The sequence below is a fragment of the Luteimonas rhizosphaericola genome (assembly GCF_029888045.1).
Taxonomy (GTDB): Bacteria; Pseudomonadota; Gammaproteobacteria; order Xanthomonadales; family Xanthomonadaceae; genus Luteimonas; species Luteimonas rhizosphaericola.
On record NZ_JARXRN010000028.1, the window covers coordinates 678587 to 846650 of the forward strand.

142 protein-coding genes (1 of these 142 only partly in view) are annotated in these 168064 nt (G+C 71.8%); 79 read left to right on the forward strand and 63 right to left on the reverse strand.

What is annotated here, in order from left to right; genetic code table 11:
- The 5 genes from QFW80_RS15695 to QFW80_RS15715 form a co-directional block, all read right to left on the reverse strand.
- Positions 1-358 carry the 5' portion of a hypothetical protein gene (locus QFW80_RS15695; RefSeq protein WP_280602906.1) on the reverse strand. 203 nt of this gene lie to the left of the window's left edge, so only the first 358 of its 561 coding nucleotides appear in the window; the start codon lies at positions 356-358; its stop codon lies beyond the left edge, outside the window.
- 89 nt (positions 359-447) lie between these two features.
- Positions 448-981: a hypothetical protein gene (locus QFW80_RS15700; protein ID WP_280602907.1), complete on the reverse strand. Its 534-nt coding sequence runs from the start codon at positions 979-981 to the stop codon at positions 448-450.
- 245 nt (positions 982-1226) lie between these two features.
- Entirely contained in the window at positions 1227-1871 is a 645-nt protein-coding gene (locus QFW80_RS15705; RefSeq protein ID WP_280602908.1) for a hypothetical protein, read from the reverse strand.
- Between the two features lie 63 nt (positions 1872-1934).
- Complete coding sequence (locus QFW80_RS15710) at positions 1935-2588, reverse strand: hypothetical protein (RefSeq protein WP_280602909.1); 654 nt, start codon at positions 2586-2588, stop codon at positions 1935-1937.
- 200 nt (positions 2589-2788) lie between these two features.
- On the reverse strand, positions 2789-5344 hold the full coding sequence (locus QFW80_RS15715; protein ID WP_280602910.1) for a penicillin-binding protein 1A: 2556 nt from the start codon (positions 5342-5344) through the stop codon (positions 2789-2791).
- A 252-nt stretch (positions 5345-5596) separates the two neighbouring features.
- Between QFW80_RS15715 and QFW80_RS15720 the strand changes: the two genes are divergently transcribed.
- The 13 genes from QFW80_RS15720 (at position 5597) to tkt (ending at position 21334) form a co-directional block, all read left to right on the forward strand.
- Positions 5597-6655, forward strand: a complete 1059-nt coding sequence (locus QFW80_RS15720) for a pilus assembly protein PilM (protein ID WP_280603080.1) — start codon at positions 5597-5599, stop codon at positions 6653-6655.
- On the forward strand, positions 6655-7386 hold the full coding sequence (locus QFW80_RS15725) for a PilN domain-containing protein (protein WP_280602911.1): 732 nt from the start codon (positions 6655-6657) through the stop codon (positions 7384-7386). Before QFW80_RS15720 ends, QFW80_RS15725 begins: the two co-directional genes overlap by 1 nt.
- Positions 7383-8057: a type IV pilus inner membrane component PilO gene (locus tag QFW80_RS15730; protein WP_280602912.1), complete on the forward strand. Its 675-nt coding sequence runs from the start codon at positions 7383-7385 to the stop codon at positions 8055-8057. The genes QFW80_RS15725 and QFW80_RS15730 overlap by 4 nt, the downstream gene beginning before the upstream one ends.
- Before the next feature lie 10 nt (positions 8058-8067).
- Positions 8068-8598: a pilus assembly protein PilP gene (locus tag QFW80_RS15735; RefSeq protein WP_425603599.1), complete on the forward strand. Its 531-nt coding sequence runs from the start codon at positions 8068-8070 to the stop codon at positions 8596-8598.
- 17 nt (positions 8599-8615) lie between these two features.
- Entirely contained in the window at positions 8616-10541 is a 1926-nt protein-coding gene (locus QFW80_RS15740; RefSeq protein ID WP_280602914.1) for a type IV pilus secretin PilQ, read from the forward strand.
- 151 nt (positions 10542-10692) lie between these two features.
- Positions 10693-11685 carry an AAA family ATPase gene (locus QFW80_RS15745; RefSeq protein WP_280602915.1) on the forward strand — a complete coding sequence of 331 codons (993 nt, stop codon included), beginning with the start codon at positions 10693-10695 and terminating at the stop codon, positions 11683-11685.
- Between the two features lie 40 nt (positions 11686-11725).
- The gene (locus tag QFW80_RS15750) at positions 11726-12673 is read left to right on the forward strand and encodes a DUF58 domain-containing protein (protein WP_280602916.1); all 948 of its coding nucleotides are present in this window, start codon (positions 11726-11728) and stop codon (positions 12671-12673) included.
- Positions 12670-13128, forward strand: a complete 459-nt coding sequence (locus QFW80_RS15755) for a DUF4381 family protein (protein ID WP_280602917.1) — start codon at positions 12670-12672, stop codon at positions 13126-13128. The genes QFW80_RS15750 and QFW80_RS15755 overlap by 4 nt, the downstream gene beginning before the upstream one ends.
- On the forward strand, positions 13125-14177 hold the full coding sequence (locus QFW80_RS15760; RefSeq protein ID WP_280602918.1) for a vWA domain-containing protein: 1053 nt from the start codon (positions 13125-13127) through the stop codon (positions 14175-14177). Before QFW80_RS15755 ends, QFW80_RS15760 begins: the two co-directional genes overlap by 4 nt.
- Entirely contained in the window at positions 14174-15934 is a 1761-nt protein-coding gene (locus QFW80_RS15765) for a VWA domain-containing protein (protein ID WP_280602919.1), read from the forward strand. The genes QFW80_RS15760 and QFW80_RS15765 overlap by 4 nt, the downstream gene beginning before the upstream one ends.
- Complete coding sequence (locus QFW80_RS15770; protein WP_280602920.1) at positions 15931-17607, forward strand: BatD family protein; 1677 nt, start codon at positions 15931-15933, stop codon at positions 17605-17607. Before QFW80_RS15765 ends, QFW80_RS15770 begins: the two co-directional genes overlap by 4 nt.
- A 277-nt stretch (positions 17608-17884) precedes the next feature.
- Positions 17885-19201, forward strand: coding sequence for a dicarboxylate/amino acid:cation symporter (locus QFW80_RS15775; RefSeq protein WP_280602921.1), 1317 nt, complete (start codon positions 17885-17887; stop codon positions 19199-19201).
- A 144-nt stretch (positions 19202-19345) separates the two neighbouring features.
- On the forward strand, positions 19346-21334 hold the full coding sequence (gene tkt / locus QFW80_RS15780; RefSeq protein WP_280602922.1) for a transketolase: 1989 nt from the start codon (positions 19346-19348) through the stop codon (positions 21332-21334).
- 537 nt (positions 21335-21871) lie between these two features.
- On the opposite strand, the gene QFW80_RS15785 is transcribed toward tkt, so the two are convergent.
- From QFW80_RS15785 to QFW80_RS15815, 7 genes are all read right to left on the reverse strand, one after another.
- Entirely contained in the window at positions 21872-22189 is a 318-nt protein-coding gene (locus QFW80_RS15785) for a BolA family protein (protein WP_280602923.1), read from the reverse strand.
- 73 nt (positions 22190-22262) lie between these two features.
- Positions 22263-24218, reverse strand: a complete 1956-nt coding sequence (locus QFW80_RS15790; RefSeq protein ID WP_280602924.1) for an acetyl-CoA hydrolase/transferase C-terminal domain-containing protein — start codon at positions 24216-24218, stop codon at positions 22263-22265.
- A 13-nt stretch (positions 24219-24231) separates the two neighbouring features.
- Positions 24232-24810 (reverse strand): flavin reductase family protein, encoded by a 579-nt coding sequence (locus tag QFW80_RS15795; RefSeq protein WP_280602925.1) that lies wholly within the window; start codon positions 24808-24810, stop codon positions 24232-24234.
- 36 nt (positions 24811-24846) lie between these two features.
- The gene (locus QFW80_RS15800) at positions 24847-25467 is read right to left on the reverse strand and encodes an ATP-binding cassette domain-containing protein (protein ID WP_280602926.1); all 621 of its coding nucleotides are present in this window, start codon (positions 25465-25467) and stop codon (positions 24847-24849) included.
- The gene (gene modB, locus QFW80_RS15805; RefSeq protein WP_280602927.1) at positions 25467-26153 is read right to left on the reverse strand and encodes a molybdate ABC transporter permease subunit; all 687 of its coding nucleotides are present in this window, start codon (positions 26151-26153) and stop codon (positions 25467-25469) included. The genes QFW80_RS15800 and modB overlap by 1 nt, the downstream gene beginning before the upstream one ends.
- Before the next feature lie 12 nt (positions 26154-26165).
- Positions 26166-26960, reverse strand: coding sequence for a molybdate ABC transporter substrate-binding protein (gene modA, locus QFW80_RS15810; protein WP_425603600.1), 795 nt, complete (start codon positions 26958-26960; stop codon positions 26166-26168).
- A gap of 35 nt (positions 26961-26995) precedes the next feature.
- The gene (locus QFW80_RS15815) at positions 26996-27478 is read right to left on the reverse strand and encodes a hypothetical protein (protein ID WP_280602929.1); all 483 of its coding nucleotides are present in this window, start codon (positions 27476-27478) and stop codon (positions 26996-26998) included.
- Positions 27479-27745: 267 nt separating this feature from the next.
- Between QFW80_RS15815 and QFW80_RS15820 the strand changes: the two genes are divergently transcribed.
- Positions 27746-28327: a protein tyrosine phosphatase family protein gene (locus QFW80_RS15820; RefSeq protein ID WP_280602930.1), complete on the forward strand. Its 582-nt coding sequence runs from the start codon at positions 27746-27748 to the stop codon at positions 28325-28327.
- Positions 28328-28744: 417 nt separating this feature from the next.
- Complete coding sequence (locus QFW80_RS15825; protein WP_280602931.1) at positions 28745-28954, forward strand: hypothetical protein; 210 nt, start codon at positions 28745-28747, stop codon at positions 28952-28954.
- A gap of 72 nt (positions 28955-29026) precedes the next feature.
- Here the strand turns inward: QFW80_RS15825 and QFW80_RS15830 are convergent, their stop codons facing one another.
- Positions 29027-30403: an FAD/NAD(P)-binding protein gene (locus tag QFW80_RS15830; RefSeq protein WP_280602932.1), complete on the reverse strand. Its 1377-nt coding sequence runs from the start codon at positions 30401-30403 to the stop codon at positions 29027-29029.
- Positions 30404-30558: 155 nt separating this feature from the next.
- On the opposite strand from QFW80_RS15830, the gene QFW80_RS15835 reads away from it, so the two are divergent.
- Complete coding sequence (locus QFW80_RS15835; protein ID WP_280602933.1) at positions 30559-31017, forward strand: DUF6491 family protein; 459 nt, start codon at positions 30559-30561, stop codon at positions 31015-31017.
- Positions 31018-31422: 405 nt separating this feature from the next.
- On the opposite strand, the gene QFW80_RS15840 is transcribed toward QFW80_RS15835, so the two are convergent.
- The 4 genes from QFW80_RS15840 to ftsY all read right to left on the reverse strand — a co-directional run bounded on the left by QFW80_RS15840 (position 31423) and on the right by ftsY (position 35715).
- Positions 31423-31701: an oxidative damage protection protein gene (locus QFW80_RS15840; RefSeq protein WP_280602934.1), complete on the reverse strand. Its 279-nt coding sequence runs from the start codon at positions 31699-31701 to the stop codon at positions 31423-31425.
- 158 nt (positions 31702-31859) lie between these two features.
- Positions 31860-32927 carry an A/G-specific adenine glycosylase gene (mutY, locus tag QFW80_RS15845; protein ID WP_280602935.1) on the reverse strand — a complete coding sequence of 356 codons (1068 nt, stop codon included), beginning with the start codon at positions 32925-32927 and terminating at the stop codon, positions 31860-31862.
- Positions 32924-34225, reverse strand: coding sequence for an AsmA family protein (locus QFW80_RS15850; protein ID WP_280602936.1), 1302 nt, complete (start codon positions 34223-34225; stop codon positions 32924-32926). Before QFW80_RS15850 ends, mutY begins: the two co-directional genes overlap by 4 nt.
- Complete coding sequence (gene ftsY, locus QFW80_RS15855; protein WP_280602937.1) at positions 34222-35715, reverse strand: signal recognition particle-docking protein FtsY; 1494 nt, start codon at positions 35713-35715, stop codon at positions 34222-34224. The genes QFW80_RS15850 and ftsY overlap by 4 nt, the downstream gene beginning before the upstream one ends.
- A 146-nt stretch (positions 35716-35861) precedes the next feature.
- On the opposite strand from ftsY, the gene QFW80_RS15860 reads away from it, so the two are divergent.
- The 8 genes from QFW80_RS15860 (at position 35862) to QFW80_RS15895 (ending at position 42901) form a co-directional block, all read left to right on the forward strand.
- A complete protein-coding gene (locus tag QFW80_RS15860; protein ID WP_280602938.1) occupies positions 35862-37652 on the forward strand; it encodes a DUF885 domain-containing protein in 1791 nt (596 codons plus the stop codon).
- Entirely contained in the window at positions 37649-38209 is a 561-nt protein-coding gene (gene rsmD / locus QFW80_RS15865) for a 16S rRNA (guanine(966)-N(2))-methyltransferase RsmD (protein ID WP_280602939.1), read from the forward strand. The genes QFW80_RS15860 and rsmD overlap by 4 nt, the downstream gene beginning before the upstream one ends.
- Before the next feature lie 65 nt (positions 38210-38274).
- Positions 38275-38778 (forward strand): pantetheine-phosphate adenylyltransferase, encoded by a 504-nt coding sequence (gene coaD / locus QFW80_RS15870; protein WP_280602940.1) that lies wholly within the window; start codon positions 38275-38277, stop codon positions 38776-38778.
- A 38-nt stretch (positions 38779-38816) separates the two neighbouring features.
- Positions 38817-39296 (forward strand): hypothetical protein, encoded by a 480-nt coding sequence (locus QFW80_RS15875; RefSeq protein WP_280602941.1) that lies wholly within the window; start codon positions 38817-38819, stop codon positions 39294-39296.
- A gap of 249 nt (positions 39297-39545) precedes the next feature.
- On the forward strand, positions 39546-39800 hold the full coding sequence (locus tag QFW80_RS15880; protein ID WP_280580416.1) for a YfhL family 4Fe-4S dicluster ferredoxin: 255 nt from the start codon (positions 39546-39548) through the stop codon (positions 39798-39800).
- Positions 39797-41539, forward strand: coding sequence for a gamma-glutamyltransferase (gene ggt / locus QFW80_RS15885; protein WP_425603589.1), 1743 nt, complete (start codon positions 39797-39799; stop codon positions 41537-41539). Before QFW80_RS15880 ends, ggt begins: the two co-directional genes overlap by 4 nt.
- A gap of 58 nt (positions 41540-41597) precedes the next feature.
- The gene (locus QFW80_RS15890) at positions 41598-42503 is read left to right on the forward strand and encodes an MBL fold metallo-hydrolase (RefSeq protein ID WP_280602942.1); all 906 of its coding nucleotides are present in this window, start codon (positions 41598-41600) and stop codon (positions 42501-42503) included.
- A complete protein-coding gene (locus tag QFW80_RS15895) occupies positions 42500-42901 on the forward strand; it encodes an MAPEG family protein (protein WP_280602943.1) in 402 nt (133 codons plus the stop codon). Before QFW80_RS15890 ends, QFW80_RS15895 begins: the two co-directional genes overlap by 4 nt.
- A 30-nt stretch (positions 42902-42931) precedes the next feature.
- Here QFW80_RS15895 and QFW80_RS15900 read toward each other — a convergent pair whose 3' ends face one another.
- Positions 42932-43312: a helix-turn-helix transcriptional regulator gene (locus QFW80_RS15900; RefSeq protein ID WP_280602944.1), complete on the reverse strand. Its 381-nt coding sequence runs from the start codon at positions 43310-43312 to the stop codon at positions 42932-42934.
- 417 nt (positions 43313-43729) lie between these two features.
- Between QFW80_RS15900 and QFW80_RS15905 the strand changes: the two genes are divergently transcribed.
- Positions 43730-45508 (forward strand): glycoside hydrolase family 9 protein, encoded by a 1779-nt coding sequence (locus QFW80_RS15905; RefSeq protein ID WP_425603601.1) that lies wholly within the window; start codon positions 43730-43732, stop codon positions 45506-45508.
- 22 nt (positions 45509-45530) lie between these two features.
- On the opposite strand, the gene upp is transcribed toward QFW80_RS15905, so the two are convergent.
- Positions 45531-46163, reverse strand: a complete 633-nt coding sequence (upp, locus tag QFW80_RS15910) for a uracil phosphoribosyltransferase (protein ID WP_280602946.1) — start codon at positions 46161-46163, stop codon at positions 45531-45533.
- Between the two features lie 810 nt (positions 46164-46973).
- Positions 46974-49304: a TonB-dependent receptor plug domain-containing protein gene (locus QFW80_RS15915; protein ID WP_280602947.1), complete on the reverse strand. Its 2331-nt coding sequence runs from the start codon at positions 49302-49304 to the stop codon at positions 46974-46976.
- Between the two features lie 178 nt (positions 49305-49482).
- On the opposite strand from QFW80_RS15915, the gene QFW80_RS15920 reads away from it, so the two are divergent.
- The 3 genes from QFW80_RS15920 to QFW80_RS15930 all read left to right on the forward strand — a co-directional run bounded on the left by QFW80_RS15920 (position 49483) and on the right by QFW80_RS15930 (position 52726).
- On the forward strand, positions 49483-50655 hold the full coding sequence (locus tag QFW80_RS15920) for a phytase (RefSeq protein ID WP_280602948.1): 1173 nt from the start codon (positions 49483-49485) through the stop codon (positions 50653-50655).
- Positions 50643-52034: a purple acid phosphatase family protein gene (locus QFW80_RS15925; RefSeq protein ID WP_280602949.1), complete on the forward strand. Its 1392-nt coding sequence runs from the start codon at positions 50643-50645 to the stop codon at positions 52032-52034. The genes QFW80_RS15920 and QFW80_RS15925 overlap by 13 nt, the downstream gene beginning before the upstream one ends.
- 89 nt (positions 52035-52123) lie before the next feature.
- Positions 52124-52726 carry an inorganic diphosphatase gene (locus tag QFW80_RS15930; protein WP_280603081.1) on the forward strand — a complete coding sequence of 201 codons (603 nt, stop codon included), beginning with the start codon at positions 52124-52126 and terminating at the stop codon, positions 52724-52726.
- 48 nt (positions 52727-52774) lie between these two features.
- On the opposite strand, the gene QFW80_RS15935 is transcribed toward QFW80_RS15930, so the two are convergent.
- Positions 52775-54271, reverse strand: coding sequence for an aminotransferase class III-fold pyridoxal phosphate-dependent enzyme (locus QFW80_RS15935; protein ID WP_280602950.1), 1497 nt, complete (start codon positions 54269-54271; stop codon positions 52775-52777).
- Between the two features lie 185 nt (positions 54272-54456).
- Here QFW80_RS15935 and QFW80_RS15940 point away from each other — a divergent pair, with 185 nt between their 5' ends.
- The 9 genes from QFW80_RS15940 to secF all read left to right on the forward strand — a co-directional run bounded on the left by QFW80_RS15940 (position 54457) and on the right by secF (position 65009).
- Entirely contained in the window at positions 54457-54888 is a 432-nt protein-coding gene (locus QFW80_RS15940) for an Lrp/AsnC family transcriptional regulator (RefSeq protein ID WP_280602951.1), read from the forward strand.
- A 156-nt stretch (positions 54889-55044) separates the two neighbouring features.
- Positions 55045-56085: a tRNA preQ1(34) S-adenosylmethionine ribosyltransferase-isomerase QueA gene (queA, locus tag QFW80_RS15945; protein WP_280602952.1), complete on the forward strand. Its 1041-nt coding sequence runs from the start codon at positions 55045-55047 to the stop codon at positions 56083-56085.
- 107 nt (positions 56086-56192) lie between these two features.
- Positions 56193-57278, forward strand: coding sequence for a Fe(3+) ABC transporter substrate-binding protein (locus QFW80_RS15950; protein ID WP_280602953.1), 1086 nt, complete (start codon positions 56193-56195; stop codon positions 57276-57278).
- Positions 57279-57390: 112 nt separating this feature from the next.
- Entirely contained in the window at positions 57391-59085 is a 1695-nt protein-coding gene (locus QFW80_RS15955; RefSeq protein ID WP_280602954.1) for an ABC transporter permease, read from the forward strand.
- Positions 59082-60077 (forward strand): ABC transporter ATP-binding protein, encoded by a 996-nt coding sequence (locus QFW80_RS15960; RefSeq protein WP_280602955.1) that lies wholly within the window; start codon positions 59082-59084, stop codon positions 60075-60077. The genes QFW80_RS15955 and QFW80_RS15960 overlap by 4 nt, the downstream gene beginning before the upstream one ends.
- Before the next feature lie 342 nt (positions 60078-60419).
- Entirely contained in the window at positions 60420-61547 is a 1128-nt protein-coding gene (gene tgt / locus QFW80_RS15965; RefSeq protein ID WP_280602956.1) for a tRNA guanosine(34) transglycosylase Tgt, read from the forward strand.
- Between the two features lie 117 nt (positions 61548-61664).
- Positions 61665-62006 carry a preprotein translocase subunit YajC gene (gene yajC / locus QFW80_RS15970; protein ID WP_280580431.1) on the forward strand — a complete coding sequence of 114 codons (342 nt, stop codon included), beginning with the start codon at positions 61665-61667 and terminating at the stop codon, positions 62004-62006.
- Between the two features lie 132 nt (positions 62007-62138).
- A complete protein-coding gene (gene secD / locus QFW80_RS15975; protein ID WP_280602957.1) occupies positions 62139-64025 on the forward strand; it encodes a protein translocase subunit SecD in 1887 nt (628 codons plus the stop codon).
- Between the two features lie 18 nt (positions 64026-64043).
- Positions 64044-65009 carry a protein translocase subunit SecF gene (secF, locus tag QFW80_RS15980; protein WP_280602958.1) on the forward strand — a complete coding sequence of 322 codons (966 nt, stop codon included), beginning with the start codon at positions 64044-64046 and terminating at the stop codon, positions 65007-65009.
- Between the two features lie 136 nt (positions 65010-65145).
- Here secF and QFW80_RS15985 read toward each other — a convergent pair whose 3' ends face one another.
- Positions 65146-65976, reverse strand: coding sequence for an inositol monophosphatase family protein (locus tag QFW80_RS15985; RefSeq protein WP_280602959.1), 831 nt, complete (start codon positions 65974-65976; stop codon positions 65146-65148).
- A gap of 88 nt (positions 65977-66064) precedes the next feature.
- Here QFW80_RS15985 and QFW80_RS15990 point away from each other — a divergent pair, with 88 nt between their 5' ends.
- The 3 genes from QFW80_RS15990 to QFW80_RS16000 all read left to right on the forward strand — a co-directional run bounded on the left by QFW80_RS15990 (position 66065) and on the right by QFW80_RS16000 (position 70016).
- Positions 66065-66850: an RNA methyltransferase gene (locus QFW80_RS15990; protein ID WP_280602960.1), complete on the forward strand. Its 786-nt coding sequence runs from the start codon at positions 66065-66067 to the stop codon at positions 66848-66850.
- Positions 66851-66966: 116 nt separating this feature from the next.
- Positions 66967-67890, forward strand: coding sequence for a phosphate/phosphite/phosphonate ABC transporter substrate-binding protein (locus tag QFW80_RS15995; RefSeq protein ID WP_280602961.1), 924 nt, complete (start codon positions 66967-66969; stop codon positions 67888-67890).
- A complete protein-coding gene (locus QFW80_RS16000) occupies positions 67887-70016 on the forward strand; it encodes a putative bifunctional diguanylate cyclase/phosphodiesterase (protein WP_280602962.1) in 2130 nt (709 codons plus the stop codon). Before QFW80_RS15995 ends, QFW80_RS16000 begins: the two co-directional genes overlap by 4 nt.
- Positions 70017-70157: 141 nt before the next feature.
- Here the strand turns inward: QFW80_RS16000 and QFW80_RS16005 are convergent, their stop codons facing one another.
- Positions 70158-70811 (reverse strand): exopolysaccharide biosynthesis protein, encoded by a 654-nt coding sequence (locus QFW80_RS16005; RefSeq protein ID WP_280602963.1) that lies wholly within the window; start codon positions 70809-70811, stop codon positions 70158-70160.
- The gene (locus QFW80_RS16010; protein WP_280602964.1) at positions 70801-72108 is read right to left on the reverse strand and encodes a hemolysin family protein; all 1308 of its coding nucleotides are present in this window, start codon (positions 72106-72108) and stop codon (positions 70801-70803) included. The genes QFW80_RS16005 and QFW80_RS16010 overlap by 11 nt, the downstream gene beginning before the upstream one ends.
- 256 nt (positions 72109-72364) lie before the next feature.
- On the opposite strand from QFW80_RS16010, the gene QFW80_RS16015 reads away from it, so the two are divergent.
- Both QFW80_RS16015 and QFW80_RS16020 read left to right on the forward strand, forming a co-directional pair.
- Positions 72365-72991 carry a DUF47 domain-containing protein gene (locus QFW80_RS16015; RefSeq protein ID WP_280602965.1) on the forward strand — a complete coding sequence of 209 codons (627 nt, stop codon included), beginning with the start codon at positions 72365-72367 and terminating at the stop codon, positions 72989-72991.
- A 13-nt stretch (positions 72992-73004) separates the two neighbouring features.
- Positions 73005-74132 carry an inorganic phosphate transporter gene (locus QFW80_RS16020; protein WP_280602966.1) on the forward strand — a complete coding sequence of 376 codons (1128 nt, stop codon included), beginning with the start codon at positions 73005-73007 and terminating at the stop codon, positions 74130-74132.
- Positions 74133-74322: 190 nt separating this feature from the next.
- On the opposite strand, the gene QFW80_RS16025 is transcribed toward QFW80_RS16020, so the two are convergent.
- Positions 74323-74733, reverse strand: a complete 411-nt coding sequence (locus QFW80_RS16025) for a hypothetical protein (RefSeq protein ID WP_280602967.1) — start codon at positions 74731-74733, stop codon at positions 74323-74325.
- A gap of 45 nt (positions 74734-74778) precedes the next feature.
- Between QFW80_RS16025 and QFW80_RS16030 the strand changes: the two genes are divergently transcribed.
- The 4 genes from QFW80_RS16030 (at position 74779) to QFW80_RS16045 (ending at position 77264) form a co-directional block, all read left to right on the forward strand.
- A complete protein-coding gene (locus tag QFW80_RS16030; protein WP_280602968.1) occupies positions 74779-75129 on the forward strand; it encodes an MGMT family protein in 351 nt (116 codons plus the stop codon).
- A gap of 89 nt (positions 75130-75218) precedes the next feature.
- On the forward strand, positions 75219-75872 hold the full coding sequence (locus QFW80_RS16035; RefSeq protein WP_280602969.1) for a rhomboid family intramembrane serine protease: 654 nt from the start codon (positions 75219-75221) through the stop codon (positions 75870-75872).
- 119 nt (positions 75873-75991) lie between these two features.
- A complete protein-coding gene (locus tag QFW80_RS16040) occupies positions 75992-76324 on the forward strand; it encodes a hypothetical protein (protein ID WP_280602970.1) in 333 nt (110 codons plus the stop codon).
- Positions 76325-76787: 463 nt separating this feature from the next.
- Positions 76788-77264, forward strand: a complete 477-nt coding sequence (locus QFW80_RS16045; RefSeq protein WP_280602971.1) for a KH domain-containing protein — start codon at positions 76788-76790, stop codon at positions 77262-77264.
- A gap of 197 nt (positions 77265-77461) precedes the next feature.
- On the opposite strand, the gene QFW80_RS16050 is transcribed toward QFW80_RS16045, so the two are convergent.
- Positions 77462-79498: a M13-type metalloendopeptidase gene (locus tag QFW80_RS16050; protein ID WP_280602972.1), complete on the reverse strand. Its 2037-nt coding sequence runs from the start codon at positions 79496-79498 to the stop codon at positions 77462-77464.
- A 165-nt stretch (positions 79499-79663) separates the two neighbouring features.
- Positions 79664-81748: a M13 family metallopeptidase gene (locus QFW80_RS16055; RefSeq protein ID WP_280603082.1), complete on the reverse strand. Its 2085-nt coding sequence runs from the start codon at positions 81746-81748 to the stop codon at positions 79664-79666.
- Positions 81749-81952: 204 nt separating this feature from the next.
- Between QFW80_RS16055 and QFW80_RS16060 the strand changes: the two genes are divergently transcribed.
- On the forward strand, positions 81953-83326 hold the full coding sequence (locus QFW80_RS16060; protein ID WP_280602973.1) for an MBL fold metallo-hydrolase: 1374 nt from the start codon (positions 81953-81955) through the stop codon (positions 83324-83326).
- 12 nt (positions 83327-83338) lie between these two features.
- Here QFW80_RS16060 and QFW80_RS16065 read toward each other — a convergent pair whose 3' ends face one another.
- Both QFW80_RS16065 and QFW80_RS16070 read right to left on the reverse strand, forming a co-directional pair.
- Entirely contained in the window at positions 83339-85180 is a 1842-nt protein-coding gene (locus tag QFW80_RS16065; RefSeq protein WP_280602974.1) for a monovalent cation:proton antiporter-2 (CPA2) family protein, read from the reverse strand.
- A 1-nt stretch (position 85181) separates the two neighbouring features.
- Positions 85182-85550, reverse strand: a complete 369-nt coding sequence (locus QFW80_RS16070) for a hypothetical protein (RefSeq protein ID WP_280602975.1) — start codon at positions 85548-85550, stop codon at positions 85182-85184.
- A gap of 436 nt (positions 85551-85986) precedes the next feature.
- On the opposite strand from QFW80_RS16070, the gene QFW80_RS16075 reads away from it, so the two are divergent.
- Positions 85987-87342 carry a DEAD/DEAH box helicase gene (locus QFW80_RS16075; RefSeq protein ID WP_280602976.1) on the forward strand — a complete coding sequence of 452 codons (1356 nt, stop codon included), beginning with the start codon at positions 85987-85989 and terminating at the stop codon, positions 87340-87342.
- Between the two features lie 125 nt (positions 87343-87467).
- Here QFW80_RS16075 and QFW80_RS16080 read toward each other — a convergent pair whose 3' ends face one another.
- Complete coding sequence (locus tag QFW80_RS16080) at positions 87468-88418, reverse strand: TolB-like translocation protein (RefSeq protein WP_280602977.1); 951 nt, start codon at positions 88416-88418, stop codon at positions 87468-87470.
- Positions 88419-88564: 146 nt separating this feature from the next.
- Here QFW80_RS16080 and QFW80_RS16085 point away from each other — a divergent pair, with 146 nt between their 5' ends.
- Positions 88565-89638, forward strand: coding sequence for a sensor histidine kinase (locus tag QFW80_RS16085; protein ID WP_280602978.1), 1074 nt, complete (start codon positions 88565-88567; stop codon positions 89636-89638).
- Complete coding sequence (locus tag QFW80_RS16090; RefSeq protein WP_280602979.1) at positions 89635-90396, forward strand: LytR/AlgR family response regulator transcription factor; 762 nt, start codon at positions 89635-89637, stop codon at positions 90394-90396. Before QFW80_RS16085 ends, QFW80_RS16090 begins: the two co-directional genes overlap by 4 nt.
- Positions 90397-90423: 27 nt before the next feature.
- Here QFW80_RS16090 and QFW80_RS16095 read toward each other — a convergent pair whose 3' ends face one another.
- From QFW80_RS16095 to trxA, 5 genes are all read right to left on the reverse strand, one after another.
- Positions 90424-91197: a queuosine precursor transporter gene (locus tag QFW80_RS16095; RefSeq protein ID WP_280602980.1), complete on the reverse strand. Its 774-nt coding sequence runs from the start codon at positions 91195-91197 to the stop codon at positions 90424-90426.
- Positions 91194-91880, reverse strand: a complete 687-nt coding sequence (locus QFW80_RS16100; RefSeq protein WP_280602981.1) for a DUF502 domain-containing protein — start codon at positions 91878-91880, stop codon at positions 91194-91196. The genes QFW80_RS16095 and QFW80_RS16100 overlap by 4 nt, the downstream gene beginning before the upstream one ends.
- A 39-nt stretch (positions 91881-91919) precedes the next feature.
- The gene (locus tag QFW80_RS16105) at positions 91920-93980 is read right to left on the reverse strand and encodes a protein kinase domain-containing protein (protein WP_280602982.1); all 2061 of its coding nucleotides are present in this window, start codon (positions 93978-93980) and stop codon (positions 91920-91922) included.
- 79 nt (positions 93981-94059) lie between these two features.
- The gene (locus QFW80_RS16110) at positions 94060-94506 is read right to left on the reverse strand and encodes a DUF4442 domain-containing protein (protein WP_425603602.1); all 447 of its coding nucleotides are present in this window, start codon (positions 94504-94506) and stop codon (positions 94060-94062) included.
- A 213-nt stretch (positions 94507-94719) separates the two neighbouring features.
- The gene (trxA, locus tag QFW80_RS16115; protein ID WP_280602984.1) at positions 94720-95592 is read right to left on the reverse strand and encodes a thioredoxin; all 873 of its coding nucleotides are present in this window, start codon (positions 95590-95592) and stop codon (positions 94720-94722) included.
- Between the two features lie 100 nt (positions 95593-95692).
- On the opposite strand from trxA, the gene QFW80_RS16120 reads away from it, so the two are divergent.
- The 4 genes from QFW80_RS16120 to QFW80_RS16135 all read left to right on the forward strand — a co-directional run bounded on the left by QFW80_RS16120 (position 95693) and on the right by QFW80_RS16135 (position 98595).
- Positions 95693-96895, forward strand: a complete 1203-nt coding sequence (locus QFW80_RS16120) for a winged helix-turn-helix domain-containing protein (RefSeq protein ID WP_280602985.1) — start codon at positions 95693-95695, stop codon at positions 96893-96895.
- Positions 96896-97011: 116 nt separating this feature from the next.
- Positions 97012-97647, forward strand: coding sequence for a hypothetical protein (locus QFW80_RS16125; protein WP_280602986.1), 636 nt, complete (start codon positions 97012-97014; stop codon positions 97645-97647).
- 154 nt (positions 97648-97801) lie between these two features.
- The gene (locus QFW80_RS16130; protein ID WP_280602987.1) at positions 97802-98020 is read left to right on the forward strand and encodes a helix-turn-helix transcriptional regulator; all 219 of its coding nucleotides are present in this window, start codon (positions 97802-97804) and stop codon (positions 98018-98020) included.
- Entirely contained in the window at positions 98017-98595 is a 579-nt protein-coding gene (locus QFW80_RS16135; protein WP_280602988.1) for a DUF998 domain-containing protein, read from the forward strand. Before QFW80_RS16130 ends, QFW80_RS16135 begins: the two co-directional genes overlap by 4 nt.
- Here the strand turns inward: QFW80_RS16135 and QFW80_RS16140 are convergent.
- Both QFW80_RS16140 and QFW80_RS16145 read right to left on the reverse strand, forming a co-directional pair.
- Positions 98576-98827 carry a SemiSWEET transporter gene (locus QFW80_RS16140; protein WP_280602989.1) on the reverse strand — a complete coding sequence of 84 codons (252 nt, stop codon included), beginning with the start codon at positions 98825-98827 and terminating at the stop codon, positions 98576-98578. The two genes, QFW80_RS16135 and QFW80_RS16140, sit on opposite strands and share 20 nt — an antisense overlap.
- Positions 98824-100125 (reverse strand): metal-dependent hydrolase family protein, encoded by a 1302-nt coding sequence (locus QFW80_RS16145; protein ID WP_280602990.1) that lies wholly within the window; start codon positions 100123-100125, stop codon positions 98824-98826. Before QFW80_RS16145 ends, QFW80_RS16140 begins: the two co-directional genes overlap by 4 nt.
- 128 nt (positions 100126-100253) lie before the next feature.
- Here QFW80_RS16145 and leuS point away from each other — a divergent pair, with 128 nt between their 5' ends.
- The 6 genes from leuS (at position 100254) to rlmH (ending at position 106484) form a co-directional block, all read left to right on the forward strand.
- The gene (gene leuS / locus QFW80_RS16150) at positions 100254-103007 is read left to right on the forward strand and encodes a leucine--tRNA ligase (RefSeq protein ID WP_280602991.1); all 2754 of its coding nucleotides are present in this window, start codon (positions 100254-100256) and stop codon (positions 103005-103007) included.
- Between the two features lie 55 nt (positions 103008-103062).
- Positions 103063-103578, forward strand: coding sequence for an LPS-assembly lipoprotein LptE (locus tag QFW80_RS16155; protein WP_280602992.1), 516 nt, complete (start codon positions 103063-103065; stop codon positions 103576-103578).
- A gap of 13 nt (positions 103579-103591) precedes the next feature.
- Complete coding sequence (gene holA / locus QFW80_RS16160) at positions 103592-104632, forward strand: DNA polymerase III subunit delta (protein WP_280602993.1); 1041 nt, start codon at positions 103592-103594, stop codon at positions 104630-104632.
- 19 nt (positions 104633-104651) lie between these two features.
- Positions 104652-105374 carry a nicotinate-nucleotide adenylyltransferase gene (gene nadD / locus QFW80_RS16165; protein WP_280603084.1) on the forward strand — a complete coding sequence of 241 codons (723 nt, stop codon included), beginning with the start codon at positions 104652-104654 and terminating at the stop codon, positions 105372-105374.
- Between the two features lie 30 nt (positions 105375-105404).
- Positions 105405-105839: a ribosome silencing factor gene (gene rsfS / locus QFW80_RS16170; protein WP_280602994.1), complete on the forward strand. Its 435-nt coding sequence runs from the start codon at positions 105405-105407 to the stop codon at positions 105837-105839.
- Positions 105840-106013: 174 nt separating this feature from the next.
- Positions 106014-106484 (forward strand): 23S rRNA (pseudouridine(1915)-N(3))-methyltransferase RlmH, encoded by a 471-nt coding sequence (gene rlmH / locus QFW80_RS16175; RefSeq protein WP_280602995.1) that lies wholly within the window; start codon positions 106014-106016, stop codon positions 106482-106484.
- A 200-nt stretch (positions 106485-106684) separates the two neighbouring features.
- On the opposite strand, the gene QFW80_RS16180 is transcribed toward rlmH, so the two are convergent.
- From QFW80_RS16180 to QFW80_RS16190, 3 genes are all read right to left on the reverse strand, one after another.
- On the reverse strand, positions 106685-107377 hold the full coding sequence (locus QFW80_RS16180; RefSeq protein WP_280602996.1) for an energy transducer TonB: 693 nt from the start codon (positions 107375-107377) through the stop codon (positions 106685-106687).
- A 394-nt stretch (positions 107378-107771) separates the two neighbouring features.
- Positions 107772-107936, reverse strand: coding sequence for a hypothetical protein (locus tag QFW80_RS16185; RefSeq protein ID WP_280602997.1), 165 nt, complete (start codon positions 107934-107936; stop codon positions 107772-107774).
- 3 nt (positions 107937-107939) lie between these two features.
- Complete coding sequence (locus QFW80_RS16190) at positions 107940-108680, reverse strand: SIMPL domain-containing protein (protein ID WP_280602998.1); 741 nt, start codon at positions 108678-108680, stop codon at positions 107940-107942.
- A gap of 130 nt (positions 108681-108810) precedes the next feature.
- Here QFW80_RS16190 and QFW80_RS16195 point away from each other — a divergent pair, with 130 nt between their 5' ends.
- The 4 genes from QFW80_RS16195 (at position 108811) to tldD (ending at position 116404) form a co-directional block, all read left to right on the forward strand.
- Complete coding sequence (locus QFW80_RS16195) at positions 108811-109419, forward strand: Maf family protein (RefSeq protein WP_280603086.1); 609 nt, start codon at positions 108811-108813, stop codon at positions 109417-109419.
- On the forward strand, positions 109419-110903 hold the full coding sequence (gene rng, locus QFW80_RS16200) for a ribonuclease G (RefSeq protein ID WP_280602999.1): 1485 nt from the start codon (positions 109419-109421) through the stop codon (positions 110901-110903). Before QFW80_RS16195 ends, rng begins: the two co-directional genes overlap by 1 nt.
- A 105-nt stretch (positions 110904-111008) precedes the next feature.
- Positions 111009-114896, forward strand: coding sequence for a YhdP family protein (locus tag QFW80_RS16205; RefSeq protein ID WP_280603000.1), 3888 nt, complete (start codon positions 111009-111011; stop codon positions 114894-114896).
- Between the two features lie 56 nt (positions 114897-114952).
- On the forward strand, positions 114953-116404 hold the full coding sequence (gene tldD / locus QFW80_RS16210; RefSeq protein ID WP_280603001.1) for a metalloprotease TldD: 1452 nt from the start codon (positions 114953-114955) through the stop codon (positions 116402-116404).
- Between the two features lie 86 nt (positions 116405-116490).
- Here the strand turns inward: tldD and yjgA are convergent, their stop codons facing one another.
- Positions 116491-117069 (reverse strand): ribosome biogenesis factor YjgA, encoded by a 579-nt coding sequence (gene yjgA / locus QFW80_RS16215; RefSeq protein WP_280603002.1) that lies wholly within the window; start codon positions 117067-117069, stop codon positions 116491-116493.
- A 17-nt stretch (positions 117070-117086) separates the two neighbouring features.
- Between yjgA and pmbA the strand changes: the two genes are divergently transcribed.
- The 3 genes from pmbA (at position 117087) to QFW80_RS16230 (ending at position 119503) form a co-directional block, all read left to right on the forward strand.
- Positions 117087-118460, forward strand: a complete 1374-nt coding sequence (pmbA, locus tag QFW80_RS16220) for a metalloprotease PmbA (protein WP_280603003.1) — start codon at positions 117087-117089, stop codon at positions 118458-118460.
- Positions 118461-118537: 77 nt separating this feature from the next.
- Entirely contained in the window at positions 118538-118897 is a 360-nt protein-coding gene (locus tag QFW80_RS16225) for a DUF4870 domain-containing protein (RefSeq protein WP_280603004.1), read from the forward strand.
- A gap of 165 nt (positions 118898-119062) precedes the next feature.
- Complete coding sequence (locus tag QFW80_RS16230; RefSeq protein WP_280603005.1) at positions 119063-119503, forward strand: DUF4870 domain-containing protein; 441 nt, start codon at positions 119063-119065, stop codon at positions 119501-119503.
- A gap of 207 nt (positions 119504-119710) precedes the next feature.
- Here the strand turns inward: QFW80_RS16230 and ispA are convergent, their stop codons facing one another.
- The 6 genes from ispA to dnaE all read right to left on the reverse strand — a co-directional run bounded on the left by ispA (position 119711) and on the right by dnaE (position 127850).
- Complete coding sequence (gene ispA, locus QFW80_RS16235; protein WP_280603006.1) at positions 119711-120574, reverse strand: (2E,6E)-farnesyl diphosphate synthase; 864 nt, start codon at positions 120572-120574, stop codon at positions 119711-119713.
- 28 nt (positions 120575-120602) lie between these two features.
- A complete protein-coding gene (locus tag QFW80_RS16240) occupies positions 120603-120866 on the reverse strand; it encodes an exodeoxyribonuclease VII small subunit (RefSeq protein WP_280580489.1) in 264 nt (87 codons plus the stop codon).
- Between the two features lie 35 nt (positions 120867-120901).
- Positions 120902-122254: a tRNA lysidine(34) synthetase TilS gene (gene tilS, locus QFW80_RS16245; RefSeq protein ID WP_280603007.1), complete on the reverse strand. Its 1353-nt coding sequence runs from the start codon at positions 122252-122254 to the stop codon at positions 120902-120904.
- Between the two features lie 23 nt (positions 122255-122277).
- Positions 122278-123129: a class I SAM-dependent methyltransferase gene (locus tag QFW80_RS16250; RefSeq protein WP_280603008.1), complete on the reverse strand. Its 852-nt coding sequence runs from the start codon at positions 123127-123129 to the stop codon at positions 122278-122280.
- A 73-nt stretch (positions 123130-123202) separates the two neighbouring features.
- Positions 123203-124162, reverse strand: a complete 960-nt coding sequence (locus tag QFW80_RS16255; protein WP_280603009.1) for an acetyl-CoA carboxylase carboxyltransferase subunit alpha — start codon at positions 124160-124162, stop codon at positions 123203-123205.
- 142 nt (positions 124163-124304) lie between these two features.
- The gene (gene dnaE / locus QFW80_RS16260; protein WP_280603010.1) at positions 124305-127850 is read right to left on the reverse strand and encodes a DNA polymerase III subunit alpha; all 3546 of its coding nucleotides are present in this window, start codon (positions 127848-127850) and stop codon (positions 124305-124307) included.
- A 219-nt stretch (positions 127851-128069) separates the two neighbouring features.
- Between dnaE and QFW80_RS16265 the strand changes: the two genes are divergently transcribed.
- The 3 genes from QFW80_RS16265 to QFW80_RS16275 are packed head-to-tail and all read left to right on the forward strand — an operon-like array spanning position 128070 to position 132342.
- On the forward strand, positions 128070-129458 hold the full coding sequence (locus QFW80_RS16265) for an MFS transporter (protein WP_280603011.1): 1389 nt from the start codon (positions 128070-128072) through the stop codon (positions 129456-129458).
- On the forward strand, positions 129455-131842 hold the full coding sequence (locus QFW80_RS16270) for a GH36-type glycosyl hydrolase domain-containing protein (RefSeq protein ID WP_280603012.1): 2388 nt from the start codon (positions 129455-129457) through the stop codon (positions 131840-131842). Before QFW80_RS16265 ends, QFW80_RS16270 begins: the two co-directional genes overlap by 4 nt.
- Positions 131839-132342 (forward strand): gluconokinase, encoded by a 504-nt coding sequence (locus QFW80_RS16275; RefSeq protein WP_280603013.1) that lies wholly within the window; start codon positions 131839-131841, stop codon positions 132340-132342. Before QFW80_RS16270 ends, QFW80_RS16275 begins: the two co-directional genes overlap by 4 nt.
- A 28-nt stretch (positions 132343-132370) precedes the next feature.
- On the opposite strand, the gene QFW80_RS16280 is transcribed toward QFW80_RS16275, so the two are convergent.
- The 15 genes from QFW80_RS16280 to rpsB form a co-directional block, all read right to left on the reverse strand.
- The gene (locus tag QFW80_RS16280; protein ID WP_280603014.1) at positions 132371-132946 is read right to left on the reverse strand and encodes a ribonuclease HII; all 576 of its coding nucleotides are present in this window, start codon (positions 132944-132946) and stop codon (positions 132371-132373) included.
- On the reverse strand, positions 132943-134142 hold the full coding sequence (gene lpxB / locus QFW80_RS16285) for a lipid-A-disaccharide synthase (RefSeq protein ID WP_280603087.1): 1200 nt from the start codon (positions 134140-134142) through the stop codon (positions 132943-132945). Before lpxB ends, QFW80_RS16280 begins: the two co-directional genes overlap by 4 nt.
- A 56-nt stretch (positions 134143-134198) precedes the next feature.
- Complete coding sequence (gene lpxA, locus QFW80_RS16290) at positions 134199-134987, reverse strand: acyl-ACP--UDP-N-acetylglucosamine O-acyltransferase (RefSeq protein ID WP_280603015.1); 789 nt, start codon at positions 134985-134987, stop codon at positions 134199-134201.
- A gap of 1 nt (position 134988) precedes the next feature.
- Positions 134989-135444, reverse strand: a complete 456-nt coding sequence (gene fabZ, locus QFW80_RS16295; RefSeq protein WP_280580505.1) for a 3-hydroxyacyl-ACP dehydratase FabZ — start codon at positions 135442-135444, stop codon at positions 134989-134991.
- Positions 135441-136481 (reverse strand): UDP-3-O-(3-hydroxymyristoyl)glucosamine N-acyltransferase, encoded by a 1041-nt coding sequence (lpxD, locus tag QFW80_RS16300; protein ID WP_280603016.1) that lies wholly within the window; start codon positions 136479-136481, stop codon positions 135441-135443. The genes fabZ and lpxD overlap by 4 nt, the downstream gene beginning before the upstream one ends.
- Positions 136482-136496: 15 nt before the next feature.
- On the reverse strand, positions 136497-139055 hold the full coding sequence (bamA, locus tag QFW80_RS16305) for an outer membrane protein assembly factor BamA (protein ID WP_280603017.1): 2559 nt from the start codon (positions 139053-139055) through the stop codon (positions 136497-136499).
- Positions 139056-139117: 62 nt separating this feature from the next.
- On the reverse strand, positions 139118-140479 hold the full coding sequence (gene rseP / locus QFW80_RS16310; protein WP_280603018.1) for an RIP metalloprotease RseP: 1362 nt from the start codon (positions 140477-140479) through the stop codon (positions 139118-139120).
- A 9-nt stretch (positions 140480-140488) separates the two neighbouring features.
- Positions 140489-141661 carry a 1-deoxy-D-xylulose-5-phosphate reductoisomerase gene (gene dxr, locus QFW80_RS16315; protein WP_280603019.1) on the reverse strand — a complete coding sequence of 391 codons (1173 nt, stop codon included), beginning with the start codon at positions 141659-141661 and terminating at the stop codon, positions 140489-140491.
- Positions 141662-141794: 133 nt separating this feature from the next.
- Positions 141795-142670: a phosphatidate cytidylyltransferase gene (locus QFW80_RS16320; RefSeq protein WP_280603020.1), complete on the reverse strand. Its 876-nt coding sequence runs from the start codon at positions 142668-142670 to the stop codon at positions 141795-141797.
- A complete protein-coding gene (uppS, locus tag QFW80_RS16325) occupies positions 142667-143482 on the reverse strand; it encodes a polyprenyl diphosphate synthase (protein ID WP_280603021.1) in 816 nt (271 codons plus the stop codon). The genes QFW80_RS16320 and uppS overlap by 4 nt, the downstream gene beginning before the upstream one ends.
- Before the next feature lie 47 nt (positions 143483-143529).
- Positions 143530-144087 carry a ribosome recycling factor gene (frr, locus tag QFW80_RS16330; protein ID WP_280603023.1) on the reverse strand — a complete coding sequence of 186 codons (558 nt, stop codon included), beginning with the start codon at positions 144085-144087 and terminating at the stop codon, positions 143530-143532.
- A gap of 203 nt (positions 144088-144290) precedes the next feature.
- A complete protein-coding gene (gene pyrH, locus QFW80_RS16335) occupies positions 144291-145013 on the reverse strand; it encodes a UMP kinase (protein WP_280603024.1) in 723 nt (240 codons plus the stop codon).
- An 82-nt stretch (positions 145014-145095) separates the two neighbouring features.
- Positions 145096-146583, reverse strand: a complete 1488-nt coding sequence (locus QFW80_RS16340; protein ID WP_280603025.1) for a sensor domain-containing diguanylate cyclase — start codon at positions 146581-146583, stop codon at positions 145096-145098.
- 161 nt (positions 146584-146744) lie between these two features.
- On the reverse strand, positions 146745-147617 hold the full coding sequence (gene tsf / locus QFW80_RS16345) for a translation elongation factor Ts (protein ID WP_280603027.1): 873 nt from the start codon (positions 147615-147617) through the stop codon (positions 146745-146747).
- A gap of 129 nt (positions 147618-147746) precedes the next feature.
- Positions 147747-148595, reverse strand: a complete 849-nt coding sequence (rpsB, locus tag QFW80_RS16350) for a 30S ribosomal protein S2 (protein ID WP_280603029.1) — start codon at positions 148593-148595, stop codon at positions 147747-147749.
- Between the two features lie 392 nt (positions 148596-148987).
- On the opposite strand from rpsB, the gene map reads away from it, so the two are divergent.
- The 5 genes from map to dapE all read left to right on the forward strand — a co-directional run bounded on the left by map (position 148988) and on the right by dapE (position 154845).
- A complete protein-coding gene (gene map, locus QFW80_RS16355; RefSeq protein WP_280603030.1) occupies positions 148988-149764 on the forward strand; it encodes a type I methionyl aminopeptidase in 777 nt (258 codons plus the stop codon).
- A gap of 2 nt (positions 149765-149766) precedes the next feature.
- Complete coding sequence (glnD, locus tag QFW80_RS16360; RefSeq protein WP_280603032.1) at positions 149767-152385, forward strand: [protein-PII] uridylyltransferase; 2619 nt, start codon at positions 149767-149769, stop codon at positions 152383-152385.
- On the forward strand, positions 152382-153221 hold the full coding sequence (gene dapD / locus QFW80_RS16365; protein ID WP_280603033.1) for a 2,3,4,5-tetrahydropyridine-2,6-dicarboxylate N-succinyltransferase: 840 nt from the start codon (positions 152382-152384) through the stop codon (positions 153219-153221). Before glnD ends, dapD begins: the two co-directional genes overlap by 4 nt.
- A 24-nt stretch (positions 153222-153245) precedes the next feature.
- A complete protein-coding gene (locus tag QFW80_RS16370; RefSeq protein ID WP_280603035.1) occupies positions 153246-153602 on the forward strand; it encodes a Spx/MgsR family RNA polymerase-binding regulatory protein in 357 nt (118 codons plus the stop codon).
- A gap of 100 nt (positions 153603-153702) precedes the next feature.
- Entirely contained in the window at positions 153703-154845 is a 1143-nt protein-coding gene (gene dapE, locus QFW80_RS16375; protein ID WP_280603037.1) for a succinyl-diaminopimelate desuccinylase, read from the forward strand.
- A 24-nt stretch (positions 154846-154869) separates the two neighbouring features.
- On the opposite strand, the gene QFW80_RS16380 is transcribed toward dapE, so the two are convergent.
- Positions 154870-156795, reverse strand: a complete 1926-nt coding sequence (locus tag QFW80_RS16380) for an ABC1 kinase family protein (protein ID WP_425603590.1) — start codon at positions 156793-156795, stop codon at positions 154870-154872.
- Positions 156796-156855: 60 nt separating this feature from the next.
- Between QFW80_RS16380 and asnB the strand changes: the two genes are divergently transcribed.
- From asnB to QFW80_RS16400, 4 genes are all read left to right on the forward strand, one after another.
- A complete protein-coding gene (gene asnB, locus QFW80_RS16385) occupies positions 156856-158568 on the forward strand; it encodes an asparagine synthase B (RefSeq protein ID WP_280603040.1) in 1713 nt (570 codons plus the stop codon).
- Between the two features lie 119 nt (positions 158569-158687).
- Entirely contained in the window at positions 158688-159506 is an 819-nt protein-coding gene (locus tag QFW80_RS16390; protein ID WP_280603042.1) for a DsbC family protein, read from the forward strand.
- Positions 159507-159594: 88 nt separating this feature from the next.
- Positions 159595-163602 carry a phosphoribosylformylglycinamidine synthase gene (gene purL, locus QFW80_RS16395; RefSeq protein WP_280603044.1) on the forward strand — a complete coding sequence of 1336 codons (4008 nt, stop codon included), beginning with the start codon at positions 159595-159597 and terminating at the stop codon, positions 163600-163602.
- A gap of 626 nt (positions 163603-164228) precedes the next feature.
- Positions 164229-168064: ESPR-type extended signal peptide-containing protein (locus QFW80_RS16400; protein WP_280603045.1), on the forward strand; the 3836-nt coding region annotated here is incomplete at its 3' end.

Sequence of the window (168064 nt, forward strand, 5' to 3'; positions counted from 1 at the left end):
GCCGCGCAGTGCAGTTGACGCCCTGTGAACCGGCGGCGCCATTGCGGACGACGACGCTGATCGTAACCGCACCGCCATTGGCCGAGTTCTCGTTCCAGGTGCCATTCATCGAACACACGACATAGAACGTAGCGTTGCCGGCATTCCGGATGCCGGTCGCCGAGTAGCGGGCCTGGGTAGTGGAGAAAAACGGCTGGCATGCCCCTGCCGGCGATGTGACGGTGTTGCGGATCGAGGTCGCGGCGGACACGTCGGTCGCCGAAGCGAGCCAGGCGCCTGTGGCGACGAAGACGACGAAGGCGGCGAAGCGACTATTCGCGAGCGATGTGTGCATCTGCAACTCCTGTTCGTGATACATGTTTAGTCATCCTGCGACGCGCGGGCGGGACAGGATCCCGCCCGCGCGGCGGAGTTCCACGGCCTCCGCAAGGCCGCGGATCGCATGAATCAGTTGCCCACGTTCTCGTACATGTACAGGTTCAGGTGGGTGATCTCGACGCCGGCTGGGACCGTGCAGGTGAAGTTTGGGTTGGCGATGTAGAGTTCGGGGCTTTCAGGCCACATCGAACTCCGATACCACTCGAACCAGTGCTGGGCTCCGGCGGGGATCGTGTACGACTGCGGGAAGCTCCCCTGCGAGGTTGACGAGCCTTCGACATAGCCGGGGCGGAGCGTGCAGGAGACCTTGACGGGCGCGTCGGTGAGGTTGCGCGCGACGATATCGACTTTGCGGCTGCCGCTGTCGTGGTCGCCACCCCAGCCCGCCTGTGCGCTGCACGAGGCGTAGAACTGGGACGTGCCGGCATTGCGCATGCCCGTGGCGGAGTAGCGCGCCTGGGTGGTCGAGAAGAACGGCACGCAGGCGGAGGATGCGCCGACGGTGAGCTCTCGCTCGACGTATTGCTGCGCGTACGCCGCGGGCGCTGAGGCGGCGAGCAGGGCGACCACGAGACCGCGGCGAACGAGGTTCTGGTTCAGCATCTTGGATCCTTGAAGGTGGACGACGGTGGGTGCAGTTGGCGCGGGGGAGACAGCTCTCCAACGCAGGGACCGACGGCGCCCGGCCAAGTCCGGGCCTAATGGACAGGCAGCCGCCAACGTGCGGGGTAGTGGAGCTGACCCCGGCGTCGGTCCCCTTGCAGTAGGCGCGTGCGGGACGCGGGGCACCCCGCCTTGCGGGCTGCCCGCATGGCGCATCCGAGACTGCCGCGCGTGGGCCGACGACCCTAGGGGCGAGGCTGCGTGTTGCCGCCAGCGGCCCGCCCGGCCAGCAGCGATTCGGATCCTGCCCGGGCGCCGTAGATGATCACTTCCGTCCGGCCGTCGGGGCGCGGGACGATCATCGTGCGCACCGAGGTCACGGCCTCCGCCATGCCGAGGACGTACAGGTCGGCCCAATCGTTGGCTTGCTGGGCGCTGTCGAACGCCATCTGCACCTTGCACATGCGGCGCATGCAGCGCGCGTTGAATTCGTCCGGCACCCCCAGTTCGACCAGGCTCTCCTCGACCGCCGCATCGAGAAGCGACCGTTCCGCCGTCGGTGCCCACGCCGGGTCGACGCTCGAATCGTCACGAAAGTTCGATTCGTAACCGCTGAACGCGTCGCGCTGCGTGGTGGGAGAGCTGGACTCCATTCCCCGGGGCCGGGCAGTCTGCACGGGTGCGGCCGCGCGTGGGGACGACGGCGCCGATCCGGTCGGTCGAACTCCGCCCCCGACGACGTTCACTGGGGTCGGGACCGCTTCGCTGGCGGCGGGAGCGCGCCGCTCCCACAGCAGTGCCAGTGCGATGCCGAGGGCGAAGGCCAGCCCGACGATGGCGACGAGCGCCCATGCCGGGAGCGAAGGACGGACACTCGTTGGCGAATCCATGGCGACCTCGATCGGGCTCGGGCAGAGGCCCACCTGCGTCGTCAGGGAGCCTGCCGCCCGAGTCTACCCGGCGTCGCCCATCCCGTGCCAAGCGATCTCTTCCTCCGCGAGCAGGGTTTGCAGCTGACCTGCCGAGGCGCGTCGCATGGGCTTCTCCTCCACGGTGGACAGCGGCGCCTGGCGCAGCGCGACGGCGGGCAGGACGGTGAGGTCGAAGACGAGGTCCTCGGCGGTGAACTGCCAGACCGGGAATTCGCCTTCGCGCAGCCGGTCCAGGCGCAGCCGGCGACTGCGTGACTCGGCCGGGATGCCGGCCTCTTCCAGATGGCGCGCCACCGCATCGGCGTCGTCGCTGTAGAGCTGGAGGCACACCGGTGCGCGCGCATCCGCGGTTCCGTCCAGCACAGGACCGACCAGGCGCGGGTCGAAGCGGGCGAAGAACTCGAGCGCGCGCAGCGCCGCCTCGCGCCGGATGCGCAGGTCGCGCCCATGGCGATCGCCGACGAACAGCCGCTGGTATTCGCGCAGCGCGTCCTCGATCTCGCGGTTGCGCGGCAGCGAAGCGTCGTCGTGGATGCCCAGGCGCTCGGCGGCCTTGCGCTTGGCCTGTTGGAAGTCGCGGATGCCGCCTTCGGCCATCAGCCGCGCGGCCTCGTGGGCGAGGCGGTGGCGCCGTTCGCGGGTGCGCGTTTCGGCATGCTGGCGGGCGCGGTGCATCTCGATCCCCCCGGAGCGGTGTCGCTGCGACTGTACCGCATGACCGGCGCGCGTCAACTTGAACCCCGTGGCCCCGAAGCGGAGCCCGTCGGGGCGGCGGCGCGACCGGTCAGTCGACCGATCGTGTCCGGCTCTCGCCGGCGAGCGTGCGGCGAGAAATGCCGTGCCGCGCCGGAGCGCGTCTCCGCCCCCGCACCTCCTCAGAAGATGTCGAACGCTTCCTCGGCCGGCATGTCGTCGAACTGGAACTCGTTGACCGCCTCCATGCGCTCGAGGTCCTCGACCTTCACGTATTCCGTGATCCCGCCGCTCGCCGTGGTCGGCAGCAGCTGGCCGCCGGCCGTGACCGCGACCTGCACCATGCCTTCGGGCGGCTCGTTGCTGGCGATCGGAACGTCCTTCAGCGCGACGCGCATGAAGTCGATCCAGATCGGCAGCGCCGCGCGGCCGCCGTATTCGCGATAGCCGAGCGAGCGGTTGTCGTCGCGTCCGACCCACACCGAGGTGACCAGGTTGCCGCCGAAGCCCGAGAACCAGGCGTCGCGGTGATCGTTGGTGGAACCGGTCTTGCCGCCGACATCCTCGCGCTCGAGCACCCTGGCCGCGGTGCCGGTGCCGCGCTGGACCACGTCGCGCATCATCGACACCAGCTGGTAGGCGACGCGCTCGTCGATCGCGCGCGGGGCGAGGATCGCATCCTCGGGCAGTTCGGTGGCGGGCGCCTCCGCCGCCTCGCCGTCCTCGGTCGCCGGCGCGGTGGTCACCGGGCGTGCCGGGCCGAGGTCGAATCCGTCCACCACGTTGGCCCGCGCCACCTGCACGGCGCGGCTGCCGGCGGCGCAGCCGCGGCAGGCGGTCGGCGGATTCTCCTTGAACACCAGTTCGCCGTTGCGGTCGCGTACCTCGTCGATGAACCACGGCGTGATGCGGAAGCCGCCGTTGGCGAACACCGCATAGCCGCGCGCCACCGACAGCGGCGTGAGCGAGGGCGTGCCGAGCGAGATCGAGAGGTTCGGCGGCAGCTCCGATTCCTCGAAGCCGAAATGGCTGATGTAGCGGCGCGCGTAGTCCACGCCGATCGCGTCGAGCAGACGCACCGAAACCAGGTTGCGCGACCGCACCAGGGCTTCGCGCAGGCGCATCGGCCCGGCGAAGCGGCCATCGTCGTTCTGCGGCCGCCAGTCCTGGCCGCGACGCATGCGGAACACCACCGGCGCATCGAGCACGATCGACGCCGGGTTGAACCCGCGTTCGAAGGCCGCGGCGTAGATGAAAGGCTTGAAGCTCGAACCGGGCTGGCGCCGCGCCTGGGTGGTGCGGTTGAACTTGTTGCCGGCGTAGCTGAAACCACCGACCAGCGCGCGCAGGGCGCCGGTGTCCGGTTCCAGCGAGACCAGGGTCGCCTGGCCGCGCGGAAGCTGGTCGAGCTGCCAGCTGATGGTCGGCGGCGGAGGCGGGTCGCCTTCGGAGGCGCCGGCCGGCGCCTTGGCCGGCGTCTCGATCCGTTTGACCCGCACCAGCTGGCCGCGTTCGAGCAGCGCGGCCGGCGTCTTGCCGGTCCACTTGCTGCTAGCCGCATCCAGGGTCACGACGGTCGCGTCGGCCAACACCACCTCGGCGCTGCGCTCGGCGGTGGCGCGCACGATCGCCGGCAGCAGCCCGCCCTGGGCAGGCACGCCGCGCAGGCGCGTCGCAATGGCGGCTGGCTCCTCGTCCGCGGCCAGCTCGAAGGTCTGCTCCGGCTTGCCGGTCCAGCCGTGGCGGTGGTCGTAGACCGCCAGGCCGTCGCGCACCGCCTGGTCGGCCGCGGCCTGCATCACCGGGTCGATGGTGGTGGTGACGTGGTAGCCCTTGGTCAGCACGTCGCCGCCGAAGCGCGCCTCCATCTCCTGGCGCACCATCTCCGCCACGTAGGGCGCGTACGCTTCCACCGGCCTCTCGTGCGGCGCGGCGTGCATCGGCACCGCGCGTGCCTGGCGGTACTCGGCCTCGCTGATGAAGCCGAGTTCGCGCATGCGCGCCAGCACGTAGTCGTCGCGGCGTTCGCGCGCGCGCTCCGGGTTGCTGAGCGGGTTGCCGCTGGACGGGAACTTCGGGATCGCCGCCAGCGAAGCCATCTCGTCCAGGTCGAGCTGGTCGAGCGACTTGCCGTAGTAGAACTCCGCCGCCGCGGCGATGCCGTAGGCCCGGTTGCCGAAGAAGCTCTTGTTGAGATACAGCTCGAAGATCTCGTCCTTGCTCAGCTGCCGCTCCATCTTGCGGGCGAGCAGCATCTCGGCGAACTTGCGGGTGAAGCTGTACTCGGTGCTGAGGTAGAACTGGCGCGCCACCTGCTGGGTGATGGTCGAACCGCCGGGCACGCGTTCCTGGCCGCGGGTCTTGGCCAGCAGCCACACCGCGCGCGCCACCCCGCGGTAATCCACGCCGCCGTGTTCGTAGAAGCGCGCGTCCTCGGTGGCGAGGAAGGCCTGCTTCAGGCGTTCGGGCACGTCCTCGATCTCGACCGGATAGCGCCGCATCTCGCCGAACAGGGCGATCAGCTTGCCGTCGCGCGAGTACACGTACATCGGCTCCTGCATCTCGACGTCGCGCAGGCTCTGCACGTCGGGGAGGCGGGACGAGACGCTGTAATAGATGAATCCGCCCACCGCCATGGCGGCGAGGCCGAGCACCACGCAGACCAGCAGGATCCATCTCAGGATACGGAGCAGCGGTCGGGACTTCTTCCGGGGCGGCCGGGGATCGGGTCTGGACATAGGCGCGCAAGTATAGAGGGAGCGCCATCGGCGGACGGCACGCCGGGTGCCCGGGCCGGGTCGCCGGTCAGGGTGGGGCGGGGCAGGCGGCACGGTGCTTGCATGGATGTGTCGCGCTGGGGCAGGAACTGCCGCGAGCCGGGCAATCCGGCACGCTCTCGCAAATCGATAGTTGCCACCGGATGAAAAGTCCGTTATTTAATGCTCCGGGGCACGTTGCGCACGTAAGCGCCCGTGACAAAGGGGAAAAACGTGGGGCTGATCACAAAAAGCCAAGCGCCGCTGGTCGGCGTGGACATAAGCTCGACTGCGGTCAAGCTGCTGCAGCTGTCGCGCTCCGGGGACCGCTATCGGGTCGAGCACTACGCCGTCGAGCCGCTCCCGCCCAATGCCGTGGTCGAGAAGAACATCGTCGAGGTCGAGGCGGTGGGTGAAGCCATCCGGCGCGCGGTGTCCCGCTCCGGCACCAAGGCCAAGTTCGCGGCCGCCGCGGTCTCGGGGTCGGCGGTGATCACCAAGATCATCCCGATGCCCGCCGACCTGGACGACGACGACATGGAGTCGCAGGTCGAGCTGGAGGCGGTCAACTACATCCCCTATCCGATCGAGGAAGTGAACCTCGACTTCGAGGTGCTCGGCGCCATGCCCGGCAACACCGAGATGGTGCAGGTGCTGCTCGCGGCGTCGCGTTCGGAGAACGTCGAGATGCGCGCATCGGCGCTAGAACTCGGCGGGCTGACGGCGAAGGTGGTGGACGTCGAGGCGTTCGCGATCGAGAACGCGTTCGGGCTGCTGGCCAACACCCTCAACATCCCGCGCGACGGCATCGTGGCGATGGTCGACGTCGGCGCCACCATGACCACGCTCAACATCCTGCGCAACGGGCGCAGCCTGTACGCGCGCGAACAGGTGTTCGGCGGCAAGCAGCTCACCGACGAGGTGATGCGCCGCTACGGACTGAGCTACGAGGAAGCGGGCCTGGCCAAGCGCCAGGGCGGCCTGCCCGAGAGCTACGAGATCGAGGTGCTGGAGCCGTTCAAGGAGGCGCTGGTCCAGCAGATCAGCCGCCTGCTGCAGTTCTTCTACGCCGGCAGCGAGTTCAACCGGGTCGACCAGATCGTGCTGGCCGGCGGCTGCGCGTCCATCCCCGGCATCGCCGAGATGGTCGAGGAGCAGCTCGGCGTGCAGACGGTCATCGCCAATCCGCTGGCGCAGATGACGCTCGGCTCACGGGTGCAGGCGCACGCGCTGGCCCAGGACGCGCCGGCCCTGATGATCGCCTGCGGCCTGGCCCTGAGGAGCTTCGACTGATGGCCCGGATCAACCTACTCCCGTGGCGCGCGGAGCGCCGCAAGCAGCGCCAGAAGGAGTTCGGCGTCATGCTCGGCCTGGCCGCGCTGGCCGGGCTGGTGCTGTGGTTCGCCTTCAACATGTACTACAACGCGCAGATCTCCGGGCAGCAGGAACGCAATGCCTACCTGGAGCAGCAGATCGCCGAGGTCGACACCAAGATCGTCGAGATCGACGAGCTTGACCGGCAGCGGGCGCGCCTGCTCGCGCGCAAGGAAGTGATCGAGCAGCTGCAGGCCAACCGCTCGCAGATGGTGCACCTGTTCGACTCGCTGGTGCGTACCATTCCCGACGGCGTGATCCTGACCACGATTAAGCAGGAGGGCGAGAAGCTGACGCTCGAGGGTCGTTCGCAGTCCAACTCGCGGGTCAGTACCTACATGCGCAACCTCGAGGGCTCGGGCTGGATGACCAAGCCCGACCTGTCGATCATCGAGGCGCGCGACGGGGTCGCCGGCCTGCCGTACATGTTCAGCCTGTCGGTCCAGCTGGCCAACCCCAACGCGCCCAAGGACGAGGACGGCGACGGCATTCCGGATCCCGTCCCGCCGGTCAACGCCGAGCCCGCCGCGCCGGTCGACCCCGCGGCAGCGCCCGCACCCGCCGTCGAGGCACCCGCCGCAGAGCCCGCAGCCGAGCCCGCAGCCGAGCCGGCGGCGACGCCAGCGACTGTGGAAGGAGGTTCCCGGTGAGCAAGAAGAAAGTGTCGCTGCGAGAGCTCGACGTCAACAACATGGGCAGCTGGCCGCGCGAGTACAAGATCGGCTTCTGCGTGCTGCTTGCGCTGCTGATCTTCGGGCTGCTTTGGTACCTGGTGACCCGCCCGAAGGGTACCGAACTCGAAGGCCTGGAGCGCCGGGAAGTGGAACTGCGCGAGGACTTCGAGAAGAAGCAGGGTCGCGCCGCCAACCTCGAGCCGCTCAAGCAGCAGCTCGCGCAGATGGAACAGCAGCTGCAGCAGATGCTGCGCCAGCTGCCGAGCCGCACCGAGATGCCCGCGCTGATCAACGACATCTCGCAGACCGCGCTGGCCACGGGCATCAGCAACGAACTGTTCAAGCCCGGTCCCGAAGCGCCCAAGGAGTTCTACGCCGAGAAGCCGATCGAGCTGAAGATGGTGGGCACCTACCACCAGTTCGGCGCCTTTGTCAGCGGGGTGGCGTCGCTGCCGCGAGTGGTCATCATGACCATGCACGACATCTCGTTGCGTCCGCGCGGCGCGGGTGGCGATGCACCGGCGGCGATCGGGCCGAACTCGAGCCTGGAGCTCGCGGGCACGGTCAAGACCTACCGCTACCTGGACGAGGAAGAGGCCGCCGCGCAGGAACAGGCCGCGGCCGCGGCTGCCGGGGGGGCACGCTGACATGCGCATGATGTCGAACACGACCGCGACCCTTGTCGCCTGCGCGCTGGCGCTCGCGCTCTCCGGCTGCGTCCGCGGGATCACGAGCGAGCCGGGCGACGCGCCCAACCTCGAGGAGTGGGTCGCCAACGTCAAGGCGCGGCCCGCGCCGCCGCTGGACCCGCTGCCGGTGATGCAGCAGTTCGAAACGTTCGAATACGCCGCGCAGGATCTGCGCGATCCGTTCAGCGCGGTCTTCAGCGACGACGGCACCGGCACCGGTCCGCGGCCCGATTCGAACCGCCGCAAGCAAACGCTCGAGCAGTTCCCGCTCGACAGCCTCGACATGGTGGGCACCCTGCACACCGGTCCGGGAATGGTGGCGCTGGTGATGGCGCCCGACAAGGTGACCTACCGCGTGGCGCCGGGTGCCTACATGGGCCAGAACGATGGCCGGGTGACCAGCGTGCAGGAAGATAGAATCGATCTCGTCGAACTCGTGCCCGATGGCGCTGGCGGCTGGCTTGAACGGCCGGCGTCGGTTGCGCTCGAAGACAATTGATCCAGGGGAAGTCAAAGATGACCGTCACCAAAGTGCGTAACCCGCAGCCGACCCGGCGGGCCTTCCCGGTCCAGGCGCTTGCGTTCGGACTCGTCGCAGGCCTGCTGTCCGCCTCTGCCGCCGCGGGTGCCCCGAATCTGCAGGGACACGTACCCGCGATGATCGCGGTCGCGCAGGCGGCTGCCGCGGACCCCGCCAAGCAGGTGCCCGGCGCGGTCTCGGTGTCGGCGGTCGACTTCAAGCGTGGTGACGGCGGCGCGGGCAAGCTGATCCTGCGTTTCGACGGCGACGGCGCCAACCCCGACCTGCGCACGCAGGGGTCGAACGTCATCGTCAACATCGGCAACGCCTCGCTGCCGGCCGCACTGCAGCGTCCGCTCAACGTCACCGACTTCGCCACCCCGGTCCAGCGCATCGATGCGCGCCAGGGCGGTGAGGGGGCGCAGCTGGTGCTGAGCGCGCAGGGCAACTTCGAATCGATGGCCTACCAGAGCGGCCGCGACTACGTGGTGGAGATCGTGCCGCGCGCGGCGGCCACCAGCGATCGCGCGGTCGGTGCCAGCAGCCCGTCGGCGGTCACGTCCTCGGCCCAGGCATCGGCGACGCGGGCCTACAGCGGCCGCCCGGTGACGTTCAACTTCCAGGACGTGCCGGTGCGCACGGTGCTGCAGCTGATCGCCGAGGAATCCAACCTCAACATCGTCGCCAGCGACACGGTGCAGGGCAACGTGACCCTGCGCCTGATCAACGTGCCGTGGGACCAGGCGCTGGACATCGTGCTGCAGGCCCGCCAGCTCGACAAGCGCCGCAGCGGCAACGTGGTCTGGGTGGCGCCGCAGGCCGAGATCGCGAGCTTCGAGAAGGCGAAGGAAGACGCGCGCCTCGAGCTCGAGGAACGCGCCGAGATGGTCACGGAATACGTGCCGATCAGCTACGGCAACGCCGAGGACATCGCCAAGCTGCTGACCGAGGAAAGCAAGAACAGCATGGGGGGCGGTAGCCAGGGTGGCGGCGGACAGGGCCAGGAAAGCCGCGGCTTCCTGTCCCGGCGGGGCAGCCTGAGCTTCGATCGCCGCACCAACACGTTGCTGGTGATCGATATCCCGCAGCGCGTGTCCGAGATCAAGCGTCTGGTGACCATGCTCGACAAGCCGGTCGACCAAGTGGTGATCGAGGCGCGGATCGTGATCGCGACCGAGAGCTTCGCTCGGGACATCGGAGCTAGGTTCGGTATTCAGGCATCCAAGGATCGCCTCGGCGCATCGGGATCGATTGCCGGTAGCCGTGGCAATGCCGGTGGCGCTGCGAATGATGCTGATCCGCGAGTCCGGCCCGGTCGCGACCTGAATTTCAGCGCTCCTGTCACGACAGCGGGCGCGGGCGCTCTGGCACTTACTATTCTTGGAAATGCAATCGACTGGGATCTCGAATTGTCCGCGCTGCAGGAGGAAGGCCGCGGAGAGATCGTCTCCAACCCGCGCATCGTGACCAGTAACCAGCGGGAAGCCATCATCCGTCAGGGACAGGAGGTCGGCTACCTCACAGTTACTGGAGGTCAGTCGGGCAATATCCCGACGGTTGAATTCAAGGACGTACTGCTGGAGCTCAAGGTGACGCCGACTATCACCAACGACGGACGCGTGTTCCTGGCAATGGAACTGAAGAAAGATGAGATCTTCGACTTCATCGATACCGGCGTGGGCGAGGTTCCGCAGATAAACAAGCGCGAGATCACCACCGCGGTGCTCGTTGAGGATGGGCAGACGGTGTCGATCGGCGGTGTTTACGAGTTTCGCGACCGCAGTGACCTCCGGAAAGTCCCGTTTCTGGGTGATTTGCCCATTCTCGGCAACCTGTTCAAGAATCGCGGACGTGACAGGGAGAAAGGCGAATTGCTGATCTTCGTCACTCCGAAAGTCCTCCGCGTCGCCCAACGCAGCTAGCCGCCGGCATTGAGCCGCGCCGACGGGGCCTTCGGGCCCCGTTCGCGTTTCCATATCCGTGAATGCGAAGCCGGTCAGATGTCCTCCGGCACTGAACCCGGGGGCGCGAGTCTGGTCCAATGCGGGCTGATGCTTCCGCAACCTGGGCGCCATGGACACTTCCCGCGACGAGATTCCCCGCCTGCACACGGCCTTTGCCGCGCTCCGCGACGACCTCGCGGCCGAGATCGTCGGCCAGGCCGCCCTGGTGGAGCGCCTGTTGGTGGCGCTGCTGGCCGACGGCCACCTGCTGGTGGAGGGCGCGCCGGGGCTGGCCAAGACCAGCGCCATCCGTGCGCTGGCGGCGCGGATCGACGCCGACTTCGCCCGGGTCCAGTTCACGCCCGACCTGCTGCCCGCCGACCTCACCGGCACCGAGATCTGGCGTCCGCAGGACGCGCGCTTCGAGTTCGTGCCCGGACCGATCTTCCATCCGCTGCTGCTGGCCGACGAGATCAACCGCGCACCGGCCAAGGTGCAGTCGGCGCTGCTGGAGGCGATGGGCGAGCGGCAGGTGACGGTCGGTCGCCAGACCTATGCGCTGCCGGCGCTGTTCCTGGTGATGGCGACCCAGAACCCGATCGAGCAGGAGGGCACGTTCCCGCTGCCCGAGGCGCAGCTCGACCGGTTCCTGATGCACCTGCGCATCGGCTACCCGCAGGCCGAAACCGAGACCGAGATCCTGCGCCTGGCGCGCGAGCGCGCGCGCCAGGGCCTGCAGTCGGTGCCGCGCGCGGTCACCCGCATGCCGCAGGCCGACGTGTTCGCCGCACGCGCCGCGGTGCTCGATCTGCACCTGGCGCCGGCGGTGGAGCGCTACCTGGTGGAGCTGGTGCTGGCCTCGCGCGATGCCGCACGCTACGACGCGGCGCTGGCGCGCCGCATCGCCTGGGGCGCGAGTCCGCGCGGATCGATCGCGCTCGAGCGCTGCGCGCGGGCCCACGCCTGGCTCGCGGGCCGCGACTTCGTGACTCCCGACGACGTGCGGTCGGTGGCGCCCGACGTGTTGCGCCATCGCATCCTGCCCGGCTACGAGGCGACCGCCGAGGGCTGGGACGGAGAACGCCTGGTGGCCGAGCTGCTGGCGAAGGTGCCGCTGCCGTGAACGCGAGGAAGCATCCGCCGTGGCGGAGGCGTGGGTGCCGGTGAGCGTCCCGCACACCGAAGCGCCAGCGCGCCCGACCTCCGCGGCAGTGGGCGGCGCCGACGGCGTGGTGCCCACGCTCGCCGAGCTGATCGCCTTGCGCAGCGTGGCGCTCGGTTGCCGGCCGCCGCGACGTGCGCGCCACGGTAGCACCGGCCCCGCGCCGTCGCCGCTGCGCGGTCGCGGAATGGAATACGCCGAGTCGCGCGGCTACACGCCGGGCGATGATGCGCGCCACATCGACTGGCGGCTCACGGCCCGCAGCGGCCGCATGCACACCAAGCTGTTCCAGGCCGAACGCCAGCGCCTGACGCTGATCGTCGCCGACACGGCGCCGGCGCTGTACTTCGGCACCCGGGTGCGGTTCAAGTCGGTGCAGGCCGCGCGCGCCGGGGCGGTGGCCGCCTGGGCGGCCCTGCGTGACGGCGACCGGGTGGCCGCCCTGCGCGGCAGCGAGCGCGAACCGCTGGTGCCGCCCGCCGGCGGCATGCGCGGGGTGCTCCGGGTGCTGGATGCGCTGGTGCGCTGGTATGCCGCGCCGCCGGCCGACGATGCCGGGTTGCCCGTGGCGCTGGACCACGCGCGCCGCCTGTTGCGGCCGGGGTCGCGCCTGCACGTGCTGGCCGATGCCGGCAGTCTCGCATCGGTCCCGCCGGCGACCTGGGCCGGGCTGTCGCAGCACAACGAGGTGGCTGTGCTGCTGATCGAGGATCCGCTGGAGCGCGATCCGCCCGCCGCGCGGCTGCCGTTCCTAACCGAGCGCGTTCGGGTGGAGGCGGACCTGGAAGATCCGGGCCAGCGCCAGCGCTGGCGACAGATGTTTCCCGACGCGGTCGCGGCTTCGGCGGCAAGCCTGCGTGCGCGCGGCGTGCGGGTCGACGTGCTGGCCACGGACGCGGCCAGCCATGCCTGGCTGCCGGCATCCGCCAACCCTGGCGTGCGCACGTGACGCCGGTCGATCTGCCGCTGCGCGACGTGCACGAGCCGCATGCGCCGCCCTGGTGGCCGCCGGCGCCGGGCTGGTGGATCGTCGCGGCGGCCCTGTTGCTCGCGCTCGGGGCCTGGCTGGCCTGGCGCGGGTGGCAGGCCCGGCGGCGGCGCCTGGCCGCGCGAGTGTTCGACGATACCCTCGCGCAGGCCCGCACGCCGGCGCAGCAGGTGGCCGCGATCTCGCTGCTGCTGCGCCGCGCGGCGAAACGGATCGATCCGGCCGCGGACACGTTGTCCGGCGACGACTGGCTGAGGCTGCTCGATCGCGGCCTGCCGGGCGGTGGCTTCATCGACGGCCCCGGCGCGCTGCTGCGCGAGGGGCCTTACCGCGCCGACGTCGACCCGTCCGCCGCCGAAGCCCTGCGGACGCTGGCCCGCGCGCGCTTCCTCGACTGGACGACGCGGCGGCGATGAGCGCGGGATTCGCCAGCGGACTGGCGGCGCTGGGCGACCTGTTCGCCTGGCCCTGGTGGCTGCTGGCCATTCCGCTGCCCTGGCTCGCGCGCCGCTGGCTGCCGCCGGTGCGGGACTCCCAGCCGGCGCTGCGGGCGCCGTGGGGCGCGCGGCTGCAGGGTATCGCGCAGGCCGGCCCTGCGCGCGGCGTGCGGAAGATGCCGTGGCTGGCCTGGCTGGCGTGGACGCTGCTGTGCGTCGCCGTGGCGCGACCGCAGTCGCCGGGCGAGGCGGTGCAGCCGCCGGCCTCGGGACGCGAACTGATGCTCGCGGTGGACCTGTCGGGCAGCATGGGCGAGGAAGACATGCGCGTGGGCGGCCGCGTGGTCGATCGCCTGACCGCCGCCAAGGCGGTGCTCGCCGACTTTCTCGACCGGCGCGCGGGCGATCGCGTCGGCCTGATCGTGTTCGGCCAGCGCGCCTATGCGCTGGCGCCGCTGACGCTCGACCGCGACAGCGTGCGGGCCCAACTGCTCGACAGCGTGGTCGGGCTGGCGGGGCGCGAGACCGCCATCGGCGACGCGATCGGGCTCGCGGTCAAGCGCCTTCGCGGCCAGCCGGGCGGCCAGCGCGTGCTGGTGCTGCTGACCGACGGCGTCAACACCGCGGGCCAGCTGGATCCGGAGAAGGCCGCCGAACTCGCGCGCGAACATGGCGTGCGCATCCATACCGTCGCCTTCGGTGGCGACGGCGCCGCGCTCGGCATGTTCGGCATGCAGCTGCCGTCCGGCGCGGCGGAAATCGACGAGGCCGCACTGCAGCGGATCGCCGCCGCGACCGGCGGGCGCGCGTTCCGCGCCCGCGATACCGACCAGCTCGCGGGCATCTACGCCGAGATCGACCGGCTGGAGCCGGTGCTGCGCCCTGGCGAGACGGTGCGCCCGAAGATCGAACGCTACCCGTGGCCGCTGGGGGCCGCGCTGCTGCTCGGGCTGCTGGCGACCTGGCGCCGGCCACGGCAACGCCTGCGCGCCGCGTCCGCGGCCGGAGTCCGGGAGCCGGCGGCATGACCGAGGTTCTTGCCGCGCTGCATTTCCTGCGGCCGCAGTGGCTGTGGGCGCTGCTCGCGCTGCCGCCGCTGGCGGCGTGGTGGCTGGCGCAGCGTCGCCGAGCTGGCATCTGGCGCGCGCACGTGGATGCCCACCTGCTGCCGCACCTGGTCGAGCAGGGCGTCGTGCGGCGCGGCGCGGGCGCGATCGCGCTGCGACTGCTGGCCGTCGCGCTCGCGGTACTCGCGCTCGCCGGCCCGAGTTGGCGGCAGGGCGAGGCCCCGGTGCAGCCGTCGGCGGGCGCGCTGGTGGTCGCGTTCGACCTGTCGGACGCGATGCTGGCGCCCGACCTGCCGCCCTCGCGCCTGCTCCAGGCGCGCGCTTGGCTGGACAGCTTCCTGCGTTCGCGCGACGGCGAGGTCGGGCTGGTCGCTTTCTCTGACGACGCCTACACCGTCGCGCCGCTCACCGACGATGCGGCCAACGTGGCGATCTTCATCGATGCCTTGGCGCCCGACGTGATGCCGGTGGATGGCCACCGGCCGGAGCGCGCGATCCATGCCGCCATGGCGCTGCTCGCCCAGGCCGGCCACCACAGTGGCGACATCCTGCTGGTCACGCATGCGGCCGATGCCGCGGCGGAAGGCGCCGCCGCACGGGCGCTCGGCGCGGGCTTCCGGGTGTCGGTGCTCGGGCTGGGCCGCCCTGCCGGCGCCAGCTACCGGGCGCGCGACGGCAGCCTGCGTCCGTCGCGCCTGGACGCCACGTCGCTGCAGCGCGTTGCCGCCGCCGGCGGCGGCCGCTATGCGACCTTGGCGTCGGGGATGCCCGGACTCGAACTGCCAGCCGATCCCGATCCCTCGGCGACACGGGCGGGGGCGCACGCGACCGGCAGCACGCAGGCGTGGCGTGACGAAGGCTACTGGCTGCTGATCCCGCTGCTCCTGCTCGGGCTGTTCGCCTTCCGGCGAGGGTCCGCGCTGGTGGCACTCACCGCCTGCCTGCTGGTGCCCGTGCCGGCGCTGCGCGCCGCCGAGCCACCTGACGGCACCGCTTGGCGGCGACCCGACCAGGTCGAACACGCGCGCATGCGCGAGGGGCTGGACGCGTATCGCGCCGGCCGCCTCGACGAAGCCGAACGCACCTGGCGAGCGCTGCCCGGCGCCGAGGCCGCCTACAACCGCGGCAATGCGCTGGCGCGCGCGGGACGGCTGGAGCAGGCGATCGCGGCGTATGACGAGGCGCTGAGGCAGCAGCCGGGCATGGAGGACGCGATCGCCAACCGAGCCGTGGTGCAGGCCGCGCTGCAGCGCGATCCGCCTCAGGGTCGCGGCGCGGCGAGGCAGGATCCGGAGGCCGGCGAGGAGCGTTCCGGCGAGGAGGCGGGAGGCGGCGAGGACGCGCAGCCCGCGGACGGCGACGGCCAGCCGGGCGACGCCGGCACGCCACCGCCTGGCCGGCAGCCGGACGAGCCGCGCGAGCAACGTCCCGAACCCGACCGCGCGCCCGAGGCGCCCGACGACCCGCAGGCGCAGGACCAGGCCGATGCCGCCCAGCGCCAGCGCATGCAGCAGGCGCTGGGCGAGGGCGAACAGGCGACGGAAGACGGCGAGACGACCCCCGGCGACCCCGAGCGTGCCGAGACCGACGCCGAGCGCGAACGTCGCCAGGCCGGCGAGGCCTGGCTGCGGCGCGTACCCGACGACCCGGGCGGCCTGCTGCGCGCGCGCTTCCGCCTGGAATACGAACGCCGCACCGGCCGCAGGAGTGCGCCATGACCCGTATCGCAGCATGGCTCGTCGCCTGGACGCTCGCGCTGGCCGCAGCCGCGCCGACGCAGGCGGCGACCCGCGCGTGGCTGGACCGCGACCGCATCGAAGTCGGCGAGACCACCACCCTCAACATCGAGACCGACCAGGCCACTGCGCAGATGCCCGCGTTCGCCGAACTGGTGCCGGATTTCGTGCTCAGCGGGCACAGCAGCAGTCGCGGCACCGAGGTCGCCAACGGCCAGGTGCGCGCGCGGGTCCTGTTCGCGGTGGCGCTGCAGCCGCGGCGCGAGGGCCTGATGACGGTGCCGGCGCTGCGCGTGGGCGACGAATCGACCGCGCCGCTCACGCTCACCGTGGTGCCGGCCTCCACCGCGCCGGCGCGCGCAGGGCAGCCGGTGTTCATCGAGAGCGAGGCCGACACCCGTTCGCCGTGGGTGCAGCAGTCGGTGGGCTACACCTTGCGGCTGTACTACGCCACGCCGCTGGTGTCGGGCCAGCTCGACCAGCCGGCGCCCGAGGGTGCGGCGCTGCAGCGCGTGGGCAGCGACCTGCAGTACAGCCGCGAACTCGCCGGCCGCCGCTATACCGTGGTCGAGCGCCGCTTCGTGATCATCCCCGAACGCAGCGGCACGCTCACCATTCCCGGTGCGCGCTTCGAGGGCACCGGTGTCGGCGGCTTCTTCGACGACATGTTCGGCGACGGCCGCCGCGCGCTGCAGGCCAACGGTCCGCCGACGATCCTGCAGGTGCGCGCCGCGCCGGACGCCGCGCCGCAGCCGTGGCTGCCGCTGCACGGGCTGGAGCTGCGCTACCTCGCCACGCCGCAGTCGCTGCGCGCCGGCGAGGCGGCCACCATCGACGTCGAACTCGTGGCCGACGGCGCCTCGGCCAGCCAGGTCCCCGACCTGACGCTGCCCGCGATCGACGGCGCGCAGGTGTTCCCGGAACCGCCGCAGGTGGACGAGGCGTTCGAGCGCGGCCGCCCGCGTACGCGCGTCACCCGGCGCTTCGCGGTGGTGCCGACGCAGGCGGGAACCCTGCGGGTCGCCGGCCCGCGCCTGCAATGGTGGGACGTGCGCGCCGGCACGGCGCGGACCGCGACGGTGCCGGCGCTGGAACTCGAAGTCGCGCCGGGCGACAGCGCCGTCGCGCCGGTGGACGATGCCGCCCAGGCCGCGTTCGAGGCCGGGCGCGGCGACGCCGCCACAGGCGATGTCCGCACGTGGCGCTGGCTGGCGATGGCCTTCGCGCTGCTGTGGCTGGGCACGCTGGCCTGGTGGCTGCGCGAGCGGCGAACGGCAAGCGCCGCGCGGCCGCTTTCAGGGGCGGACGCGGTGGCCGACGCTGCGCCCGGCGGCGCCCCGTCGACCTCGGCGCGCGACCTCCAGCGCCTGCTGCAGACGGGCGACCTGGGCGAAGTGGAGCTCGCGTTGCTGCGGCTGGCGTCGCCACCCGCGCCCACGCTCGATGCGCTGTCGGAACGTCTCGACGCTGCGGCGCAGCGCGCTGCGATCGCGCGGTTGCAGGAGGCGCGCTGGAACGCGGGCGATCCGGCGGTCGCACGCCAGGCGCTGCGCGAGGCTTTCGTCGCGGGGCCGCGCTGGCGTGCAGCGGTCGCGCCCGACGCCAGCGAACGGCTGCTGCCTCCGCTGTACCCGGGTCAGCGCGACGTACGCTGACGCCGCGGGTGATCCCGCGTCGGGCGTCGAACCGCAGCCTGCACCAGGCAACGCGTCGGGTGCCAGCGGGGGCGCCTGCGGAGGATCCCGCACGCATCGCGGCCTGCACCGTCTCCGCGCAGCACGGGCCTCACACGCCCCGTGGCTTATACGTATGCCGCGCGCGGCGGATCCGGCGCCGCGCCTGGCCCGCATGCCGGTGCGGCGCTGGCGCGGCGGAGGGCCGGCGGGCGCGGTTTGCTAAGCTGCCCCATTCGTTGCAACCGAGACCGAGCCGATGAGCGAACCGTCCACGCCTGCGGCCAAGACGCGCATGCCCCTGCACTGGAAGATCGCGATCGGCTTCGGCGTCGGCCTGCTGCTCGGACTGTTCGTGCACTACGGCATCGGCGCGGATGCGCCGTGGGTCGGGGCGCTCACGCAATACGTGACCACGCCGTTCTCGCAGCTGTTCCTGAGCCTGATCTTCATGCTGATCGTGCCGCTGCTGTTCTCGGCGCTCGTGGTGGGCGTGTCGGAGATGGGCGACGTCGGCTCGCTCGGGCGCATCGGCTGGCGCACGCTGGCCTACACCATCGTGCTGTCGGGCCTGGCGGTGCTGCTGGGCTTGGTGATGGTCAACGTGTTCCATCCCGGCACCGGGGTCGATCCCGCGCTGGCGCAGCAGCTGCTGGCCGAAGGCGCCGAGCGCACCGAGGCGATCGTGCGCGACAGCGCCACCCAGCCCAAGGGCATGGAGATGCTGCTGTCGATCGTGCCGCAGAACGTGATCGGCGCGGCGTCCAACAACGCCAACATCATCGCGCTGATGTTCTTCGCGCTGATGTTCGGGATCGGCCTGGTGCTGACCCAGACCGCGCAGACCTCGGTGCTCAAGCGCGGCATCGAGGGCCTGTTCCAGATCTCCATGACGCTGATCGGCCTGGTGATCCGGCTGGCGCCCTATGCGGTGTTCTGCTTCATGTTCAACCTCGCGGTGCTGTTCGGCTGGGACCTGCTGCTGCGCCTGGGCGCGTACGTGCTGGTCGTGGTCGGCGCGCTCGCGATCCACATGCTGGTGACCTATTCGCTGGCGCTGCGCGCGATCGGCGGCTGGTCGCCGCTGGCGTTCTTCAAGGGCGTGCAGGAAGCCATGCTGATGGCGTTCTCCACCGCGTCGAGCAACGCCACCCTGCCGACCGCGCTGAAGGTGGCCGACGAGAACCTCAAGCTGCCGAAGAAGGTCTCGCGCTTCGTGCTGACCATCGGCGCCACCGCCAACCAGAACGGCACCGCGCTGTTCGAGGGCGTGACGGTGATCTTCCTGGCCCAGTTCTTCAACGTCGACCTCACGCTCGGCCAGCAGGTCATGGTGATGCTGGTGTGCATCCTCGGCGGCATCGGTACCGCGGGCGTGCCTTCGGGTTCGCTGCCGGTGGTGGCCCTGATCTGCGCGATGGTCGGCGTGCCGCCGGAGGGCATCGGCCTGGTGCTGGGCGTGAACCACTTCCTCGACATGTGCCGGACCACGGTCAACGTCACCGGCGACCTGGGCATCGCGGCGCTGGTGTCGAAGGGCGAGCGCGACTCGGAGGTCGATCTCGCGGCCGCGTAGCGAGTCCGCGACACGGTTGCAGCGGTATCGGTTGCGGCCGAAAGCACGTCGAATCCGCGTCCGCCCGCCACATGTCCGGCGGGACATGGGACAATGGCCGCGCCCCGGTTCGTGGGCATTCCCCGCAGCGCATCCATCCCGCCCATGACCCAGCCCAGCCGCAGAGACCTCGCCAACGCCATCCGTTTCCTCGCCATCGACGGCGTCGAGGCGGCCAAATCCGGCCACCCCGGCATGCCCATGGGCATGGCCGACATCGCCGAGGTGCTGTGGAACGATTTCCTGCGGCACAGCCCGGACAACCCGAAGTGGGCCAACCGCGACCGCTTCATCCTGTCCAACGGCCACGGCTCGATGCTGCAGTACGCGCTGCTGCACCTGGCCGGCTACGACCTGTCGATCGACGAGATCAAGCGCTTCCGCCAGCTGGAGTCGAAGACCCCGGGCCACCCCGAGAACTTCATGACGCCCGGCATCGAGACCACCACCGGTCCGCTGGGGCAGGGGTTCGCCAATGCGGTGGGTTTCGCGCTCGCGGAGAAGCTGCTGGCGCAGCGCTACAACAAGCCGGGCCTGGACGTGGTCGACCACCGCACCTGGGTGTTCATGGGCGACGGCTGCCTGATGGAAGGCGTCTCGCACGAGGCCGCGTCGCTGGCCGGCACCTGGGGCCTGGGCAAGCTGGTCGCGTTCTGGGACGACAACGGCATCTCGATCGACGGCGAGGTCAAGGGCTGGTTCACCGACGACACGCCGGCGCGATTCGAGGCCTACGGCTGGCGCGTGATCCGCGGCGTGGACGGCCACGATCCGCAGGAGATCCGCACCGCGATCGAGACCGCGCTCAAGCACGGCGACAGGCCGACCCTGGTCTGCTGCCGCACCACGATCGGCTTCGGCTCGCCGGCCAAGGCGGGCAAGGAATCCTCGCACGGCGCGCCGCTGGGCAAGGACGAGGTCGAGGCCACGCGCAAGGCGCTGGGCTGGAGCCATGGCCCGTTCGAGGTGCCCGAGGCGATCGCCGGGGCCTGGCGCGCGAACGCGAAGGGTGCCGAGCTCGAAGCGGAATGGAACGCGCTGTTCGAGCGTTACGCCGCGCAGAATCCGGCCGAGGCCGAGGAGCTGCAGCGTCGCCTGCGCAGCGAACTGCCGGCCGACTTCGCCGCGGCGGCCGATGCCTACATCGCGAAGCTGCAGGCCGAGGGCCCGGTCGTGGCCTCGCGCAAGGCGTCGCAGATGGCGATCGAGGCCTACGCGCCGCTGCTGCCGGAGCTGATCGGCGGCTCGGCCGACCTGGCGCACTCCAACCTCACACTGTGGAAGGGCAGCCAGCCGGTCACCGGCGGCACGCCCAACGCCAACTACATCAACTACGGCGTGCGCGAGTTCGGCATGACCGCGATCGCCAACGCGCTGTCGATGCACGGCGGCTTCATCCCCTACGACGCCACCTTCCTGGTGTTCAGCGACTACGCGCGCAACGCCGTGCGCATGAGCGCGCTGATGCGCTCGCACGCGATCCACGTCTACACCCACGATTCGATCGGGCTGGGCGAGGATGGTCCGACCCACCAGCCCATCGAGCACCTGGCCTCGCTGCGTTACATCCCCAACAACGACGTGTGGCGCCCCTGCGACGCGGTCGAATCGGCGGTTGCGTGGAAGGCCGCGATCCAGCGCATGGACGGCCCGGCCTGCCTGGTGTTCTCGCGCCAGAACCTGCAGCACCAGCCGCGCTCGGAGCAGCAGGTGGCGGACATCGCGCGCGGCGGCTACGTGCTGCGCGATTCGAACGGCACGCCGGAGATCATCCTGATCGCGACCGGGTCGGAGGTCGAACTCGCCACCCAGGCGGCCGACGTGCTCGGCGACAAGGTGCGCGTGGTGTCGATGCCCTCGACCAACGTGTTCGAGCGGCAGGATGCGGCCTACCGCGAGTCGGTGCTGCCGACGTCGGTGCGCAGGCGCGTGGCGGTGGAGGCGGGCGTCACCGGCTTCTGGCGCCAGTACGTGGGCCTGGACGGCGCGGTGGTCGGCATCGACAGCTTCGGCGCCAGCGCACCGGCGGGCGAGCTGTACAAGCACTTCGGCATCACCGTCGATGCGGTGGTGGAGACGGCGAAAGCGCTGTAGCGAGCTGTCGTCTGTCGGCGCGATCGTTGTCGAGGCGGCGTCGCTCTCCGCGCGCAGTGGCGAGCCTCCGGACGCCCGCCACGGCCTGGCGACCGGGAATCGCTTTCCGCTCGGTCGGGGCTCCTGCCCCGACTCGCGCGCAGGACATCCATGTCGCCGGGCCGCGGCTCATCGCACGCGCGTTATCCGCCTTGCGGCCACTTTCGCAGTCGGCGGTGCAGCGGCAATTCTTCTTGCCGGGACGGCCTCCGGGACGCGGTTCTGACAGACGGCCGCGCGACGTGACATGAACGCAGCGAAGTCGTGTCGCCAGACTCGGGCATGAACCGTGTCCTGCCGCCCGGGATTCGCGGCAAGCAAAACATGGATGTTTTGCGCGCGAGTCAGGGCAGGAGCCCTGACCGAGCGAAGAGCGAGTCCCGGGCGGCAGGACACGGTGTCCCTCCGAAGGCTCGGAACGTCCTATGAGCCTCAAGACCCACCCATCGTGACGCGGCGTCGGTAACCGACCGTCGGAAGAAGATCTGCCGCGCGACCTCAGGAATTCGCGCGATCGTGCTTGCTGCCGCCGCGACAGGTCGGCGAGTCCGGCGCGCCGCCCGCCTGCGCCCATTCGCCGGGCGTGTAGGTGTGCAGGGCGAGGGCGTGGATCTCCTGCATGAGCGGCCCGAGCGTGCGGTAGACCGCCTGGTGGCGCTGCACCGGGCGGCGGCCGTCGAATGCATCGCTGACGATCACCGCCTTGTAGTGCGTCTCCAGCCCCCGGCTGTGCATGTGGCTTTCGTCGAGCACGTCGAGGTGCGCGGGCGACAAGGCCTGCAGGGCCTCGCGGAGGCGGTCGGCTTTCGTGGACATGGGTCGATGATACCTCCGTGCCGCCGCCGGACGCCCTGCCGGTGCGCCGCGATGGCGCACCACTGCGTTGCATTCAGCCGCTGGCCTGCGTGCGGGCCAGGGCGAGGCGCAGCAGGCGCGCCTCGATGCGTTCGCCGATGCCGCGAGGGGCTGCCAGATCCATGCGGGCCAGGGCCTCGTCGTCGCCGGGACCACCGCCGTGCGCGAGCGCGGCAGCGACCGTGGCCAGCTTGCCGCGGCGCGATCCCGTACGCGCCTGCAGCCACGCCAGTGCACGCACGAGGCGCTGCTCGACCTCGGTGAAATCGCTGCCGAGCGGATAGTCGGGCAGGGTGCCGTCGCGCCGGAACGGCGCCAGCGTCTCCGCGAGGCGCTCGCGGGTATGGGCCGACCACTCCGCTGGCATCGCGAAGTCGCCGCGCAGCTTGCGTTCGCGTCGCGCGGTATCGAGCAGCGCGGGCGCGAACCGGGCATCGGTGATCCCCGCCATCGCGATCACGCAGTCCTCGTCGGGCTGGCCGCGCAGGTCGGCGATGCCGTACTCGGTGATGTACAGATCGCGCAGATGGCGCGGGATGGTGGTGTGGCCGTAGTTCCAGCGGATGTTCGACTCCGCCTTGCCGCCGCTTTCGCGGGTCGCGCGCAGAAACAGGGCCGAGCGGCCGCCGGGCAGCGCGTGCGCCATCGCCACGAAGTTGTACTGGCCGCCGACGCCCGACACCACGCGGCCGTCCTCCAGCCCATCGGAGACCGCGGCACCAAGCGCGGTCGCCATCATGCAGGTATTGAAGAAGCGGCCGTCGCGACGCTGCAGGCGTTCCAGGCCTTCGTCCAGACCGTAGAGCTCGTTCACCTCGCTCACGCGCTTCATGCCGATGCCGCGGCGGGTGGCGTCGTCCAGGCCGTGCAGCCAGTCGTAAAAGTCCTGCGAACCAAGATAGAACGCGCCGTGCAGGAACTGGCCGTCACGGTCGAGCAGGTCGAGGTCGAGCGGGCTGGCGCTGCCGTCGTTCACGCGCCGCATCAGCGGCGCCTTGTCCACCACCTTGCGCCGCAGGACGCCCGCGTCCACCAGGCGGCGGAAGCCCTCGTTGATCATTTCGCTGCAGCCGTACAGCCCCTGCCCGAACGGCTCCAGCCCGCCGCTCGCGCGTACGGCCGGATGCGCTTGCAGCGTGGGATCGAGCGCGTGCAGCACGCGCCGGTAGGCGGCGTTGTCGGTGTGCCGCAGCGCGAGCGCGTGGCACAGCGCGTCGGCCAGTGCGCCGATGCCGATCTGCAGCGTGCCGCCGTCGCGCACCAGCGCGCTCGCGTACAGGCCGATCGCGTGTTGGGCATCGCCCACCGGCTGGCGCGGCAGCGCGAACAGCTTCGGGTGCGGCGCCGGCGGCGCGATCACCAGGTCGAACCAGTCCGCGTCCACCACCGCCGTGCCGTCCAGCCACGGCAGGTGCGGGTCGATCTCGGCCACCAGCAGCGGGCGCGGGTGGCCGGCGGCGACGATCGCGTCGACCGCGTCGAAGGTCAGGTCGGTGTTGGACGACAGCGACAGCCGCGTCGCGTCGGCATTCGCCGCCACCTTCTGCACGATGCAGTTGACGCCGCGGTCGGCCAGCGCCCGAGCGACATGGGTGTAGTTGAGGCTGGCGTAGCGCCGCTGCGCCTGCGCCGAGCCGAGCATCGCGCCGGACTGCAGGTAGAACTCCTCCACCGACACGTGCGCCGGCAGGGCGTCTCGACGCAGCGCCTCCACGTAGGCCAGGCGCGGGAAGTCCGCGCCGAACTGGCGCTCGGCGAACGGGCCCATGAACCGGCGCGCCAGCCCGGGCGGCGCGGGCGGCGGGTCGAGCGAGAGCGCGGTGTAGAGCGTCATCGGCCGCGCGGGGTCGGCGGCCACGCGGGCGTACAGGGCGTTGAGCAGCCGGTGCGGTTTGCCCAGCCCCAGCGGCGCGCCGATGTGCAGCGCGGGCGGGAGCCGGGCCAGCATCGCGGCGACCGCCGTGTCGAGGTCTTCGAACCGCAGCGTCATCGGCACGCTCCCCTCACTGCTCGAGCATCTCGGGGCGGAACAGGCGCCGGCGCGAGACTTCCCGTCCGGACACCATGAACCGGCCTTCGCCGCGGTAGTGGATCGTGCGCGGATGCGCCGGCGTCGTCGCCGCGCGCGCCCGCAGCACGCGCCAGACGAACAGCGGGTAGTCGCGCGTGATGCGGGTCTCGTGCAGCGCGCACTCGAAGGTGGCATGGCACTGCGCGATGCCGGGCGCCGCCACCTGTCGCGACGGGACCGCGCGCAGCCCGAACCGTTCGAACTTGTCCACCTCGCGGCTGGAGCAGTTGCCGATGCCGACCACCGCATCGAGCAGCGGCTCGGTAGGCAGGTTCAGCGTGCACTCGCGGCTGCGCCGCGCCAGCGCATGGCTGTGGTTCGCGTCCCAGAGGTAGGTGCCGACCAGGTCGTAGCCCAGCATCATGTGCCAGCCCAGGGTCATGATCGCGCGCTCGTCCTTCCACTGAGCGCACAGCAGCAGCACCGGGCCGGGTTCGAGGAAGCGTCGCGTGCGCTCGACCGGGAACGGGCGCTTGCGGACGGACGGAAGGGTGGATTCGACGCGGCTCACGTGCGCCAGCATGCAGGCCGGCGTGCGAACGTGGTGTCATGCCAGCACGTGGACGGCGTCGGCCAGGCGGCGCACGTCGTCCTGGGTGTGGCTGACGTAGACCATCGGCAGGCGCACCTCGTCGCGCACCTTCTGCAGCCAGGGAATCAGCTCCTCGCGCCGCGCCTGGTCGAGCGCGGACAGCGGCTCGTCGAACAGCAGGATCGCCGGCTGCGACAGCAGCGCGCGCCCGATCGCCACCCGTTGCGCCTCGCCGCCGGACAGATGCTCCGGCCTCCGAGCCAGCAGGTGGCCGATGCCGAGCAGCGCGACCACCGGGTCGAGTTCGAACGCGGTCGATCCGGCGCGCGCGCCGTGGCGGCCGTAGCTCAGGTTCGCGCGCACGTCGCGGTCGGGGAACAGGCGCGGCTCCTGGAACACGTAGCCGATGCGGCGGCGATGCGTCGGCACGTCGATGCGCGCCGCGCTGTCGAACAGGACGCGTTCGTCGATGGCGATCCGGCCACGGGCCGGCCGCGCCAGCCCGGCGATGGCGTTGAGCACCGAGGTCTTGCCGGCGCCGGAAGGCCCGGTCAGCGCGAGCACGCGCGCGTCCTCGACGATCCGCACCTCGCGTTCGAACCGGCCGAGCCGCAGCTGGATGTCGATGTCCAGCATCAGTCGCGCGCCTCGCGTCGCTGGCGCCGCACCAGCCATTCCGAGGCCATCAGCGCGGCCAGCGAGATCGCCAGCGCCACCAGCGCCAGCCGCCAGATGCCGCCTTCGCCGCCGGGCGCCTGCATCAGGCCATAGATGGCCGACGACAGCGTGCGCGTCTCGCCCGGGATGCTGGACACGAAGGTGATCGTGGCGCCGAACTCGCCCAGCGCCTTGGCGAACGCCAGCACGCCGCCGGCCACGATGCCCGGCCAGGCCAGCGGCACCGTGACCGTGAAGAACACCCGCAGCGGCGAGGCCCCCAGGGTGGCGGCGGCCTGTTCCAGGCGCCGGTCCACCGCCTCGATCGACAGCCGGATCGCACGCACCATCAGCGGGAAGCCCATGATCGCGCTCGCCAGCGCCGCGCCGGTCCAGCGGAACGCGAGCGAGATGCCGAAATGGTCCGCCAGCACGCGCCCGATGGCGCCGTTGTGGCCCAGGGCCACCAGCAGCGCGTAGCCCACCACCACGGGCGGCAGCACCAGCGGCAGGTGCACCAGTGCATCGAGCAGCGACTTGCCGAAGAAGCGGCGCCGCGCCAGCAGCCACGCCACCGCGATTCCGGGCGGCAGGCTGGCAAGCGAAGCGGCCACCGCCACCTTCAGGCTGAGCGCGATCGCGGTGGTTTCCTCGGGCGTGAACACGTGCGGCCGGCCTCAGCGCAGGACGAAGCCATGACGGCGGAAGATGGCGCCGGCCTCGGGCGACTGCAGCCAGTCGATGAAGGCCTGTGCCTGCGGATGCGCGCTGGCACGGATGCGGGCCACGGGGTAGGCGATGTCCGGATGACTGCCGGCGGGAAAGGTCGCGAGCACCTTCACCCGCGGTTCGGCGCGCGCGTCGCTCGCGTAGACCACGCCCAGCGGCGCTTCGCCGCGGGCGACCAGCAGCAGCGCCGCGCGCACGTTCTCGGTCTCGGTCACACGCGGCTGCAGCGTCTTCCAGAGCCCCAGTGATTCGAAGCCGGCGCGGGCGTACTTCCCGGCCGGGACGCTGTCGGTCAACGCCAGTGCGAGCCGGCCGTCTTCGCCGAGCAGCGGCTGCAGGTCGACGCGTCGCGTGAGCTCCAGCGCCTGCGCACCGCTTCCGCCGGGCGCGACCAGCACCAGCGTGTTGCCGAGCAGGTCCACGCGCGTGGCCGGATCGACCAGTGCCCGTGCCTGCAGCCAGTCCATCCACTCGCGGTCGGCGGACACGAACACGTCCGCGGGCGCGCGCTGGTCGATCTGCCGCGCCAGTGCGGAACTGCCGGCATACGACACCCGCACCGCCTGCCCGCTGTGGTCTTCGAATGCGGCAGCGGCCGCGTCCATCGCCCCGGCGAGGCTGGCGGCTGCGAACACCAGCAGCGGCGGGGACGGCGCCCCGGCGACCGCGGCGGGTCCGGCGTCGCGGCCGCAGGCGGCGAGCGTCGCGCACAGCAGGGACGCGGCGAGCAACGCCCGGACCATGGCCGCGACCGGCGCGCGCGCCTCGTCGCGCCGGCTCATGGCGCCAACACCACGGTGATCGCATCGAGCTGGCGCACGCCGCGCACCGCAAGGGCGTCGCCGGGCACCGGCAGGCGCAGTGGCCCGGTATCCGGGTCCAGTGCCCTGCCGTCGCAGCGATCCACCACGTAGGCGGCGCGTCCGCCGGTGCCCGGATCGAGTTCGGCCAGCGAGAACAGCGCCCGGCTGCCGTCGCGCGCGTCCGCCAGCACGTAGCGCAGCAGGTGCGCACCTGCGAGCGGCCCTTCCGGAACGGCGCCGGTGGCGCGCAGCAGCGCCATCAGCGGGACGCCTTCGCATCGCAGCGTGGTGCCGTCCACCCGCGCCGCCACGGGCTCGCGCGGCAGCGCGGCCATGACGTCCGCATCGAGCGGGACCGAGACCGGTGAAGCGATCTCTCCCGGCCGCGGCAGCGAGGCGCGCAGCGCTGGATCCTGCGACTGTGCGTGCGCCACGGCCGCCAGCAGGGACACGGCCACGCAAGCGACCGCCGGCAGGCGTCGGGGCGGATGGACAGGTCGATCCATGCGGCAGGCGGGCGTGGGAGCGATGGGCGGCACTATAGCGGTCGACGTCACGGCGCAGAGGCAGGGCGCGGCCTCGCCGGAGCGCTTCGTGGTGTCGCTGCGGCCGCCCGTTCGCGATGCGTCCCCGTGGACGCAGCGAGGCCGCGGGCTCCGGCCGGACGTCGCGACGTGCGGTCGAAGCAGGCGTAGAGTGTGGGAAGCAATCCCGGGAGAACTGCCATGCGTGGTCGGATCGTTCGGCACCGTGTCGGGTGCGCCCTCGGGCTGCTCGCCGCCGCCCTGCTGGCCGGTGGCGCGGCATCGGCGCATGAACCCGCCGAGGTGTCGCGCCTGTCGATGGCGTCCGGGCCGGCGGTCCCGGGGCTGCGGACGCCGCGGCCGGGACTGCTGACCGCCGGCCAGCCCGACGCCGCCGCATGGCGCGCGCTGGCGGACGAGGGCGTGGTGGCCGTGATCAATCTCAGGCCCGGGACGGAGGTGCCGAATCGGGACCTGGCGGCGGAAGTCGGCGAAGCCGGGCTCGCCTACCACGCGATTCCGGTGGCCGGCGCGGACGGCCTCACGGACGCCAATGCGGATCGCCTGTGGAGGCTCGTGCACGACGCACCGGGCACGGTGCTGGTGCACTGCGCCACGGCCAACCGGGCCGGCGCGCTGCTCGCCCTGGGTGCGGCCCGCGCGGGCGGCATGTCGCCCGCGGATGCGCTGGCCTTCGGTCGTGCCGCCGGGCTGGCCAGTCCGGCCCTGGAAGCGCGGGTGCGGGAACGGCTCGGTCTGCCGGCGGACGCGCAGGCCGACTGAGCGCGTCGTCCGCGCGGCTGGTCGCTGCGCGCTCGGCCTCGCGCGTGGCGGAGGCCGGCCGGATCCCGGGCGCCGCACCGGTCGATGGAAGCGCCGACGACATGACCCGATCGTGGCGGGCGCTGGCCGAGCCGCCCGAATGCGACCGCCGCAACGACACCCGATCGCGGCATCACGACGCAGCGCAGGACGTTCAAGCCGGCGTCCGCGCAGCGGGACAGGCCCATTGATGCGCATGTCGGACTTTTCCTACACGCGCGGGCGTCGCCGTCCGATGGTGGCCGCGGTCGGTCGCGGGCACGCTGTGTCTGCCCCGGCAGCGCGCGAGGACGATGGAACGACGCTGCACGGATGCCGGTCGCGACCGACAGGATCGCCGGTCGTGCCGGGGCACCTGTCTTCCCTGGGTGTCCGTGCATGGTTCGCGAACTGATCGAGATCGAGGCTGCCGGCGACGGCTGGCTGGTGCGCAGCGGCGGCACCTGCCTGGTGTGCGTGACCAAGCTGCAGGCGATCGAACGCGCGCATGCGCTGGCCGAGCGGCGCTACGCCGAGACCGGATGCCCTACCGGCGTCCGCGTCCCCGTGGCCGGCGACGTCCGCCTGATCCTCGGCACCTGCGGCTGAAGGCGCTCGCGTCGACGCGGCGTGCCTGCGCGATCCCAGGCCAGGTTCCACCCTCGCGGCGGATTCCGCTGCTCAACCCGGATGGATGGCGGCCGCTATCCCGCGTGCCTGTTCGCGCAGCTCGGGGATCGCGATGCTTTCCCACAGCTCGCCGATGCGCAGCGCGCCGATCACGTGCAGGTGCGGATCGGGGCGACCGCGGGCATCCACCACCTGCCCATCGGCCGTGCTCGCGATCCCGATGCCGAGCGGCCCGGGCAGCACCGTGCCGCGCGCGCGCAGCGCCTGCAGCAGCGTGCCGGGACGCAGATCGATATTGGTTTCCACCCCGGTCGCGTTGACGATCCAGTCGGCGTGGCGCATATGCTCGCGCCCCGCGTGGCGGGGCTTGAAGTGGACGCAGCTGCCGCCGGCGGGATCCGCGGTGACGGCGCGCAGGCGTCCGGCGGCGATCTCCAGCCGGCCATCGGCGCGCAGAACCTCGAGCGTGGCGGCGACCTCGGGCGCGATGCGGTGGCGGTGGATGTCCCAGTAGCGCACGGCATGGCGCAGGAAGCGTCGGCGCTCGACGGCATCCAGCGAGCGCCAGAGCCGCTGCCCGTGCGGACGCAGCCGGTCCAGGCTCCACTGCCACGGCTCTCCCGCGGCCACCGCCGTGTCGATGCGCTGGCGCAGCAGCTGCCAGCGTGCGCGCACGCCCAGCGGCAGCCACTCGTCCACGCCCGCGTCGGCGTGCGGCCCCGGCGCCGCGTGCGGAAGCGGGGCGAGGCCGTGCCGCGACAGCACCAGGACGCGGCCGCGATGTCCTGCGGCGGCGAGCGTGAGTACGGCATCGACCATGCTCAGCCCGGAGCCGAGGATGCATACGTCGGCATCCGGGGGAACGGTCGCCACCGCGGAGTCGTCCCAGGCCTCGGCGATGCGTACGCCAGGGTGCAGCAGGTACGCCGGCAGCGGGCGCGGTGCGTTGCCGACGGCGAGCACGACATGCGGGGCGGCCAGTGGTGCGCCCGCATCGAGGTGTACGCGATAGCCACGTCCGCTGCGCTCGATGTCGACCGCATGCGCGCGCACATGGACGATGGCCTCGCCAGACGCCAGCGACGACAGCGTGTCGCGCAGGTAGCGCGCGTAGTCGCGGCGCGGCATGAACCGGGGTGCGAGTTCGTCGGCCGAGCCGGCGCCGGCGCGTTCGAGGAATTGCAGGAAGTGGTCGGGCTGCTCCGCGATCGCGCTCATGCGCGCGGCGACGACGTTGAGCAGGTGCTCCGGCTGCCGGGTCGCGTAGGCCGCGCCGCGGGCCAGCTCCGCGTCGGGCTCGACGATCGCGATCCGCGCACCGGCTACGCCCTGCATCAGCAAGCGGATCGCGACCAGCACGCCCGCCGCGCCGCCGCCGACGATCACCGCATCGAACATGTCCTCATCGGGACCGGGATCTGGCGTCATGCAGGCGGACAGGCGGGCACATGGCCGGCATTGTCGCATCCGCTCCGCCGCCGCGGACGCCGACCGGTCGCTGAACCATCCGGCTGTGGTCGCCCGGATGGGGCCGTGGCAGGCGCATCATGCGGGCCATCCGACGGCCACACGGAGCGACGACGATGACAGCCCGACCGATCATTGCCACCCTGCTGGCGACGCTGCTGCTGGCGGGCTGCGCCACCGACACCGGCCTGCGTGACGCCGAGCGGCTCGCGCTCTACCAGACCCACGCCGGCGAGCCGGTGAGCGCCTTCAGCTATTTCGGCAGCCTCAACGGCTGGACCCCGCTCGGCGACCGTGCGCTCGCAGTGTGGACGCGTCCGTCCGAAGCATGGCTGCTGGAATTGAGCGGCCCCTGCCAGGATCTCGCGTTCACCCCGACCATCGGGCTGACCAGCCAGATGAACCGGGTGCACGCGCGGTTCGACAAGGTCATCGTGGGCAGCGGCGGCGGCATCCGCATTCCCTGCCACATCGCCCAGATCCGCCCGCTCGACGTCAAGGCGCTACGCGCGTCCGAACGCGAGCTGCGCGAGGCGCGCGTGCAGCAGCGCGAGGGAGCCGAAGCGACGCCCTGATGCGCGCTGTTCGCGGCATCGCCGAGCGTTGCTCCCGAGGGTATCCCGGGACAGTGGTGGAGGGCCCCGGGTGCGCTTCGCTTACCCGGGCTACGGACTGGCTTCGCGTAGCCCGGATAAGGCCGGAGGCCGCATCCGGGGTCGCCGCGAGCTGTCGGCTGCGACTTTCGAGTGTGTCTCGGGACGGAGATCGAGAACCCCGGGTGCGCTTCGCTTACCCGGGCTACGGACTGGCTCGCGTAGCCCGGATAAGGCCAAAGGCCGCATCCGGGTTCATCGCACGCGTTCGTCTGCGACTCCCGAGGGTATCCCAGGACGGTGGTAGAAGCCCCGGGTGCGCTTCGCTTACCCGGGCCAGGAGGAGCGCGCGTGCGTCGCCGGCCGTCCACGCACGCGTGGAGCGGCTCAGGACTCGCCGTCGTGCGGCACGTAGCCTGCGGGTTTTTCGGCCCCACCGCCGAACAGGAACTTCTGCATCTCGCCCTCGAGGAAGGCGCGATGCTGCGGATCGAGCGGCGAGAGCCGGTTCTCGTTGATCAGCATGGTCTGGTGCGCCAGCCAGGCCGCCCAGCCCGGCTTGCCGACGTGTTCGAACACGCGCTTGCCCAGTTCGCCGGGCCACGGCACGAAGTCCAGCCCTTCGGCGTCACGTTGTTCATACTGGCAGAAGACGGTGCGTGACATGGCCTGCGTTTCCGGTTGAACGGGAGCCCATTGTAGAAGCGATGCGGCCAGCGGCACTCGCCGGCCGCGCGCCGTGTACGCGAGCACGCTCTGGATCCGGTCGATGCTGCCGGCTCCGCCGCGGGGCATGCGCAGGCGCCAGGTGCTTTCCGACGCGGCTATTGCTGCAGGATCCGCTCGAGCAGGGTGCGCACCGGCGCCGGAATCCCCAGCGCCGGCAGCTCGGCGCGCGCGACCCAGCGCAGGTCGGCATCGTCGCGCACCGCGGCGGCCAACGACACGTCGCACCAGGCCAGCGGACGCAGCGTGAGCCGGTAGTGGGTGAATGCATGCGTGATCGGGTCGAGCGCGTCGGCCGCCTCGTATCCGCCGCCCACGTGTCGCTGGAACCACTCGCGCGCCTGCACTGCGTCGGCATGCTCGGGCAGCGACCACAGCGCCGCCCAGATGCCGGTGGGCGGCCTGCGCAGCAGCAGCACGCGTCCGGCGCCGTCGTGCAGCAGCAGCGCCAGCGCTTCGCGTTCGGGCAGCGGCTTGCCGGGACGTGGCGTGGGCAGCTCGCCGACGCGCCCGGCGCGCAGCGCGGCACAGTCGTGCTGTAGCGGACACGGCACGCAGGCCGGATCGTGCCGGGTGCACAGGGTCGCGCCGAAATCCATCTGCGCCTGGGTGTAGTCGGCCATGCGGCCTTCGGGGACGCCGGCCAGGTGCGCCTCGGCGAGCGTCCACAGCCGCTTCTCGACCGCCGGCGTGCCCGGCCAGCCGTCCACCGCGTGCACGCGGCACAGCACGCGCTTGACGTTGCCGTCGAGGATCGCCACCCGGTCGCCCCATGCCTGCGACAGGATCGCGCCGGCGGTGCTGCGGCCGATGCCGGGCAGTGCGAGCAGGGCATCGAAGTCGTGCGGCAGCTCGCCGTCGTGATGCTCCACGCACTGCCGCGCGGCGGCGTGCAGGTTGCGGGCGCGCGCGTAGTAGCCGAGCCCGGACCACAGCGCGAGCACCTCGTCCAGCGGTGCCGCGGCCAGCGCGCGCACGTCCGGCAGGGCGGCGACGAAGCGTTCGAAGTAGGGCAGCACCACGCGTACCTGGGTCTGCTGCAGCATGATCTCCGACAGCCACACCCGGTAGGGCGAGCGCGGGTGCTGCCAGGGCAGGTCGTGCCGCCCGGAGACGTCGAACCACTGCAGCAGCTGCGTGGCGAAGCGGTCTGCGGGTCCGGTCATGGGGCAGGCGCAGTGGCGGCGGGGGCAGGGTCGTCTTCGAACTCGAGCACCACGCCTTCGAGTTCGGCGCCCGAGATATCGATGCGCGCCGCCTGCAGCCGCCCCTGCAGCGGCGGCAGCGGCGAATCGCGCGTCGGGGCCGTGGCCCAGTCGATCAGCGCGGGCACGTCGAGGCGGCCATCGAAACGCAGGTCGTCGCGCGTCGCCTGCAGCGACAGCGGCGCCGACAGGTCCGGCGCGCCGCGGTAGGCGAGCGAGAGCGCCAGCGGCGCGCGCGACGCGCCGAGCGGCGGCGGCAGCGTCGGCCAGGCCGACGGCCAGGTCGCGATCCGCCCGTCGACCTCGAACAGCAGTCGTCGCCCGTAGGCGATGCGGCCGCGCGCATCCAGCGTCGGCACCAGGCCGTCGCCGCGCAGGGCGATGCCCGCCGGCACCAGGGTCCAGGCATCGGCATGCAAGCGCAGCGGGCCGTGCAGGCCCAGGGAGAACGGCGCGACGGTGTCGCCGGCGAGCAGGCGTCCGCGCGCGCCGAAGCGCGCGGGCAGCAGCCGCAGTCCATCCTCCCAGTGCAGCGCGCCGGACAGCAGGATCCAGGCCGGCACCTGCCAGCCGTCGCCCTGCGGCGCGACCGGGCCAGCCAGCGCGAAGCCGTGTCCGCTCGCCGGCCGCACGAGGCTCGCGGCGAGCGCGAACGGCGCGCGCCGCGCGGCATCGACATAGCGTCCGGACACCTGCGCCTGCAGCGGCCGTCCGGGATCCAGCCGCGGAAGCGCCAGCCGCAATGCGTCCACGCGCCAGCCGTCGCCGTCGACGCGGCCGCCGGTCACCTGCAGCCCGTCGCGGATGAGCGGAAGGCGGCCATCGCCCGGTGGGCGCGTCGAGAGCCAGTGCTGCAGCGCCGGAAGATCGAGCACCGCGCCGTCGAGTTCCACGCGTACGAGTTCGAGCGGATCACCGAGCGCGCGGATGGTGCGCCAGGGCAGCGCCACGAGCACCCGGCGCGCCCGCAGCAGCGGGCGGGCAGCGCCGGGTTCGCGCGCGACCAGGTGGCGCACCACGAACGTCGGCCGCGCACCGAAGCGGGAGGCGGCATCGCCCTCGGCGCTGATCTCCAGCCCCATCGACGTGCCGACGCGCGCAAGCACCAGGGGCACGATGCGTTCGGGCGGGAACGCCAGCCAGAGCACGAGCCACAGCAGCAGCGCCAGCGCGACCGGCACCGCGCACAGCACGATCGCGATCCGCGCCCAGCGCCGGCGCGCCCGCGGCGTCGCGGACTGCGCGCGGCCGGCGTTCACCCGCCGAGGCGTTCGGGCAGCAGCGCGTCGACGAAAGCCTCGGCGTCGAACACGCGCAGGTCCTCCGGGCGCTCGCCGATGCCGGCGAAGCGGATCGGGATGCCGAACTCGCGCGCCAGCGCGAACACCACGCCGCCCTTGGCGGTGCCGTCGAGCTTGGTCACCACCAGTCCGGTGACCTTCACCGCGGCATTGAACTGGCGCAGCTGCGACAGCGCGTTCTGGCCGGTGGTGCCGTCGATCACCATCAGCACTTCGTGCGGCGCGGACGGGTCGAGCTTGCCGAGCACGCGCCGGATCTTGCCCAGCTCGGCCATCAGGCCCTGCTGCGTGTGCAGGCGGCCGGCGGTGTCGGCGATCAGCACGCCGGTGCCGCGCGACTTCGCCGCCTGCAGCGCGTCGAACGCGACCGAGGCGGGGTCGGCGTCCTGGCCCTGCGCGATCACCGCCACGCCGTTGCGTTCGCCCCAGGCCTGCAGCTGCGCCACGGCGGCGGCGCGGAAGGTGTCGCCGGCGGCCAGCATCAGCGCGTGGCCCTCGTCCTTGAAGCGCCGCGCGAGCTTGCCGATGGTGGTGGTCTTGCCGACGCCGTTCACGCCGACGGTCAGGATCACGAAGGGCTTCGCGCCCGCGTCGACCCGCAGCGGGATGGCGATCGGGCGCAGCATCGCGACCAGGTCTGCGCGCAGCGCCGCGAGCAGGGCGTTCGCGTCGGCGAATTCGCGCGCCTTCATCCGCTTGCGCAGGTCCTCGACCAGCTGCGTGGTGGCGGTGACGCCGACGTCGGCGGTGAGCAGGGCGCTCTCGATCTCGTCGAGCAGGTCGTCGTCGAGTTTCGGATTGCGCGAGAACAGGCCGCCGAGCCCGCGTGTGAGCGCGCTGCCGCGCAGGCGCTCGCGCCAGCCGCGCCTGCCTTCCGCGGCAGGCGCCGCCTGACTGCCGGAACCGTCCACCGCATCGGCCGCGGGAATCGACGGTGGCGCCGTGACAGGTGCGGGTGCCGGCGCCGCGGCGGTGGCTGCGGGCGAGGACGTTGGCGGCGCAACCGTGGCAGGCGCGGCGGGCCCCCGTCCGGAAGTGGACGCGGGCGACGCATTCGATGCGGGTGCGGCCGCGTCACGCTGCCCCGGTACTGCGGGCGCGTGGACGGGCGCAGGCGAGGGCAGTGCTGCAGGCGCTGCCACGGGTACCGATGGCGCGGAAGCAGGCGCAGGCGCGGCAGGCGCGTCGGGAACGGTGGTTCGGGCGTGCGTTTCGGACGCAGACGCCTCCGGAGCCGCCGGAGTGGCGGGCGTGGTGTCGGACGGTTCGCTGGCGGGCGCAGGTCGCGGAGCGTCGGCGGACGGCGCGGGTTCGGCGCGCGCGGCATCGGGGAACGCCTCAGCCAGTTCCTCGATGCTGTAGCCGCCCTTGCGCTCCGGGGCGCGTCCGTCCTCCCGCTCGCCGGCGGCGTCGGAGGCGGGCTTCTTGCGGCCAAACAGTCGGATCATCGGACGACGCGCGGACCGGTGGGGGAGGTCCGAAGGCCGGACATGCTACCACCGGGGCACGGGGCGACCCGTGACTGCGGACCCTTGTGCAGGCGCGTCCGGATGCGGTTCTATCGCATGTTTCCACCGCCCGCAGGTCCGACCCGATGCCGCTTCGCTCCACGCTTTCGATCGCCGCCCTGATCGCGCTCGCGCCGCAGCTGGCGGGTGCGCAGGCCGCCATCCCGCAGTCGCCTGCGCCCGTCGCCGCGCATGCCGGCGCGGACGCGCCGACCGCGGCCGACCTCGCGCTGCGCGCGCTGTACGAGCGCGAGTGGGCGTGGCGCCAGCAGGAGTTCGCGCAGGAGAAGATCGACGGCCGCTGGCAGGCCTCCTCGCGGCTGCCCTCGGTCGCGGCCGAGGACTGGGAGCGCCGCGTCGCCTACTGGACGCAGGTCCTCGCCGAGCTCGATGCGATCGACGTGGCGCAGCTGTCGCCCGGCGAGCGGGTGAACGCCGCGGTGTTCCGCGCGATGGTCGAGGCCGACCACGCGTCGACCGAGTGGCGCACTTGGGAAGCGCCCTTCAACAGCGACTCGTTCTTCTGGGGCTACTTCAACCCGAGCCAGCCCTACGCGCGCGAAGGCGAGTGGGAGCGCCTGCTCGGGCGCCTGCGCGACGTGCCCACGTACTTCGACCAGCAGATCGCGAACATGGAGCGCGGCCTGGACCGCGGCTGGAGTGTGCCGCGCGCGAGCATCGAGGGCCGCGACCGCACGCTCGAGCCCTATACCCGCACCGACGCGGGCAACCCGTTCCTGGTGACCTTCGACGCGATCCCCGCATCGGTGCCCGAACCGCGCCGCAGCCAGCTGCGCGAGGAAGGCCGCCGGCTGGTGCTCGAGCGGCTGGTGCCTGCCTACACGAAGCTGCTGGCTTTCCTGCGCGAGGACTACCTGCCGCGCACGCGCACCACGATCGCCGCCAGCGACCTGCCCGACGGGCGCGCGTTCTACCGATCGCAGGTCCGCGAATACGTCACCCGCGACATGGACCCGCGCGAGATCCACGCCGTCGGCCTGGCCGAGGTCGAGCGCATCTCGGCAGAGATGCGCGAGGTGATGGCGCGCGCCGGCTTCGAGGGCAGTTTCGAGGAGTTCCTGCAGTTCCTGCGCACCGATCCACGGTTCTACGCGCGCACCCCGCGCGAGCTGCTGGCGAGCGCGGCCTACGTGGCGAAGAAGGTCGACGGCCAGCTCAAGCACGCGTTCAACACCCTGCCGCGCTACCGCTTCACCATCATCCCGGTGCCCGACGACATCGCGCCGATCTACACCTCCGGCCGCGGCGGCCTGGACGCCTGCCTGTTCAACACCTACGACCTGCCGTCGCGCCCGCTGTACAACCTGCCGGCGCTGGTGGTGCACGAATGCGCGCCCGGACACAGCTTCCAGGCCGCGCTGGCGCTGGAGGCGCCCGCGCGCCCGGATTTCCGCCAGCAGACCTACTTCTCCGGCTACGGCGAGGGCTGGGGCCTGTACACCGAATGGCTCGGCACCTCGATGGGCATCTACGAGACGCCGTACGAGGATTTCGGCCGCCTGACCTTCGAGATGTGGCGCGCGGCGCGGCTGGTGATCGACACCGGCCTGCACGAATACGGCTGGAGCCGCGAGCAGGCGATCGACTACCTCGCCAGCCACACCGCGCTCGCGCGCCACGACGTGGAGACCGAGGTCGACCGCTACATCTCCTGGCCGGGGCAGGCGCTGTCCTACTACCTGGGCTACCGCACGCTGCGCGAGCTCCGCGCGGAGGCCGAGCGCGAACTGGGCACCCGCTTCGACCAGCGCCCGTTCCACGACATGGTGCTGGCGCTGGGCTCGGTGCCGCTGCCGGTGCTGGAGGCGGAGGTGCGCGCGTTCATCGCCGCACAGAAGGCCGCGCTCGCGCCGTGAGCAGGCCCGCGGGCAACGTGCGCATCATCGGCGGTCGCTGGCGCGGCACGCGCTTGCCGGTCGCCGACGCGCAGGGCCTGCGGCCGACCTCCGACCGCACCCGCGAGACCCTGTTCAACTGGCTGCAGCCGGAGCTGCCGGGTGCGCGCGTGCTGGACCTGTTCGCCGGCAGCGGCGCGCTCGGCTTCGAGGCGCTGTCGCGCGGCGCGCGCGAGGCGTTGCTGGTCGAACGCGATCCGCGCCTGTGCGAGGCGCTGCGCGATACCGCGCGGCGGCTGGACGGTGGCGACGCCGCGACCGTGGTGCAGGCCGATGCGCTCGCGTTCCTGCGCGCGCCGCTGCATGGACGGTTCGACATCGTCTTCGTCGACCCGCCGTTCGATGCCGGCCTGTGGGATGCGGCGCTCGCGCAGCTCGATCCGTGGGTCTCCAACCGCGCGTGGCTGTATGTCGAAGCTCCGCTGCGGCGCAGCATGACGCCCCCTGCGGACTGGCGCCTGCACCGCGACGGAACCACGCGCGAGACGCGCCACGCCCTGTACCGGCGCGGCGACTGAACCTGCGCCCGCCGCGCTGCTACACTCCACGCGATTCAGGACCCGACTGCGCCACCGCCCACGCCATGAGCCAGGCCCGCAACCGCACCGCGGTCTATCCCGGTACCTTCGACCCGATCACCAACGGCCACGTCGACCTCGTCGACCGCGCCGCGCCCCTGTTCGAGCGGCTGGTGCTCGGCGTGGCCGCGAGCCCGTCCAAGCGTCCGACGCTGCCGCTCGAACTGCGCGTGCGGCTGGCGCGCGAGGCGCTGGCGCGGCATCCCAACGTCGAGGTGTGCGGCTTCGATTCGCTGCTGGCGAATTTCGTCCGCGAGGTGGGCGGCGGCATCCTGCTGCGCGGCCTGCGCGCGGTGTCGGACTTCGAGTACGAGTTCCAGATGGCGAGCATGAACCGGCACCTGATCCCCGAGGTGGAAACCCTGTTCCTGACGCCCGCCGAGCAGTACGGCTTCATTTCCTCGTCGCTGGTGCGCGAGATCTCGCGGCTGGGCGGCGACGTGTCCGGGTTCGTCCCGGCCGCCGTGGCCGATGCCCTGCAGGCCGAGTGGCAGCGCGACGCCGGCTGATACCGTCCACCCCACACACTGACCCACGGAGTCCCACGATGAAACTCATGAACACCCTGGCGCTGGCCGCGTGCCTGGTGCTGCCGCTGGCGGCGTGCAAGAAGGAAGAGGCCGCTCCGGTCGAGGCGGCCCCGGTCGCTGCCCCCACCACCGACGACAAGGCCGCGTGGCAGGCCTACCTGAGCGACCAGGTGCCGCGCCACATGGATGGCATCACCAACCAGCCCTACGTGTACCGCGTGCCCGCCAATGCGACCGACCCGGAGGAATACAACCGCCTGCTCGACAAGGCCAAGATGGACGTGGCCCGCGGCATCGTGAAGGGCAACATCCTGGCCTACGCCGGCCTGGATCCGACCAAGACCGCCGACCTGGTGGTCGCCGCGTTCGAGCAGGTCACCCCGAACACGATGAAGGGCGTGCGCGTGGTCTACATCGGCGATCAGGCCAACAGCGAGCGCGTCCGCGCCGCGGTCGAGCCGGCCGGCGTCGAATACGTCTTCGCCGAAGCCAAGTGACCTGACCGGCCACGCCCGCTCAGCGGGCGTGGCTGCCGGACGCGCCACCCCGGCACAGGCGGGAGATCCGGCCCCGGAACCCCCGGCGGCCTTGCGGCATCGCTGCCGGCACGACAGCCCGGTGCAGCCGCCTTCCGGGCCCGCGCGCCCGCACCCGCAGCGGCACAGGTCCGAGCCGCCCGCCGGCGCACGCGCCTGCGTTCCGCGCATGGAACGGGGCCGCGGCGGCGCAGCGCTTACAATGCGTGCATGTCGCTGAAGATCAACGAGCTCTGCGTCAACTGCGACGTCTGCGAGCCGGTCTGCCCGAACCGGGCCATCGCGCAGGGCGAGACGATCTACGTCATCGATCCGGCGCTGTGCACCGAATGCGTCGGCCACTTCGACGAACCGCAGTGCGTGGTGGTGTGCCCGGTCGAATGCATCGACCCGGATCCCGACCATCCCGAGACCGAACCGCAACTGCTCGCCAAGCTGCGCCGCCTGCAGCAGGAGTCCGCATGACCCGTTCCCGCCCGCTGATGCTGTTCGCCTGCCTGCTGTTCGTCGCGCCGCTGTGGGCGCGCGACACGGCCGCGCCCGACGCGCGACCGCCGGGCGCGGCGATCGCCTCGGCCCATGCGCTCGCCACCGACGCCGGGTTCGAGACCCTGCGCGCCGGCGGCAACGCCTTCGACGCCGCGGTCGCCGTCTCCGCGGTGCTGTCGGTGGTCGAACCGATCTCGTCGGGCCTCGGCGGCGGCGGCTTCTTCCTGCTGCACGAGGCCAAGACCGGCAAGGACGTCTTCATCGACGCGCGCGAGATGTCGCCGGCCGCCGCCACCCAGGCGCGCTACCTCACCGCCGACGGCGAGTTCGACCGCGACCGCGCGGTCAACGGTCCCTGGGCCGCGGGCATTCCCGGGCTGCCCGCGGCGTTCGTGCACGTGGCTGGCGAGTACGGACGGCTGCCGCTGGCGACCTCGCTGGCGCCGGCGATCCGCATCGCCCGCCAAGGTTTCCCCGTCTACGAGCGGTTCTCGCGCGGCTACGCGCAGCGTCGCGAGGTGATGGAGCGCTACCCCGGCACGCGCGCGGTGTTCCTGGCCGGTGGCGCGGCGCCGAAGGACGGCGACGTGTTCCGCCAGCCGGACCTGGCGCGCACGCTGGAACTGCTCGCGGAGAAGGGTTTCGACGGCTTCTACCGCGGCGAGGTCGGCGCGAAGCTGGTCGCGGGCGTGAATGCCGAAGGCGGGCAGTGGACCGCCGACGAGTTGGCCGCCTACACGGTGAAGGAGCGCGAGCCGATCCGCTTCCGCTACAACGAGTGGGACATCACCACCGCGCCGCCGCCCTCGTCGGGCGGCATCGCGCTGGCGCAGATGCTGCAGATCCTGTCCGCCTGGGACCTGCCCGCGCTCGACGAGCCGCTGCGCGTGCACCTGGTGACCGAGTCGATGCGGCGCGCGTTCCGCGACCGCACCTTCTACCTCGGCGACCCCGACTTCGTGCAGGTGCCGCAGCGCCTGCTCACCAGCCCCGACTACGCCGCCGGCCTGCGCGCCACCATCAATCCGGCGAAGGCCACGCCGAGCGACCTGCTCTCGGGCGAGCCCACGCCGCTGGAGGACGAGGAGACCACCCACTTCTCGATCATCGACGCGGAAGGAAACCGCGCCGCCGTCACCCAGACCGTGAACCTGCTGTTCGGCTCGGGCCTGGTGCCGCCGGGCACCGGCGTGCTGCTCAACAACGAGATGGACGATTTCGCGCTCAAGCCCGGCACGCCCAACGCCTTCGGCGTGATGGGGTACGACGCCAATGCGCCGGAACCGGGCAAGCGCATGCTCAGCTCGATGACGCCGACCTTCATGCAGTCGCCCGACCGCGCGGTGGTGCTGGGCACGCCGGGGGGCACGCGCATCATCACCATGGTGCTGCTGGGCATCCTCGGCTACGACGCCGGGCTGGACGCGCAGGGCGTCGCCGCGCTGCCGCGCTACCACCACCAGTGGATGCCGGACCGGATCGACGCCGAGAGCGGCGCGTTCACGCCGCAGGTCGCGCAGGCGCTGCGCGCGCTCGGCCACACCGTGCGTCTGCCGGGCGACGAGGCCGAGGGCGGACGCGGCTCGAGCCACGTCTGGGGCAACCTGCAGACGGTCGAATGGCGCCTGGGGGACAATACCCTCCACGGCGGCAGCGACCCGCGCAATCCCGTGGGCAAGGCGGCGGTGCAGGCGGTGGCCGCGCCGGCGCGCTGACGACGACGGCCGCGGGGCCGCCGCGACCTGCCATCTCCCCGCCGCAAGGAGGACCGCCATGAAGCTCTGGTCGATCGAAGGCAACTCGCAGCGGCTCGACGGGGGTTCGATGTTCGGCAACGCGCCGCGCGCGCTGTGGACGCGCTGGGCCGAGCCCGACGCCGCCAACCGCATCCGCCTGGCCACGCGCGGGCTGCTGGCCACGCCGCTCAACGGCCGCACGGTGCTGTTCGAGACCGGCATCGGCGCCTTCTTCGATCCGCGCATGCGCGAACGCTTCGGCGTGGCGGAGGAAGGCCACGTCCTGCTCGACTCGCTGCGCGCGGCGGGCGTGGAGCACACCGACGTCGACGTGGTGGTGCTCAGCCACCTGCACTTCGACCATGCCGGCGGCCTGCTGGCGCCGTGGCAGCGCGACACGCCGCCGCGCCTGCTGTTCCCGAACGCGACCTTCGTCGTCGGCCGCCGCCACTGGCAGCGCGCCTGCCAGCCGCATCCGCGCGACCGCGCCAGCTTCATCCCGGAACTGCCGGGTTTGCTGGAAGCCAGCGGCCGGCTCGAATTCGTCGACGGCGACCGCACGCCCGCGCTCGGCGACGCGGTGCGCTTCCACTACAGCGACGGCCACACGCCGGGGATGATGCTGGCCGAGATCCTCGGGCCCGACCTGCGCGAGGGGCGGCCGCACGGCGGCGTGGTGTTCTGCGCCGACCTCGTGCCCGGGTTGCCGTGGGTGCACGTGCCGATCACCATGGGCTTCGACCGCTGCCCCGAACTGCTGGTCGACGAGAAGCAGGCCTTGCTGGAGGACATGCTGGTGCGCGAGGTCCATCTTTTCCTGACCCATGATCCGGAGACGTCGCTGGTGCAGCTCGCGCGCGACGAGAAGGGCCGCTTCACCGCGATCCATCCCGTCGCCCGGCTGGCGGCGCGGGCGCTGGGCGGGGCAGGGGGAGCGCCATGATGCCGCGCATCACCCTGCTGGTCGCGTCGCTGCACGTGCTGCTGTACGTGGTGCTGGCCCTGCGGGTGGTCCTGCACCGGCGCGCGAGCCGGATCGGGGTCGGCACCGGTGGCGATGCGGCCATGGCCCTGCGCGTGCGGGTGCACGGCAACTTCGCCGAGTACGTGCCGCTGGCGCTGCTGATGCTGGCGCTGCTGGAACTCTCGGCGATGCCCGCCGCGCTGCTGTGGACCTGCGGCGTGGCGCTGCTGCTGGCGCGGGTGCTGCATGCGGTCGGGCTCGGCCGGTCGCCGGGCTACTCGTTCGGCCGCTTCGCCGGCACCCTGCTGACCTTCCTGGTGCTGCTGGCGATGGCGCTGGCGGGGCTGTGGCGCTTTCTGGTGGTGTATACGCTCTGACCCGGGGGCGCGTGCCGGCAGGCGCGGGTCTTAGCCCGGGCGCTGGCGCCGCGGCCGCTGGGGAGACTGGGCCTCCACCACCGTCAGGATCGCCTGCCGGAACTGCTCGCTGCAGGCGCGGAAACCCTCCAGCAGGCGACGCTCCACCGGATCGTCCACGAACTCCGCGTCCGCGGCGGGGATGCCGTCGCTCGGCGCCTGCGGCGTGCCGCGGCCGGTGGCGAGCCACTCGTAGGACACGCTGGTGGCGAGGGCCAGCTCCGACAGGCGCTCGGTGGACGGAAACACGCGCCCCTTGGCGCTTTCCCAGTTGCCCACGGCGCTGCGGCTGACCCCCAGCGCGGTGGCCAGGTCCGCCTGCGACATGCCGGCGCGCACGCGCGCGGTGCGGATGCGGGTACTGAGCTTCATCGGCTGGCTCCTGCGGCGCGGGCGCCCGCCCGCGTGACGGGCCGATACTACAGCAATACTGACTGGTCAGAGATATTGACAACGCTTGTCCACCATCGTTGTCAATATTTGGCAAGCCACTGAGACTGCAATACATATTTTGAACACGTCAGCGATACTGACGCGCTTTGGGTCCCCCGACCCATTGCGTGGGCGGTGGCCATGGGCCAAGTTTGCTCCCGTGTGGTCGCGTCGGCTCCAAGGATGGACGCCATAGGAGCAACTCCGCAGGGAAAAGCTGGAAGCTAGCGCAGGTTTGGTTGGGCCGACGGTCTCCGTCGGCCCAACCGGACCGGTCCTTCCCCCCGTCGGGTCCCTCCCGACATGCGTCCGGCTCCGCTTGCACGTGGCGCCGGATGCCCCGAGGATCGGGGCATGATGCCCACCGCCTCGCTCCGCACCCTCGCGCTTCCACTGATGCTCCTGGTCGCCGTGCCGCCGGGTACCCTGGCCGCGGCCGCTGACGCCGCTGACGCCGCCGGCGCCGCTGTCGCGACGTCCCCGCCCGCCATCCGCGTCAACCAGCTCGGCTTTCTCCCCGGTTCGGCCAAGCTCGCGCTGGTCGAAAGCGTGGACGGCGGCCGGTTCGAGGTGCTGCGCGATGGGGACGGCTCGGTGGCCCGGGCAGGGAGGCTGTCACCGGCCGCCGAATGGGCGCCTGCCGGACGCCGCGCGTCCGTGGCCGACCTCGGCGCGCTCGCGGCCGGCCGCTACCGGCTGCGGGTGGACGGCGTCGAGGCACCGGAGCCGTTCGCGGTGGGTCCCGACGCGTATGCCGCCCTGTCCGATGCCGCGCTCAAGGGCTTCTACTTCAATCGCGCCGGCACCGCGCTGGCGCCGGAACACGCCGGGCCGTACGCGCGCGCGGCGGGCCATCCCGACACCGAGGTCGAGATCCATCCGTCGGCGGCCTCGCCGGGCCGGCCGGCCGGCAGCACGATCTCCGCGCCGGGCGGCTGGTACGACGCCGGCGACTACAACAAGTACGTGGTGAACTCGGGCATCACCATGCACACCCTGCTGGCGGCCTGGGAGGACTTCCCGGACTTCTTCCGCGGCCGCAACATCGGCATTCCCGAAAGCGGCAATGCGGTGCCCGACCTGCTCGACGAAGCCTGGTGGAACCTGCGCTGGATACTGGCGATGCAGGACCCCGCCGACGGCGGCGTCTATCACAAGCTCACCAACCTGCGCTTCGACGGCGCGGTGATGCCCGACGCCGCGCGCGAGCGGCGCTACGTGGTGCAGAAGGGCACGGCGGCCACGCTCGACTTCGCCGCGGTGATGGCGCAGGCCGCGCGCGTGTACGCCGGGTTCGAACCGCAGTTCCCCGGCGTGGCGGCGCGGATGCGCGAAGCGGCGGAACACGCTTGGCGCTGGGCGCAGGCGCATCCGGACGCGGTCTATCGCCAGCCCGACGACGTGGTCACCGGCGCCTATGGCGACCAGGCGTTCGACGACGAGTTCGCCTGGGCCGCGGCCGAGCTGTTCGTGCTGACCGGCGATGCGGGCTACCTGCGCGCGTTCGACCGCCATGCGCGCGACCCGGACGTGCCGTCCTGGGCGAGCGTCGGCGCGCTGGGCTGGGGCGCGCTGGCGCGCCATCGCGAGCGTCTGCCCGACGACGCGACGCGCGCGCGGGTGGAGGCGGCGATCGACGCCCTGGCCGCGCGGCTGGCGTCGCAGGCGCGCGATTCGGCCTGGCGCATCGCGATGCAGCCGGAGGATTTCGTCTGGGGCAGCAGCGCACAGGCGCTGAACCAGGCGCTGATGCTGGTGCAGGGGTATCGCCTGTCCGGCGAACGGACGTACCTCGACGCCGCGCAATCGCAGCTCGACTACGTGCTGGGGCGCAATCCGCTGGGCGTGTCGTTCGTGACCGGGCACGGCGCGCGGACGCCGATGCGCATCCACCATTGTCCATCGCAGGCCGACGGCATCGACGCACCGGTGCCCGGGCTGCTGTCGGGCGGGCCGAATCCGCGCCAGCAGGACCGCGAGGAGTGCGCCCCGGCCGGCGGCTATCCGTCGACGCTGCCGGCGCTGTCGTGGATCGACCACGACTGCAGCTACGCCAGCAACGAGATCGCGATCAACTGGAACGCGCCGCTGGTGTACGTCGCGGCGGCGATCCAGGCGCTGACGCCGGCGGAGTAGGGCGACGCCTCACGGCGGAGGCTCAGTCCAGCCGGGTGCCGAAGATGCGGTCGCCGGCGTCGCCCAGGCCGGGCAGGATGTAGCCTTTCTCGTTGAGGCGTTCGTCGATGGCGGCGGTGTAGACCTCCACGTCCGGATGCGCCGCCTCGAGCGCGCGCAGGCCTTCCGGCGCGGCCACCAGGAAGATGCCCTTGATGCGCCGCGCGCCGGCGCGCTTGAGCATCCCGATGGTCGCGATCAGGGTGCCGCCGGTCGCCAGCATCGGGTCGAGGATCAGTGCGTCGCGCTCGTCGAGCCGGCCGGTGAGCCGCTCGAAGTAGGGCACCGGCTGCAGGGTCTGTTCGTCGCGCTGCAGCCCGACCACGCTCACCTTCGCCGCCGGGATCAGCGCCAGCACGCCGGGCAGCATGCCCAGGCCCGCACGCAGGATCGGCACCAGGGTGATCTTGGCGCCGGCGATTCGGCGCACGGCGACCTCGCCGGCCCAGCCCGGCATCGTCGCGGGTTCGGTCTCGAGGTCGGCGGTCGCCTCGTACGCCAGCAGGGTGCCGAGTTCGGTCACCAGTTCGCGGAAGGCCTTGGTGCTGAGCGAGGCGTCGCGCAGCAGGCCGATCTTGTGCTGGACGAGCGGGTGCTGGACTTCGACGGTTTTCATGGCGGCGGTAGCGGGGAACGGCTGCGGGCAGTCTGCATCAATCGATGCGCCTGGACAAAAGCGTGCGTCTCGTGAACCCATCCACTGCGATCGGGTATCTGGCGGCGCAGGCCAGCGCCAGCGCTGCTCGAACGACGGTGGGGGCTTCCGCTGGACGGCGCGTCCGGCACAACGTCGTTTCAGGAGCGATGCCGAGATCGGGGCCTCGGGTGGACGGCGCGCTCTGTCGACCGGGGGTCGCTCTTCCCTCGGTCGGGGCTTCCTGCCCCGACTCGGGCGCGCGCCATCCATGGCGCGCTCGACGCGACCCCCGGTCGCCAAGGCGCGCCTCCGCGTCACCGGTCACGCGACGCTTCCTTGAGGTGACGCTGCTTGGGGAAGCGGATGCACCCTCTCGATCCGCTGCGGCCTTCCGGAGACGCGTAGTGACGCCGCAAAAGGCGTTGAAATGTTCCGGAACGGGCACCCGGAGCGATTGTCGATCAAACCGGTCCCCTTCCCGGGTGCGCTTCGCTTACCCGGGCTACTCGCTGGGAATGCAGGCCGCTCTGGACTTGCCAGCGCGACGCGGTCGCACAGATGCGAAGCGACGTGATGTGAAGCCGCCACGCAGCAGCGCGCCGGGCGGGGACCGCGCAAGCGGCACACGGATGTGCCGCGTCGGGCATGGGCGCTGAAGAAGGTTTCGGAGCCGGGTGCGCGGAACCGGAGTCGATCGACCTGGCCCTGCCCCGGGTGCGCTTCGCTTGCCCGGGCGACGCGCGGGAGGTTCGGGGCGGATCGATCCGCCCCGATGCCCCCGCGACCGCGTCAGAACGCCCAGCGCATGACCAGCTGGTAGCTGGGGCCGGCGTCCTCGGTTTCCAGTTCGTACTCGTCGTAGTCGCGGTCGATCTGGTCGCCGAGGGTGTCGAACTTGTGGAAGAACTCGTCCTTGGACGCGTCGAGCAGGTTCGAGGCCGACAGGCGCACCGAGACGCTGTCGCCGAAGCGCTTCTCCACGAACGCCTCCAGGTCGGCGCCGTAGCGGATCGTCACCTCCTCGGCCAGGATGCGCGTGTAGGCGTCGCCCTGCTTGCGGTAGGACAGGCCGAAGCTCGCATCGACCGTGGGCAGGTCCTGGATGAAGCCGACGTTGAAGGTCGAGCGCGCCTGGTCGTTGAAGCGGCGCTCGCCGAGGAAGTCGTCCACCTTCGACTTCACCCATGCGTAGTTCATGAACACGCCGGTGTGCTCCATGCCGAATGCGGTCAACGGCGTGGACAGGTCGAACTCGACCCCGTACACCTTGCCGTCGCCGACGTTGCCGGAGGAGAACACGAAGCTGTCGGCCGGCTCGGCGGCCATCGCCTCCTCGATGCTGGCGTACTCGCCGTCCTCCGCCAGTTCCTCCCACGTGGCGACCGCTTCCTCGCTCGGCGCGCCGGTGTTGACCAGCTCGATCAGGTCGGACACGTCGCGGTAGAACAGGTTGACGCCGAACACGCCGCGGCGGCCCAGGCGGCGCTCGTAGCCGAAGTCCAGCCCGTTCGCGGTCTCCGCGTCGAGCTGCGGATTGCCGATGTAGTCGTTGTCGCCGAACTCGCCGTCCAGCAGCGCCGGCACCAGTTCGTTGAAGTTCGGGCGCTTCACGCTGCGCGCCAGCGACAGGCTCAGCCGGTCGGCATCGGTGAGGTCCCACTTCAGGTGCAGCGAGGGCAGCAGCTCGTCGTAGTCCTTGCGCGATTCGCCTTCGCTCTCGCCGTCCTCCACGTAACGGATCTCCGACTCGGTGGTCTCCAGGCGCAGGCCCGCTTCCCACGCCAGCACGCCCGCCCGGCCCGAGAACATCAGGTAGGGATCGAGCCGGGTCTCCTCGATCACGCTCTCGACCGTGCCGTCGATTTCGTAGACCACCGGATCGCCCTCGGACTCGGCCTCCCATTCGTAGAAGGTGTGGTCGATGTCGCGCTCCTTGCGGCGATAGTCGATGCCGAATTCCATCTCCGTCGCGGCGCCCAGATCGCGCTTGTGGGCGATCTCGAAGCGGGTCTCGGCATCCTTGGCGTCGATCGCGAGCGACTCGCCTTCGGCTTCGTCCCACTCGCCGTCGACGTAGGCGTACGACTCCTCGCTTTCGACGCTGTCGTCCTCGAAGCGCGCGTGGTCGACGCCGAGCTCGGTGGTGCCGCCGGCCATGTCGAAGCGGTATTCCACGCCCAGCCCCCAGTTCCTCTGGTCGACTGTCGAGCGGCCGGGCACGTCGGCGGTGATCACTTCGCCGTCGTCGTACTCCTCCTCGAACGAGACCTCGGTGATGTCGCGGTCGGTCTTGACGTAGAAGCCGTCGACGCCCAGGCGCCCGGTCTCGCCCACGTCGACGGTGTAGGACACGTTGCCGGAATAGTCGCGGCCGTCCTTGACCTCGACCTGGTCCTCGAAGCTGACCAGCTCGTCCATCGACGGGTCGGAGAAGCGGTCGGAGCGCTTGTTCTTGGCCCGGTAGCGGTCCTGCACATTGACTCCCGCCAGCACGCGCCCGCCCAGCGCCTCGCCGCTGGTGACCGCGCCGAAGGTCGGGTTCACCTCGCCGTCGAAGGCGCGGTTCACGCCCACGCGCAGGTAGCTGCCGTCGAACGCGTAGGCATCGCGCAGGACGATGTTGATCGCGCCGGCCATCGCGTCGCCGGAGCGGTTGGCGCTGTTGCTGCGCAGGATCTCGATCCGGTCCACCATCTCGGCGGGGATGCGGTCGACCCAGAACGAGCGGTCGTCGCCGGCACCCGGCACCTGCTTGCCGTTGATCAGCACCTGGGTGTAGCCGCCGCCCAGGCCGCGCAGCTGCACCCCGTCGTACTCGCCGATGTCCGAGCCGACGAAGGCCGCGCCGGGTAGCCGCTTGACCATGTCGCCGACGGTGTTGGGTTCGAAGCGCTGGAAATATTCCAGGTCGTAGCTGAGCACCGGCGCGGTGTCGTCGGTGCGGTTGCGGTAGGCGATCTCGCCCTGCACGACCACCGCGTCGAGGTCCTTGGGATCGCCTGCGATCGCAGTCGCGGCATCGGTGGTGGTGTCGGGCGCGGCGAGCGCGACGCCGGCCGGCAGCAGCAGGGCGCAGGCGAGAGCGCGTGACAGGCCGATGGCCAGTGCGTGACGTGTCATGTGTGGGGTCTGCGGGGTGGGAAATGAACAAAACTTTCACCCCGCCATATGTCGCTGCGATGACAGCTCCGCGGCCACGTCACCGTTTCAGCGGCGCGACGCGCGCAATCCCGTCTCGGGAATGTCACATTTGCTTCATACGATCCACCGCCACATGCAGACCGTTCCGAAGGCTTCCATGACCATCGACTTCCGCAGCGTGCCGCTGGCGCTCGCGCTCCTGTCCCTTGCCGCGTGTACGACTTCGCCCCGCGCCGGCGCGCCTGCCGCCGACGCATCCGCGACCCCGACGGCCGCAGCCGACCGCGAACCGGACGAGTACGAGGACGACGATGTCCTGCTGCGCGACCACGACGTGCCGCACGTGGTGGTGGGCGAAGCCTTCGTCACCGTATCCACGCCCGACGACAACATCGATTCGCCGGCCAGCTGGATCGAGGGCGGCCGCCGCATGCTGGTGGCCACCGCCAAGGCGACCGACCAGCTGGTGGTGTACGACGGCGCCACCGGTAAGCGCCTGCGCGCGATCGGCGGCACCGGCGACGGCCCCGGCCAGCTGCGCCGGCCGAACGGCGTGGCGACCATCGACGACCGGGTGCTGTTCGTGGTCGAGCGCGACAACCGGCGCGTGCAGGCGTTCTCGTTGCCGGCACTCGAGCCGCTGGTCTCGTTCGGCCAGGACGGGCTGCGCCAGCCCTACGGCCTGTGGGTGCGCCCACACGACGGCGGCTACGAAGTGCTGGTGAGCGATGCCTACATGGACGGCGAGGACGCGCAGGGCGAGGACATCGTGCCGCCGCTGGCGCGCCTGGACCAGCGGTTCCGCCGCTACCAGGTCGAGGAGCGCGACGGCGCCTGGCGCGCGCGCGAGACCGGAACCTTCGGCGACACCACCGCGGCCGGCGCGATCCGCGTGCCCGAATCGCTGTTCGGCGACGCCGCGAACGACCGCCTGCTGGTGGCCGAGGAAGACGTGCCCACCGGCACCCGCCTGCGCGAGTACGACCTGCAGGGCCGTTATCGCGGGCGCGACGTCGGCGCCGGCCAGTACGTGGCCCAGGCCGAGGGCATCGCCCTGATGCAGTGTGCGGACGGCAGCGGTTGGTGGGTGGCGAGCGACCAGTTCGCCGACCGCACCGTGTTCCACCTCTTCGACCGCACCCGCCTGACGCACGTGGGCTCGTTCGCCGGCAAGGTGACCGGGCTGACCGATGGCGTCTGGCTGGACGCGCGCGGTGACGCGCGGTTCCCCGAGGGCGTGTTCTACGCCTCGCACCTGGACGAGGCGGTTGCGGCGTTCGACTGGCGCGACATCGCCGCTGCGCTGAAGCTCCCCGCATGCGCGCGCTAATCACGCGCAGGAGTGGGGCGCTGCTGGCGGCCGCGCTGCTCGCGGCGGCTGCCGCGGCACCGTCGGCCGCGCGCGAGGATGCGCGCACGCCCGAACCGAATACGCGCGTGCCTGCCGGCGTGCACCTGTACCGGCCGTCGGTGTTTCCCGACCGCATCGTCGCCTCGCCGCTGCAGGACGCGGGCGAAGGCCTTGCGTTCGCCTGGCGCACCGATGCGTCGGTGCAGGCGCCGCTGCTCGAGATCGTCCAAGCGGGTGATTCGCCGGACATGGGCCAGCCGCGCCGGATCGCCTCGACGATGCGCGAACTGCGCACCGAGAACGGCGCCGCGCACCACCACCTGGCCCAGGTCGACGGCCTGCGTGCCGACACCCTGTACGCCTGGCGCGTGCAGGGCGGGGGCACCTGGAGCGCCTGGCACCACACCCGTACCGCGGCGGCCGCTGACGCGCCGCTGACCCTGCTCTACTTCGGCGACACCCAGAACAAGAACGTGAGCCTGACCACGCGCGTGGTGCGCGAAGCGATGCGGCACGCGCCCGATGCGCGGCTTGCGCTGTTCGCCGGCGACCTGGTGAGCGGCGGCGATGGCGAGGACGACACCGAGTGGGGCGAGTGGTTCGAAGCCACTGGCGCGCTGCCGACCTCGATGGCGGTGGCGCCTGCGGCGGGCAACCACGAGCATTTCGAGGAGTTCGAGGACACCCCGCGCGAGCGTCGCGTGCTGGGTGCGCACTGGCCGCTGCAGTTCGCGCTGCCTGGCAACGGCGCGCGGGGCGCGGAGCGCACCACGTACTGGTTCGACTACCACGACGTGCGCATCGCGGTGCTCGACGGCACCTCGGCGCTGGACCTCGGCACCGCGCAGGCGCAGGCGCGCTGGCTTGACGGCGTGCTCGCCGGCAGTCCCCGGCGCTGGAGCATCGTCATGATCCACCAGCCGTTCTATTCGCCGCGCGCCGGGCGCGACAATGCCGAACTGCGCGAGTACCTGCTGCCGGTGATCCGGCGCCATGGCGTGGACCTGGTGCTGCAGGGACACGACCACGTCTACGGCCGCCGCCTCGACGAGGGCGGGCGGTTGCCGGTATTCGCCGTCTCGGTGACGGGCGCCAAGCAGTACCGGCTTTCGCCCGGCGCGCGCGACACGATGGCGCCGGTGGCCGAGGACACCCAGCTGTTCCAGGTCATCCGTGTCGACGGCGACCGCCTGCGCTACGAGGCGCGCACGGCGACCGGGCGCCTGTACGACGCGTTCGAGCTGGCGGGGCCGCGCGGAGGGCGTCGGCTGGTCGAACAGGCGGACGGGCGCATCGACCAGCGCCTGTGTTCGCGTGCCCGGACGCTCAAGGGACGCAGCGACCGCTGCTGGGAGTGAACGCCGTGCGCTGGAATGCCCGGCGGTGCCGCCGTCGTCCCGCTGCGGGACGCACGCACGCGCGTCGTTCCGCGGCACTCGCGTGCGCGCTGCTGGCGCTGGCGCTGCCGCTGGCGGCGATCGCGAAACCGCCGCCCGAGGCCCAGGTGCGCCACCCGTTCCTGGCCGCGCAGCCGGATGAGGTGCCGGCGTCCGCGGTGATGGCGGTGGAGATCCCCGCCGGCGGCGCGATCAAGTACGAGATCGGCAGCGACGGCCTGGTATTCGTCGACCGCTTCCTGCCGATGCCGGTCGCCTATCCGGCCAACTACGGTTCACTGCCGCGCACGCTGGCCGGCGACGGCGATCCGCTCGACGCGCTGGTGCTCACGCGCACGCCGCTCCCGCCGGGGGTGCTGGTCCGTTTCCGCCCGATCGGCGTGTTGCGCATGGTCGACGCCGGCGAACGCGACGAGAAGATCATCGGCGTGCCGGTCGACGCGGTGGATGCCGCCTACGCCGACATCCGCGACATCGACGACGTACCGGCCACCGAGCGCGCGCGCATCGAAGCGTTCTTCCGCCTCTACAAGGACACGGGCAACAGTACGAACCCGGTGCAGCTGTCGGGCTTCGGCGACGCGGCCGAAGCCCGGGCGCTGCTGCGCGAGGCGATCGCGCGTTTCGCGGCGCGGGACGCCGCCCCGCCCTGACCGGCCCGTCAAGCGCGGTGCGCGTGGCGTTGCCGGTGGCTCGCTCCGTCAGGCCGCCTGCGCCGTCGACTGGCGCGGCCCTTCGCGCAGCGCCTTGCCCACCATCGAGACCAGCAGCTCCAGTTCGTCGGCCGTGGTCTCGAAGCGCGGGGTGAAGCGCAGCGAGTTGGCGCCGCCGTGGATCACGCCGATGCCGTGCTCGCGCAGCCACTCCTCGGTCGAGCCGGCGCCGTAGCACTTGAACTGCGGCGCGAGTTCGCACGAGAACAGCAGGCCGGTGCCCTGGACCTTCGTGATCAGGCCGCCGAGTTCGGCCTTCAGCGCTTCCAGCCGCGCCACCGCCTCGCGGCCGCGCGTGCGGATGTTCTCGCGCAGTCCGGGCGTGATCGCCTCCAGCACCACGCAGGCCACGTCCAGCGCGCGCGGGTTGGTGGTCATGGTGTTGCCGTACACGCCGCTGCGGTAGAGCGCCGCGGTCGCTTCGGTCACCGCCAGCACCGACAGCGGGTACTGGCCGGCGTTGAGCGCCTTGGAATAGGTTTCCATGTCCGGCGGCTCGCAGCCTTCGAACCCCGGGTAGTCGACGATCGACAGCACGCCGTGCGCGCGCAGGCCGGCCTGGATCGAGTCCACCAGCAGCAGCGAGCCGTGCGCGCGGGTGAGTTCGCGCGCCACGTCGTAGAACGCGCGCGGCAGGGCGCGGCCGGGATCGCCTTCGCCCATCACCGGTTCCAGGAACACCGCCTCGACGAACCAGCCGTTGGCCTCGGCCTCGGCGAACGCGCGGCGCAGCGCGTCGGCGTCGTAGGGCTCGACCGCGATCAGCGAATCCTCGCCGCGGAAGCTGGCCAGGTGCCGCTGGTAGGTCTTGCGCGTCGAGTCCGAATACAGCGCCGGGCGCTCGGTGCGGCCGTGGAAGCTGCCCTTGACCACGATGCGCTTGACCTTGGCGCCGGCATGGCGGCCGCCGGGGTCGGTCATCTGCAGGGTGTTGACGTCGGCGATGCGCGCCGCGAGTCCTACGGCTTCCGAACCCGAGTTCAGGCACAGGAAGCGCGCGAACGGGCAGCCGCCGCGGGTATGGCCGATCTCGCGCCGCAGCGCGCGGTCGAAACGCAGCTGCGAGAGGTTCGGCGTCATCACGTTGGCCATCGCCTGCGGCCGCGCCATCGCTTCGAGCACCGCCGGCGGCGCATGGCCGAAGCCGAGCATGCCGTAGCCGCCCGAATCGTGGACCACTGCGCCCTTCAGGGTCACGATCCACGGCCCGCGCGCGGTCAGCGCCACGTAGGGGTTCACCGCGTCGGTGGCGTAGAAGTTCACGTAGCCGGCCTGCACCGCCTCGATCTGCGCGGCCTCGTCGAGGTCGAGCAGGTCGGCGGCATCCTCGCGCAGGCGCGCGTACTCTGCCGCCGCGGCGTCGATCGCCTGGCGCAGCTCCGGGTGGGTGGCGGCCATGCGCTCGATGGTGGCGTCGTCGAGTCCGGCGGTGCGGCGCTGGCCGCCATGGGCGCGCAGCGGGGCGAGGGCGTCGGTCAGGGGCATCGGGCGTCTCCTGCGGTCGGAGGACCCGTGACCCGGGGCGGCGGGCGCGGGTCGCATGGGTGGCGCCGGAGGCATTGCGCGCCCGGCGAAGTGCCTATTATCTCGATCCTGTCGGCACAAGACAGGGTCGATCTGCGCAATTTCCAGTACGATTTCGTCGAATCGACGAAAGGTTTGCGCATTTCATGAAGATCACCCCGGCCGACGCCCAGCTGCTGTCCGCCCTGCGCGAGAACGCCCGCGCCTCGACCGCCGAGATCGCGCGCCGGCTCGGCCTGTCGCGCACCACGGTGCAGAGCCGGATCGACCGGCTCGAGCGCGAGGACGTGATCCGCGGCTACACCGTGCGCGTGAACGAGGAGGTCGAGCGCGGCCACGTCCGCGCCCACATCCTGATCACCGTGCTGCCCAAGCAGATGCCCGCGGTGGTGGAGGCGCTGCACGCCATGCCCGAGGTGCGCAGCCTGCATTCGGTGAGCGGCGCGCACGACCTGGTCGCGATGGGCGTGGTGCCCGGCGTGGCCGACATGGACGACCTGACCGATCGCATCGGCGCGGTGCCGGGCGTGGAACGCACCACCTCGGCGGTGATCCTGTCGACCAAGTTCGAACGCTAGGCCCCCGACTGCGGGACAGCGTGGCGGCGCCTGTCCATAGCAGGCGGGCAGGGCGCCGTCCGCCTGCACGTGCCGCAACGCCGGCGCCGGCGTCGCCGTGGCGTTCCGGCCGCCGCCACCGTCTGCCGCCATCGCCGCGGCACCTACAATTGGCCGATGAAGAAATCCGACTTCCACTACCACCTTCCGTCCGAACTGATCGCGCAGGAACCGCTGCCCGAGCGCTCCGCGAGCCGGATGCTGGTGGTGCCGCCGGACGATGCGCCGCTGGTCGATGCGCATGTGCGCGGGCTCGGCGACTGGCTGCGTCCGGGCGACCTGCTGGTGTTCAACGACACCCGGGTGATCCCCGCGCGCCTGTTCGGGCAGAAAGCCACCGGCGGGCGGGTGGAGATCCTGATCGAGCGCCTGCTCGCCAACAACGAGGCGCGCGCGCAGGTCGGCGCCAGCAAGCCGCCGAAGGCCGGCGGCCGGATCGCGCTCGACGCCGGCGGCACGGCCGAGGTGCTCGGGCGCGAGGGCGAGTTCTACCACCTGCGGTTCGAGGTCGAGGGCGCGCTCGAGGCCTGGCTGCTGGAGGCCGGGCGCCTGCCGCTGCCGCCCTATATCCGCCGCGAGCCCGGGCGCGACGATGCCGAGCGCTACCAGACCGTGTTCGCGCGCGAAGTGGGCGCGGTGGCGGCCCCGACCGCGGGGCTGCATTTCGACGACGCGCTGCTGGCGGACCTGCGTGCGCGCGGGATCGCCTTCGGCCACGTCACCCTGCACGTGGGCGCGGGCACGTTCCAGCCGGTGCGCGAGGACGATGTGCGCGCGCACCACATGCACAGCGAATGGCTGAACGTGGGCGCCGAACTCGTGGCCCAGGTACGGCGCACGCGCGAGGCGGGCGGACGCGTGGTGGCGGTGGGCACGACCGTGGTCCGGGCGCTGGAGAGCGCGATGCGCGACGGGGAGCTGCAACCGCTCGCAGGCGAGACCCGGATCTTCATCTTCCCCGGCTACCGCATCCGCAGCGTCGACGCCCTGCTGACCAACTTCCACCTGCCCGAGTCGACCCTGCTGATGCTGGTGTCCGCCTTCGCCGGACGCGAGCGGATCCTGGGCGCGTATGCGCACGCGGTGCAGGCGCGCTACCGGTTCTTCTCCTACGGCGACGCGATGCTGCTGTTTCCGCGGCAGGCCGGCGCCGGCTGATCCGCCAGCGCTGGCGGGCGTCGGCGCCAAATGAGTACAATTCTCATTCCGCCATCGTGCCGGGGTGGTCGTGGCTGCGCCGCCACCCCCGATCCAGAGGAACGCCCATGCGCCTGCACTCCCGAATCGCCCGCCTGTTCACGCTGCCCGCCGCGGCCCTGCTGCTCGCCGCCTGTGGCGGCGCGCCCGCCCCGGACACAGGGGACGAGACCAGCGCCCGGGCCGGGTCCGCGCCCGGCGAAGTCAACCTTTACACCACCCGCGAGCCCGGCCTGATCCAGCCGCTGCTGGACGCCTTCACCCAGCGCACCGGCACCCGCGTCAACACGGTGTTCGTGCGCGACGGCCTGCTCGAGCGCGTGCGCGCCGAAGGCGAGCGTTCGCCGGCGGACGTGCTGATGACGGTCGACACCGGCAACCTGCTCGACCTGGTCGATGCCGGCATCACCCAGCCGGTGCAGTCGGCCGTGCTGGCCGAGGCGATCCCTGCGCACCTGCGCGGCCCCGGCGGCGAGTGGTTCGCGCTGTCGCTGCGCGACCGCGTGCTGTACGCCGACAAGGACCTCGCGCTGGAGGCTTTCAGCTACGAGGAGCTCGCCGACCCGCTGTGGAAGGGCAAGGTGTGCATCCGCTCGGGCCAGCACCCGTACAACACCAGCCTGATCGCGGCGATGATCGCCCACCGCGGCGTCGAGGCCACCGAAGCGTGGCTGCGCGGGGTCAAGGCGAACCTGGCGCGCAAGGCCGCCGGCGGCGACCGCGACGTGGCGCGCGACATCCTGGCCGGCATCTGCGAGATCGGCATCGCCAACGCCTACTACGTGGGCCGCATGAAGAACGCCGAGCCGGGCAGCGAGCAGCACCAGTGGGGCGAAGCGATCAAGGTCATCCGGCCCATCTTCGCCAGCGTCGAGGGCGGCGGCACCCACGTCAACATCAGCGGCGCCGCCGTGGCCGCGCACGCGCCCAACCGCGACCACGCCGTCGCGCTTCTCGAATACCTGGTCTCCGACGAGGCGCAGAGCCTGTACGCCCGCGCGAACTACGAGTATCCGGTCAAGGCCGGCGTCGAACTGGATCCGGTGGTCGCCAGCTTCGGGGAGATGCGCGTGGATGCGCTGCCGCTGGCGGACATCGCACGGCACCGCCGCGAGGCGAGCGAACTGGTCGATCGGATCGGGTTCGACAACTGAATGCGGCTTGCGCGATCTCCAACCCGCGCGCTGGGCCGCGGTCGCGCGAGACGGCCGTGTCACGCATGACCCGCGGCCCGGCGCCGCGTCGGATCCGCCGGACGGGCCGGCCATGAACGCTGCCGCGCCGCCCCTGCCGGTGGGCGCGATGCCTCTGCGACGGCGGCCGGACGGCTGGCTGCTGTCCGCGTGCGGCATTGCCGCCATCGCGCTGTTGCCGCTGCTGGCGCTGGCGTGGACCGCGGTGCAGGGCAGCGATGCCTGGCCGCACGTGGCGGCCCACGTGCTGCCGCAGGCCGCGCGCAACACACTGTGGCTGCTGCTCGGCGTCGGCGCGCTGACGGTCGCGATCGGCACCGGCAGCGCATGGCTGGTGACCGCGTACGAGTTCCCGGGGCGCGGCATCCTGGCCTGGGCGCTGCTGCTGCCGCTGGCGGTGCCGACCTACATCGTCGCCTACGCCTATCTCGACCTGCTGCATCCGCTCGGTCCGCTGCAGTCGGGCGTGCGCACGCTGCTGGGCGTCGACAGCCCGCGCGATTTCCGGTTGCCCGACATCCGCGGCCTCGCCGGCTGCATCGTGCTGCTGGGGCTGGTGCTGTACCCGTACGTGTACATCACCACCCGGGCGATGTTCATGACCCAGGCCGCCGGGCTGCTGGACGCGGCGCGTTCGCTCGGCGCCGGTCGCGCGGCCCTGTTCACCCGGGTCGCGCTGCCGCTGGCGCGCCCGGCGATCGCGGTGGGCGCGGCGCTGGCGCTGCTGGAAACGCTGGGCGACATCGGCGCTTCGGAATTCCTCGGCGTGCAGACGCTCACCGTCTCGGTCTACACCACCTGGATCACCCGCAGCGACCTGCCAGGCGCGGCGCAGATCGCGCTGTCGATGCTGGTGCTGGTGGTGGCGCTCCTGGCGCTGGAGCGCCATGGGCGCCGGAGCGAGCGCTATGCCGCGACGATCCGCCCGCGGCCGATGCAGCCGCTGGCGCTGCGCGGCCTGGCGCGCTGGGGCGCGCTGGCGCTGGGCGCGCTGCCGGTGCTGCTGGGGTTCCTGGCGCCCTTCGCCTATCTCGCGATCGAAAGTCTCCAGCGCCTGGCCGACGGTGGCGGGGGATCGCCGATGCTCTGGCGCAGCGCCTGGAATACGGTGCGCGTGGCCGGACTCGCGACGGCGCTCACGCTCGCCGCCGGGCTGGTGCTGGCCTGGACGCTGCGGCTCGCGCAGGCGCGCCGGCGCACCGTCGTCGCCACCGCGGCGCTGCGCGTCGGTGGCCTGGGCTACGCGTTGCCGGGCACCGTGCTGGCGATCGGCCTGCTACTACCGCTGGCCTGGTTCGACGATGCGGCGAACGTGCTGCTCCGCGCGGCCGGGCAGGAGCCGCGGATGCTGCTGATGGGATCGGTCGGCGCCCTGGTGCTCGCGTACGTGCTGCGGTTCCTGGTGATCGCCGCCGGCGGGGTCGAGGCCGGCTTCGCGCGCATCGCGCCCGCGCTCGACCAGGCCGCGCGCAGCCTGGGCGCCGCGCCGCGGCGGGTGCTGGTGCGCGTGCACCTGCCGCTGCTGCGGCCGGCGCTGGCCGCAGCAGCGCTGCTGGTGTTCGTGGACACCATGAAGGAACTGCCGGCCACGTTGCTGCTGCGGCCGCTCAACTTCGAGACGCTCGCCACCTGGCTCTATGCCGACGCTGCGCGCGGGGCCTACGAGGACGGCGCGATCGCGGCGCTGCTGATCGTGCTCGCCGGGCTGCTGCCGGTGATCCTGCTCGCGCGCACCGGCCTGCGCTACGGGCGCGAGGTGCCGCGGTGACCGCGCCGCTGCTCGCTCTGGAGGACCTGCGCGTGAGCTACCCGGCGCCGGGAGGCGAGCGGGTGGTGGTCGATGGTCTGTCGCTGGCGCTGGAGCGCGGCGCGATCGGCTGCCTGCTCGGCGCCTCGGGCTGCGGCAAGACCACGGTGATGCGCGCGGTGGCCGGCTTCGAGCCGCTGCGCGCGGGCCGCGTGGTGCTGGCCGGTCGCGAGCTGTCGCGCCCATACGCTATGGTGCCGGCGGAGCAGCGCGGCATCGGCATGATGTTCCAGGACTACGCGCTGTTCCCGCACCTGGACGTGGCCGGCAACGTCGGTTTCGGGCTCGCCGGTCGCACGCGCGCGCAGCGGCGTGCGCGCATCGGCGAGGTGCTGGCGCTGGTCGGCCTGGAGGACCGCGCGGATGCGTGGCCGCACGAACTGTCGGGCGGCCAGCAGCAGCGCGTGGCGCTGGCGCGCGCGCTGGCGCCGTCGCCGCGCCTGCTGCTGCTCGACGAGCCGTTCTCCAACCTCGACATCGACACCCGCGAACACCTGGCGGCCGAACTGCGCGCGATCCTGCGCGCCACCGGGACCACCGCGCTGCTGGTCACCCACGACCAGGCCGAGGCGTTCGCGATCGCCGACGCGATCGGGGTGATGGACGCGGGGCGGATCCTGCAGTGGGCGGACGCGCAGACGCTGTACGCGCAGCCAGCCGACGCCATCGTCGCCGGCTTCATCGGCCGCGGCAGCGTGGTCGCCGGGAGCGCGCTGGGGCTTGCCGAAGGCGGCCGGGTGCTGGTGCGGCCGGACCGGCTGGTGCCGGACCCGGCGGGGGCGCTGCGCGGCGAGGTCGTGACCGTGACGTTCCGGGGCCCGGGCCGCGTGGCGCTGCTGCGACTGCCGGGCGGGGAGGTGGTGGAGATCGACCTGCCGGCGGAGCTGGTGCCGACGCCGGGCACCGTGCTGGCGCTGCGGCTGTCGAAGGCGGGCCTGGTGCGGTTCCCGTAGCGGCCCCCGTCAGCCGTCCGCCCTCAGCCCGCGTCGTCCGGACTCGCCGTGTGCCGGGCGCCGGGCGGCGCTCCGCGCCAGGCGTTCCCGGGTTCGCGTGTCGCCGACCGTCCTACAATGCCGCGCGGACGCGGCACCGTGCCCCGTGCGGACGACGGTTCATGGGGCGCCGAAGCCCGCGTGGTGGCCGTGCAGCACACAGCGCGGGCGCATCCGTCCTGGCGGCGGGCGTCGTCGAGACTCGTCGCGCGACGGCACCCGCTGCACGGCGCGAGCGCACCACGCGCCGGACTGCCGCCCGCGAATGCGCCTTGACCGTTCCTCACCCATCCCAGGCCACCGATGTCCCGTATGCAGTTCCAGCTCGACACCACCGACGGCGCCGCGCGCCGCGGACGGCTGACCTTTCCGCGCGGCACGGTGGAAACCCCCGCCTTCATGCCGGTGGGCACCTACGGCACGGTCAAGGGGATGCTGCCCGACCAGCTGCGGGCGCTGGGCGCGCAGATCATCCTCGGCAACACCTTCCACCTCTACCTGCGGCCGGGGCTGGAGGTCATCGAAGCGCACGGCGGGCTGCACGGCTTCGCGCGCTGGGACGGACCGATCCTCACCGACTCGGGTGGCTTCCAGGTGTTCTCGCTGGCGCACAAGCGGAAGATCACCGAGGCCGGCGTGACCTTCGCCGCGCCCACCGACGGCTCGAAGGTGTTCCTCGGGCCGGAGGAGTCGATGCACATCCAGAAGGTGCTCGGCAGCGACATCGTGATGATTTTCGACGAATGCCCGCCGGTGCAGGTCGACGGCCAGCCGGTCGACCGGCGCGTGGTCGAGCGCTCGATGGAACTGTCGCTGCGCTGGGCCGAGCGCAGCAGGCGCGCGCACGCGGGCAACGACGCGGCGCTGTTCGGCATCGTCCAGGGCGGCGTGCACCAGGACCTGCGCACGCGCTCGGCCGACGGCCTGAAGGCCATCGGCTTCGACGGCTACGCGATCGGCGGCCTGGCGGTGGGCGAGACCGAGGCCGAGCGCAACGCGATGCTCGACCACACCGCGCCGCAGCTGCCCGCCGACCGCCCGCGCTACCTGATGGGCGTGGGCCGGCCAGAGGATCTGGTCGAGGCGGTGGCGCGCGGGGTGGACATGTTCGACTGCGTGATGCCCACCCGCAACGCGCGCAACGGCCACTACTTCACCTCCACCGGCGTGGTCCGGGTGCGCAACGCGACCTATGAGCAGGACCTGCGGCCGATCGAGGAGGGCTGCGGCTGCCCGGCCTGCGCCGGCGGCTACAGCCGCGCCTACCTGCGCCACCTCGACCGCTGCGGCGAGATGCTGGGCCCGATCCTGGGCACCCTGCACAACCTCTGGTACTACCAGTCGCTGATGGCGGGGATGCGCGCGGCGATCGAGGCGGGAACCTTCGCCGCCTTCCGCGAGTCCTTCCACGCGGCCCGCAGGCCCCGCTGAGGGCCCGACGGGCCGCCAGAACCCGCCCGAGCCGCCGCCGCAGGGCCGCCCCGTCCGGGGCCGGCCCGCCGGCGTGGCATAATTCACGGCTGTTTTCCGCCAGATGGATCCGATCCGATGAACCTGCTCGACCTGCTGATCGCCCCGGCCCACGCCCAGGCCGCCGGCGCCGCCCCCCAGGGAGGCGGACTGAGTTTCCTGATCATGCCGATCGTGCTGATCGCGATCATGTACTTCCTGATGATCCGCCCGCAGATGAAGCGGCAGAAGGAACACCGGGGCATGCTCGAGAAGCTGGCCGTGGGCGACGAGGTGATCACCAGCGGCGGGATCGCCGGCGTGGTGCGCGCGCTGGGCGAGAGCTTCGTGACCGTCGAGATCGCCGACCGGGTCGAGATCCGGGTGCAGAAGGGCGCGATCGCCAACGTGCTGCCCAAGGGCTCGCTCAAGGCCGCCTGATCCGGCGGACCCGCGGCGGCGCCGGCCGGTCGCCGGCCGCGCGCCGCGACCGCACCCAACGTTCCGCCCGCCTCCGGGCGGGCACGGGGCCGGCCGGAAGGGCCGCGCCTCCCTCCGCAAGCGAAGCCCGCAATGCTCGACTTTCCCCGCTGGAAATACGCCCTCATCCTGGTCGTGGTGCTGCTCAGCGCGCTGTACGCCGCGCCGAACCTGTTCCAGAAGGACCCGTCGGTCCAGGTCACCAGGAACCGCCCGGCCGCGGTGGTCGACGCCGCGCTGGTCGAGCGCGTGCGCTCGATCCTCGACGAGGCGGGCGTGTCCGGCGGCGAGATCTCGCTCGAGGGCGACCAGGTGCTGGTGCGCCTGCCCGACGCCACCACCCAGACCCGCGCCGCCGACGCCCTGCGCCCGGCGCTGGGCGAGGAATACTCGGCCGCGCTGAACCTGGTGCCGACCACGCCGGCGTGGCTGGAGTCGTTCGGCGCCCGGCCCATGTCGCTGGGCCTGGACCTGCAGGGCGGCGTGCATTTCATGATGCAGGTCGACCAGCAGGCGGCGCTGGAAAAGCGCGTCGACGCCTACGCCGACGCGATCCGTTCAGCGCTGCGCGAGGCGCGCATCGGCTACACCGGCGCCGAGCGCCGGCCCGACAACAGCGTGCTGGTCACGCTGACCGAAGGCGCCGACGTGGCCGCCGCGCGCGCCGCGGTCGCCACCGCGCTGGAAGGGCTGGGCGCCTCGACCGCGATGGGCACCGGCGGTCCCGTGATCGAGGTCGAGGGCAGCCGCATCCACGTGCGCCTGTCGGAGGGCGAGATCAACCGCATCGCCACCGACGCGATCGAGCAGAACCGCAACGTCATCGCGAACCGCATCAACGCCATCGGCGTGGCTGAGCCGGTGCTGCAGCGGCAGGGCGAGGACCGGCTGGTGATCCAGCTGCCCGGCCTGCAGGACACCGCCGAGGCCAAGCGCCTGATCGGCGCCACCGCCACGCTCGAATTCCGCGCCGTCACCGGCGACGAATCGCAGGCGGCCGCCGCCCTGGCCGACAACAGCGTGCCCGCCGGATCGCGCATCTACTACGACCAGAACGGCCAGCCGCTGCTGCTCTCGCGCCGGCTGCTGGTTTCGGGCGACGAACTGGTCAACGCCCAGCCGCAGACCGACCCGCAGACCGGCCTGCCGGCGGTGTCGATCACGCTGAACGCCGCCGGCGGAAAGCGCATGCTCGACCACACGCTGGAGAACGTGGGCAACCGTCTGGGCATCGTCTACGTGGAGCGGATCCCGACGGTGACCGTGGTCAACGGCGAGGAGGTGCGCTCGGCGCGCACGGTCGAGCGGGTGATCAGCTCGTCCACCATCCGCGGCGTGTTCGGCAAGGACTTCCAGACCACCGGCCTGAGCCGCGAGGAAGCCGCCGCCCTGGCCAAGCAGCTCAAGGCCGGCGCGCTGGCCGCGCCGATGGACTTCGTCGAGGAGAACGTGATCGGCCCGACCCTGGGCGCCGAGAACGTCGCCCGCGGCACCCAGGCGGTGATGTACGCGTTCGTCTTCACCCTGCTGTTCTTTGCCATCTACTACCGGATGTTCGGCCTGATCACTTGCATGGCGCTGCTGCTGAACCTGCTGATGGTGGTCGCGGTGATGAGCCTGTTCGGCGCCACCATGACCCTGCCTGGCTTCGCCGGCCTGGCGCTGTCGATCGGCATGTCGGTCGACGCGAACGTGCTGATCAACGAGCGCATCCGCGAGGAACTGCGGGCTGGCCTGCCACCGCGAACGGCCATCGCCAGCGGCTACGAAAAGGCCTCTGGCACCATCTTCGACTCCAACATGACCGCGCTGCTGGCGGGCATCGCGCTGTACGCCTTCGGCACCGGCCCGCTGCGCGGCTTCGCGGTCACGATGGTGATCGGCATCCTGACCTCGGTGTTCACCGCGGTGACGGTCTCGCGCGGCGTGGCCACGCTGATCTACGGCGGCCGCCGCAAACTCAAGTCGATCGCGATCTGATCGGCAGCAGGAAGACACATGGCACTTTTCCCGTTGAAACTCATCCCCGCCGAGACCCGCATCGACTTCATGCGCTGGCGGGTGGTCACGGTGGTCTTCATGCTGGCGATGATGATCGCGTCCATCGCGCTCATCGCCACGCGGGGCTTCAACTACGCGCTCGACTTCACCGGCGGCACCTCGGTGGAACTGCTGTTCGAGCGCCCGGTCGACGTGGACCAGCTGCGCCAGCGGCTCGAGTCAGCCGGCTACCCCGGCGCCCAGGTGCAGACCATGGGCACCGCGACCGACCTGATGATCCGCCTGCAGCCCAAGGACGGCGGCAGCGACGCCGAGGCGATCAACCGGACCGCGGACGACGTGCTGGCCGCGGCCTCGAGCGACGGCAACGCCGCCACGATCAAGGGTCGCTCGTTCGTCGGTCCGCAGGTCGGCCAGGACCTGGCGCGCAAGGGCATCTATGCGATCGTGTTCGTGGTGCTGGGCTTCCTGATCTACATCGCCTTCCGCTTCGAATGGAAGTTCGCGGTCTCGGCCATCATCACCACCCTGGGCGACGTGGTGATCGTGGCCGGCTGGTTCTCGCTGTCCGGGCGCGAGTTCGACCTCACCCTGCTGGCGGGCCTGCTGACGGTGATGGGCTTCTCGATCAACGACACGATCGTGGTCTTCGACCGCGTGCGCGAGAACTTCCGCACCATGCGCGCCGGGCCGCTGGAGGTGCTGAATACCTCCATCAATCAGACCCTATCCCGCACCATCATCACCTCGTTCGTCGCGTTCCTGACCGTGCTGGCGCTGTACATCTACGGCGGCGGTTCGCTCGAGGGGATGTCCGAGGCGATGATGATCGGCATCGCGATCGGCACCGCGTCCTCGATCCTGGTCGCGTGCCCGCTGCTGACCATGGGCCCGCTGCGCGTGACCAAGCAGGACCTGCTGCCGAAGGCCCGCGACGAAGAGGCGCTGGCGCGCCGGCCCTGAGCGCCGGCGCCGGGCGCGATGACCGGATCCAGCAAGAAAAAAGCCGCGCACTGCGCGGCCTTTTTTTCGTCGTGTGGGGCGTGGTGCCGGCGAGCCGGCTAACGGGGCGGCGCAATCGCGCGCCCGGCGAGCGCCCTCAGCCGAACTCCTTCGCGTAGCCGCTGGCCACGATCGCCTTCTGCAGCGCGTCGGTGACCTTGAGGTTGCCCGCGATCAGCGGGCGGCCCTGGCCCATGGCGATGTGCATCGGGCCGGTGGCCGCGCCCTTGAAGTCGGTGACCCGGCCACCGGCCTCGCGCACCAGCAGCACGCCGGCGGCGATGTCCCAGGGCTGCACGCCGGCCTCGAAATAGGCGTCGCAGCGGCCCGCGGCCACCCAGGCCAGGTCGAGCGCGGCCGAACCGGTGCGGCGCACGTCCTCGGCGTCCTTGAGCAGCAGCTTGATGCAGTCCAGGTGGGCGTCGACGCGGGCGCGCTCGCGCGGCGGGAAGCCGGTGGCGAGCATGGTGCCGGACAGGTCCTTGCGCTCGGCCACGCGGATGCGCTTGTCGTTGAGCTGCGCGCCGCCGCCGCGGCTGGCGATGAACAGTTCGTTGCGCAGCGGGTCGAACACCACGCCGTGCAGCGGCTCGGGCCCCTCGCACAGCGCGATCGACACGCACCAGTGCGGGATGCCGTGCAGGTAGTTGCTGGTGCCGTCGAGCGGATCGATCACCCAGGTGTAGCGGCTGGGGCCGCGGTTGCCCTTCTGCGCGCCGCCTTCCTCGCCGAGGATGGCGTAGTCGGGGTTGGCCCGCCGCAGCTCCCTGACGATCGCCTCTTCGGCCAGCCCGTCGACCTCGCTGGCGTAGTCCAGGCGGTCCTTTTCCACCACGTTCAGCGCGTCCAGCCGGTGCATGTGCCGCAGCAGGATGTTGCCTCCCGCGCGTGCGGCCTTGACCATGATGTTGACGGCAGGGGCGAGCATTGCGGACTCCGTGGGCGCGGGCGGGACGGGCGGCGGGTGGAAAGAGCGGTCCGGCGCCATGGCCGGGTGCGCAGTTTACCATCGCGCCATGAGCGAACTCCTGCACGCCGCCGACCGCATCCGCATCGTCCTGGTCGGCACCCAGCATCCCGGCAACATCGGCTCGGCCGCGCGGGCCATGAAGACCATGGGCCTGCAGCGGCTGGTGCTGGTCGCGCCCGAACGCTTCCCGCACGCCGATGCGGTGGCCATGGCCGCCGGCGCGGGCGACGTGCTGGACGCCGCGCCGCGCGTGGCGTCGCTGGCCGAAGCGGTGGCCGACTGCCGGCTGGTGCTGGGCTGCACCGCGCGCAGCCGCCGCATCGCGCTGGACGAACTGCTGCCGGGCGACGCCGCGGCGCGCGCCGTCGCCACGGCCGCCGGCTCCGCCGATACGCCGGTGGCGCTGGTGTTCGGTCGCGAGCGCACCGGCCTGGACAACGACGAGCTGCAGCTGTGCCACGCCGCGGTGACGATCCCGGCCGATCCCGGCTACAGCTCGCTCAACCTCGCCGCCGCGGTCCAGGTGCTGTGCTACGAACTGCGCCTGGCGATGCTGGGGCTGCGCGCGGCCGCGCCCGCCGCGGCGCCGGTGCCGGCGCCCGACGGCGACGTGCCCGCCAGCCATGCCGAACTCGAGGGCTTCTTCGCCCAGCTGGGCGAGACGCTCGATGCGATCGACTTCCACAAGGGCCGCGCGCCGGAATCGGCGATGCGCAAACTGCGCCGGATCTTCCTGCGCGCCGCACTCGACGACCGCGACGTGCGCCTGCTGCGAGGCGTGCTGGCCGACGCCCAGCGCATGGCGCGGCTGGCCGGCGAACGCGGCGGCTGAGCACGCGTCCCGAGGGCCGCCGCCCGGCGCTGCCGCCGGCGCCCGCAACGCGCTACCGGGTCACCGGGTTTTCCGCTAGGCTCGCGGCCGTGCCCGCCCTGAACCGGATCCGTCCCTTGCCCGCGTCGTCCCCCGGTTCCGGTCGTCTCTGGTGGCTGCTGGCGCTGTGGCTCGCGTTGGCGGCGCCGGTGCGCGCTGACGACGGCGTCCTGGTGCTGGGCCGCATCAGCGACGATCCCAAGGCGCACTACGAACAGCTCAAGCCGCTGCTGGACTACGTGGTGCCGCGGATGGCCGACGTCGGCATCCGCGAGGGCCGGGTGCTGATGGCGCGCGACGCCCAGCAGATGCAGAGCTACATGCGCCGCGGCCGGGTGGACTGGGTGACCGAGACCGCCGGTACCGCGATGATCCTGGCCGACCGCGGCGGCGCGCAGCCGCTGCTGATGACCGAGCGCGACGGCGTCGCCGGCTACCGAACGCTGTACTTCGTGCGCGCCGACAGCCCGGTGCGCGAGATCGACGACCTGCGCGGGCGCAGCATCGCGTTCCAGAACCGGTTCTCCACCAGTTCCTACTACGTGCCGGCGATCGAGCTGCTCGACCGCGGCCTGCGGCTGGAGGTGCTGCTCTCGCCGATGGACCGCCCGGCGCCGGACTCGGTCGGCTACGTGTTCGGCCGCTCCGAGCTCAACGTCTCGGCCTGGGTGCACAAGGGCCTGGTGGACGCCGGGGCGATGAGCAACCTGGACTGGATCAACCCGCAGCGGGTGCCGCCCTCGTACCGGCGCGACTTCCGCATCGTGCGCGAGACGCCCGAGTTCCCGCGCGCGCTGGAGATGGTGCGCGGCGACCTCGAGCCGCGCGTGCGCGAGCGCCTGCGCGAGGTGCTGCTCGGCGCGGCCGACGATCCGGATGCGCGCGAGGCGCTGCTGCGCTTCTTCAAGACCACCCGTTTCGTGCCGATCGACGCGCAGACCGCGCGCGCGCTCGACGGCCTGCGCCGCGGGGTGGCGCGCGTGTCGCGGGAGGTCGAATGAGGCCGCGCCTGGGCCTGCGCGGACGGTTCGCGCTGCTGGCGGCGGTGGTGCTGCTGGCGGTGCTGGCGATGGTGGCGCTGGTCTGGCACCGCCAGGACGCGATGCACCGCGACACCCAGCAGCTGGGGCTGCAGTCGATCCAGGACTTCTCCTCGCGGCGCCTGCTCTCGCACGGGCGCGCGGCGACGCTGCAGCTGGCCGATGCGCTGGTCAACCCGCTGTACTACTTCGACCTCGACGCGATCGGCGCCGCGGCGCGCGGCATGCTGCGCCAGCCCGACGTGAGCTACGTGATCGTCTACGACAACGAAGGCCAGGTGATCCACGACGGCAGTCCGGACATCTCCACCTACGGCCAGGCGATGTCGGACCCGTTCGCCTATGAAGTGCTGGCGCTGGACGGCGCGCACGTGCAGTCCAGCGACACCCTGGTGGACATCGCCGCGCCGATCCGCATCGGCGACCAGCGCCTGGGCGGGGTGCGCGTGGGCTATTCGCTGGCCGCGACCCGCGCCGACGAGCGCCAGGTCGGCGGCATCATGGCCGGGCGCCTGGCCGAGATCGGGCGCAGCCAGCTGCTGTGGCTGGGCCTGCTGCTCGCGGGCATGGTCGCGCTGCTGGCGGCGATCGTGGTGGTGCTGCAGCGGGCGCTGGTCTCGCCGGTGCGCCAGCTCGCCGATGCCGCGCGCGCGATCGAAGCCGGGCGCCTGGACGCCGAGGTGCCCGCCAGCCGCCGCGACGACGAGGTCGGCGACCTGATGCGCGCGTTCGCGCACATGCGCGACAGCCTGGTGCGGCACGACCGCGACATCCGCCGCATGGCCTACACCGACGCGCTGACCGGGCTGTCGAACCGGCTCGCGTTCCGCGAGCTGCTCGACCAGCGCGTCGCCCAGGGACACGGCTCGGCGCGCCAGCTGGCGCTGCTGTTCGCCGACATCGACGATTTCAAGCGGGTCAACGACACCATCGGCCACGACGCCGGCGATGAAGTGCTGATGCAGTTCTCCGGCCGCATCCGCGACGTCATCGACCAGGTCGGCGGCCCGGGCGCGGAACTGGCGCGCTTCGGCGGCGACGAGTTCGTGATCCTGCTGCAGGGCGCGGTGGTCGAGGACGACATCCGCGCCCGCGCCGAGCGCCTGGCCGAGGCGCTGGTGCGCGAGCTCGGGCGGCCGATCACCGTGCACGGGCGCCAGGTGTTCCTGGGCATCTCGATCGGCATCGCGCTGTTCCCGGACGACGCGGGCGACGTGTCGGCGCTGATGAAGAACGGCGACATCGCGATGTATCAGGCCAAGGTGGCAGGCAAGAACTGCCACCGGTTCTACAGCCGGGTGATGGACCAGGCGGTCGAGCGCCGGGTGCGGATGGAGCAGGACCTGCGCGGAGCGTGGGAACGCGGCGAGCTGAGCCTGGCCTACCAGCCGGTGTACCGGCTCGAGGACGGCCGCCTGGCCGGCGCCGAGGCGCTGCTGCGCTGGCGCCATCCCGAGCACGGGCCGGTGTCGCCGTCGCTGTTCATCGACGTGGCCGAGCAGAGCGGCCTGATCGAGGTGATCGGGCCGCAGGTGCTGCGCGCGGCGTGCATGGACGCGCGCGGGTGGCAGCGCGATTTCCCGGCCGCGCGCGGGCTGTTCGTCTCGGTCAACGTCTCCGCCCGCCAGCTGCGCGCCAGCGACCTGGCCAACCAGGTCGAGGCGGTGCTGCGCGAGACCGGGCTGGCGCCGCAGCAATTGCACATCGAGCTGACCGAGACCGCGGTGATCGGCGACGAGGCGCGCGTGAGCAGCCTGCTCGCGCGCCTGCGCAGCGCCGGGGTCAAGGTGTGGCTGGACGACTTCGGTACCGGCTTCTCGGGACTGAGCCACCTGCGCCGGGTGCCGGTGGACGGGGTCAAGATCGACCGCAGTTTCATCGCCGACGTCTTGCGCGATCCGGACGATCTCGCGCTCACCACCGCGATCATCGCGATGGCGCATTCGCTCGGGATCCACGTGGTCGCGGAGGGCGTCGAGAAGGAAGGCCAGTACGCGATCCTGCGCGAGCGCGGCTGCGACATGGCCCAGGGTTTCTGGCTTGGCCACCCGGTGAGCAACCAGGAATTCACGCGCCTGCTGGTCTAGGCGTGGCTCTTTTCCGGAGATTGTTCTGCCCGCGCGGCCGCCCTGGTGGCGACGGCAGTCCCGCATTTCCGGCCGTGCGACGTGCGGCGACGGGTGTTCCGCGGCGACTTGCGTGCGGCCTGCTACGGGCCGGCCGGGCGCCTATGCGAACAGTCCGCCGATCCACTGCGTGGCGGCGCTGGCCAGCGCGCCGCTGAGCACGCCGAACACCACGATCGCCGCGATCCCGACCGCCCAGCACACCAGCATCAGGCCGCCGTCGCGCTCGAGCAGGGCGAAGGCGTAGACCAGCAGCAGGATGCCGAACGGGTAGTTGGTGAACGGGATCGGCAGCGCCAGCAGGATTCCCAGCAGCACCAGCAGCAGGCCGGTGAACATCGCCGCCGCGCGGTGCTCGATGATTGCGGTCAGGCGCGGCTTGACCACCCGCTCCAGGCGCGTGAGCCAGGGCCCGATCGTGCGCTGGAACGCCTGCAGGCTCGCCCGCCGCGGCCCGCGCCGGGCGATGAAGCGCGGCAGCCACAGCTTGCGCATGCCGACCAGCAGGTGCACCCCAACCAGCACCGTGAGCGGGCCGCCGATCGCGCCGCCCACGCCCGGGATCGGGATGAAGGCGGGCACGGTGGACACGAACAGCAGCATCCCGAACACCTGCCGGCTGAGCCCGGCGAGGATCTCCTCCAGCCGCAGGTGGTCTTCCGGGTCGCCGGTGGCCAGCGCATCGAACAGCTCGCGCGTGCCGAGCGGATGCGGGTGCGGACGGTCGCCGGCGTCCGCCGGATCGTCAGCGCGCATCGTCCGCCGCTTCGGGCAGGCGCTGCAGCAGCAGCTTGTCGATGCGCGGGCCGTCCAGGTCGACCACCTCGATCCGCCAGCCGGCCCAGTCGAAGTGCTCGCCCACGTGCGGAATGCGGCCGAACTGCGCGATCACCATGCCGGCGGCGGTGTGGTAGTCGTGCTGGTCTTCCGACGGCAGCGCGCCGCCGCCGAGCAGTTCGCGCGCGGTTTCCACCGAAATCCCGCCGTCCACCAGCAGCGAGCCGTCGTCGCGGGTGGTGATCTGCGGGATCGAGTCGGGGCCTTCGCCGGTCTGGTTGCGGCCGATCACCGCCTCCATCACGTCGTTGGTCGTCACCAGGCCGGTGACGTCGCCGTACTCGTCGACCACCAGCGCCAGCGAATGCTGCTCCTCGCGCAGGATCTCGAGCAGCTTCAGCGCCGGGGTCGATTCGGACACGAACAGCGGCTCGCGCATGTACTTGAACAGGTCGAACTCGCGTTCCTCGAGCCGGTCGATCAGCGACTTGATCTCCAGGATGCCGGCCACGTCGGCATCGCTGCCGCGATACACCGGGTAGCGCGAGAACGGCGTCGCGCGCATCAGCGCCAGGTTCTCCTCGAACCCTTCGGCGATGTCCAACCATGCGATGCGCGTGCGCGGCGTCATCAGGCTGGCCGCGGTGCGGTCGCCCAGGCGCAGCACGCGGTTCATCATGTTGCGCTCGTCGGCGTCGATCACGCCCTGCTCGTGGCTCTCGCTCACCAGCAGGCGGATCTCCTCTTCGGTCACGTGCGCGGCCTGGGTGTCGTTGAGCCGCAGCAGCCGCAGCATCCCGCGCACCGACGCGCTGAGCAGCCACACCGCCGGGGTCGCCACCTTCGACAGGCCGTTCATCGGCAGCGCCACGAACGCGGCCAGGCGTTCGGGCGCCAGCAGGGCCAGCCGCTTGGGCAGCAGTTCGCCAAGCACGATGGTGAGGAAGGTGATCAGACCGACCGCGATCACCACGCCGATGGTGCCGGCATAGCTGCCGACCACGGGGATGTGTGCCGCGAGCCAGGCGCCGATCGCCGCGCCGATCGCGTCGCCGCCGAACATGCCGGTGAGGATGCCGATGAGGGTGATGCCCACCTGCACGGTGGACAGGAAACGCTCGGGGTGCTCGGCCAGCTCGAGCGCCTTGCGCGCGCCGCGATGGCTGCCGGCGAGCTGCTTGAGCCGGCCCTTGCGCGAGGTGACGACCGACATCTCCGACAGCGCGAAGAACGCGTTGCAGGCGATCAGGACCAGGACGATGAACAGCTCAAGCACGCGCACGCCTCCGGGGGGCGGCCGTGGCCGGGATCGGGCGGAAACGGCGGCCGCGGGCGGGGCGGCGTGGGGGCGGTCTAGGGTCGTCGTCCATGGAGCGGCGGCGCGTCACTGGCGCGGCAGGCCATCATAACACCCGGTTCCGCAAGGGCTTTGCCGGGCAGGGCCGCGAGCGGGGGGTTGGCGGTGGCCGTCATACAACGGTCATAATTCCGCCCCGAAGGCCGTCCACTCCGCGACGGCGGGACCCCCCGCGATGTTTTCCTTGCAGACCATGTTCGGCCAGGGCAATCAGTTCTACACCCTGCTGGAGGAGGCCGCGGTGGCGGCCCACGATGCGGCCAAGGCCCTGCACGCCATGCTGCGGGAGGCCGACCGCCAGCCGGCGCTGGACGCCTTCAAGCTGGCCCGCCTGCGCGAGCGCGAGGCCTCGGACAAGATCAGCCAGGCGCTGGTGGACAGCTTCATCACCCCGATCGAGCGCGAGGACATCGAGGCCCTGGGCTCGGCGCTGTACAAGATCCCCAAGCAGATCGAGAAGTTCGCCGACCGCTATTCGCTGGCCACCCAGCACCTGGAGCACATCGACTTCGCGCCGCGCGCGGCGATGCTCGAGCAGTCCGCCGAGGTGGTGGTGCAGATGGTGCGGCAGCTGCGGCACATGAAGCTCGAGCCGATGAAGGCGCTGAGCGACCGGCTGCGTTCGATCGAGAACGAGGCCGACCGGCTGATGCTCGAGCTCTACCGCGACATCTATTCGGGCAAGCTCGATCCGCTGCAGATGTTCCTGCTCAAGGAGTTCTTCGAGATCCTGGAAAAGGCGATCGACCGCTGCCGCGGCGCGGGCGTGGTGGCCTACGAAATCGTGCTCAAGAACTCCTGACCGGGCCGCGACGATGCTGACCCTGGTCCTGGTGGTGGTCCTGACCGCGCTCGTGTTCGAGTACATCAACGGCTTCCACGACACCGCCAATTCGATCGCCACCGTGGTCGCCACCAAGGTCCTCTCGCCGATGCAGGCGGTGGGGCTGGCGGCGGGCATGAACCTGATCGGCGCGCTGGCCGGCACCGCGGTGGCCAAGACGATCTCCTCGGGCCTGATCGACGCGGGTGTGATCGAGGTCGGCTCCCAGTTGATCCTGTGCGCGCTGCTGGGCGGCATCACCTGGAACCTGATCACCTGGTGGTTCGGGCTGCCGTCCTCGTCCTCGCACGCGCTGATCGGCGGCCTGCTGGGCGCCGCGCTGGCGGCGGCCTACGGCGACTTCGGCGTGGTGATCTGGTCCGAGCCGACCGAGCCGCTGTACCGCAGCGCGGGCGTGCTGTGGAAGGTGATCGTGCCGATGGTGTCCTCGCCGGTGCTGGGCTTCGCGGCCGGCTTCCTGATGATGGGCGTGCTGTTCTTCGTGATCTCGATGATGAGCCGCAGCGGCGGGATCCTGGCGCGGATCGCGCGGCCGCGCTGGGTCAACGGCTTCTTCGGCAAGGCGCAGATCATCAGCGCGGCGGGCATGGGCTTCGCCCACGGCATGAACGACGCCCAGAAGACGATGGGCATCGTCGCGCTCACCCTGGCCAGCGCGCAGGCCGCGGGCACGCTCGACGTGCTGCCGGCGTGGCTGGCGTTCCTGCATCCGTCCGAGGGCGCGCTCGCCGACGGCGACATCGACACCTGGATCAAGATCACCTGCGCGCTGGTGATGGCGGCCGGCACCGCCGCCGGCGGCTGGCGCATCATCAAGACGCTCGGTCACAAACTGGTGAAGCTGCACCCCATCCACGGCTTCGCGGCGGAAACCAGCGCCGCGTCCGTGATCCTGGCCGCGTCGTCGCTCGGCATCCCGGTGTCCACCACCCACAACATCTCGTCGGCGATCATGGGGGTGGGCACCGCCAAGCGCCTGAACGCGATCAAGTGGACCGTCGTGCACAAGATGATCTGGGCGTGGATCCTGACCATCCCGATGTCGGGCGGGATCGCCTACCTGCTGTTCCGCCTGCTGCAGAACATGGGCTGGGCGTAAGGGCGGGGGAGTGGCAATCCGGGATCAGGGGCGGGGCTAGGGAAAGAGGGGTCAGACTCCCTTTTCGCGCGAGCATGCAGGTCTCGATGCGCCACACGGCGAAAAGGGACTCTGACTCCTGTTTCCCAGAAAAGGGAGTCCGACCCCTGTTCCCCGCGGATTTGATCCTCGACGCGTTCCGGTCACGCGCTCACAGCAGATCGCCGTCGGCGGAAAGGGCGCGCTCGAGGCGATCGCCCATGCCGCCGATCTCCAGCACCACGCGGCTGATCTCGCCGGCGCTGAGGCCGTCGTAGGGGCGGTTTTCGCACAGCTGCAGGTAGGGCACGCCGTCGAGCTCGCCGATCGCCAGGTAGCCCACGCGCGTGTTCCAGTTGAACGCCAGCGCGCGGCGGGCGTCGATGCCGGTGATCGGCGCGATCACGGTGCTGGTGCGCAGGTAGTTGCGGCCGTCGTCGTCCTGCAGCTCGGCCAGGAAGATCGCCTGGTGCCGTCGCCCGCCGTCGAGCGAGAGCTCCACGCACACCACGTACGGCTCCTGCATCGTCACCCGGAAGTCGCCGCCGAGGAGGTGGCGGCGGATCTGTTCGAAGTTCTGCATGGCGCGGGCATCGGACGGCGGGACGGACGGCTATCCTAATGGCCGATGGCCGCCCTGTCTGCCGATCCTTCTGCCCGGACGCGGATCCTGGATGCGATCCGAGACGTTCCGCACGGGTCCGTGGCCGGCTACGGCCAGATCGCCCGGCGCGCCGGCCTGCCGGGGCGGGCGCGGCTCGTCGCGCGCCTGCTCGCGGACAACGAGGATCCGTCGCTGCCCTGGCACCGGATCCTGCGCCACGACGGACGCATCGCGTTTCCCGCCGGCTCGAAGCCGCACCGCGAACAGGCGCGGCGCCTGCGCGCGGAGGGCGTGGCCGTGGTGGCCGGACGCGTGCGCATGCCGCGCGCGGACGACCTCGACGCCGCGTTGTGGGGACCGGTGCCGCACCGCTGAACGCAGGACGCGGAACGTGCGCACCGTGACCTCGGCCGGCCGGCGTACCGGGCTTCCACCGTTATCATGGGCGCAGTGCAGGAGCGCCGATGTTCACCAATCTTCCCCCCGTCACCAAGGCTTTGCTGATCGCCAACTGCGGCGTGTTCGTGCTGCAGCTGCTGCTCGGTCCGGCGCTGGACGCGCTGATGCTGTGGCCGTGGCTGCCGCCGGAAGTGGCCCCGTACGCGCCGCACGGCTTCATGCCGTGGCAGCTGCTCACCCACGGCTTCATGCACAGCCCGAGCAACATCGCGCACCTGCTGTTCAACATGCTGGCGCTGCTGATGTTCGGCGCCCAGCTCGAGTACGCGTGGGGGCAGAAGCGGTTCCTGACCTATTTCCTGGTATGCGTGGTCGGCGCCGGGCTGTGCCAGCTGCTGGTGGTGTCCTGGAGCGTGCGCAACGGCGGCGGCTACTACCCGACGGTGGGCGCGTCGGGCGGCGTGTTCGGCCTGCTGCTGGCCTACGGCATGCTGTTCCCGAACCAGCGGGTGATGCTGCTGATCCCGCCGGTGCCGATGAAGGCGCGTACGCTGGTGATCGTCTACGGGCTGATCGAGCTGGTGCTCGGCATCACCGGCACCCAGTCCGGCGTGGCCCACTTCGCGCACCTGGGCGGGATGCTGTTCGGCTGGCTGCTGATCCGCCACTGGCGCGGCCAGCCGCCCTTCGGCGGGCGGCGGGTGCGCCGGGTGGTCTGAACCGCCTCGTCGCGCGCCAGCACGTGCTGGCGTGAACGAGCGGTTTCCCGCGACGACGTCATGCGCGCTTGACGCAAGTACGCCTAGCGTTGGCTTCCCGCCCGGCGAAGGACACCGCGATGCGCATCATCTTCGTCGGCGGCCCCTGGCACGGCGCCACGGATGCGTGCGCGGACCCCGCACCGGACTGCATTACCGCCGGGCCCGATGCCAGGTACGTGCCCTGGGCCGACCACGGTGCAACCGCCGGGGTGCTCGGTGGCCCGCTGCAGCATGCGCACCCCTATGTGCTGGAAACCCTGATGCCGCCGCATCTGCTGGAGCGGGTCCAGGATCTGCTGCTGCACGGGGACCTCGAAAGTCCGGAGCATCCCGACGCCTCGTTGGCGCCGGCGCCAGCGCAGGCTGCGCATGGCGTGATCCTGCCGCCGGGAACGCACGAAGCCGCGTGACCCATCGCCCGGATCGGGGTGTGCGGCAGAAGGAAACCGGTCGGACGACCCCGGACTGGCGAGGCGGGAGCACATCCGCCCAAGCGTGAGCCGGTGCACCGGGCGCACACCCGATCACTGGCGCTGGACGGGTGTTCTTCGTGAGTGGCACCCGGACATGCATCGGCATCCGTCCTGCCGGCATGCGGGCGGCCGACGTCTGACCCGGCTGGCGACGGCGCACCCGATGCGATCCCGGCCGCAGGCGAACGCGCCTGTTCATGGAGGTGAGCTCTGCGTGGCGCATTCCGATCGCTTCATGGTCGATCGACATCGTCACGCCAACACTCCCGGATACGCGTCCAGCCACCATGTTTCAAGGGCGGACGTCGCGGATTAACGCGTTATCCACGCTCGCTTACGCGCCGCGAGGCCAAGGTGCATGCGGGGGTGGTCCGATCGTTTTTCTTCACAAGGACGCATCATGACGACACCAACACCGGTGCTGCTGCCGGCGGGCTTCACGTGGAAGGACGTGGCCGATGGCTGCGTACTGCTGGCTGGAGGCACGCGGGTGCTCGAGGTCATCCGGCAGAACAGTGGATGGGTAGTCCAGGTCGACGTGCCGGACGACGGCTCGCATTCGCGCAGGGTCGTGGTGGGATCGCGCGTGGCAGGCGTGCGCTTCGGCAACAAGTGGGCACGCGCGCACAAGGAGATGGTTGCGCGTTTCGATCCCGAGGCTGGCCGGCGCATGTCGAGGGGGCGACGCATTCGCGCGTCGGACCCGGAGACAGCTGCGGTCGTGGCGCGCCCGGGTGATGGCGCGCGCAGTAGCGCGACGTCCGCCATCGGCCCCGAAGCCCTGCGCCACGAGCTCGACGAGGCGCGTGCGCTGAAGGAGGAACTCAACATCCACCTCGACCGCATCGAACTGATCGTCGAGGAGATGACACGCTGACGGCGTGCTGCGGCGTGGTCACGCCGCCACGCGCAGGTTGCGTCTCGCGCGGGCACCTCCGCTGGCGCAGCCCGCGCCCGCGATATGCGGGCCAGTGGTGGTGACATTCGCCGGGGGCCGCATGCGCAGCCCCGATCGAAGTCCCCCCGATCCGTGCGTGACGACGCGTTGGCGCGCCGGACGGCGCGGTTCCCGGCCTACTTCGCCGCTGCTGCGTCCACGGGCTGGCGCCAGATCGAGACCTGTTCTTCCGGCTTGCGCACCATCGCCGTGCCGGCCTTGCACTTGAAGGTCTCGGCGAAGGCTGGCAGGTTGACCAGCGGACCGTTCGCGCGCCACTGGCCCGGAGCCTGCACGCGGGTGCGCGCGGCATCGGCGGCGGTCTCGGCAGCCAACTGCTCGCGCCACAGCGCCGCCCAGGCGCGGAAGAAGGACTCACGACCAGCCGCGTCCAGCTCGGGCTGCGCGCCGGCAAGCGCGGCCGAGGCCAGCTCCAGCGCCGCGAGGTCGGCCATGTTGCCTTCGCTGGTGAGGGTGCCGTTGACCTTCAGGCCGTTGGCGGCGGGATAGTCGTAGCCGGCGTACTGCACCGCGAGCTGCTTGGCGCGGGTGGAATAGGCGGCCTCGTCGGTCGGCGTCCACCAGGTGCGCACGCTGCCGGCGGCGTCGACCAGCTGGCCCTTCATGTCGACCGCGCGGCTCAGTTCGTGACCCACCAGGGCGCCGAAGCTGCCGTACTGCGCCGGGGTGTCCTGTTCCATGTCCAGCACCGGCGCCTGCAGGGCGGCGGCGGAGACGATCAGCCGGTTGTGGGCGATGTCGTAGGCCAGGACCGGCTGCTGCGGCTGCACGCCCCAGCGGCGCTGCGCGTTGCCGCTGCCGATGCGGCGCATCTCCTCGCGCCGGTGCCAGGTGGAGGCGATCAGCATGTTGCTGCCGAAGCTGGTGCGGCCCATCGGCTGCACGCTGAAGTCGTAGTCGCGCTGCGGCGCGCCGATCTCGATCGACAGCTTCTCGAGCTTGGCCGCCGCTTCGGCGCGCGCGGCGTCCGACATCCAGGTGTTACCTGCGACCGCGCGCACCAGCGCGGCGCGCACGTCGCCGGCGATCGACTCGGCGCGCGAACGCGTGGTGGCCGGCAGGTAGCGCGCCACGTATTCGCGCGCGAGCATCGGACCGGCGGCGCGGTTGATGGCGTCCAGCACCTGCACGTCGCGCACCTTCGGCGCGGTCTCGCCGCGCAGCACCCGGCCGTGGAACGAGAAATGCGCGTCGCGGAAGTCCTTGGCCAGGTACGGCGCCATCGCGTTGCCGATCTGGTAGCGCAGGTAGACCTTCCACTGCGCCGGCTTGAGCGAGCGCACCAGGCCGTCGACCTGGGTGAAATAGTCGGCGTGGGCCATCGACACGTTCGTGTCGGTCACGCCCTGCGCCGACAGGAATTCGTCCAGCTGCAGGTTGCGGAACTGCTTGCCCAGACCCTCGGTGGGCATCAGGGCGTAGTTCTCGCGCGGATCGCGCAACGACGTGAGCGGCTTCGAGATGCGCGCCAGGCGCGTTTCCAGGTCGAGGACCTGCGCCATCTCGTCCTTGAGCTGTTCCTGCGGCGTGCCGGTCAGGGCGAGGATCTTCTCGACGTACTCGGTGTAGCGGCCGAGCAGGGCGCGGGTGTCGGCGTCCTCGCGGGTGTAGTAGGCCGGGTCGGGCAGGGCCAGGCCGCCCTGGGAGAAATAGCCGATGTAGCGGTCGAGGTTGGCCAGGTCCAGGTCGGCGGTGAAGTTGAACACCACCGGGATGCCGACCTGGTGCAGCGCCGCGATCGACGGCGCGATGTCCTTGCTGCGGCGGATGGCCTCGATGCGCGAGAGCAGGGTGGCGATTGGCTGCGCGCCGTCGCGTTCCACCGCCGCCTCGTCGATGCCGCTGGCCCAGAAATCGCCGAGCAGCTTCTGCACGTCGTTCTGCGGGTTGAGCACCGCGTCGTCGAGCAGGGCGCGCTGCTGCAGCAGGGCGCGCTGCTGCAGGGTGCCCAGGGCCGAGACGGTGCCGTTGCCGCTGACCACCGTGTTGGCCGTCAGCCAGTCCTTGTTGACGAAGGTGTAGAAGTCGCTGCAGGCGGTGAGCGCGGGCTCCGCCGGCGCACGGCGCTTGCGCTGGGCCTCGGCGTGGGGAGCGGCCAGGGCGAGCACGAGGCTGGTGGCGAGGGCGGCGGCGAGCGGCGTGCGGATCGGCATCGAACGGGTCCGGGGCGGAATTCGGGAGCGGCGATTCTAGCAAGCCGCCCGGCCGCGCCCGCATGCCTCCGGCTGCGGGGGCGGTACCGGAGCGGGGTGGGTTCCTGAACGGAAAACGCCCGGCCATGCCGGGCGTTTTCCTTCATCACGCGACAGCGCCGGCGCTTACCAGATGACGACCTGGTCCTCGCCGCCGCGCACCATCGGGTCGCCGGGCTTGCACCCGAACGCCGCGGCGAACGCCGGCAGGTTCGACGGCGCACCGATGGCCCGGAACTCGGCCAGTGCGTGCTCGTCGGTGACCAGGCGCTTGCTCAGCTCCTCGGGGGTGAAGTTGCGGCGCCACACCGTGGCCCAATTCAGGAAGAACCGCTGGTCGCGGGTCAGCCCGTCGGTCATCGGGTCCGGCGTGCCTTCGGTGGCCTTCTTCATCGCGTCGTAGGCCGTGGCCAGGCCGCCGAGGTCGCCGATGTTTTCACCCAGGGTATGCGTGCCGTTGAGTGCACGGCCGTCGCTGGTCTTGTAGCCATCGAACTGCGCGACCAGCTTGCCGGTGCGCTCCTTGAACGCGGCGGCGTCCGCTTCGGTCCACCAGTTCTCGAACTTGCCGGTCGGGCCGAAGCGGCTGCCCTGGTCGTCGTAGCCGTGGCTCATTTCGTGGCCGATCACCGCGCCGATGCCGCCATAGTTCATCTCGTCGGTCGCATCCGGATCGAAGAACGGCGGCTGCAGGATCGCGGCCGGGAACACGATCTCGTTCTGCAGCGGGTTGTAGTAGGCATTGACCATCTGCGGCGGCATCGCCCATTCGGTCTTGTCGACCGGCTCGCCGATCTTGCCGATCTGCCACTTGTAATTGAATTCCTGCGCGGCCAGCACATTGTCCAGGTAGCTCTCGCGCCCGGTGTCCAGGCCGGTCCACTCCCGCCACTTGTCGGTGTAGCCGATCTTGGTGGTGAAGGCGGCCTGCTTCTCGAGCGCCTTGGCCTTGGTCTCCGCGCTCATCCATTCCAGGTTCTGGATGCGCGCCTTCAATGCCTCGCCCAGGTTGGCGACGAGCGCTTCCATCTTGGCCTTGGACTCGGGCGGAAAGGCGACCTTCACGTACAGCTGGCCCATGGCTTCGCCGACCTGGCTGTCGATCGTGCCGAGCACGCGCTTCCAGCGCGGCTCGAGCTCCTTCTGGCCGCTGAGGGTCTTGTTGTAGAACTCGTAGTTCTGCTGCACGAAGGCGTCGGAGAGGTACGGCGAGGCGCTGTCGACGACGTGGAAGCGCAGGTAGCTCTTCCACTGCTCCACCGGCACGTCGGCCAGCATCGCGTCGACTTCGCGGAAGTAGTCGGGCACCGAGACCGAGAAGGTCTTCGGCTGTTCGATGCCCTGGGCCTGGAAGAACTGCGTCCAGGAGAAGTTCGGCGTCAGCTTGTCGGCATCGGCCACGGGCATCGGGTTGTAGTAGAGCGAGACGTCGCGCGAGAACTCCGCGCGCGACTTCGACGCCGCCGCGAGCCGGGTCTCGAACGCCATGACGTCCTTCGCCTGGGCCGCTGCGTCGGCCGCCGGCACGCCGGAGAGTTCCAGCACCTTGGCGATGTGGGCCACGTAGGCGTCGCGGATGGCCTGCTTGTCGGCATCCTTGTAGTAGGGCGTGTCGGGCAGGCCGAGACCGCCCTGGCCGGTGGCGGCGATATTGATCGACGAGTCCTTGAAATCCGGCATCGAACCGATGCCGATCAGGAAGACCTGGCCCCTGGCGGCGCTCTCTCGCAGCCAGGCGGCGATCGCGGCGCTGTCGGCGAGCGCATCGATGCGGGCCAGCTCGTCGCGCAGCGGCTCGATGCCCTGGGCGTTGATCGTCGCCTCGTCCATGCCGGTGGCCCAGAAGTCGCCGACCAGCTTCTCCACGCCGCTCGCGCCGGTGTCGGCGGCGGCCTGTTCGGCCAGCTGGCGCTGGATCGCGGTGGAGCGTTCGTCGAGCATCTCGAACGCGCCCCAGCTGGTGCGGTCGCCCGGGATCGGGTGGGCGGCGAGGAACTTCGCGTTGGCGTAGCCGGCGAAGTCGGTGCAGGCGTTCTTCGAGGTGTCGAGGTCGGCGAGCTGGAACTGGTTGAACGGGGGCAGCTTGCTCTCGTCCAGGGTCATCTCGCGCGCGGCGGGGGCGTCGGCCGGCGCGGTGGCGGCGGTCGCGGCCGGGGCGGCCTCGCGCTGGCAGGCGCTCACGGCCAGGGTCACGGCGAGGGACAACAGCAGCAGTCTTGGTGCGGTGGGGCTCACGGGTGGTCTCCGGTGTCGATGGAACGGCGACGACGGGAACCGCCGGGGCCGGCTGGGCGGCACTGTACGCCCGCGCATGCGGGGTCGAAGGTGTCGAAGGTCATGCCGGGAGGTCGGGGCGCCGTTCACGCGCGGGCGCAGATGCGCGCAGAATCGTCATCCTGGCGGCGGGAGAACGGCATGCGGGTTCATTTTCACGGTGCTGCGGGCGAAGTCACCGGTTCGATGCACCTGGTCGAGGCCGGCGGCCGCCGGATCCTGCTGGACTGCGGCATGATCCAGGGCGGGCGCGGCGCCGAGGCGCGCAACTTCGAGCCGTTTCCGTTCGAGCCGGCCTCGATCGATGCCCTCGTCGTCAGCCATGCCCACATCGACCACATCGGCCGCATACCGCGTCTGGTGTGGCAGGGCTTCCGCGGGCCGATCTTAGTGCAGCGCGCGGGCGCGGAGCTGATGCCGGTGATGCTGCTCGACGCCGCCTCGCTGGCCGAGAACGACGCCGACCGCGAGAACCGCCGCCGCCGCGCCGGCGAACCCGAGGCGATGCCCCTGTTCACCCGCGACGACGTGCAGGGCGTGCTCGAGCGGCTGCGGCCGCTGGACTACGACGCGCGCACGCAGATCGTGCCGGGGGTGGAGATCGCGCTGCGCGACGCCGGCCACATCCTCGGCTCGGCGATCGTGGAGCTGTGGGCGGACGGGCGCAAGCTCGTGTTCTCGGGCGACCTCGGCCCGCACGGCACGCCGATCCTGCGCGATCCCACGCCGATCCGTGAGGCCGACCTGGTGTTGATGGAATCGACCTATGGCGACCGCAACCACCGCGACCGGATCGACACCATCCACGAGTTCGGCGAACTGCTGGACCAGGCATGGAACGCGCGCGGCAAGGTGCTGATCCCGGCATTCGCGGTCGGGCGCACCCAGGAACTGCTGTACTGGTTCGCGCGGTACTGGGACGAATGGAAGCTCGCGCGCTGGCGGATCTTCCTCGACAGCCCGATGGCGGCCAAGGTGGTGGCGATCTACGACCGCCACCAGGCGCTGTTCGACGCCGACGCGCGCCAGGTCTGGAAGGGTCGGCCGGCGCCGTTCAGGCTGCCCAACCTGCACATCACCGAAACCACCGAGGCGTCGATGGCGATCAACCGCATCGACAACGGCGCGATCGTGATCGCCGGCAGCGGCATGGCCAACGGCGGCCGCATCCTGCACCACTTCCGCCACAACATCGAGCGCCGCGGCACCCACGTGGTGTTCGTGGGCTACCAGTCCGAAGGCACACTCGGCCGGCGCCTGGTGGATGGCGCGAAATGGGTGCGCATCCATGGCCACGACCACCGCGTGGCCGCGCGCATCCACACCATCGGCGGGCTGTCGGCGCACACCGACCAGCGCGGGCTGATCGACTGGTACGGCCACTTCCAGGGCCGTCCCCCGCTGGTGCTGGTGCACGGCGAGGACAAGGCGCGCGAGGCGCTCGCCGGCGAACTGGGCGAACGCGGCGGCGTCGACGTGCGGCTGGCGCGGCCGGGGAGGGTGGTGGAGGTCTGAGGCGGGTGCGCGTCAGCCGGCGGTGCTGCCGGCCGTGTCGTCGTTCCCGTCGCTGTCCAGCCGCTGTCCCTCCCGACGCGGCGGCGTGAACGGCGTCGGCTTGGGCACGTTGCCGGTGTTGTTGAGCAGCTTGGGGATGCCGGCGCGGACGTCGTTGCTGGCGGTTTCCAGTTCGAACCGCTCGGCATCCAGGCGCCGCACCTGCTCGGCGATGCGCGCCGCCTCGTCCGCATCGACGCCGATCGCGCGCAGCGCGGCCTCGCCGAAGGCCACCGCCGATTCGAAGGTCTCGCGGATCTGGAAGTCGACTCCGGCGTTGACCAGCTTCAGCGAATGCTCGCGGTCGAACGAGCGCACCAGCAGCTGCGCCTGCGGGAAGTGCTGGTGCGCCAGCTCCACGACCAGGTCGGCCGCGGCGCGGTCGTCGATGCACACCGCGATCGCGCGCGCGCTGCCGGCGCCGGCGGCGTGCAGCACATCCAGCCGGCGACCGTCGCCGTAGTAGACCTTGAAGCCGAACTCCGCCGCGCTGGTGATCATCTCGATGTCGGTGTCGATGATGGTCACGTCCACGTCGCGCGCCAGCAGCGACTGGCTCATCACCTGGCCGAAGCGGCCGAAGCCGATGATCAGCACGCTGCCGGTCTGGCCGTCGACTTCCTCCACCCCGTCGAGCGACGGGCCCTCGCCGCGGGGCATCAGCCGGCGCATGGCCAGCACCGCCAGCGGGGTGAGCACCATCGACAGCACCACGATCGCGGTCAGGGTGTCGTTGACCGGCGCATCGATCAGGCGTGCGGCTTCGGCCGCGGCGTAGAGCACGAACGCGAACTCGCCGCCCTGGGCCATCAGCGTGGCGCGGTCGAGCGCGTCGCCGTGGCTGCTGCGCAGCAGGCGCGCCACCAGGTAGATGCACGCGCCCTTGGCCAGCATCATCGCCGGTACCGCGAGCAGGACCAGGCGCCAGTTCTCCTGCACCACGCCCAGGTCGAGCGACATGCCGACCGCGACGAAGAACAGCCCCAGCAGGATGCCGCGGAACGGTTCGATGTCGGCCTCGATCTGGTGCCGGAAGGTCGATTCGGACAGCAGCACGCCCGCCAGGAACGCGCCCATCGCCATCGACAGCCCGCCCATCTCCATCAGCACCGCCGCGCCCAGCACCACCAGCAGCGCGGCGGCGGTCATCACTTCGCGCGCCTTGGCGGCGGCCAGGATCCGGAACAGCGGATTGAGCAGGTACAGGCCGGCGACGATCAGCGCCGCGAGCGAGGCCACGGCAATGCCGACGCTGACCAGCCGCGAGGGCGCGTCCGGATCGACGGGGGCCGGCGACATGAAGGCCACCAGCGCCAGCAACGGCACGATCAGCAGGTCCTCGAACAGCAGGATCGAGACCATGCGCTGGCCGCGGGGCAGGGCGATGTCGCCGCGTTCGCCCAGCAGCTGCATCACGATCGCGGTCGAGGTCAGCACGAAGCCGGCCGCGGCGACGAACGCCACCATCGGCGCCAGTCCCAGGGCCAGGCCGACGCCGGTGAGCGCCAGGGTGCAGGCGGTGATCTGCAGCGTGCCGAGCCCGAAGATCTGCCGCCGCAGGCTCCACAGGTGGCTCGGCCGCATCTCCAGCCCGACTACGAACAGGAACATCACCACGCCCAGCTCGGCGAAATGCAGGATCGCCTGCGGGTGCGCGAACCAGCCCAGCCCGAACGGCCCGATCACCAGGCCGGCGGCGAGGTAGCCCAGCACCGAGCCGAGCCCGAGCCTGCGGAACAGCGGCACCGCCACGACCGCCGCGCCCAGCAGCGCGACCGCCCTGAGCAACTGGCCCGGATCGGCTTCGGCGGCCATCTCAGCGCCTGCGCGCCGGAGCGGTGAGCGCGAGCAGCAGGAACCCGCCCACGATCGCCATGTTTTTCATGAAGTGGAGCATCTGCGCGCTGCGCGCCGGTTCCCCCAGCGCCCAGAACGGATGCGAGAGCACCGCGTCGGCGACCAGCAGCGCCGCCGAGGCGAGCGCCACCAGGCGCAGCTTCCAGCCGGCGGCCACCAGCAGGCCGAGCACCAGTTCGGCGGCGCTGAAACTGAGCGTCGCGCCACTGAACGAAGCGCCTTCGTAGGCCTGCCACAGGCGCCAGGCCCCCATGACGATGAACACGCTGGCCAGCAGCAGGCGGGCGAGGGTGGTGCCGGGGCTCGAAGGCGACGGTCGGAAGGACATGCGGCGCTCGCTGTAGGGACCCGCGCAAGGGTGTCACAGCCGCCGGGCGGCTTTCCACCGTGGGTCGCGGCGCCAGCGGGCGTGCGGGCCGGTCGCGGGCCTGCCTGCATCCCGCTGCTGCCCGGGCCAGGCAGGTCCAGCTGGCGCGAACGCCGCGCGGCCGCTACACTGGCGGCGTTTGCAGCACGGCTGCCCGCCGCGTCCCCTCGCGGCCACGATCCTGGCAGGCCGGCCGCGGGCCCCCACCCGCGGCGTCCTCTCCCGCACGTCTTTCGTCGCGCAGACAACGGCCCGGACCCTCCGGACGCCGTCACACCTTTGCCCGCAACGCGGATCTGGATGGTTCCGGGCAAGACAGTCGTAGCGTTCCGTCGCTCCGTGGCCACGTCGTGGCCGCGTGCGCATGGCCGCGGCGACTGCCACGGAGCACTTTCCGATGACGCTTGAAACCTCGCCCTTCGAAGGGCTGGGCCTGTCGCCCGCACTCCTGCGCGCGCTGTCCGATTCCAACTACACCACGCCCACGCCGATCCAGGCCCAGGCCATTCCACCCGCGCTCGCCGGCCGGGACATCCTCGGCGCCGCGCAGACCGGCACCGGCAAGACCGCCGCCTTCGGCCTGCCGCTGCTGCAGAAGATGGCCGCCATGACTCCCGCCAAGGGCCCGCGCAAGCCGCGCGCACTGGTGCTGGTGCCCACCCGCGAGCTCGCGGTCCAGGTCAGCGACAGCCTCAAGACCTACGGCCGCCACCTGCGGCTCAACGTGACCATGATCTTCGGCGGCGTCGGCATGCAGCCGCAGATCGACAACCTGCGCCGCGGCGTCGACATCCTGGTCGCCTGCCCGGGGCGGCTGATCGACCACCTCGACTCGGGCCACGCCAAGCTCGACGCGGTCGAGCTGCTGGTGCTCGACGAGGCCGACCGCATGCTCGACATGGGCTTCCTGCCCTCGATCAAGCGGGTGCTGGCGCGGGTGCCGCAGCAGCGCCAGACGATGCTGTTCTCGGCCACGTTCGAGCCGCGCATCCGCGGCCTGGCGATGGAACTGCTGAAGAACCCGGTGGAAGTGCAGGTCGCGGCGCAGAACACCATCGCCGAGACCATCGTGCACCGCGTGCATCCGGTCGACGCGTCGCGCAAGCGCGACCTGCTGGTCGAGATCCTGTCCACCCGCCACACCGACCAGGTGCTGGTGTTCGGCAAGACCAAGCACGGCTGCAACCGGCTGGCCGAACAGCTGGAGAAGGCCGGACTGCCGGCGCTCGCGATCCACGGCAACAAGAGCCAGGCGCAGCGGCAGAAGGCGCTGGACCAGTTCAAGTCGGGCAAGGCGCGGATCCTGGTCGCCACCGACGTCGCCGCGCGCGGGCTCGACATCCCCAACCTGCCGCTGGTGATCAACCACGACCTGCCGATGGTGGCCGAGGACTACGTGCACCGCATCGGCCGCACCGGCCGCAACGGCGCGCAGGGCGAGGCGCTGTCGCTGGTCTCGCCCGACGAGGCGGGGCTGCTGCGCCAGATCCAGCGCCTGCTCAAGGCCGACATCGCGATGGACCCGGTGCGCGGCTTCGAGCCCTCGCAGCCGCTGCGGCTGGACGGCAACCAGCCCGGCCGTCGCGCGGGGAGTCCCCGGCCCGCCGGTGGCCAGCGTCCGCCGCGCAAGCCGGCGCACCGCGCCCACGGCAAGCCGGCCGACCGCGGCGCGCACGCGCACGCGGGCCCGCGCCAGCGCACCGCGCCGTCGCAGGGCCGGCCGCAGCGCGGCGGTCGCGACGCGCGCGCCTGATCCGGGGTGCGGGATGACGACGGCACGCGCCTGACCGCGGGTGCCGTCGTGGTCGGTGCCGACGCAGCGCGCGTCGGCACCTTCCGATAGACCCCGCGCAGCGCTGGTCCCGTCCGCCTGCCGCCTCAGCGTGGCAGGCGGATGCGGATGCGGTGGAAGTCGCTGGGCGCGCCCGCGTCACGGGCGAAGAACAGTTCGTCGCGTTCCCACAGCATGGTGGGATGGAACTCGTCGGCGGCCGTATTGACGCAGGGGCCGAGGTTCACGCCCGGCGCGAAGGCGCCGCGATGGCGGCGACTGACGTAGATGTCGCCCCAGCCGTAGCCCTGGTCGTCGAGGCCGTCGTCCGGCCGGTCCAGCCGCACGAACAGCAGGGTGCGGCCGTCGGGTGAGATCTCCGGATTGAATTCCCAGCGCTGCGGTGTGTTGACCCCGGGCCCGAGTCGTTCGGGCGCGCCGTAGCTGCCGTCGCGCCGGCGGGCACTGCGCCAGATGTCGACGTCCTCGGTGGGCACGGGCGCCTTGACCCGCGCGAAGTACAGGTTCCCCAGCAGGTCCATGCTCGGGTACAGCTCGTCGTAGCCGTCGGCGTTGACCTCGCGGCCGAGGTGCTGCGGCGCGCTCCAGCCATGCCAGGTGCGCCGCACCAGCCACAGGTCCATGTCGCCGCGCTCGACGCCATCGACCGGCCGCATCGACGAGAACAGCATCACCGTGCCCAGTGGCGACACGAACGGATCCATGTCCGCGTGCGTGCCCGAGAACGGCACCACCTGCGGCGTGGACCAGCGGCCATCGGGCAGGCGGCGGGAGGTGCGGATGGTCGCGCGCTCGCGCGTGCCCGGCCACCAGCCTTCGCTGTGCGACCAGTAGGCCTGCTGGCGCGAGGGCGTGAAGCTCAGTCGCCACTGCCAGCTGCCCTCCAGCGAGATCACGCCGGGCGCGACCACCTCGACCGGCGGACAGCCGTGCCCGTGCCCGGCGTCGCCGGCGGCGGACGGGCGTTCGCCCGCCTGCGCGCAGGCGGACAGGGCGACGGCGAGGGTGGCGGCGAACAGGATCGGGGCGGGGGTCATGGTGAGGTTCCTCGCGGTTCGGGGCCCCGAGTGGGCGCGTCGCACCGGCGGCACGCAATCGCGTCGGGACGAACCGTCCGGATCGCGGGACGAACGCCTCGCGCGAGGTTGCCGGCGCGCGGGCGCCGGCCCACGATGGGGCGCATATGCGCGAACGTCCGTGGACCACCCTGCTCGTCGTGTCCGCCTGGTGGACGCTCTACGGCGTCGCGTCCACCAGCCAGTGGCTGAGCATGGAAGGCGCGGACGGCACGGTGATGCCGCTCCGGCAGGCGGCCACCCTGGGCTTCGCCTCGGCCTGGCTGTGGATCCCGCTGACGATGCTGCTGCTGTGGTGCGTGCGCCGCTTCCCGATCGAGCGTGGACGCGTGGCCGCGCCGCTGCTGGTCACCGGCGCGGTGGTGCTGGGGCTGGTCGCGCTGCGGGCGCTGGCGGTGCTGGCGTTCAATCCATGGATCGGCTGGTACCGCGAGCCGCCGGTGCTGGCGGACGTGCTGCTCACGAGCCTGGCCAACAACCTGCTGCTGCTGTGGCTGATGGTGGGGGCCGCGCACGCGCTGCTGTACGCGGCACGCGCGCGCCAGCGCGAGCGCCAGGCGGAACAGCTGCAGGCGGCGCTGGCCGACGCGCGGCTGCAGGCGCTCACCGCGCAGCTCAACCCGCATTTCATGTTCAACGCGCTCAACTCGATCGCCGAGATGGTGCACCACGACGCGGACGCCGCCGACCGCATGCTGGTCGCGCTCGGCGCACTGCTGCGCAGCAGCCTGGAACGGCAGTCGGCGCGCACCGTGCCGCTGCGGGAGGAGCTCGCCCTGTTGCGCGATTACCTCGCGATCGAACAGGTGCGGCTGGGGGAGCGGCTGCGTGTGGAGTGGTCGCTCGCCGCGGGCGTCGACGACTGGCCGGTGCCGCCGCTGTCGCTGCAGCCGCTGGCCGAGAACGCGATCGTGCACGCCCTGTCGCTGCGGACCACGCCCGGGTGCCTGTCCGTGCGCGCCGCGGCGGACGGCGCAGCGCTGATGGTCGAGATCGGCGACGACGGCGGCCGCGGCAGCCCCGGTGTGCACCACGGCCACGGCCTGGCGACGCTGCGGGCGAGGCTGGCGCACCTGTACGGGGAGGGCGACTGGCTGGTGCTGGAACCCAACCCGACGGGGGGCACCACGGCGCGGCTGCGCCTGCCCGCCTCGTGCATGGATGCCGGAGGCGCGGCATGAGGGCGGCGCGCACGTTGCGGGTGGCGATCGTCGACGACGAGCCGTTGGCGCGGCTGCGGCTGGCGCGCCTGTTGGGGTCGGTCGACGGGGTGGACATCGCCGGCAGTTATGGCGACGGACGCGCCGCGCTCGACGGGCTGGCGCGGGTGCCGGTGGACGCGATCTTCCTCGACATCCGCATGCCGGGCCTGGACGGGTTCGCGCTGCTCGACCGCTTGCCGGCGGTGCAACGGCCGATGGTGGTGTTCGTGAGCGCCTTTGGCGAGCGCGCGCTGGATGCGTTCGGCGTCGAGGCGGTCGACTACCTGGTCAAGCCGCTGGCCGCGGCACGCGTCGAGGATGCCGTGGCGCGGCTGCACGCCAGGCGCGGCGCCCGCGGCGCGTCCGCGCTGCCGGCTGACGCGTCCACCGCCAATGCGCAGTACCCCGCGCGACTGGCGGTGCCCGACGGGACGCGCCTGCGCATGGTCGAGGTCGCGGACATCTCGATGCTGGTGGCCCAGGGCAACTACGTCGAACTGGTGGTCGCCGGGCGCAGCCTGCTGCTGCGCGAGACGCTCACCTCGCTGGTGTCGCGGCTGGATCCTTCCCGCTTCGTGCGCGTCCACCGCTCGCGCGCGGTGCGCGTGGACCTGGTCGACCAGGTCGAGCCCTGCGGGGCGGGGCAGTACTGGCTGCGGCTGAAGGACGGCAGCTCGCTGACCTCGGGCCGCCGCTATCGCGACGCGCTGCGCGAGGCGCTCGGCCTGCGCCCCTGAGGCGGCCGCGGTCACCGCGGCGGCCACTCAGGCCTGCGCGGCGCGAGCCCGCAGTTGCTGCGCGCGGTCGGCGCCCAGGTAGGCGGCGATCGCGCGTCGCATCGCGTACAGCAGCGGGATCAGCGCCACCGCCGCGGCCATCTTCCAGGCGTAGTTGACGCTGCTCACCGCCAGGAACAGCGAGGTCGGCCACTGCTGCGGCCCGAGCACGAACGCGATCCAGATCACCACGAAGCTGTCGACCAGTTGCGAGACCGCGGTCGAGCCGGTCGCGCGCAGCCACACCATGCGCTCGCCGGTGGCGCGGCGGATGCGGTGGAACACCTGCACGTCGATCAGCTGCCCGACCAGGAAGGCCACCACCGAGCCCGCGATCGTCCACATGCCCTGCCCGAACACCGCCGCGAACGCGGCCTGGTAGTCGGGCACGCCCTGCGCCTGCGCCGCGGTCACCCACCAGGCGGCCGGGGCCAGCGCGATCGCCACGAACGCGAACACGAAGCCGTACACGATCAGCGCCACCGCGATCCACGAGATCAGGCGCACGCCGCGCCGGCCGAAGTACTCGTTCACCACGTCGGTGAACACGAACACCACCGGCCACAGCAGGGTGCCCGCGGTGAAGCTGAGCGAACCGGTCTGGCCGAACAGGTTCCACTCGCGCGGCGCGATGCCGAGCGTGTCCTCGAGCGCGAAGATCTTGACCCCGATGAACTCGGCCAGCACCGCGTTGACGCAGAAGAACGCGGCCAGCGCGATGAACAGGCGCGTGGCGCGGTCGTCGAGCGGATGCACGCTCATCCGGGCGCGGCACCCGGCGCGCGCCGCGGCGGTTCGAAGGGGATGGTGTCGGGCGCGACCGCGCCGCCGCTGATGATGAAGCTCATCGCCTGGTCCACGGTCCAGTCGGTCGGCGTGAGCTTTTCCACCGGCACGATCTCCAGGTAGCCGGAGGTCGGGTTGGGCGTGGTCGGTACGTACACCGCGGCCAGCTCGCGCCCGGTGCCCTGTTCGCGGATCACCCGGGTGACGAAACCGACCGATTTCATCTGGTCGTGCGGGAAGTCGATCAGCACCACGCGCTGGGTGCCGTCGGGCTTGGTCTGGAGGATGTCGAGCAGCTTGCGCGAGCTGGAATAGATCACGTTCGCCAGTGGAATCCGCTGCACCAGGGCCTCCACCCACCCCAGCAGGCGCTGTCCGACGACGCGTCGCGCCAGCCAGCCGACCACGAGGATCAGCAGCAGTGTCGCCACCATGGCGATGGTGGCCTGCACCGAGTCGGCGTTGATCCATCCCAGCGTGCTGGGGAACCAAGCCGCGATCTGGTGCGACAGCGGTCCCACCCAGTGCCGGCTCATGTCCGACAGCAGCACGAACACGAACTTGACCACCACCCAGGTCAGCCAGATCGGCAGCAGGGTCAGCAGGCCGGTGAGGAACAGGCGCTGCAGGCGCTGCGCGAGGGTCGGGGGCGGGGACATCCGGCGATCTTACCGGCGCGGCGCGACGGCCGCGATGCGTCAGAGCTCGCGCACCAGGCGGAAGCCGACGTCGTCGTAGCCGCGGTCCGCATCCAGCGTGCGCGAGGCCTCGTCGCTGCGGAAGCTGGCGCCCGCGGCCCGACGCTTCGCGCAGTCGGCTGCGCAGTCGGCGCGCCATTCGGAGAGTGCCCGGCCTCCCGCAGCCGGCAGGCCCGCTGCCTCGGTGGCGGTCGGCAGCCGGTAGCGGTGGCCGTCGCGGCGGCCGAACCATTGCGCGTAGGCCTCGACGTCCGCCACCGATACGCACACCACCGGATCGCCGTCGCCCTGCTCGAAACCGGGCCGGCTCCAGTCGCGCGGCGACACCATCCGCAGCAGCGAGGCACGCTCACGGCACAGCGTCGGTTCGCGCCCGGTGGCCTCGGCGAAACGCGCGTAATCGCCGCGCGTCACCGGCTTCAGGTAGGCCGCGAGCGGACGCGCGGTCCCTTCGAGCACCTTCATTCCGTCGAGGTTGCCGGGATCGCGTCCCTGCAGGTCGGGGAGGCGCTCGGCCCGGGCGCGCAGCTGGCGCACCGTGTCCTCGGGTACGCCGGCGGTGTCCGCCGCGTCAGCCATGCGCAGTGCGGTGGCGCGATCGACGCGTGTCACCGCCCTTTCGGCGCGGGCTTCGATCGCTTCGCCCACGCGCGTGCGCCAGCTGGCGCGGGCTGCGTCCGGAACCGCGCCGGTGGCCTGGACCCGCGCTGCCGTTCGCAGCAGCAGGTCGAGGTCGGACGCGCGGTCGCGGGCGATCGCGCGCACGGAGGCGTCGCGCAGGGCGTCGGACACGCGCGTGGCGGTCGCCACCAGTTGCGGATGGGTCGGGTCCGCCCGGACCGCCTCGACCAGGCTGTCGGCGGCGTTGTCGCCCGCCGGCGCCGCCAGCCGGCCGGCGGCGACCTGCGCGCGGGCCTGGTCGAGCAACCGGTCGGCAGCGGACAGGGGGGCGGCGGCGAGCATGTCCCCCGCGGCGCCAGCGGGCATGGCGTCGGCGGTGGGCGCGCCCTCGGACCCGTCGGCGGCTGGCCCGTCGGCAGGCGCCGGCGCTGCCGTGCGCCGTTCCGGCCCGGCGCCGGTGCCGGCGTCGGACGGCGAGCGGCCATGCATGCCCAGTCCCAGCGCGGCGGCGAGCACCAGCGCCAGCGCGACCCAGGCCGCCCTCGGCACGCGCACCAAGCGATCGCGCATGCGCGCCACGACCTCGCGTGGATCTGGCCCGCGGCTGCGCTGGTGGACGGGGATGCGCTCGAGCGCCTCGAGCATCTGCGCCGCATCGGCGAAGCGCTTGCGTGGCGACTTCGCCATCGCACGGTCGAAGAATTTCTGCCAGTGGCGCAGCGCCGGTGGCAGCCGGGGAATCGGGTTCTGGGTGTGCTGGATCGCCATCGACAGCGCGTCGTCGGCCTTGTACGGCAGTTCGCCGGTGAGCATCTCCCAGGCCAGCACGCCGACGCTGTAGAGGTCGGCGCGGTGGTCCACCTGCTGGCCGCGCGCCTGTTCGGGCGCCATGTAGGCGGTGCTGCCGACGGCGAGCCCGGTCATCGTGACCCGGGTGCCGTGGCCGCGGCGCAGGGCGATGCCGAAATCCGCCAGCAGCGGGCGGTCGGCCTCGTCGAACAGCACGTTCTCGGCCTTGACGTCGCGGTGGATCGTGCCGCGGGCGTGGGCGAAGGCGAGCGCGGACAGCAGCGCGCGCAGGATCTCGCGCACGCGCTGCGGATCGCCGGTGAGGTCGCGCTGGCCGACGTGGCCGCGCGCCAGGTGCGGCATCGCGTACCAGGGCAGGCCGTCGTCGGTGCGGCCCACCTCGTGGATGCCCACGATGTGCGGGTGCTCCAGGCGCGCGATGGTGCGGGCCTCGTTCTCGAACCGCCGCCGGCTGACCTCGTCGGCCAGCGCCTCGGGGCGCATCACCTTGATCGCCACCTCGCGCCCGAGCGAGAGCTGGGTGCCGAGATAGACCGTCGACATGCCGCCTTCGCCGATCACGCGCGTGACGCGATAGCCCGGCACCCCGGGCAGCGGTCGTTGCGCATCCTGAGTCGGCCAGCCGGTCATCGAGCCCCCTGTACGACGGACGAGGATACACACGCCCCGCGCGCCGGCGGGTGAATCCCGCGCGTGCCGGCCGGCGGGCTCAGCGGCGTTTGCGGCGCACGTACAGCTGCTTGCGCACCCGCGCCACGACCTCGCCGCCGGCATCGACGACGTCGGTCTCGAACCAGTGCAGATGGCGCTCGCCGCCGGCGGTCGCCGCGCGCATCGCGTCGAGCACTTCGGCGTCCAGCCGGAACTCCGCCGCGACCGTGCCGCGCCCCGGCTTCACGAATTCGATCGCGCCGGCGCGGTCCCAGACGATGTACTCGCGCCCCAGCGACTGCAGCGTCATCAGCATCCAGAACGGATCGGTCATCGCGAACAGGCTGCCGCCGAAATGGGTGCCGACGTAGTTGCGGTTCCACGGACGCATGCGCAGTTCGACCCGGGCGTCGCGCCAGTCGTTGGACAGGCGGGTGACGCGGATCCCGGCCGCGGCGAACGGCGGCCACAGGTTGAGGATCCAGCGCAGGTGGGCGGGGCGCAGCTTCGAACGCATGGCGGGTGCGGGGTGTCCAGGGCGGCGAGAGCCTACCATGCGCAGGCGTATGGCCTGCCGTGCCGCATGCCGGGCAACCCGGCGTGCGGTCCGCACCGCGGCCGACCGCGATGTCCCCCGGTACGCAGGGCCGGCCGCCCGCCGGCCGCGACAACGGCCGGCACCCCGGCCGCGCCGGGCGCTCGACCTGCGGCGCTGCCCCTACACCAGCAGCAGCGAGGCCATCTGCCGCCGGTAGCGTCCCACCAGCTCGGCATCCTCGGCCACCCGGAAGGCGTCGATCAGGGCCTTGCGCGGCAGCCCGTCCTGGAAGTCGCGGTCGGCGCGCAGCATCGCCAGGAACTGTTCGAATGCCGCCTCGTTGCGGCCGGCCACCAGGTGCTGGGCGCCGAGCAGGTGGCGCGCGCGCAGGTCGGAGGGATCGGCCGCGACCGCGGCTTCCAGCGCCTGCACCGGCGGCGCGCCGTCGAGCAGGGCGGCGAAGCCCAGCCGCGCGCGCGCCTTCACCGCGCGGTCGTCGGTGGCGAGGTTGGCGGGCAGGGCGTCGAGCAGGGTTTCGGCCTCGGCGGCGGCGCCGGTCTGGAGCAGGGCGAGGGCCAGGTCGAGCCGGAGTTCGGCGCGATCGGGTTCGGCCTCGATCGCCTGGCGCAGGCGCGGCACCTCCGTGTGCGGATCGGGCGGCAACGGCGCGGCTTCGGGTTCCCCGGCGGCGGCCTCGGCCGGCTCGATGCCGTGGTGCTTCAGGAACTCGCGCACCTGGCCCTCGGGCAGGGCGCCCTGGAAGCCGTCGACCAGCTGTCCGTCCTTGACCAGGAACACGGTGGGGATGGAGCGGATCTGGAATGCGCCCGCGATCTGCGGCTCCTTCTCGGTGTCGACCTTGGCCAGCAGGAAGGCGCCGTGGTACTCGCCGGCCAGCTTCTCCAGGATCGGTCCCAGGGACTTGCACGGCCCGCACCACTCGGCCCAGAAGTCCACCAGCACCGGCGTCTGCAGCGACTTCTGCAGGACCTCGGCCTCGAATCCGGCGGTGGTGGCGTCGAAGACGTGCGGCGTGGCGTTCTGTACGGACATGGATGGGCAGCTCCCGGGCAAGCGAATCCACCACATTGTGGCAGAGCGGCGGAAAACAACCGGACGCACAATGCAGCCTCCATCCTGCCCCGGAGGACGCTTGGGCCTTGAACTGGATCGCGCGCAGGCGCGCCGCATCACGCTTGCCGCGCAGGGATTCGCCGACCGCCGCCATGCGACGCCGACGCTGCGGACGTTCTCGCGCACGCTGGCGCGCACCGGCGTGCTGCAGATCGATTCGGTCAACGTGCTTCAGCGCGCGCACTACATGCCGCTGTACAGCCGCATGGGACCCTACGACACCGCCCTGTTGCGGCGCGCGGCCGAGCAGGCGCCGCGGCGCATCGTCGAATACTGGGCGCACGTGGCCGCCTTCATGCCGGTGGACCTGTGGCCACACATGCAGCACCGCATGCGCCACTTCCGCGAACGCGGACACCAGTGGGGTGCGATGCGCCACGACCCGAAGCTGGTCGCCTCGCTGATCGACGAGGTCCGCGAGCGCGGGCCCTCCACCGCGCGCGACCTCGACGACGGCCTGCCGCGGGCGAAGACCCACTGGGGTTGGAACTGGTCGGCCAGCAAGAAGGCCCTCGAGTACCTGTTCGCCACCGGGGCACTGGCCGTGGCCGGGCGCAACAGCGCGTTCGAACGGCGCTACGACCTCCCCGAACGGGTGATCCCGCCCCAGGTGCTCGCCCGGCCGGTGCCGGCCGATGCCGACGCGCACGTCGAGCTGGTGCGGCGCGCCTCGATCTCGCACGGCATCGCCACCGAGGCCTGCCTGCGCGACTACTACCGCATGCACCACAGCCAGAGCCGGCCGGCGGTCGCCGCCCTGGTCGACGCGGGGGAACTGCTGCCGGCGCGTGTCGAAGGCTGGAACCGCCCGGCGTTCCTGCACCGCGACGCGCGCATGCCACGGCGCATCGCCGCACGCGCGCTGCTCAGCCCCTTCGACCCGGTGGTGTGGGAACGCGAGCGTACCGAACGCCTGTTCGGTTTCCGCTACCGCATCGAGATCTACGTGCCCGAACACCTGCGCAGCCACGGCTACTACGTGCTGCCCTTCCTGCTGGGCGACCGGCTGGTGGCCCGCGTCGACCTCAAGGCCGACCGCCGCGCCGGCGCGCTGGTGGTTCGCAGTGCGCATGTCGAGCCGCAGGCACCGGAGGCGACCGCCGCGGAACTGGCGGCGGAACTGCGGCAGCTGGCCGGCTGGCTGGGCCTGTCGCGGCTCCGGGTCGCGCGCCGGGGCGGGCTGGCACGCGCGTTGGGGGCGGAGGTCGCGGCGGGGGGCTGAGGCGCCGTCGAGGCCGCTGCGCCGGCGAATCGCCCACCGCGACGCGTAAAAAATACTTGACACGCTGCAGCGATAGGTAAAATATTCTTTACATCAAGTCCGCTGGAGATGACATCGTGCAGACACGACCCTGGCAGGTGGCGGGACTGGCCGCGATCGCGCTGCCGGCGCTCTGGCTGCTGCTGGCGGGCCCTGCCCGCGTACTGGGCGTGGACAGCGGGCACGCCGGCATGGTGCTGCTGGTGACTGCGGCCTGGACCAGCCTGCTGGCGCTGTCGCGCCTGCCGCGCGGCGAGGGCGAGCAGGCGATCGCGCCGGGCGAGTGGAATGCCTGGATCGGAGCCGGGTTCATGCTGGTGGCGATGCTCTTCCTCGCCACGCGCGCCGAGCTGTTCCTCGGGCCGTCGGCCGACCGCCATTCCGCGCAGGGCGTGGCCCGCAGCCTGGTCCTGCTGCTGGTCGCCTGGGCGGTGCTGTCGCGGGTGGTGGCCGCGCGCTGGAAAGGCGCGGTCGAGGAGGACGAGCGCGACCGCGAGATCGCCCGGCGCGCCTCGGCCCATGGCCGGGCCGCGCTGGTGGTGACGGTGATCGTGCTCGCGGTGCTGCTGGGCTTCACGCCCGGCGAGCGGCTGGCCTGGGCAACGCACTTCGGCATCGCCAACGTGCTGGTGTTCGCGCTGATGCTCGGCTGGCTGGTCGAGTATGTGGCGACTGCGCTGATCTATCTGGTCGACCGGAGCAGGGGCGCATGAGCGGAAGGGCCGCACGGGTCACTGTCGCCATCGCGTGGACCTTGCGCGCGACGGCCGTGCCGAGGCGCATGGCCCCGCGCCTGCGGCTGCCGATCGCGCCGCCGCACGTGGCCGGCCAGGTACGCACGATCCGGCCGGACCGGCGCGACCGGCGATGACCGGAACACCCATCGCCAACCAGATCCGCCGCCTGCGCTTCGAACACGGCGAGATGACGCAGCAGGCGCTGGCCGATGCCTGCAAGGTCACGCGCCAGACGATCCTCGCGCTGGAGGCCGGACGCTACGCGCCCTCGCTGGAGCTGGCATTCCGCATCGCGCGCGTGTTCGGCGTCGGCGTGGAAGACGTGTTCCGCTGGGAGGACCACCGATGAGATCGACCGATCGCGGGCTGGCCGGGGCGGCCGCGCTGCTTGCGCTCTGCGCCGCCGTCGGCCTGGGCGCCGCCCTGCCGGGCTATTCGCAGCTGGCGCATCCGCTGGCCTTGCCCGGAGCACAGGGAGTGCCGCGCGCGCTGGCCTTCAACCTGATGGTGTTCGTGCTGCCCGGCGCGCTCCTGGCGACGGTTGCCTGGCGCCTCCGCGGGCGGCTGCCCGGCGACAGCGGCCTGACCGCGCGGCTGGGCAGCACCCTGCTGCTGCTGGCCGCGCTGGCCTATGCCACGCAGGGCCTGCTGCCGCTGGACCCGGACGCGCCCGATGCAGGCGCCAGCCGCCTGCACGCCACGGCCTGGACGCTGTGGTGGATCGCTTTCCTCGCGGGCACCGCGTTGCTGGCCGCGGGCGGGCGCGCGCTGCGGCCGGCCGCCGCGGCCGCCTGGGTGATGGTGTTCGGACTGGGCGTGCTGGCGCCGGGCCTGCTCGGCGCCGGGATCAGCCAGCGGCTGGCGTTCGCGGCCTGGTTCGGCTGGATGTGGTGGTCGGCCGGCCTCAGCCGTGGCGGAGCTTGAGCCCCAGGATCACCGCCGCCAGCACGAACGTCAGCGCATTGGCGAGGATCATCGGCCACGAGCCGAGCACGACCCCGTAGCCGAACCAGCACGCGACGCCGGCGATGAACACCACGTACATCCCCAGCGAGATGCCGCTGGTGTCGCGGCTGCGGATGGTCTTCACCGCCTGCGGAACGAACGACAGCGTGGTCAGCGTCGCGGCCAGGTAGCCGACCCATTCCAGGTTCATTGCGCCGCCGGCATCCGGTGCACGATGCCGTCCTTCATCACGAAGTCGACACCCATCACCGCGTTGATGTCGGCCACCGGATCGCCGGGCAGGGCGATGATGTCGGCGCGCTTCCCCGCCTCGATCACGCCCTGGTCGTCGACCCCCAGCACCTCGGCGGCGTGCACAGTCGCGGCCTGCAGCGCGTAGGCGGCGGGGATGCCGGCCTCGACCATGTAGATGAACTCGCGCGCGTTGTCGCCGTGCGGGCCCACGCCCTGGTCGGTGCCGAAGGCGATCTTCACCCCGCCGCGGTAGGCGCGGGCGGCGGTGTCCTGGATCTGGGCGCCGATGCGCGCGGCCTTGGGCCGCACGATCTCCGGGAAGTAGCCGTCGATCTTCGCCTTGTCGGCGACGAAGCGGCCGGCGTAGATCGTGGGCACGTACCAGGTGCCGCGCTGCTTCATCAGCCGCATCACCTCGTCGCTCATGTGGGTGCCGTGTTCGATGCTGGTCACGCCGGCCTCGACCGCGCGCTTCATGCCTTCCTCGCCGTGCGCGTGCGCGGCCACGCGGTAGCCGTAGTCGCGCGCGGTGTCGACGACCGCGCGGATCTCGTCCACGGTGAACTGCGGGGCGTCGCCGGAGCTGGCGTAGCTCAGCACGCCGCCGGTGGCGGTGATCTTGATCACGTCGCTGCCGTCCTTGTAGCGCTGGCGCACGGCCTGGCGGGCGTCGTCGATCGAGTTGATCACGCCCTCGGTCGGGCCCGGCGGGCCGAGCAGGTGCGACAGCATCGAGTTGTGGCCGTTGGTCGGGTCGGCATGGCCGCCGGTGGTGGCGATCGACTTGCCGGCGGCGAAGATGCGCGGGCCTTCGACCAGGCCCTGGTTGATCGCATCGCGCAGGTGCGGGCTGACCTCGCCGCCGAGGTCGCGCACGCTGGTGAAGCCGGCCTGCAGCGTCTTCTCCGCGTAGCCGACCGAGCGGAAGGCGAAATCGACCGGATCCAGGCGGAAGCCTTCGGAATAGCTCTGCGGACTCGACTGGCTGCCCAGGTGCACGTGCAGGTCGGTCCAGCCCGGCAGGCAGGTGCGGCCGGCGAGCACGATCGAGCGGGTGCCGTCGGGCAGCTTCGCCCGCCCGGGCAGCAGCGAGCGCACGCGGCCGTCCTCGACCACGATCGTGTGTTCGCCGAGCATCCGCCCCGCGCGCGCGTCGAACAGCCGCTCGCAGTGCAGGGCGACGGGCTCGGCGGCCAGCGCGGGCGTGGCGGAGGCGGCGAGGGCAAGGGCAAGCAGGCGTGTGGCGGGCGGCATCGTCGGGTTCCGGGCGGGATGCGCGGATTGAACCACACCGCGGCAGGCGGCCCGCGCGCGGCGTGCGCGCATGACGGAACCTGCCCGCTGCGGTAGGCTTCACGGTCCGTTTTCACGCAGCAGATCCCGTGTCCGTCGACCCCGCAGCCCCCGAGACCGCCGCCTACCAGCCCGCCCCCGTGGAGGCCGCCGCGCGCCGGTTCTGGGAGGACACGCGTGCGTTCGAGGTGACCGAGCAGCCCGGCAAGCCGAAGTTCTTCTGCCTGTCGATGCTGCCGTACCCCTCTGGCGCGCTGCACATGGGCCACGTGCGCAACTACACCATCGGCGACGTCATCAGCCGCTACCAGCGCATGACCGGCAAGAACGTGCTGCAGCCAATGGGCTGGGACGCGTTCGGGCTGCCGGCCGAGAACGCCGCGATCAGGAATGCCACCGCGCCGGCGAAGTGGACCTACGCCAACATCGACCACATGCGCGCGCAGCTCAAGGCGCTCGGCTACGCGATCGACTGGTCGCGCGAGTTCGCCACCTGCTCGCCGGACTACTACGTCCACGAGCAGCGCATGTTCACCCGGCTGATGAAAAAGGGCCTGGCCTACCGCCGCAACGCGGTGGTGAACTGGGATCCGGTCGACCAGACCGTGCTGGCCAACGAGCAGGTGATCGACGGCCGCGGCTGGCGATCGGGCGCGGTGGTGGAGAAGCGCGAGATCCCGCAGTGGTTCCTGAAGATCACGAACTACGCTCAGGAACTGCTCGACGGGCTCGACACGCTCGACGGCTGGCCGGAGTCGGTCAAGACCATGCAGCGCAACTGGATCGGCCGCAGCGAAGGGCTGGAGTTCGCGTTCCGCGTCGACGGCGAGGACGAACCGCTGCGCGTGTACACCACGCGCCCGGACACGCTGATGGGCGTGACCTTCATCTCGATCGCCGGCGAACATCCGCTCGCGCTCAAGGCCGCGCAGTCGAACCCGGAACTGGCCGCGTTCCTGGCCGAACTGCGCCGCGGGGGCGTGTCGGAAGCCGAACTGGAGGCCCAGGACAAGCGCGGCATGGCCACCGGCCAGTGGGCGATCCACCCGGTCACCGGCGAGGACGTGCCGATCTACGTGGCCAACTTCGTGCTGATGGGCTACGGCACCGGCGCGGTGATGGCGGTGCCGGCGCACGACCAGCGCGACTGGGAATTCGCCAAGGCCTACGGCCTGCCGGTGCGGCCGGTGATCGTGCCGGCCGCGGTGCGCGATGCGCTGGCCGAGGTGATCGGCGACGTGGCCCACGACGCCGACCCGTTCCAGGCCGCCCTGTCCGGCGGCAGCGTCGATGCCTACGACACCGCCGCTGCGGTGGAGGTGGTGCGCGAGTACCTAGAGGCGATCGAACAGCGCGGTGCGTACGTCGAGCGCGGGATCCTGATCAACTCCGGCGAGTACAACGGCCTGGATTACGACGCCGCGTTCGATGCGCTCGCGCAGCGGTTCGAAGCGCAGGGCACGGGCCGGCGCAAGGTCAATTTCCGCCTGCGCGACTGGGGCGTCAGCCGCCAGCGCTACTGGGGCTGCCCGATCCCGGTGATCTACTGCGACGCCTGCGGCGCGGTGCCGGTGCCCGAGGACCAGCTGCCGGTGGTGCTGCCCGAGGACGTGGCGGATGCGTTCGCCAACCCCGGCGTGGTGCATTCGCCGATCAAGTCCGACCCCGAGTGGCGCCGGACCACCTGTCCCACGTGCGGCAAGCCGGCCGAACGCGAGACCGACACCTTCGACACCTTCATGGAGTCGAGCTGGTACTACGCGCGCTATACCTCGCCCGGCGCGGCCGACATGGTCGACGACCGGGCGAAGTACTGGACCCCGGTCGACCAGTACATCGGCGGCATCGAGCACGCGATCCTGCACCTGCTGTACTTCCGCTTCTACCACAAGCTGCTGCGCGACGAAGGCCTGGTGGACAGCGACGAGCCGGCCACGCGCCTGCTCACCCAGGGCATGGTGATCGCCGATACCTACTACCGCGACCACGTCGACGGTTCCAAGGAATGGTTCAACCCGGCCGATGTCGAGGTCGAGCGCGACGAGAAGGGGCGCGTCACCGGCGCCACGCTCGGGCGCGACGGCCACCCGGTGCTGATCGGCGGCGTGGAGAAGATGTCGAAGTCGAAGAACAACGGCGTCGATCCGCAGGCGATGATCGATCGCTACGGCGCCGACACCGTGCGCCTGTTCTCCATGTTCGCCTCGCCGCCGGACCAGTCGCTGGAATGGAACGAGGCCGGGGTCGAAGGCATGTCGCGGTTCCTGCGGCGGTTGTGGAGCCAGGTGCAGCGCCACGTCGCCGGCGGCGTTCCGGACGCGTTCGACGCCGCCGCGGCCACCCCGGACCAGAAGACCCTGCGTCGCCAGCTGCACGAGACGATCCAGAAGGTCGGCGACGACTACGGCCGCCGCCACGCCTTCAATACCGCGATCGCCGCGGTGATGGAGCTGCTCAACGCGGTGGCGAAGTTCGACGACGCCTCGGCCAACGGCCGCGCCCTGCGCCAGGAATGCCTGGAGGCGATGGTCCTGTTGCTCAACCCGATCACCCCGCACGCCAGCCACGCGCTGTGGCAGGCGCTGGGGCATCCGGAAGCGCTGCTGGAGGACGTGCCGTTCCCGCAGCCCGACCCGGCCGCGCTGGTGCGCGATGCGGTGACGCTGGCGGTCCAGGTGAACGGCAAGCTGCGCGGCACCATCGAGGTCGCCGTGGATGCGACGCGCGAGGCGATCGAGGCCGCCGCGCTGGCCCAGCCCGACGTCCAGCCGTTCCTGTCCGGGCTGACGGTGCGCAAGGTGATCGTGGTGCCGGGCCGGATCGTCAATGTCGTCGCCGGCTGAACGCGGCCGGCCCGCCGCGCTTGCCGGCGCCTGCGCCCTCCGCCAGACTTCGCCGATGATCCGGACCGTCCTGACCGCCTGCCTGCTCGCCCTCGCGCTGACCGCCTGCGGTTTCCACCTGCGCGACGCGCTGGTGTTGCCTGCGGACATGGGCCAGGTGAAGGTCACCTCGCGCGATCCCTACAGCCCGCTGGCGCGCACGCTCGAACGCGCGCTCGAGCGCGCCGGCGCGCCGCTCGTCGAGGCCGATGCCGAGGGCCGGTTCACCACCCTGGCGCTGCGCTCCGAGCGCTGGGCCTCGATTCCGCTGAGCATCGACCAGCGCGGCCGCGCCCAGGAATACACGCTGCGCTATGCGGTGGTGTTCGCCATGGTCGACGAGAACGGCGACGAGATCGTCCCGCAGCAGGCGGTGGAGCTGTCGCGCGATTACATCTCGGTGCCGACCGACGACACCGGTACCGACACCGAGCGCGAACTGCTGGCCCGCGAACTGCAGCGCGAGATGAGCGCCTCGATCCTGCGCCGGGTCGACGCCGCGACCCGCGAGTTGCGCCCGGCCGGGCAGTGAGCCACACGGGCGGATGGAACTGAAGCCCGACCGCCTCGCCGCCCAGCTCGCGGCCGAACCGCTGCGGCCGGCCTACCTGGTCGCGGGTGCCGAACCGCTGCTGGTGCTGGAGGCCGCCGATGCGATCCGCGCACGGGCCCGCGAAGCCGGCTTCGGCGAGCGCGAAGTGTTCGACGCCGACGGCCGTGATTTCGACTGGAACGCGCTCGACGCCAGTTTCCGCGCGCCCAGCCTGTTCTCGGCCCAGCGCCTGCTGGAGCTGCGCCTGCCGACCGGCCGCCCGGGCAAGGAAGGCGCGGAGGTGGTCGCCGGCTACTGCGCGCAGCCGCCGGGCGACATCGTGCTGCTGGTGACCGCCGGCGACTGGAGCCGGCAGCACGGCGGCAAGTGGAGCGAGGCGATCGCGAGGATCGGGCACGTGGTCCAGGCGCCGCAGGTGCGCCCGCACGAGCTGGAAGGCTGGCTGGAATCGCGCCTGCGCCAGCGCGGCGTGCGCGCAGACCGGGGCGCGGTGCAGCGCCTGGCCGAACGCGTGCAGGGCAACCTGCTGGCCGCCGCGCAGGAAGTCGACAAGCTCGCGCTGCTGGCCGACGGCGACACGGTCGACGCGGCGCGGATGGAGGCGCTGGTGGCCGATGCCGCGCGCTTCGACGTGTTCCGCCTGGTCGATGCCGCGCTCAACGGCCAGCCGGCGCAGGCCGCGCGCATGCTTGCCGGCCTGCGCGCCGAAGGCGAGGCGGTGCCGGCGCTGATGGGCATGGTGGTGATGGAGCTCAACCGCGTCGCCGCGCTGGCGCGGGTGCAGGCGCGGGGCGGCAACCTCGCCGCCGAGTTCAAGGCGCAGCGGGTGTGGGATTCGAAGCAGGCCGTGTACCGTCGCGCGCTGGCGCGGCATCCGGCGCCGCGCTGGGAGCGGTTCGCGGTGCTTGCCGGTGGCGTGGACCGGATCGCCAAGGGCCGCCCGCGCTTGGGCGAGGAGCCGGCGGACGCCTGGCTGGCGCTGGAGCGGCTGCTGGTGGCGGTCGCCGAACCGAAGGCGGCGGCGCTGGCGTGAGCCGGCGGCGCGCGTGGCGATGACGGCCAACGGCCCCACGCCGGTGGCTGACGACGTGCGCGAGCGCGATCCGGGCGCACTGCACGTGTTCTACGGCGGCACCTTCGATCCCGTGCACCACGGGCACCTCGCAGTCGCCCGTGGTGCGCGCGACGCGCTGGACTGCCCGATCCGGATGATGCCGGCGGCCGATCCGCCGCACCGCGCCCCGCCGGGCGCGAGCGCCGGGCAGCGCGCGCGGATGCTGGCGCTCGCGATCGAAGGCGAACCCGGCCTGGTACTGGATGAGCGCGAACTGCATCGCGCCGGGCCCAGCTACAGCGTCGATACCCTGCGCGAGCTGCGCCAGGCCCTAGGCGAGTCGGCACCGATCGCCCTGCTTGTCGGCGCCGACAGCCTGCTCGGGCTGCCGGACTGGCACGACTGGACCGCGCTGACCGGCCTGGCCCATTTCGTGGTCGCGGACCGTCCCGGCAACCGGCTGGACCAGCGCCTGCCGCCGGCGCTCGCCGCCCACCTCGCGGGCCGCTGGACCGACGATCCGGCCGCCCTGCGCAGCGCGCCCGCCGGCAGGGTGCTGTGCCTCCACCAGCCGCTGCACCCCGGTTCGGCCACCGAGATCCGCCGCCGCATCACCGCCGGGGCGCCCTGGCGCGACCTGGTGCCGGGGCCGGTCGCCGACTACATCGTTCGTCATCGCCTGTACGGCGTGCACGGGTCGCCGACGGGCGCCCCGCTATAATCGTCCCCGCAGCCGCACGAGCCATCGCCCTTGACCAGTTCCTCCGCGCACGTCATCAAGACCCGCCTTCCCAACCCGCCGCCGCCGGCCGACGTGCTGCTCAGGTCGATCCACGGTGCGGTCGAGGAGCTCAAGGCCAAGGACGTCACCGAGATCGACGTGCGTGGCAAGACTAGCGTCTGCGACTACCTGGTGATCGCCTCGGGCACCTCGACCCGGCATGTGAAGTCGATCGCCGACGAGGTGGTCAGGCAGGCCAAGCAGCTCGACTGCCAGCCGCTTGGCGTCGAAGGCGAGCGCGAGGCGGAATGGGTGCTGGTCGACCTGGGCGACGTGGTGGTGCACGTGATGCTGCCGCGGGTGCGCGAGTTCTACGCGCTCGAACGCCTGTGGACGGTGGGCGACCAGCCGCCCGAGGCGGGCGAGGACGCTGGCGACGATGCCGCGGACGACAACCGCGACTGAGCATCGGCCCGGGTGCGCCGCCGGCAACGGCACAGGTGCACGTCTTCCCGACGCCATGACCGTACGTGGAGTTATCTGTCGCACGCGGGGCCTGCCCTCGACGCGCGCCGCCACCTCCGCGTGGACGGTACCCGCCAGCGTCGCGTCGTCTGCCGACGCCGCCATCGATCCGCAGTGAAGGCCCGCCTGGTCGCCGTCGGCGAGCGCCCGCCGGCCTGGGTGGCCGAAGGCTTCGGCGAATACCGCAAGCGCCTGTCGCACTGGCTGCCGCTGGACCTGGTGGAAGTCGCCCCCGGCGTGCGCGGGAAGGGGCGCGATGTCGCCCGCGCGATGCAGGACGAGGGCGAGCGCGTGCTGGCGGCGCTGCCGAAGCAGGCGCACGTGGTGGTGCTCGACGGCCGTGGTCGCGCGTATTCCTCGGAACAGCTCGCGCAGCGCATGGAGCACTGGCGCGGACAGGGGCGCGACCTCGCGTTTCTGGTCGGCGGCCCCGAAGGCCACGCGCCCGAGGTGCTGGCCCGCGCGGATGAACAGTGGTCGCTCGGCCCGCTGACCCTGCCGCACATGCTGGTGCGCCTGGTGCTGTCGGAACAGCTCTATCGGGCCGCGGCGCTGCTGGCCAACCACCCCTACCACCGCGCCTGACTTCCCCGGCCTCGCGCCGGGAGCGCAGGTCACCCGATGTTGGCGACTCCGTGGGCGCTCGCGCGCGGCCAAGGGCGACGTTGCGGCGGGGGGGGGGGCGGCGCGGTCGGCGCGCAGGATGGCCGGGTCCGCCCCGCCCCCGGATCGCAGCTCCGGACCGCGCGTCATACGGGGACGCGCGGTCCGGTGCGGGTTGCCCCTCAGCCGCGGTCGAGCCGGAAATCGATCGGCACCAGTCCCACCGCCTGCACGGCCTGGCCGTCGCGCAGCGCCGGCTGGAATCGCCAGTTGCGCTGCACGTGCCGCAGCGCCTCGCGGTCCAGCACCGCATGGCCGCTGCTGCGTTCGATTTCGACCTCGAGCGGGCGCCCGTCGGTGCCGACCAGCACCCGCAGCAGCACCGTGCCCTCGAGCTGGCGCTGGATCGCAGCGCGCGGGTACGCGGGCGCCGGTGCGCTGGCGTACTGCAGTTGCAGGCCGGTCGCGGGACCGGCGGGCTCCAGCGACGGCGGTTCGGTGGTCGCGGCGGCTGTATCGACCACCGTGTCCACCGCCTCGAAGCCCTGTTCGACCAGGACCGGTGCGGTTTCGGTCGCCGGTTCCACGGCGCGGCGCACCTCCGGCTGCGGTCGCGCATCGGGTCGTGGCGTCACCACCTCGACCACCGGCGGCGGCGGGGGCGTCTTCGGAACCAGCGGTACGATGTCGACGATGTCCAGGCCGCGTCGTTCCTGCTCGACGGGGGGCGGCGCAGGCAACGTCATGGGCATGAGCAGGAACGCCAGCGCCAGTACGTTGAGCGCGAGCGTGCTGCTGAGGCCGAGGATGCGGCTCGCGTCGAGCCGCGGGAACTGCGTCGTGCGTGGATTCGGATGCGTCTGCTGCGACACCATGGCCCACCTCCGCGTTGCCGGCGGCCGGGATGGCCGCGCTCAGGTCAGCGAACGCGCCAGTGGCGACGCCGGGGTCGATCCGGCTGAGCCCGTTCCCGCGCTGGTGCGTGACCGACTGCAGGTCCACGCTACGCCTGCCCGGGTCCAGCGGGCAATGCAACGGAAGTCGAAGCCGTCGCGGCGGCGCCGAACCAGGCTGCCTCGCGACGACCCCGGGTAGAGCGCCAGCCGACGTCGCGCAGCACCCGCAAACGCGACACGGGTTGCCGCGTCGCAGGGCGGACGTGTCTGTTGACAGATGCGGGACGCCCTGCCGCCGCGACAATGAGGCGGCGGCACGGCCGGCGGACGGTGCCGCGCGTGGACGGGACGGCCCGTCCCGCGCGGCAGCGCTTCAGTCGTCCTCGTTGGTGCCGTCCTGTTCGGGGTCGCGGTCCAGCCCGCCCTCATCGGGATTGGGCTGCTTGCGTGCGCCGGACTTGCGCGCATCGTCGCCATCGAGCGGCTGCTTCTCCGGATAGCCGGAACGTTCCTCGTGGCGGTCGGGTGTCTTGGACATGGCTTATTTCCCCAGCTCGAACACGACGTCGAGATTGGCCGAGAGCGTGGTTTCGCCCGGGGCCACCGGCGCCGATTCCATGCGTGCGTCCATCGCCTGCGCCTTGACCATCATCGGCATCGGCGGCTGGAAACCGCCGCCTTCGCTGATGCTCACGATCCGCCGCACGCGCAGGCCGAGCGATTCGGCGTACATCTCCGCGCGCGCCCGGGCGAGCTTCAGCGCCGACTGTCGGGCCTCGTCGTACGCGGCTTCCGGCTCGTCGATCTCGAAGCTGGGCCCGTTGACCTGGTTGGCGCCGCTGGCCACCAGCGCGTCGAGCACGTCGCCGAGGCGGGCGATGTCGCGCACCCTCACGTTGACGGTGTTGCTGGCCTGGTAGCCGGTGATCACCGGCGGCTGGTTTTCGGCGTAGCGGTACTGCGGCTGGATGCTGATGCCGCTGGTCTGCACGTCGCGTTCGGCGATGCCGGCGGCGCGGATCGCGGCCACCACCTTGGCCATCTCGGCGGAATTGGCCTTGAGCGCGGCGTTGGCGTCCGCGGCCTGGGTGACCACGCCGGTGGACAGGCTGGCCACGTCGGGTACACGGCTGGCCTCGGCCTGCGCGGAGACCGAAAGCAGGGTGCCGTCCGTGGACGCGACGGCTGGAACGGGGGACTGGGCGTGGGCGCTGGTCATCGCAATGGAACCCGTGGCAAGGCTGCAGGTGAGCAGCAGGGAGGCGACAGCGGGACGGAACATGGTGGTCTCCGGGGAGTGCTGGGGAAAGGGTCGTCACCACCCGGTGAACGGCCCGTGAGCCTGAACGGGGTTGCGGGTGATGCGCGGGCCTGCACGCGCGCGCCGCGGGTATCCTTGACCGATGCTGCATCTGCTGCATCTGGCTTCCCAGTCCCCCCGTCGGCGCGAACTGCTGGCGCGCCTCGGCGTGCCCTTCGGCGTGATCGAGGTGGACGTGCCCGAAGAACGCGCGCCCGGCGAGCCGCCGGAGGACTACGTGCGCCGCGTCGCCCGCGAGAAGGCCGGCGCAGGGCTGCTGGCGATGGTGGCCGTGCCCGGCGCCGTCGTGCTGGGCGCGGACACCGAGGTGGTGCTAGACGACCGCGTGTTCGGCAAGCCCCGTGACGTTGCGGACGCCGTGGAGATGCTGGAGAGCCTGTCCGGCCGGAGCCACGACGTGATCTCGGCCGTGAGCCTGGTCTCCGCCGGGCGCGAGGCGCAGGCGCTGTGCCGGTCGCGGGTGACGTTCGCCGAGCTCGATGCCGCCGCGATCGCGGCGTACGTGGCCAGCGGCGAGCCGATGGGCCGCGCCGGAGCCTACGCCATCCAGGGCGGCGCCGAACGCTTCGTGGCGCGCCTGGAGGGCAGCTATTCGGGCGTCATGGGCCTGCCGCTGCACGAGACCGACGTGCTGCTGCGCCAGTTCGGCATCGCTACCGGCTTTCCGCCGCCACCTGGCACCACGAAAGGGGCGTCCTGATGTCGGAGGAGATCCTGGTCAACGTCACCCCGCGCGAAACCCGCGTGGCGGTGGTCGAGAACGGCATGCTGCAGGAGCTGCACATCGAGCGCGGCTGGCGCCGCGGCGTGGTCGGCAACATCTACAAGGGCAAGGTGCAGCGGGTGATGCCCGGGATGCAGGCGGCGTTCGTCGACATCGGCCTGGAGCGCACCGCCTTCCTGCACGCCAACGACGTGGTGCGCCCGGCGCAGCCCGACTCCGAGGACGACGCCCTGCCGCCGGTGCCCCAGCCGGTGCGCCCGGTGACCGAACTGCTGCGCGACGGCCAGGAAGTGATCGTGCAGGTGGTCAAGGATCCGATCGGCAGCAAGGGCGCGCGCCTGACCACGCAGCTCAGCATTCCCTCGCGCTACCTGGTGCTGTTGCCGCAGTCCCGCGTGATCGGCGTGTCGGCGCGGATCGAGGACGAGGCCGAACGCGCCCGGCTCAAGGGGCTGGTGGCCGAACTCTCGCCCCCGGAGGCGCCGCTGGGCTACATCGTCCGCACCAATGCCGAAGGCCAGCCCTCCGAGGCGCTGGCCGAGGACCTGGCCTACCTGTCGCGGGTCTGGAACATCGTCGGTCGCCGCTCGCGCGAAGCCGCGGTGCAGACCTGCATCTACGAGGACCTGAGCCTGCCGCTGCGCGCGGTCCGCGACCTGATCCGCAAGGACGTGGAGAAGGTGAAGGTCGACTCGCGCGAGACGTTCGACCGGCTGCAGGCGTTCGTCGCCAAGTACATGCCGGTGCTGGCCGAACGCATCGAGCTGTACACCGGGAACCGGCCGATCTTCGACCTGTACGGGGTCGAGGACGAGATCCAGCGCGCGCTCGACAAGCAGGTGCCGCTGAAGTCCGGCGGCTACCTGGTGATCGACCAGACCGAGGCGATGACCACGGTGGACGTCAACACCGGTTCGTTCCTCGGCCAGCGCAACCTCGAGGAAACGGTGTACCGCACCAACCTGGAGGCCGCGCAGGCGGTGGCGCGCCAGCTGCGGCTGCGCAACCTGGGCGGGATCATCATCATCGACTTCATCGACATGGTCGACGAGGAGCACCGGCGCCAGGTGCTGCGGACGCTCGAGAAGCAGCTGGCCAAGGACCACGCCAAGACCACGGTCTACGACTTCTCGCCGCTGGGCCTGGTGGAGATGACGCGCAAGCGCACGGTGGAGAGCCTGCAGCGCCAGCTCAGCGAGACCTGCGACGCCTGCGGCGGGCGCGGCATGGTCAAGACCCCGGAAACGGTGACCTACGAGATCTTCCGCGAGATCGTGCGCGCGGTGCGCCAGTTCGAGGCCGAGCGGCTGCTGGTGATCGCCTCGTCCAAGGTGGTGGCGCGGATCACCGAGGACGAGTCGCCCGCGGTCGCGGAGCTGGAGGAGTTCCTCGGCAAGTCGATCCGTTTCCAGGCCGACGAGCAGTACCTGCAGGAGCAGTTCGATGTGGTGCTGCTCTGAAGCGGTGGCCCGCGACGCGTCGTCCGTGATCCGAAGCGGCGGATGCGTCTCACCGATCGCCGCTCGCGCATCATCTCCCGCGACGGCGCGCGGAGCGCGTCGGCCATGACCACGCCGCTGCGTCGCCGCCTGCGGCTCGCGCGCCGCGGCGCCTGGTACGTCGTGGTGCTGGCCCTGGTGCTGGCCGCGCTTGCGGCCGGGGCGGTAAGCCGTCTGCTGCCGCTGGCCGAGCGGCATCCCGACCGGGTCGCGGCGTGGCTGACCGAACGCGCCGGCCGGGCGATCGCGTTCGATCGCCTGGACACCGAATGGACCCGCCGCGGCCCGCTGCTGCGCGTCGACGGGCTGCGCATCGGCGAGGGCGCGGAGGCGCTGCGGATCGGCGAGGCCGAAATCCTGGTGGCGCAGTATGCCGGCCTGCTCCCCGGTCGTTCCTTCACCGAGCTGCGCCTGCGCGGCCTGCGTCTGGCGCTGCAGCGCGCCGACGATGGCCGCTGGCGCGTCCGCGGACTGCCGGGCGACGGCCAGCCCGGCGCGGATCCGTTCGAGGCGCTCGAATCGCTGGGCGAACTGCAGGTCATCGGTGGCCGCCTGGACATCGATGCCCCGGCGCTCGGGATCCGGGCCAGCGTGCCGCGCATCGACCTCCGGCTGCAGGTGGACCAAGCGCGTACGCGCGCCGCGGCCAGGGCCTGGATCAGCGACGCGGCCCCACCGCTCGACCTGTCGCTCGACCTCGACCGCGGCGACGGCGGCGGTCGCGCCTACGCCGCCGCCATGGACGCGGACCTTCGTGCCTGGGCGCCGCTGCTGCGTCATGCCGGCGTGGAAGTGGACGCGGGCAGCGGACGTGCGCAGGTCTGGCTGCAGCTGCACCAGCGACGGGTCAGCCGGGTCACGCTGGAGGCGGCGCTGGCGGACGTGGGCCTGCGCGGCAGCCCGCTCGCGCCGCGCCAGGCGGCGCCGCGACTGCGCCTGGGCGCGCTGGAAACGCGGGCGCGCTGGCAGGCGACCGACGACGGCTGGCGGCTGGACGCGCCGCGCCTGCGGCTGGCGCGCGAGGGAGCGCCGCAGGTGCTCGACGGGCTCGCCGTGTCGGGCGGGGCCCGCTTCGCATTGCACGCCGCGCGCATCGACGCCGGACCGCTGCTGTCGGCGCTCGCGCTGGGCGACCGGCTGGACCCGGGCCTGCGCCGCTGGCTGCTGGGCGCCACGCCGGACGCGCGCATCCACGACCTGGTGCTGGCGCGCGCGGCGGACGGCCGGCTGCGCGCGCGCGCGCGCGTCGAATCGCTGCAGATGGCCAGCGTCGGCGACACGCCGGGGCTGTCGGGGCTGGCCGGCACGCTGAGCGGCGATGCCGACGGCTTCCGGTTCGAACCCGACCCCGACGCGCGCGTGCGCTTCGACTGGCCGTCCGGGTTCGGCCCGCCGCACGAATTCACCCTGCGCGGCGATGTCGCCGGCTGGCGCGAAGGCGCGGGCCTGAAGGTCGGCACGCCGGCGCTGCGGGTGCAGGGCGATGGCTATGCCGCGGACCTGCGCGGCGGAATCTGGTTCCAGAACGACGGCACCCGGCCGGTACTGTCGCTGGCCGCGCAGGTCGACGAAGCGCAGGTGCCGGTCGCGCGACGCTTCTGGGTGCGCCACGTCATGCCCGACGCCGCCGAGCGCTGGCTCGACGCGGCGCTGGTGGCAGGCCGCGTGCGCGGCGGGCGCGCGCTGGTGGCCGGAGATCTGGACAACTGGCCCTTCAGCACGCTGCGCGGCGACCAGTACGCGGGGTTGTTCCAGGCCGACGCCCGGCTGGTGGACACGACGGTGAAGTTCCAGCCGGACTGGCCGGCGCTCGAGCGGCTCGACGGCGAGGTGCGTTTCATCAACGACGGGTTCTCGCTGCGCGGGCGCGGCGCGCTGGCTGGCGTGGAGGTGCGCGACATCGAGGCCAGGCTCGCACACTACGGCACGGCCGCGCTCGACGTGCGCGCGCGCGCCGCGGGCGATGCCGGCAAGCTGCTCGCACTGCTGCGCGGGAGCCCGCTGCGCAATGGGCTGGAGGACACGTTCGACAACCTGTCGGCCGAAGGGCCGGTCGCGGCCACCTTCGCGATGTCGCTCCCGCTCGGTGGCAGTGGCGCGCGACCCGAGATCGACGGAGAGATCGAACTCGATGGCGTCGCGCTCGGCGACGCGCGCTGGAAGCTCGCGTTCGACCAGGTGCGCGGCCAGGCCCGTTACGACCAGCAGGGCTTCCGCGGCGACGGGCTGGCGGCGGTGCGCGACGGGCGGCCCGGCACGCTGTCGCTGCGCGCCGGCCGCGGCCACGTGAGCGAGTCCGGGGCGGCGTTCGAAGCCGATCTGGACGCGGTGCTCGCCGCCGACGACCTGCTGCAGCATGCGCCGCAGCTGGACTGGCTGGCGCCGCGCATCCGCGGCCGGTCGCGCTGGCAGGTCGGCGTGGTGGTGCCGCGCGCGACACCGGGGCGGCAGGCCGCGCCGGCGCGGCTGCAGCTGCGCTCTTCACTCGCCGGCACCGCGCTCGACCTGCCCGAGCCGGTGGCCAAGGCGGCGGGCGACACCTTGCCGACGACGATCACCACCACGCTGCCCCTGGAAGGTGGCGAAGTCACGGTCGATCTCGGCGGGCGCCTCGCGCTGCGCGCGCGCAGCACCCCCGCGGGCACCGGCGTGCGCGTGGCGCTGGGGACGTCGCGCGTGGCGCAGGCGCCGCCTTCCACCGGGCTGGCCGCCAGCGGCCATGCGCCCGTGCTCGATGCACTGGGCTGGGCCGCGCTCGCCGGCGGCGGCGACGCGTCGGGCGCCGATGACCGCAGCGGCGACGCGATGCCGCTGCGCGGGATCGACATCACCACCGCGCAGCTGCGCCTGCTGGGCACGCGTTTCCCCGATACCCGCCTGCGCGTGGACCCGGCCGAAGGCGGCACCATGCTGCGGTTCGAGGGCGCGACGCTGACAGGCGCGCTGCGGATTCCCCGCCAGTCCGGGGCGGCCGTCACGGGGCGCTTCTCGCGCCTGCACTGGCCGACCCCCGCGCCGCTGGCCGCGAACGGGGCCGCCGCGACCGCGACCGCGACGTCCGCGCCACCGCCCGCCGACGATCGCGATGCCGTCGACCCGTCCAAGGTCCCGCCGCTGTCGCTCGACGTGGACGACTTCCGCTTCGGCAGCTTGGCGCTCGGACGCCTGGAACTGCGCACCCGGCAGACGGCGGCGGGGTTGGTGATCGAACGGCTGCAGACCCGTTCGGACCGGCAGTCGATCGAGGCGGGCGGCAGCTGGACCGGTCGCGGCGCCGATGCGCGCACGCGCCTGCAGGTGCAGGCCGACAGCCGCGACTTCGGTGAGCTGATGGCCGGCCTCGGGTTCGGTCGCGGCATCGACGGCGGCGAGGGCACCCTGAGCTTCGACGCCGGCTGGCCGCGCAGCCCGGGCGATTTCGCGCTGGGCGCGCTGCAGGGCGAACTGTCGCTCACGATCAAGGACGGGCGGCTGGTGGAAGTCGAACCCGGCGCCGGGCGGCTGCTCGGGCTGCTCAGCATCGCCCAGCTGCCGCGCCGGCTGACGCTGGACTTCAGCGACTTCTTCTCCAGGGGATTCACCTTCGACCGCCTGGGCGGCAGCGTGCGTCTGGCCAACGGCGTCGCCCGCAGCGACGACATGGCGATCGACGGGCCGGTCGCGGAGATCCTGATGCGCGGGCGCAGCGACCTGCGCGCGCAGACCCACGACCAGACCATCGAGGTGCGGCCACGCACCGGCAACCTGTTGCCGGCGGTGGGCGCGATCGCGGGTGGGCCGGTGGGGGCGGCGGTGGGCGCCGTCGCCAATGCCATGCTGCGGCGACCGCTGGGCGAGATGGGCGCGCGCACCTACCGCGTCACCGGCCCGTGGAAGGAACCGCAGGTGGAGGTGGTGGATCACGGCGGCGCGCCGCAGGCCGCGGCCGCGCGGCGCGAGCGTCGCGTCCACTGAACGCACCCGCGCGACGTCGGACTTGCGCTCCGCGCCACAGGCCCCAGACTGACCGCATGGAATCCGCCCAGTCACCGCTCGCCCTCGCCCAATCCCGCCTGCTATTGCCGGCCGGGCTCGACGCCCACCAGCTCGACCGCATGTTCGGCACCCTGCTCGGGCCCGGGATCGACTTCGGCGACCTGTATTTCCAGCACTCCCGGCGCGAAAGCTGGAGCGTGGAGGACGGGATCGTCAAGGACGGCGCGCATTCAATCGAGCAGGGCGTGGGCGTGCGTGCGATCAGCGGCGAGAAGACCGGGTTCGCCTATTCCGACGACATCAACGGCGAGGCACTGCTGGAAGCGGCGCGCTCGGCGCGTGCGATCGCGCGCGAGGGCGACGCGCGTTTGCCGCGCGCGCTGGCGGTGGGCGGCGGGCGCCAGCTGTATCCGGCGCTGGATCCGGTGGATGCGCTCGACAGCGCGGCCAAGGTCGAGGCGCTGCGGCGCGTGGACCGCGCGGTGCGCGCCGCCGATCCGCGGGTGAAGCAGGTGATGGTCAGCCTGATGGGCGGCGTCGACACCGTGCTGGTGGCGCGCAGCGACGGCGTGCTCGGCGCCGACGTGCGCCCGCTGGTGCGGCTCAACGTGCAGGTCATCGTGGAGCAGGGCGGGCGGCGCGAGAGCGGCTACGCCGGCTACGGCGGGCGCTTTTCCTACGACGAACTGCTGGCCGAGGGCCGCCCGGAGCACCACGCACGCGAGGCGCTGCGCCAGGCGCTGGTGAACCTTGACGCGGTGGACGCGCCCGCCGGCACGATGCCGGTCGTGCTCGGCAGCGGCTGGCCCGGCGTGCTGCTGCACGAGGCGGTCGGCCACGGACTGGAAGGCGACTTCAACCGCAAGGGCACGTCCACCTATGCCGGCCGCATGGGCCAGCGCGTGGCCGCGCCGGGCGTCACCATCGTCGACGACGGCACGCTCGACGGGCGCCGCGGTTCGCTCAACATCGACGACGAGGGCACCCCGACCCAGTGCACCACGCTGATCGAGGACGGCGTGCTCACCGGCTACATGCAGGACACGCTCAACGCGCGGCTGATGGGCGTGGCGCCGACCGGCAACGGCCGCCGCGAATCGTTCGCGCACCTGGTGATGCCGCGCATGACCAATACCTACATGCTGGCCGGCACCCGCGAACGCGAGGAGATGATCCGTTCGGTGAAGAAGGGCCTGTACGCGGTCAATTTCGGCGGCGGCCAGGTGGACATCACCAGCGGCAAGTACGTGTTCTCGGCCACCGAGGCCTACCTGATCGAGGACGGACGCATCACCGCGCCGGTCAAGGGCGCGACCCTGATCGGCAACGGGCCGGAGACCATGCAGCGGGTGACCATGGTCGGCAACGACCTGGCGCTGGACGAGGGCGTGGGCACCTGTGGCAAGGATGGCCAGAGCGTGCCGGTCGGCGTCGGGCAGCCGTCGCTGCTGGTCTCGCAGATCACGGTGGGTGGGACGAAGGCTTGAGCGCCGCAGTGCGAGGCCGCGTGCACGGGCCCGCGCCGGCGAGGGCTGCGATCGCGCGGTCCGGCATGCGCCGGAGGCGCAGAGCGTCAGGTGTCCTGGTCGTCGCGACGCGCAGTGCCGGTATCGGCGTCGGCGCTCGTATCCATTCCCGCCGCAAGCAGATCGCGCACTTCGCGGAACAGTTCGCGGAAGGCCTTCGGCGGCCTGTTGCGGCTGCGCTCATCCGCCGCGTTGCGCGCCAGCTGGCGAAGCTTCTGCCGGTCCGCCTGCGGATGTTCGGCCAGCAGTTCGGCCAGCGCGGCGTCGCCTTCCTCCAGCAGCCGCTCGCGCCAGCGCTCCGCGCGGTGCAGCAGCGCGGTTTCCTGTCGCGCGGCCTCGCCGCCCGCGTCGAGCGCATCGCGGATCGCATCCAGTACCGCGTCGTCCTCGCGCCGCATCTGCTTGGCCAGGAACGCCAGCTGGCGCTTGTGCGCGATGTGCGAGGTGATGCGGCGGGTCTCGGCGATGTGCGGCAGGAGCGATTCGGGCACCGGCAGCTTCGCCAGCCGGCCCGGCTCGAGTTCCGACAGCCGGGACGCGAGCGCGAGCACGTCCAGCGCCTCGCGCCGTTGCTGGCTGCGGCTGGGCGCCAGGAAGTCGCCGGTGTCCTCGTCCTTTCCTCTCATCGCATCAGGATAAGCCATTGAACAGCGTTGCCGTTCCCGCCGCCGACGACAGCCAGGCGCGCCTCGACCATCTGCAGGGCCTCGCCGCGCGCCTGCTCGAGGCCTGCCGCGCCCAGGGCGCCGACCAGGCCGAGGTGTCTTGCACCGAGGAACGCGGCCTGAGCGTGAACGTGCGCATGGGCGAGGTGGAGACGGTGGAATCCACCCGCGACCGCGGCATCGGCGTGACCGTGTACTTCGGCAAGCGCAAGGGCAGCGCCAGCACCGCGGACCTGCGCGAACCCAGTCTGGACGCCACGGTTGCCCAGGCCTGCGCGATCGCGCGCCACACCGAGGACGATCCCGCCGCCGGGCTCGCCGATGCCGAGCTGATGGCCCGCCCCGGTCCCGAAGGCTGGCCGGACTTCGACGACTGGCACCCGTGGATGCTCGAGGCCGACCACGCGGTCGACCTCGCGCTCGCCTGCGAGGCCGCCGGCCGCGAGGCCGATCCCCGCATCGCCAACTCCGATGGCGCCTCGACCAGCACCAGCGCCTCGCTGGGCGTCTATGCCAATTCGCACGGCTTCATCGGCGCCGAGCGCGGCACCCACCACAGCATCGGCTGCGCCCTGATCGCCGGACAGGGCGCCGACATGCAGCGCGACGGCTGGTACAGCTACGCCCTCGCCCCGGAGGACCTGGAGGCACCTGCATCGATCGGCCGCCGCGCCGCGCAGCGCGCCCTTGCGCGGATGGAGCCGCGCGCAATGCCGACCGGCACCTATCCGGTGCTGTTCAGCGCAGAGGTGGCGCGCTCGCTGGTCGGCCACCTGCTGGGCGCGGTGTCGGGCGGCGCGCTGTACCGGCGCGCGAGCTTCCTGGTCGACAGCCTCGGCCAGCGGCTGTTCCCGGACTGGTTCGCGATCCACGAAGATCCCTTTCTGCGCCGGGGCCTGCGCTCGGGCGCCTGGGACAGCGAAGGCGTGGCGACGCGCGCGTCCGCGCTGGTCGAGGGCGGCGTCCTGCAGCGCTACGTGCTTGGCAGCTACTCCGCGCGGCGGCTGGGCCTGCAGTCCACGGGCAACGCCGGCGGCGTGCACAACCTCGCCGTCGCGGCGAACGCCGGTGGCTTCGAAGCGATGGTCGCGGGCATGGGCGACGGCCTGGTGGTCACCGAACTGATGGGGCAGGGCGTGAACCCGGTGACGGGCGATTATTCGCGCGGCGCGGCCGGATTCCGGGTGGAGGGCGGTGCGATCACGCATCCGGTCGACGGCATCACCATCGCCGGCAACCTGCGGGACATGTTCCAGGCGATCGAGGCCGTGGGCGGCGACGTCGATCCGCGCTCGCACATCCGCACCGGTTCGGTCCTGGTGGGCAGGATGACCGTAGCCGGTTCAGATTGACGTTATGCTAGGACAGCCGCGCGACGGAGGGGCGTCGCGCGAGCCGTGCTTCCATCAACTTCCGGGGACAAGAGCGCATGAACGATTTCAATCCCGTCCAGGGCAGCGCCGCGAGCCAGGACGACCGTACCGTCGCGATGCTGACGCATCTGTCGGGCATCATCCTGGGTTTCATCGTGCCGCTGGTGGTGTGGCTGATCAACAAGGACAAGGCCGACAAGGGATTCCTGATCAGCCAGTCGAAGGAAGCGCTGAACTTCCAGATCACGCTGCTGTTCGGCTACATCATCGGCATGGTGCTGTCGATCATCCTGATCGGCGCGCTGCTGAACTTCCTGATCTGGATCGTGTGCATCATCTTCAGCATCATCGCCGGACTCGCCGCCAACAAGGGCGAGGACTACCGCTATCCGTTCGCGATCCGCCTGATCAACTGATCGGAGCGAGGCGCCCGGACGTCGCCTGCGGCGCGTCCGGGCGACGCCTGCCGCAGGCGTGGCGCGTCGCCGGACACGCGCATAGGGCATCAGTTGGGTTGAGTTCCCGGCGGGCGGTCGCATCCTCGTTCCTGCGCCGGACGGTTTCCGGCGGGGAGCACCGCCATGCATGCGATGTCGCATCGTGAACACGCCACTTCGACCGACCGCCAGTGGGCGGCCGGCACGCACGTCGCCGCGCTGGTCCTGGCGCTGCTGACCAGCTGGACCGCCGGATTCGCCGGCATGCTCGCCGCTGGCGTGGTCTACCTGCTCAAGCGCGACGAGGCGCCGTTCATCGCCGCGCACGCGCGCGAGGCGTTCAACTTCAACCTCAGCATGTTCCTGTACGCCTGCGCCGTGTGCGTGGCGGGCCTGCTGCTGCTGGGCGCCACCGTGCTCACGCTGGGCATCGGCCTGATCGTGACCCTGCCGGCCGGCCTGGTGCTGCCGGTGGCGGTCGCCGCGATCGCGGTGATGTGGCTGGTGTGCAGCATCGTCGCCGCCACGAAGGCGTGGAATGGCGAGGAGTACCGCTATCCGCTGACGCTGCGCCTGCTGGGCTGACGCGCGCGAGGGGCGGGCGCGGACGGACCGGGTGCCGTTCGCGCCAGCGGTCGCCGTGGTTCGGAATCCGCTCGCTCGTCCGGTCGTCAAGACGGGCGGGCCGACGCGCTTCGAATCGCTTATCGACCGGCGCCGAGCGGGTCACGCTGCGCGCGGGCGCAGCCCATGCGACGGCAGCCATGCCGACGGCTGCGCATGCCTGCTACGTCAGTGATCGCGCTCGATCACGCGGCGGCCCAGCGCCGCCAGCGCACGCGTGTCGCCACTGCAGCCGGCGAGTGCGTCCTGCATCCGCTGGGCCAGCTCGCGCAGGCGCGCGCGCGAAGCCTCGACCCCGATAAGGGCGGGGAAGGTGGCCTTGTCCTGCGCCGCGTCCTTGCCGGCGGTCTTGCCCAGCGTGGCGCTGTCGCCTTCGATGTCGAGCAGGTCGTCGCGGATCTGGAACGCGAGGCCCAGCGCATCGGCGTAGCGGTCGAGCGCCGAGCGCGTCGCGGCATCGGCCGCGGCCGCCAGCGCGCCGAGTCGCACCGCGGCGCGCAGCAGCGCGCCGGTCTTCATCGCGTGCAGGCGTTCGAGCGCGTCGAGCGTGATCGGCGCGCCGCCGGTGGCCGCGAGGTCGAAGGCCTGGCCGCCGCACATGCCGGCCGCGCCGGAGGCGGATGCGAGTTCCGCCAGCATGGCGACGCGGCGCGCATCGGCCAGCGGCGCATGCGCCAGCAGCGAAAACGCCAGTGCCTGCAGCGCATCGCCGGCGACGATCGCGGTCGCTTCGCCGTGCGCCACATGGACCGTGGGCTGGCCGCGGCGCAGGGCGTCGTCGTCCAGCGCGGGCAGGTCGTCGTGCACCAGCGAGTAGGCGTGCACCAGTTCGACCGCGGCAGCGGCGGCGTCGAGATCGTCCTCGCGCGCGCCGCAGGCCGTGCCCGTCGCGTAGACCAGCTGCGGCCGCATGCGCTTGCCGCCGAGCAGCACCGCGTGGCGCATGGCCGCGAGCAGGGCCGGTTCGGTGCCGTCCAGGCCGTCGAGCGCGGAAGCCAGCGCCGCGTCGACGCGCGCGCGCCAGGCGTCCATGCGCGGATCGGCGCCGGGCTGTGCCGGTTCAGGCCTCGCCATCGGCGAGGCCGGGGAAGGGCTCGGCGCGCTCGGGGGCGTCGGGATCGGTGAGCAGGCGCACGCGCAGTTCGGCCTGCTCCAGCGCCTGCTGGCAGCGGCGGTACAGGCCCACGCCGCGCTCGTAGGCGGCGAGGGATTCTTCCAGGCTCATCTCGCCGTGCTCCATCTTCTCCACCAGTTGCTCGAGCTGGTCGAGCGAGGCTTCGAAGTCGGCCACCGGCGAGGGTTCGTTGGCGGGTTTGCGGACCATGCGTGCAGTGTAAGGCAGCGCATGGCGGGTGCGCGTTACGCGCCCGCGATGCCGCTCCAGTGCAGCCGCCGGCCGGCGTCGCGCAGCCAGCGGTCGAAGCGCGCCGACAGCGCGAGATCGCCGGCTGCGAGCAGGACCCCGTCGGCGTCGGACAACAGCGGCAGCCGGGCGCGGATCCACGGCGGCACGCCCAGGTCCTGCAGCACGTGCTTGAGCGCATGCGAGTGGCGGCGGCCCGGCAGGGTGATGCGCTCGCCGCCCTGTCGCGCACCGACCACGATCCCGCCCGGGCACAGCCTGCGCAGTCCGGAGAGGCCGTTGGCCCGCGCCGCGAGCGGATCCGGGCCGCGTCCCGCTGGCTGCAGCGACAGCGTACCGCTGCCTGGCCACGACAGCGGGGCCTGTCCATCCCAGCGCAGCCGCAGGTCGCGCTGGACCGGCGGCAGCGCGCGGCCGGCCCACAGCAGGCCGCGCCAGTACCGGATCTCCGCCGTCCGCCAGGCGAATACGGAGGCTTCGCCGGCGTCGTCGCCGTCCAGCCACGCATCGATCAGGGCCACGCCGCGCGCGGGCAGCGGCGGCAGGCCCGCGCGTTCCGTCCACAGGCGCAGCACGCGCGCACGCCGCGCCGCGGGCAGGGCCGTCAGCCGCGCCCCGTGGAGGCATCGCTCGTCGATGGTGCCCACATCCGCGAGCGCGCGTGCGTCCTCCGCTCCGAGCAGGTTCGCGGCATCGTGCTGCAGGCGCGCGGCGCGCGCGAACGCGCCATCGACCTCCGGCCAGCGGGCGCGCAGGCGCGGCACGACGTGCAGGCGCAGGTAGTTGCGGTCGGCCGTGTCGCTCGCGTTCGAGGGATCGTCGATCCAGTCCAGGCCCCGGGCGCGGGCGTAGTCGCGCACTGCCTGGCGCGGCGTGTCCAGCAGCGGCCGCCACAGCCAGCCGCGACCGAACGCGCGCCAGGGCCGCATCGCGGCCAGACCCTCGACGCCCGACGCGCGCAGCGCACGCAGCAGGAAGGTCTCGGCCTGGTCGTCGCGATGGTGCGCCAGCACCAGCACTTCGCCGTCCTCCAGCGCTTCGGCGAATGCCGAATGGCGGGCCAGCCGGGCCGCGCCCTCGGGGCCCTCGCGGGCGTCGGCCGGCACCTCGACCCGCGTGGTCACCAGCGCCACGCCCCAGTCCGCGCAGGTGCGCGCGCAGTACGCGGCCCAGGCGTCGGCATCGGGGTGCAGCCCGTGGTGGACGTGGATCGCGCGCAGGCCCCGGCGGCGGAGGTCCGGGTCGTGCGCGAGACGATGCAGCAGCACGGTCGAATCGAGGCCACCGCTGTAGCCCACCAGCAGCGGACCATCGTGCGCGGACGCAGGCAGCGGGAAGAAGCCGGTCACGGCGGTCGCCTCGCGCCGGCGCGTCAGCCGGCCACCGGATGGGCCCGCGCCGCGTCCGCGAACGCGGTGGCGTGGGCCGCGCCGGGCTTGCGCGCGATCAGCGTGATCGAGTCGTGCGGGCTGTCGTCGCGGATCGGCAGCCCGGCCAGGTCGAAGGCTTCGGCATCCGGGTCGAATCCGGCATCCGCGAGCTGTCGCTGCTGCTGTTCGAGGGTGACGTAGTACAGCATGGTGCCGTAGTGGTGGCACTGGTCGTTGATGATCGCGTAATCGGGCGCGTGCACCTCGAACGGCCGGAAGTGGCGCCGGTTGCGCCAGCGCAGCGCCAGCTCGCCGCAGAAGCGCAGGCTGCGCACGGCCGCGCGCAGCGGATGCCAGGACCACTCGAACGAAGGCAGCCGGAAGCCGCGCGCGAATTCGGGCGAGTTGCGGTTGTGGGTGGAGAACACGAACAGGCCGCCCGGTTCCAGTACCCGCCGGACTTCGCGCAGGATCCGCAGCCGGTCGGCATGCGAGACCATGCCGATGCCGTTGCAGGCAAACACCGCCAGGCCCACCGAGCCGTCCGCGATCCCGTCCAGCGCCCGCGCATCGGCGAACTCGAACCGCGCCTCCGGAAACCGGCGCCGGCAGGCCTCGACCATGTCCGCGCTGTAGTCGATCCCGAGGTAGTCCTCACTGATCGCGCGCAGCGCCTCGACCGTGCGCCCGCCACCGACGCCGATGTCCAGGATCCGCCGGCCGCGCGCCAGGGGCGCGACCCGGGCGAACGTCGCCTCTTCGGCCGGACTGAGGCCCCACGGGCGCGCGTAATGCGCGACCACGGCCGGATCGCGCATGGTGCGCAGGTTGATGCGGTCGATCGCCTCGGACATCGTCCCCTTCCCCCTGTCGTCGTCCCTCCGCGGTGCGGCGACGGCCCCCGCCGTCGCGCCCGCGCCCCTCCCCTCAGGCCGCTTCGTACGCGCCGTAGCCGCGCAGGCGGCGGTAGCGCCGCTGCAGCAGTTGGTCCATCGGCATGGCCGCCAGCGCATCGAGCTCGTTGAGCAGCACCGTCTTGAGCCGGATCGCCGTCTGCCGCGGATTGCGGTGCGCGCCGCCGATCGGCTCGCGCACCACCTTGTCCACCAGCTGAAGCTCGCGCAGGCGCCGCGCGGTGAGGCCCAGCTGCTCGGCGGCATCGCGTGCCTTGCCCGCGTCCTTCCAAAGGATCGAGGCGCAGCCTTCGGGCGAGATCACCGAATAGGTGCTGTATTCGAGCATCAGGGTGCGGTCGCCCACGCCGATCGCCAGCGCGCCGCCCGACCCGCCTTCGCCGATCACCGTGCACAGGATCGGCGTCTTCAGTTCGGCCATCTCCATCAGGTTGCGGGCGATGGCCTCGGACTGGCCGCGCTCTTCCGCGCCGATGCCCGGGTAGGCGCCCGGGGTGTCGATGAAGGTCAGCAGCGGCAGGCCGAAGCGCTCGGCCAGCTTCATCAGCCGCAGCGCCTTGCGATAGCCCTCGGGCCGCGGCATGCCGAAGTTGCGGCGCACCTTGGCCTTGGTGTCGCGGCCCTTCTGGTGGCCGATGATCACCACCGGCCGCCCGGCGATGCGGCCCAGGCCGCCCACGATCGCCGGATCGTCGGCATAGGCGCGGTCGCCGGCCAGTTCCTCGAATTCGTCGCACATCACCTTGATGTAGTCCAGCGTGTACGGACGCATCGGGTGGCGCGCCAGCTGCGAAACCTGCCACGCGCTCAGGTCGCGGAAGATGTGCGCGGTGCGCTTGCGCAGCTTGTCCTGCAGCGCGTGGATCTCGGCGTCGATGTTCACCGCCGGCCCGCTGCTGGCCTGGCGCAGTTCGTGGATCTTGGCCTCGAGGTCCGCGATCGGCTGCTCGAAGTCGAGGTAGTTCGGATTCATGCCCGGGACTGCTGCATCAAAGCGCGCAGTCTAGCCGACGGGGCGGTAGGGGACCGTACCCGGGCGTCCGGAGCGCGGGTCGGTGCGCCTGCCTCGCGTTCCCTCGGGCGGCGGAGGCGGCGGGACCGCGCGCCCGCAGGCCTCAGTTCACCCAGGGCCGCGACAGCGACAGCTTCACCGCCTTCACGCCCGGCAGGGTGCGCAGGGTCGAGGGCAGGTCCGGGGCCACGCGCACCCCCTGGCTGCCGTTGACGTCGAGCTTGCCGGCCGCGCCGCCCGGCAGCAGCAGGTCGTAGCGCAGCGGCGTGCTGCCGGGCCGGTGCTGCGAGAACAGCGATTCCACCCTTTCCAGCGCACCGGCGACGCGCAGGTCCAGCTGCAGCGCCAGCCCCTGCGCATGCTGCTGGCACACCTGCTCGAAGTCCCAGCAGCGCCGCGCGCGCAGCGAGAAGCCGCCGCTGAACTCGTCCTCGCGCAGGCCGCCCTCGATCACCAGGATGCGGTCGCGGGTGAGCAGGGCGGCGTTGGCGAAGTACTCCTCGGCGAAGAACGCGCACTCCAGCCGGCCGCGCCCGTCCTCGATCAGCACGAAGGCCTGCGAATCGCCGCGCTTGCGCATCGCCAGCACCTGGCCGGCCACCACCACGGTGGTTTCCGGCCGCCAGCTGCGCCCGCCGGTGTCCGGGCGCGCGGCCCACAGCGCGTCGAGCTGGCCGAGGTCGTGCCCGACCAGCGCGCGCAGCTCCTCGCGGTAGGGATCCAGCGGATGGCCGCTGAGGTAGTGGCCGAGCGTGTCGCGTTCGCCGTCCAGCTTCTGCTTGAGCGGCCACTCGGCGCAGGTGGGCAGCTCGATGTGGATGTCGGCCGCGCCGCCGCTGCCGAACATGTCGAACATGCCCGCGGCGCGGTTGCGCGCGATCTGGTCGGTGGCCTTGAGCACCTCGGGCAGCTGCAGCATCAGGCTGGCGCGGCTGGGCGCCAGCGCATCCAGCGCGCCGGCGTGGATCAGCGCCTCGAGCGTGCGCCGGTTGAGCCTGCCGGCGTCCACCCGCCTGCAGAACTCGTAGAGGTCGCCGTAGCCGTCGCCGCGCGCCTCGATGATCGCCTCGCATGCGCCGCGGCCCACGCCCTTCACCGCGCCCAGGCCGTAGCGGATGGTGCCGCGGCTGCCGCCGGCGCCGCCACGGCCGTCGATCGCCTCGAACATGTAGGCCGACGCGTTGACGTCCGGCGGCAGCACGGTCAGGCCCATGTCCTTGGCCTCGTTGAGGAAGCCGACCACCTTGTCGGTGTTGTCCATGTCCGAGGACAGCACCGCGGCCATGAACTCGGCCGGGTAGTGCATCTTCAGCCACGCGGTCTGGTAGGCCACCAGCGCGTAGGCGGCCGAGTGCGACTTGTTGAAGCCGTACTCGGCGAACTTCTCCATCAGGTCGAAGATCGAGGTCGCGACCCTCGGGTCGACGCCGCTGGCCGCGGCGCCGGCCTCGAACTTTGCCCGCTCCTTGGCCATCTCCTCGGCCTTCTTCTTGCCCATCGCTCGGCGCAGCAGGTCGGCGCCGCCGAGCGAATAGCCGGCCAGGACCTGGGCGATCTGCATCACCTGTTCCTGGTAGACGATCACGCCGTAGGTCGGCTTGAGCACCGGCTCGAGCAGCGGGTGCGGATAGGTGACCTCGGCGTTGCCGTGCTTGCGGTCCACCCAGTCGCGGTCCATCCCCGAGCCCAGCGGGCCGGGGCGGAACAGCGCGGCCAGCGCGATGATGTCCTCGAAGGTGTCGGGTTTGGCGCGCTTGAGCAGCTCGCGCATGCCGCGCGATTCGAACTGGAACACCGCCACGGTGTCGCCGCGCGCGAACAGCTCGTAGGTGGCGCGGTCGTCGAGCGGCAGCGCGGTGATGTCGAGGGCGGCCTCGCCCTCCGCCGCGCGCCGCGCGTTGATCGCCTTCACCGCCCAGTCGATGATCGTCAGCGTGCGCAGGCCGAGGAAGTCGAACTTCACCAGGCCCACTGCCTCGACGTCGCTCATGTCGAACTGGGTGACCGGGTTGCGGCCGCGACCGCCCTCGTCGTGTTCGGCGTACAGCGGGCAGAAGTCCGACAGCGGCGAGGGCGCGATCACCACGCCGCCGGCGTGCTTGCCGGCGTTGCGGGTGAGGTCCTCGAGCTGCAGCGCCAGGTCGACCAGGTCGCGCACCTCGTCCTCGGTCTCGTAGCGCTCCTTGAACTCCGAGACCACGTACGCGCTGTCCTTCTGCGCGCGCTTGCTGCGGCCGATCGCGTCCTCCAGCGACAGCGGATCGGCCGGCTGCAGCGGGATCAGCTTCGACAGCCCGTCGACGAAGCCGTAGGGATGGCCGAGCACGCGGCCGGCGTCGCGCAGCACCGCCTTGGCGGCCATGGTGCCGTAGGTGATGATCTGGCTGACGCGGTCGCGGCCGTAGCGCGCGGCGACGTAGTCGATCACCTCGTCGCGCCGGTTCATGCAGAAGTCGATGTCGAAGTCCGGCATCGACACGCGTTCGGGGTTGAGGAAGCGCTCGAACAGCAGGTCGTAGGGCAGCGGGTCGAGGTCGGTGATCCCCAGCGCCCAGGCCACCAGCGAGCCGGCGCCCGACCCGCGACCGGGACCGACCGGGATGCCGTGCTGCTTGGCCCAGTTGATGAAGTCGGCCACGATCAGGAAGTAGCCGGGGAACCCCATCGAGATGATGACGTCGAGCTCGCGCTCCAACCGCGCGTCGTAGCTCTCGCGCGTGTGCCCCGGCGCCAGCGGATGCCGCTCCAGCCGCGCGGCGAGGCCGTCGCGCGCCTGGCGGCGGATCCAGCTGTCGAGAGTCTCGTCGGACGGCACCGGAAACGCGGGCAGGTAGTACTTGCCCAGGCGCAGCTCGAGGTTGCAGCGCTGCGCCAGCGCCAGCGTGTTGTCGATCGCGTCGGGCACGTCGGCGAACAGCGCGGCCATCTCCTCGCTGGACTTGAGGTACTGGCCGGGGGCGTAGTCCTTCGGGCGCTTGGGGTCGTCCAGCACGCGCCCGGAGGCGATGCACACGCGCGCCTCGTGCGCCTCGAAGCCCTCGGCGTCGAGGAAGCGCGCGTCGTTGCTGGCCAGCACCGGGATCCCGCGGGTGGTGGACGCATGCAGTGCGAAGGCGTTGAAGTTTTCCTCGCCTTCGAGGCCGAGCCGGGTGAGCTCGAGGAAGCAGCGGTCGCCGTAGGCGCGCTGCAGGTCGCCCAGGGCGGCGGCGGCGAGGTCGTCGCGGCCGCCGGCCAGCAGCTGGCCGGGGCGGCTGTGGCGCCCCGCCAGCGCGAACAGGCCTTCGGCGGCCTCGGCGAGCCAGTCCGGCCGCACCACCACGCCGTCGTGGCGGTGGCCCTGCATCCAGGCCCGGGTGAGCAGGCGCGAGAGCGACAGGTAGCCGGCGTGGTCGCGGCACAGCAGGGTCAGCGGCGCGGGCGGCTCGTCGCCCTCGGCCACCAGCACGTCCGCGCCCGCGATCGGCTTCAGGCCGGCGCCTTCCGCGGCGCGGTAGAACTTCACCAGCGCGAACAGGTTGTTGCGGTCGGTGATCGCCACCGAGGGCTGGCCGAGCTCGACACAGCGCCTGACGAGCTCCGGGATGCGGATCGTCGAATCGGCCAGCGAGTACTCGCTGTGCAGGTGGAGGTGGACGAAACGGGAGGACATCGGGGCCACGGCAGGCAGGCCCCGTGCAGGGTAGGTGCCGGCGGGGGTACGGACAAGGCTTGACAGGCCCCCTCACGGCCACCCGCGCGTCGACGCAGGAGGCGCCCGCGGCGCGGGCGGACCGTTTGCCTTCGCGGCCGGTTGCCGGCACTCTTGATAGCGCTACCACGCCAGTGCGGCGCGGACGCCTGCACAGACGGGCGCGGCCCGGGGAGGACCATGCAGGACGAACGCGGCGACACACGGCCAGGCGGCACGCGCACAGACGCGCGCCTGCCGATGCGCGAGAAGCTCGGCTACGGCCTGGGCGACTTCGGCTTCAACCTGTACTGGGCCAACATCTCGGCCTTCCTGCTGATCTTCTACACCGACGTCATGGGCCTGGCCGCGGCGGCCGTGGGCACGATGATGCTGGTGACCAAGATCGTCGACGCGATCACCGATCCGCTGATCGGCGCGCTGGCCGACCGCACCCGCACCCGCTGGGGCCGGTTCCGGCCCTACCTGCTGTGGGGCGCGATCCCGATGGCCGTCACCGGCGTGCTGACCTGGACCGTGCCCGACCTCGACCCCGAGGGCCGCCTGCTCTGGGCCTATGCCAGCTTCACCCTGATGATGCTGGCCTACACGGTGCTGTCGATGCCGTATTCGGCGCTGTCGGGCGTGATCACCGCCGACAGCCAGCAGCGCACCACCCTGATCAGCTTCCGCTTCATCGCCGCGTTCGCCGGCACCACGCTGGTGAACTGGCTCACGCTGGACCTGGTGGGCTGGCTCGGTCGCGGCGACGAGGCGCTGGGCTGGCAGCTCACGCTCGGCCTGTACGGCGTGATCGCCGCGGCCACCTTCGCCACCGTGTTCCTGACCACGCGCGAGCGCATCGCGCCGCCGCCGCAGCAGCGCAGCGCGGTGCGCCAGGACATCGCCGACCTGCTGCGCAACAAGCCGTGGCTGGTGCTGTTCGTGCTGGCGCTGGTGATCATGGTGACGATCGTGATGCGCAGCGGTTCGCTGGTGTACTTCCTCAAGTACCACGTCGGCCGGCCGGAACTGACCGGCACCTTCCTGGGGCTGTATTCGGTGGCGCTGGCGGTCGGCGCGGCCTCGACCCCGCTGCTGACACGGTGGATGGACAAGCGCTCGCTGCTGATGTGGCTGATGGCGGGCGTGGGCGTGCTCAGCTGCGCGATGTATTTCGTGCCGGCCGATGCCACCTGGACGCTGCTCGCGGTCAACACCGCCATCGGCCTGCTGCTGGGGCCGAAGTCGCCGCTGGCGTTCTCGATGTATGCCGACTGCGCCGACTACACCGAATGGAAGACCGGCCGCCGCGCCACCGCGATGACCTTCGCCGCGGCCACGTTCTCGCAGAAGCTCGGGGGTGCCCTGGCATCGGCGGCGATCGCCTGGATGCTGGCGGCGATGGGCTACGTGGCCAACGAGGCGCAGTCGGATGCCTCGCGCCAGGGCATCGTGCTGCTGCTGACGGTGATCCCGGGCGTGGTGGCGCTGCTGGCGGCATGGCTGGTGAGCGCCTATCCGCTCGACGACGCCGCGCTGGCGCGGGTACAGGACGACCTCCAGGCCCGGCGGGACACCGCCGCATGAGCCAGGCCCTGTGCACGTTCGAGGACGGCGGCCGGCGCTGCGTGCTGCAAGACCCGGTCGCGATGCCGTATGCATCGACGTTCCTCTGGAACCGGCGCCTGCTGCTGCAGCTCAACGGCCGTGGCTACGCGACCGCGCAGTTCATGCAGCCCGAGCCCGCGAAGTACGCGCATGCCCCGGCGCTGGAGGCGAAGACCTTCATGCAGCCCGAACAGCCGGTGTATGCGCACCACCCGGGCCGCTTCTGCTACGTGAAGGACGAGGAGAGCGGGCAGCTGTTCTCCGCCCCGCATGCGCCGGTGAACCGGCGTCCGGACGCGTTCCGCTGGGAGATCGAACCCGGTGGCGCGCGCTGGACCGTGACCTGCGATGGCATCGAGGTCGCGATGTCCGTGCAGCTGCCCGCGGACGAACCGGCCGAGCTGTGGACGGTCGAGGTGCGCAACCGCTCCGGTCGCGAGCGGAAGCTCTCGCTGTATCCCTACTTCCCGGTGGGCTACATGTCGTGGATGAACCAGTCCGGCGTCTACCGGCCGGACCTCGGCGCCATCGTCTGCAGCAGCGTGACCCCGTACCAGAAGGTGGAGGACTGGTTCCGCCAGCGCGAATTCCTCGACCGCACCGTGCTGCTGCACGGGCGCGCGCCCGACGCCTGGGAGGCGAACCAGGCCGCGTTCGAAGGCGAGGGCGGGCTGCATGCGCCCGACGCCATCGCGCTGTCCGAACGGCTGGCCGGCAGGGACGCGCTGTACGAGACCCCGACGGCCGCGCTGCAGTACCGGCTGGCGCTGGACGACGGCGCGTCCGACACGCTGCGCTTCGTGTTCGCCCCGGCGCGCGACGACGCCCACGTCGCCGCGTTGCGCGAGCGGCATCTGTCTCAGGCCGGCTTCGCCGACGCCACCACCGCCTATGCGGCGTACCTGGACGAGGGCCGCGGCTGTCTCGAGATCGAGACGCCCGACCCCTGGTTCGACGCGTTCGCCAACTGCTGGCTTCCACGCCAGGTCTATTACCACGGCGATTCCAACCGCCTGACCACCGATCCGCAGACGCGCAACTACCTGCAGGACCACATGGGCATGGCCTTCGTCCGGCCGGCCACCGCGCGTGCGGCGTTCCTGCACGCGCTGTCGCAGCAGGAGCCCAGCGGCGCGATGCCCGACGGCATCCTGCTGGTCGAGGGCGCGCAGCTGAAGTACATCAACCAGGTGCCGCACACCGACCACTGCGTGTGGCTGCCGGTGTTCCTCGAGGCCTACCTCGACGAGACCGGCGACCTGGCCCTGCTCGAGGCGGAGGTGGAGGACCGCACCGGCGCACGCCTGCGCGTGGCCGAGCGCGTGGACCGTGCCATGCAGTGGCTGCTGGACCAGCGCGACGCGCGCGGGCTGAGCTGGATCGCCCAGGGCGACTGGTGCGACCCGATGAACATGGTCGGGTGGAAGGGGCGCGGGGTGTCGGGGTGGCTGTCGCTGGCCTCCGCGCATGCGCTGCGGCTGTGGGCCGGGATGTGCGACGCCGGCGGCCGCCAGGCGCAGGCGGCGCGCTTCCGCGACGGTGCCGAGGCGTTCAACGCCGCGGTCAACGCGCAGCTGTGGGACGGCGACTGGTACGGGCGCGGGATCACCGACGACGGCGTCACCTTCGGCGTGCGCGCCGATGCCGAAGGCCGCATCTACCTCAACCCGCAGGCCTGGGCGATGCTCGGCGGCGCGGCCGACGATGCGCGCCGTTCGCGGATGATCGCCGCGGTCGAGGATGAACTGGTCTCGCCCTGGGGCGTGGCCATGCTCGGCCCGCCGTACACCGGCATGCGCGAGGACGTCGGCCGCCTGACCCAGAAGTTCCCCGGCTCGGCCGAGAACGGCGCGATCTACAACCATGCCGCCGCGTTCTGGCTGCATGCGCTATATGCGGTGGGCGAGTCCGACCGCGCCTGGCGCACGCTGCGCGCGATGCTGTCCGGGCCCGATGTGGACGACTGCACCCGGCGCGGACAGCTTCCCGTGTTCGTCCCGAACTACTACCGCGGCGCCTGGCGGCTGCACCCGCGCACGGCGGGACGCTCCAGCCAGCTGTTCAATACCGGCACCGCGGCGTGGCTGTATCGGTGCGTGATCGAGTCGCTGTTCGGGCTGCGCGGCGAGGGCGCCGGGTTGCGGATCGCGCCGCAACTGCCGTCGCACTGGCCGCGCGCGCGCGCCGTGCGGCGGTTCCGGGGCGCCACCGTCGAGGTCGCGATCGAGCGCCGCGACAATGTCGCGACGATGCAGGTCGAGGTCGACGGGGAACCGGTCGAGGACGGCCGTATCGCGCAGGTGGCGCCCGGCCGGCATTACCGCGTGCAGGTGTGGTTGCCAGCCGTCGGGGAAGCGGCATGAGCCGCGTGAGCGTGGCGGTGGTGATGGGCGTGTCGGGCAGCGGCAAGACCACGCTGGCGCGCGCGCTGGCGCAGGCCTGGCCGGCGACCTTCCTCGATGCCGACGACTTCCACAGCGCGCAGGCGCGTGCGCACATGGCCAGCGGCCAGGCGCTCACGGACGCGATGCGCCAGCCGTGGGTGGAGCGCATCATCGAAGACCTGCGCCGTCGCGTGGACGGCGGCGAGCGCGTGGCACTGGCCTTCTCCGGCCTGCGGCGCCGCCACCGCGACATGCTGCGCGAAGCACGCCTGCCGCTGCGCTTCGTGTTCCTGCACGGCGAGCGGTCGGTGATCGCGGCGCGGATGCAGGCGCGCAGCGGCCATTACATGCCGGTGTCGCTGCTCGACAGCCAGTTCGCGGCGCTGGAGCCGCCACGCGGGGAATCGGACGTGTTCGCGCTCGACATCGACGTCGCGCCCGCGCGCCTGCTGGAACAGGCGCTCGGCCTGCTCGACTGACCGCGGCGGAGCGCGGCCAGCGGCGGAATCAGAACAGCGCGCCCTGTGCCACCGGCGCGAAACTGCGGCGGTGGTGCGGGCAGGGGCCGTGCGTGCGCAGCGCGTTGAGGTGGTAGGGCGTCGAATAGCCCTTGTGCGCGTCGAACCCGTACAGCGGGTGCTCGGCGTGCAGTGCGGTCATGGCGCGGTCGCGCGCCACCTTGGCCAGGATCGAAGCGGCCATGATCGAGCGGTCGCGCCCGTCGCCGCCGACCAGCGCCTCGGCCGGGCAGGGCAGGTCGCGCGGCAGCGCGTTGCCGTCGATGCGCGCCAGCCCGGCCACGTGCACCACGTTGGCGATCGCGCGCTGCATCCCGGCCATCGTGGCCTGGAAGATGTTGATCCGGTCGATCTCCTCGACCTCGACGAACACCACGCTCCAGGCCAGCGCGCGTTCGACGATGCGGTCGTAGAGGAACTCCCGGCGCGCGGGCGCGAGCCGCTTGGAATCGTCCAGACCGTTGATCCGCGGCCGCGCCGGATCGAACACGACGGCGGCCACGACCACCGGGCCCGCGAGCGGGCCGCGGCCGGCCTCGTCGACGCCGGCGACCAGCGCGTTCATGCCGGGAACTCCAGCAGACCGGCGACCGCGTCGGCCGCGGAGGCGGACGCATCGCGGCGCAGCGCGAGGTGCAGGTCGCGGTACACCGGCTCGAGCGCCAGGACCGCGGCCGGATCGTCGAACCAGGCCAGCACCGCCTCGGCCAGGCGCGCGGGCGTGCAGTCGTCCTGCATCAGCTCGGGCGCGATGGTGGTGCCGGCGAGCACGTTGGGCAGGGCGTAGCGGTCGACCTTGAGCAGGCCCAGCGCGCGCACGATGCGATAGGTGCTGGGCGCGATGCGGTAGCCCACGACCATCGGCCGTTTGGCCAGCATCGCCTCCAGCGTCGCGGTGCCGGAGGCCAGCAGCACCACGTCGGCCGCGGTCATCGCCTCGCGCGCACGGCCCTCGAACAGGCGCACGCTGCCGGCGGGCAGCGGTGCGGACGCGAGCAGCGCGCGCAGCGCCTCCCCGCAGGCCGGCGTCGCCGCCGGCACGAGGATGCGCAGGTTCGGCACGCGCGCCGCCACCTGGCCGGCGGCCTCGAGGAAGATCGCGCCCAGACGCTCGATCTCGCCCAGGCGCGAACCGGGCAGCACCGCGAGCACCGGGGCATCGTCCTCGATCCCGAGGTCGGCGCGCGCCCGGCGGCGGTCGGGGTTGAGCGGCATCGCGTCGGCCATCGGATGGCCGACGAAGCGCGCGTCCACGCCATGCCGGGCGTAGATCGCCGGCTCCATCGGGAACAGGCACAGCACCCGGTCGGCGCTGCGGCCGATCTTCGCCGCACGGCCCTCGCGCCAGGCCCAGACCGAGGGACTGACGTAGTGCACGGTGCGCACGCCGCGACGCTTGAGCGCGCGCTCGAGCCCGAGGTTGAAGTCGGGCGCGTCGATGCCGATGAAGACGTCCGGACGCCAGTCGAGCAACCGGCGGCGGAAGCGACGGCGCAGGCGCAGCAACCGCGGCAGGTGCCGCAGCACTTCGCTCAGTCCCATGACCGCGAGTTCGGAGGCGTCGTGCCAGGTCTCGACCCCGGCCGCGCGCATCGCCGCGCCGCCGATGCCGGCGAACTCCGCCTCGGGAAGGCGCGCGCGCAGCTGTTCGACCAGGCCTGCCCCGAGCAGGTCGCCGGAGGCTTCACCGGCGCACAGCGCAATCCGGGGGGCGCGGGCGGGCATCGGCGCGGTTCCGGCGTCCGCCGGGCCGATGCCCATGTCCCCGTAGTCCCGGTCGGTCTTCACCGTCCCACTCCCCGCGGCGGGTTGCCGCGTCACCGCAGCAGCGGCCGCTCGCCGCCGTCGATGAAGTCGAGCATCGCGCGCACGTCGGCGCTGCCGGCGGTCGCGATCTCCTCCAGCTCCGCACGCGCCTCGTCCAGTTTCGCGTCGCCCATGTACAGCGCGCGGTAGGCGCGCCGGATTGCGGCGATACGGGGACTGTCGAACCCGCGACGCTTGAGGCCTTCGGCGTTGATTCCGCGCGGTCGCGCGTACTTGTCCTGCGCCACCATCAGGAACGGCGGCACGTCGCCGTTGACGAATGCGCCCATGCCGATGAACGCGTGCGCGCCGATGCGGCAGAACTGGTGCACGCCGGCGAAGCCGCTGAGGATCACGTGGTCGTCGACCCGCACGTGCCCGGCCAGGGTGGCGTTGTTGGAGAACACGCAGTGGTTGCCGACCACGCAGTCGTGCGCGACGTGGGTGTAGGCCAGGAACCAGTTGTCGTGGCCGATGCGGGTGAGTCCGCCGCCGTCGCCGGTGCCGCGGTTGAGGGTCACGAACTCGCGCACCAGATTGCGGTCGCCGATCTCCAGCGCCACCGGTTCGCCGCGGAACTTCTTGTCCTGGGGGTCGCCGCCGATCGCGGCGTGGCCGACGATGCGGTTGTCGCGCCCGATGCGTGTCGGGCCATGCACGCTGCAATGCGGCCCGATCGTGGTGCCGTCGCCGATCTCGACGCCGGCCCCGATCCACGTGAACGCGCCGATCGACACGCCCTCGCCCAGCCGCGCCGACGGCTCGACGACCGCGGTGGGGTGGATGCCGGCGCCGCTCATGTCAGCTGCGCACCTCGGCGCACAGGATCTCGGCGCAGGCCACCTGCTCGCCGTCCACGCGCGCGAGGCCGGAATAGAGCGTCATGTTGCGGATCTCGCGCTTGATCTCCACTTCCAGGTCGAGCCGGTCGCCGGGCACCACCATGCGCGAGAACTTCGCGTTGTCGACCTTCACCAGGTACGACAGCCGGCCCTCGAGCCCGCCGCCGTGCGTGAGCTGGGTGAGGATGCCGCCGGCCTGCGCCAGGGCCTCGATCACCAGCACGCCGGGCATCACCGGCCGGTCGGGGAAGTGGCCTTCGAAGAACGGCTCGTTACCGGTGATGTTCTTGTAGCAGACCACGCGCCGCCCCGGTTCGGCCTCGACCACGCGGTCGACCAGCAGGAACGGATAGCGGTGCGGCAGCAGGGCGCGGATGCCGATGCTGTCGATGGGAAGGGTGACCTGCTGTGTCATTCGGTGTCCTTGGGCGGGGGGCCCACGCGCCGGGCCAGCGCATCGAGCTGCTTGAAGCGGACCGCGTTCCGGCGCCAGCTGCGGCTGTCCATCAGCGGGGTGCCGGAAGAATACTCCCCGGGTTCGCGGATCGAGTGGGTCACCAGCGTCATCGCCGTGACCACCACCCGGTCGCAGATCTCGAGGTGCCCGGCGATCCCGGCGGCGCCGCCGATCATGCAGTATCGCCCGATGCGGGTGCTGCCGGCCACGGCCACGCAGCCGGCCATCGCCGTGTGCGCGCCGACGTGCACGTTGTGCGCGATCTGGATCTGGTTGTCGAGGCGCACGTCGTGCTCGAGCACGGTGTCCTCGAGCGCGCCGCGGTCGATGGTGGTATTGGCGCCGATTTCGCAGTCGTCGCCCACGCGCACGCCGCCGAGCTGCGGCACCTTGATCCAGTGCGGCTCGCCCTCGTCGCGCGCGAGCGCCAGGCCGAAGCCGTCCGCGCCCAGCACCGCGCCCGGATGCACGCGCACACGCCGGCCCAGCGTCACCCGGCACACCAGGGTCACCCGCGCCACCAGCACGCTGTCGGTGCCCACCACGCAGTCTTCGCCAACCATGCAGCCGGGGCCGACCACCGCGCCCGCCTCGATCCGGCTGCCCGCGCCGATAGTGGCGTGCGGCCCGATCGCGGCGCCGGGATCGACGTGGGCGTCGGGATGCACCACCGCGCTGGGGTGGATGCCCGCGGCCTGGACCGTCGCAGGCTCGAACAGCGCCGCGATGCGCGCGAAGGCCACGTACGGATCGGGCGCGATGAGCACGTCGCCCGCGTACCCGTCGGCGTCGCGCTCGCGCACGACCACCAGCCCGGCGCGGGTAGCGGCCAGCTGGCTGCGGTACTTCGGATTGGCGAGGAACGAGAGCTCGCCGGCCGCGGCCGTGGCGAGCGTGCCGACGCCGGAGATCAGCCGGGCGGAATCGCCCCGCAGCAGCAGGCCGAAGCGTTCGGCGAGTTCACCCGCGGAAACCTGGACACCCTGGCGCGGCATCGATCCGGACGACGGCTAGAACGCGCCGCCGAAGGTGAACTGCAGGCGCTCGAGCTCGTCGCCCTGCTGGGTCACGCGGCCGTTGCTGTCGCGCACGGAATCCTGGCTGCGCAGCGGGTAGGCGTAGCTGATCGAGATCGGGCCCACCGGCGCGCGCCACATCAGCGCGATGCCGGCCGAGGCGCGCAGCTCGCTGCTCTCGAACGCGTCGACGTCGCGGAACACGTTGCCCACGTCAACGAACGCGGACACGCGCGCCGCCGGGGACTTGATCAGCTGCGGGAAGAACATCTCCACCGAGCCCACGGTCTTGAGCGAACCACCGATCGGCTGCAGGAAGCTGCTGTTGAACGCCGCTTCGCGCGGGCCCAGCGTGTTGTCGCGGAAACCGCGCACCGAACGCGCGCCGCCGGCGTAGAAGTTCTCGAAGAACGGCAGGCCGCTGGCGACAAGGGTCCGGTTGAACACCGTTCCGTCCTCGCATTCCTCGCTGCCCGGCACGTCGCCCGGATCCGAACCGTCCGCGCCGGGGGGCGGCAGCGGCTGGCCGCCCAGCGACCGGCAGAACGTGCGGTACACATCGTCGCCGTAGCTGTCGCCGTAGCCCAGCTCGAAACGGGTGTTCAGCACCAGCGCGCGGCTGATCGGCCAGTACTTCGAGAACTCGTAGTTCAGCTTGAAGTACTCGACCGTGGAGCCGGGCAGGGTGGTTTCGAGCGAAACGCGCTGCAGGGTGCCGCGGGTCGGCTGCAGGAAGTCGTTGCGCGAGTCGCGCGCCCATGCGAGCTCCGAGCGCCAGGAATGGAAGGTGCGCTGGCCGACCGCGTCGATGTAATCGACGATCGATTCGGGCGACGAGCCGCGGAACGCGAAGATCTGGTTGCGGTCGATGCCGACCAGGGCCGAGATCGTGTCCGACTCGGTGATCGGCAGGCCGAGGATCATCTGTCCGGCGGCGTTGGTCGAGGAATACTGCGCGGTGTTGAATTCGGAGTTGTCGAATTCGCGCCACCACAGGTTGTACCCCAGAGACAGGCCGTCGTCGGTGAAATAGGGGTTGAGGAACGAGAACGCGTAGCGCTGCAGGTACACGTTGCGCTGCGCTTCCACCGACACCCGGTTGCCGCTGCCGAGGAAGTTGTTCTGCGACAGCTGCACCGACGTGGTCAGGCCTGCCAGCTGCGAGTAGCCGATGCCGAACACGAAGCTGCCGGACGTGGTCTCGGTGACGCTGTACACCACGTCGACCTCGTCGTTGCTGCCCGGGACCGGCTCGGTTTCGACGTTGACGCTGCCCGATTCGAAATAGCCAAGCCGCTGCAGGCGGACCTTGGAGCGGTCGATCGCGGCCTGCGAATACCACGCGCCTTCGAACTGGCGCATCTCGCGGCGCATCACCTCGTCGGAGGTGCGGGTGTTGCCCTTGAACACGATCCGGCGCACGTTCACGCGCGGGCCGGGCACTACCTGCAGCTTGATGCCGACGGTGCGCGCCTCGCGGTCGATCTCGGGGATCGTGTTGACCTGCGCGAAGGCGTATCCGATGTTGCCGAGCGTGGCGGTGATCGCGTCGGAGGACAGCTCCAGGATCGCGCGCGAGAAGGTCTGGCCTTCCTTCGCCAGCACCAGGCGCTCGATGTCCTCCTTCGGCAGCACGGTGTCGCCGGTCAGCTCGACCGAGGAGATCGTGTAGATCTCGCCCTCGGTCATGCCGGCGGTGATGAACATGTCGCGCTTGTCGGGGCTGATCGAGACCTGGGTGCTGTCGATGCTGAAATCGACGTAGCCGCGGTCGAGGTAGTAGTTGTGCAGCTTCTCCAGGTCGCCCGACAGCTTCTCCTTGGAGTACTGGTCGTCGCGCCGGTACCAGCTCAGCCAGTTGCTCTCGCCCGACTCCCAGGTGTCGGTGAGGTCTTCCTGCTCGTACTGTTCGTTGCCGATCAGGTTGATGTGGCGGATCTTGGCCGCCTTGCCTTCCTTGATCGCGATTGTCACGTCGACGCGGTTGCGGTCCAGGCGCGAGACGGTGGGCGTGATCTCGACGTTGTACTTGCCGCGGTTGTTGTACTGGCGGGTCAGTTCCTGGGTCACGCGGTCGAGCGCCAGGCGGTCGAAGGTCTCGCCCTCGGACAGGCCGATGTCGTTCAGGCCCTTGCTCAGGTCCTCGGTCTTGATGTCCTTGTTGCCGGTCAGCGTGAGCTTGTTGATCGCCGGGCGCTCGGTGACCGTGATCACCAGGATGTCGCCCTGGCGGCCGACCTGGATGTCCTCGAAGAAGCCGGTGCGGTACAGCGCCCGCACCGCTTCGCCGATCCGGCTCTGGTTGATCGCGTCGCCGCGCTCGATCGGCAGGTAGGTGAATACGGTGCCCGCGCCGATGCGCTGCAGGCCGTCGATGCGGATGTCGCTCACGGTGAAGCTGCCCGCGCCCGGCGCGAACTGCGGCGCCTGGGCCTGCGCCGGCGGCGGAACGGCGAACGCGGCCTGCGGATCCACCGGCTGCTGGGCCCAGGCGGGCGCGATGGCGGTCGCGAGGGCGAGTGCGAGCAGTCGGCGGGCAGGGGTACGCGTCATCGATCGGTCCGGATTGGGGAAGAGCTCCATTGCTGACGCAATGGCGGTCGGAAGGCGGGGCATCAGCGCACCAGCTGCAGGATGTCGTTGTAGAACGCCAGGCCCATCAAGCTAGCCAACAGCACCAGGCCGACATACTGCCCGGCGGCCATCGCACGTTCGCTTAACGGACTGCCTTTGACCAACTCGATAAGGTAATACAACAGGTGTCCCCCGTCCAAGAGCGGGATCGGGAGCAGGTTGAGGATCGCGATGCTCAGCGACAGCAGGGCCAGGATGGTCAGGTACCAGGCCACGCCCTGGCTGGCGTAGGCGTTGGTGGCGCGGGCGATGGTCAGCGGCCCGGCGACCGTGTTCTCGAGCGCCAGCCGGCCGGTGAAGGCGCGCTGGATCATGCCCGCCAGCTGGCCGGTCAGGTGCCCCAGCTCGCGCGCGGCCACCGGGACCGCGGCCACTGGCCCGTACTGCTGCAGCGCGTCCTTGGGCGGCAGTTCGATGCTGCCGGGGGCTTCGATCCCCAGCACGAAGCGCCGGTTGCCGGCGTCGTCGGTGATTTCGCGCGGGGCGAGCGGGAACGCGAGCCGTTCGCCGTCGCGGGTGACCTCGACCATCGCATCGCCCCCGCGCTCGCCCAGCGCCTGCAGCAGCGGGCCGATGTCGTCGAAGCGCTCCACCGGGCGGCCGTCGATCGCGGTGATGCGGTCGCCCTCGGCCAGCGTGCCCCAGGCGGCGCCATCGGGCAGCACCCGGCCCACGTCGGCGGGAATCGTGAAGTGGCGCGGCACCAGGCCGATGCTGCGGATCACCTGGCGCTGGTCGAAGTCCGGCGGCAGCTGCGACAGGCGCAGGTCCAGCGTGCGTTCGGCGCCCTGCGCGTCGGCCACCTGCAGTGGCACGTCGGCCCGGTCCAGAGCGGCCGGCAGCAGCGCCATCTGCAGTTCCATCCAGGTCGGCGTCTGGCGGCCATCGACCGCAAGCACCCGGTCGCCCGTGCGCAGGCCGGAGTCGGCGGCGATCCCCGACGCCGGCCCCAGCACCGGCGCGTAGTCCGGGCGCCCGATCACGAACATCGCCCACAGCAGCACGAAGCACAGCACCAGGTTGGCGGCCGGGCCGGCGGCCACGATCGCGATCCGCTTCCACACGGTCTGGCGGTTGAAGGCCTGCGCGGCCTCGGACGCGGGCACGTCGGCCTCGCGCTCGTCGAGCATCTTGACGTAGCCGCCGAGCGGAATCGCCGCGATCCGGTATTCGGTGCCGTCGCGGCCGAAGCGCTTCCACAGCGCGCCGCCGAAGCCGATCGAGAACCGCAGCACGCGCACGCCGCAGCGCCGGGCGACCCAGAAATGGCCGAATTCGTGGATGGTCACGAGGATGCCGAGGCTGACCACCAGCCACCAGGCGGAGCCGAGGAACTCAGTCATGGCGGCGGCTCATCGGATGGCACCCGTGGCAATGGCGTGTTCGGCATGGCGCCGGGCGCGCGTGTCGGCCTCGCCGAGCGCGGCCAGCGACTCCGCCGGTTCGACCGCGATCGCCGCCAGGGCGTGCTCGACCAGCGCGGCGATGGACAGGAAACCGATGCGGCCCTGAAGAAAGGCTGAAACCGCGACCTCGTTCGCCGCGTTCAGCGTCGCCGGCGCCGTGCCCCCCGCGCGCAGCGCGCCGCGCGCGAGCGCCAGGCAGGGGAAGGTGTCGAGATCGGGCGGCTCGAAGTCCAGCCGCCCGTGGGCGGCGAGGTCGAGCGGACCGACCCCCGAGGCCAGGCGGCGCGGCCAGCCCAGCCCGACCGCCAGCGCGGTGCGCATGTCCGGCAGGCCCAGCTGCGCCAGCACCGAGCCGTCCACGAACTCGACCAGCGAGTGCACCAGGCTTTGCGGGTGCACCAGGACCTCGAGTCGGGCATCGGGCAGGTCGAACAGGTGGTGGGCCTCGATCAGTTCCAGCCCCTTGTTCATCAGGGTGGCCGAATCGACCGAGATCTTCGGCCCCATCGACCACTTGGGATGGGCCACCGCCTCGGCCGGGGTGACGCCCGCCAGCGCCGCGCGGTCGCGCCCCCGGAACGGGCCGCCCGAGGCGGTCAGGGTGACCCGGCGCACGTCGGCGCCGGCCTCGCGCCCGTGCAGGCACTGGAAGATCGCGTTGTGCTCGCTGTCGATCGGGACGATGGTCGCGCCCGCCGCGCGTGCGGCGCCGGTCAGCAGTTCGCCGGCCAGCACCAGCGACTCCTTGTTCGCGAGCAGCAGGCGCTTGCCGGCGCGCGCCGCGGCCAGGGTCGAATCCAGGCCGGCGGCGCCGACGATCGCGGCCACCACGGTGTCGCAGGCGTCGCTGGCGACCAGTTCGCACAGCGCCTCGCCGCCCGCATGGGCACGCGTGTCCAGGCCGGCCGAATCCAGCCCGTCGCGCAGCGCCGGCAGGGCGTCGGCCTCGCCGATCACGGCATGCATCGGCCGATGGGTGGCGCACAGCGCTACCAGCGCGGAGACGTTGCTGCCCGCCGCGAGCACGCTGGCGCGCATCGTGTCGGGATGGCGGGCGATGACGTCCAGCGCCGAGGTGCCGATCGAGCCGGTGGCGCCGAGGATGGCGATCGACTGCATCACGCCACGTCCCGCGGCGCCGAAGCGAGGCCCGCCTGTTCGCCGGCATCGTCCGCGTCCGCCGCGGACCCGGACGCGTGCCGGCCATCCGGAGGCGTCACGGCCGCGGCGCTGGAGGCGAGGGCAGTCATGGCTAGAAGCCGAGCCAGATCTTCGCCACCGCGAACGCGGGCAGCGCGGCGAGCACGCTGTCGACCCGGTCCAGCACCCCGCCGTGGCCCGGGATGAGGGTCCCGGAGTCCTTGGCGCCGACATGCCGCTTGAGCAGGCTCTCGAACAGGTCGCCGACCACCGAGAACAGCACCGTAGCCACCGCCGCCAGCGCGACCAGCGGCAGCTGGGCCGCGCCCGCGCCGGCCAGCGGCGCCATCGCCAGCGCCACGACGACCGCCAGCAGCAGCCCGCCGCCGAGCCCCTCGAAGGTCTTGTTGGGGCTGATCCGCGGCGCCATGCGCCGGGCGAACCAGCGGCCGCCGAACTTGCGGCCGGCGAAGTAGGCGCCGGTGTCGCTGGCCCACACGATCATCAGCGCGGTCAGCAGCCAGACGTGGCCCTGCGGCACCAGCCGCAGCCCGGTCGGCGCCGGGTCGCCGGCGTGCAGCACTGCGAGCGCGCACCAGGCCGGCACCACCGCCAGGGTGCCGGCAGCCAGCTTGAACACGCGCGCGTGGGTGTCGTGGTCGGAGGCGAAGTGGAAATGCCGCAGCCACAGCATGGCCACCAGCCACCAGGCCACGCCGATCATGCTCACCAGCTTGAACAGCACCAGCGAGCCGCCGCTGTCGGTCGGCGAGGCCCACACCAGCGCCGCCATCAGCAGCAGGTTGGCCAGCAGCAGCAGCGTCCGCTGCAGGGTGTCGTCGATCTCGGAGAGCCGGAACCATTCCCACAGCGCGGCGAGGAAGGCGATCGCCGACAGCGCGACCAGCCAGGGCGTCGGCAGCAACAGCACGCCGGCGATCGCCAGGGGCGCCATCAGCAGGGCGGCGAGGACGCGGGTACGGGTCACGGGGCGGCGCTCCGGTGGGAAGGCGGAAGGGTGCCGGACACCTGTTCGCCGGTCAGCCCGAAGCGGCGCTCGCGGCCGGCGAACACGCGGATGGCCTCGTGCAGCGTGGCCGCGTCCAGGTCGGGCCACAGGGTTTCGGTGAACCACAGTTCGGTGTAGGCCAGCTGCCAGAGCAGGAAGTTGCTGATCCGGTAGTCGCCGCCGGTGCGGATGAACAGGTCGGGCGGCGGCAGGTCGGCCAGCGCCATGCGCGCGCCGACGGCCGCCTCGTCGATCTGGTCCGGGCGCAGGCGGCCGGCGGCGACGTCCTCGGCCAGCGCGCGCGCCGCGGCGGCGATGTCCTGGCGTCCGCCGTAGCTGGCGGCGATGGCGAGGGTCAGCCGCGTATTGCCGCGGGTCAGGGTCTCGGCCGCGTGCATGCGCGCGCGGATGTCGGCGGGGAAACGCGCGCGGTCGCCGATGAAGCGCACCTCGACCCCGCGCCGGTGCAGTTCCTCGACCTCGCGGTCCAGCGCCGCCAGGAACAGCTTCATCAGCGCGCCGACCTCTTCTTCCGGACGACCCCAGTTCTCGCTGGAGAACGCGAACAGGGTCAGCGCGCGGATGCCGTGCTCGAGGCAGAAATCGATGCAGACATTGACCGCGCGCGCGCCGGCCCGGTGGCCGATCGCCCGCGGGCGCCGGCGACGCGCCGCCCAGCGGCCGTTCCCGTCCATGATCACCGCCACGTGGCGCGGCACGCCGTCGGCAGCGCCGGCGGCGGGTCCGGGCGCGCCCGGATCCCGCGGATTCGCTTCTGGCGTGATGGACATGGCGTGGCTGGCGGTCGTCGCGGACCCCTCCCGGTGCGCGACGATCATCAGACCGCCATCAGTTCCTGTTCCTTGCCCTTGACCACCTCGTCGACGTCCTTGATCGCCTTGTCGGTGATCTTCTGTATCTCGTCCTCGGTGCGGCGCTCGTCGTCCTCGGAGATCTGCTTCTCCTTGAGCAGTTCCTTGACCTGCTGGATCGCGTCGCGGCGGATGTTGCGGATCGCGACCTTCGCGTCCTCGCCCTCGCCATGCACCACCTTGGTCAGTTCCTTGCGGCGCTCCTCGGTCAGGGCGGGCAGGTTGAGGCGGATCGTGGTGCCGGCGGTGTTCGGGGTCAGGCCCAGGTCGGAGGCGAGGATCGCCTTCTCGACCGCGCCGACCATCTGCTTCTCCCACGGCGTGATCGTGAGCGAACGCGCGTCGCTGACGGCGACGCTGGCCACCTGGCTCAGCGGCATGTCCGAGCCGTAGTAGCTGACCTTCAGGTGCTCGACCAGCGCGGTCGAAGCGCGGCCGGTGCGCACCTTCACCAGGGTGTGGCGCAGCGCATCGACGCTCTTGGCCATGCGGGTCTGGGCGTCCTTCTTGATCTCGTTGAGCATCGCCGGCTCCGGTCGTTGTGCAGGGTTGAACTGCGGGATTATAGGCGGTGTCGCTGCCCGGGCCGCGCCGGCGGGTCGATCGGGTGGCGGTCCGGACAGCCGGGCGGCGGCGAGCGCCGTGGCGACGGGGCGACCGGCACGCACCGGCGCCAGTCCCGGAACAGCGAACGCGCGGGGGCTGCGCCGCGCGCGCGACGGGCGCCTCAGCCCCGGCCGCGCACCAGGGTGCCGATCGGCTCGCCGCGCAGGATGCGCAGCAGCACGCCCGGCTGGGACATGTCGAAGATCCGCAGCGGCAGGTCGCTGTCGCGGCACAGCGCGAACGCGGCCGTGTCCATCACCTGCAGGTCGCGCGAGATGACCTCGTCGTAGGTCAGGGTGTCGTAGCGCACCGCGTCGGGGTGCTTCTTCGGATCGCGGTCGTACACGCCGTCGACCTTGGTGGCCTTGAGCAGCAGGTCGGCGCCGATCTCGATCGCGCGCAGCGCGGCGCCGGAATCCGTGGTGAAGAACGGATTGCCGGTGCCGGCGGCGAAGATCCCGATCCGGCCCTTCTCCAGGTGCCGGATGGCGCGCCTGCGGATGTAGTCCTCGCAGACGTCGTTGATCTTGATCGCACTCATCACGCGGACCTTGGCGCCGAGCTTCTCCAGCGCGTCCTGCATCGCCAGCGCGTTGATCACCGTGGCCAGCATGCCCATCTGGTCGCCGGTCACGCGGTCCATGCCGGCGGCCGCCAGCCCGGCGCCGCGGAAGATGTTGCCGCCGCCGATGACCACGCCGACCTCGGCGCCGGCCTGCTGCGCCTCGATGATCTCGCGCGCCAGGCGGCCGATGACCTTCGGGTCGATGCCGTAGTCCTCGTCGCCCATCAACGCCTCGCCCGAGAGCTTGAGCAGGACGCGGCGATAGGCAAGCTGGGACATCGAGACCTCGGGGCGGGGAAGCGCGTGGATTCTAGCCCATCGGCCCGCGCGCAGGTCCGTTGCGACTCCGGCGCGCGCCGCCTCAGCCCTCGGGCGCGGCCACCTGGTTGCGGCCGTCGCGCTTGGCGCCGTACAGCGCTTCGTCGGCCGCCCGCAGCAGGTCCTGTGCGCTGGCGAACCCGTCGCCGCCTCCCTGACTGGCGAGCCCGGCGGAGAAGGTGATGTACAGGGGCACGCCGTCGACCAGTGCCATCGGCGTGCGCGAGATCTCCGCCAGGATGCGTTCGAGCGTGACGCGCGCCGCCGCCGCGTCGCAGTTGCCGAGCACGATCAGGAATTCCTCGCCGCCATAGCGGGCCAGCAGGTCGCTCTGGCGCAGGTGTCCGGCCAGGCAGCGGGTGAACTCCTGCAGCACCTGGTCGCCGACGAGGTGGCCGTGGCGGTCGTTGATGCGCTTGAAATCGTCCAGGTCGATGAAGGCGATCGATAGCGGCCGCCCGTGCTCCAGGGCGTCGCGGAACTCGCGCTCCAGCACTTCCTCCAGCTGCAGCCGGTTGTAGGCGCCGGTGAGCGGATCGCGCCGGGCCTGTTCGGTGAGGTCCTGGGTCCTGGCCTTGAGCGCTTCGAGCTCACGCCGCGCGACGGCGGCGTTGCGGATCTCGATCAGGTTGCGCACCACCATCAGTTCCTGGACCCGGCCGTGCACGGCGCGCACGTCGCGCGGGTCGTCCAGGCGGACGTCGAACAGCGCGCCCAGTTCCGGCGCGGACGCGGACAGGCGCTCGAGCAGGCGCGCGGTGCTGGCGCCGTCCAGGCCGGTGCGGCGCTCAAGTTCGGCCGCGAGCGCGCGCAACTGCTCCGGCGTGCCGGCCTGCATCCACAGGTCGGCGACCACGCCGGACCCGCCGACGCAGGAGAGCGCGGCGTCGCCGTCCCAGGGACCACTTTCGTGGCGGGCGATGCTGTCCTGCAGCCACGCGGGCAGGTTCCAGCGGGCGGCCAGCCAGGCGCCCACCTCGGCATGGTCGCTGCCGAACAGGGTGCGCTCGCGCGCCAGCGGGGCAAGCCCCGGCGGGCCCGGGTCGAGCAGGGTGTAGCGCTCGGGCAGGACCTGCATCAGCGCCAGCGCGCCGATGTCCTGGAGCAGGCCGGCAAGCATCAGTTCCTCGGGGCGGTCCAGCCCCGCGTCTTCACCCAGCAGGCGGGCCGCCATGGCCGACAGCACGCTGCGGCGCCAGTACTGCTCGCGTGCGGCCGCCACCTGGCCACCGCCGCGCATCGTCGTCGCCAGGGAAAAGCCGAGCGCCAGGGTCAGCGCCGCATTCAGCCCCAGCAGGGCCAGTGCCCGCGACACGGTCTCCGGCGGCCGCCGGGTGGCGCTGGCGAACAGCGGCGAGTTGGCGATCCGCAGGATCCGCGCCGCGAGCGCGGGATCGAGCCCGATCGCGTCCGCGGTCGCATTCAGGTCCGCCTTCGGGTCCTGGGCGAGCGCGATCACCCGCAGCGCCACGCCGGGTGGCGTGGGCAGGTCGGGGCAGCGGTCGAGCAGGGTGGCCAGCTCGGGTTGCATCGAACGCGGACTCCAGGAAGGGACGGGGCTGCCCGCCCGGGGACGGGGGATGGCGCCGACGTTAACGGCCGGACGCCCCCGTACTGTAGCCGCGGCCACGTCCCATGAAAAAAGCCGCGCTTTCGCGCGGCTTCTTCCGGGACCCGCCTGGTGGGCGGGAATCAGGCCAGGCCGGCCTGCTTCATCACTTCGGCGGCGTAGTCCTCGACCACCTTCTCGATGCCTTCGCCCACGGCCAGGCGCTGGAAGCCGACGACTTCGGCGCCGGCGGCCTTGAGCACGGCCTCGACGGACTTGTCGGTGTCCAGCACGTAGGGCTGGCCGTACAGGCTGACCTCGTTGACGATCTTGGCGATCTTGCCGCCGATGATCTTCTCCAGGATCTCGGCCGGCTTGGCGCGGTCCTTGTCGGACATCTTCGCCAGCTCGATCTCCTTTTCCTTGGCGATGAAGTCGGCCGGGACGTCGGACTGCTTGTTGTGCGGCGGGTTCATCGCCGCGACGTGCATCGCCAGGCCGCGCGCCAGGTCGGCATCGCCGCCCTTGAGCTCGACCAGCACGCCGATCTTGCCGCCGTGGACGTAGGCCGCGACCTGGTTGGCGCTGTCGATGCGCGCCAGGCGGCGCACCTGCACGTTCTCGCCGACCTTGGCGATCACGGCCGCACGCGCCTCTTCGACGGTCTCGCCCGAAGCCAGCCTGGTGACCTTGAGCGCGTCGACGTCGGAAGCGGACAGCGCGGCCTGGGCGACGGCCTCGGTGAAGGCGACGAAGTTCTCGTCCTTGGCCACGAAGTCGGTCTCGGAGTTGATCTCCACCAGCACCGCCTTGCCGGCGTCCTGGGCGGCGGCGATGCGGCCCTCGGCGGCGACGCGGCTGGCCTTCTTGTCGGCCTTGGCGAGGCCGGACTTGCGCAGCGATTCGGCCGCGGCGTCGATGTCGCCGTTGCTTTCGGTGAGCGCCTTCTTGCATTCCATCATGCCGGCGCCGGTGCGCTCGCGCAGTTCCTTGACCAGGGATGCGGTGATTTCCATCGGGGACCTCGGATTTCGAAAAGATGATCGGCGGGCCGGGGCCCGCCGCGGGAGTCTGGACGGCCGAGATGGGGCCAGCCGCCTCGATCGCAACCGCGCCCACGATGGCGCGGTTGCGTTGCCGCGGAATTACCCGGCGGCCGGGGCCTCGTCGGCCTTGGGGGCGTCGCCGCCCTCGGTGCCTGCGGCAGTCGCTTCGGCATTGCCGTTGGCGGCCTTCTTCGCCGGTGCGCGGCGGGCCGGCTTGCCTTCACCCTCGGCGAAGTCGTCCTCGCGCACGTTGGCCGCGTTCGGCGCCGCGGCCTTGCCCTCGAGCACGGCGTCGGCGGCGGCGCGCGCGTACAGCTGCACCGCGCGGATGGCGTCGTCGTTGCCGGGGATGGCGTAGTCGACCAGGGCGGGGTCGTAGTTGGTGTCGACCACCGCGACCACCGGGATGCCGAGCTTCTTGGCTTCCTTGACCGCGATGTCCTCGTGGCCGATGTCGATCACGAACAGCGCGTCGGGCAGGCGGTTGAGGTCCTTCAGGCCGCCCAGCGAGGCCTCGAGCTTGTCGCGCTCGCGGCGCAGGCCCAGCACCTCGTGCTTGACCAGCTTCTCGAAGGTGCCGTCGGTCTCGGCCGCTTCCAGCTCCTTCAGGCGCGAGACCGACTGCTTGACGGTGCGGAAGTTGGTCAGCGTGCCGCCCAGCCAGCGCTGGGTCATGTACGGCATGCCGCAGCGCTCGGCTTCTTCCTTGATCGAGTCGCGCGCGCTGCGCTTGGTGCCGACGAACAGGATGATGCCGCGCTTCTGGGCGATGCCGGAGACGAAGTTCATCGCGTCGTTGAACAGCGGAACCGTCTTCTCGAGATTGATGATGTGGATCTTGCCGCGGGCACCGAAGATGTAGGGGGCCATCTTCGGGTTCCAGTAGCGCGTCTGGTGGCCGAAGTGGACGCCGGCTTCCAGCATCTGGCGCATGGTGATCTGGGGCATGGAACGGACTCCTGAGGTGGAACCCGCCGCCGCTGCGATGTGGGCGGTGCGCCTGCACGGGACAGGGCGCGGGGTTCCGGGGTTGGGCCTCCCCGCCGCCTCCGTGGCCAGATCCGGTGCGGTCCTGGCGGACCGTCCGGACACCCCGGCACGGGTGCTTGCAGCGGGTGTGTATTCGCCTGCGTCGGTGGACGCGATACCCGGCGTGGGCGGCTGGCCGGCACGGATGCGCCGGACACAGCCGCGGAAGGATAGCCGCCGCCGGGGCTGCTGGCAAACCCGGCCCTTTTCCCGGCAGGCGGGGCAGGGCGTCTCGCGGCCGCAGCCGGCGCCGCGCGGGTGGCGGTCCGGGCCCGCCGGCAGCGCGGGCCGAGGTCGGCGATAATGCGGCGATGACCATTTCCCTCAAGACCCCCGAACAGGTCGAGAAGATGCGCGTGGCCGGCCGCCTGGCCGCCGAGGTGCTGCAGGTCGTGGCCGAACACGTGAAGCCCGGCGTGAGCACCGACGAGCTGGACCGCATCTGCCACGACCACATCGTGAACGTGCAGAAGGCCACCCCGGCCAACCTGGGCTACAAGGGCTACCCCAAAACCACCTGCATCTCGGCCAACAACGTCATCTGCCACGGCATCCCCAGCGAGGCCAAGGTGCTCAAGGACGGCGACATCATCAATATCGACGTGACCGTCATCAAGGACGGCTGGCACGGCGACACCAGCCGGATGTACTACGTCGGCACGCCCTCGGTGATGGCCCGCCGGCTGGTGGAGGCGACCCGCGAGGCGATGTTCCGCGGCATCCGCGCGGTACGGCCCGGCGCCACACTGGGTGATGTCGGCCACGCGATCCAGGAATTCGCGGAAGGCCAGCGCTTCAGCGTGGTGCGCGAGTACTGCGGCCACGGCATCGGCGCGGTCTACCACGAAGACCCGCAGGTGCTGCACTACGGGAGGCCGGGCGAGGGCCTGGCGTTGCAGCCGGGGATGACCTTCACCATCGAGCCGATGATCAACGAGGGCTCGCGCCACACCCGCCTGCTGCCCGACGGCTGGACCGTGGTGACCAAGGACCGCAAGCTCTCCGCGCAGTGGGAGCACACCGTGCTGGTGACCCAGGACGGGGTGGAGATCCTGACCCGCCTGCCCGGCGACGATAACGACCTCTGATCGTGGCGGCAGCCTCCGACCAGGGCGGCGATCCGGCCGCGCGCGGCGGCGAGGACGCGACCTGGGCCGCGGTGGCGGCCGAGAGCCTGCGCGCCCAGGACGCCGGCTTCGCCCAGCGCTTCGACGCCGACGGCGACATCGAGCGCCTGCTGATGGCGCGAGTCATCGCGGTCGACGGCCTGGTCCGCCAGGCCTGGTCGCGCACGATCCCCGCCGACGCCGACCTGACCCTGTTCGCGATCGGCGGCTACGGGCGCGGCGAACTGTTCCCGCGCTCGGACATCGACCTGCTGGTGGTGGTGGGCGAGGGCGCCGGCGAGGCCGACACCGCCGCGCTGTCGCGCCTGTTCGCGATCCTGTGGGACGTGGGCCTGCCGGTGGGCCACGCCGTACGCACCCTGGACGAATGCACCCGCGCGGCGGCCGGGGACATCACGGTGATGACCTCGCTGATCGAGGCGCGGCCGCTGGTCGCCACGCCCGAGATGGCGGCGCGGCTGGAGGCGGCGGTCGGCGTGGACCGGGTGTGGCCGGCGCGCGAGTTCTTCGAAGCCAAGCGCGAGGAGCTGCGCCAGCGACACGCCCGCTTCGGCGACACCGCCGACAACCTCGAGCCCAACATCAAGGAAGGCCCGGGCGGGTTGCGCGACATCCACACCCTGCGCTGGATGGCGCGGCGCGTGTTCGGCGTGCGCGACATCGAATCGCTGATCCCGCTGGGCCACCTGGGCCTGGACGAGTACTCCGCGCTCGAGCGCGAATGGCGGGTGCTGGCGCGGCTGCGCTACGGCCTGCACCTGGTGGCGGGCAAGCGCGAGGAGCGCCTGCGCTTCGACTACCAGAAGGCGCTGGCCGCGCGCCTGCAGCACATCGACGATGCGGACAACGCCGCGATCGAACGGATGATGCAGGGCTTCTACCGCAGCGCCGCGATCGTGCTGCGCATCGGCGAGCGGCTGCTGCAGCGCTTCGAGGAGCAGATCGAGGGCGACGTGGAAGCGGTGCCGCTGGACGCGGAGTTCGCGATGAAGCGCGGCTACCTGGTGGCGCGCGACGAATTCTGGCCCGGTGGCGACATGGCGCGCGTGTTCTGGCTGTTCGCGCTGTGGGCCGACCATCCGGGCGCCAAGGGGCTGCACTCGCGCACCGCGCGCGCGCTGGCCGAATCGCTGCATGCGCTGCCGGCCTTCGAGTCGGCCTCGCCGGAGCTGCGCCAGGACTTCGTCGCCCTGCTGCGCGGGCCCGGCCCGGTGCGTTCGCTCGAACGCATGGCCCGGCTGGGCGTGCTCGGGCGCTGGCTGCCGGCGTTCGCGCAGGTCTCCGGGCGCATGCAGTTCGACCTGTTCCACGTCTACACGGTGGACCAGCACACGCTGGCGGTGCTGCGCAACCTGGCCTCGTTCTCCACCGGCATCCCGGACGAGCGCTTCTCGATGGCGCACGAGGTCTGGCCGCTGCTGCGCAAGCCCGAGTTGCTGCTGATCGCGGGCCTGTTCCACGACATCGCCAAGGGCCGCGGCGGCGACCATTCCGAACTCGGCGCAGTCGACGCGCGCGCGTTCTGCCAGGCCCACGGCTACGGCGAGACCGACACCGCGCTGGTGGAGTGGCTGGTGCTCAAGCACCTGCTGATGTCGACCACCGCGCAGAAGCAGGACATCTCCGATCCGGCGGTGATCCACCGCTTCGCGGTGGAGGTGGCCGACCGCGAACGCCTGGACTACCTGTACCTGCTGACCTGCGCCGACATCGCCGGCACCTCGCCGCAGCTGTGGAACGCGTGGAAGGACCGCCTGCTGGCCGACCTGCGCATCGCCACCCGCTACGCGCTGCGGCGCGGGCTGGAGCACCGCATCGGCGCCGCCGAGCGCATCGCCGAGACCCGCGACAAGGTGACGGGGCTGCTGGTGGCCGAAGGCGTGGACGGCATTCCCGGGCTGTTCGCGCGCATGCCCGACGCCAGCTTCCTGCGCGCGCGCGCCGACCAGGTGGTGTGGCAGGCGCTGTCGCTGCGCGACGTGCCCGCCGGCGGCACCGTGGTGCGGGTGCGCCGGGTGGCGGGCGCGGGCGAGGCGCTGGAGGTGTTCGTGCACGCGCCCGACCGCGACGGGCTGTTCGCCGCGATCGTGATCACCCTGGACCGGCTGGGCCTGGCGATCCAGCAGGCGCGCGCGCTCGACGGTCCGGGGCACACCATCTTCGACACCTTCGAGGTGCTCTCGGTGGACCAGCGCCATGCGCCCGACCTGGTGGCGATCGAACGCAAGCTGGCCACGGTGCTGGCAGGCTCGCTCGACGTGCGGCCGGCGCGGCGCGCGCAGCCGCGCCACCTGCGCCATTTCCGGGTGGCGCCGCAGGTGGATTTCGACACCGCCGCCGATGGCCGGCGCACGGTGATGAGCCTGGTGTGCACCGACCGGCCCGGCCTGCTCGCCGACATCGCGCTGGTCCTGCGCGAGCAGCGGGTGCGCGTGCACGACGCGCGCATCGCCACCTTCGGCGCGCGCGCCGAGGACGTCTTCCTGATCAGCGACCGGCAGGACCGGGCGCTGGACGAATCCCTGTGCGCCGCCCTGCGCGACGCGCTCCACCACGGCATCGACGGAGAACACACGGCATGACGGCAGCGGCAACGGACACGCAGCGTACGATCGAGGATGCGTGGGAGCGACGCACGGCGCTGTCGCCCGAGGAGATCGGGGACGTCGTCAGGCCGGCGGTGGAGCAGGCGATGGCCGGACTGGAGCGCGGCGAGCTGCGCGTGGCCGAACCCGGCGCGGATGGCTGGCGGGTCAACGAGTGGCTGAAGAAGGCGGTACTGCTGTACTTCCGGGTCAACGACATGGCGGTGGTCGACGCGCAGCCGGCGCCGTTCTGGGACAAGGTCGAGGCGCGCTTCGCCGGCTTCGACGCCGCGCGCTTCAAGGCCATGGGCGTGCGCGTGGTGCCGGGCGCGGTCGCGCGGCGCGGCACCTATTTCGGCCGCGACGTGGTCCTGATGCCGAGCTTCGTCAACATCGGCGCCTACGTCGGCGAGGGCACGATGGTCGATACCTGGGCGACCGTGGGCTCTTGCGCGCAGATTGGCAGGCACGTGCACCTGTCCGGCGGCGCCGGCATCGGCGGCGTGCTCGAGCCGCTGCAGGCAAGCCCGACGATCATCGAGGACCACTGCTTCATCGGCGCGCGCTCGGAAGTCGTCGAGGGCGTCGTGGTCGGGCACCACAGCGTGATCGGCATGGGCGTGTTCCTCGGCCAGTCCACCCGCATCTACAACCGCGCCACCGGCGAGGTCGGCTACGGCTACGTGCCCCCGGGCAGCGTGGTGGTGTCCGGCCAGCTGCCGGCGAAGGACGGCTCGCACTCGCTGTACTGCGCGGTGATCGTCAAGCAGGTGGACGAGAAGACGCGGGGCAAGACGAGCGTCAACGACCTGCTGCGCGGCCTGGCCGACTGATCCGTCTCCGAGGACGCCCCGCCCATGACCACGCTCTACGGCCTGAAGAACTGCGATACCTGCCGCAAGTCCACGAAGTGGCTGGACCGCTTCGGCATCGCGCACCGCTTCGTCGACTACCGGGACGAGAAGCCCACGCCCGAGATGCTGGTGGAGTGGGCGCGCCAGCTGGGCGGCTTCCCGGCGATGGTCAACAAGTCGTCGACCACCTGGCGGCAACTGCCCGACACCCGCAAGGCGGCGGCCAGCGACGCGGAATGGAAGCTGCTGCTGCGCGAGTATCCGCAGCTGGTCCGGCGCCCTGTGGTGGTGACCGACGACGGCGTGGTGACGCAGGGCTTCAGCGACAACGGGTTCAAGAAGCGGTTCGGCATCGCCTGACCGCCGTGGATGGCGATGCGCGGGGAACGACGCGCCGATCGCCGGGCAGGGCGCGTGCCCACCGGGTCTCCGAACCGTTCCGCAGCCTGGAGTGTGTGGCATGTCCGACGTCCTCGACCTCACCTGCGAGCTGATCTCGCGCCCGTCGGTCACGCCCGACGATGCCGGCTGCCAGGCGCTGGTCGCCGCGCGCCTGGCGCGCGCCGGCTTTGCGATCGAGTCGATGCGCTTCGGCGAGGTCGACAACCTCTGGGCCACGCACGGGCAGGGTGCACCGGTGCTGGTGCTGCTGGGCCATACCGATGTCGTGCCTCCCGGACCGCGCGAGGCCTGGACAACGGATCCGTTCGCGCCCGAGATCCGCGACGGCGTGCTGTACGGACGCGGCGCGGCCGACATGAAGAGCGGCGTGGCGGCGTTCGTCGTCGCGGCCGAACGGTTCGTCGCCGCGCACCCGGACCATGCCGGCACGCTCGCGCTGCTGCTGACGTCCGACGAGGAAGGCGATGCGATCGACGGCGTGCGCCGGGTCGCGCGCACGTTCGAAGCGCGCGGCACGCGCATCGACTGGTGCATCACCGGCGAGCCTTCGTCGACGCGGACGCTGGGCGACCTGCTGCGCGTCGGCCGCCGCGGCAGCCTGTCGGCCACGCTCACGGTCCGCGGCGTGCAGGGCCACGTCGCGTACCCGGACCAGGCGCGCAACCCGATCCACCTCGCGGCGCCGGCGCTGGCCGAACTGGTCGCGCGGCGCTGGGACGAGGGCTTCGAATCCTTCCCGCCCACCAGCCTGCAGGTCAGCAACATCGCCGCCGGTACCGGCGCCGGCAACGTGATTCCCGGCACGGCGACGGTGCAGTTCAACCTGCGCTACACGCCGCACTGGGACGCGCCGCGGCTGGAGGCCGAAGTCGCCGCGCTGCTGGATCGCCACGCGTTGGACTACGCGATCGCCTGGCACCGCAGCGGCGAGCCGTTCTACACCCCGGAAGGCCCGCTGCGCGCAGCGGCGCGCGAGGTGCTCGCCGCGTTCGCCGGCGCGCCGCCGGAGGAGAGCACCGGCGGCGGCACCTCGGACGCGCGCTTCATCGCGCCGCTCGGTGCGCAGTGCATCGAGATCGGCCCGGTCAACGCCAGCATCCACCAGGTCGACGAGCACGTGCGCGTGGAAGACCTGGAGGCGCTGCCCGAGCTTTTCCTCCAGCTGGTCGAACGCCTGCTCGCGCCGCCCGCCGCCGCGTGAGCCGGCGGTGTTGCGCGGCGCGCGCTATTCCGCCCCGGTGCGCTCGACCGGTCGCGCGCGGCGATCGTGCCGCATCGCGCTGACCACCAGTGTCAGACCCAGCACCGCCGCGACCAGGAACATCAGCATCGCCAGCGCCGGATACCCCATCAAGGTGGGCCCGACCTCCAGCCGCATCATCTGGGTCGACGACAGCAGCAGCGCCGCGATCACCACCGCGGAGGCGATGCGGTTGGCGATCTTCTGCAGGTTTTCCATCAGGCGCGAATCGTCCAGCCCGTCCAGCCGGATCTGCATCCGGTTGGCGGCCAGCAGCGACAGGGTGTCCGACAGCTTGCGCGGCGCCTCGCGCACCAGCTCCTGCAGCTCCATCGCCTCGGTCGCCAGGTTGGCCGGCGACAGCGCCTTGCGCAGGCGGTCGCGCATCAGCGACTGCAGGTGGGCCTCGATCTCGCGCCGCACGTCCACGTCCGGCGCCAGTGCATCGACCACCCGTTCCAGGTTGAGCAGGGTCTTGCCGAGCAGGCTGATCTCCGGCGGCGTGCGCAGGCCGCACTCGGTGGCGCGGCGCACCAGGTCCAGCATCATCCGGCCTTCGGACGAGCGCCGGGTGGCGCTGGCGTAGCGCGCCACGACCTGCGAGATCTCGCGCACGTAGGTGCTTTCGTCGAAGTCCTCCAGGCGCGTGCCCAGCGCCACCAGTTCGCGCGCCACGTCCTCGCCGCGGCCGTCGACGGCGGCGAACACCAGCTTGAGCAGGCGCTCGCGCTGGCGCGGCGGGATGGTGGCGACCATGCCCAGGTCGATCAGCGCGATGCGCCCGTCCGGGCACAGCAGCACGTTGCCCGGGTGCGGGTCGGCGTGGATGTCGCCGTGTACGAACACCTGGTCGAGGTAGGCGTGCAGCAGCTCGGCGGTCACCGGCCCGGTGTCCTGCTCGGTGCGGCGCAGCCCGCTGATGCGGGTGACGTTGATGCCGTCGATCCAGTCCATCACCAGCAGCCGCGGCGTGACGTAGTCCCACAGCGGGCGCGGCACGCGCAGGCGCGCGTAGCCGGCCAGGTGGCGGCCGAAACGGTCGAGGTTTTCGGCCTCGATGCGGTAGTCCAGCTCGTCCAGGATCGCCTTGCGGAACTCGGTGATCCAGTCGGCCAGGCGCAGGCGGCGTCCGGCGTCGGTGAAGGTGTCGGCGGTCCCGGCCAGGCGCGCCAGCACGTCGAGGTCGGTGCGCACCGCGCCGGCGACGTCCGGGCGCTGGATCTTCAGCGCCACCACGCGGCCGTCGTGCAGCGTCGCGCGGTGCACCTGCGCCAGCGAGGCCGCGGCCATCGGCTCGGGATCGATCTGGGCGAACACCTTGCTGGCGCGCACCCCGAGTTCCTTCTCCAGCAGGGCCTCGATGTCGTCGATCGAGGCCGGCGTGGCGTTGTCCTGGGTGCGCTCGAGCGCCACGATCCAGGCCGCCGGCACCAGGTCGGGGCGGGTCGACAGCGCCTGCCCCAGCTTGACGAACGCCGGCCCCATCGCCTCGAGGTCGGCGACGAAGCGCTCGGCCAGCGCATCGCTGCCGATGTCGGTCGCGTCGTCCTCGTGCACGTCGCCCAGGTCGAGCCCGGTCAGGATGCCGGCGCGGCGGTAGCGCGCGAGCATCGCGATCACCTGGGAGGTCCGGGACAGCCGCTGCATGGTCTCGCTCAAGATCGTGGTCCCCGTCGCGTCGCCGGCCCGCGGCCAGCCCGCCGGCGAGTATTCCGGCGCGGCGGTGACGGTTGTGTCTGCAACTGTTGCAAGTCGCCGCCCGGCCGGGGTACGTTCGCCGCATGGCCCTGCAGACCGCCCCCGCCGCGAACTCGAACCGCAATTGCAATGCGGCGAACAATCGCACCCGTGCGGCGGGCTGCAGCCAGGCGTAGAGTCCACCGGATCCACGTCTTCCATGCAGGCCCGCATCGCAAGGTGCGGGCCTTTTCGTATGCGCGCGGCGCGGCCGCCATCAGGGAGTAGCGTTCCATGTGTTCGATCTTCGGCATGTTCGGGCTGCAGCCCGACGACGACATCCCCGCGCTGCGGCGGCAGGCGCTGGAGCTGTCGCAGAAGCAACGCCACCGCGGCCCGGACTGGAGTGGCGTCTACGACGACGCCGGCGCGATCCTGGTGCACGAGCGGCTGGCGATCGTCGATCCGGCAGGCGGCTCGCAGCCGCTGCGCTCGGCCGAGGGCGACCTGGTGCTGGCGGTCAATGGCGAGATCTACAACCACCGCGAACTCAAGTCCGAGCTGGGCGAGGGCTACGCCTTCCAGACCGGTTCGGACTGCGAGGTGATCAACGCGCTGTACCGGCAGAGCGATCCCGACGGCGATGGCCCGGCGGCGTTCCTCGAACGGCTCAACGGGATCTTCGCCTTCGCCCTGTGGGACGCGGCGCGCGGGCGGGTGCTGGTCGCACGCGATCCGATCGGCGTGGTGCCGCTGTACTGGGGCCACGACCGCGCCGGCCGGCTGTGCGTGGCCTCGGAGATGAAGGCGCTGGCGCCGATCTGCGCCGACGTGGCCCAGTTCCCGCCCGGCCACTACTACGACTCCGCCACGCGCGCGCTGGTGCGCTACTACCGGCAGCCGTGGCGGGACTACGCGGCGGTGGAGGGGATGGAGGTGTCGCCGCGCGAACTGCGCGAGGCGTTCGAGGCCGCGGTGCACCGGCAGCTGATGAGCGACGTGCCGTACGGCGTGCTGCTTTCGGGCGGGCTGGATTCCTCGCTGGTCGCCGCCGTGGCCGCGCGTTATGCCCGCCGCCGGGTGGAGGACGACGACCGCAGCGAGGCCTGGTGGCCGCGGCTGCATTCGTTCGCGATCGGCCTGGAGGGATCGCCCGACCTCGCCGCGGCCGAGATCGCCGCCGAGGCCATCGGCACCGTCCACCACGGCTTCACCTACACCTTTCAGGAAGGCCTCGACGCGCTGCCGGAGGTGATCCGCCACATCGAGACCTACGACGTCACCACCATCCGCGCGTCCACGCCGATGTACCTGCTGGCGCGGCGGATCAAGGCGATGGGAGTGAAGATGGTGCTCTCTGGGGAGGGCAGCGACGAGGTGTTCGGCGGCTACCTCTACTTCCACAAGGCGCCCGATGCGCGTGAGTTCCACGAGGAGCTGATCCGCAAGCTCGACGCGCTCAACAACTACGACTGCCTGCGCGCGAACAAGTCGATGATGGCCTGGGGCGTGGAGCCGCGCGTGCCGTTTCTGGACCGCGAGTTCCTCGACGTGGCGATGCGCATGGACGCCGCGCACAAGATGGTGCGCAAGGGCGACCCCGGCCACCAGCGCATGGAGAAAGGCATCCTGCGCCACGCGTTCGAGGGTTATCTCCCCGAGTCGATCCTGTGGCGGCAGAAGGAACAGTTCAGCGACGGCGTGGGCTACGGCTGGATCGACGGCCTCAAGGCGCACGCCGAGGCACAGGTGAGCGACCGCGAACTGGCCGCCGCCGACCGCCGCTTTCCGGTCAACCCGCCGCAGACCAAGGAGGCGTACTACTACCGGATGCTGTTCGAGCAGTGCTATCCGGGCGCGGCCTGCGCGGAGACGGTCCCGGGCGGCAAGTCCATCGCCTGTTCCTCGCCCGCCGCGATCGCGTGGGATGCCAGCTTCGCGGCTATGGCCGACCCCTCGGGGCGCGCGGTCGCGGGCGTGCACGCGCAGGCGGTGGCGGCCGGCTGAGCGCGTGGGGCGGGAGTCGGACCGAGCCCGCGACGCCGGGGCCTGTGTCATGGGCGCCCCGGACAGGCATGCGACAATCCGGGCCTCCCCCGCCGAACGCGTCCGCGCGCCGACTTCCGATGCCCCTGAAGCCCAGCCTGCTGTTCTCCGTCCTGTGTGTCGCCAGCCTGTCCGCCTGTGCGCAGGCCCCGTCGTCCGACGCTGCGGAGGGGGAGAAGGGTGCGGCGCAGGCATCGGCCGCCGCGCCGGCGCCGATCGAGACCCGCCCGGGCACCCCGGAGGACCGCGCCCGCCAGGCGATCGAATCGATCAATCCGGCGATCCAGATCGACGCCATCGCCGCCGCGCCGCTGCCGGGCTTCCGCGAAGTGGTGGTGGGCGGGCAGACGGTGTACGTGAGCGACGACGGCAAGTACCTGCTGCAGGGCAGCCTGTTCGACGTCGAGGCCAAGCGCGACGTCAGCCAGGCCGGCGTGGCCGAGGTCCGCCGCAAGCTGATCGCCGACGTGCCCGAAGGCGACCGCATCGTGTTCGCGCCGACCAACCCGAAATACACCGTGTCGGTATTCACCGACGTCGAATGCGGCTACTGCCGCAAGCTGCACCAGGACATCGCCGAGTACAACAAGCGCGGCATCGCGGTCGAATACCTGGCCTTCCCGCGCATGGGCCTGAACACCCCCGACTACGACCTGATGGTCTCGGTGTGGTGCGCGCCCGACCGGCGCAAGGCGCTCACCGATGCCAAGGAGGGCAACCGCGTGCCGCCGCGTACCTGCGACAACCCGGTCGCCCGGCAGTACGCGCTCGGCCAGCGCGTGGGCCTGACCGGCACCCCGATGATCATCACCGAGAGCGGCGTGCAGATGCCCGGTTACATGCCGCCCGATGCGCTGCTGGCGGCCCTGCAGCAGGTCGAGGCCGCGGACGGCGGCTGAGCCCGGTTCCCCGCCTGGCCGGGCCGCGCCGGGCGACCCGCGGCAAACCCCCTTACAATTGGCGGCCCGCTCCCAGCCTCTTCCGGACATGATCGTCCTCGAGGGCCTTCCGGCCCTGTCGCCGTTCCGACGCGAACGGCTTGAGCTCCGCCTGCAATCGGTTGCGCCCGAAGTCCGGATCGCCGGCGCCTGGCACGTGTACTGGATCGAGCCCGAGCCCGGTGCCGCGCCGGACCTGGCCGCGCTGCGGCGCATGCTCGAGGCCGGAGACGGCCGCGAGCCGCTGGCCGGAGGCGCGGTCTCGCGCTTCGTCTCGCCGCGGCTGGGCACGATTTCGCCGTGGGCGAGCAAGGCCACCGACATCGTCCGCGGCGCCGGGCAGCCGGTGCGCCGCGTCGAGCGCGGCACCCGCATCGACCTGGTCGGCTGGCCCGGCGATGCGGCGACCGTGGCGGCCCTGGGGCGCCAGCTGCACGATCCGATGACCCAGTCCCTGCTCGCCGCCAGCGACGATGCGGCGGGCCTGTTCGCGATCCCCGCGCGCGGCGCGGTGGAGCGCATCCCGCTGCCGGCGCTGGAAGCGGCCAATGCGCGCCTGGGCCTGGCCCTGGCCGCGGACGAGATCGAGTACCTGCGCGAGCGCTACGGCGAACTCGGCCGCGATCCGTCCGACGTCGAGCTGATGATGTTCGCGCAGGCCAACTCCGAGCACTGCCGGCACAAGATCTTCAACGCCTCGTGGACCGTGGACGGCGAGGACCAGCCGCTGTCGCTGTTCCGCATGATCCGCAACACGCACGCGAAGACCCCGCAGCACACGCTGTCGGCCTACAGCGACAACGCCGCGGTGGTGGAGGGCTATCCGGCCGCCCGGTTCCGGCCCGATCCGGCGAGCGGTGAGTACCGCGCGGAGGCCGTGGCCGACAGCGCGTTCTGCATCAAGGTCGAGACCCACAACCATCCCACCGCGATCTCGCCCTTTCCCGGTGCCAGTACCGGCGCCGGCGGCGAGATCCGCGACGAGGGGGCCACCGGCCGCGGTGGCAAGCCCAAGGCCGGCCTGACCGGCTTCAGTGTCTCTCACCTGCGCATTCCCACGCTGCCGCAGCCATGGGAGGCGCCGCGCGCGCTGAACCCGCGCATGGCGCCGGCGCTGGAGATCATGCTCGACGGTCCGCTCGGCGGCGCCGCGTTCAACAACGAGTTCGGGCGCCCGAACCTGCTCGGCTATTTCCGCAGCTTCGAGCTGCAGCACGACGGCGAGCCGGTGCGCGCCTACGACAAGCCGATCATGCTGGCCGGCGGGCTCGGCGCGATGGACCCGTCGATGGTCGAGAAGCGCACGCTGCGTCCGGGCGATGCGGTAGTGGTGCTCGGCGGCCCGGCGATGCTGATCGGCCTGGGCGGCGGCGCGGCGAGTTCGGTGGCCTCTGGCGAGAGCGCCGAGGACCTCGACTTCGCCTCGGTGCAGCGCGAGAACCCGGAGATGGAGCGCCGCTGCCAGGAAGTGATCGACCAGTGCGTGGCGATGGCCGAGCGCAACCCGATCGTCTCGATCCACGACGTCGGCGCGGGCGGCCTGTCGAACGCGATCCCCGAGCTGCTGCACGACTCGGGCGTGGGCGGCGTGATCGACCTCGACCGCGTGCCCAGCGACGATCCGTCGCTGTCGCCGATGCAGCTGTGGTGCAACGAATCGCAGGAGCGCTACGTGCTCGGCGTGCCGCAGGACCGGCTGGCCGAGTTCGCCGCGCTGTGCGAACGCGAGCGCTGCCCGTTCGCGGCGGTGGGCGTGGCGACGGCCGAGCAGCACCTGACCGTCGGCTACGGCGCCGGCGCCGGCGTCCTGCCTCATGTCCCGCGTTCGGTCGAAGGTGTCCGAGGGGCGGAGGGGGGCGAGCCGGCTGAACCCGCCGCGGAAGCCCGCCCGGCCGCGCCGGACGAGTCCACGCCCCCGGCCATCGACCTGCCGATGGACGTGCTGTTCGGCAAGGCGCCGAAGATGCATCGCGATGCCGCGCGGCCGGCCCCGGTGCGCTGGCGCATGCTCAACACCCAGCTGGTCGACCTGCGCGAGGCCGGCCTGCGCGTGCTGGCGCATCCGACCGTCGCGGCCAAGCAGTTCCTGGTGACCATCGGCGACCGCGCCGTCGGCGGGCTGACCGCGCGCGACCAGCTGGTCGGCCCGTGGCAGCTGCCGGTGGCCGACTGCGCGCTGACCCTGGCAGGCTTCGAAGGCACGGCCGGCGAGGCGATGGCGATCGGCGAGCGCACGCCGCTGGCGCTGATCGATGCCGCCGCCGCAGCGCGCATGGCCGTGGGCGAGGCGATCACCAACCTGTGCGCGGCGCCGGTCGAGGCGCTGGAGCGGGTCAAGCTGTCGGCCAACTGGATGGCCGCCGCCGGGCACCCGGGCGAGGATGCGAAGCTGTTCGACGCCGTGCACGCGGTGGGCATGGAGCTGTGCCCGGCGCTGGGCCTGAGCATTCCGGTGGGCAAGGATTCGCTGTCGATGCAGGTGCAGTGGACCGCGGCCGCCGACGCCGGTGCGTCCGCGCCTGCGGAGCCGACGACCGCGCACAAATCCGTTTCCCCGGTGTCGCTGATCGTCACCGCGTTCGCGCCGGTGGCCGACGTGGAGGCGCAGCTGACGCCGCTGCTCGATCGCGAGCTCGACAGCGAGCTGTGGCTGATCGGCCTGGGTGCTGGCAAGCAGCGGCTGGGCGGATCGATCCTGGCGCAGTGCTTCGACGCCTTCGGCGGCGCCTGCCCCGACCTGGACGAACCCGAGCGCCTGCGCGCGTTCTTCGAACTGGTCCGCGACGCGCGCGAGGCGGGACTGCTGCGCGCCTACCACGACCGCTCCGATGGCGGCACGTTCGCCACCCTGTGCGAGATGGCGTTCTGCTCGCGTCGCGGCCTGGACATCGACCTCGACGGCTGGGGCGAGGATCGCGCCGAGGACGTGCTGCGCACGCTGTTTTCCGAGGAGCTGGGCGCGGTGGTGCAGATCGCCTCCGACGACCGCGCCGAATTCGCCGACCTGGTCGCGCGCCATGGCCTGATCGAGTGCGCGCAGCGCATCGCGCGCCCGACCGGTTCCGGCCGCATCCGCGTGCTGCACGGCGAGCAGGCGCTGGCCGAGTGGTCGTGGCAGGAACTGTTCGACGCCTGGTGGTCGGTGAGCCACGCGATGCAGCGGCTGCGCGACAATCCCGACTGCGCCGACGAGGAGCGCGCGTCCGCGCGCGCGTTCGATGCGCCGGGCCTGGTGCCGATGCTCGGCTTCGATCCGGCCGAGGACATCGCCGCGCCGTACATCGGTACCGGCGCGCGGCCGCGGGTGGCGATCCTGCGCGAGCAGGGCGTCAACAGCCAGGTCGAGATGGCGGCCGGATTCGACCGCGCCGGCTTCGCGGCGGTGGACGTGCACATGAGCGACCTGGCGGCCGGGCGCATCGCGCTCGACGGCTTCGACGGCCTGGTCGCCTGCGGCGGGTTCAGCTATGGCGACGTGCTCGGCGCCGGACGCGGCTGGGCGACGTCGATCCTCGAACACGCGCCGCTGCGCGAGCAGTTCGCGGCGTTCTTCGCGCGCGGCGCGACGTTCTCGCTGGGCGTGTGCAACGGCTGCCAGATGATGGCGCAGCTGCGCGACATCATCCCCGGCGCGATGCACTGGCCGCGGTTCCTGCGCAACCGCAGCGAGCAGTTCGAAGGCCGGCTGGGCCTGCTCGAGGTGCTCGAATCGCCGTCGCTGTTCCTGGACGGCATGGCGGGATCGCGGATCCCGGTGGTGGTCGCGCACGGCGAGGGGCGCGCCACGTTCGATGCCGCGTCGGATGCGGCGTCTGCCCGCGTTGCCCTGCGCTACGTCGAAGGCGACGGCGCGCCGGCCACGCGCTATCCCGCCAACCCGAACGGGTCGGCGGAGGCGGTCGCGGGCGTCACCAGCGACGACGGCCGCGCCACCATCCTGATGCCGCATCCCGAGCGCACCCTGCGCCGCGCGAACTTCAGCTGGGCGCCGGCCGACTGGCCCGACGCCTCGCCTTGGATGCGGCTGTTCCGCAACGCCCGGAGGCATCTGGGGTGAACATGTGCGGGCGCGCAAGGCGCCCGCACGATCCCGGGGCTCCGGCGGTCCCGGCCGTGGCGCCATCCGCGCCGGGTGCGCACGCGCCGCGCGCGTCGCGAACCACGTTAACAAGCTGATGCAATGAATCCGCGCGCCCCGCCGCCGCGGAGATTCGTGTTGCGCCGCAGCGCGCCTGCCCATCGTTCAGCCGCACCGTTCGCGGTGCTTTCGTCCGTGGATCGTCCGTACCCCGCTCACGCCGGCGTCGAGACTACGTGAACGCATGGGCGGCTCCCCGGGTCAAGCGGTTTCGCCTGGAACATGTGAACGGATCGGCATCGGGTAGCCCAAGTCGTTGATTCCAGTGTCAATTCCTGTTCACTTTTGTCAACTAGTGACATTTTTGTCTGGAACGGCTTGACGAAAATTGTCAATCGCGGTGAGTATCCGTCACAGTCGCAAGTATTCGAGGAGCGTTCAGGAACAGCGCTGCCGCACCGCACATGGATGGCCATCCGCCCCGTCCGTCGCACGCGACACGCTTCCCCCGACGCCTCCCAGACGACCGATCTCCGCCGGGCGCTCCGCGCGTCCGTGCGTCGCTTTTACGGCGAATTCCGCAACCACGTCACGAGGGGCCATCGATGAACCGCATCTACACCAGGGTCTGGAACCAGTCCACCGGCGAAGTCGCCGTCGCATCCGAGCTGGCCAAGGCCAAGGGCAAGGGCAAGGGCGTCCGCCTGCTGCAGGCGGTCGTGGTGAGCGGTGCGATCGTGGCGGCGGGCGCCGTTGGCGCTCAGGGTCCCGGCAAGCCGGTGTCGAAGGGCCATCACCACGCAGCCAAGCCCCACGACCACGCCAAGGGGCCGCCGGCCAAGCTCGCCGATGCCTGTGGCAATGCGGTCGCCTCCGGCACCGCCGCCGTCGCCTGCGGCAATGGCGCGACCGCGAGTGGCGCGGGTTCGACGGCCGTCGGCAACGCCGCGCGCGCCACGGCCGCCAATGCCACGGCGCTGGGCAACAATGCCCGCGCCCTGCAGGCGAACACCACCGCAGTCGGCTCCAACGCGTGGGCCAACGGCACCGCGTCGACCGCGGTAGGCGGTTCGGCCCAGGCGATGGGGTCGCGCAGCACCGCCGTCGGCCAGGGCGCGCAGGCGCATTCGGAAGGCGCGGTGGCGATGGGCTTCAACGCCTACGTCGCGCCCGCCGCCGCCGGCAGCGTGGCGCTGGGCTACGGGGCCCGCGCCACCGAAGCCGGAGTGTTCTCGGTCGGCAATGGCGGCGGGGCCGGCTCGGTCGGCCCGGCCACGCGCCGGATCACCAACGTCAGCGACGGCGTCGCGGCCAGCGACGCGGCCACGGTCGGCCAGGTGGACGCGGTGGCCGGCGAGATCGGCGACGTCGCTGATGCGGTCGACGCGGTGGCGGAAGTTGCCGAACACACCGACCGCTACTTCAAGGCCGACGGTGCGGACGACGGCAGCGACGATGCCAGCATCGATGGCGAAGGCGCGGTCGCGGCCGGCGCGGGCGCGGTCGCCGATGGCGACGGCGCCGCAGCTTATGGCGCCGGCGCGCAGGCCACCAATGCCTACGCGACCGCGGTCGGCACCGACGCGTCCGCGTCCGGCCTCCAGTCCACCGCGGCCGGCTTCAACAGCAGTGCGTCGGGCGACGGCTCGGCCGCGTACGGCGGCTACAGCGTGGCCAGCGGCTTCGGCGCGAGCGCGCTGGGCTATGGCGCCGAGGCGACCTTCGCCGGCGCCACCGCGATCGGCTTCGGCGCCGTCGCGAGCAACTTCGATTCCCTCGCCGTCGGCGAATACGCGATCGCCAGCGGCGACAACGCCGTGGCCGTGGGTGGCGCGTTCTTCGGCCTGATCCCCACCGAAGCCTCCGGTGACTACGCCACCGCGGTCGGTGGCGGCGCCAGCGCCAGCGGCTTCAACAGCACCGCGCTGGGCAACTTCAGCGCGGCCGAAGGCGATGCCAGCCTCGCGCTCGGGTCCGACAGCACCGCTACCGGCGAGGGCAGCGTCGCCCTGGGCCAGGGCTCCGTGGCCGACCGCGACAACACAGTGTCGGTGGGTGCGGAGGGCGAGGAGCGCCAGATCACGAACGTGGCGGCGGGCACGGAAGGCACCGATGCGGTGAACGTGGACCAGCTGGAGGAGGCCACGGCGAGCAACCGCTACTTCCAGGCCACGGGCAACGATGCCGATCCGAGCGACGACGTCGGCGCGTATGCCGAGGGCGCGTACGCCACGGCGTCGGGCGAAGCGGCCAATGCCTACGGCGACGGCGCCTCGGCCTACGGCAGCGGTGCGTATGCCGAAGGCCAGAACGCGACGGCCTCGGGCTACAACGCGACCGCGGTGGCTGACGGCGCCACGGCGGTGGGCGGCAGCCTGTACTACGAGGACCCGGACACGGGCGAGGTGCTGCTGGACCAGACCACGACCGCGTCGGAAGTGGGCGCGAGCGCGTTCGGCGCCGGAGCGCAGGCCAACGGCGCGTTCAGCACCGCCAGCGGCGCGGCGGCTTCCGCCGACGGGCTGCAAGCCTCGGCGTACGGCTACAGCGCCACCGCGAGTTCTGACGCATCCAGCGCGCTTGGCGCCTTCAGCGAAGCCACCGGCGGCTTCGCCACGGCAGTGGGCTACGGCAGCGTGGCCAGCGGCGACTACGGCCTGGCGGTCGGCGGCATCGCCGACTACGGCGACCTGCTGATCGGGTTCCCGGGCCTGATCCTGCAGACCACCGAGGCGAGCGGCGTGGCCGCGACCGCGATCGGCAACGGCGCGTGGGCGACCGACATCGGCGCGACCGCCGTGGGCACCCTGGCCGAGGCCACGGGCGTGCAGACGACCTCGCTGGGCACCCTGGCGTATGCGACCGCCGACGGCGCGACCGCGCTGGGCAGCGGTTCGTCGAGCAGCGGCGTGGACTCCACCGCGGTGGGCTTCCTGGCCGGCGCGAGCGGCGAGAACAGCGTGGCCCTGGGTGCGAACTCGGAAGCCGACCGCGACAACACCGTATCGGTGGGCGCGGCCGGATCCGAGCGCCAGATCACCAACGTCGCCGCAGGCACCGAAGCCACCGACGCGGTGAACGTGGAGCAGCTCGAAGCGGTGACCGGCGACACGCGCTACTTCGCCGCCAGCGGTGGCGAGGGCAGTGACAACGCCGCATACGTGGAAGGCGAGTACGCGACCGCGTCGGGCGAGTCGGCCACGGCGACCGGGCAGGGCGCCTCGGCCTACGGCAGCGGCGCGTTCGCGCTGGCCGACACCGCGACCGCGGTGGGCTTCAACGCGGTGGCCGACCAGGCCAGCGCGCTGGCGGTGGGCGCCTCGTCCTCGGCGTTGGGCGAGTACGCCGTGGCCGTGGGCAGCGAGAGCGTGGCCGAGGGCTTCGCCGCGACCGCGACCGGTGCGGGGGCGATGGCCAGCGGCGAAGGCGCGACGGCGGCGGGTGCACTGTCGACGGCAAGCGGCGTGGAGTCGACCGCGGTGGGCGCGTTCGCCGAAGCCACGGGCGAACTGGCCACGGCGGCCGGCGCCGAGAGCGTGGCCTCGGGCAGCGAGTCCTCGGCGTTCGGCGCCCTGGCCTCGGCCTCGGACGACTACGCCACGGCCGTGGGCGGCCGCGCGGAGGCGTCGGGGTTCAACAGCACCTCGGTGGGCAGCTGGAGCGCGGCGTCGGGCTACAACGCCACGGCGCTGGGCGCCGATGCGGTGGCGGCCGGCGACGACAGCGTGGCGGTGGGCCAGTCGGCGCAGGCGACCGGCGCGGAGAGCGTGGCGGTGGGCGGCAGCTCGTTCCTGGGACTGTTCCCGACCGAGGCCTCGGGCGACTACTCGACGGCGGTGGGCGCGGGCGCCTGGGCGACCGGCACCAACGCCACCGCGCTGGGCAACTTCGCCACGGCAGAAGGCGAGGACAGCACCGCGCTGGGCGCGGGCAGCTACGCCAGCGCCAGCAATGCGGTGGCGCTGGGCGCGGGGTCGGAAGCCGACCGCGACAACAGCGTGTCGGTGGGCGCGGCAGGTGAAGAGCGCCAGATCACGAACGTGGCGGCGGCCACGGAAGCGACCGACGCGGTGAACCTGGGCCAGCTGGAAGAGGCCACGGCGAGCAACCGCTACTTCCAGGCGACCGGCAACGATGCCGATCCGAGCGACGACGTCGGCGCGTATGCCGAGGGCGCGTACGCCACGGCCTCGGGTGAAGCGGCGAACGCCTACGGCGACGGCGCCTCGGCCTACGGCAGCGGTGCGTATGCCGAAGGCCAGAACGCGACGGCGTCGGGCTACAACGCGACCGCGGTGGCCGACGGCGCCACGGCGGTGGGCGGCAGCCTGTACTACGAGGACCCGACCACGGGCGAGGTGCTGCTGGACCAGACCACGACCGCGTCGGAAGTGGGCGCGAGCGCGTTCGGCGCCGGCGCGCAGGCCAACGGTGCGTTCAG

What these genes read in the sequence shown, in the direction of transcription:
- QFW80_RS15700 (WP_280602907.1), bottom strand. Translation starts at nt 981, where the DNA reads ATGCTGAACCAGAACCTCGTTCGCCGCGGTCTCGTGGTCGCCCTGCTC.
- QFW80_RS15705 (WP_280602908.1), bottom strand. Translation starts at nt 1,871, where the DNA reads ATGGATTCGCCAACGAGTGTCCGTCCTTCGCTCCCGGCATGGGCGCTC.
- QFW80_RS15710 (WP_280602909.1), bottom strand. Translation starts at nt 2,588, where the DNA reads ATGCACCGCGCCCGCCAGCATGCCGAAACGCGCACCCGCGAACGGCGC.
- QFW80_RS15715 (WP_280602910.1), bottom strand. Translation starts at nt 5,344, where the DNA reads ATGTCCAGACCCGATCCCCGGCCGCCCCGGAAGAAGTCCCGACCGCTG.
- QFW80_RS15725 (WP_280602911.1), top strand. Translation starts at nt 6,655, where the DNA reads ATGGCCCGGATCAACCTACTCCCGTGGCGCGCGGAGCGCCGCAAGCAG.
- QFW80_RS15735 (WP_425603599.1), top strand. Translation starts at nt 8,068, where the DNA reads ATGTCGAACACGACCGCGACCCTTGTCGCCTGCGCGCTGGCGCTCGCG.
- QFW80_RS15740 (WP_280602914.1), top strand. Translation starts at nt 8,616, where the DNA reads ATGACCGTCACCAAAGTGCGTAACCCGCAGCCGACCCGGCGGGCCTTC.
- QFW80_RS15745 (WP_280602915.1), top strand. Translation starts at nt 10,693, where the DNA reads ATGGACACTTCCCGCGACGAGATTCCCCGCCTGCACACGGCCTTTGCC.
- QFW80_RS15760 (WP_280602918.1), top strand. Translation starts at nt 13,125, where the DNA reads ATGAGCGCGGGATTCGCCAGCGGACTGGCGGCGCTGGGCGACCTGTTC.
- QFW80_RS15765 (WP_280602919.1), top strand. Translation starts at nt 14,174, where the DNA reads ATGACCGAGGTTCTTGCCGCGCTGCATTTCCTGCGGCCGCAGTGGCTG.
- QFW80_RS15770 (WP_280602920.1), top strand. Translation starts at nt 15,931, where the DNA reads ATGACCCGTATCGCAGCATGGCTCGTCGCCTGGACGCTCGCGCTGGCC.
- QFW80_RS15775 (WP_280602921.1), top strand. Translation starts at nt 17,885, where the DNA reads ATGAGCGAACCGTCCACGCCTGCGGCCAAGACGCGCATGCCCCTGCAC.
- tkt (WP_280602922.1), top strand. Translation starts at nt 19,346, where the DNA reads ATGACCCAGCCCAGCCGCAGAGACCTCGCCAACGCCATCCGTTTCCTC.
- QFW80_RS15785 (WP_280602923.1), bottom strand. Translation starts at nt 22,189, where the DNA reads ATGTCCACGAAAGCCGACCGCCTCCGCGAGGCCCTGCAGGCCTTGTCG.
- QFW80_RS15790 (WP_280602924.1), bottom strand. Translation starts at nt 24,218, where the DNA reads ATGACGCTGCGGTTCGAAGACCTCGACACGGCGGTCGCCGCGATGCTG.
- QFW80_RS15800 (WP_280602926.1), bottom strand. Translation starts at nt 25,467, where the DNA reads ATGCTGGACATCGACATCCAGCTGCGGCTCGGCCGGTTCGAACGCGAG.
- modA (WP_425603600.1), bottom strand. Translation starts at nt 26,960, where the DNA reads ATGGTCCGGGCGTTGCTCGCCGCGTCCCTGCTGTGCGCGACGCTCGCC.
- QFW80_RS15820 (WP_280602930.1), top strand. Translation starts at nt 27,746, where the DNA reads ATGCGTGGTCGGATCGTTCGGCACCGTGTCGGGTGCGCCCTCGGGCTG.
- QFW80_RS15825 (WP_280602931.1), top strand. Translation starts at nt 28,745, where the DNA reads ATGGTTCGCGAACTGATCGAGATCGAGGCTGCCGGCGACGGCTGGCTG.
- QFW80_RS15830 (WP_280602932.1), bottom strand. Translation starts at nt 30,403, where the DNA reads ATGACGCCAGATCCCGGTCCCGATGAGGACATGTTCGATGCGGTGATC.
- QFW80_RS15835 (WP_280602933.1), top strand. Translation starts at nt 30,559, where the DNA reads ATGACAGCCCGACCGATCATTGCCACCCTGCTGGCGACGCTGCTGCTG.
- QFW80_RS15840 (WP_280602934.1), bottom strand. Translation starts at nt 31,701, where the DNA reads ATGTCACGCACCGTCTTCTGCCAGTATGAACAACGTGACGCCGAAGGG.
- mutY (WP_280602935.1), bottom strand. Translation starts at nt 32,927, where the DNA reads ATGACCGGACCCGCAGACCGCTTCGCCACGCAGCTGCTGCAGTGGTTC.
- ftsY (WP_280602937.1), bottom strand. Translation starts at nt 35,715, where the DNA reads ATGATCCGACTGTTTGGCCGCAAGAAGCCCGCCTCCGACGCCGCCGGC.
- QFW80_RS15860 (WP_280602938.1), top strand. Translation starts at nt 35,862, where the DNA reads ATGCCGCTTCGCTCCACGCTTTCGATCGCCGCCCTGATCGCGCTCGCG.
- coaD (WP_280602940.1), top strand. Translation starts at nt 38,275, where the DNA reads ATGAGCCAGGCCCGCAACCGCACCGCGGTCTATCCCGGTACCTTCGAC.
- QFW80_RS15875 (WP_280602941.1), top strand. Translation starts at nt 38,817, where the DNA reads ATGAAACTCATGAACACCCTGGCGCTGGCCGCGTGCCTGGTGCTGCCG.
- QFW80_RS15880 (WP_280580416.1), top strand. Translation starts at nt 39,546, where the DNA reads ATGTCGCTGAAGATCAACGAGCTCTGCGTCAACTGCGACGTCTGCGAG.
- ggt (WP_425603589.1), top strand. Translation starts at nt 39,797, where the DNA reads ATGACCCGTTCCCGCCCGCTGATGCTGTTCGCCTGCCTGCTGTTCGTC.
- QFW80_RS15890 (WP_280602942.1), top strand. Translation starts at nt 41,598, where the DNA reads ATGAAGCTCTGGTCGATCGAAGGCAACTCGCAGCGGCTCGACGGGGGT.
- QFW80_RS15895 (WP_280602943.1), top strand. Translation starts at nt 42,500, where the DNA reads ATGATGCCGCGCATCACCCTGCTGGTCGCGTCGCTGCACGTGCTGCTG.
- QFW80_RS15900 (WP_280602944.1), bottom strand. Translation starts at nt 43,312, where the DNA reads ATGAAGCTCAGTACCCGCATCCGCACCGCGCGCGTGCGCGCCGGCATG.
- QFW80_RS15905 (WP_425603601.1), top strand. Translation starts at nt 43,730, where the DNA reads ATGCCCACCGCCTCGCTCCGCACCCTCGCGCTTCCACTGATGCTCCTG.
- upp (WP_280602946.1), bottom strand. Translation starts at nt 46,163, where the DNA reads ATGAAAACCGTCGAAGTCCAGCACCCGCTCGTCCAGCACAAGATCGGC.
- QFW80_RS15915 (WP_280602947.1), bottom strand. Translation starts at nt 49,304, where the DNA reads ATGACACGTCACGCACTGGCCATCGGCCTGTCACGCGCTCTCGCCTGC.
- QFW80_RS15920 (WP_280602948.1), top strand. Translation starts at nt 49,483, where the DNA reads ATGACCATCGACTTCCGCAGCGTGCCGCTGGCGCTCGCGCTCCTGTCC.
- QFW80_RS15925 (WP_280602949.1), top strand. Translation starts at nt 50,643, where the DNA reads ATGCGCGCGCTAATCACGCGCAGGAGTGGGGCGCTGCTGGCGGCCGCG.
- QFW80_RS15935 (WP_280602950.1), bottom strand. Translation starts at nt 54,271, where the DNA reads ATGCCCCTGACCGACGCCCTCGCCCCGCTGCGCGCCCATGGCGGCCAG.
- QFW80_RS15940 (WP_280602951.1), top strand. Translation starts at nt 54,457, where the DNA reads ATGAAGATCACCCCGGCCGACGCCCAGCTGCTGTCCGCCCTGCGCGAG.
- queA (WP_280602952.1), top strand. Translation starts at nt 55,045, where the DNA reads ATGAAGAAATCCGACTTCCACTACCACCTTCCGTCCGAACTGATCGCG.
- QFW80_RS15950 (WP_280602953.1), top strand. Translation starts at nt 56,193, where the DNA reads ATGCGCCTGCACTCCCGAATCGCCCGCCTGTTCACGCTGCCCGCCGCG.
- QFW80_RS15955 (WP_280602954.1), top strand. Translation starts at nt 57,391, where the DNA reads ATGAACGCTGCCGCGCCGCCCCTGCCGGTGGGCGCGATGCCTCTGCGA.
- tgt (WP_280602956.1), top strand. Translation starts at nt 60,420, where the DNA reads ATGTCCCGTATGCAGTTCCAGCTCGACACCACCGACGGCGCCGCGCGC.
- yajC (WP_280580431.1), top strand. Translation starts at nt 61,665, where the DNA reads ATGAACCTGCTCGACCTGCTGATCGCCCCGGCCCACGCCCAGGCCGCC.
- secD (WP_280602957.1), top strand. Translation starts at nt 62,139, where the DNA reads ATGCTCGACTTTCCCCGCTGGAAATACGCCCTCATCCTGGTCGTGGTG.
- secF (WP_280602958.1), top strand. Translation starts at nt 64,044, where the DNA reads ATGGCACTTTTCCCGTTGAAACTCATCCCCGCCGAGACCCGCATCGAC.
- QFW80_RS15985 (WP_280602959.1), bottom strand. Translation starts at nt 65,976, where the DNA reads ATGCTCGCCCCTGCCGTCAACATCATGGTCAAGGCCGCACGCGCGGGA.
- QFW80_RS15990 (WP_280602960.1), top strand. Translation starts at nt 66,065, where the DNA reads ATGAGCGAACTCCTGCACGCCGCCGACCGCATCCGCATCGTCCTGGTC.
- QFW80_RS16000 (WP_280602962.1), top strand. Translation starts at nt 67,887, where the DNA reads ATGAGGCCGCGCCTGGGCCTGCGCGGACGGTTCGCGCTGCTGGCGGCG.
- QFW80_RS16005 (WP_280602963.1), bottom strand. Translation starts at nt 70,811, where the DNA reads ATGCGCGCTGACGATCCGGCGGACGCCGGCGACCGTCCGCACCCGCAT.
- QFW80_RS16015 (WP_280602965.1), top strand. Translation starts at nt 72,365, where the DNA reads ATGTTTTCCTTGCAGACCATGTTCGGCCAGGGCAATCAGTTCTACACC.
- QFW80_RS16020 (WP_280602966.1), top strand. Translation starts at nt 73,005, where the DNA reads ATGCTGACCCTGGTCCTGGTGGTGGTCCTGACCGCGCTCGTGTTCGAG.
- QFW80_RS16025 (WP_280602967.1), bottom strand. Translation starts at nt 74,733, where the DNA reads ATGCAGAACTTCGAACAGATCCGCCGCCACCTCCTCGGCGGCGACTTC.
- QFW80_RS16030 (WP_280602968.1), top strand. Translation starts at nt 74,779, where the DNA reads ATGGCCGCCCTGTCTGCCGATCCTTCTGCCCGGACGCGGATCCTGGAT.
- QFW80_RS16035 (WP_280602969.1), top strand. Translation starts at nt 75,219, where the DNA reads ATGTTCACCAATCTTCCCCCCGTCACCAAGGCTTTGCTGATCGCCAAC.
- QFW80_RS16040 (WP_280602970.1), top strand. Translation starts at nt 75,992, where the DNA reads ATGCGCATCATCTTCGTCGGCGGCCCCTGGCACGGCGCCACGGATGCG.
- QFW80_RS16045 (WP_280602971.1), top strand. Translation starts at nt 76,788, where the DNA reads ATGACGACACCAACACCGGTGCTGCTGCCGGCGGGCTTCACGTGGAAG.
- QFW80_RS16050 (WP_280602972.1), bottom strand. Translation starts at nt 79,498, where the DNA reads ATGCCGATCCGCACGCCGCTCGCCGCCGCCCTCGCCACCAGCCTCGTG.
- QFW80_RS16060 (WP_280602973.1), top strand. Translation starts at nt 81,953, where the DNA reads ATGCGGGTTCATTTTCACGGTGCTGCGGGCGAAGTCACCGGTTCGATG.
- QFW80_RS16065 (WP_280602974.1), bottom strand. Translation starts at nt 85,180, where the DNA reads ATGGCCGCCGAAGCCGATCCGGGCCAGTTGCTCAGGGCGGTCGCGCTG.
- QFW80_RS16070 (WP_280602975.1), bottom strand. Translation starts at nt 85,550, where the DNA reads ATGTCCTTCCGACCGTCGCCTTCGAGCCCCGGCACCACCCTCGCCCGC.
- QFW80_RS16075 (WP_280602976.1), top strand. Translation starts at nt 85,987, where the DNA reads ATGACGCTTGAAACCTCGCCCTTCGAAGGGCTGGGCCTGTCGCCCGCA.
- QFW80_RS16080 (WP_280602977.1), bottom strand. Translation starts at nt 88,418, where the DNA reads ATGACCCCCGCCCCGATCCTGTTCGCCGCCACCCTCGCCGTCGCCCTG.
- QFW80_RS16085 (WP_280602978.1), top strand. Translation starts at nt 88,565, where the DNA reads ATGCGCGAACGTCCGTGGACCACCCTGCTCGTCGTGTCCGCCTGGTGG.
- QFW80_RS16090 (WP_280602979.1), top strand. Translation starts at nt 89,635, where the DNA reads ATGAGGGCGGCGCGCACGTTGCGGGTGGCGATCGTCGACGACGAGCCG.
- QFW80_RS16095 (WP_280602980.1), bottom strand. Translation starts at nt 91,197, where the DNA reads ATGAGCGTGCATCCGCTCGACGACCGCGCCACGCGCCTGTTCATCGCG.
- QFW80_RS16100 (WP_280602981.1), bottom strand. Translation starts at nt 91,880, where the DNA reads ATGTCCCCGCCCCCGACCCTCGCGCAGCGCCTGCAGCGCCTGTTCCTC.
- QFW80_RS16105 (WP_280602982.1), bottom strand. Translation starts at nt 93,980, where the DNA reads ATGACCGGCTGGCCGACTCAGGATGCGCAACGACCGCTGCCCGGGGTG.
- trxA (WP_280602984.1), bottom strand. Translation starts at nt 95,592, where the DNA reads ATGTCCGTACAGAACGCCACGCCGCACGTCTTCGACGCCACCACCGCC.
- QFW80_RS16130 (WP_280602987.1), top strand. Translation starts at nt 97,802, where the DNA reads ATGACCGGAACACCCATCGCCAACCAGATCCGCCGCCTGCGCTTCGAA.
- QFW80_RS16135 (WP_280602988.1), top strand. Translation starts at nt 98,017, where the DNA reads ATGAGATCGACCGATCGCGGGCTGGCCGGGGCGGCCGCGCTGCTTGCG.
- QFW80_RS16140 (WP_280602989.1), bottom strand. Translation starts at nt 98,827, where the DNA reads ATGAACCTGGAATGGGTCGGCTACCTGGCCGCGACGCTGACCACGCTG.
- QFW80_RS16145 (WP_280602990.1), bottom strand. Translation starts at nt 100,125, where the DNA reads ATGCCGCCCGCCACACGCCTGCTTGCCCTTGCCCTCGCCGCCTCCGCC.
- QFW80_RS16155 (WP_280602992.1), top strand. Translation starts at nt 103,063, where the DNA reads ATGATCCGGACCGTCCTGACCGCCTGCCTGCTCGCCCTCGCGCTGACC.
- holA (WP_280602993.1), top strand. Translation starts at nt 103,592, where the DNA reads ATGGAACTGAAGCCCGACCGCCTCGCCGCCCAGCTCGCGGCCGAACCG.
- nadD (WP_280603084.1), top strand. Translation starts at nt 104,652, where the DNA reads ATGACGGCCAACGGCCCCACGCCGGTGGCTGACGACGTGCGCGAGCGC.
- QFW80_RS16180 (WP_280602996.1), bottom strand. Translation starts at nt 107,377, where the DNA reads ATGGTGTCGCAGCAGACGCATCCGAATCCACGCACGACGCAGTTCCCG.
- QFW80_RS16185 (WP_280602997.1), bottom strand. Translation starts at nt 107,936, where the DNA reads ATGTCCAAGACACCCGACCGCCACGAGGAACGTTCCGGCTATCCGGAG.
- QFW80_RS16190 (WP_280602998.1), bottom strand. Translation starts at nt 108,680, where the DNA reads ATGTTCCGTCCCGCTGTCGCCTCCCTGCTGCTCACCTGCAGCCTTGCC.
- rng (WP_280602999.1), top strand. Translation starts at nt 109,419, where the DNA reads ATGTCGGAGGAGATCCTGGTCAACGTCACCCCGCGCGAAACCCGCGTG.
- QFW80_RS16205 (WP_280603000.1), top strand. Translation starts at nt 111,009, where the DNA reads ATGACCACGCCGCTGCGTCGCCGCCTGCGGCTCGCGCGCCGCGGCGCC.
- tldD (WP_280603001.1), top strand. Translation starts at nt 114,953, where the DNA reads ATGGAATCCGCCCAGTCACCGCTCGCCCTCGCCCAATCCCGCCTGCTA.
- yjgA (WP_280603002.1), bottom strand. Translation starts at nt 117,069, where the DNA reads ATGAGAGGAAAGGACGAGGACACCGGCGACTTCCTGGCGCCCAGCCGC.
- QFW80_RS16225 (WP_280603004.1), top strand. Translation starts at nt 118,538, where the DNA reads ATGAACGATTTCAATCCCGTCCAGGGCAGCGCCGCGAGCCAGGACGAC.
- QFW80_RS16230 (WP_280603005.1), top strand. Translation starts at nt 119,063, where the DNA reads ATGCATGCGATGTCGCATCGTGAACACGCCACTTCGACCGACCGCCAG.
- ispA (WP_280603006.1), bottom strand. Translation starts at nt 120,574, where the DNA reads ATGGACGCCTGGCGCGCGCGCGTCGACGCGGCGCTGGCTTCCGCGCTC.
- QFW80_RS16240 (WP_280580489.1), bottom strand. Translation starts at nt 120,866, where the DNA reads ATGGTCCGCAAACCCGCCAACGAACCCTCGCCGGTGGCCGACTTCGAA.
- QFW80_RS16250 (WP_280603008.1), bottom strand. Translation starts at nt 123,129, where the DNA reads ATGTCCGAGGCGATCGACCGCATCAACCTGCGCACCATGCGCGATCCG.
- QFW80_RS16255 (WP_280603009.1), bottom strand. Translation starts at nt 124,162, where the DNA reads ATGAATCCGAACTACCTCGACTTCGAGCAGCCGATCGCGGACCTCGAG.
- dnaE (WP_280603010.1), bottom strand. Translation starts at nt 127,850, where the DNA reads ATGTCCTCCCGTTTCGTCCACCTCCACCTGCACAGCGAGTACTCGCTG.
- QFW80_RS16265 (WP_280603011.1), top strand. Translation starts at nt 128,070, where the DNA reads ATGCAGGACGAACGCGGCGACACACGGCCAGGCGGCACGCGCACAGAC.
- QFW80_RS16270 (WP_280603012.1), top strand. Translation starts at nt 129,455, where the DNA reads ATGAGCCAGGCCCTGTGCACGTTCGAGGACGGCGGCCGGCGCTGCGTG.
- QFW80_RS16275 (WP_280603013.1), top strand. Translation starts at nt 131,839, where the DNA reads ATGAGCCGCGTGAGCGTGGCGGTGGTGATGGGCGTGTCGGGCAGCGGC.
- QFW80_RS16280 (WP_280603014.1), bottom strand. Translation starts at nt 132,946, where the DNA reads ATGAACGCGCTGGTCGCCGGCGTCGACGAGGCCGGCCGCGGCCCGCTC.
- lpxB (WP_280603087.1), bottom strand. Translation starts at nt 134,142, where the DNA reads ATGGGCATCGGCCCGGCGGACGCCGGAACCGCGCCGATGCCCGCCCGC.
- lpxA (WP_280603015.1), bottom strand. Translation starts at nt 134,987, where the DNA reads ATGAGCGGCGCCGGCATCCACCCCACCGCGGTCGTCGAGCCGTCGGCG.
- fabZ (WP_280580505.1), bottom strand. Translation starts at nt 135,444, where the DNA reads ATGACACAGCAGGTCACCCTTCCCATCGACAGCATCGGCATCCGCGCC.
- lpxD (WP_280603016.1), bottom strand. Translation starts at nt 136,481, where the DNA reads ATGCCGCGCCAGGGTGTCCAGGTTTCCGCGGGTGAACTCGCCGAACGC.
- bamA (WP_280603017.1), bottom strand. Translation starts at nt 139,055, where the DNA reads ATGACGCGTACCCCTGCCCGCCGACTGCTCGCACTCGCCCTCGCGACC.
- rseP (WP_280603018.1), bottom strand. Translation starts at nt 140,479, where the DNA reads ATGACTGAGTTCCTCGGCTCCGCCTGGTGGCTGGTGGTCAGCCTCGGC.
- dxr (WP_280603019.1), bottom strand. Translation starts at nt 141,661, where the DNA reads ATGCAGTCGATCGCCATCCTCGGCGCCACCGGCTCGATCGGCACCTCG.
- uppS (WP_280603021.1), bottom strand. Translation starts at nt 143,482, where the DNA reads ATGTCCATCACGCCAGAAGCGAATCCGCGGGATCCGGGCGCGCCCGGA.
- frr (WP_280603023.1), bottom strand. Translation starts at nt 144,087, where the DNA reads ATGCTCAACGAGATCAAGAAGGACGCCCAGACCCGCATGGCCAAGAGC.
- pyrH (WP_280603024.1), bottom strand. Translation starts at nt 145,013, where the DNA reads ATGTCCCAGCTTGCCTATCGCCGCGTCCTGCTCAAGCTCTCGGGCGAG.
- QFW80_RS16340 (WP_280603025.1), bottom strand. Translation starts at nt 146,583, where the DNA reads ATGCAACCCGAGCTGGCCACCCTGCTCGACCGCTGCCCCGACCTGCCC.
- tsf (WP_280603027.1), bottom strand. Translation starts at nt 147,617, where the DNA reads ATGGAAATCACCGCATCCCTGGTCAAGGAACTGCGCGAGCGCACCGGC.
- rpsB (WP_280603029.1), bottom strand. Translation starts at nt 148,595, where the DNA reads ATGCCCCAGATCACCATGCGCCAGATGCTGGAAGCCGGCGTCCACTTC.
- map (WP_280603030.1), top strand. Translation starts at nt 148,988, where the DNA reads ATGACCATTTCCCTCAAGACCCCCGAACAGGTCGAGAAGATGCGCGTG.
- dapD (WP_280603033.1), top strand. Translation starts at nt 152,382, where the DNA reads ATGACGGCAGCGGCAACGGACACGCAGCGTACGATCGAGGATGCGTGG.
- QFW80_RS16370 (WP_280603035.1), top strand. Translation starts at nt 153,246, where the DNA reads ATGACCACGCTCTACGGCCTGAAGAACTGCGATACCTGCCGCAAGTCC.
- dapE (WP_280603037.1), top strand. Translation starts at nt 153,703, where the DNA reads ATGTCCGACGTCCTCGACCTCACCTGCGAGCTGATCTCGCGCCCGTCG.
- QFW80_RS16380 (WP_425603590.1), bottom strand. Translation starts at nt 156,795, where the DNA reads ATGCGGGCCTGCATGGAAGACGTGGATCCGGTGGACTCTACGCCTGGC.
- asnB (WP_280603040.1), top strand. Translation starts at nt 156,856, where the DNA reads ATGTGTTCGATCTTCGGCATGTTCGGGCTGCAGCCCGACGACGACATC.
- QFW80_RS16390 (WP_280603042.1), top strand. Translation starts at nt 158,688, where the DNA reads ATGCCCCTGAAGCCCAGCCTGCTGTTCTCCGTCCTGTGTGTCGCCAGC.
- purL (WP_280603044.1), top strand. Translation starts at nt 159,595, where the DNA reads ATGATCGTCCTCGAGGGCCTTCCGGCCCTGTCGCCGTTCCGACGCGAA.